Genomic DNA, 226811 nt, shown 5'->3' with positions numbered 1-226811 from the left:
TGGAGCTTATCCACCGTTACCGCATCAAACCGAATACCCTGACCCTGGAAGTGACAGAGAGTCGGCATATAGACGACCCCAATGAAGCCGTCGCCATTCTGAAGCCGCTGCGTCATGCCGGCATTCGCATTGCGCTGGATGATTTTGGCATGGGTTACGCCGGGCTGCGTCAGCTTCAGCACATGAAAACCCTGCCGGTGGATGTGCTGAAAATTGACAAAGCGTTTGTCGACGGTCTGCCGGGCGACAGCAGTATGGTGCAGGCGATTATCCATATGGCGCGCAGCCTCAACTTGCATCTTATTGCGGAGGGGATTGAAACCGAAGCGCAACGCAGCTGGCTGGCTGAGGCGGGCGTGGAGAGTGGACAGGGCTTCCTTTTTGCCCCAGCGGTTCCCGCGGATGTCTTTGAAGAACGTTACCTTTCTGGCGCTGGCCATCACGCAAAAGTGTAATTTTGTTGCTGGCTTGTGCGAGCCAGCTCAAAGTTCTTAACATTTGTGTTTCAAATTTGAACTGAGTTTATTTCTGTCCTGTTATGTGGGTGTTATTTTAAAGCCGCAGGTTAACCATAACCTTACAAAACCTGTGGTTTTTCTTCCCAAGGACACCTTATGAAAACCTCACTCTTCAAAAGTCTTTATTTCCAGGTCCTGACAGCCATCGCCATCGGTATTCTGCTGGGTCACTATTACCCTGAACTGGGCGCACAAATGAAACCGCTTGGCGACGCGTTCGTTAAGCTCATCAAAATGGTCATCGCCCCGGTGATCTTCTGTACGGTCGTGACGGGCATCGCGGGCATGGAAAGCATGAAGGCGGTTGGCCGAACCGGTGCCGTAGCGCTGCTCTATTTTGAAGTGGTCAGTACGCTGGCGCTGATTATTGGTCTGATCATCGTCAACGTGGTGCAGCCAGGCGCGGGTATGAACGTCGACCCGTCGACGCTGGATGCGAAAGCCGTCGCGGTTTACGCCGAGCAGGCGAAGGATCAGGGTGTGGTCGCCTTCCTGCTGGACGTCATTCCTGGCAGCGTAATTGGCGCGTTTGCCAGCGGTAATATCCTGCAGGTTCTGCTCTTCGCCGTGCTGTTTGGTTTTGCCCTCCACCGTCTGGGCAGCAAAGGCCAGCTCATCTTTAACGTCATTGAAAGTTTCTCGCAGGTGATTTTCGGCATCATCAATATGATCATGCGCCTGGCGCCGATTGGGGCCTTCGGTGCGATGGCCTTCACCATCGGTAAATACGGCGTCGGTACGCTGGTGCAGCTGGGGCAGCTGATTATCTGTTTCTATATCACCTGTATCCTTTTCGTGGTGGTGGTCCTGGGCTCCATCGCCCGTGCGACAGGTTTCAACATCTTCAAATTTATCCGTTACATCCGCGAAGAGCTGCTGATTGTTCTGGGGACCTCCTCTTCAGAATCGGCGCTGCCGCGTATGCTCGATAAGATGGAAAAACTGGGATGCCGTAAATCGGTGGTGGGGCTGGTGATCCCGACGGGTTACTCTTTCAACCTGGATGGCACCTCGATCTACCTGACGATGGCGGCGGTGTTTATCGCCCAGGCGACCAACAGCCATATGGATATTGTCCATCAGATCACCCTGCTGGTGGTGCTCCTGCTCTCTTCTAAAGGGGCGGCAGGCGTGACGGGCAGTGGCTTTATCGTGCTGGCGGCGACGATTTCCGCGGTAGGGCACCTGCCGGTGGCGGGTCTGGCGTTAATTCTCGGGATTGACCGCTTCATGTCAGAGGCGCGTGCCCTGACCAACCTGGTGGGTAACGGCGTGGCTACGGTGGTAGTGGCGAAATGGGTCAAAGAGCTGGATCACAAAAAGCTCGACGATACCCTGAACAATCGTTCATCGGACAGCAAAAATCCGGGTTTATCCTCTTAATCTTGTCACAAATGCCCGTATTCCCTTGTCGGGATGCGGGCTCCTGCGCATAATAACTGTTCGTACCTGTCATAATTCGACAAGATTTTTTTGGGTATATTTCACTTCTGACCGTGACGTTTTGCCGAATGCGCGGTCTAATCGACGTGTTTTCATCGTCATCTTTAAGAGTGAGGCGCGTCGCGAGGCACTCTTTTTTAACCAGGAATGTTGATCAGGGGTTCACATGCAGGGCACAAAAATTCGACTCTTAACCGGCGGTTTGCTGATGATGGCAGCAGCCAGTTATGTGCAGGCAGATGCGCTCCAGCCAGACCCGGCCTGGCAACAAGGAACATTAGCGAACGGTTTTCAGTGGCAGGTGTTAGCCACGCCGCAGCGTCCCAGCGATCGTATTGAAATCCGTCTGTCTATTAATACCGGTTCCCTTACGGAAAGCACTCAGCAAACCGGTTTTAGCCATTTTATTCCCCGGCTGGCGCTCACTCAGAGCGGCAGCTTGCAGGCTGTTCAGGTGCGTTCGCTTTGGCAACAGGCCATCGATCCGAAACGCCCACTCCCACCGGCTGTTGTCTCGTATGACTACACCATGTTTAACCTGAGCCTGCCTAATAACCGTAACGATCTGCTTAAAGAAGCCCTCACTTATCTCTCCGATGCCTCTGGCAATCTGGCGATTACGCCGGACACCGTCAACTATGCGTTGAGCAACAGCGACATGGTGGCGACCTGGCCTGGTGATACCAAAGAGGGCTGGTGGCGTTACCGCCTGAAGGGTTCCGCATTACTGGGGCACGATCCGGCTGAACCGCTGAAACAGCCGGTAGACGTCGAACAGGTTAAATCCTTCTACCAGAAATGGTACACCCCGGACGCGATGACGCTGATCGTGGTGGGTAACGTGGACAGCCGCGCAGTGGTTGAGCAGATCAACAAAGCGTTTGGCGATTTGAAAGGCAAGCGTGAATCACCGGCCCCGGTGCCGACCCTCTCTCCGCTGCGTGCAGAGCCTGTCAGCATCATGACGGACACCGTGCGTCAGGACAGACTCTCCGTGATGTGGGATAACGCCTGGCAGCCAATCCGTGAGTCCGCGGCGCTGTTGCGCTACTGGCGTGCCGATCTGGCCCGTGAAGCGTTGTTCTGGCATGTTCAGCAGACGCTCAGTAAGAACAACGTGAAGAATATCGGTCTTGGCTTTGACTGCCGCGTGCTGTTCCAGCGTGCGCAATGCGCCATTAACGTTGAATCACCGGGCGATAAGCTGAATGCAAATCTGGGTGTGGTCGCGAAAGAGCTGGCAAAAGTGCGTAAAGAGGGGCTTCCTGAAGAGGAGTTCAATGCTCTCGTGGCGCAGAAAAAGCTGGAGCTGCAGAAGCTGTTTGCGACTTACGCTCGCGCCGATACCGACATTCTGATCAGCCAGCGTATTCGCTCTCTGCAGAACCAGGTGGTGGACATTGCGCCGGAACAGTACCAGAAGCTTCGTCAGGACTTCCTGAACGGTCTGACCGTCGAGATGCTCAATCAGGACCTCCGTCAGCAGCTGTCGCAGGATATGGCGTTGATCCTCCTGCAACCGAAAGGCGAGCCGGAATATGACATGAAGGAACTGCAGACAACCTGGGATTCCATTATGGCTACCGCGCCGCAGCCAGCGCAGGCCGCGACGGCGGATGATTTACACCCGGATGCGACGGATATTCCGCAGGGGCAGTAATGCTTAAATATTCCCTCTCCCTGTGGGAGAGGGTTAGGGTGAGGGCAACAGCCCGCACCTGACTTAAACAGGCATCGCCTCACGCGGAATAATCGCCCCGCGATACTGAATAACAGTGCTGGCCGTCAGGTGCCCACGCTGTGCTGCCGCTTCCGGCGTGCCGCCCGTCAGACGCACCGCCAGATACCCCGCGCTGAATGAATCACCCGCCGCCGTGGTATCAATCACGTTCTCTCTGGCAAGCTTCACCGCCGGGACGTCAACCACCGCTTCCCCCGTAATCGCCACCAGACACGACTCCGCGCCGCGCTTAATCACCACTTCTTTCACGCCAGCCGCCTGCGTGCGCGCAATCACGTCCTCAACCGGTTTTTCTCCCCACAGGGCGTCTTCATCGTCGAGGGTCAGGAAGGCGATGTCGGTGCATTGCAACATCTGCTGATAGACCTGCTGCGTCTCTTCGCGGCTGGCCCACAGGCGTGGACGGTAGTTGTTATCGAAAATCACCTTCCCGCCGTTGGCGCGGCATTCGCGCAGCAACGACAGCAGTTTTTCGCGGCTGGACGGACTCAGAATAGCCAGGCTAATCCCGCTCAGGTAGAGGTAGTCAAACGTCGCCAGCGTTTCGCAAATGGCGGCGGCGTCGTCGCTCTCCAGCCAGTATTTCGCCGCGGCTTCGTTACGCCAGTAGTAGAACGTACGCTCGCCGGTCTCATCGGTCTCAATGTAATACAAACCCGGCAGGCGGTTTTCCATACGCTGGATCAGTGAGGTATCAATATGTTCACTCTGCCAGGCCTCAAGCATCTGCTGGCTGAAGCTGTCCGTCCCCAGGGCGGTAACGTAGTTCACGGTGAGCGCCTCAGGCGCAACCTGACGGGCAATATAAACGGAGGTGTTTAACGTATCGCCACCAAATCCGCGGCTGACGTCCGCGCCTTTTTGGGACAGCTCAATCATGCATTCGCCAATCACGGCAATTTTTTTAGACATAGTCGTGAACCTGAACAGAGTAATTTTCGCTAGTGTGCGCTGGGTGAATTAACAGGTCAACTATATTAAAACAACGTTCCATTATTTTATTTGAGCCAGCGCGTGTTCCTGCTCATTGCTGTCATCTTAATTTCATTTTCCGGGTTAATTGAACATAAAGTTCTCAATTGCCGCGCCGATAATCCTGTGACGAGTCCAGAAAGGCCATCCCAACAACAGGACATCTGAAATGAAGTCAGAGCAGGTTATCCAGCGGCTGAGCACTACGCCTGAGGCAAGTATTGAGAACTTGCAGGAGCATCGCTACTGGCTGCAATGTGAGCGCGCGTACACCTATCAGCCGATCTACCGAACGGATGGCCGACTGATGGCCATTGAAATATTGACCGTGGTGACGCACCCCTCAAACCCTACTCAGCGTATTGCACCGGATCGCTACTTTGCCGAAGTGGCCGTTCGCCAGCGTCTGGATGTGCTGGAAGAGCAGCTCCGTATGCTGGCGACGAAGCAGACCTTTTTCGAACAGCACGATATCCTCGCTTCGGTCAACGTTGATGGCCCGACTCTGCTGGCGCTGCGTCAGAATGCGAAATTGCAGGAGCTGATCGCCACCCTGCCGTGGATGCGCTTTGAGCTGGTGGAGCATGTCCGCCTGCCGCAGGACTCCTCGTTTGCGTCGATGTGCGAATTTGGCCCGCTATGGCTGGATGATTTTGGCACCGGCATGGCGAACTTCTCCGCCCTGAGTGAAGTGCGTTATGACTACATTAAAGTGGCTCGCGATCTGTTTATTATGCTGCGCCAGACCCCGGAAGGGCGGAATCTGTTTACGCTGTTATTACAGCTGATGAACCGCTATTGCCAGGGCGTGATTGTTGAAGGCGTGGAAACCCTGGAAGAGTGGCGTGACGTGCAAAACTCTCCCGCCGCGGCGGCGCAAGGCTATTTCCTCTCTCGCCCGGTACCCATGGATCGCCTCGATAGCGTGATAACGACCCTCTGATAAGCCCGCTTCCCTTTGTCTGGACTATAGTTTTACAGGACAGGTCATCAGGAAAGGGGATAAAAATGACGAAAACAACCAGGGTAATCTCCTGGACCGCAGGGATTTTCTTGTTGTTGATTGTGGTCGTCGTCATCATTATTGCGACGTTTGACTGGAACCGCCTTAAGCCGACCATCAACCAGAAAGTCTCAACCGAGCTGAATCGCCCCTTCGCTATACGCGGTGATTTAGGGGTAGTGTGGGAGCGTCAGAAGGAGGAGCCCGGCTGGCGAAGCTGGATCCCCTGGCCACATGTCCACGCCGACGACATCATTCTCGGCAACCCGCCCGATATCCCTGATGTCACCATGGTGCATCTGCCGCGCGTGGAAGCCACCCTGGCTCCGCTCGCGCTCTTCACCAAAACGGTCTATCTGCCGTGGATCAAGCTGCAGCAGCCCGATGCGCGCCTGATCCGTCTCTCTGAAAAAAACAACAACTGGACCTTTAACCTTGCCAGCGACGGCGAAAAAGATCCGCATGCCCGGCCCTCGTCCTGGTCATTCCGTCTCGACAATATTCTCTTCGATCGCGGACGGATCGCCATCGACGATAAAGTCAGCAAGGCGGATGTGGAGATCCTGGTCGATCCGCTCGGCAAGCCGCTGCCCTTTAGCGAGGTGACGGGCACGAAAGCCAAAGGCGACACCGCAAGCGTAGGGGATTACGTCTTCGGCCTGACGGCAAAAGGGCGCTACAACGGCCAGCCGCTGAGCGGAAAAGGAAAAATGGGCGGTATGCTGGCGCTCCGCAGTGAGGGTACGCCGTTCCCGGTGCAGGCGGATTTCCGCTCCGGGAACACCCGTGTGGCGTTTGTGGGGACGGTCAACGACCCGATGAACATGGGCGGCGTCGATCTTCAGCTCAAATTTGCCGGTGATTCGCTGGGTGAGCTGTATGAACTGACCGGCGTACTGCTCCCGGATACCCCGCCGTTTGAAACGGACGGGCACCTGGTCGCCAAAATCGACAGCGAAAAGTCCTCTGTTTTTAACTACCGGGATTTTAACGGCCGCATCGGCGACAGCGACATCCACGGTTCGCTGACCTACACCACCGGGAAACCGCGCCCCAAACTGGAGGGGGATGTCGAGTCTCGTCAGCTGCGACTCGCCGACCTGGGTCCGCTGATCGGCGTCGATTCCGGCAAAGGGACGAAGTCAAAAGAGGTGAAGAAAGATCTCCAGCCAGCCGGGAAAGTACTGCCCTATGACCGCTTTGAGACGGATAAGTGGGATGTGATGGACGCGGACGTGCGTTTCAAAGGCAGAAAAATTGAGCACGGCAGCACGCTGCCAATCAGCAATCTTTCGACCCATATCCTCCTTAAAAATGCTGACCTGCGCCTGCAGCCGCTGAAGTTTGGTATGGCGGGTGGGACCATCTCGTCGAACATTCACCTCGAAGGCGATAAAAAGCCGATGCAGGGGCGAGCCGATATTCAGGCCCGCAGGCTCAAGCTGAAAGAGCTGATGCCCGATGTGGAGCTGATGCAGAAAACCCTCGGTGAAATGAACGGCGATGCCGACATACGCGGCGTGGGGAACTCCGTGGCGGCGCTGCTGGGAAGCAGTAACGGTAACCTCAAGCTGCTGATGAATGACGGGCTGGTGAGCCGCAACCTGATGGAGATCCTCGGGCTGAACGTCGGGAACTATATCATCGGGCAGATCTTCGGTGACGATGAGGTGCGGGTGAACTGTGCGGCGGCCAACCTGGACCTGGTGAACGGTGTGGCGCGTCCGCAGATTTTTGCCTTTGACACGGAAAACGCGGTGATCAACGTGACCGGCACCGCCAGCATGGCCTCGGAGCAGCTTGATTTGACCATTGACCCGGAAAGTAAGGGGATCCGTATCATCACCTTGCGTTCGCCGCTGTATGTGCGCGGCACTTTCAAAAACCCGCAGGCGGGGGTAAAACCCGGGCCGCTGATTGCACGCGGCGCGGTGGCCGCAGCCCTCGCGACGCTGGTCACCCCAGCCGCAGCGCTGCTGGCGTTGATTTCACCGTCAGAAGGGGAAGCGAATCAGTGCCGGAATATTTTGTCGCAGATGAAGAAGTAAGGTGCGGTCTGTTATTGCCGGGTGGCGCTGCGCTTACCCGGCCTACATTTGAATCGTAGGCCGGGTAAGGCATAGCCGCCACCCGGCATTAGCTTACAAAGCCTGATGCTTAGTCTCGTGCGTCAGCAGCAGCGCAATCAGCGTCAGCGCCGCCATGGCCGCCAGATAGACGCCCACATAGAACAGGCCATAATTCGCCTGCAGCCAGGTGGCGATATATGGCGCAACGGACGCGCCCAGAATAGACGAGACGTTATAGGAGAACGACGCGCCGGTATAACGCACTTCCGTCGGGAACAGCTCCGGCAGCAGCGCGCCCATCGGACCGAAGGTCAGCCCCATCAGGCTCAGGCCAATCAGCAGGTAGGCCATCACCAGCGCCGGACTACCTGAGCCCAGCAGCGGCGGGAAGACAAACAGGGCAAACAGAATAATGAGCGAGGTAATCGTAATCATGCTCGCACGGCGACCAAACTTATCCGCCAGCAGACCCGCAATCGGTACCATCACGCCAAACCCAATAACCGCCATCATCAGCATCCACAGCACTTCGTTACGCGGCAGCCCCAGCCCAACCGGCGCGGCGGCGGTACTGAAGGTCATGGAGTAAACCGTCATGATGTAGAACAGCGTGTAGGTGGCCAGCATGATAAACGTGCCCAGCACGGTCACGCGGACGTGTTTAGTCAGCAGTGTACCCAGCGGCACTTTCACCTGTTTTTTCGCCGCGGCGACTTTCGCGAACACCGGCGTTTCGTGCAGAGAGACGCGGACATACAGGCCAATCAGCACCAGTACGGCGGAGAACACAAACGGGATACGCCAGCCCCAGCTCATGAACTGTTCATCCGTCAGCAGCCATGAGAGCAGCAGGAACGTCCCGTTCGCAAAGAAGAAGCCAATCGGTGCGCCAAGCTGCGGGAAGGAGCCATACAGCGCGCGTTTACGCGCCGGGGCGTTCTCGGTCGCCAGCAGCGCCGCGCCACCCCATTCACCGCCCAGGCCCAGACCCTGACCAAAACGCGCCAGCGCTAGCAGGACCGGCGCCAGAATGCCGATGGTCTCATAGGTCGGCAGCAGGCCGATGGCGACGGTGGAGATCCCCATCGTCAGCAGCGAGGCCACCAGCGTCACTTTACGTCCAATGCGATCGCCAAAGTGTCCAAACAGCGCCGAGCCAATCGGACGCGCCACAAACGCGATGGCAAAGGTCGCCAGAGACTGTAGCGTGGCCGCCGTCGGGTCTCCCTGCGGGAAGAAAATATGCGGGAAGACGATAACCGCGGCGGTGGCGTAAATATAGAAGTCGAAGAACTCAATGGCGGTGCCAATCAGCGAGGCGACGACGACTTTATTGCGCGAGTTTACCGGAACGTTTTCCGTTCCTGAGTCGAGTGTGGTGGCTGTTGCTTGCATAATATTTTCTTATTTTTGTCGAACGAAAGGCCATATTACGCACAGCAAAAGCGACATTTCAATCTGTAACAAAGCCGCGGGCTGGTGATAAAAGCAACAAAAAGCGGATAATTTTCAGACCAGCCAAATCACGTCTATGAAATGCTTCACAGATTTTAAATATCAGTCAATAACACTGGTTTTTGGTTAAATAAAAGTTACGGTCTGGATTTATATGCTGAAATGATGAATCGGGCTGAAATTTCAGCCCGGAAGAAGGGTTAGCGGTGCGTTTTGCCCGGCATCCGCGGGTCATCTTTATACTCGGCGGTGGCAATCCACGCTGCGCAGAACAAGGTCAGACGGGCGAAGAAATAGAAGAACGCCATCAGGCCCAGCACCGAGCCAAACGCCGCGCCAGACGGGGATTTCACCAGCGATGGCAGGGTGTAAGTCATCACAATTTTGATGACTTCAAAGCCGATCGCCGCAATCAACGTGCCGCGGATCAGCGCCTTCTTACGCGGGCGATGGCGCGGCAAACGCCAGAAGATCCAGAAGAACAGCAGATAGTTGGCGAAGATGGAGATGGCCAGCCCAATGCCCCGCCAGGCGGGTTTCAGCCATTCGATATAATCCAGATAGAGCGCGGAGATAATCAACTGCTGCGCCGAGCCCGCCACCGAGGTAATGGAAAGCGTCACGATGAGTGCGACCAGCAGGCCAATCAGCGAAACAAAGTCGCGGAGATACTTCACCCAAATCTTCTCCTGATCCTGCGGCTTACGCTCCCAGACATCGCGCGACTGGGCGCGAATGGCCTCGCGCAGGTTGCCCATCCAGTTTACGCCGGAGTAAAGGGCGATCAGCAAACCGACGATGCCGACCGTAGTACGCTGCTGAACAGCGGTATTGATGGTGCTTTTAAGCGTGCTGGCCAGGGTCGGGTCACTGACGTTATTCAGGATCTTCGTGAAGATATCCTGCAGCAGCGTCGGGTGTGAGGCGAGCACAAACCCGGCCGCCGCAAACGACACCATCAGGATCGGAATCATCGACAGGAAGGAAAAATAGGTGATGGCGGCGCCAAACTGGTTCCCCATGCGGTCATTAAAGCGCTCAGTTGCGCGTATCAGATGCGCCACCATGGGAAACTGCTGGATTCTTGCGGCGATGCCGGTGACGGTTCCCAGCGCCTTGCTGACGGTGCCAGGTGCTTTGGCCTCTTCTGGCCCGGTTTCCATCTTCCTGATGGGATCATACTCTAATTGTTGGGTGGGTCGTTGCGGGTTGTTTTCCGGCGTCACGCGTCTTTTCCTTTTCGTTTGGCTGGATGTTATTGAATTATAGCTTGCGACTAATCCACGTAAGCTTTTGTGAGTTCAGTAAGCCACTCCATAAACAGATGTACACGGCGGGAGAGGTTGCGGCGGTGGGGATAAATCAGCGAGACCGGCATCGGTTCAGCCCGGTACTGCGGGAGGATCTCGATAAGCTTCTTCGCCCGCAGAGAATCACGCACCCCGACGCGCGGGACCTGAATAATCCCCAGCCCGGCCAGACAGGCCGCCTGGTAGGTTTCTGTACTGTTAACGGTTAATACCCCGCCCGTTTTAATCCACTGGGTGCTACTGCCGTTATAAAACTCAAAGCCCTGAGGGCGGGTTCCCAGCATCGCAGCGTAGTGAATCACAGCATGGGAGCCTAAATCATCCAGCGTTTCCGGATAGCCGAAACGCGCCAGATAATCCGGGCTGGCGCAGTTAATCACCGACAGCTTGCCCAGCGGACGGGCGATCAGCCCCGAATCCTTCAGCGTGCCGACGCGTACCACGCAGTCAAACCCTTCACGGATCACATCCACCAGACGATCGCTGCTGCTGAGCTCCAGTTCGATACCCGGGTACTGCTGCAGAAACGCTGGCAGTTTAGGGATGACTAAATTTCGTGCAACGCCGACGGGCATATCCACGCGCAGCCGTCCGCTGATGCTGGAGGGATCGTGCTGAAACATACCGTCCAGTTCATCGAGGTTCGCCAGCAGATCTTTTGCCCGTTCGTAATAGACCATGCCGTCCTGCGTCAGGCTGACGCGGCGCGTGGTGCGGTGCAAAAGCTGGGTGCCAAGCCGGTTCTCCAGGGCCTGAATTTGTCGTGAAACGCTGCCTTTCGGCAGCGTTAATGTTTCTGCCGCGCGGGAAAAACTCTCCAGCTCCGCGACGCGGACAAACAACTGCATTGCGTGAATTTTATCCATAGCTGCCGCTCATTGTTGTTGCAGATGAAACAGTGAAGCGCTCTTTGCTGTCTTTATTGATCTTCTATCACCTAATAAGCTCTTTCTCAATCTCCCTAACAGCCAAAACGAGGTTTATGATGACTGAACGTATCGCATTAGTGACTGGTGGTAGCCGCGGTCTGGGTAAAAACGCCGCCCTGAAGCTGGCGGCAGACGGAACAGGAATTATCCTGACTTACCATCGCAATCAGCAGGACGCACTGGATGTTGTGCGCGAAATTCAGGAAAAAGGGGTCAACGCGGCGGCATTGCAGCTCAACGTCGGGGATATCGCCAGTTTCGACGCGTTTGCCCTGCAGTTACAGGAAATCCTTAAGTCTGTCTGGCAACGTGAACGTTTTGATTATTTATTGAACAATGCCGGAACGGGTTTATTCACGCCGTATGCCGAGACGACGGAAGCCCAGTTCGATGAGGCGTTGAGTATTCACTTTAAAGGACCGTTTTTCCTGACCCAGCGTCTTCTGCCCTTGCTGAACGATGGCGGGCGGATCCTCAACGTCTCCAGCGGGCTGGCCCGTTTTACTCAGCCAGGGGCCGGAACCTATGCGGCGATGAAAGGGGCGATGGAAGTGCTCACCCGCTATCAGGCGAAAGAGTTGGGGGCGCGGGGGATCTCCGTCAATATCATTGCGCCAGGGGCGATCGAGACGGATTTTGGTGGCGGAAGTGTGCGCGACAACGCCCAGCTGAATCAGACGCTGGCTTCGCAAACGGCGCTGGGCCGGGTTGGCCTGCCCGATGATATTGGCGATGCCATTGCGGCGCTGCTGAGCGATAAACTGGGCTGGATGAATGCGCAACGTATTGAAGTGTCTGGCGGGATGTTCCTGTAATACGCCGCCTTAAGGGGACGGACCCCCTTAAGGAAATCCTTAAGTAAAGTGTGTCAGGATACGGCAGATATAAATACCCCTGGCGATTTTGTAACCGCTCCGTTCATTGAGTTTTTTCTCAAATCCCCCCTCTGTAGAATCCCCCTTCGCTATTCTCAGAGGGAGAAAAACGATGCGAGTAATCATGTTTGACAGGCAGTCACTATTTATTCATGGAGCGATACACAGTCTGCGGACGTTAATTCCGGAAATAAATATCACTGGAACCTGTCAGGCAGAAGATTTATGGGCGCAGATGTCCGCGTCGCCGTCTGCTATTGTCCTGATTGACGGTAATTTAATTCAGGATGAGGGATGTGGTGTGCTGGATGATATCCTGCATCGCTTGCCGACGATACGCGTGATCATGGTTCTGGCGAAAAAAGAGGCCAGATGGGTTGAACAATTGCGCCAGCGAAACATCATGGCCATTATTCCCCGCACTGCCAGCCCCGAGCGCTTTTCCGCCGTCCTGGACTCGGTGTCCAGAGGGATGGTCTGCTTTCCCGGAGAGTGGGTCAGAAAGCCGTCGTCGCCACAGGCGTTACTGGCATTAAGTGAACGCCAGCGCGAAGTGCTGAAACTGCTGGCGGCGGGGGAGTCAAACAAAGAGATTGGGCGCAACCTCAACATCAGTGCGGCCACGGTAAAAGCGCATCTGGAGGCGCTTTTCCGGCGGCTGGACGTTAAAAACAGAACTCAGGCTGCGATGTACTACACCCGGGCGACGGCCTGAAAAATCGTTTCCGGCAGCGAAGGTATCTCTCCGAAGCTGAACATCATCATCACCAGCGTGTCATGCTGCTGTTGGGTTAATGGACGTGTCACATTTTCCCGCAGCAGCGCCTCGCACAAGCGAATGTCCTCCTGAAGCAGCGCGTCGGCCTCCAGCGGAGTGACAGGACCGTGAAACTGCTCCCGATCGCGGATAACGTGGCCGTAGCCGATAACCCATAATCCGTGTTCGTCACGATATTTCTCCAGAGAAAGCCCCTGATGCTTTTTTATTAATTCAATGGCGGCAGAAGATATTTCCAGCGTAAGACCGTTCATATTCGTTTCCTCTCAAGAGGCGACACTGTAGAGGAAACGATTTACGATAAATATCCGCCAAATGGCTGTTAATCAGGAATTGTTGTTCAGATATTCCTGCCGTAATAAACCAAATAACCAGTCATTCTGCCAGCGCCCCGCCAGGTAATAGCTCTCACGTAATTCGCCTTCCAGGCGAAACCGGGCTTTTTCCAGCAGACGTCTTGAGACGACATTCCCGGCGGTAACGGTGGCGGTGAGTCGGCGTATGCCGCCCTCTTCAAAGGCATAGCGGCAGAGCGTCTGCAGGGATTCGAAGCCGTAGCCTTTTCCCTGCGCCTCGGGTGCGAAAAGAAAACCGACTTCTGCGCAATCCTCCTCCCGATGAATATAGCCGGTGACGCCCAGCGGAACCCGGGTGAGGGCATCACGGACGACGAGACACAGCCAGTGCGCACTGCCCGGCGTCCAGGGCGTCAGGCGGGCCTCAAACGCGGCGCGGATGTCCGCGACGGGGCGGTCTTCCGCCACAAAGCGCATAACGTCGGGATGTTGCTGTAACGCCAGAAAAAAGGTCCAGTCCTGTTCCTGCAGGGGCGAACAGTGAAGGCGAGGGGTAATTAAAACTGGCATTCAGATTCTCCTGACATTTTTAAATGATTTTAGGGTTGTCACTTTATTTAAACAGAAAGTCAGGTATGGTTAACCTCGTATAAATAAAAAGAAAAACGGCCTTCACGTGCCCATTCGGATGTCTTCGTTGTCACTTAAGGAAAATAATGACTCTCAGCACATCACATCATATTCGCGAACAGTTCGAACACTGTCTGGCAGTCATTCGCCATGCGTCGGTGGAAATTTTACTTCTTCTGAATGTACATGCTTCGGAGGGTAAAGATCCACGCTGGTTTCTGGAGCAGCTCGACAGCGCGCGCTTAGCCCAGGGCGGCTGGGGTGCCGTGGCGAAGAAGCTCAACCTGAATGATGCCGAGATGTCGGAATTTACCCTCCAGCTGCGCCTGTTACAGCAGCGGGTGCCGCAGTATGAAAGCGGGCAGGATGTGAGTGAAAACCAGCTGATTGCGGCGATGCGGTTTGTGACCGCGCTGGAACATCTCCGCCTGCAGCAGCCGCTGTTGACCTACAGCACGGAGCTGGCACCGGGCAGCGAACTTCAGCAGCAGCAGGCGCAAAAACAGGTGCGTGCGATAGAGCTGATGTTAAAAGGGCTTATTCAGCAGGCCTGGCCCGATCCGGTGCGCCTCAACAACCATCTCAAGACGCTGTTTAACGCTGACCGCGTCAGACGCTGGCTGAAACTGGGTGAGATTAACGATGTCCTGAGCGGCATGATGTTCAGTGAACTGGCGCAGATGCTGGTGGATAAAAAAGAGTTCAGCCGCTACTACGCCTCACTGTTTAACGACCCCGCCATGCTTACGCTTCTGGTGGAGCCGCGAAAAACCCTACAAACTTTCCTCGACGACATTCGGCAAATCCGCAACCACCTCACCGTACAGAAAGCGTTAAGTTCGGCGCAAATTCAGCTGCTGGATAGCTACTACACGCAGATCTCACGGCCGGTTCAGCGGGCGTTTGAGGAGGGGAGAACCCGCGTCAATCCGGCCGGATTCATGGCGGTGGATGCCAGCGAATTGCATACGTTCTGGGAAAAGGCGCAGAAAATGGATCGGGTCACCGGCGGGGATCTGTTTGAAGTCCGAGACACCATTGAAAAGCCGACGCAGCGCGCGCCGCGTACCCCGGAACAACGCGAACAGCTCATTTCCGGTGTGTTATGGGGGGCGGTTGGCGTCATGGTGATTGCTATTGTGGCGGGGGGCTTCTGGCTGGTGACCAGCAGCAAACCGCAACCTGCCGTTGCCAAAGCCGCAGAAGCGGCACCGCCACAGGAAATGCGCGAGACCCCTTCCTCGCGTGAAACACTCACGCGAATGGGCGTTACCTGGGACGAGAATAATTTCCGTTCGGCCATCAACCGCAACGATACCCGCGTGGCGCAGCTCTTTTTGCAGGGCGGAATGGACTGGAAGCTCTCCTGGACCGAAGAGGCGATGTCGGCAGGTTATGACGACGTGCTGGAGGTGATGCTGCGCTACCGGCAGAACATGGTGGAAGAGAAGCCGTGTCGTCGCTTTATTAACACGCTCAGCCACGCCATGGCGAACGGCGAGTCGCTGACTTCCGTAAGGAAAGAGTATCTGAAAGCGTTCTGCACCGTGCCTGCGGTGGTGAAACGCCAGCAGCACGATCTCGACATGGCGACGCGCCGGGCCCAGTCGCAGCCGGATGCCAGCAACAAAAAATGGCAGTCCATCCAGACGGCCATTTATGAGGTGATCCGCTGATTTCTACTCCCTCTCCCTGTGGGAGAGGGCCAGGGTGAGGGTGCGGTCTGATCCCCTCACCCTCCTCAAGGCTCCCCATACAACCCAATCAGCCGGCGCACCACGCCATTAGTCCAGCCGAAGCCATCCTGCAGCGGATACTCACCCCCGCCCCCTTCGCGCGGGGTACTGCTGGCGATGTGGTACTTCTCAATCAGCTTATGATGGGTCTTATAAAAATGGTTCACCGTATGCAGCCAGCTCCAGGCGATTTCATCCCCGAGGGAGTCGTTACCATACTGCTTGAACCCCTGAATGGCCATCCACTGCAGCGGCGCCCAGCCGTTGGGTTTATCCCACTGTTCGCCGGTTTCGTACTCGGTCGCCAGAATCCCCCCCGGCGTGAGCAGACGCGCTTTAACCGCATCAGACAGCCGTTCAGCCTGCTCATGGGTCGCCATACCGACATACAGCGGCACAATACTTGCGGCGGAAAACAGCGCCATCACTTCGCGTCGCCAGTCATAATCCCGGTAGCAGCCGTTCTCTTCATCCCACAGATAGCGGTTCACCGCGGCCCGGCGATCGCTGGCTTTCTGGCGGAACAGGTCGGCCGTCTCTTTATCCCCTTTCGATGCCGAGATATTGGCGATCGCACTTTCCAGCTTGAACAGGAAGGCGTTCAAATCGATGGGGATAAACTGCGTTGTGCGGATACTGGCAAGCCGACCCGGCTCGCGCAGCCAGCGGGACGAGTAGTCCCAGCCGGAGGCCGCACCCGCACGCAGGTCGCGATACACTTCGTTCGGTGGACGCCCGGAGTGACGGGCGGTTTCCACGTCCTCAATCCAGGATTCGTCGCGCGGGGTGTCACGGTCATCCCAGTAGCGGTTTAGCAACGAGCCATCCGGCATGCGCACGGCGCTGCGGTAAGCCTGGTTAAGCAGCAGCGACTCCGCCCCGTCCATCCAGAAGGCGTGCTCCATTTTCAGGTGCTCAAGGTAACGTTTCGCACCGCGCACGCCATCCTCCTCAAACAGCTCCACCATCAGGGCAAAGACCGGAGGCTGAGAACGGCTGAGGTAATAGGTACGGTTGCCGTTAGGGATATGGCCGTAGCGCTCAATCAGCCACGCGAAGTTATCCGCCATACACTTCAGCAGATCGTTGCGCCCGCTTTCCGCCAGACCCAGCATCGAGAAGTAGGAATCCCAGTAGTAGGTCTCGCTGAATCGTCCGCCGGGAACGATATAGGCCTGCGGCAGGGCCAGCAGGGAGGACCAGGGAATATGGTCCTGCGGCTCGCGCGTCAGCACCGGCCACAGATTATCAATGTGCTCTTTCAGGGACAGACCCGGGTCGGAAACATATTCTGAGTCGTAGGTTTCCGGCATCCAAAAGTGGTTCTCCACGAACTGGCGCAGGTCAAAATCCCGGTGGCGTCTGACCTTGCGGTAGCGGATCAGGATATCCAGCGGGTCCATCTTCGGCGCGCAGTCAGGGAAGGTTTTGCTGTCCGCAAACAGCCGTGACGACTGTACGTGTTCAAACAGTTCAAGGTAGCGGTCTGCGGGCGTCAGCGCATCCGACGCGGGCAGCCCTTCAATCATTTCCGGTTCCGGCTCCGCCTCGATCATCTCATCCAGTTTTAACTCGCAGGGATCGGTCTCGTAGCGCAGCTCTTCTGCAATCTCGAATTCGATGTTCTCGTTAGCCTGTAGTTTCTGGTTGAACATGGTGATAAGGACCTCCGGTTGTATGTTCTGAAAGACAGGTTTTTCCGGGCGTCCTATAAGCGTAGACATTCGCTTCGGTAGAGGGGGAGGAATATGTGCGGTAGATCACTATTTTCGGAGCATTCGTTTTGCAACGATTTATGAATGTTAAAAAAATACCCCTCCGGGGAGGGGCATCAGGATTAGCGCATGGTCACAAACTCTTCCGCCGCCGTTGGGTGGATCGCCACGGTATTGTCGAAGTCTTTTTTGGTTGCGCCCATCTTCAGTGCCACCGCGAAGCCCTGCAGGATTTCATCCATGCCGAAGCCAATGCCGTGGATACCGACAATCTTCTCTTCCGGTCCGACGCAGACCAGCTTCATGCGGCACGGCTGACGGTGCGAGGTGACGGCGGTATACATCGCAGTAAACGCGGATTTATACACTTTCACCTGATCGTCGCCATACTGCTCGCGCGCCTGCGGCTCGGTTAAGCCGACGGTGCCGATTGGCGGGTGGCTAAAGACCACGGTCGGGATGTTGCTGTAGTCCAGATGCTCGTCCGGCTTGTTGTTGAACAGACGCTCCGAAAGACGACGCCCTGCCGCAACGGCCACCGGGGTCAGCTCAACCGCGCCGGTGTTATCGCCAACGGCGTAAATGCCCGGCACGCTGGTGTTCTGGAATTTATCAACGACGATGTAGCCTTTTTCGTCGGTTTTCACCCCCGTCACGCCGAGGTTGAAGTTGTCGTTGGCGGGTTCGCGGCCAATCGCCCAGATCAGGCAATCGACGGTCTGGCTGCGGCCATCTTCCAGCTCAAGCGTCAGGCTGCCGTCCGCGTTTTTCACCACTGCTTTTGGTACGGCATTGGTGTGCAGGGTTGGGCCTTCGGTGTTCATCACTTCGACCAGCGTATCCACGATCAGCGGGTCAAAGCTGCGCAGCGGCGCGTGTTTACGCACGAACAGGTGCGCTTCAGCACCCAGACCGTTAATCACGCCGGCCAGCTCCACTGCGATGTAGCCCGCACCCACCACGGCAACGCGTTTTGGCAGGGCAGGCAGTTCGAAGAAACCGTCAGAATCGATGCCATATTCCGCGCCCGGGATGTTCGGGTGGCTCGGGCGACCGCCGGTGGCGATCAGGATGTGATCGGCGGTGATCGTCTCACCGTTCACTTCGATCGTCTTCGCGTCCACAAAACGGGCGAAGCCGTGAATAACGTCGACGTTATTTTTACCCAGCACGTTGTCGTACGAGGTGTGAATACGGTCGATGTAGGCGGTACGGCTGGCGATCAGCTTATCCCAGTCGAAATGGTTGATGGTGGTGTCAAAGCCGTAATCCGGGCCATACATATGGATAGCTTCACGGATTTGCGCCGCATGCCACATCACTTTCTTCGGTACACAACCCACGTTCACGCAGGTGCCGCCCAGTGCTTTGGCTTCAATCAGCGCACATTTCTGGCCGTACATGGCCGCACGGTTGATGGAGGCGATGCCGCCGCTGCCGCCGCCGATTGCGATGTAGTCATAATGCTTAGTCATAGCTTTTGTCCTTAATCGTGAATTGCCGCGATTGTATACCTGAAATCAATAGTTTCCACCGATGGCTGCGATTACTCCGGCACGATCCAGCTGACGCTGGTGTGGCCTGTTCCCGCTGGCACCAGCGTTTTGTGCAGCCACGGCAGGACGTTGTTCATCTGCGCTTCGAGTTTCCATGGCGGGTTAATGACGATCATGCCGGAGGCCGTCATGCCGCGCTGGTCGCTGTCCGGACGTACCGCCAGCTCAATCTGCAAAATTTTGCGGATGCCGGTCGCTTCCAGGTCTTTGATCATGCGCTTGATTTGCGCACGCAGAACCACCGGGTACCACAGGGCATATGTCCCGGTGGCAAAGCGTTTGTAGCCTTCGTGGATGCCGGTCACCACCGCCTGATAGTCGGTTTTGATTTCGTACGGCGGGTCGATCAGCACCAGGCCGCGACGGGAAACCGGCGGCAGTTTGGCTTTCAGCTGCTGGTAGCCATCGGCTTTTTCCACGCGGGCGCGGCTGTCTTTCTGAAATTCAGAACGCAGCAGCGGGAAGTCGCTCGGGTGCAGCTCGGTCAACTGGATGCTGTCCTGCTCGCGCAGCAGCTGGCGGGCAATCAATGGCGAGCCGGGGTAGTAGCGCAGCTGGCCGTTGCGGTTAAAGTGATTCACCACGCCAATGTACGGCTCCAGTTCGGCAGGCAGGTCGTCCTGCTGCCAGATGCGGGCAATCCCTTCCAGATATTCACCGGTACGCTCGGCGTGTTCGCCGCTCAGCTGATAACGGCCCGCGCCCGCGTGCGTGTCCAGATAGAGAAACGGCTTCTCTTTCTCTTTGAGTGATTCAATAATCAGACTCTGAACGGTGTGTTTGAGGACGTCGGCGTGGTTGCCTGCGTGAAAGCTGTGGCGATAACTGAGCATGGGTAATGAAATTCCGATGAAATGACGATTTGCCACAGTTTACAGCAGAACGGCACAGATTACCCGTCGGCCCGCGAAGCGCAGGCATTGAAATCCTCTACACTTAACCCCATTACCAGACAATATGCACAGCGCCGGATGCGCGCTTCATTCATCTTATTCAACAGGACAGCGTTTATGACCAATCCATTACTGACGCCTTTTTCGTTGCCACCGTTTTCTAAAATCCTCCCTGAGCATGTGGTTCCAGCCGTTACGCAAGCGCTGGACAACTGCCGCGCGGCGGTAGAAAGCGTGGTCGCGCAGGGCGCGCCGTACACCTGGGAAAATCTGTGTCAGCCGCTGGCCGAAGTGGATGACGTGCTGGGGCGTATCTTCTCCCCGGTGAGCCACCTGAATTCGGTAAAAAACAGCCCGGAACTGCGCGAAGCCTACGAACAGACCCTGCCGCTGCTCTCGGAGTACAGCACCTGGGTTGGCCAGCACGAAGGGCTCTACAAAGCGTATCGCGATCTGCGCGACGGCGACCACTATGCCGAACTGAACACGGCGCAGAAAAAATCGGTCGATAACGCCCTGCGTGATTTCGAGCTTTCCGGGATTGGTCTGCCAAAAGAGAAGCAGACCCGCTACGGTGAAATTGCCGCGCGTCTCTCTGAGCTGGGCAACCAGTACAGCAACAACGTGCTCGACGCCACCATGGGCTGGACGAAGCTGATTACCGACGAAGCGGAACTCGCAGGCATGCCGGAAAGCGCGCTGGCTGCCGCTAAAGCGCAGGCCGAAGCGAAAGAGCAGGAAGGCTACCTGTTAACCCTGGATATTCCAAGCTATCTGCCGGTGATGACCTACTGCGACAACCAGGCGTTGCGTGAAGAGATGTACCGCGCCTACAGCACCCGCGCCTCCGATCAGGGGCCGAACGCCGGTAAGTGGGACAACAGCCCGGTAATGGCGGAAATCCTCGCCCTGCGCCACGAACTGGCCCAGCTGCTGGGCTTTGACAGCTACGCGGATAAATCCCTCGCCACCAAAATGGCCGAAAACCCGCAGCAGGTGCTCGATTTCCTGACGGATCTGGCTAAACGTGCCCGTCCGCAGGGTGAAAAAGAGCTGGCCCAGCTGCGCGCCTTCGCCAAAGCGGAGTTCGGCGTGGACGAGCTGCAGCCGTGGGACATCGCTTATTACAGCGAAAAACAGAAACAGCATCTCTACAGCATCAGTGATGAGCAGCTGCGCCCGTACTTCCCGGAAAACAAAGCCGTCAATGGCCTGTTCGAAGTGGTGAAACGGATTTACGGCATCACCGCCAAAGAGCGCACCGACATCGACGTCTGGCACCCGGACGTGCGCTTCTTCGAGCTGTATGACGAGAAAAACGAGCTGCGCGGCAGCTTCTACCTCGATCTCTACGCCCGTGAGAACAAGCGCGGCGGGGCGTGGATGGATGACTGCGTGGGCCAGATGCGTAAAGCCGATGGTTCTCTGCAAAAGCCGGTCGCGTACCTGACCTGTAACTTCAACCGCCCGGTAAACGGCAAGCCGGCGCTGTTCACTCACGACGAAGTGATCACCCTGTTCCACGAGTTCGGACACGGCCTGCATCACATGCTGACCCGCATTGAAACCGCAGGCGTGGCCGGGATCAGCGGTGTGCCGTGGGATGCGGTCGAGCTGCCAAGCCAGTTTATGGAAAACTGGTGCTGGGAGCCGGACGCGCTGGCGTTTATCTCCGGCCACTACGAGACTGGCGAACCGCTGCCGAAAGAGCTGCTGGATAAAATGCTGGCGGCGAAAAACTACCAGGCGGCGATGTTCATCCTGCGTCAGCTGGAGTTCGGCCTGTTCGACTTCCGCCTGCACGCCGAGTTCAGCCCGGAACAAGGGGCGAAAATCCTCGAAACCCTGGCCGAGATTAAAAAGCAGGTTGCCGTTATTCCAGGGCCAACCTGGGGCCGCTTCCCGCATGCGTTCAGCCACATCTTCGCGGGCGGCTATGCGGCAGGCTATTACAGCTACCTGTGGGCCGACGTGCTGGCGGCGGATGCCTTCTCTCGCTTCGAAGAAGAGGGGATCTTCAACCGCGAAACCGGCCAGTCGTTCCTCGATAACATCCTGACGCGCGGCGGTTCCGAAGAGCCGATGGTACTGTTCAAACGCTTCCGTGGCCGCGAGCCGCAGCTGGATGCGATGCTTGAGCATTACGGGATCAAAGGCTGATTGTTACGTGAAGATCTGCTTAGTGGATGAAACAGGCGCCGGAGACGGCGCCTTATCTGTTCTGGCCGCCCGCTGGGGGCTGGAGCACGATGAAGAGAACCTGATGGCGCTGGTGATGACGCCAGCGCATCTTGAACTCCGTAAACGCGACGAGCCGAAACTCGGCGGGATTTTTGTCGATTTTGTGGGGGGCGCGATGGCGCACCGGCGCAAGTTCGGCGGTGGTCGCGGTGAGGCGGTGGCCAAAGCGGTCGGCATCAAGGGAGGCTATCTTCCGGACGTGGTGGATGCCACGGCAGGGTTAGGGCGCGATGCGTTTGTGCTGGCGTCGGTCGGCTGTCGCGTGCGGATGCTGGAGCGCAATCCGGTGGTGGCTGCACTGCTCGATGACGGTCTGACGCGGGGCTATGCTGATCCGGAAATCGGCCCGTGGTTGCAGGAACGACTGCAGCTGATCCACGCCTCCAGCCTGACGGCGCTGACGGATATCACCCCGCGCCCGCAGGTGGTCTATCTTGACCCGATGTTCCCGCATAAGCAGAAAAGCGCGCTGGTGAAGAAAGAGATGCGGGTGTTTCAGTCGCTGGTGGGGCCGGATCTGGACGCCGATGGGCTGCTGGAGCCCGCTCGCCAGTTAGCGACGAAGCGAGTGGTGGTGAAGCGTCCTGACTATGCGCCGCCGCTGGCGGACGTTGCCACGACCAACGCGGTGACCACCAAAGGGCACCGGTTTGATATTTATCCGGGGACGCCGGAAGAGTGCGGGCTGATGCCCTCACCCTAACCCTCTCCCTGTGGGAGAGGGAACAAACATTAAAAACGGCAACCATGTTGCCGTTTTGCTTTTACCTTGTAGGCCCGGTAAGCGTTAGCGCCACCGGGCTTTTTTGCACTTACTCGTCTTCTTCGTCACGCAGCGGAACAATCAGCATATCCACGTGAACGGTGTTAATCAGCTGGCGCGCGGAAGACATCAGCTTGCTCCAGAAGTCCTGATGGTGACCGCACACCACCAGATCCATGTCATATTTCTTGATCGCATCAACCAATACCTGGCCCAGGTCGCCGCTGCCGCTCAGGGTTTCGGTAATCGGGTAGCCTGCGTTGGTGGAAAGCTCGCTCAGGGCGTGGTGTGTCTCTTCAGAGATGCGTTTTTGCATGTCGCCGAGATTGACGTCGATCAGACCGGTGTAAAGGTCGGAGTAATTCACATCAACGTGAATCAGGGAAACTTTCGCGTTGTAGGGACGTGCCATGGATACCGCTTTATCAACCAGCACTTTGCTCTCCGGAGAGAGGTCTACCGCGATGAGAATGTGTTTGTAAGCCATAGTGTTACTCCTTCCTTAAGTTATCGATGACTAAATGTGAAAGCCGTCGTCTGATACTTTCATTACGGCCCAGTAAAACATATTTTTCAAGCTTTGGTGTTGATAACGATTAACCTTGTGGCAAAAAAATTAACGGATCTCCTACACTATTTAATGAGCCGTTCGGATATGAAAACGCGAACCGGATCGACTTTTGGTCATTCTTTCACTGAACTGTCTGTCAGGGCATTGGGGTGCGGTAGCTCAGAAGCCTTGCTTCGTGGGCGGACGCCGGGGAGGATGTATGATTAGCACCGTCGCATTGTTTTGGGCGTTATGCGTAGTTTGCATAGTGAATATGGCGCGCTACTTCTCATCGTTACGTGCGCTGTTAGTGGTACTTCGTGGTTGCGATCCGTTGCTTTATCAGTATGTGGACGGTGGAGGTTTCTTCACCTCGCATGGACAGCCCAGCAAGCAGATGCGTCTGGTGGGATATATCTACTACCAGCGCTACCGCGATCATCACGATGAAGAGTTTATTCGTCGCTGCGAGCGTCTGCGTCGTCAGTTCATTTTGACCAGCGCCCTGTGTGGGCTGGTCGTGGTCAGTATGATTGCATTGATGATTTGGCACTGAGTGACACAGCAGGCGGGGAAAACCCCGCCTTCTTTCATCTGGCTCAAGGTTTAACTGAGAACCGGAGACTGGAGATATTGTTCTCAATCGAAATAACCTTGCCGCTATAGGCAATGTTCACTTCCCCACTTGCATCAATACTGGCAGCGGTAATCGTGCCTGTACCCTCGATGACCGGATGTTTCTTAGCAAGTTGATGGATAATGTCGGTACCTTTCCCGGCGATCTCCTTCGAGAGATAGTAACGGTAGATTGTTGGTACGGTTGCGCCACCCTGATTGTTCACGGTCATATAGAGCCAGACGCTATCGGATAATTTATAAACGCGCTGAAGTTCGTCGCTGTTTCGCTGACTGGGCTGATGGTTTAACCAGAGAAATCCAATGACCAGAACCAGAAGCGAAAGGGTAATAAGGCGATGAATCCATTTAATAGCCGTTTTGAATGGCATACTCTATTCCTTCTCTGATGTTGCGTTGGTCGGTTGGGTCGTCTCCGTAAGGCGGCTTTTCGTACCATTTTCCCCATTCTGGTTTTGAGGTACCTGCCCGACCTTGAGCCCAGCCTGCGCCCATAAGAAGGATGTTTGCAGGGATACCTGCCGCAGTACCGGCGGCTCCGAAGTTGAAGTTACCAAATGCAGCAAAATAGGGGTCGAATTTTTTATAATCCCAGGGGCCGCCATTCCGGACTTTTTGGTAGAACCAAAAATACGTTGAGGGCGTGGCCATATTACGCGACATTCCATTAAGGCGAGCTTCACGCATATTGTTTGCTATAACGATTGAACCTGGTCCTGAAATAGGGACAGAAGCCATACACTTTCCTTTGTCTGGATGTTTATTCTGGCCGCCATGATAGTTTTTTCGGTGTTTTGAGGTTGAGCAAAAAATGTTCAGGAAATCCTCATATTATCAAACACCTCATGGCAAATAGCAGCCATAAAAAAAGCGGGTCAGTTTCCTGACCCGCTTTTTTGTCGCCCTCAGCCGATTAAATCAGCTTCAGCGAAATCCAGTACAACCCGCCAGAGAGCAGGATAGATGCCGGAAGGGTGAACACCCAGGCCATCAGAATGTTGGTCACGGTTTTGCGCTGCAGACCGCCACCATCAACAATCATGGTACCTGCCACGGACGAGGAGAGAACGTGGGTCGTGGAGACTGGCATACCGGTATAGCTTGCCAGACCGATAGACACCGCCGCCGTCATCTGCGCGGACATCCCCTGCGCATAGGTCATGCCTTTCTTACCGATCTTCTCGCCGATGGTGGTCGCCACACGACGCCAGCCAATCATTGTGCCGATACCCAGTGCCAGCGCGACAGCCATGATGATCCAGATTGGCGCGTACTCAATGGTGTTGAGCATGTCGCTTTTCAGTTTCTTCAGCAGACGTTTGTCGTCACCGTTCACCTCTGGCAGCTTCGCGACTTTATCGGTCACGTCAGAGATGCAGAGCATAATACGACGCAGTTGACCACGCTGTTCAACGGCCAGTTTGTCATAGCTTTCGATGTTGCCCAGCATGCCTTTCGCACGTTCCAGCGCGTTAATCGCGTTTGCCGGATGGCAGTGGAACTCGCCTGGTGCCGTGGTGGCGCCCGCTTCCGGAGAAGGGATTAACTGGTCAACGCCGGTCGCCTTTTTCAGCAGGTCAGGATGCTGCTGGAAATAGGTTTCAACGTTGTTGACCGCATCACGGGTACGCGTGATTTCGTAACCAGAGGCGTTCATGTTGACCACGAAGCCTGCCGGCGCAACGCCAATCAGCACCAGCATCACCAGACCAATGCCTTTCTGCCCGTCGTTCGCGCCATGAGAGAAGGCCACGCCGATAGCGGAAATGATCAGGGCGATACGCGTCCAGAATGGCGGCTTTTTCTTGCCGTCTTTCTTCTCACGCTCTGCTGGCGTCAGGTGGATACGCGCACGTTTCTTCGTGTTGCTCCAGTAGCGACGCAGGATGAAGATCAATCCACCCGCAACCACCAGACCCACGATAGGGGAGATGATCAGAGAGCCGAAAATCCCGAGTACTTTTGGAAGGTTCAGCGCATCAACAACCGATGTACCGGTCATCAGGGCATTGGTTAACCCGATACCGATAATCGCGCCGATGAGAGTGTGAGAACTGGATGCAGGCAGGCCGAAATACCAGGTACCGAGGTTCCAGATAATTGCAGCAAGCAGCATTGAGAACACCATAGCGAGGCCATGGCCAGAACTAACGTTAAGCAGCAGATCCGTTGGCAGCATATGCACAATGGCATACGCAACGCTCAGCCCGCCCAGGAGGACACCAAAAAAGTTAAATACCGCCGCCATAACAACCGCAAGCTGCGATCGCATTGCGCGAGTGTAGATAACCGTTGCTACTGCGTTTGCAGTGTCGTGGAAGCCGTTGATCGCTTCGTAAAACAGTACAAAAACCAGAGCAAGCAAAAGTAAAAGCCCGGTATGTAAATCCAGGCCGGCAAACAAATGTAGCATAGGACGTTACGCCATTTTGAGGACATGAACGCGGCGCATTATCCAGGACAAATGCGCAACGGGCAAAGTGAAATATAGACTTTTTTTGACATACCACCTGAAATGGGAAAAGCGCCCGAAAGGATATTCTTTAAATTTCAATGGAATGGCTTTGTAATATCTTTTTACGCTGGTGTGACCACAGAGGAAACTTTACAATCCGCGGCAGTGAATAATGAGGATTTTGACGTGGAAAGGTTTGATGCCGTAGTAATTGGCGCCGGTGCGGCGGGTATGTTTTGTGCGGCGATGGCCGGACAGGCGGGTCGTCGCGTGCTGCTGCTGGATAACGGTAAAAAGCCAGGCCGTAAAATCCTGATGTCCGGCGGCGGGCGCTGCAACTTTACCAACCTCTATGTTGAACCTGCGGCGTATCTGAGCCAGAACCGGCATTTTTGTAAATCTGCGCTGGCGCGTTACACCCAGTGGGACTTTATCGATCTGGTGGGTAAGCACGGCATCGCCTGGCATGAGAAGACGCTGGGCCAGCTGTTCTGCGACGACTCCGCGCAACAGATTGTCGATATGCTGGTGGCCGAGTGCGAAAAGGGCGGCGTGGTCATGCGTCTGCGCACGGAGGTGCTGGCGGTCACGCGTGACGAACAGGGCTATATGCTTCAGCTCAACGGTGACACCGTCAGTGCCGATAACCTGGTGATTGCCAGCGGCGGTCTGTCGATGCCGGGGCTGGGTGCCTCGCCGTTCGGCTACAAAATTGCCGAGCAGTTTGGCCTGAAGGTGCTGCCGACCCGCGCCGGTCTGGTGCCGTTTACGCTGCATAAACCGCTGCTGGAACAGCTCCAGACGCTCTCCGGGGTCTCCGTTCCGTCCGTTATTACCGCTGAAGACGGGACGGTGTTCCGCGAAAATCTGCTCTTTACCCATCGCGGCCTCTCCGGCCCGGCGGTACTGCAAATCTCCAGCTACTGGCAGCCGGGGGAGTTTGTCACGGTTAACCTGCTTCCCGATTGCGATCTGGACGCGTTCCTCAACGCGCAGCGTGCCGCGCACCCGAATCAGAGCCTGAAAAATACCCTGGCCATGCAGCTGCCGAAACGTCTGGTGGAGTGTTTGCAGGTTTTAGGTCAGATCCCGGATGTGTCGCTCCGCCAGCTTAACAGCCGCGAGCAGGAGACGCTGGTCGAGACCCTGACGAACTGGCGCGTGCAGCCAAACGGCACCGAAGGCTACCGCACGGCGGAAGTGACGCTGGGTGGCGTGGATACGCATGAACTCTCTTCCCGCACCATGGAAGCGCGCAACGTGCCGGGGCTCTATTTTATTGGTGAAGTGATGGATGTGACCGGCTGGCTCGGCGGGTATAACTTCCAGTGGGCATGGGCCAGTGCCTGGGCCTGCGCACAGGCGCTGGCAGATGTCCGAGGACAATAAAGTTGTACACAAAGCACTAAAGTTGTAACCATTCTCAAAAAACGACGCTAATGTTGTATACTTACTGAATGTGTGGTTATAGGGTTGGAGACTATAAAATGCACATATAGGTACGTATCAATGTCGTTTTTAGGGTACGATCATGGCTAGGGGTAGGCGTCTCAAATCCTATTTGGATTATGAAAATGCGCTAGGTGACGGCATAGGAGTGGGCTATGGCCAAAGTTATCAGCCCTGGCTTAGAGCTCAGGACGTTAAATCCCGTGGAAACCGTTCGATAGTCTTTGGCCTTAAGACGTTTCGAAACCATCATCTCCTTTCTTCTGTCGAAAGTAACTTTTTCTATCTGGCTGAGTTTAATGACTCGGTGATTGATATCCGGGAACAATTCCCACTCTTTCCTCTCCGGCTTACCCAACAAATAGCAAATCATCTACATTTTCAACATCCTATGGTGAGGGGAGTAAGAGGAGTACCTGTCGAAGTTCTGAATGTTATGACAACCGATTTTTTACTGACCTTGAGAACTCCTGAAGGCGGACTTCGATACAAAGCTATAGCAGTAAAACATAACGAGAGCATACCTGAACGCGAAGCCCAAAAACTTGAAATAGAGAGGATGTTTTGGCAGTTGATTGATGTTGAGTTTCAAATTTATGTTGGCTCGGAACTCAATAACGTCGTCGGTAAAAACATTTGCTGGGCTACTTCTGTATTAAGAGATGGTTCTGAATTTTATGATAAATATCCTCTTGATAAAATCCTATGGAAGCTTAAACCAGATGTTTATCCCATAGTAGGACTACGTGCAATGATTTCATCAATCTTTGGGGTAGATGCACAAGAAGCGATGATGTTATTGCAGGCAATGATTGGATTAAAAATGATAAATGTTGATTTATCATATCCAATACTCGAAACCGGTCTGATAAAGATAATTTCCAATGACCACTATATAGGACTGAACGCAAATGGATATTATTAGGAATTCAGTCTGGCTCTCTCAAGGCACTGATTTGCTTGCAGAGGGACTTTACCGTGTTTTGGATTTTGACAGAAAGGTCGATTTGTTAATTTTGTTTAAAATAAAATCAGAAAGAACGGGTAAGCCAATCCCTTTCTCATTTTCAATGTTTAAATATTATATTGAATCAAATAGCATAACTTGTAAAGATTATATATATCCTTCATATATGTTAGTAGATGAGAAAGAATTAACAGATAAAGACAGAGGAAGGCGAGATGAAAATTACAATATCATTAAAGATCTTGTAGATGACAGAATGTTTCTGTTCGACTATGCATTACATAAAAAGTCGCACCTTTTAATGGATTACTCAAGAAATAAAAAAATATCACAATATACTATCAGAACGCTTCTGGCGTTGTATTGGCGACATGGGCAGGATATTTATGCATTGCTACCCGCATTCTCGAACTGTGGCGCCGCTGGGAAAAGTAGAATCAAACATGAAATTAAACTTGGGAATTCCAAAAAAAACAGAGCATTACCTAATGAACGATCACGTGTTTTCATTCTTAATGAAAGAGATATAAATAATATTAGAAAATCTCTCATTACGTATCATTATAAAGTTAACGGAGATACGATAAAGAAAACATTAGAGAGACATATTGATTTGTATTTTAGGGATGAAATTAAAACAGCAAACCTAGAAAATAGAGCTCCATATGTTCCTTCTTTAAAACAATTTTCATACTGGAATAAAAAACTCTTCACTAAAGATTTCTCGATAAATAAGAAGAACACGAAAAAAGAAATAGACCTCAAAATGCGGGCGCTTTTAGGTAGTGTGGCTAATACAACTGTTTTGCCGGGTGATGTTTTCGAAATAGACTCAACTGTCGCTGATGTACATCTTATTTCGAGTTTAAACAGACGAAAAGTCATTGGGCGTCCTACTATTTATACAGTGGTGGATCGTGCAACAAGAATGATTGTTGGCCTTCATGTTTCTTTATACCATGCTTCATGGCGAGCCGCCCGACAAGCGTTAGCAAATTGCTTTATGCCAAAAAAAGAATATTGTAGATTATTTGGAATCTCTATTACTGATGATGATTGGCCTTGTTCTCACATTCCATTAACATTGATGTGTGACAACGGGGAGATGATTGGTCTTAAACCTCAGGAAGAGATGACCCCCCTGACAAAACTTGAGTTTGCGCCAGTCGGTAGAGGCGACAGAAAAAGCATTGTTGAACGCTGTTTCGGCATTCTGAATGATGAGGTTATTCATAGGCTTATTGGAACAACACGAAGGGGAAAGATTGTTAAAGGAGAGCCAATACCGCAATCCAGGGCTTGTTTAACGATTCAGGAGGTCACGTCTTTACTGATTCGGGAGATACTTGCACATAATCAGAGAACGTATGAGGAACTGGCTTATATCAATCCCTTACTGATTGAAAATGATCTCGTAATATCACCAAAAAATAGTTGGATGATAAGCTTAAAGCACGGGAGATTCAGCGCAAGAGCCGTTGGGGCCGACGAAGTGATCGCACGATTGTTAATCCCTGTGAACGCTAACATTACCGCCGGTGGGATTCAGTACAATAATCTTTTTTATGAATGTGATCCTGAAATTGCATCAGGTGTCAGAGTATTTGGAAGAACCACTTGTGAAGCAAGAATAGATGACAATTGCGTAGATTATATATATGTAAGATTTGACAAAAATAGCATTTTCAAAAAACATTACCTACTTAAGAAAAGAGATGTATTTAAAGGGAAAGCTCATCTTGATACAGATGTAATGGCTGATTGGGTAGATACTCAAAAAGAAATTAATTTATTTACTCTGGATTCGCTCAGCAATATCAATAATAAAGATGAATTTAACAGGAAAGGTAACGAAAGATTAAATGAAATATACGAATCTCGCCGGGTACATGGTAAAGATATTAAAAAGAACAGGAAAAATGAACTTGATTCATTAGGGCGAACTCATGTTGCTAATGGAAGATCTGAACCCCTACTTCCTTCATCCAGTAATGTTCTGCTTTTGCCTGGCCGGGAGGAGAAACAAAGATGGTTAAAAGGTAAGAAGAAGACTGAGGACGCAGAATAATGAATCTTATACGGCGCGTTTCAGCGATATATAAAGAACAGGAGTTACCTGAGTATCGTGGCAATCCCTTAATTGAAGCACTTCCTGAAGCGCTTACGGAAGATGAAGTACTTCTGGAAATGAGTTATTTCCCCGAAATTGACGAAAAAATCCGCTGGACTGCCCCGGCGAATGTTAGAGAGCAGTATGTCGAACGTATAAAGAAATTCCGTTGCCCTCAAACCAATCTTATCCAGGCTTATAAGATGATCTTACGGGCACTTAGGGAAAGCTATGCAGCTCGTAATCCTTTAAAAAGCGGAACAATTCAATATCTTCATTACTATGGAAATGAGCGTCCTGATATTGAGCCAGAAAGTGGATATTTTAAATCCCAGGCTGAAACTATTACGATAGTTGGAATGAGTGGTTCTGGAAAAACTACCATGATTGAGCAAGTCATGGATCATTTCCCTCAGATTATAGAACACAGCAGCTATAAAGGAGTTTTTCCCGGCTTCAGTAAGCAAATTGTATGGGTAAAGATTAATTGTCCATACAATTCAAGTGTGAGAGACCTTTGTGAAGAGATTTTACAAAAATTAGATGATGCAATTGGTATTGAACGAACTACACCTGAGATTAGAAATGGTGCTCTGGCTCGCCAGATTGCACAAAGAATTAAATCATCATTTTTGGGTATCCTTGTTATTGATGAAATGCAGAGGCTTAAATTTTCAAGAACCGGGGGTGAGAGTAAGTTGATTGATTTTTTACATGAAATTGTAGATTCCATGGGGGTATCTATGGTTTTTTGTGGAAATCATCCTTTTGACGAGACGCTGACAAAGAAAATGAGAATTGCCAGGCGGGCAGAGTCTGGTGGTTACATGAAAATTAAGAATGTTAGATACGATTCACAAGACTGGCAATCGTTTATTCATTATTTATGGCCATTACAATGGACAAATGTTGAAACTCCATTAAATGATGAGTTAAACGAAAAATTATTCATTTTATCTAAAGGCAATATTGGATTGGCTCAGATGATTTATCGGGGGGCACAATTAAAGGTTATCGGTAGCGGCAATGAAATCATCACTGGCGCAGTCTTGTCGGCCTCTGTACCGGTACTCGTGAGTCATACGGAGGAATATAAGGATACTCCACTCCCGGGGGCCGCGACTGAAGATGAGGAAGCTAAATGGCTCTCTGCATCTAATGAGGGTGATGCTTCGGCTAAAATCATGGCAGAGAAGTCCCTAAAGTCTTTGATCCCTGGGGATATAGACAGGCCACAGCACAAGGAATTCGTAGGAAAAATAGACGAGGTTTTGCGCAATTTCGACGAGAAAATACTGTCTCTTGACCACGATCTTGTTATCAACAGAACAGCTGAAAAGAAAAATACCTACGATGCTCTTCAGCGTTGCGGGCTTATAAATATAGATCCACTTAATAAATTGTAATGAGGTAACAGTTCGTAACGGTCAAAGAGAGGTGTGGGAAATGAGAATGTTGCCTGTTTTGCCTGATGAATCCTTGTTCAGCCGGTTTTGTCGGACAACTACCGTGTACGGTATGTCCCCATCTTCTCTGTTAACGATCATTTTCAACAAACCTGATATGAACGTCCATCCAATTCTCAATTCAGGATTAAAGGCTATTTCTCTTCATACATCCGAAAGTGCAGATCAGCTCTGGCATGAACAGACTTTACTCCCTCTTTTTGCCTGGGCACTACCAATCAGTCGTAATGAAATTATGGATTTCAACACGACCCCTGCCAGGCTTAATCGATTGTGCCGCCTTAGTAATTTTTCACTAGGGCAGCGCACACTATTGAAGTTTTGCCCGGTTTGCGCTCGTGAAGATACTTTTCATTATGGTGTTACTTATTGGCATCTGGCGCATCAGCTTCATGGGGTTACAACCTGCCATCGGCATCCGGTAGCGCTTGAAAGCATCCATGTCCCTTCTTCACCGCACATACGTATTGGACTGATGCCTCCTGTTTCGTATACAGAACAACTTAGCAATGAGATAGACTTCGATTTTGCTAAGTTTTGTTATGAGTCCCTAAATATAATCAGAAGAAAAGATATTACACACCCCAATTACATGGATGTACTTAAAAAGTTGAATTTATTATCATTGGATGGAAATTTAAAGAAAAATGTATTCTACGCACATGTTTATGCTAAGTGCCAGTTATTTGGGGAGGGTTCATCGGGACTTATACCAACATCCCTAACTGATTATCATTACTGGGAGCCTATACTCAAAGACAAATGTTGTCAGCATCCCACAAAGCATCTTTTGCTTTGTTATTGTTTGTTAAATACTTGCTGGCCAACGTATGCAGGAAGTCGTACTAATAAAAAGAAAGAAATCTTTAAAAGTCATAAGAAATACAGTTTTCATATAGTTGAAAATAATACTAGTGTTAGCAACCTTGGGAAGGAATTTAGTCGCAGCAGATGTTACATTAAAACACTTATTTATAAAAAATACCTGAGGGCGTTTAAGCGAAACACAAAAATTAATATATTCACTGAATTGCTTATCAAGTCTATGGCTGTAAGGGGGTTTAGTCTGGCATCCATAGCTGAGAAAAACTCATTATCGGAAGGAGCTGTATCCTCTGTAATTTCATCTTGTTACGGTTTATGCTCATGGCGTAAAAAATGTAAAAAAGATTCTTTAAGACGGCGTCATAAGCAGAAAATATTAAGATTTATACATAATCAATCCGTTTCTATAACACGAAAGTTAGTCAAAGAAAGTTGTTATGCAAGTTTCTATTGGCTAAATAAACATGAATGTGACTGGCTTAATTCCTGTCTTCCTAAAACAATACGATGCTATAAAAATAAAAGAGTAGACTGGAGCGAGAGAGATATTATCTCATCATCATTAATAAATGATGTTTTATCTCAGGGGCAGTACTCGATGTCACTTACAAGTCTAGATGCTTTACTGGGAGGGCATGGCTGGCTTTTGAAATACAGAGATAAACTACCAATGACAATGATACTTCTCAGAAAAATGGAACTAATTAAATAAGAGGGAGTTATATGGTTTACGAAAATGAATTGTGGCACAGTTTTCTTCTGCGTTCACAGATAATGTATAACTTATCCAATTGCAGGAACATAATATCAAAGCATGGCGCACTAAGGTACGATGCCTTTCCTCGTTTCGAACTGATTGATATGTACAAATTGCATAGCTTGCAGGATATATATGACATTCTTGCCACTAGAAATGGTTATATACTAACTTCCAATATAGTGTCGTTATCTTCTGGTGTTTACGGGTATTTTAACGCTGTTGAAGATGCCTGTCGGAAAAATTTTCACATAACTAATTCATATCCATTGGTAAACATCTCAAACATTCGTTACTGTCACAAATGTATTGTTGAAGATATACACTCTAAAGGCATTGGTTATCTGCGTCATAGATGGTTGTTTGAATCTAAATGTGCAGTTCATAGTACCAGTTTATATGAGGTTTGTTTTGATAACTATTTGAATGCAGTGAAAGGACTTAGTGACTTAATTATAAGTGGAATAAATCCTCATGGTTATTGTTCCCTTGTGGTTGACGTTTCAAACCCTTTCAAAAATCCAGTGTATATATTACCATGTGCACGTAATAAATTTTTAAAATGGATTTCGGACAATAAAAATATGCTGATTTACTTTCTCTTTGATCTCTTCAAATGTAAGTCGCATTCAAGTTTATCTAAGGTTATCGAAGTCAAGATAATGCATGATAGATATATTTCTGCGGTGTTCAAGATGTTAAGTGAAGTTAATTTTTGTAATTTCAACTCATTTATTTCTGATATTTTTGAGGACGTAAGTTATGCCTCTATCGGACTTGATGATTATTCTGTTAATGTGCATTTTCTCAGGCTAAGGGCTGCAGATTGTAAATTTTGCCAGTTGAATGGTAAATATTTTTGCTCACTTTACAATGTAAAACTTCTTCGCTAATTTCACTTCATTTATAAAATACTAAGAAAGCTAGTTAGATAAGGTTTTATATTTTGACTGGGGCAGGAATAAATTATCACTCATAGAGTTTCCCTGGGGGTTACCACCTGTGTATGATGCCGGTTAGCAACAACGTCTAAAAGACCTGCGATCACGTGGGTCCCTCTCCAGCAAAGGGGCAAGGGGTGCTATATAACGGTGTACTGCTTACCCAATACGGCCTTGTATTTGAAAGATGCCGCATCTTGGCAGGATTCGTATTACAGCCTATAGTCTGTTAATGAGCATTACAGCCTATATGCTGTAAATCCCTGCGTTATGCTTGTTAACTCGTCGATACGGAAGGTCACTTATGAACACTCAATACGCTTTGAAGACTTTGAATCAGTTACGTCCTGTTTTAATCGGCTTTCGCAAAGCCAATGGACTGACGCAAAAAGATGTTTCTGAACGTTTGGGTATAACACAGCAAACTTATGCCCGACTAGAGGCCAACCCTGCAAGTGCGGGTTTTGAGCGTTTGTTTAGGGTGTTCAGCGTCCTTGGAGTGGAGATCGTACTTTCATCCAGGGAACCATTGTCAGATGCAAAGCCCGAATACGGAGCTATGCACAATTATTCTTCACTTCCAGCCAGGCGGGAGAAATGGTGACGCCTGGCGCTTCCCGGTCTAATTTTTCTTCAACAAGATTAACCCCTTAGCGGCCTGAAGTATCAGGTTGCGATAGAGCCTTTCATTTCTTCTGTTATGTTAAATACACCATTTTGAGCTATTTCGCTCGGCCTTAAATTATCTCTTCATTCTTCAGTGAAAATTTTATGTCGATCACATTATCGATGAATTTAGGAAATAATCCGTAAATGAAAATCTATCTTCTTTTAAATTCATCAGTGTCAGTAGCAAATATTACGCATAAAAGAATGGTTATTATTATCATTTAAATTATAAAGCTCATGAGTCAATTCCAAAAAATATAATAAGCATTGAAATCATTACCCGTGATTCTGGAGTTTTAACTTTGCCATGTAACCAACCACAAGTTAGTTTCCGGTGTTTTGAGGGGCAGTAAAGTTCTGAAAGCGCGACCAGATCATAATCCCGAAATGTCGTTAAGATATTCTGAATAACGGTTATCCCTGCTTGTTGGCAGGCATTTGAAAATATATTTTGTATTCAGGTTGCAGCAAAACGCTTTCTTACACACAGGACTTCATATGCGGCTCAGAAAATTAAAACTGAAAAACTTCAGAGGCTACAGAAACTCTACTGAAATCATTATTGATGAAAGCATGACGGGTATTGTCGGTCGTAATGACTTTGGGAAATCAACGCTTCTGGAAGCGCTGGCTATTTTTTTTGAAACAGAAGGAATGAAGGCTGACAAGAATGACATGAACTGTTTCAGCCTAAGAGAAGGGGACGGCCGTTTTGAAATAGCCTGTGAATTTGATGACCTGCCCGATTTTATCATGATCGACGACAGGGTGCAGACCACGCTCGCCTCAGAACATCTGCTGAATGAGGACGGCAATTTTGAAATCGTCAAAACGTTTAAAGCAACGACCTCAGGAAAACCGGAGCAGACCTGCATCCGCTGCATCCACCCGGATGAGGAGCCCCTGAGAAATTTACTGGGCATGAAAATTTCTGAGCTCAAGGCGGTGGGAAAAGAAGTTGAAAAAAATGTGGCGGATAAACGCACTGCATCGTTATGGCGTCAGGCCATCAGGGAAGCCGCAGCCCCCTATACCTGTTCGGAAATTATGCTGGATGTCGATAAAGAGTTCGGAACCGACACAAAATCATTATGGGGTAAGATCCTCGATTTGCTGCCCACGTATGCGATTTTCAAAGCCGACAGGGAAAGCAGCGACGGGGATTCCGAAGCTAAAAACCCCTTACAGCAGGCCGTAAAAGACGCTCAGGCTGCGCTGCAGGACAAAATTACAGCGCTGGAAAATGAGATTCAGGACAGCGTCCTGGATGTCGCACAGAGAACGCTGGATAAATTACGTGAAATGGCCCCCGAACTCGCCAGTGAACTGACTCCACGATTTAAGGAGAAACCCAAGTGGACCTTCAATTTCACCCTGGACGGGGAAAATGGCATCCCCATCAATAAGCGCGGCAGCGGGATAAGGAGGCTTATCCTGTTGAATTTTTTTCGGGCTGAGGCTGAAAAGAATGTCGCGGGGACGCCCAGAAATGTGATTTATGCCATAGAGGAGCCTGAAACGTCACAGCATCCGAACTATCAGATGATGCTGATGAAAGCGTTACTGGCACTGGCAGGCCAGCCGCACCGTCAGATTATCGTCACCACCCATGTCCCGGCGCTGGCCGGATTAATCCCTGTCGAAGGCGTACGTTATGTTACCCGAAATGAGGCGGGTGAACCCGTAGTAAAAATGCCGGATGACGCAGTGCTGAAGGAAGCCACTGAAAGCCTGGGGGTGCTGCCAGAGACCGGTATGGAAAGGGCGCAGGGGATTGTTCTGGTAGAGGGAAAGTCGGATGTTACTTTCCTGAGGCATGCGGCCAGTTCATTAAAACAGTCAGGTGCGCTGCCAGCCTCTCTGGAGGACGTGAAAATAGTGCCAGTCCTCATAGGAGGGTGTGGTAGCGTCAAACACTGGGTTACATTGAATCTGGCCAAAGATCTGGGGCTTCCCTGGTGCGTATTTCTGGACTCCGATATTGGGGGAGACCCTGCACAGGTTCTGTCCATCCAGAAGCGTAAAAAAGAAGTAGAGGAGGCCGGTAAGGTATTTTTCGCTACGCGCAAACGTGAGATAGAAAACTATCTGTGCCCGGATCTTATCGAGGAAATTACTGGTGTAGCCGTCACGTTTACGGACACCTGTGACGCTAAAAAAATAATCGGCCGGGCTGTGGGAATGAAACCCGATAATGTACTAGATAAATTCTGGCCTCAGATGACATCAGAAAGAATCATCTCAAGATCAACCTATCATGACGGAACGCAGGAGAGAAGCGAGCTGGTTGAGATCCTGAGCGACATTGTATCCATGACGAGATAATGTATTAAATAAGCATCTCAGGTGCATATATTCCGGTCCTCAACAAAGGACCGGAGTACAGAGTAGTAAAAACCCGAAATTAATCGGGTTTGAATTATATAAAGATTAACCGACTCCCGCGCCCAGGAACGATGTAAAATCACGCTTGTCGTGACATTTCTACAATGTTTACTTTTGACTATCAAGCCATTTATTCATCTGCTCAATTTCACCTTTTTGAGCTTTAATGATGTCCTGCGCGAGCTTTCTCATTTTCGGATCTTTTCCGTATTTGAGCTCGGTCTCAGCCATTGCTATTGCCCCTTCATGGTGCGCTACCATGCCTTTCGCAAAAGCCTTGTCGGGATCGGACTCATTTACGGCAGCCATCATTTTGTCATGCATGTCTTTCATGCCAGCCATATATTCCTGTGACGAAGCCGAGGTAGACATATCAGTCATTTTCATTTCTGAATGTTCTGCTGAAATCGCTGGCAGGGATAACATTAATACTGCAAATAAAGTGTTTCTGGCTTTCATAAAAAATATCCTTTTAGCGTTGATGCCCGTTAACTGTAGCAGAATCTGATAAAAATGCCCCCTGTAGGGGGCAAAGATGTTGCCATATATCCGGTTACGGAAAAATCTATCAAGGAAATAAGGACAGCACAGATACTTCCCTCGCCGTCAGCCTGCACTGAGCATGCGACGATGCGCTTCGGCCATGGCCTGATGTGGGCCAGACTGACCGTTATTCATAAATTCATGGGCAACTGCAGCTCTTTCATGCTCATTCATTGCCGCTAATGACTTCGACGGCCCGGTAGGGGAAACGGTCTGACTTCCCATCATCCTCTGATGACTTTCCACCATTTTCTGGTGCGCATCCGCCGACCCGTTCGTCATGGTTTCATGAGCAATAATGGCCTGTTCATGCTGGTCCATACCGGCCATACGAGGTGCAGTCCCCTGGATCCCGACAGGAGCCGCAGCAGACTGCATCTGGTGAGCAGGTGCCTGTGCATTGTTGACCCGCTCATGGATATTCACGGTTTCAGTGGCCCAGGCCGAAGAAATTAAGCCAAAGCCCAGCAAGGATGCTAATACGATATTTTTCATGATAACTCTCCATTTCTTAATTAGTGATGTCCGGGGGAGTACAACCGGTGTTTTCAGTTCCATAACTGAAACAGGTTCGGAAGTGTTTATTTCTCCGGGAGGGGACTGGATATTCATTTCCTGGCGTCCACTGACGCCGGATATTGATAAAGCAATCCAGCCTTCCTGATAAGTTGCACTAATTATATCGAATGGCTTCTGTTTGCTGCATGACAGGCTAATGACATCTTTGTCATTTAAATCTTTATTCCCAGCACTGGGTGTCCGGAATCATTTTCTCCAGTCTGGGCACGGATAAGATAAAACGCGTTGAGTGTACGTCCGATTCCACCTGCACTCTTCCGTGATGTGCTTCCACGATTGACTTCACAATCGCAAGGCCGATGCCGCTGCCTTCTCCTTTTCGTTGTCTGGACGGATCCACCCGATAAAAACGGTCAAACAACCTTGATAAATGCTCTTCAGGGATTGGTTTCCCCGGATTTTCAATCACAAGGTCAAAAAAGCTCTCCTGCTCTCTTATTGAGACGGTGATTGCCTGTCCCTCCGGGGTATAACGCAGGGCATTGGATAACAGATTATTGATCGCCCTTCTGAACATTTGTGGATCTCCCTCAACCAGGCAGGGCATCCCGTTAAATTTGAGCGTGATATTGCGTTCTTCGGCCCAGGCTTCGAAAAACTCGAAGACTTTCATGACTTCCGCTCTGAGGTCAAACATGACCCTGTCAGGTATCAGCTGATTATTATCTGCCTGTGCCAGGAACAGCATATCGCTGACCATTTTGGTCATCCGGTTATACTCTTCAAGACTGGAATAGAGGACATCCTCAAGTTCCCTCTGTGTTCGATCCTGACTCAGTGCGATTTCAGTCTGCGTCACCAGATTGGTGATGGGCGTTCTGATCTCATGCGCGATATCGGCAGAGAAATTGGCCTGGCGGGTAAAGACATCCTCAATCTTTCCAATCATATGATTGAACGAGATAACCAGTTGCTCCAGCTCAATGGGAACGCGTGTCGGTTCCAGTCGCGCATCAAGATTCTCGGAGGTGATGTTTTTAATGGCATTGCTGACATTACGAAGGGGCAGGTGCCCCTGACGGACAGCGATTCGAATGATCAGAACAATCAACAGGCTTATCACGACGGCAATCGCAATCAGGTTCTTTTTCAGCGCATCGAGGTAATGGAGATGGAAATTAATGGATAGGCCAGTCAGCATGACATAGTTCTGCTGTTTGCCCTGAAATATCGCCTGACCAGAGGAGGCGATAATCCTGTATGTTTCCATCTTCATTTCGGACCCGGTATCCATCGGTCCCGCAGGATCCTCCACCGTCCAGAGAAAGACATCCCGTGCGCGGCTGTGCTCGCTAAAATCTGCTGAATTCACTGCCGGGCGTAGTGCCGCCCCCTGAGCTGAGCTAAAGAGCACTTCCCCCCTGGGATTGAGGAGCAAAAGGGCAACGTTGCGGTAGCTGGCAATTGATTCCTTTATTTTGCTTATTTTTTTATCATCCGGATCCACCGGGGACTGCAGTATACGGTTCAGTGTGGTGCTGATTTGTTGAAGATCGCTGACATCCTGCTCGGCAAAATGATTTTCAACAGAATGCAGCATAAACCAGGTGAATGCGATAAAAGCCAGTATCGTGGACAGGCTGATAAAAAAGGTCAGCCGCAGAGCGAGTGAGAAAGGGCGTCTGGAAGGTTTGCTATGCATCCGGGACCTCCAGCATGTAGCCCACGCCCCGGACTGTCTGGATCAGCTTTGTCTCGTAATCGTTGTCTATTTTAGCGCGGAGTCGCTTTACTGCGACATCGATCGCATTAGTGTCGCTGTCAAAATTCATGTCCCAGACCTGAGAGGCAATCAGGGAGCGGGGAAGAACCTCTCCCTGATGGCGAATGAAGAATTCCAGCAGGCTGAACTCTTTACTGGTGAGCACAATGCGGTTTCCGGCGCGACTGACTTTTCTGGATACGAGATCAATCGAGAGGTCAGCCACCTTAAACTGGCTTTCCGTGATCATCGTGTTTCCCCGCCTCAGAAGGGTTCTCACCCGGGCGAGCAGTTCGGCAAACGCAAAGGGTTTAACCAGATAATCGTCCGCACCCAGTTCCAGTCCTTTGACCCTATGTTCGATCGTGCCGAGGGCTGTCAGCAGTAAGACCGGCATACCCTTTCCGGCAGTGCGCAGCATGCGGATGATATCCCAGCCGTTCACATCAGGTAGCATGATATCCAGAATGACTAAATCATACTCGGCTGTCATGGCGAGATGATATCCGGTAAGACCATTATCAGCGTGATCCACTACGAACCCTGCCTCTGTAAGCCCTTTGCTGAGATATTCACCTGTTTTAATTTCGTCTTCGACGATCAATATTTTCATCTTGCTCCCCGGCTGGCTGCTAATGTCATTCTATTGCGCCCACGATCGTTATCAACGGATTACAGCAAAAATGACAACATTGTCATTATCCTGTCACCCGGCAAACAGAGAGCGTTAGGTAAAGTACCCCTATCAATACTCTGGACTTCATTTGAACCATTTACCAGGTCTGCCTGGACGAGAAGCGTTATGTTCAAATTAAAATTACTCAGCATTAGCACGATATTCATCCTGGCAGGCTGCGTGTCGCTTGCGCCTGAATATCAGCGGCCCGCAGCACCGGTACCCCAGCAGTTTTCACTGTCCCATAACAGCCTGACGCCAGCGGTAAATGGCTATCAGGATACGGGCTGGCGTAACTTTTTTGTCGATCCCCAGGTTACCCGGTTGATCGGTGAAGCTCTGACTAATAACCGTGATTTGAGAATGGCTGCCCTGAAGGTTGAAGAGGCCCGAGCCCAGTTCAACGTCACGGATGCAGATCGTTATCCCCAGCTGAATGCCTCATCCGGGATAACATACAGCGGTGGTCTGAAAGGTGACAAGCCGACCACACAGGAGTACGACGCGAGACTGGAGCTCAGCTATGAGCTCGATTTTTTCGGCAAACTTAAGAACATGAGTGATGCTGATCGCCAGAACTACTTTGCCAGCGAAGAAGCCCGTCGGGCCGTACACATCCTGCTGGTATCCAACGTTTCACAAAGCTATTTCAGCCAGCAACTGGCGTACGAACAACTTCGTATTGCGCGGGAAACGCTGAAAAATTATCAACAGTCCTATGCTTTCGTTGAGCAGCAGCTCGTGACCGGGAGTACGAACGTTCTGGCACTTGAACAGGCGCGAGGACAAATCGAAAGTACCCGCGCCGAAATAGCCAAACGAGAAGGCGATCTGGCTCAGGCAAACAATGCCCTGCAACTGGTGCTGGGAACGTACCGCGCACTTCCGTCAGAAAAAGGGATGAAAGGCGGGGAGATAGCCCCAGTAAAATTGCCACCAAATCTGTCTTCACAAATTTTGCTGCAGCGACCGGATATTATGGAAGCGGAATATCAGCTGAAAGCGGCTGATGCCAATATTGGCGCAGCGCGAGCGGCCTTTTTCCCCTCAATTACCCTGACCAGTGGTCTTTCCGCAAGCAGTACGGAGCTGTCCAGCCTGTTTACGTCAGGAAGTGGAATGTGGAATTTTATCCCTAAAATTGAAATTCCTATATTTAATGCTGGCAGGAATAAAGCCAATCTGAAGCTGGCTGAAATTCGCCAGCAACAGTCGGTGGTTAATTACGAACAAAAAATTCAGTCAGCCTTTAAGGATGTTTCCGACACGCTTGCGCTGCGCGACAGCCTTAGCCAGCAACTTGAGTCACAGCAGCGTTATCTTGATTCACTTCAGATAACTCTCCAGCGTGCCAGAGGATTGTATGCAAGTGGTGCTGTCAGTTACATCGAAGTGCTGGATGCAGAACGTTCCCTCTTCGCTACCCAGCAAACCATTCTCGATCTTACCTATTCCCGGCAGGTTAACGAAATTAATCTGTTTACCGCGCTGGGTGGCGGTTGGGTAGAGTAAATTTATTTAATTAATCAGGAAATTAAAATGCGTAATTCACTTAAAGCCGTTTTATTTGGTGCCTTCTCTGTCATGTTTTCTGCCGGTCTTCATGCTGAAACACATCAGCATGGCGATATGAATACTGCCAGTGATGCTTCGGTACAGCAAGTTATCAAGGGCACCGGTGTCGTTAAAGACATTGATATGAATACTAAGAAAATCACCATTTCGCATGAAGCAATTCCAGCGGTGGGCTGGCCTGCAATGACCATGCGCTTTACTTTTGTTAATGCAGACGATGCTATTAATGCCCTGAAAACAGGCAACCATGTCGATTTCTCGTTTATTCAGCAGGGCAATATCTCCTTACTCAAAAGCATTAACGTGACGCAGTCCTGATTGGCTGTCCGGAGCGATTACATCCTGTGCGCCTGTACATTCACATAGGTATATGTGTGAGTTAACCGTCAGGCGCATATGCCAGGTGTTTTGATTTTTTAGCGGAAAATTGTATGGCTTCTTTAAAGATAAAATATGCTGCAATAATTATCAGCAGCCTCATAGCAGGGGGGCTGATATCGGTTACTGCCTGGCAGTATGTAAACTCAGCACAAAAGACAGAAAAAACAGAACAAAAGGCACCGGAACGAAAGGTGCTTTTCTGGTATGACCCAATGAAACCGGATACCAAATTTGATAAACCCGGAAAATCGCCCTTTATGGATATGGACCTGGTGCCAAAATATGCTGATGACAGTGGCGATAAAAGCAGTGGCGGGATCCGTATCGACCCAACCCAGGTTCAGAATCTGGGATTAAAAACGCAAAAAGTCACGCGAGGAATGCTGAATTATTCTCAGACAATCCCGGCTAATGTCAGCTATAACGAGTATCAGTTTGTTATTGTGCAGGCGCGTTCTGACGGGTTTGTCGAAAAAGTCTACCCCATGACGATTGGCGATCATGTGAAGAAGGGGACGCCACTTATCGATATTACCATTCCGGACTGGGTGGAAGCACAGAGTGAATTCCTTCTGTTATCCAGCACCGGTGGTACTTCCACGCAAATTAAAGGCGTTCTGGAACGGCTTCGCCTGGCAGGTATGCCGGAAGAGGATATTCAGAGACTGCGTTCTACCCGGAGCATTCAGACCCGTTTTACCATTAAAGCACCTATTGATGGTGTCATTACTGCATTTGACCTGCGCACCGGCATGAATATTTCGAAAGATAAGGTGGTGGCTCAGATTCAGGGAATGGACCCGGTCTGGATCAGCGCTGCAGTGCCAGAATCTATCGCCTATCTGCTGAAAGATACGTCGCAGTTTGAAATTTCGGTACCGGCTTATCCGGATAAAACATTCCATGTCGAAAAATGGAATATTCTTCCCAGCGTGGATCAGACAACCCGTACGCTTCAGGTCCGTCTCCAGGTTTCTAATAAGGATGAGTTTCTCAAGCCGGGCATGAATGCCTATCTGAAACTGAATACCAGAAGCCAGGAGATGCTGCTGATACCAAGCCAGGCCGTTATCGATACCGGCAAAGAACAGCGCGTGATTACTGTTGATGATGAAGGCAAGTTTGTGCCGAAACAGATCCACGTTCTGCATGAGTCACAGCAACAGTCCGGCATCGGCTCCGGCCTGAATGAAGGCGATACCGTGGTGGTCAGTGGCCTGTTCCTCATTGACTCTGAAGCCAATATTACGGGCGCACTGGAACGTATGCGCCACCCTGAAAAAACAGAAAGCAGTATGCCAGCAATGTCTGACCAGCCTGTAAATATGCATTCAGGGCACTGAGGAGACGACGATGATTGAATGGATTATCCGGCGCTCTGTCGCCAACCGTTTCCTGGTCATGATGGGGGCCCTGTTTCTCAGCATCTGGGGCACATGGACGATTATTAACACGCCTGTCGATGCCTTGCCTGACCTGTCAGATGTGCAGGTCATTATCAAAACCAGCTATCCCGGCCAGGCCCCGCAGATTGTAGAAAACCAGGTCACCTATCCACTTACCACCACCATGCTGTCCGTGCCTGGCGCAAAAACCGTGCGTGGTTTTTCACAGTTCGGTGATTCGTATGTGTATGTCATTTTTGAAGACGGCACCGATCTGTACTGGGCCCGTTCCCGCGTGCTGGAGTACCTGAACCAGGTACAGGGAAAACTGCCCGCCGGTGTGAGTTCTGAAATCGGTCCGGACGCCACGGGGGTGGGCTGGATATTTGAATATGCCCTTGTCGATCGCAGCGGAAAACACGACCTTTCAGAACTGCGTTCTCTGCAGGACTGGTTCCTGAAATTTGAGCTGAAAACCATCCCGAACGTGGCTGAGGTCGCTTCGGTTGGCGGCGTGGTGAAACAGTACCAGATTCAGGTCAATCCGGTAAAATTGTCTCAGTATGGTATCAGCCTGCCCGAAGTGAAACAGGCCCTTGAATCGTCTAACCAGGAGGCCGGTGGCTCATCCGTTGAAATGGCCGAAGCTGAGTATATGGTCCGTGCCAGCGGTTATCTTCAGAGCATTGATGATTTTAATAACATCGTCCTGAAAACAGGCGAGAACGGCGTGCCGGTTTATCTGCGGGATGTTGCCCGCGTGCAGACCGGGCCTGAAATGCGGCGTGGTATTGCCGAGCTGAACGGCCAGGGCGAAGTCGCTGGCGGCGTGGTGATCCTGCGGTCGGGTAAAAATGCACGCGACGTTATCACGGCAGTGAGGGATAAACTTGAGACGCTGAAGGCCAGCCTGCCGGAAGGCGTTGAAATCGTGACCACCTACGATCGCAGCCAGCTCATCGACCGGGCGATTGATAACCTCAGTTCCAAACTTCTGGAAGAGTTTATCGTGGTGGCCATCGTCTGTGCCCTGTTCCTGTGGCACGTACGTTCTGCCCTGGTGGCGATTATCTCTCTGCCGCTTGGTCTGTGTATCGCCTTTATCGTCATGCACTTCCAGGGACTGAACGCCAATATCATGTCGCTGGGAGGGATAGCGATTGCCGTCGGTGCGATGGTGGATGCCGCCATTGTGATGATTGAGAATGCGCATAAGCGGCTTGAGGAGTGGGATCATCAGCATCCGGGTGAGCAGATTGACAACGCCACCCGCTGGAAGGTGATTACCGATGCCTCCGTTGAAGTGGGACCCGCACTGTTTATCAGCCTGCTGATCATCACCCTGTCCTTTATTCCTATCTTTACCCTGGAAGGTCAGGAAGGACGTCTGTTTGGCCCGCTGGCATTCACGAAAACGTACTCCATGGCGGGCGCGGCCGCGCTGGCCATCATCGTCATTCCGATTCTGATGGGATTCTGGATCCGGGGGAAAATTCCTGCAGAGACCAGTAACCCCCTGAACCGGGTACTGATCAAAGCGTATCATCCATTGCTGTTGCGGGTTCTCCACTGGCCAAAAACAACCCTGCTGGTTGCGGCCTTGTCCATTTTCACCGTTATCTGGCCGCTGAGCCAGGTGGGCGGTGAGTTTCTGCCGAAGATTAACGAGGGCGACCTGTTGTATATGCCGTCGACCCTGCCGGGTGTCTCTCCGGCTGAAGCTGCAGCGCTCCTGCAGACGACGGACAAGTTAATCAAAAGCGTTCCTGAAGTGGCCTCTGTATTTGGCAAGACCGGTAAAGCAGAGACCGCCACGGATTCCGCACCGCTCGAAATGGTTGAAACCACGATCCAGCTCAAACCTGAGGATCAGTGGCGTCCAGGCATGACGATTGACAAGATTATTGAAGAACTCGACAGGACCGTCCGTTTACCGGGGCTGGCAAACCTCTGGGTGCCGCCAATCCGTAACCGTATTGATATGCTCTCAACCGGGATCAAAAGCCCGATAGGTATCAAGGTGTCCGGAACGGTTCTGTCCGATATCGATGCAACGGCGCAGAGTATCGAAGCGGTCGCCAAAACCGTACCCGGCGTAGTGTCTGCTCTCGCAGAGCGACTGGAAGGCGGGCGCTACATTGATGTGGATATCAACCGGGAAAAAGCCTCCCGCTACGGAATGACGGTGGGCGATGTGCAGCTGTTCATCTCATCAGCCATCGGCGGCGCGACGGTAGGGGAAACGGTTGAAGGCGTGGCCCGGTACCCGATTAATATCCGCTATCCGCAGGATTACCGGAACAGCCCGCAGGCCCTGAAACAGATGCCGATCCTGACCCCGATGAAGCAGCAGATCACGCTGGGCGATGTTGCGGATATTAAGGTCGTTTCCGGGCCGACTATGCTGAAAACGGAAAATGCCCGTCCAGCCAGCTGGATTTACATTGACGCGCGCGGCAGGGATATGGTGTCGGTGGTTAATGACATTAAAACGGCGATCAGTCAGAAAGTGAAACTGAGACCGGGTACCAGCGTGTCATTCTCCGGACAGTTTGAACTGCTTGAGCATGCCAACAAGAAACTGAAGCTGATGGTGCCGATGACGGTGATGATCATCTTCATCCTGTTGTATCTGGCATTCCGCCGGGTTGATGAAGCCCTGCTGATCCTGATGAGCCTGCCGTTCGCCCTGGTTGGCGGGATATGGTTCCTGTACTGGCAGGGCTTCCATATGTCTGTCGCAACCGGAACGGGGTTTATCGCTCTGGCCGGGGTGGCAGCAGAGTTTGGCGTGGTCATGCTGATGTATCTGCGTCATGCCATTGAAGCGCACCCGGAATTGTCCCGTAAAGAGACGTTCACACCGGAAGGCCTTGATGAAGCCCTCTATCATGGTGCCGTACTGCGTGTCCGGCCGAAAGCCATGACCGTGGCGGTGATCATTGCGGGTCTGCTGCCAATACTCTGGGGAACCGGTGCAGGTTCAGAAGTCATGAGCCGTATCGCGGCACCCATGATTGGTGGGATGATCACGGCTCCGCTGCTGTCCCTGTTCATTATTCCTGCCGCCTACAAATTAATCTGGCTGCGCAGACATAAAAAAAGCGTGTCCTGAACCTGAAAGGGCACCCCCTGTGGGTGTCCTTCTTTACTGATTCACCCTGACGTCAGGGTTTAAATCGATAATATACAGAGGTGAGTATGAAAAAAGTGGTTCTGATGGCGCTGGCTCTCGGCCTTTCACTGCCCGCGATGGCGAGTGAAAAAGTGATTGATATGTACAAATCTGAAAACTGTGGCTGTTGTTCCCTGTGGGGCAAGGCGATGGAAAAAGACGGGTTTGAAGTACGAACTCACGTCATGAATGATCAGGCGCTGTCAGCCCTGAAAGAAAAGCATGCTATTCCTGCAGGACTGCGAAGTTGTCATTCCGCGGTTGCCGGTAATTTGATCATTGAAGGCCATGTGCCTGCGACAACGATACATAAGGCAATGCAGTCTGGTTCAGGTATATACGGTCTCGCCACCCCCGGTATGCCAGCAGGAAGTCCTGGAATGGAGATGGGAGCCCGAAAAGAGGCTTACGATGTTATCGCATTCTCACCGGATGGAAGTAAAAAAGTCTTCCAGCGAATCGAATAGTCAGCGGAACGGCTGATAACGGGACGCCGGTAGCAGGCACTCCTGTGCCGGCGATATTCGTGGTAATCGCATCCATGACATACCCTGAAGACAGAAGATGCTTCGGTATGCATAAGGAGAGTTACTGTGAAAAATGACAATGCAGTGCAACACAACAACCAGACTGCTTCTGAGCAGACATTATCCCCGGACGAGGGCCACGTATTGCATAAGGTGAGAGATCCCGTGTGCGGGATGGCCATCCTGCCCGACAGGGCGCACAGCAGCATTCGATACCAGGACCATCAACTTTATTTCTGCTCCGCCAGCTGTGAGAGTAAATTTAAAGCCCATCCCGATCGTTATCTTACCGAAGATGCCAGTGAACATTCCCATCACCATCACCACGATCATCACGAAGTCAGCCCTGATCAGATAAAACAGCCTCACCACCAGGCGGAAAAAGAGAATTCTGAAGGTGTGTGGACATGTCCGATGCACCCGGAGATACGCCGCAGTGGTCCCGGAAGCTGTCCTGTCTGTGGAATGGCACTGGAGCCGCTCGTAGCTACGGCATCCACGGGGCCGAGTGATGAACTTCACGACATGACAAGACGCTTCTGGCTGGGGTTGTTGCTGGCGTTTCCGGTTCTGGTACTCGAAATGGGATCTCATCTGTTTCCCGAGTTGAGGAATACAGTACCGCCACAGTACAACACATGGCTGCAGCTGCTTCTGGCCTCCCCTGTCGTGTTGTGGTGTGGCTGGCCATTCTTCGCCCGGGCCGGAATGTCGTTACGTAACCGCTCCCTGAATATGTTTACCCTTGTTGCAATGGGGACCGGCGTAGCCTGGGTTTACAGCGTCATTGCAACCGTCTTCCCCTCCTGGTTTCCTGCATCGTTCAGAAACATGGATGGCCTGGTGGCCGTTTATTTTGAAGCCGCAGCAGTTATTACGGTGCTTGTTCTGCTGGGACAGGTTCTTGAGCTGCGGGCACGGGAACAAACCTCAGGCGCCATTACTGCGCTTCTGAACCTTGCCCCCAAAACCGCCAGACGGCTGGATCATGACGGTCATGAAACGGATATTAATGCGGAAGATGTCCTGCCTGGCGATAAGCTCCGCATCAGACCTGGAGAGAGTATTCCGGTCGACGGTATCGTGATCGAAGGCAAAACAACCGTTGATGAATCGATGGTGACCGGGGAATCTATGCCGGTTACCAAAACGGAGGGTGACCCTGTCATCGGGGGGACCATTAATCAGACAGGGAGTCTCATCATCCGTGCAGAGAAAGTCGGTGATGAAACAATGCTCTCACGAATTGTTCAGATGGTCGCTGATGCACAGCGTTCGCGTGCCCCCATCCAGAGAATGGCTGACAGCGTTTCAGGCTGGTTTGTTCCTCTGGTGATACTTATCGCGGTTGTTGCTTTCGTGATCTGGTCTGTCTGGGGGCCCGAGCCCAGGATGGCGCACGGTCTCATTGCGGCTGTGTCGGTCCTGATTATTGCCTGTCCCTGCGCGCTGGGGCTGGCCACGCCGATGTCGATAATGGTGGGGGTGGGCAAAGGAGCCCAGGCCGGGGTGTTAATCAGGAATGCCGAAGCCCTTGAGCGTCTTGAAAAAGTGGACACGCTGGTTGTCGACAAAACAGGCACGCTCACGGAAGGTTCGCCTACGGTGACAGGGATTATCAGTCTCAATCCGGGTGGGGAAACATCTCTTTTGCGTGTAACAGCCGCAGTGGAAAAAGGCTCGCAGCATCCGCTGGGTATGGCAGTAGTTAAAGCAGCACAGGAAAAGGGGATCGCAATACCCGCAGTCACTCATTTCGATGCACCGTCGGGTAAAGGTGTCTCAGGCGATGTCGAAGGTCAACGGGTTGTTATTGGTAATGAACTGGCTATGCAGGAAAACAGTATAGTTATTGATAATCAAAAGGCCGTTGCGGATACGTTGCGGATGGAAGGCGCTACCGTTATCTATGTGGCCACAGACGGGGACCTTGCAGGCCTGATAGCTATCTCGGATCCCGTGAAAACAACCACGCCGGATGCGCTTAAAGCTTTGCGTCAGGCGGGGATCCGCATCGTTATGCTCACCGGGGATAACCAGCTTACTGCTGAAGCAGTCGCACGGAAACTGGGAATAGATGAGGTTGAAGCCGGAATTCTGCCGGATGGCAAAAAAGCAGTGATAACCCGACTGAAAGAGTCTGGCCATGTGGTTGCGATGGCCGGAGACGGTGTGAATGATGCCCCGGCGCTGGCAGCGGCTGACGTGGGTATAGCCATGGGAACGGGTACAGATGTGGCAATTGAAAGTGCCGGAGTCACCCTTCTCAAAGGCGACTTGATGATACTGAACAGGGCCCGTCATCTGTCAGAGATCACCATGAAAAATATCCGTCAGAATCTGTTTTTTGCATTTATCTACAACGCACTTGGCGTGCCTGTGGCTGCAGGTCTGCTTTATCCTGTGTATGGAATACTGCTGTCGCCAGTTATTGCGGCGGCGGCCATGGCTCTTTCCTCCGTCAGCGTCATTGTGAATGCGTTGCGTCTGAAAAGTGTCAGGCTCGGGAAATAACACTGAGTGAAGGGTCAGTTACGAACAGAAGGAGTCCAGTATGAAAAGTACCACCTATGCGCTTATTGCTGTCGCCGCGATCGCGGCATTTGCCCTCCTGCGCGAACACTGGTCACATGTGGCAGGTTACTGGCCATATCTGTTATTGCTGGTCTGCCCGCTAATGCATCTTTTCCACGGCCACGGAGGGCATGGAGATCATCAACATCACGGAAGTGAAAACGATAAAAAAAATTAATCCGGCAGACGGGGCCGCGTCGCGGTCCCGTTATCAGTCCAGGTATCGTTCGTAGTCTCTGGCATGCGCAAAGGCATGCTGTTCGAGTTTGTTATCAGCGGGTGCCGCTGCCCGGAACGCCAGAGAGTTAACAGGGTTGTTATTGATGACCAGCTCGTAATGCAGATGAGGACCGGATGAACGTCCGCTGTTACCGGATAACGCAATAGCACCTCCCCGTGTAACCCTGGCCCCTTTAGTAACGAGTATTTTATTGAGGTGGAGATAGCGAGTTTTAACACCGGCTTTTCCCGTTACTTCAACAAAATATCCCATGGTACTGTTGTATTCGGCCCGTGTGATTTTTCCGTCGATGACGCTGACTATTTTCGTGTTCATGGGCATGGAATAATCAATGCCATTATGGGGACTCACTTTTCCCGATACCGGGTTAAGTCTTGCAGGATTGAAAGGCGAACTGAGTCTTGCTGTGGCCGGTAACGGATAATCGAGACTGCCTTTCCCGGAAGTATCGGAAAGGTTATAGAACTTTTTATCTGATATACGATACGCCGTGTAATTAAATGAACCGGACGTAAATTTATAGGCCACGACACGTGATTTTCCCGCTTTCTTTTGCAGTACGAGTTTTAATGATTCATTTTTTTTCAAATGCCGCAGATTAAACCGGGAAGGCAAGGAGCGCTGAAGAGTAGCGATCTCGTTCGATTCCAGCCCCGAGCGGGTGGCTGAAAGGTAGGCATTTTCTTTTACGACATCGGTAGAATACATTTACTGGAATTCGCCGTTAGCATGAACACTGCGGCGTATGCTAGGGGTTTTCAGGAGGCGTGTCATCTGTCAGTTAATCGGGAGCACCGTTGATGGTCGTCATTTTTGTAACATATCTTGTTTCCCGTTTGCTCCTGAAGCTCTGGGAACTGTATGACCAGCCCGACGGTGATGATTAACGGGACTGAAACAGGTTACGGCAGAGCAATATGGGGCTCATGTCCTGCTACGTAACCCGTCAGTAAAGCCCTGCTGCGCACCTGACGCTAAGCACTAACCCGCCTGCAGTTACCTGGTCGAATACAGCCCGCGAAGCTTTCTTGCCTGCGTCTGATGTGCTTCCGCACCGGCATTATTGACCTGCTCATGCACGAGAGCGGCTTTTTCTCCGGCATTCAGTTCGTTAAAAGAAGAAGACGAGGTCTTTGAATTTGCATCACTGCCGGACAGCATTTTTTTATGTTCCTCAATCATTTTCTGATGCGCATAGGACGCGCTGTTGTTCATAAATGAATGAGCAACAATGGCCCTTTCATGTTCATTCATTTCAGAGAATGAGGGCGTGTTGTTTTTATTAACCCTGTCCGGTAAGTTTTCATGCGTCGAGGAATTCACATGACTGACGGCTGAGGCATTATTAACAAATCGATGTGCTTCATGGGCAATATCACTGGACTGAGCAAAAGCTGCCCCACAAAATAAAGCTGTAAACGCAGTGGTCGTGATTAATATATTCATGTGTAATTACCTTCTGAGGTACATAAAAGATGTCCTTATGATCATATATAAAAATAATCAACCTGTGGGGAAGATGACGTAAATGTAATACAGCTATGTACATTACACGATTGTAATGAATTTGTTTCTTAAGGTGTGCTAGATTCATTTCATTGTAAGTGGATGAACCAGTAATTTAATTTAAATCGGTTCTCGAATTCTGTCAGTAACCATACTTTAAATAAGGGAATGCGCATGCTGTTGAAAACGTCTCGACGAACTTTCCTGAAGGGGTTAACCCTCTCTGGCGTAGCCGGAAGTCTTGGCGTATGGAGTTTCAATGCGCGTTCCAGTCTGAGCCTGCCAGTTGCCGCATCCCTGCAGGGTACTCAGTTTGACCTGACCATTGGTGAAACGGCCGTCAATATCACGGGCAGTGAGCGTCAGGCCAAAACAATCAATGGAGGCCTGCCGGGGCCCGTTCTTCGCTGGAAAGAAGGTGACACCATTACCCTGAAGGTCAAAAACCGTCTTAATGAACAGACGTCCATTCACTGGCACGGCATTATTCTTCCGGCCAATATGGATGGTGTTCCGGGGCTGAGTTTTATGGGCATAGAGCCTGATGATACCTACGTTTACACCTTTAAGGTTAAGCAGAACGGGACTTACTGGTACCACAGCCATTCCGGTCTGCAGGAACAGGAGGGGGTATACGGTGCCATTATCATCGATGCCGGGGAGCCAGAACCGTTTACTTACGATCGTGAGCATGTGGTCATGTTGTCTGACTGGACCGATGAAAATCCTCACAGCCTGCTGAAAAAATTAAAAAAACAGTCGGATTACTACAATTTCAATAAACCAACCGTTGGCTCTTTTTTCCGCGACGTGAATACCAGGGGGCTGTCAGCCACCATTGCCGATCGGAAAATGTGGGCTGAAATGAAAATGAATCCGACTGACCTCGCGGATGTCAGTGGCTACACCTACACCTATCTCATGAACGGGCAGGCCCCGCTGAAAAACTGGACCGGACTGTTCCGTCCCGGTGAAAAGATACGCTTACGGTTTATCAACGGCTCGGCAATGACCTATTTCGATATCCGTATCCCCGGGCTGAAAATGACGGTCGTGGCTGCAGATGGCCAGTATGTAAACCCGGTTACCGTTGACGAATTCAGGATTGCCGTTGCCGAAACCTATGATGTCATTGTGGAGCCTCAGGGTGAGGCCTATACCATCTTCGCACAATCCATGGACAGGACCGGTTACGCTCGAGGGACACTGGCCACGAGAGAGGGGTTAAGTGCTGCCGTTCCCCCCCTCGATCCCCGTCCTCTGTTGACCATGGAAGATATGGGTATGGGGGGAATGGGACATGATATGGCAGGAATGGACCACAGCCAGATGGGAGGCATGGATAACAGCGGAGAGATGATGTCTATGGACGGTGCTGACCTTCCGGATAGCGGGACATCCTCCGCGCCCATGGATCACAGCAGCATGGCCGGTATGGATCATTCCCGGATGGCCGGAATGCCGGGTATGCAAAGTCATCCTGCGTCAGAAACGGATAACCCACTGGTTGATATGCAGGCGATGAGCGTCTCTCCGAAGTTAAATGATCCGGGTATTGGTCTTCGAAATAACGGAAGAAAGGTTCTCACGTACGCGGATTTGAAAAGCCGCTTTGAGGATCCTGACGGACGTGAACCTGGCCGTACCATAGAACTGCATTTAACCGGCCACATGGAAAAGTTTGCCTGGTCATTTAACGGAATCAAGTTTTCAGATGCCGCACCGGTGCTGCTGAAATACGGTGAGCGGCTCAGGATCACGCTGATCAACGATACCATGATGACTCACCCCATTCACCTGCATGGTATGTGGAGCGATCTGGAAGATGAAAACGGTAATTTCATGGTTCGTAAACACACAATAGATGTTCCCCCTGGTACAAAACGCAGTTACAGAGTGACAGCAGATGCGCTTGGCCGCTGGGCGTATCACTGCCATTTGCTCTATCACATGGAAATGGGAATGTTTCGTGAAGTCCGGGTGGAGGAATGATGCGAATGAAGAGAAATTTGAAGGCCATACCTGTTCTGGTCGCCGGTTTGTTTACCTCACAGCTTTCTATTGCGGCGGGCTCCGTCTCTGCAGATCCCCACGCCGGGCACGACATGTCTGCCATGCAGATGCCAGCAGATGAGAATTTCACTGAGATGACGTCAATGGAGCCCATTGTAACTGAGAGCAGAACGCCAATTCCGCCTGTTACCGATGCCGACCGGAAGGCTGCATTCGGCAATTTACAGGGGCATGCGATTCACGACAGTGCGATTAATTATCTGGTTCTGCTGGATCAACTGGAATGGCAACGGTCGGACAACACCAACAATTTCAGCTGGAGTGTTAACAGCTGGATTGGAGGCGACACAGATCGGATTTGGCTAAAGAGTGAAGGTGAACGAAGCAATGGGGAAACGGAGGCGGCTGAAGCGCAGTTACTCTGGGGACATGCGGTTGGCCCATGGTGGGATTTGGTTGCGGGTGTCAGGCAGGATTTCAGACCTGCTTCTGCCCGGACCTGGGCTGCTGTCGGTTTTCAGGGGCTGGCACTCTATAATTTTGAGTCTGAAATTACGGGTTTTGTCAGTAATGGCGGAAAAGCAGCCCTTCGTCTGGGAGGAGAATACGACGTTTTACTGACTAACCGGCTCATACTCCAGCCATCCTATGAGGTGAATTTCTACAGTCAGGATGATGAATCGCGGGGTCGCGGCAGGGGACTGACTGACACAGAGCTGGGGCTCCGGCTGCGCTATGAAATACGCCGTGAGTTTGCACCCTATATAGGCGTTTCCTGGAATCAACTTTACGGGAAAACATCCGATATGGCGAAAAGAGAAGGTGAGAAAGACCATCAGGTAGTATTCCTGGCGGGAGCCAGAATCTGGTTTTAACGCACTGATATAAAATACTCAACTAAACAGGTAAATAAAATGTCGATTTTAAATAAAGCCATTCTTACAGGTGGCCTCGTTATGGGCGTTGCTTTCTCTGCTATGGCCCATCCGGAATTAAAAAGCTCTGTGCCACAGGCTGATTCAGCCGTAGCGGCCCCGGAAAAGATTCAGCTTAATTTCTCGGAAAATCTGACCGTGAAATTCTCAGGTGCAAAATTAACGATGACGGGTATGAAAGGCATGTCATCACATTCTCCGATGCCGGTCGCGGCAAAAGTGGCGCCAGGCGCTGACCCTAAATCGATGGTCATTATTCCGCGAGAGCCTTTACCCGCTGGCACTTATCGTGTTGACTGGCGCGCGGTTTCTTCAGATACGCACCCTATTACCGGTAATTACACCTTTACAGTGAAGTAATATTATGAACGACCTGATTATGATTGTTATTCGTTTTCTTCTTTATCTGGATTTGATGGTAATATTTGGATTGCCATTTTTTCAGATATATGGAATAAGCGGTGTCAGACATGAAACCTATAACCTGACTAATTTCAGGTCGTTTATAACTTTTGCTGTTGTTACAGGCATCATTCTTACTGGCATTAATATGCTCCTGGTATCTAATGCCATGAGTGGAGTAACTGACCTCAGAGAATTATCCATCCATGTTATCGAGATGGTGATAGAAGAAACTGATGTGGGTATTAGCTGGATTGTCAGGCTCTGTGCCCTGTTTACCACACTCGGTGCTTTGTTCCTTTACACTAATAAGAGAGTATTGTCCTGCCTGCTGATGACGATGAGTGGGGGCGTGGCGCTGGCTACACTTGCCTGGGGAGGACACGCCGTTATGCATGACGGTCTGCATTACTATCTCCATTTACTGAGCGATCTGACCCATCTCGGCGCTGCAGGTGCCTGGACAGGTGCTCTGGTTGCATTTGCTATCCTGCTGATGCGCAGAAACGAGCATAATGCACAGAGCGTCATTGTGATATCTGACTCCCTGGCAAAATTTGCCACGGCAGGAACGGTGATTGTTGTAGCCCTGATCCTGAGTGCGCTGGTCAACTATCTGTATATTGCTGAGGGTAACTTAACTCCCTTATTCAACAGTTCCTGGGGGAGGATATTGCTTGCCAAGACGGCTCTGTTTGTTCTGATGCTTCTTCTGGCTGCAGCAAACCGGTTTCACCTGGGTCCCCGGCTTGAAGTTATGGTCAGGGAAGGGAATTATGATCGCAGCGTTGCCCTGATGCGAAACAGCATCCTGACAGAATTCGTTGTTGCGATTATCATTCTGGGCGCCGTAGCGTGGCTCGGAATGCTTGCTCCGTCTCAGGTCAGCTAGGGGACAGCCAAAGCTTATGCGTGAGATTTTTACTTTCATATCAGCGAGTTGACCATGCAGCGTATTTTAATCGTTGAAGACGAACAAAAAACAGGTCGTTACCTGCAGCAGGGACTGGTTGAGGAAGGCTATCAGGCCGATCTCTTTAATAATGGCCGCGATGGTCTCGGGGCCGCGTCGAAGGGACAGTATGATTTGATAATACTGGACGTGATGCTGCCTTTCCTCGACGGGTGGCAAATCATCAGCGCACTGAGGGAGTCCGGGCACGAAGAACCGGTCCTGTTTTTAACCGCAAAGGACAACGTGCGGGACAAAGTGAAAGGACTGGAGCTTGGCGCAGATGACTACCTGATTAAGCCCTTTGATTTTACGGAGCTGGTTGCACGTGTAAGAACCCTACTGCGCCGGGCACGCTCGCAGGCCGCAACAGTCTGCACCATCGCCGATATGACCGTTGATATGGTGCGCCGGACCGTGATCCGTTCGGGGAAGAAGATCCATCTCACCGGTAAAGAATACGTTCTGCTTGAGTTGCTGCTGCAACGCACCGGAGAAGTGTTACCCAGGAGTCTTATCTCGTCCCTGGTCTGGAACATGAATTTTGACAGTGATACGAATGTGATTGATGTCGCCGTGAGACGTCTGAGAAGTAAAATTGATGATGACTTTGAGCCAAAACTGATCCATACCGTTCGCGGTGCCGGATATGTCCTGGAGATCAGAGAAGAGTGAGGTTCAAAATTTCCCTGACCACACGCCTGAGCCTGATTTTTTCTGCGGTGATGCTTACGGTATGGTGGTTATCAAGTTTTATCCTGATTAGCACCCTTAATGGCTATTTCGATAATCAGGACCGCGATTTTCTGACAGGTAAACTTCAGCTCACCGAAGAGTTTCTTAAAACAGAGACGTTCAGGAACAAAACGGATATTAAGTCATTATCAGAAAAAATAAACGATGCGATGGTGGGGCACAATGGCTTATTCATTTCTATAAAAAACATGGAAAATGAAAAAATTGTTGAACTCTATGCCAAAAATTCTGTTGTTCCAGCGGTCCTGCTTAATAAGTCGGGTGATATTCTCGACTATATGATCCAGACGGAAGAAAATAACACCGTGTACCGCAGTATCTCGCGGCGGGTTGCCGTGACGCCGGAACAGGGTAAAAGCAAACATGTCATCATTACGGTTGCCACGGATACTGGGTATCACACCCTGTTTATGGACAAACTCAGTACCTGGCTGTTCTGGTTCAATATCGGTCTGGTCTTTATTTCTGTTTTTCTGGGCTGGCTGACCACACGTATTGGTCTGAAACCGCTACGGGAAATGACCAGTCTGGCTTCCTCCATGACCGTACACAGCCTGGATCAGCGTCTAAATCCCGATCTGGCTCCGCCGGAAATCTCTGAGACCATGCAGGAGTTCAATAATATGTTTGATCGCCTGGAGGGGGCATTCCGGAAACTGTCAGATTTCTCGTCTGACATCGCGCATGAGCTGCGCACACCAGTCAGTAATCTGATGATGCAGACGCAGTTTGCACTGGCTAAGGAAAGGGATGTTTCGCATTACCGCGAAATTTTATTCGCTAACCTGGAAGAACTGAAAAGGTTGTCACGAATGACCAGTGACATGCTTTTTCTGGCACGTTCAGAGCATGGTCTGCTGCGGCTGGATAAACATGATGTGGATCTGGCAGCCGAACTGAATGAATTACGTGAGTTGTTCGAGCCCCTGGCAGACGAAACAGGAAAGACAATCACGGTTGAAGGAGAGGGCGTTGTTGCCGGAGACAGCGATATGCTCCGACGTGCTTTCAGTAACCTGCTTTCCAATGCAATCAAGTATTCTCCCGATAACACCTGTACAGCGATACACCTTGAGCGTGACAGTGACTGTGTGAACGTGATGATTACGAATACGATGTCCGGCCAGGTTCCCGCTAATCTGGAACGTTTGTTTGACCGGTTCTATCGCGCAGACTCATCAAGGTTCTACAACACGGAAGGCGCGGGGCTGGGATTATCAATTACAAGGTCGATCATTCATGCTCACGGCGGCGAGCTGTCAGCAGAACAGCAGGGGCGTGAAATTGTGTTCAAAGTGCGCCTGTTAATGGATTAATCCCGTTGTTCAGGAGAAACCTGGAAGGTGACAAAATTGTCATCATTCAGTCACGCGATAAACAGAGGCGGTTTTTTATAATTATTCATAAATCAGGAGCAGCGTGATAACACAATCACCTGGTTCCTGGAGTGATGATTAACCCGCCCTGAGATCAACTGCTTTCTCTGTTATAAGCCATTGATTGTTTGGGTATGTAAACACCGGAGACCCAACCATGAAAAAGATTCTCGTATCATTTGTTGCCATTATGGCTGCCGCTTCATCTGCCATGGCTGCAGAGACAATGAACATGCATGACCAGGTAAATAATGCACAGGCACCTGCCCACCAGATGCAGTCATCTGCTGAAAAAAGTGCAATTCAGGGAGACAGCATGACAATGATGGATATGAGCAGTCACGATCAGGCCGCAATGTCCCATGACATGATGCAAAACAGCAATTCTGCTGCCCACCAGGACATGGCTGAAATGCATAAAAAAATGATGAAAGCTAAACCCGGAGCTACCAACGAAACAGCAAAGTCATTTTCTGAAATGAGCGAGCATGAGAAGGCCGCAGCTGTACATGAGAAGGCGAATAATGGTCAGTCTTCCGTTGTTCACCAGCAGCAGGCTGATAAGCATCGCAGTCAGATCACCCAGAATTAACCCGCAGCTCCACTTGTTAGACCCTCATTTGACGCCGAAGTCACTGGCTTACGCTCCCGTCCGGGAGCGTTTTTTTTCCCATATATCAAACTTTAACTCTGAAGAGGTGGAAGTATCTGACCAACACTGTCACGTAACGCCAGATAACTACAAAAACACCTTTTTCCTCCTGTAAATTGCAGTTCCTGCAAGAACATCAAGGCATAATGTTGGAACAGCGTGTGATACACACTTAGCATCATGTTTTGTATGTGTTTTTTTAAAACTTTACAACTTTAAAGTCTTTTTCAGGTTAAAGGATACAACTTTAATGTCTCTACACAGCAGAGAAATAATCACGCAACGCAATTATTGCACCAACTTTTCCTGCTCTTTCAACTAAGCTTCGACCAGGTGCCCCGCTGCGTTCGCGGGGCCATATTCCTTTTGGTCAGAGCATTCGTCATGCAGCTACTCAGTATTATCATTTTGCTTACCCTTACCGTGGTGATCCATTCGCTGTGGATGTTTGGCGTTTTAAAATTCATAAAACTAGAAGTGGATTCAGCGGTACGCATTGTCTTACGCAATGTTGGCATCGTTATCTCCATGATCTTCGCGCATCTCCTCGAAGCCGGGCTGTTTGCTGCGTTTTATTTTGTCATTGACGCATTTAAGGACTGGAATACCAGCTTCTATTTTTCGCTGGTCAGTTACGCCACCGTGGGGTACGGCGATGTCACGTTACCCCAGCACTGGCGGCTCATCGGCGGCGTAGAGGGGCTTATCGGCGCCCTGATGGTTGGCTGGTCTGTGGCGGTGCTGGTGGCGGTGCTGCAGCGTTTGCGTGGCATGACCGCCTAAACGACAGATGCGCATGCCCCGCCTGGTAAGGTAAAGTACCCCCTTCTTGCGTAGCCGACAGGGCTACGGCTTTGAGGGTGAAGAGGCTGAGTAACAGCCCACGCCTTTCTGTTCCTGGTTTACGCCAGTTTGCATGGTGTTGTGTTTTGTCTGCCAAAAGGGTTTTGTATGTCTGCTGCTCATCTCGGTTTCCCGACGGAAACCGTTGTTGTCTTTGTGGTGATGGCCGTTGGGGCGATGTTTATCGACCTCTTTATGCACCGTCACGATAAACCGATCTCGCTGAAAAGTGCCGCCATGTGGTCCCTCTTCTGGGTCATGATGGCGATGGCGTTCGCCGGGTTCCTGTATGTTCACCATGGTGCCGAAATGGCGAGCCTGTTCCTTACCGGTTACGCGCTGGAAGAGGTGCTCTCTGTCGATAACCTGTTTGTGATGATGGCGATCTTCGCCTGGTTCGGCGTGCCGGATAAGTATCGTCACCGCGTCCTTTACTGGGGCGTGCTGGGGGCGATTATCTTCCGCGGTATTTTCGTGGCGATCGGCACCAGCCTGCTGAGCCTGGGGCCGTACGTGGAGGTGATTTTCGCGCTGGTCGTCGGCTGGACGGCGGTGATGATGCTCAAGCGCAATGAAGAGAGCGACGAGGTGGAGGATTACTCCGGGCATCTCGCGTATCGCCTGGTGAAACGCTTCTATCCTGTCTGGCCGAAAATCAGCAGCAATGCCTTTATTCTGACCCAGAAAGAGGTGGATGCGGAGCTTGAAAAACCGGAAAACCAGGACGTGATGGTGGGCCGCGTTAAGAAGGCGAAGCGCTATGCGACGCCGCTGCTGCTTTGCGTGGCGGTTGTCGAACTCTCTGATGTGATGTTCGCCTTTGACTCCGTGCCGGCCATTATTGCCGTGAGCCGCGAACCGCTGATTATTTACAGCGCCATGATGTTCGCCATTCTGGGCCTGCGTACGCTCTACTTCGTGCTGGAAGCGATGAAGCAGTATCTGGTGCACCTCGAAAAAGCCGTCGTGCTGCTGCTGTTCTTCGTGGCGTTCAAGCTGGGATTAAATGCTACCGATCACTTCTGGCATCACGGTTACAACATTGGCGCCACGGCAAGTCTGTTTGTCGTGCTCGGCGTGCTGGCGCTGGGGATTATTGCGAGCGTGATGTTCCCTGGGAAGCGTGAGGCATGATACCTCGCTTTTCTCCCTCTCCCTGTGGGAGAGGGCCGGGGTAAGGGCACCAGAGCGCACCTAACCCTTGATCGGTGAATTCCGGCGCTTGCGCGGGGGATGGAAATGCCGCCAGTGTGGATCCTGCGCGGCTGCCAGCAGTTCGTGGTCGCCGCGGGTGTCTCCCCAGGCGCGCAGGTGATAGGCGTTCAAATCGCCGTACACTTTTTCCAACCTGGCCACTTTCTGAGCGCAGCGGCAGTTATGGCCGGTAATGCGCCCCGTCAGCTTACCGTCTTTCACTTCCAGTTGGGTACCAATCAGCTTAATGCCCAGTTTGTCGGCCCAGGGCTGGAGCACCAGCGCCGGCGACGCGGAACAGATGGTCACCTCCGCACCGGAATTTACCTCAGCCGCAACCGCCAGAACCCCTTCGGGGCGCATCAGCTTGTCCCAGTATTTTTCGCAAAACGCTTCCGCCTGCTGGCGTAACCAGTGTTCATCCACGCCCGTCAGGAACGTTTTAATCAGCACTTCTTTTAGCTCATCGCGCGTCAGCTTACGGCGCACGCAGTGGAGCGTGGGCAGCGCCATACGCACCAGGCGACCTGCGAAGTAACGTTTCCCGAAGGCAAACCGCAGGAAAGGGATAAAGCTGTCGTGGTGCGTTAATGTCCCGTCAAAGTCAAAGACAGAGAGCACGCTGGATTTCGCCACCGTCTCGTCGGCAATCATATTGGTCATAAATACGTCTTAGCTGAAATACACATTCTTCGGATCAGTTTACCTGCTTTACCCGGGGAGTCCTTACATCCCCACCATTTTTTTCTCGATCTTGCGAACTGAAAGTGAGTCCAATTTTGGTCTCGATAAGCGTTGGTGAAAAAGTGAGCTGCCTATATTATCGCCACATCACGATTTTTAGGGGGACCCTTGGCCTCCGCAGGTAAGGAAAAATTCACTCACATACGCTCTCTGATATGACCTTAAGATCGCTTATTTCAATACTCTCGTTAAGTTTTGCCTCGTTTTCCGCCTTCAGTTTTCAACTGCCGGCATCAATGCTATCGATGAACAACGAGCTTGCGGCAGCGCCTGCGAAATCGGCGCTGCTTCATCCGGAAACGGGTCCGCTGCGCTCACGTATTCTCGATCAATACCAGAAGTGGAAAGGCACGCAGTATCAGTGGGGCGGCACCACGCATCGCGGGGTGGATTGCTCCGCGCTGATGCAGCATCTGTTCAGCGATGCCGTACATCTCGACCTGCCGCGCACGACAGGTGAGCAGATCCATCGCGGCGTGCAGGTGGCGCAATACCGCCTTCAGGTCGGGGATCTGGTGTTCTTCCAGACCGGCCCGAACCGTAAGCACGTCGGCGTATACATTGGCGACAGCCAGTTTATTCATGCCTCAAGCAGCCAGGGCGTGACGGTGTCCACCCTGAACGATAGCTACTGGCAAGCGCACTATATTACTGCCCGCCGGGTTGCAGGCAGTGCGGCCTGACCGGCTCAGATAATGTCATCCACGACGCCACCGTCGACGCGCAACGCCGCGCCCGAGGTGGCGGAGGCCTGAGGCGAACAGACATAAATCACCATGTTGGCGACCTCTTCAACCGTGGCTGCGCGCTGGATCACCGAGCTGGGGCGGTTGGCCATCACAAACTCTTTTGCCAGCTGCTCCAGCGATTTTCCGGTTCTCTCGATCTCGTCTTTCATCATCTCCGCGAAACCGTCCGACATCGTCGGGCCCGGCAAGACGCTGTTGACCGTCACACCGCTGCCCGCCACGAACTTCGCCAGCCCGCGCGCCAGCGAGAGTTGCGCCGTTTTGGTCACACCGTAGTGGATCATGTCCGCCGGAATATTGCAGGCTGACTCGGAGGAGATAAACACCACCCGTCCCCAGCCTTTCTGCACCATACCGGGAAGCAGAGCGCGGGAGAGGCGCACGCCGGACATCACGTTGGTCTGCCAGTAACGCTCCCAGGTGTCATCGTCGGTGGCATAGAAATCCTGCGGGCCGTAAATCCCGGCGTTATTGACCAGAATGTCGACATTGCTCGCTACCTTCAGCAGCGACTCCACCCCTTCATTTGAACCGAGATCGGCGATCGCGGCACGCACCTGCACGCCAGGCACCACCTGCTGTAGCTGTTGAATACCCTTGTTCACCGAGTCGGTGCTGCGCCCATTGACGATCACTTCCGCGCCGCTTTCAGCCAGCCCTCTGGCAATGGCGAAACCAATTCCGCCCGTCGAGGCGGTCACCAGCGCCACTTTTCCCGTCAGGTCGATCTTCATCATCAGGCTCCTTATCGTTTTAACGTTCGGACCTTAAAGCGTAGCAGGTGATGATGACGGCTCCTGGCTAAAAAGGCGCAACAGCGTCTCGACCTGCTCATCAAGCGGGGCGAGGGAGCGCTTAACGATCAGGTGCAGCGGCGTGGCCCGGCGCACGCCGTGACTGAGCGGCAGCAGCTTCAGCACCCCTTGCTCGAGCTGAGCCTGTATGCGCTCCTCCGGCAGCCAGCCGTAACCCACCTGCGACATCACCGCCTCAATGGCGGCGTCAATGGTGGAGAAGGTCCAGGAGCCTCCGGCCGTGCGCGCTGAAGACTGGTTGTCCGCAATCTGGATGAGCGGCCACGGGCGGAGCATGTCATCGCTAAGCGGTGCGTCGAGCGTAAAGAGGGGATGCTGATGGTGGGCCACGGCAACAAAGTCGATGTTCATCAGCCATTCGCCCAGCCCGGTAATATCCTGGCGGCGGGTGAGCACCATCACATCGGCTTCATCGTTAATCGCCTCAGCGCGCGTGTTTTCCAGTACTTCGGTGAGGCGCACCTGCGTTTGCGGATACTGTTGCTGGAACTGACGCAGGATGGCGAACAGACGACGGCGGGGGAAGATATTATCCACCACCAGATCCAGCCGCGTGCGCATGCCGTTGCGCAGGGTCGCCGCGCGGGTTTCAACATACGCGAAGGCTTTTAATAGCGGTTTGACCTGGTTGAGAAGCAGTTCCCCGGCGGGGGTCAACACCGCCCGGCGGCCCTCCTGAACCAGAAGCGCCACTCCCAGCCGTTCCTGCAAAAGCGACAGGTTATAGCTGACGGAAGACTGGCTGCGGTGAGTCTCTTCTGCGGCTCTGGCAAAGCTGCCCGCCTCAACCACTTTCGCCAGTAAAGACCATTGCTCAAGCGTCGTCTTATGCATAATTAATCTAAAATTTGGATGAATTTGATTCAAACATAGCGTTATTTATTCATTTTTTGAAGGGGTACGATCGTCTCATCAAAACAAAGGAGACATCTTATGAACACCTTCGACAAACATGATTTAAGCGGCTTCGTCGGCAAACATCTGGTTTATACCTACGATAATGGCTGGAACTACGAGATTTATATCAAAAATGACACGACCATCGACTACCGTATTCACAGCGGTCTGGTGGGAAATCGTTGGGTAAAAGATCAGCGGGTGTATATCGCTCGCGTGGGTGAGAGCATCTGCAAAATTTCATGGACCGAGCCAACCGGCACCGACGTCAGTCTGATCGTGAACCTGGGCGACAAACTGTTCCATGGCACCATCTTCTTCCCGCGCTGGGTCATGAACAACCCGGAAAAAACCGTCTGCTTCCAGAACGATCACATTCCGCTGATGAACAGCTATCGCGATGCAGGCCCTGCGTATCCAACGGAAGTGATTGATGAATTTGCCACTATTACCTTTGTGCGCGACTGCGGTGCTAACGATGACAGCGTGATTGCGTGTGCGGCCAGCGAGTTACCAGAAAACTTTCCAGATAACTTAAAATAAGCGCGACAATTAACTAAAAAGAAAAGTTCCCGGTTATTCCCTATTATTTTGGAAAAACCGGGAATTTTTTTGTTTGTTGAGGTTTGGTTTAAACGTTACATTTTGAAAAGGTTGAATACGATCACAAAATAAATAATTCATAAAAGTGCAATCTGTTGATTATAAACTGATTTTCATGTTGTTTATTTCGGTTTAAATACTCATCTTAATTTTTCCCTAAGAAATGAGCGCTACCTTGATATGAGTTTATGGTTCGTTGAAATAAACGAACTGGCAAATGGTTAATATCAAAAGCATGCCATTCTTATTGCAAGGAATTTAATGATGAGTGATTTTTTGCCTTTTTCCCGCCCGTCTATGGGCAATGAGGAATTAGCGGCGTTGCAGGAGGTATTAGCCTCCGGCTGGATCACGACCGGGCCGAAAAATCAGGCGCTGGAAGAGGCATTTTGCCAGCTTACCGGCAATCAGCACGCGATTGCGGTCTGTTCGGCCACCGCGGGAATGCACGTCACGCTGATGGCGCTGGATATTGGCCCGGGTGATGAAGTCATTACCCCCTCCCAGACCTGGGTCTCCACGCTGAATATGATCGTTTTGCTGGGCGCCACGCCGGTGATGATTGACGTGGATAAAGAGACGTTGATGGTGACGCCCGACGCCGTTGAAGCGGCTATTACCCCGCGTACTAAAGCCATTATTCCCGTGCATTATGCCGGCGCGCCCTGTGATATCGACGCTATTCACGCCATCGGTGAACGTCACGGTATTCCGGTGATTGAAGACGCGGCCCATGCCGCCGGAACGTACTACAAAAACCGTCATGTCGGCTGGAAAGGAACGGCGATTTTCTCCTTTCACGCCATTAAAAATATGACCTGTGCAGAAGGCGGCTTAGTCGTTACGGATAATGCCGGGCTTGCTGCGCGGATCCGCAGCCTGAAATTCCATGGCCTGGGGGTGGATGCCTATGACCGCCAGACGCATGGCCGTGCGCCGCAGGCGGAGGTGATCGCGCCGGGCTATAAATACAACCTGGCGGATATCAATGCTGCCCTGGCCCTGGTGCAACTGGGCAAGCTGAAAGAGGCCAACCAACGCCGCCAGGCGATCGCTGAACGCTACCTGCGCGAGCTCGCCGATACGCCGTTCCAGCCGCTGACTATTCCGTCATGGCCGCACATTCACGCCTGGCATCTGTTTATTATTCGCGTGGATGAAGCGCGCTGCGGGATCTCCCGCGACAGCCTGATGACCGCGCTGAAAGAGAAGGGCATCGGCACCGGCCTCCATTTCCGCGCGGCACACACGCAAAAATACTACCGCGAGCGTTTTCCTGAAGTATCGCTCCCGAATTCTGAATGGAATAGCGCGCGTATTTGTTCTCTCCCACTTTTCCCGGACATGACTCATGACGACACAACCCGCGTCATTACCGCGCTCCATCAGCTTGCAGGACATTGATATGTTCAGTGCACCGCCCGTACAAAAAGTTTCCGTGGTTATCCCGGTTTATAACGAGCAGGAGAGCCTGCCTGAACTGATTCGCCGCACCACGGCTGCCTGCGACACGATGGGCAAAGCCTACGAAATTCTGCTGGTGGATGACGGCAGTAGCGACAATTCCGCGCTGATGATGACCGAAGCCGCGCAGGCTGAAGGCAGCCACATTGTTGCGGTGTTGCTCAACCGTAACTACGGCCAGCACTCGGCGATTATGGCGGGGTTTAGCCACGTTACGGGCGATCTGGTCATCACCCTGGATGCGGACCTGCAAAATCCGCCGGAAGAGATCCCGCGTCTGGTGGCCAAAGCTGATGAAGGCTTTGATGTGGTCGGCACGGTACGGCAAAACCGTCAGGACAGCCTGTTCCGCAAGCTGGCTTCACGCACCATTAACCGTCTTATCCAGCGTACCACCGGTAAAGCGATGGGCGATTACGGCTGTATGCTGCGCGCTTACCGCCGCCATATCGTCGACGCCATGCTGCACTGCCATGAACGCAGCACCTTTATTCCGATCCTCGCCAACACCTTTGCCCGTAAGGCGACGGAGATCCCGGTTCTGCACGCCGAGCGCGAGCACGGGGAGTCGAAGTACAGCTTTATGCGTCTCATCAACCTGATGTACGACCTCATCACCTGCCTGACCACCACGCCGCTGCGCCTGCTGAGCGTTTTCGGCAGCATTATCGCCGTCGCCGGATTTGCGCTGTCCGTTCTGCTGGTTGTCCTGCGCCTGGTCTTTGGTCCGCAGTGGGCGGCGGAAGGGGTCTTCATGCTCTTTGCCGTGCTGTTTATGTTCATCGGCGCCCAGTTTGTCGGGATGGGGCTGCTCGGTGAGTACATTGGCCGTATCTATAACGATGTTCGCGCGCGTCCGCGCTACTTTATCCAACGTGTTGTCCGTCAGGAACACAAAGCATCTCAAGAGGAAAACCACCCATGAAAGCTGTTGTCTTTGCCTATCACGATATGGGGTGCACGGGCACGCAGGCCCTGCTGGACGCGGGCTATGATATTGCTGCAATTTTTACCCATCCGGACACCGCCGGAGAGAATACCTTTTTCGGCTCTGTGGCGCGTATCGCCGCCGAGCGTGGGATCCCGGTTTATGCGCCGGACGACGTTAACCACCCGCTGTGGGTGGAGCGCATCCGCGCGCTCGCCCCGGATATGATCTTCTCGTTCTACTACCGCAATCTGCTCTGCGATGAGATCTTGGGCCTGGCCGCAAAAGGGGCCTTTAATCTTCACGGCTCTCTGCTGCCTGCCTACCGTGGCCGCGCCCCACTGAACTGGGTGCTGGTGAACGGTGAGACGGAAACCGGCGTGACGCTGCACCGCATGGTGCGCCGTGCGGATGCGGGCGCCATCGTGGCTCAGCAGAAAGTCGCTATCGACGCTGACGACACCGCGCTGCAGCTGCATCACAAGCTGAATGCGACGGCGCAGACGCTGCTGCGCGATGTGCTGCCGACCATCCTGAACGGCACCTTCAGCGAGACCGCGCAGGATGAGAGCAAGGCAAGCTGCTTTGGCCGCCGTACGCCGGAAGATGGCCGTCTGGACTGGAGCAAGCCGGCCCGCCAGCTGCACAACCTGGTGCGCGCCGTGACCGACCCGTGGCCGGGCGCATACAGCTTTGCGGGCGTCAGCAAGTTTATCGTCTGGAAATCTCGCGTGCGTGACGACATTCCGGCCGCCAGACCGGGCACTGTTGTCTCCGTCTCCCCGCTGATTGTGAGCTGTGGTGAGCAAGCGCTGGAGATCGTCACCGGGCAAACCGACAACGGCCTGTACGTGCAGGGCACCCAGCTGGCGCAGTCTCTGGGGCTGGTGGCCGGGGCACTGATCACCAGCGCACCGGTGGTGGCTCTCAAACGCCGCACCCGCGTGCTGATCCTCGGCGTGAACGGCTTTATCGGTAACCACCTGACCGAACGCCTGCTCAAAGACGATAACTATGAAATTTATGGCCTGGATATTGGCGCGGATGCCATCAGCCGGTTCCTCAATAACCCGCGTTTCCACTTTGTGGAAGGGGACATCAGCATCCACTCTGAGTGGATCGAGTACCACATTAAAAAATGTGACGTGGTGCTGCCGCTGGTCGCCATTGCCACGCCAATCGAGTACACCCGTAACCCGCTGCGCGTGTTCGAGCTGGATTTCGAAGAGAACCTGAAGATCATCCGCGACTGCGTGAAATACGACAAGCGCATCATCTTCCCGTCCACCTCTGAAGTGTACGGCATGTGCACCGATAAGAACTTCGATGAAGACACCTCTAACCTGGTGGTCGGGCCGATCAACAAACAGCGCTGGATCTACTCTGTCTCTAAACAGCTGCTGGACCGCGTGATTTGGGCCTACGGCGAGAAAGAAGGGCTGCGCTTTACCCTGTTCCGTCCGTTTAACTGGATGGGACCCCGTCTGGATAACCTGAACGCGGCGCGTATCGGTAGCTCCCGCGCGATCACCCAGCTGATCCTGAACCTGGTGGAAGGCTCACCTATTAAGCTTATCGAAGGTGGTAAACAGAAACGCTGCTTTACGGATATCAGCGACGGGATCGAAGCCCTGTTCCGCATCATCGAAAACAAAGATAACCGCTGCAATGGTGAAATCATCAACATCGGCAACCCGGATAACGAAGCGAGCATTCGCGAGCTGGCCGAAATGCTGCTGGCAAGCTTTGAGCGCCATCCGCTGCGCGATAAATTCCCGCCGTTTGCCGGTTTCCGCGAAGTGGAAAGCAGCAGCTACTATGGCAAAGGCTACCAGGATGTCGAGCACCGTAAGCCCAGCATTCGCAATGCGAAGCGCTGCCTGAACTGGACGCCGACGGTGAAGATGGAGCAGACCATCGATGAAACGCTCGATTTCTTCCTGCGCACCGTGGAGCTCTCGGAACAGGCCTCATGAAAAAAGTCGGTTTACGCATTGATGTCGACACCTTCAGGGGGACGCGTGACGGCGTACCCAAACTGCTGGAACTGCTGGGCAGGCACGGCGTGCGTTCCAGCATTTTCTTCAGCGTGGGGCCTGACAACATGGGACGCCATTTATGGCGTCTGGTTAAACCGGCGTTTCTGTTCAAAATGCTGCGCTCGCGCGCCGCATCCCTCTACGGCTGGGATATTTTGCTGGCCGGCACCGCCTGGCCCGGCAGGCGCATCGGCGCGGGTAATGAAGCGGTTATCCGGGAGGCGGCGCAGCATCATGAGGTGGGCCTGCACGCCTGGGATCACCATGCCTGGCAAGCCTGGGCGGGCGTCTGGGACATCCCCCGCCTGACCCGCGAAGTCGAGCGCGGGATGCTGGAGCTGGAGGCGATTACCGGTCAGCCGGTGCGCTGCTCCGCCGTGGCAGGCTGGCGTGCGGATCAGCGCGTGGTGAAAGCCAAAGAGCCCTTCGCGTTTCGCTACAACAGCGACTGCCGCGGAACCGGACCCTTTTTGCCACTGTTGGGCGAAAATCGCTACGGTACGGTGCAAATTCCCGTCACGCTTCCCACCTGGGATGAAGTGGTGGGGCGCGAGGTGACCGCCGACGGGTTCAACCGCTATATTCTGGACTGCATCCATCGCGACGCCGGTACGCCGGTGTATACCATCCATGCCGAAGTGGAAGGGATTGCCTTCCAGCAGGATTTCGATGCGCTGCTGACCCTGGCCGCGCAGGAGGGGATTACCTTCTGCCCGTTAAGCGAGTTGCTGCCTGATGATCTCAGCACCCTGCCCGTGGGCAAAGTTGTCCGTAATGAACTGGCTGGCCGGGAAGGCTGGCTTGGCTTTCAACAAACCGTGAGTTCGGTCCCATGAAAACAGCCCGTTATGGCTTAGCGCTTCTCGCACTGTTTATCGTTTACTACCTCATCCCGGTCGATATCCGCCTGCTGTGGCAGCCTGATGAAACGCGCTATGCGGAAATCAGCCGCGAAATGCTGGCCTCCGGTGACTGGGTGGTCCCCCATTTTCTGGGGCTGCGTTACTTTGAAAAACCGATTGCTGGCTACTGGATCAACAGCCTCGGGCAAGTATTGTTCGGGCACTCGAACCTTGCCGTGCGCGCCGGGGCGATCTTCTCCACTGGACTGACGGCGCTGCTGGTTATCTGGATGGCCTGGCGTCTCTGGCGGGATAAGCGAACAGCCCTTTTCTCCGGCCTTATTTTCCTGACCCTGTTCCTTGTCTATGGCATTGGTACGTATGCGGTGCTGGATCCCATTATCACCCTGTGGCTGGTGGCGGCGATGTGCAGCTTCTGGCTGGCCTCACAGGCCCAAACCGTGGCCGGAAAAGCCGGTGGCTATGTGCTGCTTGGGCTGGCGTGCGGGATGGGGGTAATGACCAAAGGCTTCCTGGCGCTGGCGGTACCGGTGATTGGCGTGCTGCCGTGGGTGATAGCGCAGAAGCGCTGGAAAGAGGTGCTGATATTTGGCTGGCTCGCGATCCTGAGCTGCGTGCTGATTGTTCTGCCGTGGGCGCTGGCCATTGCGCAGCGTGAGCCTGATTTCTGGCGTTACTTCTTCTGGGTGGAGCATATTCAGCGTTTTGCTCAGAGCGACGCGCAGCACAAAGCACCATTCTGGTATTACCTGCCGTTCCTGATTGCGGGCAGCCTGCCGTGGCTGGCGCTGCTGCCCGGCGCGTTTCGTTTCGGCTGGCATGACAGACAAAACACGGGCGGCGGGTTCTATCTGCTGGGTTGGGTGGTGATGCCGCTGCTGTTTTTCAGCATCGCCAAAGGCAAGCTGCCGACCTATATCCTGCCCTGTTTTGCCCCGCTGGCGATCCTGATGGCGCGCTATGCCTGCCTCGCGGCGGAAAAAGGTGCCAGAGCGCTGCGCATTAACGGCGGGATTAACCTGGCGTTTGGCGTCATCGGCGTGGTGGCGGCGCTGGTGGTCTCGCCGTGGGGGCTGGCTAAGCATCCTGTCTGGACATCCGTTGAGCTGTATAAAGTCTTCTGTGCGGTGGTGGCGTTCCTCATCTGGGCTGCGGTAGGCTGGTTTACCTTCCGACAGAGCCCGCAGCGCTGGTGGCTGGCTGCCTTGTGTCCTGCGGGACTGGCGTTGCTGATTGGTTTTGCCATTCCTAACCTGGTGGTGGATTCCAAACAGCCGCAGTCGCTGGTCGATACCGTGCGCGAGCCGTTGCAGAACAGCCGGTTTGTGCTGGCCAACAATGTTGGCGTGGCCGCCGGCCTGGCGTGGGAGCTGAAGCGTAATGACATCACCCTGTTTGGTCAGAGTGGCGAGCTGCGCTACGGGCTGGATTATCCCGATGTGAACGATCGTTTTGTCGGCAAAGATGACTTCGCGCAGTGGCTGGCGGCGCATCGTCAGCAGGGACGCGTATCGCTGGTTATCCTGCTGTCCAAACGCGATGACCTTTCCCGGGCGAATCTGCCCGAGCCTGACAGCCTCTATATCCAGGGCCGTCTGGCCTACCTGCAGTATCTGCCGAAATGATGATCTGGATCTGGCTGATACTGGCAAGCGTGCTCAGCTGTGCGGGGCAGTTGTGTCAGAAGCAAGCCACCCGTCCGGCGAAAGCCGGGAGGCGTGGGGCGCATATCGCGCTGTGGCTTGGTCTGGCAATGCTGATGCTGGGCTGCGGGATGCTGGTCTGGCTGGTGGTGCTGCAACGCCTGCCCGTCGGCATTGCCTACCCGATGCTGAGCCTCAATTTTGTCTGGGTGACGCTGGCGGCGAAGGTCGTCTGGCGTGAGCACGTCGCGTCACACCACTGGCTGGGGGTGGGGTTCATCATCATGGGGATTATTATCCTGGGAGGGAGCCTGTGAAAGGGGCGTTGTGGGCGTTATGCAGCGTGCTGTTAGTCAGCGCCGCGCAGCTGCTGCTGCGAAGCGCCATGCAGGCGCTTCCCTCTGTAGGCGAGGCGTTCGCATTTCTCCAGGCCCTCTGGCATTTCTCGTCCGGTACCGGTGCGCTGCTGCTGGGGTTAACGGGGTATGTCGCCTCTATGGGCTGCTGGTATCTGGCGCTGCACCGTATGGCGCTCAGCAAAGCGTATGCCTTGCTGAGCCTCAGCTATATCCTGGTGTGGGGCGCGGCGATCCTGCTGCCCGGCTGGGACGAACATTTTTCCTGGCGTGGGCTGGCGGGTGTCGGGTTGATTATACTGGGCGTGCTGGTGATATTTCTGCCCCGGACATCTCGTGGTGAAAAATCGCACCGGGGGTAAGGGTAAACGGGGTGGACGTGCAGACGGCGAGACTCAGAGAGCCAAAGTGAAGCTGGCTGACCGTGTGGGTCTGCGAGGTGCTGTCGATGCTAACAATCTGCCAGGCACTGCCGCCTCGCTGCTTCACAATCGCCTCTTTACGCGTCCAGATCCCCCAGAAAGCTGAGAGCTTCGCCTCCTGCGCTTCGCGTTCCAGCTCCGCATGTTCCGCAACGCTGAAAACGGCGTTAGCCAGCGCCTGCCAGTTCTCGCGCGGGCGTATCACTTCGATATCGCAGCCCACTTCACCTTCATCGCTCACCAGCAGAGCAATGTCGTCCCCGCTATGGCTCAGGTTAAACCAGAGCCGATGGTCTTTCGCAAAGGCGGGTTTCCCCTGTTCGCCGTACACAATGTCGGGCAGCAGAGAAGGTGACAATGTCCGGGCGAGCAGCGTCCTGCCAGCCAGCCAGGAACGGTTTCGGGCACCCTGTGGCGCCATGTCTGCGAGCGTTGACGCCAGCGGGTCCGCGCTAAGAGTGGAGATTTTTCCCAGTATAAACTGGTACATAGTTACGCCCAGCGTTTGATAATGATTGAGGTATTGATGCCGCCAAACGCGAAGTTATTGCTTTGCAGATACTCGCAGTCAATCTGACGGGCTTCCCCCATAATATAATCTAAAGCACCACATTGCTCATCCGGTTGTCTTAAATTGAGCGTCGGGGCAAACCAGCCTTCACGCATCATCTGCACACTCATCCACGCTTCCAGCGCTCCGCAGGCACCTAACGTATGGCCAAAATAGCTCTTCAGCGAGGAGATGGGGACCCTGTCGCCAAAGATGGCCGCAGTAGCCTGGCTTTCGGCGATATCACCGCGATCGGTGGCGGTACCGTGGGCAGAAATATACCCAATATCCGTGGCGCGTAAGCCTGCCATCGCCAGCGATTGCTCCATACAAACCTGCATAGTTTCACGCTGTGGCTGGGTGATATGCGCCGCATCGCAGTTGGTGGCAAAACCCACGATTTCGCCGTAGATGATCGCCCCGCGCGCTTTGGCGTGCTCCAGCTCTTCCAGAATCAGCGTGCCAGCCCCTTCACCGATGACCAGACCATCGCGCGCGGTATCGAAGGGCGACGGCGTGGTTTTTGGCGCGTCGTTGCGCTGGCTGGTGGCGAACAGCGTATCAAATACCGCGGCTTCTGACGGACAAAGCTCCTCGGCGCCCCCGGCGACCATAATGGTCTGATAACCATGGCGAATGGCTTCCCACGCGTAACCAATCGCCTGGCTGCCTGAGGTACAGGCGCTCGACGTGGGAATGACGCGCCCCCGCAGACCAAAGAACAGGCCAGTATTGACCGCGGTGGTGTGCGGCATCATCTGCACATAGGTGGTGCCGGTGATGTTATTGGTGTGTTTTTCCATCAGCATGGAGGCGAAGTCGCTGACCGGTCCTGTGCTGCCCGTGGACGAACCATAGGCGATGCCGGTTTGCCCCTGCGTCAGGACTGCGTCATGGATCAGGCCCGCCTGCTCAAGCGCCAGTTCGGTGGCGCGGGTGGAGAGTAACGACACGCGGCCCATGGCGCGAATGCGCTTGCGGGTATAGTGTTCCGGGAGGGTGAAATCCTCAATGGGGGCGGCCAGCAGCGTTTGCAGACCGGCATACTCTTGCCACTCCGTCATGGTGCGCACGGCGTTTTCGTAGCCGAGCAGCCGCTGTGAAATGGTCGGCCAGTCCTCGCCAAAGGAGGTCACGCCACCCATTCCCGTAATCACTACCCGACGCGTCATAACATCCCCCCGTTAATCGAGATCACCTGGCGTGTCACATAGCCTGCCCGGTCCGACATCAGATAACTCGCCAGACCGGCCACCTCGTCGGCCTGTCCCATGCGCTGCATCGGTATCATGGACATGGCTTCTTTCAGCGCGGTCTCTTCCATCTCGATCATGCCGGTATCAATCAGCCCGGGCGCGATGCAGTTGACGGTAATTTTGCGTTTTGCCAGTTCAATGGCCAGCGCCTTGGTGGCGCCGATAATACCGGCTTTGGCGGCACTGTAGTTCACCTGTCCGCGGTTGCCCATCACGCCTGACACGGACGACAGGGTAATAATTCGTCCGCCCTTGCGGGTTGCGATCATCGGCATGATGCAGGGATGAATGACGTTATAAAAACTGTCGAGGTTGGTGTGGATGACGCTGTCCCAGTCCTCGTCGCTGAGCGCCGGAAACGCGCCATCGCGGGCGATTCCGGCATTGCTGACCACGCCATACCATGCGCCAAAGGTACTGATTTCCTGTTCCAGAACCTCGCGGCACTGCTCGCGGTTACCCACGTCAAACGTCAGTAAACGGCCCGTCCCGCCGGCCTGAACAATCGCATCCAGCGTCTCCTGAGCACCATCAGCATCACGATGGTAATGCACGCCCACGGTGAAACCGTCAGCCGCAAGCTGACGGGCGATTGCGCGGCCAATGCCTTTGCTGGCGCCAGTGACCAGTACGGAACGTGTCATGATGAAGCTCCCTGAGAAAAAAGTGAGGTTAATTCGTCCTCGCTGGGCTGGAACGTATTCACGCGGCCCGTGGCAAGAGGGGCGTTATCCGTCTGGATTGTGCATTCAAAGCTGCCAAAGCGCTCATCCTGTATCAGGCGTTCGATAGTTATGGTTAATGTAGTGCCTGCGGCAAAGCGGCCCGCGCTGCACACCAGCTCGCGAGCACCCAGTACCATGCCCAGCGGACTGTGGGGCAGCCCTTTTTGCAGACGGTGCCATTCGGACCAGACGCCCACGGTCTGGGCCATCAGTTCCAGCGCAAACCAGCCCGGCAGATCGCCGTCAACGTTCAGGAATGGCGCAAGCACACCGTGCCCGTCGACCGTGACGCTGCACACCGCGCAGCTGTCGGTGACACGCTCCACGCGCTCAAGCAGCAGCATCGGTGTATCGTGAGGCAGGTAGTCGGCGGGGGATAAATAACTCATGACACTCTCCCCAGCAGAAGGCTGGCGTTGTTACCGCCAAAGGCGAATGAGTTCGATAAAATCACCGGTTTTGTCAGCGGCGCACGCTGATGCAGCAGGCCGCAGGGCGGCAGCGTGTCGTCCGGCGCGTAGCGGGAAAAATCCTGCGGCGGCAGCGGCAGGTCACGGGTCAGGATCAGCCAGCTTAAGGCGGCTTCAGTGATCCCGGCCGCGCCAAGCGTATGGCCGGTGAGGTGTTTGGTGGAGCTGCATGGTACCCGGTCGCCAAAGAGGGCGTTAATCACGTGCGCCTCAATCCGATCATTGAGGGGGGTGGCGGTGCCGTGCAAATTAATATAGCCCACCTCATCTGCCGTCATGCCTGCCGCCTTCAGCGCCTGGGTAATGGCGCGAATGGCGCCTTCACCCTCTGGATGTGGGGCAGAGATATGGTACGCATCGCTCGATTCGCCCGCCCCCAGCAGCGCCACCTGATCCGGTTCGCGGGTCAGCACCATGAGGGCCGCCGCTTCACCGATGGTGATCCCCCGGCGGTCGCGGCCAAACGGTTCGCATTGCGTGGGCGAGAGCGATTCAAGGCTGTTAAAACCGTTGACCGGCATACGGCTTAAGCTGTCTGCACCGCCCACAAGGGCGACGTCCACCAGTCCGGCCTCAATCAGACGCTGTCCGCTGATGATCGCCCGGGCGCTGGAGGAGCAGGCGGTAGAAATGGTATATGCCGGGCCATCCAGTTGCAGCCAGTTGGCCAGGAAGCGGGAGGGGTCGCCCAGCTCCTGCTGCGGATACTGCCATTGCGGACTGCGCTCGCCTGTCAGGGAGAGGCGCACGTACTCATCGCCTTCATCCAGCCCCGAGGTGCTGGTGCCCAGCACAACCGCCACGCGGTCGCGGCCCACGCGCGCAATGGCGGCCTCGACGGCAGGCTGAATCTGCGCCAGCGCCGCCAGCAACAGCTGATTGTTACGGCTACGGTGCGCTGACAGGCTATCCGGTATCGGTGGCAGGTCACCCTCAACGCCCCCCAGCATGGCATCGGGTAACCCTTGCAGCCATCCCGCACGGTGACGCATACCCGGCGAAACCCCGGCGTTCAGGTTTGCCGCGATCTCATCGACCGAGTTGCCCAGCGCGTTGACCATGCCAACAGCGGAAATGTAAATCATCTCAGTCACCCAGATATTGAATGGTGATGTGGTATTTAAAGACGTGCTGCTCAATGCTGATCGGCTCGCGCTTACCGTTGCGTTGCAGGTAGATAATCTCTGTGACCAGCTTGCCGTCAGGGTTACGCAGTTCGCGTCGGGTTCCAGTATCGTTTAGCGTCCAGCCTTTCGGCAACTGCGGCTGCCAGGCGCTGAGCGGCCAGTGGCTGAGCATCACATCTGCCAGCACCTGGCTGGCTGGCGGCAACTGCGGCATCATGACCGACTGCTCGGTGTGGATCACGGTGCCATCATAGGTTGCGAGGAACAGGCGGATCCCCACCGAGGAGAGTCCCGCAAGCGTCACTTTTTTCCCGTCAGCGTTCAGCAGAACCAGCAGCGACTGGGTCTGACCCTTAAACCGGCCGGTCAGTAGCTGCTGAGAACGGATGGCTGGCGTAATGCCCGGTGGTGGCAGCGTCACCTGAGTGCCCGGCTGAAGCCAGGCCTGCGGGCGAGTTCCTTCAGTATCGGTCGAATGGCTGCAGCCTGCCAGCAGCAGCGCCGAAGCCAGTGCTGCGGCGCGGTAAAAAGCGTTCATTATCGTTTTCTCTCGTTCTTGACCGGCCTCGCCAGTGGGGCCAGCAGGAAGGCGGTAAAAATACCGCTTACCAGCACAATACCAAAACTGCTGATGGCCTGCGTCGCGCTGAACACCAGCATGCCCAGCGTCAGCAACGTGGTCATCATTGCCAGGGTGATGGCCAGCATCGACGTCAGCGGCGTGCCGCGTGGGTTGCTGAAAAACAGCGTGTAGTTGATGCCAATGCCAAGCACCAGCACCAGTGCCAGCAGCGAAAACAGATTGACGGAATGCCCGACGACGGCCAGCGCCGCCAGCCCGCAACTGAGCGACAGCACCGACGGCACCAGGCTGATAAGTCCCTGGCGCCAGCCAAGACGGAGCATCGCGCCGCAGGCGATCACCGCCAGCGCCACGCACAGCAGCCCCGTAAGCAGCGTGCGATAAAGAGCAAACAGGCTGTCAAAACTGGCCTTGCGATCGACCCAGACGACCCCTTCATGCTGTGCCGCCAGTTCACTCAGTGCTGCGCTGTTTTTGACGCCGTCCACCGGGACGAGCACGCCGCTTTCGCCGCCCTGCAGGGTCAGCCAGAGCAGACGCCAGCCTTCGCTGGCCGGGCTGGCAAGCCAGGCCTCCACGCTGAAAGGCATCGGCGTCAGATTCGGTAAAACGGCATTAAGGCCCGCGCTGTGCAGCACGTTCGTTACCGCAGGTGCAGCGTTGTGCAGCAGTGCAAGATCGCTTTTTTGCCGCTTCATGGAGTTCAGCGGCAGGGTTCGCCAGCTTGTCAGCTCACCCGCTTTTTGCGCCTGCGCCAGCGCCGGGGTAAAGGCCTCCAGCCGCTCCAGCGTCTGCTGGGCCGACGCGCCGTAAACCACAAACCACTTCTGATCGACGCGCTGGCCGGTCAGGGCGGTGATGGCTCTCTCCTGCGCCAGAACCGTTTTCGGTAGCGCCTGTAGCTGGGCGATATCGTCGTCCACCTTCAGGGTGGCAATTCCCACGGCGGAGAGGAGCGCCAGCGTGACGGGCAGGCCAACCGCGAGTGTCTTTTTGCGTCGCCAGGCGGCCAGCCAGCGCGACATCGCTCTTCTGGCCGGAACCGGGCGTACTGGCAATCCGCGGCAAAGCCAGGGGTGCCAGAAGATCACCGTCAGACAGGAGGCACTCAGCCCCACGGCGGCAAACAGCGCCATCTGGCGGATCCCGGGGAAGGGGGCCAGCATCATAATCAGGTACGCCACGACGGTCGTCAAAAGCGCCAGCAGCAGGGCATGACGCACTTTGTCCAGGCTTTGCCACGGTGAATTTTCGCCACCGTGCACCAGCCGTTCGGTCAGGTAGTAGAGGGTATAATCTGCCGAAATACCGATGATGCTCATGCTCATCACCAGCGTCATCAGGTGCAGTTCGCCAAACAGCAGCAGGGTGGCGACCGTGCCCGCCAGCGCGCCGACGGCAATCGAGATGGCGCACAGCAACAGCGGACGCAGGGAGCGGAACGTCGCCACAATCAACAGGATCACGCCAAGAAGGGTGGCGACACCGAGCGTTGAGATATCTCGTTTGGCCTGCTGGCTGGCGTAATCGCTATAAAAGACGGTGCCGCGAGACAGCAGCTGCGCCTGTGGGTAGCGCGCTTTCAGCTTCACCTCCAGCGCCTTAAGGCTGGTTATCAGCCGGTGGGTTTGCTGCATATCGAACGACGAGCCCGCCAGCTCGCCGTGCAGCAGATACCAGATGTTTCCCGCCTCATCTTTTGTGACCAGCCAGCCGTCCATCAGCCGCATTTTCTGACCGTTTTGCGCGAGGGCGAGCTGCGAGCCGCGCACCAGCATCAAGGGATCGTTTTGCAGCTCCTTGCCGCTCACGCCTGAAAAAGCAGAGTAGAGCTGGGATAAAATCCACTGCGCCTGCGCTTCGCCGCCGTTTTGCAGGCGGGCGCGGGTGGCCGGATCTACCAGGCCGTTGCGGTGCTGCCAGAAGAATTCCCCCCAGGCCTTTTGCCGGGCTGCGTCCATCGGGCCTTTGACCTCACCGAGCAAGCCACTGCTTTGCAGCAATTCCAGCCATTGCTGCGCCACGCGCGGGTCCGGATCTTTGCCGGGGCTGACCAGCCAGACCAGCTGGCGGTCGAGCCGCTGCATAAAGCCGTCGTTGAGCGCTGGAGGAATCGCCCCCAGCGTCTGTGTCGGCAACATGGCCAGCACGCTGCTGTTCAGGCGGGCGCCGGGCAGCAGCGACACCAGCAGACCCAACATAATCAGGCATCCCGCGGCCCACAGCAGCGCCGGGCGCAACGATTTACGGTGCGGCAAAGCGTTGGCGTTCGTCATCGGTCAGGCTGGCGGGCGTCAGTCGGTGGCGGGAGAGAGTGATATCCGTGCGGTCGCCCTGTTTGTCGTTGAGACGAACAGACTCCAGATACGTCGCACCGCCCAAATCGAGAGTGGTGAAAAGGGTGTTCAGCGGCGTCGTTATGGGGGTGAGCACCAGCGACCAGCGGCCTTCCCCCTGGTCTCTAAAATCGATGCGGAAATTGTCTTCCAGCACCTTGCGGTCGGCCTGGAACAAGGCCCGCAGCAGGTGGTTGAACTGGAACATTTGCGGGTTATTGTCGGCGGTAATGGTCTGCGGCGGCTGGCCGTTGATCGTCTGCACCATCCGTTTGTCATCCAGCAGTAGCGTCATGGGAAACGGGGCCTTTTGATCCCACAGCAGGCCGCTGTCACGGGCGATCACCATCTCGCCCTGCGAGCGCAGCGGCTGCGGCATATCTTTAATCGTGCGAACCTGTTCGAAGTGCGCGCGCACCACAGGTTGCTCTGTGAACCGCTGCTGCAGCTCATCCAGCGTCACGGCGCTGACCAGCGGGCTGAACATCAGCGTCAGCAAAGGCAACCATTTCATGGCGTTACTCCCATTCGTTCTAACAATATTGCCGGGCTGACAAAGCACATTTCGCGGGTGGCCACGTCGACCGCCACCTGGATGGTGTAACCGGTGGTGGTGCGTTTACCGGTCTGCGCGTCGAAGATTTGATAAGCAATGCGCAGGCGGTTTTCATACTCTTCAATTTGCGCCCGGACCCGGATGCGTTGCTCAAACGTCACCGCATCGCGGTATTTCACCCGCGTATCGACCACCGGCCAGACATAGCCGGAGGCCTTCATCTGGCGATAGCCATAATCAAACTGATTGAGCAGCGCTTCGCGGGCTATTTCAAAGTAGCGGAAATAGTTGCCGTGCCAGACCACGCCCATCATGTCGACGTCGTGGAACGGGACGGTGATTTCAACTTCCGTCGTAAAGCGGGGATCGGTCAGCACCCTTTACTCCTTCTCGGCGATCTCGGGCAGTTGCCAGAAATCGAAAAAATTAAACCAGTCGAGCGGCGACAGTAAGGCGTAATGCTCCAGCCGCTGCGCGTAGCGATCGACGGTATGTTGCAGCGCCTGCTGGCGTTCACCGCGCGGCAGCAGCAGCGGATCGGCAAACGGTTCGCAGTGCAGGGTGAGCCTCCCCTGGTGGCTGAGGGCAAAAATCAGCACCACCGGACAGCGCAAAATGGAGGCGAGGATAAACGGCCCCTGCGGGAACGGCGCGGGCTTGCCCATAAACTCGCTCCAGATCACGCGCCAGCTGCCGCCTCGCTGCGGCGTGACGGCGATACGATCGCCCACGATGGCCACCCACTCACCACGATCCAGTTTTTCTTTGATCAGGATAGCGGTCTCCGGGCCGATGTCAGTGACGGGCATCAGGTGAATGCCCGCCTGCGGCGCCATCTCTTCCATGATCTGCTTAAAGCGTTGGGCGTTATCGCTAAAGACCAGCGCGTTGATGGTTTTTCCCCCTTCACGCTGCGCCAGCGCCCGGCAGGCTTCCACATCGCCAAGATGCGAGGCCAGCAGCAGTTTACCCCGAGGATCGTCCAGTCCCAGCGCCTCGCTGGCACCCGGTGCAAACACCAGATCGCGATGAAGCTGCATCTCGCCGCGCCAGCTGGCCACTTTGTTGAGCATGGCATGACCAAAACGCAGGAAGTGTAAAAAACTGTTCAACCGGGGAGGCGGTGGGATCTGTCGCTGTGCCATGACCTCTTTAACCCGCCTCAGCCATTGCTGCGACGCCTGACGCGCCGAACGGGCGGTAAGCCAGTAAACAGCGGTGACCGGCCACAGCAGCAAGGTGAAGGCTTTGCGACCAAGCAACTGCCAGACGCGTAACATCAGGCGCATTCCCCATAGCCCTTTGACCTCCTGCTGTTGCGCCCAGTGCTGCGGGCGACGGCGCATCAGCAGGGTGGGGATGCGCGGCAGCATCCCCAGGAACAGACGGGTATGCATCAGCGAGATGCGCACGTTGTCTTTTAGCGCATCGAAGTGGGATTCACCGTCTGCCGGGTAGGTGACGCGGGTGGGCAGAAAATAGCTGGGCGTGCCCTGCCAGTAGAGGCGGACCATCACTTCAGTATCAAAGTCCATGCGCTTGCCGAGCGAGGTACGTGCGGCAAGCTGCATCACCGGCGTGATCGGATAGACCCGAAAGCCGCACATGCTGTCTTTAAGCTCCAGGGACAACGTTTCAATCCAGACCCAGACGTGGGTTATCCAGCGTCCGTAAAGGCGCGAACGGGGTATGGAGTCATCGTAAACGGGCTGACCGGAAATCAGCGCCTCGGGGTGACGTTGTGCCAGCGCCAGAAAGCGGGGGAGATCTTCAATCGCGTGCTGGCCGTCGGCATCCACCTGGATTGCATGAGTGAAGCCGCGCTCTGCGCAGGCCTGCAGTCCCGCCATCACCGCCGCGCCTTTGCCGCTGTTTTTCGCCAGACGCAGTAGCGAGACCTGAGGATACTGCTCCGCCAGGTGCGCAAGCGCGCGGCGCGTGCTCTCTTCGCTGCCGTCGTCCACCACCAGGCACGGGAGGTCAAACGGCGCCAGGCGTGAGAGCACCGCTGGCATCATTGCACCGTGGTTGTAGCACGGGATCAGCACGCAGGGACGGAAGGTTACTGGCATAGACGAATCTTCCCGCTGCTGGCGGTATGGCGCTCGCTGCCCGCATGGCGCTGGTAGCTGAAGCTCAGCATCTGGCGGGCAGGGTGCCAGTCAAGGACCATCGTCACCGTGTTGTACGGCAAAAGCGGGGCAGCAAACTTCACATTCTGGATGCTGTGAAAACGGTAGCCCGGTGCCAGCAGGGTGGTGGCGTAATGCATCACCCAGTCGAGTTGTGCAACGCCCGGAAGCAGCGGCTGGACGGCAAAATGTCCCTTAAACCAGAGCAGGTCAGGATCGAGATAAAGGGTGATCTCCAGATGCTCCGGATGGGTCTGGTGGCGTTCAATTTCATGGGGTTTCATGAAACAACTCCTGTAGCTGAGTATAAACACGCTTGTTCATGCTGTTGACCGGGATTTCTTCGACGATCCGCCAGTAGCGGGGCACGGCAACCGGTTCAAGGCAGGGACGAAGCGCGCGACGCCAGGCTGATTCCTGAGCATTTTTACCCACGTTATCTCTTTGCAAACGCGCCGCGTTACTGAGCACCAGCAGCACGCCTATACTCTGGCGTCCCCCGCGCGTGACCGCCAGCGCGGCGGCGTCGCAAATGCCGTCAAGCGCCAGTAGTCGCTGCTCGATCTCATCGAGTGAAACGCGTTTATCTTCAATTTTGACTATCCGACCACGGCGTCCGACGATGTTGAATTGCCCGTCTGCCGTGAAATGCAGAATATCATTCAGCACAATCCCCTCCACCTCGTGGATCAGTGGCGACGTCACGCGATCGTCCTGGAACGTCACGCCGGGGAACGGCTGCCAGAGCGTCGTCTCATCCTGACGGTGACGCCAGCCCAGGACTCCCGTTTCGGTGCTGCCGTAGATTTCATCGGGCCAGACGTTGAGCCATCCCTGAAATGTGGTGATATCCTGCCAGGGCAGTACACCCCCTGCTGAGAAGAGCAGGGCAACAGGGGGAGGCGTCAGTGCCGTATCCAGCCGCTTGAGGAACGCCGGACTGCTGATGAAAAGATAGCGTTTGTTGTGGGGTAGGGCTGAGAGCTGCTCGGCATAGTTAAGCAGGCGGGCATGTACCGGCAGACCGAGCGCCATGGGTAAGACGACACGAAACGTCAGGCCATACAGATGATGCAACACCACGGAAGCCACGACGCTACAGCCCGCCAGCCGTTCGCCAAACCGGTCAGCGACTAAACAGGCTTCACGATCCAGACTGATGATCGGCTTAATGACCCGCTGCGGTGCGCCGGTGGAGCCAGAGGTGAAAAGCTCGATAACGCGCGTATCGTCAATGTCGGGCAGGAGAGAAAAGGCGTTGTCTGTCCGCGCAGTGGAAACCACTAACCGCTGTCGCCCCGAAAAGTCGAGCGTGGTGTCGCTCAGGATGCCGTCGAACATGGCCCGCTGTTCATTGAGCTGCGCAGTCCGGCTGTGGCCGGGGAGCACGGGCGTTTTACCCGCATGCAGCGTCGCCAGCAGGGCGACGATAAAAAGATAGCCGTTTTCAAAACAGAGCGCCCAGCGTTCGCCTTCCTCCTGGTGCAACATGTCGACCAGCCGAGTCACATCGTGGCGCAGGTCGCCGAGCGTCCAGACACGTTCGTCGAGCCAGGCGATCGGCGTGTCATCAGGACGTGGGGCATTTAGCCACTGGCTAAGAGGAAGGGGTTTACTCATTGTTCTCTCTTTTCATCACCCGCTGGCGCACCAGCCACTCGGAGGCCATCAGTGTTCCCATCAGAATGTAGGCGATTATCCCGTTCCACAACGTCCACAGGCGCATGTCGGCGTACAACACGGTAAACAGCGCTATTGCCCCGTTGCCGATAAAGAAGCCGCACCAGACTTGAGTGACCTTGCGGGTGTAGCGAACCCCTGCTGGCGACAGATGGGGTTCACGTATCCGCGCAAGCCGCTCTACCATCGGCATGGTTGTCCAGAGCGACCCTCCAAACACCAACAGCATCACCAGATTGACGACCACCGGATAAAACAGTACCCACTGGTGAGCGTGCAGAAACGCGCTCGCCATGCACAGCATCACCCCGGGCAGTGTCACGCTCAGTATCACATAGCGCAGGGGACCGCTATGCTGGCGCGCCTGATATAAACGCAGCAGTAATACCAGCGCTATTACGGGCAATATCCACTGTAAACGGTGGCTTGCAAGGCCATAGCCAATCAAAAACGGCCATGCCAGCAGCATCAGGCCCGTCAGTATCGGGATGAGCGGAATGGACGGCACGTCAGGCTTCGCGCTGGAGTTGTTCCACAACGTCCACGATGTCCTGAACGGTACGTACTGCTTTGAAGGTTTCAGGTTTAATTTTATGACCCGTTTTCTTCTGCAGGTTTACCACCATGTCAACGGCATCAATGCTGTCGAGATCCAGATCTTCGTAAAGCCGGGCTTGTGGCGTAATGTCTTCAGGGTTGAGTTCAAACAGTTTAATAAGAAGCGCAGAAACTTCCTGATAAATCGTTTCTTGGTCTGTCATAGCGGGTCATTCTCAGGCGCGTTGTTGATGGATAAAAGCAGCGAGCGTGGCAACGGAATAGAAGTGCTGACGCATCTCGTCACTTTCAGCAGAAAGCACTACGCCGTACTGATTTTTCACAGCCAGCCCCAGCTCCAGGGCATCAATAGAATCCAGACCCAGTCCGTCGCCAAACAGCGGAGCGTCGGTATCAATATCCTCTGGGGTAAGTTCTTCCAGATTCAGCGTAGAGATAATGAGATTCTTAACTTCAAGGTAGAGCGCTTGCATCTTTCATTCCTGACAAAGATTGAAGACCGGATGTTAATTGCTGCTGCATATGCCGGTTTAACTGCCTTGCAGCCAGCGCAGGTTCATGCTGGCTTGCATCGTAAAAATCATGAATGTTGATGCGTTCGCGAACATCCACGGTAAAAACAGGTTTTTTGGGTGGCACATTGTACCAGCGACTCTGTTTATCCAGCATCCGTTCGCTGCAGTGGATCACCACCACGCGCAGGGATCGGTTGCAACGAACGGCGATATTTGCGGCCCCCCGCTGCAGGGTAATGGCTTCACCTACGCGGGTGCGGGTGCCTTCGGGAAAGATAAGCAGAGTATCCCCTTGCGCCAGGCGCTGCTGGCTGGCTCGAAGCAGCGTTTCTGCTTCGCTGTTGATCAGGTAGTCGGCTGCGCGGATCACGCCGCTGACAAAGGGGTTATGCAGCAGCGCGCTTTTCACCAGACAGTCGGTTTCGTTCATGACCGACGCGAGGATCACATAGTCCAGCAGCGAAGGGTGGTTCGCGATCACCAGGCAACCGCGCTCGGCGCGCAGAACGTCCAGATTGTTAAAGCGGTAATCCAGTACGCCTGTCCCGCGAACGACCGCCAGGAACAGCCGAAAGCTGGCTGAAATGCTGCGTCGCGCCAGTCGGCGGCGTTTCGCGCCATCGCGCTGGAAAATCAGCAACAAGTTAAACCAGACCAGCGACAGCAGCAGCCCGCCGAGGCCAAACAGCGCGAAGCAGAACCCGGTCATCAGCATGCGCCATAACCGACTGAGACGGGACAGGAACCGGCTCATTAGCGCGTCCACTGCCACTGCAAACGCTCGCCCGCAAGGGAAAATTGCTGCGCGTCGCTCAGATAATGTCGCAGGAACTGAAGGCTTTGCGGCAACGCCGACTCTTCACTCACGCCTGCGCTCCGGGTTTCACAGCAGAGCGTGTCTCCGGCTTCAATCACCAGCGCAAGGGCGTAAGGCCAGACGGGCATCTGCGGCGGGAGTGCGGTTTGATAAAACTCAGGCAGTACGCCGTCAAAATCTACCAGCAAAATGCGGGCGTAGCCCGCGTGGAGCAAACTCAACACTTCGCACAAACTTTGCTGGAAAGTGTCCATACCGGCGGAGACCGAGGATGAGACAATCGGCTGACCCGCGGTAATCGTGAGGTTGCCTACCGCGGCATTGTGGACGGACATCGCAAAATCGGTGGGGGAAACGGGCTGCTCCGTCGCCAGCGCTTGCAGAATACGATAGTTGCGTTCAAGTTCGCCATGTCGACTGCTGTAGACCACGGCATCGATACGATGTTTGCGAAGCATCGCAAGACCGATATCGACGGCCAGCTTGCTGCCAGAATTGAGGCGGCGGGCGGTCATCATCGGCAGTTCGGTCGGTTTCGCAAGCGGCGCGGCGGGATCGATGGCTTCGGACTGGCGCGACCATGCCTGCCATGCGTCGGCATCGCTGAGTCCTGGCGCTCTTGCCTGCCAGTCGATAATAGAGAGTGTGAATTTCATCTAAGCGCGTCCGCGATAAACCTGTTTCTGTAATGTTTTCTTCGCAAGCGCGATGTTTCAGCGTACATCGTACAGTGTTGTCGCAGGCTTGCGAATAACGTTTCTCCTAAAAATTTCCCGTAGAGTAATGTTCCGTTCTACCCCAGACGCTTAACCCGGAAGCCGGCTCTTGGGTCTGCCTGGCCCAAGCAGAATGGCCAGCTTGCTGCCGCCTTTGGTGGTCTCCATCCAGATCTTACACACGCTGGTGAGCGGGACCGACAGCAGCATCCCGACCGGGCCCAGCAGCCATCCCCAAATCAGTAAAGATAAGAACACGACCAGCGTCGACATTCCCAGCCGGTGGCCCATCATGCGCGGCTCAAGAATATTCCCCAGCACCATGTGCACCACGAGGAACAGCGCCCCCACCAGCATGCATTCGTAGAAGCCATTAAACAGAAACGCCTGAATCATCGGCGGTACGGCAGAGAGCACCGCGCCAATATTAGGCACGTAGTTCAGCAGAAAGGCCAGAACGCCCCACATCAGCGCGAACTGCACGTCCATCAGCATCAGCCCCAGCCAGACAATGATCCCGGTCCATACGCTCAGCAGCGTTTTCAGCGCCAGATATTTGGAGACGCCCTTCAGCGCCCGGTGTAAGCCGGCAATGTGGATCTGGGGATTATTCAGCGCAAAGCGCAGCTTATAGGGGACGTGGCGCACTTCGAACAGCATAAACACCACCGTCATGACCAGCAGCAGAATGCTGGCCATCGCCCCGGAGAGGCCCGTCATTAACGTGGTGGCGTAGGTCATGACTTTCTCTGAATCCATCCTGCGCAGCATCCGTTCGGGTGAGATATGCAGATTCAGAAAGGGGACCATCTCCTGCAGCGCCACGATCTTCCGCGTCAGCTCTTTGTTGTACTGCGGCAGCATCGTGGAGAACTCGCTCAGGGAGGCCGCCAGCACGCCGAAAAGCGCCGTCAGGGCAATCAGCATCACAATAACCACGATGGTAATAGCCACCGGGCGGCTGACGCCCCGGCGTAAAAACCAGGTCACCAGCGGGTTAAGCACGATGGCAAAAAAGAGCGCCAGCAGGAGCTGGACAATAATGTCGGCGGCGGCATGGATACCCGCAAGGATAACCACCAGACAGGCGAGTTTTAATAAGATATGGAGTCCAGCTTTGTCGGACGGATTAGGGGTCATGCGTGTTCCTTTATGTGGTTGCCCGTTAAGTGTAGTGCGCGGGATCCGCCTCGTCTGGCACCGTTAATCTGAAAAGTCGCTGCTGATTTTCTGTTGGCGTCGTGGTAATAGTGAAACACTGTTGCAAAATTCCAGGTAAAACCCCATGCCCGAACCTGCCGCTGAACCGGTGCTAAGCGGACTGCGCCTCAATCTGCGCATCGTGTCCGTCGTGATTTTTAACTTTGCCAGCTATTTGACCATCGGCCTGCCGCTGGCGGTCTTGCCGGGCTATGTCCATGACGTTATGGGCTTCAGCGCATTCTGGGCGGGGCTGGTGATTAGCCTGCAGTATTTCGCCACGCTCCTGAGCCGCCCGCATGCCGGACGCTACGCGGACCTGTTCGGTCCAAAAAGCATCGTGGTTGTCGGGTTGTGCGGCTGTTTCCTGAGTGGGCTGAGCTACCTGCTGGCTGCCACAACCAGCCACTGGCCGCTGGTCAGTCTGGCATTGCTCTGCCTGGGCCGCGTCATCCTCGGCATTGGGCAAAGCCTGGCGGGAACCGGGTCAACGCTGTGGGGCGTGGGGGTGGTCGGTGCGCCGCACATTGGACGGGTGATCTCCTGGAACGGCATTGTCACCTACGGCGCAATGGCGCTGGGCGCCCCGCTTGGGGTGATGTGTTATGCGTATGGCGGTCTCTACGGGCTGGCGGGCACCATCATGCTGGTCGCGCTGGTGGCGATCCTCTTTGCCCTGCCGCGCCCGAAAGTCAAAGCCAGCAAAGGTAAACCACTGCCGTTCCGGGCGGTGCTCGGGCGGGTCTGGCCATACGGGATGGCGCTTGCGCTGGCGACCACCGGCTTCGGGGTCATCGCCACCTTCATTACCCTGTTTTACGATGCCAAAGGCTGGGACGGCGCCGCCTTTGCGTTAACCCTGTTCAGCTGTGCGTTTGTGGGCGCGCGGTTACTTTTCCCTAACGGTATCAACCGTCTGGGCGGGCTGAACGTGGCGATGATCTGCTTTGCGGTGGAGATGGTTGGCCTGCTGTTGACCGGCATAGCCATGGCGCCATGGGTCGCGAAAGTGGGCGTCTTCCTTGCGGGGGCGGGCTTTTCACTGGTCTTCCCGGCACTGGGTGTGGTTGCAGTTAAAGCCGTGCCGCCGCAGAATCAGGGGGCGGCGCTGGCGACCTATACGGTATTTATGGATATGTCGTTAGGCATTACCGGCCCGCTGGCGGGTCTGGTGATGGCCTGGGCAGGCGTACCGGTTATCTATCTGGCCGCGGCGGGTCTGGTGGTGATTGCCTTGATGCTGACATGGCGGCTAAAAAAATGGCCCCCGGTGCAGGCACCGGAGGCCACGTCATCATCGTGAAGCGTTACTGGATCACGATGGTGTTAATGATGTTTTCCGCAGCCGTTTGCGCTTTCTGCTGATCTTCCGCTGGCAGGGTGATCTGCAGGGTCAGCAGTTTGTTATCGACCTTGCCCAGCACAACAGAAGAGTAAGCGGTCTGGCCTTTTGCAGAGATGATGCTGTCCAGTTGCTGCAGCGTGTGGCCTTTCAGTTCGATGGACTTGTTGGTGACCACCTGCAACTGCGGATCGCGGCTGCGCTGCTGATCTTCCAGGCGTTTGGACAGGACGGCCAGGTCTTCGCTGGTGTCGTCGCCCACAATTACAATGACCGCTTTCTGACCGGTTGCGTCGGAGTAAACGTGCATATTGTTCGCCTGCGTACCCAGCTTGCCGCTCTGGTCAGTCATATCGGCTGGCAGAGAGAAACTGAGTTTGCCATCCATCAGACTCACCGGCTGACCGGTTGCGTTGCTCTCAGCGGATGCACCCTGAGCAGGCGTTTTCGTGTCGCTGTTATCACAGGCTGCAAGACCCACAACCAGCAGGCCAATCCCGACATATTTAACCAGATTGCGCATTGACTTCTTCCTTTCGATAAACGGCCATAACGGCTCATTCGCTCATCTTATCACAACTGATAAAGCGAACCTTTAACCAGCCTGTAATGCTGTGATTTCAGATTTATCTGCCAGCCTTTTCAGCAGCATATTCAACAGGACGCCGTACATGGGCAGGAAGAAGACAATGCTGATGAGCACCTTGAAGCAGTAGTCCACCAGGGCGATCTCCATCCAGTGTTCGGCCATAAACGCATCCGGACTGTGCCAGAAGGCGATGAAGAAGAACGCCAGCGTATCGCTGACGTTGCCGAACAGCGTCGAGGCTGTGGGGGCCATCCACCAGCGATGATTCTGACGCAGGCGATTAAACACATGCACGTCGAGGATCTGCCCCAGCGCATAAGCCATAAAGCTTGCGGTGGCGATGCGGGCGACAAACAGGTTGAAGTGGGTCAACGCCTCAAAGCCCTGCCAGCTTCCCATATAGAACAGGGAAGAAATCACGTACGAGATGAACAGCGCCGGAAGCATGACGGCAAAAATAATGCGTCGGGCCAGCGGTGCGCCAAAGATACGTACGGTTAAATCCGTGGCGAGGAAGATAAACGGAAAACTGAACGCGCCCCAGGTTGTATGAAAACCAAAAATGGCGATCGGGAGCTGCACCAGATAGTTGCTGGAGGTGATCACCAGCAAATGGAAAAGTGAAAGCCAGAACAACGCTTTTACGCGCTGTGATTCAGAAAACTGCGTCATATTGTGACCTTTTTATACGTTGGGGTGAGGGAACCCAATAAAAACCGCAGAATGATACTGCTTTGGCAGGACATTGCAATGGTTAGTTTTTACGCAATCGTTAACCTGGTTTGCATTGACTGCCACGGGGCGTAAACTACAGCCGTTTTTACCTGACCGAGAAGATCATGACCGACCTGTTTTCCAGCCCAGACCACACCCTTGACGCCCAGGGCCTTCGCTGCCCGGAACCGGTAATGATGGTACGTAAAACCGTGCGCAACATGCAGACCGGAGAAACGCTGCTGATCATCGCCGACGATCCGGCAACGACCCGCGATATCCCCGGGTTTTGTACCTTTATGGAGCATGAGCTGGTGGCACAGCAGACTGAGGCGCTACCGTACCGGTATTTGATTCGTAAGGGTTAAGTGGGCTGCCCTCTGCGGCCTGATGCCCTCACCCCGGCCCTCTCCCACAGGGAGAGGGAGAACGTCATCCTTTCATCCACGTCCGGATCCCGTCCAGGAACATCTGCGTTGCCATCATCACCAGAATCAACCCCATCAGACGCTCCAGCGCATTCACCCCTTTCTCGCCCAGCAGGCGCAGGAACAGCGACGACTGGAGCAGGATAATAAATGTCCCGCCCCAGGCGATCAGTAAAGCAATCACCAGATGGCTCATCTGATTGGGATACTGATGCGACAGCAGCATCAGCGTGGCCAGAATGGTCGGTCCGGCAACGAGGGGGATCGCCAGCGGCACAATAAACGGCTCTTCACCGGCGGGCAGGCCGCTGCTGCTGCCTTCCGCGCTCGGGAAAATCATCTTAATGGCAATCAGGAACAGAATAATCCCACCGGAAATCGAAACGGTTTCGGCGCGCAGGTTCAGGAACGCGAGGATCTTTTCGCCGGCAAACAGGAAGATAAACATCACCAGCAGGGCGATGAGCAGCTCGCGGATCATGATCGCCCGGCGGCGCTTTGGCTCGGTATGCTTTAGCACCGACATAAAGATCGGCAGGTTTCCCAGCGGATCCATTATCAGGATCAATAAAACCGCGGCGGAAATGATTTCACTCATGTAAATTATCCCTGAAACTCTCTATGGTTATTATGATGATTAGCTCTTTTTCTGATAGCCGGGCAATCATCGATTAATTTCGCTTGCGACTTTGGCAGCATTTTGTAATGTGAAGCATATCCCAGTTCAATACTGGCTTGCACAATCAGCACACACCCCTTGCAGGAAAAAAATGCTATGAAAAACGTTGGTTTTATCGGCTGGCGCGGTATGGTCGGCTCTGTACTCATGCAACGCATGGTTGAAGAGCGCGATTTCGACGCCATCCGCCCGGTCTTCTTCTCCACTTCCCAGCTTGGCCAGGCTGCGCCGTCCTTTGGTGGTTCCACCGGTACGTTGCAGGACGCTTACGATCTGGAAGCGCTGAAGGCACTCGACATTATTGTGACGTGCCAGGGCGGCGATTATACCAACGAAATTTATCCGAAGCTGCGTGAAAGCGGCTGGCAGGGCTACTGGATTGACGCCGCCTCGTCGCTTCGCATGAAAGACGATGCCATTATCATCCTCGACCCGGTTAACCAGGACGTGATCACCGAGGGGCTGAACAAGGGCGTGAAAACCTTTGTCGGCGGTAACTGTACCGTCAGCCTGATGCTGATGTCCCTCGGCGGCCTGTTCGCGCAGGACCTGGTGGAGTGGGTCTCCGTGGCGACCTACCAGGCGGCGTCCGGCGGCGGCGCGCGTCATATGCGTGAGCTGCTGACCCAGATGGGCCAGTTGCATAACAGCGTCGCGACCGAGCTGGCCAACCCGGCGTCTGCGATCCTTGATATCGAGCGTAAAGTCACCCAGCTGACCCGCAGCGGCGAGCTGCCGGTGGATAACTTTGGCGTACCGCTGGCCGGTGGCCTGATCCCGTGGATCGACAAACAGCTGGATAACGGCCAGACCCGCGAAGAGTGGAAGGGCCAGGCCGAGACCAACAAAATCCTCAATACCGCGAACACCATTCCGGTTGACGGTCTGTGCGTGCGTATCGGCGCGCTGCGCTGCCACAGCCAGGCCTTCACCATTAAACTGAAAAAAGATGTGTCTATTCCGACCGTGGAAGAGCTGCTGGCCGCGCACAACCCGTGGGCGAAAGTGGTGCCAAACGATCGCGATATCACCATGCGTGAACTGACCCCAGCAGCCGTAACCGGCACGCTAACCACGCCGGTTGGCCGTCTGCGTAAGCTGAACATGGGGCCGGAGTATCTCTCCGCGTTCACCGTGGGTGACCAGCTGCTGTGGGGTGCCGCCGAGCCGCTGCGCCGTATGCTGCGCCAGCTGGCGTAATAATTTGTTAACTACCGGGGGTGATTTTCACCCCCTTTTTTTGCGTACTACAGGGAGTAAAACGCAGATGTCTTATTTTTTATCAGGAGTCATGTAGAGCGTTGGCTATGCTTTAAGGAAGAGTCATTTCTTACCTGAGGTTAGGACGGGCTGACAGGATGCTCGTTCAGGTCACATTAAAGTCGTCCCGGGCGCTAAAAAGGACGACATAAAAAAACAGGATGAATACCATGTCCGATCGTATTTCGAGAGACGTGATTAATGCGCTTATTGCGGGTCATTTTGCCGACCCCTTTTCTGTGCTAGGGATGCACCGTACTGAGGCCGGGCTCGAAGTCCGTGCGTTGTTACCGGATGCGACGGAAGTCTGGGTGATTGAACCCAAAACCGGCCGCAAGGTGGGTAATCTGGAATGCCTCGATTCGCGTGGCTTCTTCTCAGGCGTCATGCCTCGTCGTAAAAACCCCTTTCGTTACCAGCTCGCCGTCATTTGGCACGGCCAGCAAAACCTGATTGACGACCCCTATAGCTTTGGCCCGCTCTTAAAAGAGATGGACGCCTGGCTGCTGTCCGAAGGGACCCATCTGCGTCCTTATGAAACGCTGGGTGCCCATGCGGATACGATGGATGGGATCACCGGCACGCGGTTTGCCGTGTGGGCACCCAATGCCCAGCGGGTCTCCGTGGTGGGGCAGTTCAACTACTGGGACGGGCGTCGTCACCCGATGCGCCTGCGCCGGGAAACCGGCATCTGGGAGCTGTTTATCCCCGGGGCGCACAACGGGCAGCTCTATAAGTTCGAGATGATCGATGCCAACGGCAAGCTGCGCATTAAATCCGACCCTTACGCCTTTGAAGCGCAGATGCGCCCGGACACCGCCTCGCTGATCTGCGGCCTGCCGGAGAAAGTTGTGCAGACCGAGGAGCGCAAACAGGCCAACCGATTCGATGCGCCGATCTCCGTCTATGAGGTGCATCTCGGCTCCTGGCGTCGCCACACGGATAACAACTTCTGGCTGAGCTACCGCGAGCTGGCGGACCAGCTGGTGCCGTACGCCAAATGGATGGGCTTTACCCACCTTGAGCTGCTGCCGGTTAACGAACACCCGTTCGACGGCAGCTGGGGCTATCAACCTACCGGGCTGTATGCGCCAACGCGCCGCTTCGGCACGCGTGATGATTTCCGCTATTTCATCGATGCCGCGCACGCCGCCGGGCTGAACGTCATCCTCGACTGGGTGCCGGGCCATTTCCCGGCGGACGATTTCGCGCTGGCCGAGTTTGACGGCACAAAGCTGTACGAGCACAGCGATCCGCGTGAAGGCTATCACCAGGACTGGAATACGCTGATCTATAACTACGGGCGTCGTGAAGTCGCGAACTACCTTGTCGGGAACGCGCTGTACTGGATCGAGCGCTTCGGCATTGACGCCCTGCGCGTGGATGCGGTGGCGTCGATGATCTACCGCGACTACAGCCGCAAAGAGGGCGAGTGGATCCCGAACGAATTTGGCGGCCGCGAAAACCTGGAAGCGATTGAGTTCCTGCGTAACACCAACCGCATTATCGGCGAGCAGGTTGAGGGCGCGGTGACGATGGCGGAAGAGTCGACTGACTTTGCCGGCGTCTCCCGTCCACCGTCAATGGGCGGTCTGGGCTTCTGGTACAAGTGGAACCTCGGCTGGATGCACGACACGCTCGACTACATGAAACTCGATCCGGTTTATCGTCAGTATCATCACGATAAATTTACGTTCGGGATGCTCTACAACTACACCGAAAACTTCATGCTGCCGCTGTCGCACGATGAGGTGGTGCACGGCAAGAAATCCATTCTCGACCGCATGCCGGGCGACGCGTGGCAGAAGTTTGCCAACCTGCGCGCCTACTATGGCTGGATGTTTGCCTTCCCCGGTAAAAAACTGCTGTTTATGGGCAATGAGTTCGCCCAGGGACGCGAGTGGAACCACGATTCCAGCCTCGACTGGCATCTGCTGGAAGGAGGCGATAACTGGCATCACGGCGTGCAGCGTCTGGTCCGTGACCTGAACCTGACCTACCGCCATCACAAAGCGCTGCACGAGCTGGACTTTGATCCTTACGGCTTTGAGTGGCTGGTGGTGGATGACCATGCGCGCTCGGTGTTTGTCTTTGTGCGTCGTGACAAGGCGGGTAACGAGATTATCGTCGCCAGCAACTTCACGCCCGTTCCGCGCCACCATTACCGCTTCGGGATTAATCAGGCGGGTAAATGGCGTGAAATTCTCAACACCGATTCAATGCATTACCACGGCAGCAACGCCGGTAACGGCGGGCTGGTGCAGAGCGATGCCATCGAAAGCCACGGGCGGCCAAACTCCCTGAGCCTGACGCTGCCGCCGCTTAGCACTGTCTGGCTGGTGCGGGAGGGCGAATGACGCAGCTTACGGCAGGTAAACCCGAACCGCTCGGGGCGAGTTTTGACGGAAAGGGGGTTAATTTCACCCTCTTTTCCGCCCACGCTGAGCGGGTAGAACTGTGCGTGTTTGACGGTGAAGGTAACGAACACCGTTATGATTTACCTGCCCGCACCGGGGATACCTGGCACGGTTACCTGGCCGGAGGTCGGCCAGGGTTGCACTATGGCTTTCGCGTGCACGGTCCGTGGGAACCCGCGCAGGGACACTGGTTTAACCCTGCGAAGCTGTTGATTGACCCGTGCGCGCACCGCGTGGACGGTGAATTTAAAGACGACCTGCTATTCCACGTGGGCTACGGCGAGCCCGACCACCGCGACAGCGCGCCCGTCGCGCCAAAAAGCGTGGTGGTGAACGATCTCTATGACTGGGAAGACGATGCCCCGCCGCACACGCCGTGGGGCAATACCGTCATTTATGAAGCCCACGTCAAAGGGCTGACCTACCTGCACCCGTCGATCCCCAAAGAGATGCGCGGCACCTACAAGGCGCTTGGGCATCCGACGATGGTCGCCTACCTGAAACACCTTGGCATTACCGCCCTGGAACTGCTGCCCGTCGCCCATTTCGCCAGCGAGCCTCGCCTGCAGCGGCTGGGGCTGAGCAACTACTGGGGCTACAACCCGCTGGCGATGTTCGCGCTTGAGCCGCGTTATGCCGTCCATCCTGACAAGGCGCGGGACGAGTTTCGCGACGCGGTGAAGGCGCTCCATGCGGCGGGTATTGAGGTCATTCTGGACGTGGTGCTGAACCACAGTGCGGAAAGCGATCTCGATGGCCCGACGCTCTCCATGCGCGGAATTGATAACCGTAGCTATTATTGGATCAGGCAGGATGGCGATTATGAGAACTGGACCGGCTGCGGTAACACCCTCAATCTCAGCCATCCGGCGGTCACGCATTTTGCGTATGAATGCCTGAAATACTGGGTAGACACGTTCCACGTCGACGGTTTTCGTTTCGACCTCGCGCCCGTCATGGGGCGCACGCCGGCGTTCAGCCAGCAGGCGCCGCTGTTTGAGGCGATAAAAAATTGTCCGGTGCTCTCGCAGGTGAAGCTCATCGCGGAGCCGTGGGACATCGGTGAAGGCGGCTATCAGGTCGGGAATTTCCCGCCGCTGTTTGCCGAGTGGAACGATCATTATCGCGATGCCGTGCGCCGCTTCTGGCTGGAGCGGAATCTGTCGCTGGGGGAATTTGCCGGACGCTTTGCCGCATCCAGCGATCTCTTTAAGCGTGACGGTAAACACCCGTCAGCCACCATCAATCTGTTAACGGCGCATGACGGTTTTACCCTCAGGGACTGCGTTTGTTTCAATCAGAAACACAATGAGGCAAACGGCGAAGAGAATCGCGATGGCACTAACAATAACCATAGCTTTAATCATGGTATAGAAGGATTAGGCGGAAGTCTGGATGTTATCGAGCGGCGACGCGCCAGCGTACATGCGCTGCTGACAACGCTTTTATTGTCGCAGGGCACGCCGATGTTGCTGGCAGGCGATGAGCATGGCCACAGTCAGCACGGTAACAACAATGCGTATTGCCAGGACAACACCTTAACCTGGCTCGACTGGGGAGAAGCGAACAGCGGTTTGATCCACTTCACCGCGGCGCTGATCTATCTTCGCCAGCACATTCCCGCACTGACCGCCGACCGCTGGTGGGAAGAGGGTGACGGAAACGTTCGCTGGCTGAATAAAGACGCGCAACCGTTAAGCGCGCAAGAGTGGCAACACGGCGTACCCCGCCTGCAGATCCTGTTGTCGGATCGCTGGCTGGTCACGCTGAACGCGACGGATGACGTCGCAGAGATTGTTTTACCTGACGGGGAATGGCGCGCCGTTCCCCCCTTTGCCGGAGCGGATAATCCGGTAGTAATGGCTGTCTGGCACGGGCCTGCGCACGGAGTGTGCGTATTCCAAAGATGATAAAAAAGGAGTTAGTCATGGTTAGATTAGAGAAGAACGATCCCTTAATGTTGGCACGCCAGCTACCATTAAAAACGGTTGCCCTGATCCTTGCGGGTGGGCGTGGTACCCGTCTGAAAGATTTGACCATCAAGCGCGCCAAACCGGCTGTTCACTTTGGTGGTAAGTTCCGCATTATCGACTTTGCGCTCTCCAATTGCCTGAACTCAGGCATTCGCCGCATTGGCGTCATTACGCAGTATCAGTCGCACACGCTGGTTCAGCATATCCAGCGCGGCTGGTCATTCTTCAGCGAAGAGATGAACGAGTTTGTCGATCTGCTTCCTGCTCAGCAGCGCGTTCACGGGGAAAACTGGTACCGCGGCACGGCGGATGCAGTGACGCAGAACCTCGACATCATTCGCCGCTATAACGCGGAATACATCGTGATCCTCGCCGGGGACCACATCTACAAGCAAGATTACTCCCACATGCTCATCGACCACGTCGAAAAAGGGGCGCGCTGCACCGTGGCGTGTCTGCCGGTGCCCGTTGCTGAAGCGACGGCGTTTGGCGTGATGCACGTGGACGCGGACGACAAAATCATCGACTTCGTTGAAAAACCGGCGAACCCGCCAACCATGCCGGGTGATGACACCAAATCCCTTGCCAGCATGGGGATCTATGTCTTTGATGCCGATTATCTTTATGAGCTGCTGGAAGAAGACGACAAAGACGAAAATTCTAGCCACGACTTCGGTAAAGACATCATTCCGAAAATCACCAAAGCTGGCATGGCGTATGCACATCCATTCCCGTTGTCCTGCGTGCAGTCAGACCCGAATGCGGAACCTTACTGGCGCGATGTGGGAACGCTGGAAGCGTACTGGAAAGCGAACCTCGACTTAGCCTCCGTCACGCCTGAGCTGGATATGTACGATCAAAACTGGCCGATTCGTACACATATGGAATCGCTGCCGCCGGCCAAATTCGTTCAGGACCGCTCCGGTAGCCACGGTATGACGCTGAACTCGCTGGTGTCCGGCGGGTGCATCATTTCAGGCTCGGTGGTGGTGCAGTCGGTACTGTTCCCCCGCGTGCGGATAAATTCATTCTGTAATATCGATTCGGCAGTCTTGCTGCCGGATGTCTGGGTAGGGCGTTCGTGTCGTCTGCGTCGTTGCGTAATCGACCGTGCCTGCGTCATCCCTGAAGGGATGGTCATTGGGGAGAATGCGGAAGAAGACGCGCGTCGTTTCTACCGTTCGGAAGAGGGGATCGTGTTAGTCACACGGGAAATGTTGCGGAAGCTGCAAATCAAACAGGAGCGATGATGCAGGTTTTACACGTATGTTCTGAGATGTTCCCGTTATTAAAAACGGGCGGTCTGGCAGATGTACTTGGTGCATTACCGGCGGCGCAAATCGCCGGAGGCGTGGATACCCGAGTCCTGCTGCCCGCCTTCCCGGATATCCGGCGCGGTATACCTGATGCGAAAGTGGTGACCCGCCGTGACACGTTTGCCGGACGCATTACCCTGCTGTTTGGGCATTACAACGGTGTAGGGATCTACCTGATCGACGCGCCACACTTATACGACCGACCGGGCAGCCCGTATCACGATACGAACCTGTTCGCCTATACCGACAACGTGTTGCGCTTTGCGCTGCTTGGCTGGGTCGGTGCAGAAATGGCGACGGGGCTGGATCCGTTCTGGCGCCCGGATGTCGTGCATGCGCACGACTGGCACGCCGGGCTGGCCCCGGCATACCTGGCCGCGCGCGGCCACCCGGCGAAATCGGTCTTCACTGTGCATAACCTGGCCTATCAGGGGATGTACTATGCCCATCACATGAGTGAAATCGATCTGCCATTATCGTTCTATAACATGCATGGGCTGGAATTTAACGGGCAGATCTCGTTCCTGAAAGCCGGGCTCTATTACGCCGATCATATTACCGCCGTGAGCCCAACCTACGCCCGCGAAATTACCCAGCCTGAGTTTGGCTACGGTCTGGAGGGGCTGTTGCGCCAGCGCCATCGTGAAGGGCGCCTGTCGGGCATTCTGAACGGCGTCGACGAACAGATCTGGAGCCCGGAAACCGATCTCCTGCTGGCGTCGCGCTATGGCCGTGATTCGGTGGAAGACAAAGCGGAAAACAAACGCCAGCTGCAGATTGCGATGGGCCTGAAGGTTAACGACAAAGTGCCGCTGTTCGCGGTAGTGAGCCGCCTGACCAGCCAGAAAGGGCTGGATCTGGTGCTGGAGGCGCTGCCCGGTTTACTGGAGCAGGGGGGACAACTGGCCCTGCTCGGGGCGGGCGACCCGGTGCTGCAGGAAGGTTTCCTGGCCGCCGCCGCGGAACATCCGGGGCAGGTGGGCGTGCAGATTGGTTATCACGAGGCGTTTTCGCACCGCATTATGGGCGGCGCGGACGTCATTCTGGTGCCGAGCCGTTTCGAACCCTGCGGCCTGACGCAGCTCTACGGTCTGAAATACGGCACCCTGCCGCTGGTACGCCGCACGGGCGGGCTGGCGGATACGGTATCCGATAGCTCTCTGGAAAACCTGGCGGACGGTATCGCCAGCGGGTTTGTCTTTGAGGACAGTAATGCCTGGTCGCTGCTACGGGCGATTCGGCGTGCTTTCGTCTTGTGGTCCCGTCCATCGCTGTGGCGTTACGTCCAACGTCAGGCGATGTCCATGGACTTTAGCTGGCATGTCGCGGCGCAGTCGTACCGCGATCTTTATCAACGCTTGATGTAACGAGGCGAAGTTACTGATATGAACGCTCCCTTTAGCTACTCTTCACCCACGCTCAGCGTTGAGGCGTTAAAGCACTCCATCGCCTACAAGCTGATGTTCACCATCGGGAAAGATCCGGTTATCGCCAACAAGCACGAGTGGCTGAACGCCACCCTGTTTGCGGTGCGCGACCGCTTAGTGGAACGCTGGCTGCGCTCAAACCGCGCCCAGCTCTCGCAGGAAACGCGACAGGTTTACTACCTGTCGATGGAATTTTTGATTGGCCGCACCCTGTCCAATGCGCTGTTGTCGCTCGGTATTTATGACGACGTCAAAACCGCGCTGGAAGAGATGGGGTTAGATCTAGAAGAACTGATCGACGAAGAGAACGACCCGGGCCTCGGTAACGGCGGTCTGGGGCGTCTTGCCGCCTGCTTCCTCGACTCGCTGGCGACGCTGGCGCTGCCGGGCCGCGGCTACGGTATTCGCTACGACTACGGCATGTTCAAACAGAATATCGTCGACGGGCGCCAGAAAGAGTCACCGGACTACTGGCTGGAGTACGGTAACCCGTGGGAGTTCAAACGCCACAATACGCGTTACAAGGTGCGTTTTGGCGGGCGTATTCAGCAGGAAGGGAAAAAATCCCGCTGGGTAGAAACCGAAGAGATCCTGGCCGTGGCCTACGACCAGATTATCCCCGGCTACGACACCGATGCCACCAACACGCTGCGCCTGTGGAGCGCGCAGGCCAGTAGTGAAATCAACCTCGGTAAATTTAACCAGGGTGACTACTTCGCGGCGGTGGAGGATAAAAACCACTCCGAGAATGTGTCTCGCGTGCTGTACCCGGACGACTCGACCTATTCCGGCCGTGAGCTGCGCCTGCGTCAGGAATATTTCCTCGTCTCCGCGACGATTCAGGATATCCTCAGCCGCCACCATCAGCTGCACAGAACCTACGCCAATCTGGCGGAGAAAACGGCGATTCACCTCAACGACACCCACCCGGTGCTCTCCATTCCGGAACTGATGCGCCTGCTCATTGACGAGCATAAGTTCAGCTGGGACGACGCCTTTGAGGTGACCTGCCAGGTGTTCTCGTACACCAACCACACGCTGATGAGCGAAGCGCTGGAGACCTGGCCGGTGGATATGCTGGGCAAGATCCTGCCGCGCCATCTGCAGATTATCTTTGAGATTAACGACTACTTCCTCAAGACCCTGCAGGAGCAGTACCCGAACGATACTGGCCTGCTGAGCCGGGCATCCATCATTGATGAATCCAACGGCCGCCGCGTGCGCATGGCCTGGCTGGCGGTGGTGATCAGCCACAAGGTGAACGGGGTATCTGAGCTGCACTCAAACCTGATGGTGCAGTCGCTGTTTGCGGATTTCGCGAAGATTTTCCCGACGCGCTTCTGCAACGTTACCAACGGCGTTACGCCGCGCCGCTGGCTGGCGCTGGCTAACCAGCCGCTCTCTGAGGTGCTGGACGAGAATATCGGCCGCACCTGGCGTACCGATTTGAGCCAGTTGAGCGAGCTTGAACAGCATATTGATTTCCCGACGGTGAATAAGGCCGTGCGCGAAGCCAAGCTGCTGAACAAAAAACGGCTGGCGGTCTGGCTGGCGCTCCACCTCAACGTGGTGGCCAACCCGAAAGCGTTGTTCGACGTGCAGATCAAACGCATCCACGAATACAAGCGTCAGCTGATGAACGTGCTGCACGTGATCACCCATTACAACCGCATCAAGGCCGATCCAACGGCGGAATGGGTTCCGCGCGTGAAGATCTTTGCCGGTAAGGCGGCTTCCGCCTATTACATGGCGAAGCACATCATTCATCTGATCAACGATGTGGCGAAGGTGGTAAACCAGGATCCGGATATTGGTGACAAGCTGAAGGTGGTGTTTATCCCGAACTACAGCGTCAGCCTGGCGCAGCTGATCATCCCGGCGGCGGATCTCTCTGAGCAGATCTCCACCGCGGGAACGGAAGCCTCCGGCACCAGTAACATGAAGTTTGCCCTCAACGGCGCGCTGACTATCGGTACCCTGGACGGGGCGAACGTCGAGATGCTGGAGCATGTGGGGGAAGAGAATATCTTTATCTTCGGTAATACGACGGAAGAGGTGGAGGCGCTGCGCCGGAAAGGCTACTCGCCGCGTGAATATTACGAAGAGGATGAAGAGCTACGTCAGGTGCTGACGCAGATTGCGACCGGCGTGTTTAGCCCTGAGGAGCCGGGCCGTTACCGCGACCTGGTGGATTCGCTGATTAACTTTGGTGACCACTACCAGGTACTGGCAGATTATCGCAGCTATGTGGATTGTCAGGACAGGGTGGACGAGCTGTACCGTCAGCAGGAGAAGTGGACCAGTGCCGCGATGCATAACATCGCCAATATGGGGTATTTCTCGTCTGACAGGACCATCAAGGAGTATGCCGAGACGATCTGGCATATTGATCCGGTGCGGTTGTAAAAACAACCCCTCACCCTGACCCTCTCCCCAGAGGGGTGTACGGTCCGGGGACATGGTAGACAGGTGTTCGGGGACATGGTGAACACTTTTTAACATCCTTTACCCATGGTGATCGACTTTTTCTTCAGGTCGATCACCCCCACTTTCGTGCTGTACCACCACACTTCATAGCAGCCATCCTCCTGCGTCTCCTTCAGTCCGACCCGCTCTCCCCTGAACGCTTTACCCGCGCTCAGACTTACCCCTTTAACGCTCAGCTTTCCGCTGATATCCACTTTCCTGACCATCACGCCCTCGTCGTATTCCGGGGGCGTTGTGTTGCCGCTGTACCGTCGCGATGACGGCTGATACCGCGAGCCCGGTACCGCCATATCCAGCGCCTCATGCGGGCGTTCAAGGTTATAGACCGTCCGCCAGTGGTCGAAGGCGCGCTGCAGTTCACCGCTGTCCGCGAACCACTTCCCCTGCAGCACTTCCGCCTTCAGGCTGCGGTGAAAACGCTCCAGCTTGCCCTGCGTCTGCGGATGATACGGCCGGGAGTGCCCCACCCGGATACCCTGGCGCATCAGCCACAGCTCCAGTGCCGTCCAGGTGCCGGTGGTGTCTCCCCACGGTGAGCCGTTATCCATCGTCATCCTGTCCGGCAGGCCGTAGCGTTCAAACACGCTGACCAGCTGCTGCTGCACGGTCTCTCGACGTTCATCGTTACAGTGCACCAGGCACAGGGAAAAACGGGAGTGGTCGTCCAGCAAAGTGAGCGGATGGCAGCGGCCACCGCCAAAGGGAAAGTGGCCCTTAAAATCCATCTGCCAGAGCCGGTTGGGCGCGTCATGTTCGAACCGTCCCGTGGCGGGAATGCCCGGTGAAGTGCCCGGCAGCAGGCCGTGACGGGCCATCAGGGTATGAACGGTGCTGAAGGCGGGCATGGTGTGCCCCTGGTCTTCCAGCCAGCGTTTAATCTTGCGGGCTCCCCAGCGTTGATGACGGTCATGGGCCATGCGCAGCAGGGCAGTGATGTCGTCAGATGAGCGGTTCGGGGAATGGTGCGGTATGCGCGGGCGGTCCTGAAGGCCGGAGGCCCCTTCCTCCGCCCAGCGACGAAGCCACTTGTAGCCGGTGGCAGGTGAAATGCCGAAGCGACGGCAGAGGGAACGGATGTTCGCCCCGTCCTGCGAGGCGAACAAAACAAACTCGGTACGTAATGACATGGTATCTCTCGCATCCCAGGGCATAAGCGACTCCATAAACGGATTCTTATGCCTTAGTTGTAAGTGTCTACCATGTCCCCGAACAAGCGTTCACTATGTCCCCGGACCGTACAAGGGGAGAGGGCTGGGGTGAGGGGACAGGCCGCACACATCAAGACGCCAGCGACAGCTCACGCTTCCCCGCATGCTGCAGCAACCACTGCGCCACGCGGGACTGCTGTTCGGCGTTAAGCCACATCCCTTCTTTGGTACGACGCCAGATGGCATCGTCCAGACGGCGAACCCATTCGTGTTCGACCAGATAACGCAGCTCGGCTTCGTACAGCTCGTGACCGAAATGTTCGCCCAGATCGGCAAGCGCTTTCGCGTCACCCAGGAGCAGTTCGGTGTTGCTGCCGTAGGTGCGGGCATAGTGGCGTGCCATCCCCTCGGTGATGAACGGGAAGCGACGACGCAGCTTCGCGGCGTAATCATCGCGGTTGCCGCCAATATCACCGCCGGGCAGTACCGCGTCTTTGGTCCATGCCGGGCCAATGCCTTTGTAGTACGGTGCCAGTTTTTCCAGCGCGTGCTCGGCCAGCTTACGGTAGGTGGTGAGCTTACCGCCAAACACCGACAGCAGCGGCGCCTGACCGTCTACGTCGTGAATATCAAGCGTATAGTCGCGGGTGATGGCCTGCGGGGAATCCGATTCATCATCGCACAGCGGACGCACGCCGGAGTAAGTCCAGACCACGTCATCGCGCGACAGCTGTTTCTTAAAGTGCGCGTTATACACTTTCAGCAGGTAGTTAACTTCGCTCTCGTCGATCTCAACGTTTTTCGGATCGCCTTTGTACTCCACGTCGGTGGTGCCGATGATCGAGAATTCGTCCATCCACGGGATGACGAACACAATGCGCTTGTCTTCGTTCTGCAGAATGTAGGCCTGTTTCTGGGTATGCACGCGCGGCACCACAATATGGCTGCCTTTGATCAGGCGAATGCCGTACGGGGAGGGCAGATGCATACCGTCGTCAAAGAACTGTTTCACCCACGGACCGGTGGCGTTCACCAGGCCGCGCGCTTTCCAGCTGAATTTCTCGCCGGTATCGATATCTTCCGCTTCGACAATCCACAGGCCGTTTTCACGGCGGGCGGCGGTGGCACGGGTGCGGGTTTTCACCTCGCCGCCTTTCTTCTCGACCATCTGCGCATTCGCCAGCACCAGGCGCGCATCGTCCACCCAGCAGTCGGAATATTCGAAACCGCGCACGATTTCAGGTTTAAGGACCGATTCTGAGCCAAAACGCAAACCGGTCGAACCCGGCAGGCTGGTGCGTTTACCCAGATGATCGTACATAAACAGACCGATTCGGATCATCCACGCCGGACGCAGATGCGGGCGATGGGGCAGGCGGAAGCGCATCGGAATCGCCAGATGCGGCGCCATTTTTAACAGCACTTCACGTTCAGCCAGTGCTTCACTGACCAGGCGGAATTCGTAGTGTTCCAGGTAGCGCAGGCCACCGTGAATCAGTTTGGAGCTGGCGGACGAGGTCGCACAGGCGAGATCGTTAGCTTCCAGCATCAGTACGGATAAGCCGCGTCCTGCGGCATCGACCGCAATACCGGCACCGTTGATGCCACCGCCTATCACAATCAGATCTTTGGTTTCCATAACACCCTCACGCACTTTCGTTAAAGCTCAGAAATGTTCGATATCGCTCATAATAGCAAAGGAACGCGCTTTTGGTAACATCAAAAAAACAATTTAGAGTGATATGGATAACATAATGGCGTTTACCCGCCGCCAGGACGTACACTACGCGGTAAAATCATGTCGCCGACCACTGTAAAGAGAACACCATGGATCAGTTTGAATGTATTAACGTAGAAGAAGCCCACCAGAAGATGCACCAGGGAAAAGCGGTGCTGGTGGACATCCGCGATCCGCAGAGTTTTGCGATGGGCCACACGCCAGGCGCGTTCCATCTCACCAACGACACGCTGGGCGCCTTTATGCGCGATAACGACTTCGACACGCCGGTGATGGTGATGTGCTACCACGGCAACAGCAGTAAAGGCGCGGCGCAGTATCTGCTTCAGCAGGGTTACGAGGCGGTATACAGCGTCGATGGTGGCTTCGATGCCTGGCATCGCCATTTCCCGGCGGAAGTGGAATACGCTTTTGAGCGCTGATCCCGCTATACTGTCCCCTTTTGTGTGGAAATAAGCGACCGCTGCCCATGTTGATGATCACCTCTTTTACCAACCCGCGCGTCGCCCAGGCGTTTGTCGACTATATGGCGACGCAGGGCGTTATTCTGACCATCCAGCAACATACACAGACCGACGTCTGGCTGGCCGATGAGAGCCAGGCCGGGCGGGTAAACGACGAGCTGGCGCGTTTTCTGGAAAACCCTGGTGACCCGCGCTATCTGGCGGCAAGCTGGCAGTCGGGCCAGACAGGTAGCGGATTGCACTACAGCCGCTTTCCTTTTCTTGCCACCATTCGCGAGCGCGCAGGCCCGTTTACGCTGCTGCTGATGGCGGCCTGCATTATCGTCTTCATTATCATGAACGTGGTGGGCGACCAGAGCGTCATGATCGCCCTGGCGTGGCCGTATGACCCGTCTCTTAATTTTGACGTCTGGCGCTACTTTACCCACGCGCTGATGCACTTCTCGGTGATGCATATCCTCTTTAACCTGCTCTGGTGGTGGTATCTCGGCGGTGCCGTGGAGAAGCGTCTGGGCAGCGGGAAGCTGATCGTTATCACCATTATTAGCGCCCTGCTGAGCGGCTATGTGCAGCACAAATTCAGCGGCCCGTGGTTTGGCGGGCTCTCCGGCGTGGTGTATGCCCTGATGGGCTATGTCTGGCTCAGGGGGGAGCGTGACCCTGAAAGTGGCATTTATCTGCAGCGCGGATTAATAACCTTTGCGTTAATATGGCTTATTGCCGGATGGTTTGATCTGTTTGGTATGTCTATCGCCAATGGTGCGCACGTCACCGGGCTGGCCGTTGGGCTGGCGATGGCCTTTGCCGACACGCTCCATGCGCGAAAACGAACATAATTCTCAGGGATAATTGATGAAACAAACACAACGCCATGACGCCATTATCGAACTGGTAAAAAAACAGGGATACGTCAGCACCGAAGAGCTGGTTGAGCAGTTTGCCGTCAGCCCACAAACCATCCGTCGTGACCTGAACGACCTGGCCGATCAAAACCGCATTCTGCGCCACCACGGCGGCGCGGCGCTGCCGTCCAGCTCGGTCAACACCTCCTGGCACGACCGCAAAGCCACGCAAACGGCAGAAAAAGAGCGCATTGCCCGTAAAGTGGCCAGCCAGATCCCCAACGGGGCGACGCTGTTTATTGATATCGGCACCACGCCGGAAGCGGTGGCCCATGCCCTGCTGGATCACGAGAACCTGCGCATCGTTACCAACAACCTGAACGTGGCCAATACTCTGATGCAGAAAGACGATTTCCGCATTATTCTCGCCGGCGGTGAACTGCGCAGCCGCGATGGCGGGATTATCGGTGAAGCGACGCTCGATTTTATCTCTCAGTTCCGTCTCGACTTCGGCATTCTCGGGATTAGCGGCATCGACAGCGACGGCTCGCTGCTGGAATTTGATTACCACGAAGTACGCACCAAGCGGGCGATCATTGAAAACTCGCGCCACGTGATGCTGGTTGTGGATCACTCGAAGTTTGGCCGTAACGCGATGGTCAACATGGGCAGCATCAGCATGGTGGATGCGGTCTATACCGACGTGATGCCGCCGGCGGGCGTTATGCAGGTGATTAAAGATAATAATTTGCAGTTAGAGTTGTGTTGAGAAGCCTTTCTCCCTCTCCCTGTGGGAGAGGGCCGGGGTGAGGGCATCAGACCGCAAAGGACTTACACTCCGTATCCCATCATCTTCAACAATTGCTGCGCATGCTGTACCGCATCCTGACGATGCGCCACACCCAGCTTCTGATACAGATTACGAATATGCGTTTTGATGGTGGTCGCCGCTACCGCCAGCTCACCGGCAATCTGCTCATTGCTGTAACCGGAATAGATCAGCCCCAAAACCTGCCATTCGCGCTGAGTCAGCGGGCTGGTACGGATCAGTTCCGGCACTTCAGGGTGGTTCAGCAGACGTTCAACGAAGTTCTCGTCGAAATGGGCAAACTTGTGGCGATGATGCTGGTTAATCTCGCGCAGAATGCGCTGGGCGCGATGCTGATCCAGCTCCGGCAGCGTATTGAGCTGAATAAGCTGACGCAGCTGCTGCGCCATCACTTCACCTTCAATCACAAAGTGGCTGATAAACCCGGTGCGGTTAGCCAGCTGTAGCGCCTCCAGCAGCACGCGCTGCGCATCGTTTTTACGGCCCGCCTGCCAGTAGAGCTGGTTTTGCAGGAGCAGGTTGCGGTTGAGGTCGCTCATCAGACGCAGGCTGCGCGCGTTCTCGTTCAACTCCTCCAGCACAATCTCTGCGGGCTCTAATTCACCAAGCAGGATCTGCGCGCGGGCAATGTTGCGCCACTGGCTCTGCAGGAAATGGTTATTGGCAAATTCCGGTTTTGGCGTCTGGCGTAACCAGTTGGCGGCGGATTTTTTATCGCCGGTCATCTGCCAGTAAATCACCCGGACCTTATCGGCGTTTGAAACCCAGTCGCTATGATACTGACCGTTGCCGAGCAGGTTTTCCAGGCGGTTAAGATGGTTGCGGGCGTTATCGAGATCGCCGCGCGCCAGCGAGCACTGCACCAGCAGCGCCAGACACTGTAGCTGCTGCTGAGGCTGGAAGCTGGAGAGGACGTCCACACCCTGGCGGGCGCAGCTTTCGGCTTCATCCAGACGCGACCATGCCCACAGGAGCTGAGCGCGAATACGCAGCAGGAACTCGTGCATCGGCAGTTGTTCAAGATGCTGTTCACGAATCAGCTGGAACGCTTTTTCCTGGTTTTCCCAGGCGGCCTGCAGGAACCCCTGCGCGAACAAAATTTCGCTTTGCTGGATCAGGCTCCACAGCGCGTAATGCCAGACATCATGGCGACGCGCCATCTGCTCGGTTTGTTGCATCAGCGACAGGGAACGCGTCAGCTCGCCTTTGCAGTGCAGTACTTCACCGTGTACCGACGTGGCAACAATCCGGCTGTAGAAGTTGGCGAGCGGCAGTTCATCCAGGGCAACCATCGCCAGGCGTTCAGCCTCATCCGGGTCGCCGTCGTTAATTGCTACCTGGGCCCGCAGGGCGTTAAATTCACCGTGCAGGGGCGTATCCATGTTGCTTTCCATCTCCTGCTCCGCGCGGGCCAGCAGGGTGTTCACTTCGCTGTAGCGATGCTGGCTCTGCATCAGCCAGGCCTGAAGCAGCACCAGACGTGGGTTCTCCAGCAGGCTTTCCCACGGCAGGGCTTTAAGCGACTCTTCCAGCAGCGTCAGTTCGCTGTGGTTAAACAGGCCCCACGCATGGTTGAGAAGGATATCGCGCAGCATGCTGGCATCACCCGCCGCCAGGGCGTGGTGAATGGCTTCGCTCGGGAAACCCTGCGCCATCCAGCTTTCGGCGGCGGCGCGGTGAATTTCCGGTAGTTCAACCGCCAGCTCCCACTGGCAACGCTGGCGCAGGAAGCTGCCAAACAACGGATGATAACTAAACCACTCGCCGGGGTCGTCCATGCGGGTCAGGAACAGGCCCTGACGTTCAATCTCTTCAAGCTGTAGCTGACCGTTTTCACACCCAGTCACGCGCACGATTAACGCATCGTTCATGGAGCGTAGCAGCGAGCTTTTCAGCAGGAAATTGCGGGTCGCCGGATCAACGCTGTTCAGCACCTCATCCACGAGGTAATCCGAAAGGTGGCTGGCGTTGATGCCCGCCAGGCGGCGCGCAGACTGATGTGCCGGGCTGTTGTTTTGTCGTGCAGAGAGGGCGATGAGCTGCAGCGCCGTCGCCCAGCCGGCGACGTCGTCGCACAGGCGGCTGCTTTCGGCGGCCTCAATCGGTGACGTCAGGCGGCAGTCAAAGAACTGTTTTGCTTCCTGGTGGGTAAAGGCCAGTTGCTGGCTGCCCACTTCGAGAAGCTGATCGCGCACGCGCAGGTTTGCAATCCCCAGCTGTGGCAGATTGCGTGACAGCACCACTAAGGTCAGGTTTTCCGGCTGATGACGCAGGAAGAAACGCATCGATTCATGAATCACCGGGTTGGTAATGAGGTGGTAATCATCAATCACCACGTATAGCGGACGATGCCATTCGGCCAGCTCGATAAACAGCTGGGAGAAAAGGGAGGACAGGCTGGCGTACTGGCGCTTTTGCACCATCACCTCGCTGGCGACGCAGTGTCCATTGGTTGCCTGCTGAATAGCGGCAATCAGATAGCTGGCAAAACGCTCTTGCTGGTTATCGCCCTCATCAAGGGAGTACCAGCCAAGATCGCTCTTACCTGCTGCCCATTGCGAAATGAGCGTTGTTTTTCCATAACCTGCAGGGCTCGTAACCAGCGCCAGTCGGAAATTATGTGCGCCGGAAAGTTTAGCCAACAGACGCTCGCGGACCACGGTATGGTCAAGGCGAACCGGGCGACTTAATTTTGACGGAATCAACATAGGTTTCACTTCACTGTGGGGACGAGAGATTTTATTTTTTTTGCGCTTCGTAATTAATAGATATAAGGTCGGCCAATAAGTTAACTATTGCAAGTTATGTCTGAATTTGGTGGCTCTGAATTTGCACTCTGTCACAAAACATTCAGGCGGATGGCGGAACTTTCTGGAAAGGGCTTTGATGCCTTGTCAGTGCTGGCTTGTATGGCTGTGTTGCGGCTGCGCTGAAACTGGTTTCAGAAAGGGATAGTGACGGAAAATTTAATATACCCGGTGTAAAGTTAAGGGGGATTAATAATCTCCTTAGTAATGACCTGATTGCAGAAATATTATTCTACGTAAGTAATCATTTCAGCGCGTTTTAATTTCAGCCGAAACCGCATTTCATTTCTTTGACATTCTCCACGGTGACTATTTCCTCTTCCGGGCACACTCGAACTATGCTCTGAGAGTGGCCTCGATCACACTTTTCTGCTCATCCCCGCTACTCCTCCCTGTCTAATCCCCCGCGGGAGGAGGAAGAGGTGAAATGAGCCAGGCACACTAGCGCCAACTTGTGTTTTCTTTCTAAAGGATGCCGATCCCCTATGTCACAGCCTACCTTCAACAAAGCTCAATTCCAGGCTGCCCTGACGCGTCAGTGGCAGCGTTTTGGCCTTCATGCTGCTAACGAAATGACGCCTCACCAGTGGTGGCAGGCAGTGAGCGGTGCGCTCGCAGAGCAGCTGGATGCTCAACCTCTGGCAAAACCGGTAAAAGGTCAGCGCCATGTCAACTACATCTCAATGGAGTTCCTGATTGGCCGTCTGACGGGCAACAACCTGTTGAACCTCGGCTGGTATCAGGAGGTGGGGGACGTGCTGAAAGAGCACGATATTAACCTTACCGACCTGCTGGAAGAAGAGATTGACCCTGCGCTGGGTAACGGTGGCCTGGGGCGTCTGGCGGCCTGTTTCCTGGACTCCATGGCAACCGTCGGCCAGTCGGCGATTGGCTATGGCCTGAACTATCAGTACGGCCTGTTCCGTCAGTCATTTGCCGATGGCCATCAGATGGAAGCGCCGGACGACTGGCACCGTAACACCTACCCGTGGTTCCGCCATAACGCGCAGCTGGATGTGCAGGTCGGGATTGGCGGGAAAGTCACGAAGCAGGGGCGCTGGGAACCGGCGTTCACCATCACCGGCGAAGCCTGGGACCTGCCGGTACTCGGCTACCGTAACGGCGTGGCGCAGCCGCTGCGTCTGTGGCAGGCGAAGCATGCGCATCCGTTTAACCTGACCAAATTCAACGACGGTGATTTCCTGCGCGCTGAGCAGCAGGGCATCGACGCCGAGAAGCTGACCAAAGTGCTCTACCCGAACGACAACCACCTGGCGGGTAAAAAACTGCGTCTGATGCAGCAGTATTTCCAGTGCGCCTGCTCTGTGGCGGACATTCTGCGCCGCCATCATCTGGCGGGTCGCAAGCTGGCGCAGCTGCCGGACTTCGAAGTGATTCAGCTCAACGACACGCACCCGACCATTGCCATTCCTGAACTGCTGCGGGTGCTGATCGACGAGCATCAGCTGAGCTGGGATGACGCCTGGGCGATTACCAGCCGTACCTTCGCTTACACCAACCACACCCTGATGCCAGAAGCGCTGGAGTGCTGGGATGAGAAGCTGGTGAAAAACCTTCTGCCGCGCCACATGCAGATCATCAACAAGATTAACGACCAGTTTAAAACGCTGGTGGATAAAACCTGGCCGGGCAACAAAGCGGTCTGGGCGAAGCTGGCGGTGGTCCACGATAAGCAGGTTCGCATGGCGAACATGTGCGTGGTGAGCGGCTTCGCGGTGAACGGCGTGGCGGCGCTGCACTCGGATCTGGTGGTGAAAGACCTCTTCCCGGAATATCACCAGCTGTGGCCGACCAAATTCCATAACGTGACCAACGGCATTACGCCGCGTCGCTGGATCAAGCAGTGCAATCCGCTGCTGGCCGGTCTGCTGGACAAAACCCTGAAGAAAGAGTGGGCCAACGATCTGGACCAGCTCATCAATCTGGAAAAATATGCGGACGACGCAAAATTCCGCGAGCAGTACCGCGCCATTAAGCAGGAGAACAAAGTCCGTCTGGCGGCGTTTGTTAAAGCGCGTACCGGGATTGAGATCAACCCGCATGCTATTTTCGATATCCAGATCAAACGTCTGCACGAGTACAAACGCCAGCACCTGAACCTGCTGCACATTCTGGCGCTGTACACAGAGATCCGCGAGAACCCGCAGGCCGACCGCGTACCGCGCGTGTTCCTGTTCGGTGCGAAAGCGGCGCCGGGCTACTATCTGGCGAAAAACATCATCCTCGCCATCAACAAAGTGGCGGCGGCGATCAACAACGATCCGAAAGTGGGCGACAAGCTGAAGGTGGTGTTCCTGCCGGACTACTGCGTCTCTGCGGCTGAAATGCTGATCCCGGCGGCGGATATTTCCGAGCAGATCTCGACTGCGGGTAAAGAAGCCTCCGGCACCGGCAACATGAAGCTGGCGCTGAATGGCGCGCTGACCGTCGGTACGCTCGACGGGGCCAACGTCGAAATCGCCGAGAAGGTGGGTGAAGAGAATATCTTTATCTTCGGCCACACCGTGGAAGAGGTGAAAGCCATTAAGGCCAAAGGCTACGATCCGGTGAAGTGGCGCAAGAAAGACAAAGTGCTGGATGCGGTACTGAAAGAGCTGGAAAGCGGTAAATACAGCGACGGCGATAAGCACGCGTTTGACCAGATGCTGCACAGCATGGACAAACACGGCGGTGACCCGTATCTGGTGATGGCCGATTTCACAGCCTATGTGGACGCGCAAAAACAGGTCGACGTGCTGTATCGCGACCAGGAAGCGTGGACCCGGGCGTGCATTCTGAACACTGCCCGCTGCGGTATGTTCAGCTCTGACCGCTCAATCCGTGATTATCAGGCCCGTATCTGGCAGGCAAAACGCTAAGGAAGCGCGATGGAGAGTAAACGTCTGGACAGCGCCGCGCAGGCGGCGGGGATCAGCCTCAGTTACATTAATGCTCACGGCAAACCGCAGTCTATTGGCGCCGACACCAAAAGACGTTTGCTGGATGCCATGCACAAAACCGACGCGAAAGCGTCGGCTGCACCGGTGCCGAACGTGAAGGTTTTCACCTCGGGGAAAAAGATGCTGCTGACGGTGGAGGGGCGCGGCGAGTTTACCTGGCTGCTTACCACCGAAGACGGCCAGCAGCATAAAGGCCACGCCACCGGCGGTAAGACCCTTAACCTTCCGGCAAAGCTGCCGGAGGGTTACCACTCCTTAACGCTCACCCAGGATGACCAGCGCTTCCATTGCCGGGTGATCGTCGCGCCAAAACGCTGCTATGAGCCGCAGGCGTTGCTTGAGGGTAAAAAGCTGTGGGGCGCCTGCGTGCAGCTCTACACCCTGCGTTCAGAGAGCAACTGGGGTATCGGTGATTTTGGCGATCTGAAGAAAATGCTGGCCTCCGTGGGGGAACGCGGCGGCGCGTTTATCGGCCTCAACCCGATCCATGCGCTTTATCCGGCCAACCCGGAGAGCGCCAGCCCGTACAGCCCGTCATCCCGCCGCTGGCTGAACGTGATTTATATCGATGTTAATGCGTTAGACGACTTCAAAAACAGCCAGGAGGCGCAGGCGTGGTGGAAACTCAGCACCACCCAGCAGGCGCTGAAGCAGGCGCGTGACGCGGACTGGGTGGACTATTCTACCGTCACGGCGCTGAAAATGGCCGCGTTGCGTCTGTCGTGGAAAAGCTTTTCGCAGCGCGATGACGAGCAGATGGCGGCCTTCCGTCAGTTTGTCACTCAGGAGGGCGAGAGCCTGTACTGGCAGGCAGCATTTGATGCGCTGCACGCATATCAGGTGAAAGAGGACGAAATGCGCTGGGGCTGGCCGGTGTGGCCGGAAGCGTATCAGTCCGTCGACACGCCGGAAGTGAAAGCCTTCTGTAAAAAACACGCGGATGAAGTGGACTTCTACCTGTGGCTGCAGTGGCTGGCGTACAGCCAGTTTGCCGCCTGCTGGCAGGTGAGCCAGGGCTATAAGATGCCGATCGGCCTGTATCGTGACCTGGCCGTCGGCGTCGCAGAGGGCGGTGCGGAAACCTGGTGCGACCGTGAACTCTACTGCCTGAAAGCCTCCGTCGGCGCGCCACCGGATATCCTTGGCCCGCTCGGCCAGAACTGGGGCCTGCCGCCGATGGATCCGCACGTGATGGCGGCGCGCGCGTACGAGCCGTTTATCGACCTGCTGCGCGCCAACATGCAGAACTGCGGGGCATTGCGTATCGACCACGTGATGTCTGTGCTGCGCCTGTGGTGGATCCCGTACGGTGAAACGGCAGATCACGGGGCCTATGTGCAGTATCCGGTTGACGATCTGCTGTCGATCCTGGCGCTGGAAAGCAAGCGTCACCAGTGCATGGTGATCGGCGAAGATCTTGGCACCGTACCGGTGGAAATTGTCAGCAAACTCCGCGACAGCGGCGTTTACTCCTATAAAGTGCTCTATTTTGAAAACGACCATGAGAAAACCTTCCGCGCGCCGAAAGCGTACCCTGAACAGTCAATGGCAGTCGCGACGACGCATGACCTTCCTACGCTTCGTGGCTATTGGGAAAGCGGGGATCTGACGCTCGGTAAAACGCTGGGTCTCTATCCGGATGAGGATGTGCTTCGCGGCCTGTATCAGGATCGCGAGCTGGCAAAGCAGGGCCTGCTGGATGCGCTGCATAAGCATGGCTGTCTGCCGAAACGTGCCGGGCATAAGGCATCGCTGATGGCGATGACCCCGACGCTCAACCGTGGTCTGCAGCGTTACATTGCCGACAGCAACAGTGCCCTGCTGGGCCTGCAGCCGGAAGACTGGATTGATATGGCGGAGCCGGTCAACATTCCGGGCACCAGCTATCAGTACAAGAACTGGCGTCGCAAGCTTTCCACTACGCTTGAGAAGATGTTTGCCGATGACGGGGTGAACAGGCTGATTAAGGATTTGGATAAGCGCAGAAGGGCGGTGGGCAAGAAGCGGTAGTTCCACCCTCACCCTAACCCTCTCCCAGGGGGAGAGGGAATGGAATGTAGGCCGGGTAAGCGTCAGCGCCACCCGGCTTTTTTACATCAAACCACCATATTCAACAGCAACACCCCGACCAGACCGCACACCGAAATAATGGTTTCCAGCGCGGACCAGGACTTGATGGTTTCACCGATTGTCAGGTTAAAGTACTCCTTGAACAGCCAGAAGCCCGGGTCGTTAACGTGAGAGAAAATCACGCTACCAGAACCGACGGCAATAACCATCAGCTCAGGGCTCACGCCCGTGGTCGCAATCAGCGGGGCAACGATACCGCCTGCGGTGATCGCCGCAACGGTCGCAGAGCCCAGCGCAATACGCAGAACCGCGGCGATGGACCAGGCCATCAGGAGCGGGGAGACATTGGTTTCATGCATCATGGCCGCGATGTATTTGTCCACGCCGCTGTCGACCAGAACCTGCTTGAACGCACCGCCACCGCCGATGATCAGCAGCATCATGGCAATGATTTTGATGGACGAGGTCAGCGTGTCGTTGATCTGATCCATTGAACGGCCGCGGTTCAGACCGAAGGTGAACATCGCGATCAGGACCGCAATCAGGGTTGCCATCACCGGGTCACCCAGGAATTCGGCCACGGACAGGAATGCATGACCTTTTGGCAGGATCATCTCCGCCACGGCGCGCATCGCCATCAGGATCACCGGTACCAGAGAGGTCCAGACGCTGACGCCAAAGCCAGGCATCTCTTCTTCGGTGAAGGTTTTCGCGCTGTACAGACCTTCCGGAATCGGCTTATCAATGCCTTTCAGGAAGCGGGCATAGACCGGACCGGCCAGAATAACGGTCGGGATCGCCAGAATGGTACCGAACAGCAGGGTTTTACCCATATCCGCGTGGAAGATGGTCGCAATAGCGGTTGGACCCGGGTGCGGCGGCAGGAAGCCGTGGGTAACGGACAGCGCCGCAGCCATTGGCACACCGACATACAGCAGCGGGATGCTCGCCGCAGCCGCGATGGTAAATACCAGCGGCAGCATCAGCACGAAGCCCACTTCATAGAACAGCGCGAAACCGACGGTAAAACCGGTTAACACCACCGCCCACTGGATGTTCTTCTTACCAAATTTGTCGATAAGCGTGGTGGCAATACGCTGGGCGCCCCCGCAGTCCGCCAGCATTTTGCCGAGCATGGCGCCGAAGCCCATGATCAACGCCAGGCTGCCGAGCGTGCCGCCAACACCGGCTTTAATCGAGCTGATGACTTTTACCAGCGGCATCCCCTGCATCAGACCGACTGCAAGCGCCACCAGAACCAGAGCGATAAATCCGTTCATTTTGAAACGGATCATCAAGAGCAGTAATAACACAACACCGATAGCAACGATGACTAATGGCATGATTTACCTGGCCTTTGAATTGTTATGGGTAACGTCATTGTTTCAACGACAAGTTCCGATTGTCCCAACTGGGAACAGAGTGTTTACGGCACTCATACTGATGCCTTCGAAACCATTAAGTTTAGTCGGCTGTTATAAGGATGCTGAGTGCCCACGAGAATGATACGGGTAACATGTCGAGATTGAGAATCACCCTGGGAGGCTAAATTTGAATTATGAGACGCAGGTCAACATATAGAGGGGGGGCGGGATAACAAAAGCCGGGTGGCGGCTTCGCCTTACCCGGCCTGGGATTCGAATGCAGTAACTGTTTTGTAGGCCCGGTAAGCGTAGCGCCACCGGGCAATACGGGCGGGCAAAGAATCAGTAGTATGAGTGCTCGCCGCGCTGGTGTTCAGTCAGGTCGCGTACGCCTTTCAGTTCCGGGAATTCGTTCAGCAGCTGCTTCTCGATCCCTTCTTTCAGGGTCACATCCACCATGGAACAACCGTTACAGCCGCCGCCAAACTGCAGAATGGCGAAGCCTTCATCGGTGATCTCCATCAGGGAGACACGACCGCCGTGGCCAGCCAGCTGTGGGTTGATCTGGGATTGCAGCAGATACTCAACGCGCTCCATCAGCGGGGCATCGTCAGAGACTTTGCGCATTTTCGCGTTTGGCGCTTTCAGGGTCAGCTGAGAACCCAGCTGGTCGGTGACGAAGTCGATCTCCGCATCTTCAAGATACGGTGCGCTCAGCTCATCAACGTAGGCGGTGAGCTGTTCAAATTTCAGGGCAGTGTCGGTGGCTTCCACCGCGTCCGGCGGACAATAAGAAACACCACATTCTGCATTCGGAGTGCCTGGATTAATCACAAACACGCGGATCTGCGTCCCTTCTTCCTGATTTGCCAGCAGTTTGGCAAAGTGCGCTTGTGCAGAATCGGAAATACGGATCATAGCTTTGGCCTAATAGTTGACTAAATTACCTGGGTATAATCATACGCCCATTGAAGAAGGGCTACAAGGTACGGCACAGACACCATACCTGAACCGACGCGGCGCCGCTTTGCAAAAGCAGTCGGGAAAGTTCAGCAACGGTACTGCCTGTGGTGACGACATCATCCACAATCGCGATATGGAGGCCGTCGACCGGCAATTCAAGGCGAAAGGCATTTTTGAGGTTTCTTTTGCGAAGCCGGGCGTTGAGCTGATGCTGGATGGCGGTGGCATGAACACGCGTAAGCGCGCGGGCGTCATACCGACAGCCAAGCCAGCGGGCGAGGGGGCGGCAGATCAGATCGCTCTGGTTATAGCCGCGCCGCCAGTGCCGACGCTGGTATAAGGGCACGTTTACCACCCTGTCGATTTTCGGCAGGGCGCGCTGACGCCGTGCCTGTAAAACCGCCAGCAGTAGCAGGCGGGCCAGGGACGGGGCCAGCGAACTTTGACCGGAAAATTTCAGCGAATGAATAAGCCTGCTTAGCGGCGGAACATAATCATCCACGGCCACCAGCGCGTGCCACGGCGGGGCTTTTTTTAGACAACGACCGCAGGGAAACGCGGGGTTCGTGGCCGGTAAACCGCACTGTGGGCAGGTCGCGATACGCCTTGTGAACGATCGCGTGCAGACAGAACAGATACCCCATCCGCTGAGCGCAAGCGGCATTTGGCATAGCCAGCACAAGCCTGGCACTGTTAGCATGTGCAACCTCCATGTGAAAAAAGAGAACAGTAACTGATGAAGACGCTGTGGTGGCAGACTGCAGGAACAGGAAATTGCCATCTTGTGCTGCTGCACGGATGGGGCCTGAATGCAGAAGTATGGCATTGCATAAGTGAGGAACTTGCCTCGCATTTCACCCTGCATCTGGTGGATCTGCCCGGTTTCGGCCGCAGCCGCGGTTTTGGGGCGATGTCGCTTGATGATATGGCCCGGCAGGTTCTGGACGCTGCGCCGCAAAACGCCATCTGGCTCGGCTGGAGCCTGGGCGGGCTGGTGGCAAGCCAGATTGCGCTGTCGCAGCCCGAGCGCGTGAAGGCGCTGGTGACCGTGGCCTCGTCGCCCTGCTTTAGCGCACAAGAGGCGTGGCCAGGTATAAAACCTGACGTGCTGGCGAGCTTCCAGCAACAGCTGAGCGAAGATTTCCAGCGGACCGTCGAGCGCTTCCTCGCCCTGCAGACGATGGGCACAGAAACCGCGCGTCAGGATGCGAGAACGCTGAAGCAGACCGTGCTTTCCCTGCCGATGCCGGAGGTGGAGGTGCTTAACGGCGGGCTGGAGATCCTGAAAACGGTCGACCTGCGCGAGCCGCTGGCTGCGCTGGCCATGCCGCACCTGCGTATCTATGGCTACCTTGACGGCCTGGTGCCGCGTAAAGTGGTTCCGCTTCTGGATGCGCTGTGGCCGGAGAGCGAGTCGCAGGTCATTGCCAAAGCCGCGCACGCCCCGTTTATCTCTCATCCGGCGGAATTTTGTTCAGCGCTCATTGCGTTAAGTCAACGTTTAGACTGATTATTTTCCATCCAGCCTGGAAAAAGTAACATACCGCAACCATACTCCATTTGTCGTTGCGGTTGTTCTGCCTACGATAATCAAAACAACAATCCTATGGAGAGTCAGGCTATGAAACTTGTTACAGGTATTGTCACTTCTCTGGTTATTGGGTCACTTTCATTTGGCGCCTTTGCGGCAAAAGAGCTGGAAAAAGATAAAGTTGCAGGAATGAATCTGACCAAAATTGGTGAGATTTCTACGTCTGACACCACCGCGCCGATGGATGCAAGAGCAGAACTGTCGAAAAAAGCGGATGAGCTGGGTGGTACCTACTACGTTGTCACCAGTGCTGAAAAACAGACCAAAAACGTACGCGCAACAGCGGACGTCTATAAGTAATACGATAAAGCCGGGCATCACAGCCCGGCTTTATTATCGCAGTGCCCACCACTCCCTGAGGCAGGCTTTACCTTCCGGGCAGCTTTTACAACTGCCGGAGAGGCAACCTTCCGCGTCTTCCTGAATCCGCACGGCTTTCCCCATCGCTTCAAGCCTTTCCAGCATGGCATCGATCATCGGCTGCGGCGTATGCAGGGTGAGGCTTAATTGTCTGGCCTCCATCCGTCCCTGTAGCGCCAGCAGATCACGAACCTGAATCAACGATGCCATGAGGTGCTCCTTAGTGACAGTCGCCCGCCGGGCTATTGCAGCAGGTCGCGGCGGTTTTACGCTTCGCCAGCAGGTCGATATCGACGCGGCTGCGCGCGCGTCGTAACAGGCCGAGCACGATGACGTTAAACAGAACCACCGCGAGGATGCAGACCAGGCTGTAGCGCGGATGCTGGCTGAAGTTAACGGTCTGATAGAAGAGCGTTGCCAGCGAGTAGGCGATGTTTAACCCCCACAGGATAGAGAAGCCCATCCAGCCGCGGCTGGACTCACGGGCAATTGCCCCCATCACCGAAATGCACGGGATATAGAGCAGAACAAAGATGAGGTAGCTATAGGCCGCGGAGGCGCTGCCAAATTTCTCGCTCATCACGCCCATGGCGCCCGTCGCCATTTCACCGTCGCCTTTGCTGGCTTCAATCGGGTTGGCCAGCACGCTCAGGCTAAAGGTATCTTTCAGGCTCTGCCAGGTTTCCTCTACGGCACCCAGCAGTTCATGGCCGAGATGAAACGCTGCTGGATCAAATTCCTGCTCCTGAATGTTCTCTGCGGTGTAGAGCGTATTCAGGGTGCCGACAACCACCTCTTTCGCCATCGCGCCGGTGAACAGCCCGACGGTTGCCTGCCAGTTATCCTCATGCACGCCAATCGGTTTGAAGACCGGGGTGATGACGCGGCTGACGGAGGCAAGAGCCGAGTCGTTGATGTTATCTGCCGCCTGCCCGCTAAGGGTGAAGCTGTTCAGCGCGCTCAGGAAAACACTGACGATGACAATTACCTTACCGGCGCGCAGCACAAAGCCTTTCAGACGCTGCCAGGTCTGAATCACCAGGCTTTTCAGATGCGGCACGTGATAGACCGGCAGCTCCATCACAAACGGTGAGGCTTCACCCCGCATGATAGTGTGTTTCAGCATCAAGCCAGTGAGGATCGCCATCACGATGCCCAGCACATACAGGGAGAAGACCGCCAGCGCGCCCTGCTGGCCAAAGAAGGCGGCGGCAAAGACGGCAAAGATCGCCAGTCGGGCACCGCAGGACATGAACGGCGCCATCATGATGGTCATCAGACGTTCGCGCGGCGCATCAAGCGTGCGCGCCCCCATCACCGACGGGACGTTACAGCCAAAGCCGACAATCAGCGGGACGAAGGATTTACCCGGCAGGCCCAGCGCCTGCATCAGGCGATCCATCACGAACGCGGCGCGCGCCATGTAACCGGAGTCTTCCAGGAACGAGAGGAACAGGTACATCATGCCGATCTGCGGCACCAGCGGCAGAACGGTGTTGATACCGCCGCCGATCCCCTGTGCGAGGAAGATGGTTAGCCATTCCGGGAAGTGCAGGGTGTAGCCCACCCACTGAATTCCATGCACGAAGACCGCAACGGAACCGGCATCGAAAATCGGCTGGAGCGCGCCACCGATGTTAATGGCGAGCAGGAACATCACGTACATGACCAGCAGGAAGATGGGCAAGCCGAGGAAGCGGTTAAGCACAACCTTATCCACCGCCGCCGTAAAGCGGCTGGGTTCTGCCGTGAGGGCATTACTGACCACATCGCAGATCGACGCGATGGCCTGGTAACGGGCATCGGCGATGTGCAGCGCCGGGTCGTCCAGCTCGTCGCTCAGACGCGCCATGGTTACGTCGAGTTTATCAGCCGCATGTCCGGCGTAAGCACGGCTGTAGATATCGCCTTCCAGCATCTGCAGGCCGAGCCACAGCCGCTGTTTCGCCGGCATACTGTTGTCCATCTCCTGCGCCAGCATATGGGCTTCGCGCAGGAGGGGCTTCGCGTAATGCACCAGTTCAACGTCGCGATTCCCCGCATGGCGATCGATGGCGAGCTTCAGGGAATCAATCCCGCGAGCGCGCGTCGAGACTAGCGGAACCACCGGGCAACCCAGGCGCGCGGAGAGGGCATCGACGTCGATGCGCAGCTTCTGTTTCTCCGCGATGTCGAGCATGTTGAGCGCCACGATGCAGGGGATCCCCAGCTCCAGCAGCTGCAGCGTCAGATAAAGGTTACGCTCGAGATTGGAGGCATCGACCACGTTGATCAGCAGGTCCGCGTCGCCGCCCAGAATATAGTGACAGGCTATTTGCTCATCGAGCGAGGTTTGTGACGAAATGGTGGTTAAGGAGTAGGTGCCGGGAAGGTCAACCAGCGTGACCTGGTTGTCGGTTGTCGTAAACTGACCCTCTTTACGCTCAACCGTTACCCCAGCCCAGTTGCCCACGCGCTGGCGGGCCCCTGTCAGCTGGTTAAAAAGCGTCGTCTTGCCGGAATTAGGATTGCCAATTAAGCCAATAGTTAACTTTTTCATTTTTTAGACTCACTGAAACCGCTGGCTTGTTATCGGGATAAGGCTTCGACTTCTATTAATGCGAGGTCTTTCTTACGCAGTACCAGATTCACGCGTCGGGTTTCGATATGAACCGGATCGCCTAATGGGGCCACGCGTACCACCTGGAATGACGAGCCGGGCAGCATGCCCAGTGACAGCAGCTTTTGCCGATAGGCCGGGCTAATTTCGCGGGTAAAACCGGTAATCTTCCATGCACTGTCTGGAGTGAATTGCATAATGCCTGATTCCACGAAAGGTTAAATAATCTACTATGCGATGATAATGAGAATAGTTTTTATCAGCAATATTAAAACTGTGACGGAATGTTGTTTGCGGTATTAATTTACGGCCTGTTTGACCTTGCTCAATATTTGCTGAAATGACGGGAAAACGAAAAGGAGAGTATTTGTTAACGGGGTGATAATTCGCGGTTTAAATATGGATGTGCAATCGGTTTCATATATTACGGTATAATTTGTCCCCTCTCCCCGTTGGGGAGAGGGTTAGGGTGAGGGGTTAGCGTTTCTTACCCATCGCGGCCGCCAGCGCATCCATCATCGCGCTGTTGCCTGCAGGCTGGGCATCACGTCCGCGCGGTTTCGCGCCTTTAGCGGCCGGGCGCTGCTGCTCGCGACCGCCACCGTTAGCGCCGCGGCGCGCGCTGGTTTCACCTGGCTGCTCGTCCAGACGCATGGTCAGGGCGATTCGCTTGCGCTGCAGATCCACTTCCAGCACTTTAACCTTCACGATGTCGCCCGCTTTGACCACGGTATGCGGGTCTTCAACGAACTTGTCGGCAAGCGATGAGATATGCACCAGACCATCCTGATGCACGCCGATATCGACAAATGCGCCAAAGTTGGTGACGTTGGTCACTGCGCCTTCCAGCACCATGCCCGGAAGCAGGTCGTTCATGGTCTCGATACCGTCGGCAAAGGTCGCTGTTTTAAACTCAGGGCGCGGATCGCGGCCCGGCTTTTCCAGCTCTTTGATGATGTCGGTAACGGTAGGCACACCAAACTTGTCGTCAGTGAAATCAGCGGCTTTCAGGTTGCGCAGGGCGCTGCTGTCGCCCATCAGATCTTTCAGCGCCTGCTGGGTGGCGGCCAGAATGCGTTCCACCACCGGGTACGCTTCCGGGTGGACGGTGGAGGCATCCAGCGGGTTATCGCCATGGTTGATGCGCAGGAAGCCCGCGCACTGCTCAAACGCTTTTGGCCCCAGACGGCTTACCTTCAGCAGTTGCTGGCGGTTCTGGAACTGACCGTTCTCATCGCGCCAGGCGACGATGTTCTGCGCCATCATGCGGGTTAAGCCCGCCACGCGAGTCAGCAGAGGAACGGAGGCGGTGTTCAGGTCCACGCCGACGGCGTTTACACAGTCTTCCACCACCGCATCCAGCTTACGCGCCAGCTGAGTCTGGCTCACGTCGTGCTGATACTGGCCCACGCCGATGGATTTCGGATCGATTTTCACCAGCTCTGCCAGCGGATCCTGCAGGCGACGGGCGATCGAGACCGCACCGCGCAGAGAAACGTCCAGGTCCGGGAACTCCTGCGCTGCCAGCTCGGACGCGGAATAGACGGAGGCCCCTGCTTCGCTGACGATCACTTTCTGCGCCGTCACTTTCGGGAACTGCTTCTGCACGTCGAGGTAGAAACGTTCGGTTTCGCGGGACGCCGTACCGTTGCCGATGGCGACCAGCTCCACGTTGTACTTCTCGCACAGCGCGGCCACCACGACGGCCGCTTTGGCGGCCTGGCCGGTGTGCGGATAGATGGTGTCGGTAGCGACCAGTTTACCGGTGCCGTCCACGACGGCCACCTTCACGCCGGTACGCAGCCCCGGATCGAGACCCATGGTGGCACGCAGGCCCGCAGGGGCGGCCATCAGCAGGTCGTGCAGGTTACGGGCGAAGACGTTGATCGCTTCATCTTCGGCGCGCTCACGCACGGTGCCCATCAGCTCGGTTTCGAGGTGCATCAGCACTTTGATGCGCCAGGTCCAACTGACCACGCCTTTACGCCAGCTGTCTGCCGGGGCGTTGTTCAGGCGCAGGCCAAGATGGTCGATGATGATCTGCTCACAGTGGCTCTCTTTCGGCGGCTCGTCAAACTGCGGGTCGGCGTTCAGGGAGAGCTGCAGCACGCCTTCGTTGCGGCCACGGAACATCGCCAGCGCACGGTGAGAAGGGGTGGTAGAAATCGGTTCGTGATGATCGAAGTAGTCGCGGAATTTCGCGCCCTCTTCCTCTTTACCCGCGACGACGGTAGAGACGATGTGTGCATTCTTCCACAGGTAATCACGCACTTTGGCAAGCAGGGCCGCGTCTTCGGCGAAGCGCTCCATCAGAATGTAGCGTGCGCCATCAAGAGCGGCTTTGGTGTCCGCCACGCCTTTATCGGCATCGATAAATTTCGCCGCTTCGGTTTCCGGGTCATGTGACGGCGTGTTCCACAGCAGCTCTGCCAGCGGCTCGAGTCCCGCTTCAATCGCAATCTGCCCGCGCGTGCGGCGCTTCGGCTTGTACGGCAGATAGAGGTCTTCGAGCTCGGTTTTGCTCAGGGTGCCGTTAATGGCGGTTTCCAGCTCGCTGGTCAGTTTGCCCTGTTCGCCGATGGATTTGAGGATCGCCTGACGACGTTCTTCCAGTTCGCGCAGATAACCCAGACGGGTTTCCAGGTTACGCAGCTGCGTGTCATCCAGCCCGCCGGTGACTTCCTTACGATAACGTGCAATAAACGGCACGGTGTTCCCTTCATCAAGCAGGCGAACGGCAGCTTCTACCTGTTCGGCTCTGGCCTGAAGTTCACCCGCAATAATGCGGCAGAGCGAATCTTTCATCATGGCTTTATCATCTTGTGGGTCAAAAATCAGGGGATAGTTATACGGGCTGACACGGCAAAATGCCAGCCGGGGAGGGCGCTCTCGGACTATTTTACGTAGACGATCTCATTGACGTACCAGCTGGCTTCACCGGCGGGTGTCTGCACGACGGCGAGGTCGCCCACCTCTTTTTTCAGCAGCGCGCGGGCCATTGGGGAGTCGATGGAGATGTAATCCTTACGACCAAAAATTTCATCGTAGCCGACAATGCGAAAACGCAGGGTATCACCGTTGTCGTTCTCAATTTCAACCCACGCGCCAAAGAACACTTTGCCCTCCTGCTGCGGGGAGTAATCGACAATTTTAAGGTTCTCAAGGCATTTGGTCAGATAGCGTACCCGGCGGTCGATCTCACGCAGCCGCTTTTTGTTGTACTGGTAGTCAGCGTTTTCGCTGCGATCGCCCAGGCTTGCTGCCCAGGTCACTTTTTTGGTCACTTCAGGGCGCTCTTCGCGCCACAGGGTGTCCATCTCTTTTTTGAGTTTTTCGTACCCTTCGCGGGTGATCAGGGGCGTTTTCATTGGGTGACCTTCAGACTCGACATCATTGCAAACCTTGCGCACATTACGTATCACATCGCATATCTGACAGCGTTAATAATGATTTATGTGATGAAATGTGCAGATAAGCTGCTGTTAAATATGCTTTGTAACAATTTCGACTAGAATTTATACCAGAATTAGCTGGTCGAACACGTGCACTTTTTTAGAATACGCTGTTATTAGACTATCCGAACCTTTGGGAGTACACACAATGCAAGAGAACTACAAAATTCTGGTCGTGGATGACGACATGCGCCTGCGTGCGCTGCTGGAACGTTATCTGACCGAGCAGGGCTTCCAGGTTCGTAGCGTCGCGAACGCTGAGCAGATGGACCGTCTGCTGACCCGTGAATCTTTCCACCTGATGGTTCTCGACCTGATGCTGCCTGGTGAAGACGGGCTCTCGATCTGCCGCCGTCTGCGTAGCCAGAGCAACCCGATGCCGATCATCATGGTGACGGCGAAGGGCGAGGAAGTGGACCGTATCGTGGGCCTCGAAATCGGCGCGGACGACTACATTCCTAAACCGTTTAACCCGCGTGAACTGCTGGCGCGTATTCGTGCTGTGCTGCGTCGTCAGGCGAACGAACTGCCGGGCGCACCGTCGCAGGAAGAAGCCGTCATCGCCTTCGGCAAGTTTAAGCTGAATCTCGGCACGCGCGAGATGTTCCGTGAAGACGAGCCTATGCCGCTCACCAGCGGCGAGTTTGCGGTGCTGAAAGCGCTGGTCAGCCACCCGCGTGAACCGCTCTCCCGTGACAAGCTGATGAACCTCGCGCGTGGTCGTGAATACTCCGCAATGGAACGCTCCATCGACGTGCAGATTTCCCGTCTGCGTCGCATGGTGGAAGAAGATCCAGCGCATCCTCGTTATATTCAGACCGTTTGGGGTCTGGGCTACGTGTTCGTCCCGGACGGCTCTAAAGCATGAGGCGAATGCGCTTCTCACCGCGAAGCTCGTTTGCCCGCACCCTGTTACTGATCGTCACCCTGCTGTTCGTCAGCCTGGTGACGACCTACCTGGTCGTGCTGAACTTTGCAATTTTGCCTAGCCTCCAGCAGTTTAATAAGGTCCTGGCCTATGAAGTCCGTATGCTGATGACCGATAAGCTGCAGCTGGAGGATGGCACGCAACTGGTTGTGCCTCCGGCGTTTCGCCGCGAAATCTACCGTGAGCTGGGCATTTCGCTCTATTCCAATGAAGCGGCGGAAGACGCTGGCCTGCGCTGGGCGCAGCACTACGAATTTCTCAGTCAGCAGATGGCGCAGCAGCTGGGCGGCCCAACGGAAGTGCGCGTTGAGGTAAACAAAAGCTCGCCTGTCGTCTGGCTGAAAACCTGGCTGTCGCCCAACATCTGGGTGCGCGTCCCGCTGACCGAAATCCATCAGGGCGATTTCTCGCCGCTGTTCCGCTACACCCTGGCGATTATGCTGCTGGCGATAGGCGGTGCGTGGCTGTTTATCCGTATACAGAACCGACCGCTGGTCGACCTGGAGCACGCGGCGCTGCAGGTCGGTAAAGGCATTATTCCTCCCCCGCTGCGCGAGTATGGCGCTTCGGAAGTCCGTTCGGTGACGCGTGCGTTTAACCATATGGCGGCAGGCGTGAAGCAGCTGGCGGATGATCGTACGCTGCTGATGGCGGGGGTCAGCCATGACCTGCGCACGCCGCTCACGCGTATCCGTCTGGCGACGGAGATGATGGGAGAAGAAGACGGCTATCTCGCCGAGTCCATCAACAAGGATATCGAAGAGTGTAACGCCATCATCGAGCAGTTCATCGACTACCTGCGCACCGGGCAGGAGATGCCGATGGAGATGGCCGATCTGAACGCGGTGCTGGGTGAAGTGGTGGCAGCGGAAAGTGGCTATGAACGTGAAATTGATACCGACCTTCAGGCGGGTGAAATTCAGGTTCGCATGCACCCGCTCTCCATTAAGCGCGCGGTAGCGAACATGGTGGTCAACGCGGCGCGCTACGGCAATGGCTGGATCAAGGTGAGCAGCGGATCGGAGCTCAACCGCGCCTGGTTCCAGGTCGAAGACGACGGTCCTGGCATTAAGCCGGAGCAGCGTAAGCATCTGTTCCAGCCGTTTGTGCGCGGCGACAGCGCCCGCAGCACCAGCGGTACGGGCCTGGGCCTGGCGATTGTGCAGCGTATTGTGGATAACCATAACGGGTTGCTGGAGATTGGTACCAGCGAGCGGGGCGGTTTGAGTATTCGCGCCTGGTTGCCGGTGCCGGTCACGCGGGGGCAGGTGAAAGAGGGATAGTGTGGTCTAATGCCCTCACCCCGACCCTCTCTCACGGGGAGAGGGAGAAAACATTAAAAAAGGCAACTTTCGTTGCCTTTTTGTTTTTACCTACAGCTTCGGTCCCGCACTCACCAGCGCAGCACCTGCCGGGGTATCGGTATACTTCTCGAAGTTCTCAATAAACAGTTTCGCCAGCGATTCCGCTTTTTCACGCCACTGCTCCGGCGAACCGTACGTATTGCGCGGGTCGAGGATATGCGTATCCACACCCGGCAGCGACGTCGGGATGGCCAGATCAAACATCGGCAGCGTGAAGGTTTCGGCGTCGTCCAGAGAACCATCCAGAATGGCGTCGATAATGGCGCGGGTATCTTTGATGGAGATACGCTTGCCGGTGCCATTCCAGCCGGTGTTTACCAGATATGCCTGTGCCCCGGATGCCTGCATGCGTTTCACCAGCACTTCCGCGTACTGCGTCGGGTGCAGCGACAGGAAAGCCGCGCCGAAGCAGGCGGAGAAGGTCGGGGTTGGCTCCGTCACGCCGCGCTCGGTACCGGCCAGCTTCGCGGTGAAGCCGGAGAGGAAGTGGTACTGCGTCTGGCTGGCGGTCAGGCGAGAGACCGGAGGCAGCACGCCGAACGCATCCGCCGTCAGGAAAATGACCTTCGTGGCATGACCCGCTTTTGACACCGGCTTGACGATATTGTCGATGTGGTAGATCGGATAAGAGACGCGGGTGTTTTCCGTTTTCGACGCATCGTCGAAGTCGATGGAGCCATCAGCACGCACGGTGACGTTTTCCAGTAGCGCATCGCGACGGATGGCGTGGAAGATATCCGGTTCGGCCTCTTCAGAAAGACGAATGGTCTTCGCGTAGCAGCCGCCTTCAAAGTTGAATACGCCGTCGTCATCCCAGCCGTGTTCGTCATCGCCAATCAGACGACGTTTTGGATCGGTGGACAGCGTAGTTTTCCCGGTGCCGGAAAGACCAAAGAACACCGCCACGTCGCCTTTTTCCCCGACGTTCGCCGAGCAGTGCATGGAGGCGATGCCCCGCAGCGGCAGCAGGTAGTTCATGACGGAGAACATCCCTTTCTTCATTTCGCCACCGTACCAGGTACCGCCAATCAGCTGGATACGCTCGGTCAGGTTGAAGGCAACAAAGTTTTCGGAGTTCAGACCCTGCTCTTTCCACTGTGGGTTCGTGCATTTCGCGCCGTTCATCACAATGAAATCTGGGGTGAAATCCTGCAGCTCTTCGTCGGTTGGACGAATAAACATGTTTTTCACGAAATGCGCCTGCCAGGCCACTTCGGTGATAAAACGTACGGAGAGACGGGTGTCGGCGTTAGCGCCGCAGAAAGCGTCGACAATGAACAGACGCTTGCCGGAAAGTTGATGAGTGACGAGCCCTTTCAGATGCTGCCAGGTTTCCGGAGAGAGCGGTTTGTTATCGTTCTTTCCTTTGCCCTTGTCAGCCCACCACAGCGTATCGCGGGTGGTTTCGTCACGGACGATATACTTATCTTTCGGCGAACGACCGGTAAAGATACCGGTATCGACGGCGATAGCACCAAGATTCGTCAACACACCGCGCTCGTATCCTTCCAGTGCTGGATTGAGCTCTTCCTGATACAGCGTATCGTAGTCGGGGTTGTAGACGATTTCCTGGACGTCGTGAATACCATAAGCCTTGAGATCTTGCGGGGTTAAACCAGTAACACGCATATCACTGCTCCTTAGCCAATATGTACTGCCTAAAATTGTAGGGTTTTTCTGAGGTTGCTAACCGCGACGGGGCTCATAGATTTACGCATCTGGACAAAACCCTTACTAACGGAAAACGCTGCGACTCCAGTCACAGTGCAGGCGGATTATCGCAGGAATCGCTTTTTTGTTGGGGAAAATGTTCCGAAAAGGTTAAACGCTGGTGATTTTATCGGAAGGAATGTGAATGTAATCGCATACACGTAAGAAAATTACGTAAGTGTTACATTATGAAGCACGATGTACATCTGGTACGCAAGAGATTTCGGATTTTGTGGTGGGTGCGAATTAATCTCATGGGTGAAACAATAGGCTTTTCGTGAACAAGGGATGAAAGATGGAAAACAGCGGGACGTTATCACCTTCTACGCGCATAGCTGTGGTGCTGGCGGGCGCATTGCAGGGAGTAATATGCTATTTAATCACGTGGTATACCGGGTACGCGAAATTGCCCGCTGATACGCTGTGGTTGCTATGTGTGATACCTGCCACCGTAATGGTGACCACCACGTTCTCACTAGCAATCACCTCGTTCAGAAAGTCACTTTTGTGGCTGGCGCTGGGGACTATTGGTGTGGTTGTCGCGGCTATGGGGGGCTGGCTTAAGTGGAGCGTTGCTGGCCTGGAGAGCTGGGATATCAGAGAGGCCGTGCTCTTTTTCGGCGTTCACCTTCTGCTAATGACGCTTTTCCTGCTGCCATGGCTTCAAAGGTGTCTGGAGCCCGAGTCAACGGATTCGTTTTACAGCTATTTTTACGATAAAAACTGGCATAACGCCCTGACACTACTCCTTGTTGTTATCTCGAATGGCTTCTTCTGGCTAGTGCTTTTCCTCTGGGCTGAACTGTTCGAACTCATTGGTATACGCTTTTTTGATCGCCTTTTCTTCAATACTGACGGGTTTATTTCAGTGGCGATTGGTGTGGTTTCGGCAAGTGCGGTGGTGCTGGCCCGCGTGCAGGTACGGCTGATTCTGGCATTGCAAAATCTGCTCACGCTTATTGCGACCGGCCTGCTTCCTCTGATGGCAGCGTTAGCGCTGCTCTTTATTGGCGCATTGCCCTTTGTTGGCTTTGAGGCCATTTCAGCGCGGATATCCGCAGCGGGATTGTTAACCACATTAGCGCTATTGCTGTTATTTCTGGTAACGATAGTCTGGCATCCGCAACGTCAAGTGCTTCCTTACTACGGACCTCTTCGTGGAATGGTTCGACTGGCCGTCGCTATTTCGCCTGCTTATCCCATTCTTGCAGCCTGGGCGCTTTGGCTGCGTATTTCACAGTATGGCTGGTCCCCGGAGCGTCTTTACGGCGTTTTGATAACGACAGTGGCGCTGGTATGGGCAGTCGGTTTTTGTGTCAGCGTTGTTTTTAACCACCGTGAACCGCAAAAGATTCAGGCGTACGTTACACCGGCCGCTGGATTGCTTTCTCTCGCCTTCCTGATTTTGATCCACACCCCTGTGCTTGACCCGGGACGTATCAGCGTTGCAAGCCATATGGCCCGTTATCAGGATGGCAGAATAACTGCGGATCAGGTCAGCCTTTATATGCTCAGTAACACTGGACGGAAGGGGCGGGAAGCGATGCTCATGCTTAAAAACGATCCGCAGTTTATCTCTAACCCAAAACGCCAGCGTGAGATAAATGGTCTTCTCTCCGGGAACCCTAACGGGGCAATGAAGATGACCGCCGCGATGCTGGAAAAACAGATCCAGCTCGCACCGGGTATGGCCCGTCCTGAGAAGGCATTGTGGCAAGCCATGCTCAGCAATCAGTATCGCTTTGAGAGCTGCGATAGTGCCCAGAGTAACTGCTTACTCATGCCGCTGGATCTTAACGGGGACGGCAAGCCGGAAGCCGTGTTGTATCAATTTACCGATCGCACGATCGTGGCTTATACACAAACCGACACAGGGTGGCGGATCGCCGGGGACGCGTGGAAAATGCCGGAAGCATTGACCAGAGAAGAACTTGACCGTGCATTACGGCAGGGTAAGGTGAAATCTGTTGTGAAACCCTGGTCGGATATTGAGATATTCGGGGAACGTGTCGATATGAGTTACGACAGTTACAATAACGCGCAATGGCGTTAGTGCCCTTTCTTGCCAGGTGGCGCTACGCTTACCTGGCCTACAATTGGCAATCATATCAATATATTGCACAATTCATTGTAGGCCCGTGCAAGCATAGCGCCGCCGGGCAACAGGCTCAGAGCTTAGTGGACCTGCGGATCCGCCGGGGAGGCATTGTTGCGGATCTCAGCGATATCCATTGAATTGAACACGTAGTGCGTACCGCAGTAGTCACAGTGCATATCAATTTCGCCATCTTCCGCCATGATGCTGTCGATCTCTTCATCAGGCAGGGTTTTCAGCGCGCCAGCGCAACGCTCGCGAGAGCAGGTGCACTTAAACTCCACAGTCTGCGGGTCGTAGACGGTCACTTCTTCCTCGTGGTACAGACGCCACAGCACGTCGGTCGCCGACAGGTTGAACAGCTCTTCTGCCTTGATGGTTTCGGTCAGCGTTGCCAGGTGTTCGAAATCATTGGTCTGAGCATCCTGTGCCGGCAGAACCTGCAGCAGCATACCGCCCGCAGCAGGCTGGCCGTCCACTTCACCGGTGCGGATAAACAGACGTGTTGGCAGCTGTTCAGAACGCATGAAGTAATCTTCCAGGCAGGCTGCCAGGGTGTCGCCTTCCAGACCGACCACACCCTGATAGCGCTCACCTTCCTCCGGGGAGATAGTGATCACCAGGTAACCATTACCCACCAGCGTTTTGAGGTCGGCATTTTCAGGCACGTCGCCCTGAACGCGCGCCACGCCACGCATCTGCTGCTGGTTATTGCCGTTGATGACTGCCAGCGACATCGGGCCGTCACCCTGCAGCTGCACGGTGATATCACCGGCAAATTTCAGCGTAGCGGTCAGCAGGCTGGTGGCAACCAGCAGTTCGCCCAACAGGGTTTTCACCGGCAGCGGGTAGGTGTGGTTTTCCAGAATCTGTTTCCAGGTTTCGGATACGGTGACCAGCTCGCCACGCACGGCGAATTGTTCAAACAGATAGCGGTGTAATTGGTCGTGTTGGGCCATAATAGTCTCTCGTGCAGGTGAGGTTACTCGGTCTCACCGTGTTTAAATTTCATCAGATCGCGGCGCTCTTTTTTATCCGGTCGCCGGTCCGGGTGGGGCATGGTCAGCGCGTTCATTTTGCGCGCCAGCGCGGTCTTCTCGCGCTTTTCAATGCTTTCCGCCGTCTCTTCATAAAGCAGTACGGCTTCAGAGGCGGGCCGTCGTTGTTCGGTAATGGCTTTAATCACCACCGTTCGTTCATCGTTGCCCTGACGCAGCGTTAAGGTGGCATTCAGCTCAACCAGCTTGCTCGGTTTGCTGCGCTGGCCGTTGTAATGCACTTTACCGCCGTCAATCATCTCGCGGGCAAGGGCGCGTGTTTTATAAAAACGCGCCGCCCACAGCCATTTATCCAGTCTTACCCCGTCAGAGGGTTTTTCTTTCATGTGGCGTCTCCTTCACAGTCAGTGAGGGGATCATCTGGCGATAGTCGTTCAGTCCCGGATGGCGAAGATAGCTTTTTTCAGCCAGGCCAGAGTCAGGATTGGTAACGCCCAGACAATAGCGAATGCCAAACGTCGCGGCGGAATCCAGAATGGGTTCGCTGTCATCAATGAACAGCGTTCGCTCCGGCTGCAAACCCGTCTCTTCCTTCACCGCATGCCACAAACGCTGATCCTCTTTCGGATAACCAAATGTGTGGGTGGAAAGTAATAAATCAAGGTGCGACGCCAGCCCCGTATGTTCCAGCTTCACGGCCAGGTTATGCGGATGCGCGTTGGTCAGCAAGATACGGCGCTTGCCGCTCGCTTTCAGCGCATCCAGGAACGGAACCGTATCCTCGCGCAAAACGGCGCGTGGGCCCTGGGCGGTGGTCATGGCACAAATATCTAAACCGAGGCGCTCGCTCCAGTAGTCAAGACAGTACCAGTTTAGCGTATGTTGCACCGCGCTATATTGCGAACGAATGAATGCCTGCGCTTCTGCCGGGGTGATCCCCTGTTGCTCGCTATAGGTTTCAGGAACCAGCGTTTGCCAGAAATAGTTATCAAAGGCGAGATCGAGCAGCGTGCCGTCCATATCCAGCAGAACGGTATCAACCTCCTGCCAGGCGATATCAAGATGCATAAGGGGAACTCCAGCCAGAAGAAACGTGCGCGACAGGGTAGCACATCTTGTCGCGCAGCGACGTTATCAGATCAGGCTCTCAGAAGAGGGGATCAGCTTAGGATTGAGGCAGTTTTCGTAATATTGCTGGATCTCGGCCAGCCGGGTGCGCGAACGCTGGTAGCGGCGCAGGGCCATAACACCGTTCCAGAAAATGGCGGCAAGCATCGCGATCATCAGCAGTGAGGTACCGATGTAACGCCATAACCCTGCGCTATCCGGCATCCGGTGCAGGCCGACATGGCGGGTGCCATTGGCATCGGTATAAATACTCGTGACGATGCCTTCGGCGCTGAACGGCGTCTGCATCAGCATCTGCGCCAGGCGCTGGAACTGGCTCCACTGTTCCTGTGCCGGGTAGTCATAAAGCGCGACCTGCGGGTAAGGCTGATCGACCAGGTCGCTGCCTTCATCGCTGACAATCACAAACCCGCCGGGTGCCGGGCTGTTCAGCGCCTGCGCCGCACGGGTGGTTTCGCGCATCATGAACGGTGATGTCGAGGTGGCGACCAGGTTATCCAGCGATTCAGCGCTAACCGGGCGCAGCAGCACGTTAACGCCATCCAGGCGTCCCGCTTCGGCACGCTTCACCAGCGAGTCCCAGTCTTTACTGTTCCCCAGGTTGACCAGCGCATTTTTGAGACGTATGCACTCGTCCTGAGAGGCACAGAGATCCTGTGTTTTCAGCACGATGTCACCAAAATCATCCAACAGAACCATGCCCGATTTCTGAATGGCCGAGCGCAGCGCTGGGCTGACACGCGAATCATCGTCCGGTTTCGGGTGTAGCTGGCGGTTGACCGTCTGGGTAAGCGCCGTGGCTTTATTCACCACTTCGGACTCCGGCAGCGGCAGCGGCGGTGCGTCGTTCCAGATAATTTGCGAGCAATCGAACGGCGTGAACGGTGAGTTCTGGCGGGTGTTCCACGCCCCTGGGGTGTGAATATTACACATCCCGGTTCCTTTCAGGCGCAGCGTGTCTCCCACGCGCACACCGGCTTCATCCAGTTGATTGACGCTGGTCGCTTCGATGGTTTGCGCCCCTTTGATCCACGACAGGGTGAATTTGATGGGCATATCCAGCGGCACGAAAAGCAGCAACATGATAAAGACCAGCGCAGCGCCGCCAGCAATGACCGCGCTGCGTAGCCAGTGCTGAAGCGGGAAATTTTTTACTTCATCATGCAGGGATAAGAAGCGTCCCTGACGCACAACGTGGCGGTCAAGGTAGATATCAATATCGGTTTTCTGCCCTAAGTCCTGCGCGATCCACGGTTGCCAGTGACGCGGGTAGATAAGGTCGATAATACCGAGCGAGATATTGTTGAGATGCTCCTGATCGTTTTCACCAAACAGACCCCAGCGCTTGGGCGTACCGCGAAGGCAGTGGATCTCACGCAACGAGGTTTTGGCTGGCGGAGCGAACAGTCCCCACAGACCGGCTGCCAGCAGCAGCACCGCGCCGCCAGCCAGCCAGGGGACGAACACATCCGGCGTCAGCAGGCAGACAAAAAAGAGCAGGAAGGCGGCGACGATCAGAACGGCCTCACGAATGCCGTCCGGGCGGCTCAGGGCATACTCTTCATGCGTCTCCTGACGAATGTTCAGCAGTTCGATCTGCTCTGTCTCTTCGCCACGGATGGAGGCCTGCGTCGAACTTGCGCGCTCAAGCGCAAAACGCGGGGCTTCCTGAAGGTACTCATTCAGCGTGTGGCCGTTCAGTGAAATAACCAGGGGTAATGAATCGGTATGGATCAGCTCAACGCTGTTTTCGTCATTAATGTATTGCTCCCAGGACGGGGGCAGATGCACTTCGACAGAATCAAGGTAATAGCGCCATTTGTTGGGGTCGTCGGTGGTGATGCCATACCGCGTGATGGAGCGTGTCACGCAAAGCACGGTATCGCTTTGCGCATTAAGTTTTAGCGCAACGGGCGCAGCAGTGGCCCCCGTTGGCCCAGGGGTCAGCTGAGAACGGTTCAGTATTTCAAGATAGTTTTCAACCGCATCGCGCTCGTCTTGCGTGAGCTTACGCGTGCTCGCACCCGCAAAAGCATTCAAAAAGGGCAGACGGTAACGGCGCTGTACGCGACGCCTGTAGATCCATCCTGCAACCAATGCGCCGGCCAGCATAGCAGCGAGAACAATCAAAATGGTGCTCATGCTTTCCCCATCTTACTTATCGTCTTACAGGTGTTGTCTGTAGCACCTTTACATTGAATGAGTTTCTGTGGCTGGCTATCGGCAAGTATGGAGTCGAACTTGAGCATTCTGAAGCGCATCCCAGTGACCGCTGATAATAGCAAAGCCTGATAGGGCGCGATATCAGCAAATTCCTGGAAACATTTCAACCTCTTGACATTTGTTTTGAATTGAGGATTGATCCCTGCTACGTTGCACAAATGTAAATAAAGAACGATTGACATTGCCGAAACCGTGCAGCGTATCGCACAATAACGCCAGTTCTCACTGCTAAGACCCATCAAGATGAGCAAACCACTACAAAAACCCACCATTCTGAATGTTGAAACTGTCGCTAAATCGCGCCTGTTTAATGTCGAAAGTGTGGACCTGGAGTTCAGCAACGGTGTGCGTCGCGTTTATGAGCGTATGCGCCCCTCGTCGCGCGAAGCGGTGATGATAGTTCCGATTGTCGACGATCATCTGATTTTGATCCGCGAATACGCTGTGGGAACGGAATCTTACGAGCTTGGGTTCTCGAAAGGGCTTATCGATCCGGGCGAAACCGTCTTTGAAGCGGCAAACCGCGAGCTGAAAGAAGAGGTGGGTTTTGGTGCGAATGAGCTGTCGTTCCTGAAAAAACTGAGCATGGCACCGTCCTATTTTTCCAGCAAAATGAATATCGTGGTGGCTGAAGACCTCTACCCTGAATCGCTGGAAGGGGACGAGCCGGAGCCGCTGCCGCAGGTTCGCTGGCCGCTGGCGCATCTGATGGATCTGCTCGAAGACCCTGACTTCAATGAAGCTCGCAACGTGAGCGCGCTGTTCCTGGTCCGGGAGTGGCTGAAGGGGCAGGGGCGACTGTAGTCCATAAAAAAGCCGGGTGGCGGCTTCGCCTGACCCGGCCTGCGATGTTTTGCCCGGTTTATACCGGGCAATTTTATATTTAGAACAGCTCGTGCGTTTCGCCGTTATCAATAATCTCAGTACCCACCTCATGCACCGCCTGTGTGGTTGGCTGCGTGCCCTCGATGAAATACTCTTCGCGGCTGTTGCCGCCGTTGGCGAGCTGGCCCGTGCTGCGGTCGATATTGACCGTCACCACGCCCGGCGGTGGCGTCAGCGGCTGCTCCGGCACACCTTCAAGGACCGATTTCATGTAGGCATCCCAGGCCGGTTGCGCGCTTTTCGCGCCGCCTTCGTAGCCGGAAATCTGATCTTTAATCGCGCCAGACGCCGTTGTACGACCTAAATCACGGCGGTGATCGTCGAAACCGATCCACACCGAGGTCACCACGCCCGGGCCGTAACCCGAGAACCAGGCATCCTTCGAGCTGTTGGTGGTCCCCGTTTTACCGCCGATATCATGGCGCTGCAAATCACGCCCTGCGCGCCAGCCGGTACCCTGCCAGCCGGGTTCACCGAAGATGTTGGTGTTCAGCGCACTCTTGATCAGGAATGACAGCGGGGTATTGATCACATGCGGGGCATATTCCTGCGCGCCAGTCTGTGCGACCAGCGCCTGGTTCGCCTGTTCCAGCTGTGGCTGCGGTACAACGCCGTTCGGCTGCTCCTGCGACACGGCAGGGTCTTCCATGTCCTTGTTCTCAAGCACGTCAGATTTCGGTGTATTACCGTAAATCACCGGAATATCGCACTCTGCACAGGCAATTTTCGGCTTCGCCTCAAACAGTACGCCGCCCTGATCGTTCTCAATTTTACTGATGAAGTACGGGTCAATCAGGAAGCCGCCGTTGGCCATCACGGAATATCCACGCGCCACCTGAAGCGGGGTGAACGACGCAGAGCCTAACGCCAGCGATTCGGTACGCACGATGTTCTGCGCCGGGAAACCGAAGCGTTGCAGATATTCAGCGGCATAGTCGACGCCCATCGCGCGCATGGCTCGCACCATCACCACGTTTTTCGACTGTCCCAGACCCTGACGAAGACGAATAGGGCCGGCATATTCCGCAGGGGAGTTCTTCGGCTGCCAGTCGGAACCTGCTCCGGCATCCCAGCGGGAGATAGGCACGTCGTTAAGGATGCTGGCCAGGGTCAGGCCCTTATCCATTGCCGCCGTGTAGAGGAACGGCTTAATGTTGGAACCCACCTGACGCAGCGCCTGAGTGGCGCGGTTAAATTTGCTCTGGTTGAAATCGAATCCACCGACCAACGCCAGCACGGCGCCATTCTGCGGGTTGATGGAGACCAGGGCGGAGTTGACGTCCGGCACCTGTGCCAGCCACCAGGCATCGCCCACCTTGCGCACCCAGATTTGTTGTCCGGTCTGGACTGCATCAGTCACTTTACGCGGTGTTGCCCCCTGCAGGGTATCCGAACGGTACGGACGCGCCCAACGAATCCCCTCCAAACGCAGGGAGACGGACGTCCCATCCGCGAGCGTTGCCACGGCTTCCTGAGGATCGGCCTGCGTCACCACGGCCGGAAGGAGCGGACCATAGGTCGGCAGCGCTTTCAGCGTACTGGTGATTTTTTTGCTGTCCCACGCGCTTTCGCCCACTTTCCAGAGCACGTTTGACGGGCCGCGATAGCCGTGACGCATGTCGTAATCCATCACGTTGTTGCGCACCGCGTCCTGAGCCGCCTGCTGCACTTTGCGGGTGACGGTGGTGTAAACGCGGTAGCCATCTTCATAGGCCTTATCGCCATAGCGGTTCACCATCTCCTGGCGAACCATTTCGGTCAGATAAGGGGCAGAGAAGGCGATCTCCGGGGCATGGTAGTTGGCGTCAATGACATCGTTGCGCGCCTGGTTGTACTCACTCTGGCTAATGTAGCCTTCGCTCAGCATACGTGACAGGACGACATTGCGACGCGCGGTGGCGCGATCGAGCGAGTAGAGCGGGTTAAAGGTTGACGGTGCTTTTGGCAGACCGGCGATGGTTGCCATTTCGCTTAGGGTGAGCTGCTCAACAGGCTTACCGAAGTACACCTGCGCGGCCGCCCCCACGCCATAGGCACGGTAGCCCAGGTAGATTTTATTGAGGTACAGCTCAAGGATCTCGTCTTTGCTCAGCAACTGCTCAATACGGATCGCAAGGAACACCTCTTTGATCTTACGTATCAGCGTTTTTTCAGGGCTGAGGAAGAAGTTACGCGCCAGCTGCTGCGTAATGGTACTTGCCCCCTGGGAGGCATGGCCGGAGAACAGCGCAATGCTCGCGGCACGGAAAATCCCCACCGGATCGACACCGTGGTGCTCGTAAAAACGGCTGTCCTCTGTGGCGATAAAGGCTTTCACCATCACTGGCGGAATTTGGTTTAAGGTCAGCGGGATACGACGCTTCTCGCCATACTGCGCCATTAATTCGCCATCGGCGCTATAGACCTGCATCGGGATCTGGAGACGCACATCGCGAAGCGTGGCGACATCAGGTAGCTGTGGCTCAATATATTTGTATAAACCGTAAATCGAGCCTGCTCCCAGCAGAATGCAACAGACTGCAAGGATAAATAAATACTTTACGAACTTCACCGGAGATTTCCCATTTGGTTTCACTTGGGCAGTTTCTAAACAATCGCGCGGTAGTATAAAGGCAAGCCTGATTCATTGATATAGCCGTCAAGGCGACGGGCGATAAGGAGATCGTGAAACATGGCTTTTAAAACATGGCAAACGGGCGTTCATATTCAACAGGATAGGGTACTGATCGTCGCGCTGGTAAGAGAGAAGTCGGGCTGGTGCCTTCGCCGCTGGTGGGCTGTTCCTCTGGCCGAAGGGATCATTGGTGACGGCAAGATTTATCAGCCAGAACAGCTGATTGATGCGTTACGCGACTGGCGGAAAACGTTGCCGCACTATCACCGGGTTTTTCTCTCTTTTCCGGCAGCGCGCACCCTGCAAAGATCGCTTCCCCGCCCGGCCATTGCGCTGCGCGACAGCGAACAGATCTCATGGCTTGGCGCGGCGCTGGCACGGGAGCTGGAGATGTCTGCCGATACGCTCTGTTTCGATTACGCGCAGGACACCTTCAGCAGCACATTTCACGTGACTGCGGCACAAAACAACGAGGTCGAAACCCTGCTTACGCTGGCCAAAACGTTACGTTTGCGGCTGGCAACCATTACCCCGGATGCCAGTGCGCTGAAGAATCTTCTTCCGGCGGTGGCACCGGCGCAGTGTGTCGTCTGGCGGGATGAACGGCAGTGGCTCTGGGCGATGCGCCACCAGTGGGGGCGCCGTGTTGCCGCAGAAGCTGAAAACGTGGCTGAGCTCTCAGCGCTGCTGGCCGTGGAGCCGGCGGATATTGCGCTGTTTGATAGCCGACGTAACCCATGGGAAACCCTGCACCGATGCCATGCCCCGTTACCGGAATGCGGCGCGGACTATACCGTTGCGCTGGCGTTAGCCATGAGTGAGGTGCCCGCATGAGCCTCACGAATTTTCTGCCGTGGCGGCAGCAGCGGCGCGCGCGATGCCTGCGTTTCTGGGGAGCAACGTTTGTCTGCACGGCGCTGTTGATGGTCACGACCATCGCCTGTTTGCGGATGACCCCGCTTTTGCGGCTGCACGCCCTGCAAACGGATCTGACGGGGATACAGTCCGTGCAGCACGGCCTCGTTGCTCGCCAGAGACTCGCGACACCCGTGCAAAGCCCCGGACGCCAGCGGCGCGCATGGCAGCCGGTGCTGGAGTCGCTGTCCGCCACCCTTCCTGCGCAGGTCTGGCTGACGGAACTGCGCTACCAGCCTCCCGCTCTGATGTTTACCGGGTTTGCCACCACCCTGCCGGCCCTGTCTGCGCTACGTGATGCGCTTGGGCAACTCCCGGGCTTTACGCCCGGGACAGCGGGTGAGCTTCGGCAGGATAGCCAGGGGCGCTGGTCGTTCACCTTTCATCTTAGCGAGGGGTAACGCGTGAATATCCTGTTGGAACGCTGGTGCGAAAGCCGTCCCTGGATCCGCGGTCTCTGCTGGTGTCTGAGCACTTTCCTGGCAGGGCTCGCTGCGTGGGGCACCCTGCTCAGACCGGTAGAGAGGCAGTGTGCTGAACGAGAAAACCAGCTGATCCAGGAGGCGAGGACCAACGCATCGTTATGGCCTGTCGTCCGCTCGGTGCCGCTTCGCACAGAAACTGCGCAAGCACCAGAAATGAAGCCGTTTTCGCCGCTTGATTTTCAGAGGGATGAGACGACGCTGGTTCACTGGAAGCCGCTGCAGAACGGAGGAGAGCTGACGCTGGAGGCGGAGTGGCAGGCCATTCCGGGGCTTTTTTCCCGGCTGGCGCAGCGGGATGTCGAGGTTGCGGCTTTCGCTATTGCACCTGAAGGTAAGGCGTTACGCCTGCGGCTGGAGCTGGATCATGCGAAATAGCACACGATACTGGCTGGTGTGCTCAGTATTGCTGTTGACCGGCATGCGCGATCCCTTTCGCCCACCGGACGATCCCTGCGCGACGGGTGAACTGACGCAGTGGCGCTATCGCGGCATGGTGGGAGGACGCGAGGCTATCGGCATTTTGCAGGATGGGCAAAAGCGCTGGCACCGACTAAAAATGGATGAGCGCTTCCCGGCGGGCTGGCAAATAACCGCCATTACTGAATCGGAACTGGTTGTTGAGGTGGGAGACACCTGTGAACCCGTTCAGTGGACGTGGCAACGAGAAGGAATTGAGAAGAATGAATTTACGGATAACGCTGTTGCTGCTGATGTTCAGCCATCCGCTGTGGGCCGCCGCGCCAAAGCCGGTCACGCTGGTGGTGGATGATGTTCCGGTCGTTCAGGTGTTGCAGGCGCTGGCCACTCAGGAGAGCCGTAATCTGGTGGTATCGCCTGATGTCAGCGGCACGCTTTCGCTCAACCTGACGCATGTCCCCTGGCGACAGGCGCTACAAACGGTTGTCTCCAGCGCCGGACTCGTTTTGCGCGAGGAAGGGGGCATTTTCTACGTCCATACCACAGCCTGGCAGCGTGAACAGCGGGAACGTTCAGAACAGGAGAAGACGCGTCGACAGCTTGATGCGCCGCTGGTTTCACATAGCATCCCTTTTTCCTATGCCGATGCCGGAGAACTGCAAAAAGCAGCGGAAAAACTCCTGAGCCCAAAGGGAAGTTTATCTGTCGACAAACGGACCAATCGCCTGCTGATCCGGGATAGCCAGACGGTGGTGGATACGCTGGTGCGCTGGGCCAGTCAGATGGACATTCCCGTCGAGCAGGTAGAGCTGGCGGCGCATATTGTGACCATGACTGAAAAAAGCCTGCGTGAACTGGGGGTGAAGTGGGCGCTCGCCGATGCCACCGACGCGGGGAAGGTGGGACAGCTCACGACGCTTGGCAGCGATCTGTCCGTGGCCAGCGCCACCAGCCACGTGGGGTTTAATATCGGGCGGATCAACGGTCGGCTGCTGGATCTGGAACTGTCTGCGCTGGAGCAAAAACAGCAGGTCGATATTATTGCCAGCCCGCGACTGCTGGCCTCGCATATGCAGCCAGCCAGTATCAAACAGGGGAGCGAGATCCCCTATCAGGTCTCCAGCGGGGAAAGCGGCGCCACCTCCGTGGAGTTCAAAGAGGCCGTACTGGGGATGGAAGTGACGCCAGTGGTATTGCCGGGGGGACGCGTGCGCCTGAAATTGCACATCAGCGAAAATATGCCAGGACAGGTCCTGCAGCAGGCTGACGGCGAAACGCTGGCTATCGACAAACAAGAGATAGAGACGCAGGTTGAGGTAAAAAGTGGAGAAACGCTGGCGTTGGGCGGAATTTTTTCGCAGAAGAACAAAACCGGCAGTGACAGCGTGCCGGGGTTGGGGAACATCCCCTGGCTGGGGGCGCTTTTTCACCATGACGGGAAAGACCAGGAACGACGTGAATTAGTGGTGTTTATTACACCGCGTCTGGTCGGTATTCACTGACGGGTAACGATCCCCGCAATGATTTTGCATTCAGTTTGTTGCAGATGTTTGACGTGGGGCATGAATTAGCATACAAGGAGTACCGATTTGAGTTGGACTTACGTCTTATTACCTTATGCGCCCGGCGCGGTGATTTAATCAGTTGCCAAACAAGCCGGAGTATTGAGATAATTTTTAGTCTGACTCTCGCTCTATTGCATATGAGGTTTCAGTTCATGTCCTGCTACGCCGGGTGTCTGCGAAGCGGGGATTACCATTAACGAATAGTCTTAGTAGTACCGATAAAATGGCAGAGAAACGCAATATCTTTCTGGTTGGGCCTATGGGTGCCGGCAAAAGCACTATTGGGCGTCAGTTAGCTCAACAACTCAATATGGAATTTTACGATTCTGATCAAGAGATTGAGAAACGAACCGGAGCTGATGTGGGCTGGGTTTTCGACGTAGAAGGCGAAGAAGGTTTCCGTGACCGAGAAGAAAAAGTGATCAACGAACTCACGGAAAAACAGGGCATCGTACTGGCAACAGGCGGCGGCTCTGTGAAATCTCGCGAAACCCGCAACCGTCTCTCCGCCCGTGGCGTAGTGGTCTATCTTGAGACGACCATTGAGAAACAGCTGGCACGTACGCAGCGCGATAAAAAGCGCCCGCTGCTGCAGGTTGAAACGCCACCACGCGAAGTTCTGGAAGCGTTGGCCGATGAACGCAATCCGCTGTATGAAGAGATTGCTGATGTGACCATTCGTACTGACGATCAGAGCGCTAAAGTGGTTGCAAACCAGATTATTCATATGCTGGAAAGCAACTGATTCTGGCTTTATATACACTCGCCTGCGGGTAAAAGCATTAAAGGTGGATGTCGCGTCATGGAGAGGATTACAGTTACTCTCGGGGAACGTAGTTACCCTATCACCATCGCGGCTGGTTTGTTTAACGACCCAGCTTCCTTTTTACCACTGAAAGCGGGTGATCAGGCGATGCTGGTCACCAATGAGACGCTGGCTCCGCTTTATCTCGACCGTGTACGCCACCTGCTTGAGCAGGCGGGCGTTAAAGTCGACAGTGTGATTCTCCCCGATGGCGAGCAGTATAAAAGCCTGACGGTACTGGATACCGTCTTTACCGCCTTGCTGCAAAAACCGCACGGTCGCGATACAACACTGCTTGCCCTGGGCGGCGGTGTTGTGGGCGATCTGACCGGCTTTGCGGCCGCAAGCTATCAGCGTGGTGTTCGCTTTATTCAAATCCCGACCACGTTGCTGTCTCAGGTCGACTCCTCTGTTGGTGGCAAAACGGCCGTTAACCATCCGCTCGGCAAAAACATGATTGGCGCGTTCTACCAGCCTGCCTCGGTGGTGGTGGATCTCGACTGTCTGAAAACCCTGCCGGCGCGCGAGCTGGCTTCTGGTCTGGCGGAAGTGATCAAATACGGCATTATTCTGGATGGCGAGTTCTTTAACTGGCTTGAAGAGAATATGGATGCGCTGCTGCGCCTGGATGAGGCTGCGCTTGCATACTGCATTCGTCGTTGTTGTGAGCTGAAAGCAGAAGTTGTCGCTGCGGACGAGCGTGAAACGGGCTTACGTGCTTTACTGAATCTTGGGCATACGTTTGGTCACGCGATTGAAGCCGAAATGGGTTACGGCAACTGGCTGCACGGTGAAGCTGTCGCGGCTGGCATGGTGATGGCCGCCCGCACCTCTGAACGTCTTGGCCAGTTCAAACCGCAAGAGACGGCACGTATTGTTGCGCTGCTTGAGCGTGCTGGTTTGCCGGTAACCGGGCCGCAGGAGATGTCGGCACACGCGTATTTACCCCACATGATGCGCGATAAAAAAGTATTGGCAGGCGAGATGCGTCTTGTACTCCCGCTTGCAATAGGGAAGAGTGAAGTACGCGGCGGAGTGCCGCACGATGTCGTTCTTGGCGCTATCGCTGATTGTCAGCAGGCGTAACAACTAGAAAGGTCAGGCCACTGTTGCAGGTGGTCGTTTAGCTTCAGGTGAAATGCAAAGTCGTTGGCATAAGCCTTTGAGTGGGGTGTTAAATGGATGAATTCAAACCAGAAGACGAGCTGAAACCCGATCCCAGCGATCGTCGTACTGGTCGTTCTCGTCAATCTTCAGAACGTGATAACGAGCCGCAGATCAACTTTGACGATGTTGATCTGGATGCAGACGATCGTCGCCCTTCGCGCAGCCGCAACGCGCGTGATGAGCGAGAAGAAGAGGATTATGAGTCCGAAGAAGATTCAATGGACGAAGAGCCTGTAGAGCGTCGCCCGCGTAAACGTAAAAAAGCCGCTGCGCCAAAACCAGCCTCCCGTCAGTACATCATGATGGGCCTTGGCGTTCTGGTGCTGGTGCTGCTAATTGTTGGCATTGGCTCCGCGCTAAAAGCACCGTCATCGAACTCAACCGAGCAAACCGCTTCCGCTGAGAAGAGCATCAACCTTTCCGGTAACGATGCAAGCGATCAGGCGAATGGCGCACAGCCTGCACCGGGAACCACCTCCGCAGAGCAGACGGCAGGCAATACCACTGCGCCGCAGGATGTTTCTCTGCCGCCCGTATCTTCAACCCCCGCTCAGGGTCAGGCACCTGTTACGCCTGAAGGCCAGCAGCGCGTAGAAGTTCAGGGTGACCTGAACAATGCCCTGACGCAGCCGCAGAATCAGCAGCAGGTTGATAACGTCGTGGTTAACTCTACGCTGCCAACTGAACCTGCAACGGTTGCCCCGATTCGCGGAGCTAACGCTAACGCTCAGCCACAAACGGCGGCGACGGAAACCAAACCGCGTCAGACGCAAACCACCACGCGTCCTGAACGTAAGCAGGCGGTAATTGAGCCTAAGCGTGAAACCAAACCTCAGGCTGTGGTAAAAGCGCCTGAAGTGAAAACCGTACCGGCACAGCCGAAACACACTGAAACGGCTGCGGTGAGCGAGCCTGCAAAAGCGCCTGTCACGCAGACCGCGCCGAAAGCATCGGCGACCACCACGGCACCGGCTGCCACCACGGCTCCAGCCGCGACGGCAACAGCATCCAGCAGCGCGGCAGGTAAAACGGCAGGCAACGTCGGTTCGCTGAAGTCTGCGCCATCCAGCAATTACACGCTGCAGCTGAGCAGTTCGTCTAACTATGACAACCTCAACAGTTGGGCGAAGAAATCAAATCTGAAAAACTATGTGGTTTATCAGACGACCCGTAACGGTCAGCCGTGGTATGTGCTGGTCAGCGGTGTGTATTCATCCAAAGATGAAGCAAAACGTGCTGTGGCGGCCCTGCCTGCTGATGTTCAGGCAAAAAACCCATGGGCGAAGCCGATTCATCAGGTTCAGGCCGATCTGAAGTAATGTTTAAAGCGCAGGATGCTGTCGGAGCTTTCTCCACAGCCGGAGAAGGTGTAATCAGTTAGTCAGCATGAAAAAAAATCGCGCTTTTCTGAAATGGGCAGGGGGGAAATACCCCCTGCTCGATGATATTAAAAAGCACCTGCCTGAGGGCGAGTGTCTTATCGAGCCTTTCGTTGGCGCGGGATCGGTGTTCCTGAACACCGATTTTTCGCGTTATATCCTGGCGGATATCAACAGCGACCTTATCAGCCTCTATAACATCGTTAAGCTGCGTACCGAAGAGTATGTCGCAGAGGCGCGCAAACTGTTTACGCCGGAGAACAATAACCCGGACGTTTACTACCAGTTCCGTGCGGAGTTTAACCAGAGTCAGGATCCGTTCCGCCGGGCGCTGTTGTTCCTCTATCTCAACCGACATGGTTATAACGGTCTGTGCCGGTATAATCTTCGTGGGGAATTTAACGTGCCGTTTGGCCGTTATAAGCGCCCCTATTTCCCGCAGGACGAGCTGTATCACTTCGCCGAAAAAGCACAGCATGCGGAATTCCACTGCCTCTCGTATGAAGAGTGTATGGAGCTGGCAGGCGTAAACTCGGTGGTTTACTGTGACCCTCCGTACGCGCCGCTGTCTGCGACAGCGAATTTCACCGCCTATCACACCAACAGCTTCAGCCCGGCCGAACAGGCCCGCCTGGCGGAGATGGCGGAAAAGCTGGTCAGTAAAAGAATTCCGGTGTTAATTTCGAATCACGATACCCCTGATACGCGCGAATGGTACAAAGCCGCGACGCATTTTCAGGTTAAAGTGCGGCGTAGCATTAGCAGCAACGGCGGCACACGTAAAAAGGTGGACGAACTCCTGGCTCTTTATCGCCCCTGAGCCGTTTTGCCCGCCGGTAAACACATTTCAAGGAGATGCGGATGAAACAGTTTTTGATTGCTCCCTCAATTCTGTCGGCCGATTTTGCCCGCCTGGGTGAAGACACCGCTAAAGCTCTCGCGGCTGGCGCAGATGTTGTCCATTTCGACGTGATGGATAACCACTACGTTCCCAATCTGACCATTGGCCCAATGGTGCTTAAGGCGCTGCGTAACTACGGCATTACCGCCCCGATTGACGTGCATCTGATGGTGAAACCGGTTGACCGTATCGTGCCGGATTTCGCCGCAGCGGGCGCCAGCATCATCACCTTCCATCCGGAAGCCTCTGAACATGTGGATCGCACCCTGCAGCTCATCAAAGAGAACGGCTGTAAAGCAGGTCTGGTGTTTAACCCGGCAACGCCGCTGAGCTATCTCGACTATGTGATGGATAAGCTGGACGTGATCCTGCTGATGTCCGTTAACCCGGGCTTTGGTGGTCAGTCGTTTATTCCTCACACGCTGGATAAGCTGCGTGAAGTACGCCGTCGTATTGATGAGTCAGGTTACGATATTCGTCTGGAAGTGGACGGCGGGGTGAAAGTCAATAACATTGGTGAAATCGCGGCAGCGGGCGCGGATATGTTCGTTGCAGGTTCGGCGATTTTCGACCAACCGGATTACAAAAAAGTCATTGATGAAATGCGCCGTGAGCTGGCGAAGGTAAGTCATGGATAAATTGCAGGCAATTCGGGGTGTGGCATTCGACCTCGACGGCACGCTGGTCGACAGCGCGCCAGGCTTAACGAGTGCCGTAGACCAGGCGCTGTATGCCCTTGAGCTGCCCGTGGCGGGTGAAGATCGTGTCGTCACGTGGATTGGCAACGGCGCTGATGTCCTGATGGAACGCGCGCTGACCTGGGCGCGTCAGGAGCGCGCATCGCAGCGTTCTGCACAGGGTAAACCGAGCGTTGACCATGCGGACATCCCACAGGAAGAGCAACTGCGTATTCTGCGCAAACTGTTCGATCGTTTCTATGAAGAGACCGTCGAGGAGGGCAGTTTCCTGTTCCCGGACGTTCTGGAAACGCTGAGCGTGTTGCACGCGAAGGGCATTCCGATGGGGCTGGTGACCAACAAACCCACGCCGTTTGTGGCACCGCTGCTGGAAGCGCTGGATATCGCGAAGTATTTCTCCGTGATTGTGGGCGGAGACGATGTGCAAAACAAAAAACCGCATCCGGAACCGCTGTTGCTGGTGGCAGGAAAATTATCCTTAACACCTGCGGAGCTGCTCTTTGTCGGTGATTCACGCAATGATATTCTGGCTGCCCGAGCGGCTGGATGTCCTTCCGTCGGATTAACCTATGGCTACAACTACGGTGAGGCCATCACGCTAAGTGAGCCGGATGTTGTGTTCGACCACTTCAAAGATTTGTTGCCCGCTCTCGGGCTTTCGCACAGTGAACATCAGGAATTGAATAATGACTAAGCCCATCGTTTTTAGTGGCGCACAGCCTTCAGGTGAATTGACCATTGGTAACTACATGGGTGCGTTACGTCAGTGGGTCAGCATGCAGGATGATTACCATTGCATTTACTGCATCGTGGATCTGCATGCGATTACCGCCCGTCAGGATCCTGAGAAGCTGCGTAAAGCCACGCTGGACACCCTCGCCCTGTATCTGGCCTGCGGGATCGACCCTGAGAAAAGCACCATTTTCGTTCAGTCCCATGTGCCAGAGCACGCGCAGCTGGGCTGGGCGCTGAACTGCTACACCTATTTTGGTGAACTGAGCCGCATGACCCAGTTCAAGGATAAATCCGCGCGCTACTCGGAAAACATCAACGCCGGTCTGTTTGACTATCCGGTGCTGATGGCGGCAGACATTCTGCTGTACCAGACGAACCAGGTGCCGGTGGGTGAAGACCAGAAGCAGCACCTGGAGCTGAGCCGCGATATCGCCCAGCGCTTTAACGCGCTTTATGGCGAGGTGTTCAAAGTGCCAGAGCCGTTTATTCCGAAATCGGGTGCCCGCGTCATGTCGCTTCTGGAGCCGACCAAGAAGATGTCCAAGTCTGACGATAACCGCAACAACGTTATCGGCCTGCTGGAAGACCCGAAATCGGTCGTGAAAAAACTCAAGCGCGCAGTGACCGACTCTGACGAGCCGCCTGTGGTGCGCTACGATGTGCAGAATAAAGCGGGCGTTTCCAACCTGCTGGATATTCTCTCCGGTGTTACCGGCCAGAGCATCCCTGAGCTGGAACAGCACTTCGAAGGCAAGATGTACGGCCACCTGAAAGGCGAAGTGGCAGATGCCGTTTCCGGCATGCTGACCGAGCTGCAGGAGCGTTATCACCGCTATCGCAACGACGAAGCCTTCCTGCAGAAAGTGATGAAAGAGGGGGCGGAAAAAGCCAGCGCCCGCGCGTCCGAAACCCTGAAAGCGGTGTACGAAGCGATTGGGTTTGTTGCGAAGCCTTAAGTCTGCTTTGCCGGGTGGCGGAGCCGCCACCCGACAAAAAACCGCACAAACAAAAAAACCGGGGAACCCCCGGTTTTTTTACGCCTGAAAAACGCTTACTGCTGTGCCGCCGGGCCGCAACCACCGATGATCTTCGAAATGGAGATCGCCGGGTGCAGCAGATAATCATAGCTGCAGTTGTTTTTGGTGTTCTGGACGTGACCGGTGCAGGCCGTCAGAGTGGTTAACAGGCCGACCAGAACGGCGGCTTTTGCCAGTTTAAACATACGCATTCCTTGTCTTAAAAACGAAAATCAGATGTCACTCAAGGGAATAAAGGGAAAAGTTCCACTTCGGGGCGGTATGTTATCGACAGCGGTAAGAGGGGAGTAGTCCGCTTCAGGACTACTCCGGAAAGGAAGAGTGTGCGTTAGTGATTTGAGAACCAGTTGAGTTTGTCGCGCAGCTCAACCACACGGCCAACCACAATCAGCGCCGGGCTTTCAACCTGCTGCGCCAGTTCGCCTAACTGCGTCAGTACGCCATCCACCACGCGCTGCGTAATGGCGGTTCCGTTTTCGACCAGCGCGACGGGCATATCTGCCGCCATGCCGTGCTCCAGCAGCTTCGCCTGAATGGTGGCGGCCTGGTTTAACCCCATGTAGAACACCAGCGTTTGCTTTTCGGCGGCGAGGTTGTGCCAGTCCAGTTCGCTGCCCGTCTTCAGGTGGCCCGTCACCAGACGCACGCTCTGGGCGTAATCGCGGTGGGTCAGTGGAATACCCGCGTACGCTGAACAGCCGGATGCCGCGGTAATGCCCGGCACCACGGAGAAGGGAATGCCCGCGTTACACAGGGTTTCGAGCTCCTCGCCGCCGCGACCGAAGATAAACGGATCGCCCCCTTTCAGGCGCACCACGCGTTTTCCCTTTTGCGCCTCGCGCAGCAGGATCTGGTTAATCTCCTCCTGCGGTACGCAGTGGTAGCCCGCCCGTTTGCCCACGAAGACGCGGTCAGCGTCGCGGCGTACCAGGTTCATGATGTCATCCGAGACCAGACGATCATACACCACAATATCCGCCTGCTGGATCTGCTGCAGGCCTTTCAGCGTCAGCAAGCCCGCATCGCCAGGACCTGCACCGACCAGCACCACTTCGCCCCGATGATCCAGCGGCTCAGCGAGTAACTGCGCCGTTGTCTCTTCAACCGCTTTACTGTCCTGATTCGCCAGCGACTGCGCCAGGCGGTCATTCACAAAGAATTTTTCCCAGAAACGACGACGCTCGCCAACGGTCGCGAAGGTTTGCTTCACGCGTGAACGCAGTTGCCCTGCGTAGTGGGCAATCTGACCGAGATGTTGCGGCAACAGGGCTTCCAGTTTTTCCCGCAGCAGGCGCGCCAGAACGGGCGAGCGGCCCCCGGATGACACAGCGATCATCAGCGGTGAACGGTCAATAATCGATGGCATGATAAAGCTGGCTTCTTTCGGCGCATCCACCACGTTACAGAAGATACGGCGTGCTTCACAGGCATCGCTGACCCGCTGGTTCACTGCATCGTCATCCGTCGCGGCAATGGTCAGCCAGCAGGTCTCCAGCAGGGATTCATCAAACTCTCCCTGCACCAGCGTCAGCATCCCTTCCTGGGCCCAGACGTTAAACTGAGGAGCGAAGGCAATGGCGTTGACGGTCAGTCGGGCGCCCGCCTCTAACAGCAGGCGCGCTTTGCGCTCAGCCACATCGCCGCCGCCCACAAGCAGGCAGTCGCGATGGCGTAATTGACAAAAAATCGGCAGGTGATCCACGACATTACCTCACAGCATTCATGGAGGAACAGGAATTGACGTCAGGATAACAGCAGGAATCGCCGAAAATATACGGTTTTTCCTGCCGTTACCCATAAGGGGTCATAAGCTTTTCATATTGAAAAGGCGAGGGAATTAGCCCTGTAGCTGCACCTTGCCGTCCTTCACGCGAACGTCGTAGTGCTTCACCGAGTAGTTTTCATCTTCCATGCACAGTCCGTCACGTAAACGGAAGCGCTGCTTTTTCAGCGGGCTGGCGACCCACAATTCGCCCTGATGCTCCGCAATCAACCCACGGGAGAGCACGCTGGCCTCGAAGAACGGATCGATGTTGCTGATGGCAAAGAGCTGTTCATCGTGGCGGGGGCGGAAAATCGCAACCTGCTCGTTGCCCAGCAGTGCGCAGACGCCGGTTGCGGGGAGAATGTCGTTAATATCGCAGATGGTTATCCACTGGCTCATGCGTTTTCCTCCACCAGCGTGACCGGAATACGTTCATACGGTGTCGCCGGACGATGCTGTTCACGCTCTGGCACAACCTGCACATTCGGGTCGCGCTGAGTGCTGTTGATAAAATGTCTGAACCGCGTCTGTGCCGCCGGGGTGTTGACGGTTTCAGTCCACTCGCAAATCACCGCCTCACGCAGTCGTGCCATCTCCGCTTCCAGATGCTCGTTCAGGCCCAGCTTGTCGTCGATAATGACCGATTTCAGGTAGTCGATGCCGCCTTCCAGATTATCAAGCCAGGAGGCGGTACGGGTCAGCTTATCGGCGGTACGGATGTAGAACATCATGAAGCGGTCGAGATACTGAATCAGCGTGTCGTGATCGAGATCCGCGGCCAGCAGGTCCGCGTGGCGTGGTTTCATCCCGCCGTTACCGCAGACATACAGGTTCCAGCCTTTTTCGGTGGCGATAATCCCTACGTCTTTACCCTGGGCTTCCGCACATTCACGGGTACATCCCGAGACGCCAAACTTCATTTTGTGCGGCGTACGGATGCCTTTGTAGCGGTTCTCCAGCTCCACGCCGAAACCGACGCTGTCGCCGACGCCGTAGCGGCACCAGGTGCTGCCCACGCAGGTTTTCGCCATACGCAGCGCTTTGGCGTACGCGTGACCGGTTTCGAAGCCAGCGTCAATCAGCTGACGCCAGATCTCCGGCAGATCGTCTTTCTGCGCACCAAACAGGCCGATACGCTGGGAACCGGTGATTTTGGTGTACAGGTTAAATTCACGCGCGATACGGCCCACCGCCACCAGCCCTTCCGGGGTAATTTCGCCACCGGCGGAACGTGGGATCACGGAGTAGGTACCGTCTTTCTGGATGTTGGCCAGGAAGTTGTCGTTGGTATCCTGCAGCGGCGTATGCTCGGGTTTGAGTACATACTCGTTCCAGCAGGAGGCCAGCAGGGAGCCGACGGTGGGTTTACATACCTCACAGCCGTAGCCTTGGCCGTGCTTCGCCAGCAGTTCGTCGAAGGACTTGATGCCTTCCACGCGGATCAGATGGTAGAGCTCCTGGCGAGAATACGCGAAGTGCTCGCACAGATTGTTGTTCACTTCGATGCCCTGTTTCGCCAGCTCGGCGTTCAGCACCTGGGTGACCAGCGGAATACAGCCGCCGCAGCCGGTGCCGGCTTTGGTTTCCGCTTTCAGCGCCGCAACGGTGTGGCAGCCTTTGTTAATGGCAGAGATGAGCATGCCTTTGGTGACGTCAAAGCAGGAGCAGATCTGCGCGCTGTCCGGCAGTTTATCCACGCCGATAGACGGCTTGCCGCTGGAGGCGTGCGCCGGGAGGATCAGTGCGTCCGGGTTTTCCGGCAGTTCGATGGCGTTCAGCACCAGCTGGAGCAGGTTGCCGTAATCACTGGTGTCACCCACCAGTACCGCCCCAAGCAGGGTTTTGTTGTCCTGACTGACGATCAGGCGCTTATAAACTTCTTTGCTCTCATCGAGATAAACGTAGCTGCGGGCACCCGGCGTGCGGCCGTGTGCATCGCCAATACCGCCAACGTCCACGCCCAGCAGCTTCAGCTTGGCGCTCAGGTCCGCGCCTTCGAAGGCGTTTTCATTGCCGAGGATGTGGTCCACGGCGACCTGCGCCATTTTGTAACCCGGCGCCACCAGACCATACACGCGGTTATTCCAGCTGGCGCATTCGCCAATGGCGTAGATATCCGGATCGGAGGTCTGGCAGGTGCCGTTAATCATGATCCCGCCGCGCTGGGCGACGGCCAGACCGCACTGGGTTGCCAGCTTGTCGCGCGGGCGGATCCCGGTGGAGAAGACGATGAAGTCAACTTCCAGCTCGCTGCCGTCGGCAAAGCGCATGGTTTTGCGCGCTTCGGTGCCTTCCTGCACGATCTCTTTGGTGTTTTTGCTGGTGTGAACCTTCACGCCCATGCTTTCGATTTTGCGACGTAACTGGTCGCCACCCATGTGGTCGAGTTGTTCGGCCATCAGCATCGGAGCAAATTCGATGACGTGGGTTTCAACGCCGAGGTTTTTTAGCGCGCCCGCGGCCTCCAGGCCCAGCAGGCCACCACCCACCACCGCACCGCGTTTACTGCGACGAGCGCAGGACTCAATGGCGTTGAGATCTTCAATGGTACGATAGACGAAGCAATCCTGCGTTTCAGCGCCTTTAATCGGCGGGATCCACGGATAAGAGCCGGTCGCCATGATCAGCTTGTCGTAAAAAACCGTACGCCCGGCGCTGGAGTGGATCACTTTCTCCTGACGGTTGATGGTGATAGCGCGTTCGCCCACCAGCACCTTTACGCCATGCTTCTCGTAGAACCCTTCACGCACCAGTGAGAGCTCTTCGGCAGTATGATGGGAGAAATAGGAAGATAAGTGCACACGGTCGTACGCCTTGCGGGGTTCTTCACAGAACACGGTAATATCGAACTGAGCGGCATCGGCTTTATCGAGAAGATCCTCAATAAAGCGGTGACCGACCATGCCGTTACCGATGATAGCGAGTCTGAGTTTGCTCATTATTGCCTCGATTTCTTTTCTATTACCGCCTACCTTAACGATTCAGCAGGGGCGCTTATTGATGCAAATCAAATACGTCTTCGCCTACTCCTTAGGTGGTATATGACTGATTTGTCAGGATTTTTATAAGTTATGGAAATCGCAGGCTTTTCGGGTTAGTTGAATTTGTGTACAAATCAGGGGCGGTTTTGCAAAAATCGATACGCCTGTCCAGCAGCTGCGTTTTTAGGGGAAAGATATGTCTACTACACCGTTATGGCTTGTTCAGAATGTTCGTTTACCGGGTCGGGAAGGGCTGTGGCAGCTTGCCATTGAGAACGGGCGATTTGGTGACATCACCCCCATGGATGACACCCATACCGAAAGCTATGAAGTGTTAAATGCGCGCGGTGGGCTGGCTATTCCCCCGTTTATTGAGCCGCATATCCATCTTGATACCACCCAGACGGCGGGCGAGCCGAACTGGAACCAGTCCGGAACGCTGTTTGAGGGCATTGAGCGCTGGGCGGAGCGCAAGGCGCTACTCAGTCATGACGACGTGAAAGCGCGGGCGTGGAAAACGCTGAAGTGGCAAATCGCCAACGGGATCCAGTTTGTCCGCACTCATGTGGATGTCTCCGACCCGACGCTCACTGCCCTGAAGGCAATGCTGGAAGTGAAGCAGGAGGTTGCGCCGTGGGTGACCCTGCAAATCGTCGCGTTCCCGCAGGAAGGTATCCTCTCTTACCCGAACGGCGCGGCGCTGCTGGAAGAGGCATTACGGCTGGGTGCGGATGTGGTGGGGGCGATCCCCCACTTTGAGTTCACCCGCGAGTACGGCGTGCAGTCGCTGCATATCGCCTTTGAGCTGGCGAAGAAATATGACCGTCCGCTGGATATTCATTGCGATGAAATTGATGACGAGCAGTCTCGCTTTGTCGAGACGGTGGCCACGCTGGCGTATGAGGCCGGTATGGGCGCACGGGTAACGGCCAGCCACACCACCGCCATGCACTCCTACAACGGCGCCTATACCTCGCGGCTGTTCCGACTGCTGAAAATGTCGGGGATTAACTTCGTTGCGAACCCGCTGGTCAATATCCACCTGCAGGGGCGCTTCGATGATTATCCGAAGCGTCGCGGCATCACCCGGGTGAAAGAACTACAGGCGGCGGGCATTAACGTCTGCTTTGGCCATGATGATGTCTTTGACCCGTGGTACCCGCTTGGTACCGGCAATATGCTGCAGGTGCTGCATATGGGGCTGCACGTCTGTCAGATGATGGGCTATCCGCAAATCGACAGCGGCCTGAACCTGATCACCCATAACAGTGCCCGAACCTTTGGCCTGAGCGATTACGGGATTGAGACGGGTAACCCGGCGAACCTGATTATTCTGCCTGCGGAGAGCGGGTTTGAAGCGGTACGCTGTCAGGTGCCGGTGCGCTGGTCCATTCGTCAGGGACGAATTATTGCCACCACACAGCTGGCGCAGACCTGGATCCAGATGGATAACGGGGGAGAAGAGGTGAGCTTTGCCAGAAACACCCCCTCTGTGTAGGGCAGAGGGGGACGGGATTAGTGCGTCGCCGCTGCAGCGTTATGCTGGCGGTGGCGGGTCACAAAGCCCAGGATGAAGCACATGATAAACACCACGGCGTACAGACCATTCGCCGTGTGCAGCGCGGCCAGCGGGCCGCTGTGGGCGACGATTGGGCCGGTGACCACGAAGGTCAGCATGGTGCCGATGGTGCCACAGGTCAGAACGAAGTTAACCAGCTTCGGCGAGGCCACCCTGGTCTGCAGGGAGCCCAGAGTAATGATCGAGGTGTAGATCGCGCTGGAGAAGAAGCCCAGGGTCAGAATAAACCACGGCATATGTTCCGGTGAACCGTTGATGAACAGATACATCAGCACGGTTGCCAGGCCCGCCAGTACGGTCAGAATGCGCTGCAGATCGAAGAAGCGCAGGATGAAGCTAAACGCCCACATGCCGAACATGTAAGACATCCAGAAATCACTCACCAGCTTACCCGCGTCGTTCAGGCTCATGCCCAGGCCTTTGGCGTATTCCGGTACCCAGGAGATAAAGCCCAGCTGGCCGAGGATGTAGCACAGGGCGGCGATGGAGAGGAACAGTACGCCGATCCCCCATTTCTCTTTCGCGACAGGCTCTGCCGTGGTCTGCGCTTTTTTGCCCAGCACCGGGAACTCGCAGCCGAAAGTCAGAATAAAGATCGCCACGTAGACCAGGCCGATGCAGGCATACACCCAGTACCACTCAATGCTGCGCGCCAGCAGAACGGCAGCCACCATCGGAAAAATCATCCCGGCCATGCTGAAGAAGGAGTCGGTAAACAGCAGGCGCGCGCCACGCTGACGGCCTTCATACATATGGGTAATCAGGAAGGTCCCGATCGACATGGTAATGCCGCTGACCAGACCGAGTACAAACATGGCGGCGGAGAACAGGGCGATGCTGTGGCTCAGCATCAGACCCGCCACGGCGGCGACCATCAGCACAAAACCAAAACGCAGCTGCGTTTTCAGTGGCACGATTTCCATCAGCCAGGCATTCAGGAAGATGGAGATCAGGATCCCGGCGTTGAGGAAGGTGAAGGTGTTACTCATGCTGGAAACGGGCAGATGGAAGTAGTCTGCGATATTTCCCATCACCATCCCGGTGACGATCACCAACGCGCCGGTCAGGGCGTAGGAGAAGAAGCTGATCCATGTGAGCTTGATGCGATTGCTGTTAGTCATGTCTGGCCTGTTCAAAATAAGAAAAGCGCCCATCGGGCGCTGAGAGCGGGCAGATTTTAGACATTAAAGTGATCTATTCATATCTTTTAAGAGAAATTCGAACTTCATTGCAGTTTTTTATGTGATCTTGATCACATAAAAAGCCGCCGGAACCAATCGTTTGCGTGGTTACAACTGTTTCAATTTCGTAAAATTAGGTAAAAGGCTGGTCTCCGTTCATACTGCTCTTTAGAATCAAGCCATTCGCTTTATATACTGCGCTTTGTTAAGGAATTCTCATGCTCAAATCAACACTGGCGGCTGTCGCAGCTGTGTTTGCTCTTTCTGCCGTTTCCCCTGCTGCGCTGGCAGCAAAAGGGGACCCTCACGTTCTGCTGACCACCTCCGCCGGGAATATTGAGCTGGAACTGAATAGCCAGAAAGCTCCGGTTTCTGTGAAAAACTTCCTCGACTATGTGAACAGTGGTTTCTACAACAACACCACCTTCCACCGCGTGATCCCTGGGTTTATGGTGCAGGGCGGTGGTTTTAATGAGCAGATGCAGCAGAAACAGCCGAACCCGCCGATTAAAAACGAAGCAGATAACGGTCTGCTGAACACTCGCGGCACCATTTCCATGGCGCGTACCGCGGATAAAGACAGCGCGACCAGCCAGTTCTTTATCAACGTGGCGGATAACGCATTCCTCGACCACGGCCAGCGCGACTTCGGTTATGCGGTGTTCGGTAAAGTGGTGAAAGGGATGGACGTGGCGGACAAGATTTCTCAGGTTCCTACCCATGACGTTGGCCCGTACCAGAATGTGCCGTCAAAACCTGTCGTGATCCTCTCCGCGAAAGTTCTGCCGTAACCTGTTTCGACACGGGCGATCCTTGCCCGTGTTGTTAGCCCTCCCTGCGAAAGCGCGTTTTGCTGCTTATACTTGTGGCAAACGGACATATTCAGGGAGGCGTTAAGTGAAAAAACTCACCGACAAGCAAAAATCCCGTCTCTGGGAGCAGCAGCGTAACGTCAATTTTCAGGCCAGTTGTCTCCTTGAAAAAGGTCATGGTCCTTCCGATCCCCATATTGAAACGCTGGAGCTTGGGCCTTCCGCTCCCGGTTTGCCCCATCTGTGCCTTATTCACCGCCATCTCTACCGCAGAGAGTGGAAGCACGCTGGCGAATTGCGTACTGACGATATTTTTAAGGGCGACATTCCTTTCTGCCATTTCGAGTACATCGAAAAGATGGGCAACGAACTGATGGCGGCGCTGGAAAGCGAAAAGTATCTGGTTGGTCTGGAGAAAGCGGCGTTTATAGAACGTATTAGCCATTATTATTGTGAAATCAACATGCTGCACCCTTTTGCCAGCGGTAACGGTATTGCTCAGCGTGTTTTCTTTGAGCAGCTGGCGATCCATGCGGGTTACGCGCTGGACTGGCGCGATATCGATCCCGAAGATTGGGTGGCGGCTAACCGGAGCGGCGCAACGGGCGATCTCAGCGCGTTAAACGCTATCTTTGCCAAAGTAGTGAGCGAAGCGCGGGAATCTGAGTAGAATAGGGCGGCATTTTTTTCGGGAGCCGCCATGATTCTGCTGATTGATAACTACGATTCCTTCACCTGGAACCTTTACCAGTATTTTTGTGAACTGGGTGCAGAGGTGGTTGTCCGCCGCAATGACGAGATTGGCCTTGCCGATATTGAGACGCTGGCTCCGCAAAAAATCGTCATCTCACCCGGCCCCTGCACACCGTCGGAATCGGGCATTTCGCTGGACGTTATCCGGCAGTATGCCGGCAAGCTGCCCATTCTGGGCGTCTGCCTGGGCCATCAGGCGATTGCCCAGGCGTTAGGGGCCACCATCGTCCGTGCGGCGAAAGTGATACACGGCAAAACCTCGCCGGTCACGCACACGGGTACCGGGGTATTTACGGGGCTCAATAATCCATTGACCGTGACGCGTTACCATTCGCTAGTGATTGACCCGCCGACGCTGCCTGACTGCTTTGAGGTGACCGCCTGGAGCGATACGCAGGAGATCATGGGGATTCGTCACCGCGAATGGGATCTCGAAGGCGTGCAGTTCCATCCGGAAAGCATCCTCAGCGAACAGGGGCACGCGCTGCTGGCAAATTTCCTCAATCGCTGAATATCTGTTGCCTTGCTGTGATTTTTTATGCATATTTTGTGATTATATTTTCACAATTGATGTGACATAAAATGGATGGGCATGACATGGCAACTGAACAACCAGCAATTACCCGCGCGACATTTGATGAAGTGATTCTGCCGATTTATGCACCGGCTGAGTTTATCCCGGTAAAGGGAAAAGGCAGCCGCGTCTGGGATCAACAGGGTAAAGAGTATGTGGATTTCGCGGGCGGGATTGCGGTAACGGCGCTGGGTCATTGCCATCCTGCGCTGGTCGAGGCGCTGAAAACCCAGGGCGAAACCCTGTGGCACACCAGCAACGTCTTCACCAACGAACCGGCGCTGCGTCTTGGCCGCAAGATCATTGATGCCACGTTTGCCGAGCGCGTGCTGTTTATGAACTCTGGCACCGAAGCCAACGAAACCGCCTTTAAGCTGGCGCGCTACTACGCGACCACGCGCCACAGCCCATACAAAACCAAAATCATCGCTTTCCACAACGCCTTCCATGGGCGCTCCTTCTTTACCGTCTCCGTTGGTGGTCAGCCGAAGTATTCCGACGGTTTTGGCCCGAAACCGGCTGACATTGTCCACGTGCCGTTTAACGATCTGCATGCGGTAAAAGCGGTGATGGACGATCACACCTGCGCGGTGGTGGTGGAGCCGATTCAGGGCGAAGGCGGCGTGACGGCCGCCACGCCGGAATTCCTGAAAGGGCTGCGCGCGCTGTGCGACAAGCACCAGGCGCTGCTGGTGTTTGATGAAGTGCAGTGCGGGATGGGGCGTACCGGCTCCCTGTTTGCCTATATGCACTACGGCGTGACGCCGGATATTCTGACCAGCGCCAAAGCGCTCGGCGGCGGTTTCCCGGTGAGTGCGGTCCTGACCACCCAGGAGATTGCCTCCGCGTTCCATGTGGGGTCGCACGGCTCCACTTACGGCGGTAATCCGCTGGCGAGCGCTGTGGCGGGCGCGGCGTTTGACATTATCAACACGCCTGAGGTTCTCAATGGCGTGAGCGCGAAGCGCGAACTGTTCGTAAAACACCTGCAAAAGATTGATGACCAGTACGACGTGTTCAGCGAGATCCGCGGGATGGGGCTGCTGATCGGTGCCGAGCTGAAACCGCAGTACAAAGGCCGCGCACGCGATTTCCTGCACGCCGCCGCTCACGAAGGGGTGATGGTGCTCAATGCCGGGCCGGACGTGATGCGTTTTGCGCCGTCGCTGGTGGTGGAAGAGAAAGACATTGAAGACGGATTAACCCGCTTTGCCGCGGCAGTGGCGAAGATCGCAAAAGGTTAATACGCCGTCCGCTTCAGGCGACGGGTTAACCAAATCCCGTGATGCGGACGCTGACGCCATGCCACCGATGAAATGGTGTGCATGGTGTTCAGATGCCCCAGGATGCGCTGTAAATGCTGCTCAAGGGTACTCATTGGCCCGTGGGTGAGCGTCTCCGGCGCTTCCAGAATATTTGAATCCCCCGACTCACCCGGCGCGTCATACTCCAGACGCTGCTGACAGCGCTGCAGGGCAATCTCACACGACTGCAGGTAACGTTGCGCCAGGTCTGGCGTCAGCATGGTATGTTCACGCGCGAGCGTGGTCATGGCGTTGATATGCTCGACGATAAACTGGCTGTGCGTCACCCAGAGCTTCATGTCCGCCAGATAGTGCGAGTTAAAGCCTGGCTCCTGCATCGCCTGGTTGAGCGAGTTGAACAGGGCGTTGTGCGCCTGGTTGACCTTCATCCGCTGATAAGCCAACGGGGAGGGCTGCGGGTCGTCGCTCAGAATCAGGCGGATAGCCTCCTGGTCAGCCTCCAGCGCGTCGTGGGCGTTCTGCCTGAGCAGCCCGCTCTGCCACTGCGGCCACAGCCAGACCATGCCCCCAAAGGCAATCAGACAGCCGATCAGGGTATCAATCAGCCTGGCGACAATAAACTGTTCTCCATTGAGCGTGAGCAGCTGCAGGGTATACACCGCCGTCACCGTAAAGCCCACCATCGCCCAGCCGTAGTTTTTGCGGATAATCAGATAGCTCACCAGCGTAATCATCAGCATCCCTGCCAGGGTATAGCCTTCCGGCACGTGGAAGTGCAGCGTCACGCCCGCAATAATCAGCCCCGCCATCGTTCCGCCGGCCCGGTGCAGAATACGCACCCGCGTGGCGCCGTAGCCATTCTGGGTGACAAACAGCACGGTCATTAAGATCCAGTAGGGTTTTGGCAGATGCAGCGCCATGCCCATCAGGCTGGCGACACTGAGCATGACGCTAATCCGTGCGGCATTGCGCAGGGCGGACGATTTAAGCGACAGATAACTTCTGAGCGCGGGCAACAGCGGAAGCCGTTTTTGTTTGTCCGCCATCAGATCGCGGGAATAAAGCGGGCGCTGGGTACGCAGCACGCGGGCGATGCGGCTGAAGTGCCAGGCGGCAAACTGACCGACCGGGTTATCCGGATGCTGACGGGCGATTTTCTCCAGCGCGCCGAGCTGTTTGTCCATGTTAAAGCGCGTGGGGTAGCGGTGATAGAGAATATCGTCGGCCAGGATCCGCAGGCGCGCGGAGACGGTCTGTGCGTTCCAGCGGATCACCGCTTCAGCGTGGCTGCGCTCTACCAGTTTTTGCACCTCTTGCGGGTGGTGAAGACTTACGGAGATATGTTCCTGCAGATCCAGCCCCACCTGGAAAGTGCGCAGCAGCCGTTTATATTCGTGATTCTGGTTGGCGGCGAGCATATGCAGTTGCTGGTAGCACTGGCTTATCAGATCCACCACCTTTTGCTGACGGGTCAGCAGCGGGGGCAGCGATCTTTCCGGATCGGTATGCTGGGTGAGCAGGGTGTATTTGGCTTCACAATACTCCGCCAGCTGCACATAGAGCAGGCTCAGGGATTCACGCAGCGGTTGTTCGCGCCACAGCCAGAACCAGAACCAGTTAAACAGCCCGTACCATAATGTCCCCAGCGCGTAGATCAGCAGCGGCTCCCACACCGGCATATTTCCGGCGAGGCTCAGCGTGAAAATGGCCGCAATCAGCGAGGCGGGAAGTAGACGGGCGTGCAGCGAGCTGATTTCGGCAGTGACACCTAGGGTCATCGCCAGCACGGTCAGGATCAGCGGCAGCGGAATATCGCGCGCCAGCAGAAGCTGCACCGCGAGACTACAGCCGGCAAACAGTGAACCGCCAATGATGAGTCGTTTGAAAAAGCGCTTATGCGGCGTGTCCAGACCGGCAATGTTGCAGCAGGCGGGCACCAGAGAAAAGAGCAGACCTTGCTGAAGATGTCCGAGGAGCAGGCCCACGGCCACAGGAAGACACAACACCAGCGTTTGTCGCAGTGCGTAGTTAACTTCCGGGTGATAGATCAGCCTGCGCCACATGGGGAGTAGAGACAAAAACGGCGTGACACCTTGCGGTGACACGCCGTTTGAGCGGAATTAACGCGTTCCGTAAACCACGATGGTTTTACCGTGAGCGGAGATCAGGTTTTGATCTTCCAGCATTTTCAGGATACGACCTACGGTTTCACGGGAGCAACCGACGATCTGACCAATTTCCTGACGGGTAATTTTAATTTGCATGCCGTCCGGGTGGGTCATAGCGTCTGGCTGTTTCGCCAGGTTCAGCAGCGTCTGTGCAATACGGCCCGTCACGTCCAGGAAGGCGAGGTTGCCCACTTTCTCAGAGGTGACCTGCAGACGGCGCGCCATCTGGGAAGAAAGACGCATCAGGATGTCAGGGTTAACCTGAATCAGCTGACGGAATTTCTTGTAAGAAATTTCAGCCACTTCACATGCTGTCTTTGCACGAACCCAGGCGCTACGTTCCTGGCCCTCTTCAAACAGGCCCAGTTCACCGATGAAATCGCCCTGGTTCAGATAAGAAAGGATCATCTCTTTCCCTTCTTCATCTTTGATCAGCACTGCCACCGAGCCTTTAACGATGTAATACAACGTTTCCGCTTTTTCACCCTGGTGAATCAGCGTGCTCTTCGATGGGTACTTATGAATGTGGCAATGAGACAAGAACCATTCGAGAGTCGGGTCTGTTTGCGGTTTGCCAAGCACCATGCGCTGTTATCCTCTGTTATAAGCTGTCACCAGAGTCATCAGATGCATCCGGACTCTGGGGTTGCAATCGAATTCTTACCCATACCCTGGGAAGTCGGCTACCGTAACGTTTCGCAGCCAGTAAAGTTTGATGTCCTCTGCATACACGTGTAACGTCAATGTATTACTGTAGCATCCTGAGTGTTTTAGCATAGCTTTCGCCGCGTGTCTCCTGGTGTCTCGCTTCAGCATGATGCAGGTCGCCTTCCATTGCGAGAAATGTAACGCACGCGTAATCTGTCACCAAAAATGCAACGTTGGAGTTTAAGAATATGCAAGCGCGCGTGAAATGGGTTGAAGGTTTAACGTTCCTGGGCGAGTCCGCTTCCGGACACCAGATTTTGATGGATGGCAACTCCGGCGATAAAGCGCCAAGCCCAATGGAGATGGTGCTGATGGCGGCAGGGGGATGCAGCGCCATTGACGTGGTGTCGATTCTGCAGAAAGGCCGTCATGACGTGACAGATTGCGAGGTTAAACTGACCTCAGAACGTCGTGAAGAGGCGCCACGCCTGTTCACCCATATTAATCTGCACTTTGTTGTGACCGGCAAAGCGTTGAAAGACGCGGCGGTATCACGCGCGGTGGACCTGTCGGCGGAGAAGTACTGCTCTGTGGCGTTAATGCTGGAGAAGGCGGTAAAAATTACCCATTCGTACGAAGTGATCGAGGCGTAATCGTGTGGCGGGGGGCGCTTCGCTTGCCTGCCCTACGGATTGTAGGCCCGGTAAGCGCAGCGCCACCGGGCAAAACAACTCACTCGATCTGTTTCCCTTCCATCAGTCGCTGTACCAGTGGCGTCATGATGAGCTCCATTGCCAGTCCCATTTTTCCGCCCGGCACCACTAACGTATTCATATGCGAAATGAACGAACCCTGCAGCATCGCCAGCAGCCACGGATAATCAATGCCTTCGAGATTGCGGAAATGGATCACCACAAAGCTCTCATCCAGCGACGGGATACTTTTGGCGGCGAACGGGTTGGAGGTGTCCACCGTCGGCACGCGCTGGAAGTTGATATGGGTGCGGGAAAACTGCGGCGTCAGGTAGTTGATGTAATCTTCCATGGAACGCACCACCGAGTCCATCACAGCCTCGCGTGAGTGGCCGCGCTCGCTCATGTCACGCGTCAGCTTCTGGATCCACTCCAGGTTAACAATAGGCACCACGCCGACCAGCAGATCCACGTGGCGCGCCACGTCGTGCTGCGGCGTGACCACGCCGCCGTGTAATCCTTCGTAGAACAGGACGTCGGTAGGTTCCGGCAGCGGCTGCCAGGGAGTAAAGGTGCCCGGCACCTGATTCCAGGGAACGGCTTCATCATAGGTATGCAGATACTTGCGGGATTGCCCTTTGCCGCTCTGTCCGTACTCAATAAAGGTTTGCTCCAGCAGGCCGAAGTCATTGGCCTCCGGGCCGAAGTAACTGATGTGTTTACCCAGATCGCGCGCCTTACGGATGGCCATATCCATCTCCGGACGCGTGTAGCGGTGAAAGCTGTCACCTTCGACCTCCGCCGCACGGAGATTCAGCTGGGCGAAAATCTTGCGAAAGGCGAGGCTGGTGGTGGTGGTTCCCGCACCACTCGACCCCGTAACGGCAATAATCGGATGTCTGGCAGACATAACAACTCCCTGACTGAAAAGGGTGGAAGATCAGCCGTGAAACGCGTTGCGGGGCATGATATTGACCGTCTCATGCAGTTCTGACCACACCAGCACCACGTCGCCGCTTTTCAGCTGGCGCTTTACATCGTTGACCTTTTGCTCAAGCGAGCGTTCATGTTCACCATAATCGGTGCCTTCGCGCAATACAAAGCTTTCAATCAGATTATCGAGCGTTTCGGGAGCCAGATCCTGCCAGGGAATAATCATTTTGCACCGTCCAGATAAGGGGTAAGCCAGTCAGGGATACGCGTCTCAAGCCACATTTTCGGGCGGCGCAGCGTGCCACCGATAAACCCGACGTGGCCGCCATGCTCGGTCAACTGATAGTGAACGTTGTCGGGCAGAAACTCCTGTGCGGGGATCGAGTGGTGATCCATAAAGGGGTCATCTTTGGCATGAATGATCAGCGTCGGTTGCGTGATCTTGCTGAGCAGCGGCATGGCGCTGCACTGACGATAGTAATCAATCGCATCGGCGAAGCCGTGAATTTTGGCGGTGATCAGATCGTCGAACTCGCGAATTCGGCGCACCTTTTTCAGCTGGCGCAGGCTGACCGGCAGCGTATCCGGGTAAGCCTTCAGCTTACGCGCCGCGTTGGCTTTCAGCAGGTTGAGCAGATAGCGCTGATAGACGCGGGAAAAGCCTTTATCCATATGGTAGCTGCACTGCTCCAGCATAAACGGGGCGGAGACAATGACGGCCGCATTCAGCGGTACGCTTTCGCCCTCTTTGGCCAGCAGACAGGCCAGCATATTGCCGCCCAGCGAGTAGCCCACGGCGGCGGTTGGCACGTTGCCAAAATTATCCCGCAGCCAGTGCAAAAACCACGTACCGTCTTCGGTTTCACCCGAGTGATAAATGCGTTTCTGACGATTGGGTTCGCCGCTACAGCCGCGAAAATGCATCACCACGCCGAGCCAGCCGCGCGCTTTTGCCGCCTCAATTAACCCATGCGCATAAGGGCTGTGCAGACTGCCTTCCAGACCGTGAAAGACCACCAGGCGCGGCTTATGGCGGGCCTGCTCCGGTGCTTCGCTCCAGGCGAGATCCAGAAAGTCACCGTCCGGCAGGTCAAGCCGTTGCCAGTGCGGGGTGAACTGAACCTTGCGGCGGATCAGTCGCGGCAGCATGGTCTGCAAATGGCGATTGGCCACGCCGCGCATAGGCACGAACTCAGTGCTGTCTTCGGCCGCAATGTCGAAGTCTGATGGAATGATTTGGGTCATAAGCGCGATGCTGATTCTTGTCGGAAATTTACGATACTTTCCGAATTGTACCCCGTTTAGCCAGGATTTCCGAACCAGGGACGGATCCTGTTCGCAAAACGGGGCAAATACTCAGTCGGCCTGCAGCATCGCTTCCAGCTGTTCCTGGGCGTCGAGCCAGGCCATCTCACACTCTTCGAGGTTCGATTTGGTCTTCGCCTGGGTTTGCAGGCAGTCCGTCAGCTCCGCTTTACGGCTCTGGTCATACAGACCGCTGTCGCCAAGCTTCTCTTCAACGGCAGCAAGCGTGGCGTTGAGCTTTTCCATCTCTTTTTCGAGACGGGCAATCTCTTTACGCAGCGGCTGCGTCTGGGTGCGCAGCTCCGCTTCACGGCGTTTCTGGTCTTTACGCGCCTGGGCGCTGTTGGCGTTCTCTTTCGTTGGCTCTTCCGGCTGGTTTTCCTGCTTCTGCACGTCCGTCAGCCACTGCTGGTAGTCTTCCAGATCGCCGTCGAACGGCTCGACTTTGCCGTCGTGCACTAAGTAGAGATCGTCCGTGGTGGAGCGGATCAGGTGGCGGTCGTGCGAAACCACAACCAGTGCGCCTTCGAACTCAATCAGCGCTTCGGTCAGTGCCTGACGCATGTCGAGATCGAGGTGGTTGGTCGGTTCATCGAGCAGCAGCAGGTTCGGGCGCTGCCAGACGATCAGCGCCAGCACCAGACGAGCTTTTTCGCCGCCGGAGAAACGTTCGGTGTTTTCGGTGACCTTATCGCCCTGGAAGCCGAAGCCGCCGAGATAATCGCGCAGCTTCTGCTCTATCTCCTGCGGCGCCAGACGCGCCAGGTGCTGGATCGGGGATTCATCAGCGCGTAAAAATTCCAGCTGATGCTGGGCGAAGTAGCCAAGCTTGATGCCCTTCGCCAGCCCGATTTCGCCGCTGACCGGGTTAAGTTCGCCCGCCAGCAGTTTGATCAGCGTGGATTTACCGGCACCGTTGCGTCCCAGCAGACCAATACGTGAACCCGGCACCAGGTTGAGCTTGATGGAGTCGAGAATTGTACGATCGCCGTATCCGGCGCTCACTTTTTCCATCTTCAGCAGCGGGTTTGGCAGGCTTTCCGGCGCGCGGAAGCTGAAGTGGAACGGGTTGTCCACGTGCGCCGGGGCAATCATCTCCATGCGTTCCAGCATCTTGATGCGGCTCTGGGCCTGCTTCGCTTTAGACGCTTTGGCCTTGAAGCGATCCACAAAGCTCTGCAGGTGCGCGACGCGCTGCTGCTGGCTTTCGTACATGGACTGCTGCTGGGCAAGACGCGTCGCGCGCTGGCGCTCGAAGGAGCTGTAGTTACCGGTGTACTCGAACATCGTTTGCTGTTCGATGTGAATGATTTTATCCACCACCGGGTCGAGGAAGTCGCGGTCGTGGGAGATCAGAATCAGAGTGCCCTGATAGCTCTTAAGCCACTTCTCCAGCCAAATAACCGCATCGAGATCGAGGTGGTTGGTCGGTTCATCGAGCAGCAGCAGGTCAGAGCGGCAGATCAGCGCCTGCGCCAGGTTGAGGCGCATACGCCAGCCGCCGGAGAAGTCGCTGACCGGGCGTTCCAGCTGTTCATTGCTGAAGCCCAGGCCGTGCAGCAGGCTGGAGGCGCGGGAGCGAATGGTCCACGCGTCAATGGCGTCCAGCTTGCCGTGAACGGTGGCGATGGCGTGGCCGTCGTTGCGCTCGTTAGCGGCGTTGAGTTCCGCCTCGAGCTTACGGTATTCACGGTCCCCGTCGATAACATAGTCGAGTGCCGGTTCGCTGAGGGCGGGCGTCTCCTGGTTCACCCAGGCGAGTTGCCAGTTCCCCGGGAAGGTAAAGTTACCGCCATCCGCGCTAATCTCGTTTTTCAGCAGCGCCAGCAGCGTGGATTTACCACAGCCGTTTTTGCCGACCAGACCCACTTTTTGGCCCGGGTTGATGGTAGCAGTGGCGTTATCCAGCAGGACGCGCACGCCGCGACGAATTTGTAACGAGGAGAAAACAATCATAGAAGCGCCGTATGTTCCGACTATGTTAATTTGTCATTATGATAATGTAAGGTGTGGGCCATTTTCCGCACCGGGCCGCCATGGTAGCCCAAAACAACGACGATACACAAAAACAGAAACAAGACCGGGAGGGGAATGATGTCTCAGACAGCAAAAGTGCTGCTGCTGTATGCCCATCCGGAATCTCAGGACTCGGTGGCGAACCGGGTTCTGCTTAAGCCGGCTACTCAGCTCAGCAACGTGACGGTGCACGATCTCTACGCGCACTATCCTGATTTCTTTATTGATATTCCTTATGAGCAGGAACTGCTGCGTCAGCATGACGTGATTGTGTTCCAGCATCCGCTTTATACCTACAGCTGTCCGGCGCTACTCAAAGAGTGGCTGGACCGCGTGCTGAGCCGGGGCTTCTCCAGCGGGGTGGGGGGCAACCAACTGGCGGGAAAGTACTGGCGTAGTGTGATCACCACCGGTGAGCCAGAAAGCGCTTACCGCCACGACGGGCTGAACCGCTATCCGATGAGCGACATCCTGCGGCCTTTCGAGCTGACGGCGGCAATGTGCCGTATGCACTGGATGAGCCCGATTATTGTCTACTGGGCGCGGCGTCAGGATCCCAAAGAGCTGGCGAGCCACGCCCGAGCCTATGGTGAATGGCTGGCGTCACCGATTCCGGCAGGAGGTCGTTAATGGAAGGATCGAATTTGCTCCTCGCCGGGGTGCTGTTTTTATTTGCGGCCGTTGTCGCGGTGCCGTTTGCTGCACGGATTGGAATCGGGGCGGTGCTGGGGTATCTGCTGGCGGGGATCGCGATTGGCCCCTGGGGGCTGGGATTCATCAGTGATGTGGATGAAATACTCCACTTCTCCGAGCTGGGCGTGGTGTTCCTGATGTTCATCATCGGCCTGGAGCTGAATCCTTCTAAATTATGGCAGCTCCGACGCTCTATCTTTGGCGTGGGTGCCGCGCAGGTGTTGTTCAGCGCCGCCATTCTGGGCGGCCTGTTAATGCTGACGGACTTTTCCTGGCAGGCGGCGGTGATAGGCGGAATAGGCCTTGCGATGTCGTCGACGGCGATGGCCCTGCAGCTGATGCGCGACAAAGGGATGAACCGCAACGAAGCCGGTCAGCTGGGCTTTTCGGTGCTGCTGTTCCAGGATTTAGCGGTGATCCCGGCGCTGGCGCTGGTGCCGCTGCTGGCCGGTTCCGGCGACGATCATTTTGACTGGGCGAAAATTGCCATGAAGGTGCTGGCCTTTGCGGGCATGCTGATTGGCGGACGTTTCCTGTTACGTCCCGTGTTCCGTTTTATTGCCGCCTCGGGCGTGCGCGAAGTCTTTACCGCCGCGACGCTGCTGCTGGTGCTGGGATCGGCGTTGTTTATGGACGCGCTGGGGCTGTCGATGGCGCTCGGGACCTTTATCGCCGGGGTGCTGCTGGCAGAGAGCGAATATCGCCACGAGCTGGAAATTGCTATCGATCCCTTCAAAGGGTTGCTGTTGGGGCTGTTCTTTATTTCGGTGGGGATGGCGCTCAATCTCGGCGTGCTCTATACCCATCTGCTGTGGGTTGTGGTCAGTGTTGCCATTCTGGTGGCGGTAAAAACACTTGTGCTGTACATCATGGCTCGCATTTACGGCTTGCGCAGTTCGGAGCGTATGCAGTTTGCCAGCGTGTTAAGCCAGGGGGGCGAGTTCGCGTTTGTGCTCTTCTCCACCGCCTCCTCCCAGAAGCTTTTTAAAGACGATCAGATGGCGCTTTTGCTGGTGACGGTTACGCTGTCGATGATGACCACGCCGCTGCTGATGAAGCTGGTGGATAAACTTCTGTCGCGCCGCTTAAACCCGTCTGACGATGAAGATGAAGCCCCGTGGGTGGAAGACGACAAGCCGCAGGTGATTGTGGTGGGCTTTGGCCGCTTCGGACAGGTCATCGGACGTTTGCTGATGGCGAACAAGATGCGCATTACCGTGCTGGAGCGCGATATCAGCGCGGTCAACCTGATGCGCAAATATGGCTATAAGGTTTATTACGGCGACGCGACCCAGCTCGAGCTGTTGCGCTCTGCTGGCGCAGAGGCCGCCGAGTCCATTGTGATTACCTGCAACGATCCAGAAGACACGATGAAGCTGGTGGAGCTCTGTCAGCAGCATTTTCCGCATCTGCACATTCTGGCGCGTGCGCGTGGACGTGTTGAAGCTCACGAACTGTTGCAGGCGGGTGTGAAACACTTCTCTCGTGAAACGTTTTCCAGTGCGCTGGAGTTGGGTCGCAAAGCGTTAATCTCGCTGGGGATGCATCCTCACCAGGCGCAACGCGCCCAGATGCATTTCCGCCGGCTGGATATGCGGATGTTACGCGAGCTGATGCCGGTGCATACCGATACGGCGCAGATCTCTCGCGTGCGGGAAGCGCGTCGCGAACTGGAGGAGATCTTCCAGCGCGAGATGCAACAGGAACGACGCCAGCTTGATGGCTGGGATGAATTTGAATAAAGGGTAACGAAAGATGGCTGTACGTAAACGCTTTATTGCGGGTGCAAAATGTCCCTCCTGCCAGGCGCAAGATACCCTGGCGATGTGGCGGGAGAATAATATTGATGTTGTTGAGTGTGTTAAGTGCGGTCACCAGATGCGAGAAGCTGATAAAGAGGCCCGCGATCATGTGCGCAAAGAAGAGCAAGTTATCGGGATTTTTCATCCGGACTAGCGATATGCCCTGAGTTTTTTTAAGCTAAAGGGTACACGGGTGCAGATTTCCGCTACAATCTGCGCCAGCAATTTTCCCACGCTCAGGAGATATCATGAAAGTAGCAAAAGACCTGGTGGTCAGCCTGGCCTATCAGGTACGTACAGAAGACGGTGTGTTGGTTGATGAGTCTCCGGTGAGTGCGCCGCTTGACTATCTGCATGGTCACGGTTCCCTGATTTCTGGCCTGGAAAACGCGCTGGAAGGTCATGAAGTTGGCGACAAATTTGACGTTGCTGTAGGCGCGAACGACGCTTACGGTCAGTATGACGACAACCTGGTTCAGCGCGTGCCTAAAGACGTGTTCATGGGCGTTGACGAGCTGCAGGTTGGCATGCGTTTCCTGGCTGAAACCGACCAGGGTCCGGTTCCTGTTGAAATCACCGAAGTGGAAGACGACCACGTTGTGGTTGACGGCAACCACATGCTGGCTGGCCAGAACCTGAAGTTCAACGTTGAAGTTGTCGCTATCCGTGAAGCAACCGAAGAAGAGCTGGCTCATGGCCACGTTCACGGTGCGCACGGTCACGACCATGACCACGATCACGGCCACGATGGCTGCTGCGGTGGCCACGGCCATGACCATGGTCACGACCACGGTCACGGTAAAGGTGGTTGCGGTAACGGCGGCTGCGGTTGCCACTAAGACCTGTCGTTTGACATGCTGGCCCGGTAAGCTTCGCGACACCGGGCACAAAAAAGCGGGAGAATCCCGCTTTTTTTTATGCCTCAATAATGAGGAGGTGGCGTCTCTTCTGACTGAGAGGCAATGTTCGACGGCTGGGTGGCCTTCAGCTTTTCCGTCAGCAGGCGCATATGATCCCGCAGTTTCGCCATTTCGAGCTCATGTGCGGTCACGGTCTGGTTTAGTTCTTCGATGGTGATGTCCTGAAAAGCCAGGCGGCTTTCCAGCTCAGCCATTCTCGCTTCTAATGCTGTATCCTTCATCATTCACCTCGTTTATTTCAGATTCGCCATAATGGCCCCGCGGCGGCGCAGTTTAACTGAGTTTATCCTTAAGTACAGTCTGCATCCCCCGGGCAAGAAACTTATTTAAACAAAAATAGTCTGAAAAGTGGCGAGAATTGGAAGTGTCTGTCTGTAGATTTCTTCCGCAACGTTTTATAGTACGTCACTCATTTTACGTTTAATGCTGGGGTGAGAGTCCCCAGGCCCTGGAGATATGGATGAAATCACTGTTTAAAGTAACGCTGCTGGCAACGACAATGGCTGTTGCGCTGAACGCGCCGCTGTCATTCGCGGCTGACACTGCTGCGAAGCCTGCTGCCACGGCAGACAGCAAAGCGGCGTTCAAAAATGACGACCAGAAATCCGCCTACGCACTGGGCGCATCTCTGGGTCGTTACATGGAAAACTCTCTGAAAGAACAAGAGAAACTGGGCATCAAACTGGATAAAGCCCAGCTGATCGCCGGCGTTCAGGACGCCTTTGCTGATAAGAGCAAGCTCTCTGACCAGGAAATCGAACAGACTCTGCAGGCGTTTGAAGCGCGTGTGAAAGGTGCCGCTCAGACTAAGATGGAAGCGGACGCGAAAGACAACGAAGCGAAAGGCAAAGCCTACCGCGATACCTTTGCTAAAGAGAAAGGTGTGAAAACCTCTTCTACTGGCCTGGTGTACAAAGTTGAGAAAGAAGGTACCGGCGATGCACCTAAAGACAGCGACACGGTTGTCGTGAACTACAAAGGTACGCTGATCGACGGTAAAGAGTTCGATAACTCTTACACCCGTGGTGAGCCACTCTCTTTCCGTCTGGATGGTGTAATCCCTGGCTGGACTGAAGGCCTGAAAAACATCAAGAAAGGTGGCAAAATCAAGCTGGTTATCCCACCGGATCTGGCCTATGGCAAAACCGGCGTTCCGGGTATCCCTGCGAACTCTACGCTGGTCTTTGACGTAGAGCTGCTGGACATCAAACCGGCTCCGAAAGCGGATGCGAAGGCAGACGCGCCGGCTGAAGAAAAAGCAGCGACAGACGCTAAGAAGTAATGTGACAAAAACCGCCGCCTTTCAGGCGGCGGTTTTTTTATTGTGGGGCAGATATAATTAACACTGGAAAGCGCTATACACGCTGTATTAATTTAGTTGTCCGTGTAGATAATGAGCCTGCCCTGAAAACCGAATGACAGGCTCCTGAAAAGGAGTGTTTTTTTCATGTCCAGGTCGCTTTTAACCAACGAAACCAGTGAACTTGATTTGCTGGATCAACGTCCTTTTGACCAGACCGACTTCGATATTCTGAAATCCTATGAAGCGGTGGTGGACGGGTTAGCGATGCTCATTGGCTCCCACTGCGAAATCGTATTGCACTCCCTGCAAGATCTGAAGTGTTCCGCTATCCGCATTGCGAATGGTGAGCATACTGGCCGTAAAATTGGTTCGCCAATCACCGACCTTGCATTGCGTATGTTGCATGACATGACCGGCGCGGACAGCAGCGTCTCCAAATGCTATTTCACCCGCGCCAAAAGCGGCGTGCTGATGAAATCAGAAACTATCGCGATTCGAAACCGCGAGCATCGTGTGATTGGGCTGCTGTGCATCAACATGAACCTTGATGTGCCATTCTCGCAAATCATGAGCACCTTTATTCCACCTGAAACGCCGGATGTTGGCTCATCGGTTAACTTTGCCTCCTCCGTCGAAGATCTGGTCACGCAGACGCTTGAGTTTACGATTGAAGAGGTGAATGCCGATCGCAACGTCTCGAACAACGCCAAGAATCGCCAGATCGTGCTTAATCTCTACGAGAAAGGGATTTTTGATATTAAAGACGCCATCAACCAGGTGGCCGATCGTCTGAACATCTCCAAGCACACGGTCTACCTCTACATCCGCCAGTTCAAAAGCGGTGATTTCCTGGGACAAGACAAGTAATGCGTTTTGCGTTAATGGTGACAGGCCCGGCGTACGGTACACAGCAGGCCAGCAGCGCGCTGCAGTTTGCGCATGCGCTTCTGGCGGCCGGGCATGAGCTGGCGAGCGTCTTCTTCTATCGGGAAGGGGTGTATAACGCGAACCAGTTTACGTCGCCGGCGAGCGACGAGTTTGATTTGGTGCGTGCCTGGCAGGCCTTAAACGAAAAGCAGGGCGTTGCGCTGCATATCTGCGTCGCGGCGGCGCTGCGTCGAGGTGTCGCTGATGCAACTGAAGCCGGGCGTCTTGGTTTAGCAGGCGCTAACCTGCAGCCCGGTTTTTCGTTGAGTGGTCTCGGGGCACTGGCCCAGGCGGCGTTAACCTGCGACAGAGTGGTGCAGTTCTGATGAAGCGTGTCGCGTTTGTTTTTACCTCGGCACCGCACGGCAATGCATCCGGCAGAGAAGGGCTGGATGCGCTGCTCGCGACTTCCGCGTTGACTGAAGATATCGGGGTCTTCTTTTTGGGGGACGGGGTGTTTCAGCTTCTGGCGGGTCAGCAGCCACAGGCCATTCTGGCGCGGGATTACATCGCCACCTTCAAAGTGTTACCGCTGTACGACATTGAAACGTTGTATGTCTGCGCCGATTCGCTGACCGCGCGCGGATTGAATGACAAGACGCCCCTGGTGCTGGATGCGACGCGCTTGCCGTCCGCTGCACTGCGCGAGCAACTCTCGCATTACGACACTATTCTGACTTTCTGAGGCTGCCATGCTCCATACCCTGAGCCGCTCACCGTGGCAATGTGATATCGACACGCTCGTGAGCATGCTGCGCGAAGGCGATGATCTGCTGCTGATTCAGGATGGCGTGCTTGCTGCGCTGGAAGGCAGCCGTTTCGTTGAAATCCTCACGAATGCCCCCATAACTGTCTCTGCGCTGAAGGAGGATCTGGATGCGCGGGGTCTTTCTGGTCAAATTTCAGCCAAAATTGACGTGGTTGGCTATACTGATTTCGTCAATCTTACTGTTACGCACGCCAGTCAAATGAACTGGTGATTTGAGATCGCTGTATATTTCTTGACACCTTTTCGACGTAGCCCTAAAATTTCGCGTCCTCATATTGTATGAGGTCGTTTTATTACGTGTTTACGAAGCAAAAGCTAAAACCAGGAGCTATTTAATGGCAACAGTTAACCAGCTGGTACGCAAACCACGTGCACGCAAAGTTGCAAAGAGCAACGTGCCTGCGCTGGAAGCCTGCCCGCAGAAACGTGGTGTATGTACTCGTGTATATACCACCACTCCTAAAAAACCAAACTCCGCACTGCGTAAAGTATGCCGTGTGCGTTTGACTAACGGTTTCGAAGTGACTTCCTACATCGGTGGTGAAGGTCACAACCTGCAGGAGCACTCCGTGATCCTGATCCGTGGCGGTCGTGTTAAAGACCTTCCGGGTGTTCGTTACCACACCGTTCGTGGTGCGCTGGACTGCTCAGGTGTTAAAGACCGTAAGCAGGCTCGCTCCAAGTACGGCGTGAAGCGTCCTAAGGCTTAATGGTTCTCCGTTAAGTAAGGCCAAACTGATTTATCTTAATGTCAAACTAAACTCGTAGAGTTTTGGACAATCCTGAATTAACAACGGAGTATTCCCATGCCACGTCGTCGCGTCATTGGTCAGCGTAAAATTCTTCCAGATCCGAAATTCGGATCAGAACTGCTGGCAAAATTTGTAAATATCCTGATGGTAGATGGTAAAAAATCTACTGCAGAAGCAATCGTATACAGCGCGCTGGAGACCCTGGCTCAGCGCTCTGGTAAAAATGAACTGGAAGCTTTCGAAGTCGCTCTCGACAACGTGCGCCCGACTGTAGAAGTTAAGTCTCGCCGCGTTGGTGGTTCTACTTATCAGGTTCCAGTTGAAGTTCGTCCGGTTCGTCGTAATGCTCTGGCAATGCGTTGGATCGTTGAAGCTGCTCGTAAACGCGGTGATAAATCCATGGCTCTGCGTCTGGCGAACGAACTTTCTGATGCTGCAGACAACAAAGGTACTGCAGTTAAGAAACGTGAAGACGTTCACCGTATGGCAGAAGCCAACAAGGCGTTCGCACACTACCGTTGGTAATCCCTTCGGAGTATTAGTCACCAGGCGGGCGCTTCAGAGAAGCCGCCCGCTCTGGGTAACTTAACTGAACGTCTAAAGATATAAACGAGGAATCAAATGGCTCGTACAACACCCATCGCACGCTACCGTAACATCGGTATCAGTGCGCACATCGACGCCGGTAAAACCACTACTACCGAACGTATTCTGTTCTACACCGGTGTAAACCACAAAATCGGTGAAGTTCATGACGGCGCAGCCACCATGGACTGGATGGAACAGGAGCAGGAGCGTGGTATCACTATCACCTCCGCAGCGACTACTGCATTCTGGTCAGGTATGGCTAAGCAGTACGAACCGCATCGCGTAAACATCATCGACACCCCAGGGCACGTTGACTTCACCATCGAAGTAGAACGTTCCATGCGTGTTCTTGACGGCGCGGTAATGGTTTATTGCGCAGTTGGTGGTGTTCAGCCACAGTCTGAAACCGTATGGCGTCAGGCGAACAAATATAAAGTTCCACGCATCGCGTTCGTTAACAAAATGGACCGTATGGGTGCTAACTTCCTGAAAGTTGTTGGCCAGATCAAAACCCGTCTGGGCGCGAACCCTGTTCCGCTGCAGCTGGCAATTGGTGCTGAAGAAGGCTTCACCGGCGTTATCGACCTGGTGAAAATGAAAGCCATCAACTGGAACGATGCAGACCAGGGCGTTACCTTCGAATACGAAGATATCCCAGCTGCAATGCAGGACCTGGCTGACGAATGGCACCAGAACCTGATCGAATCCGCTGCTGAAGCTTCTGAAGAGCTGATGGAGAAATACCTGGGTGGTGAAGAACTGACTGAAGAAGAGATCAAAAAAGCTCTGCGTCAGCGCGTTCTGAACAACGAAATCATCCTGGTAACCTGTGGTTCTGCGTTCAAGAACAAAGGTGTTCAGGCGATGCTGGATGCGGTAGTTGACTACCTGCCATCCCCGGTTGACGTTCCTGCGATCAACGGCATCCTGGACGACGGTAAAGATACTCCGGCTGAGCGTCACGCAAGCGACGAAGAGCCATTCTCTGCACTGGCGTTCAAAATTGCTACCGACCCATTCGTGGGTAACCTGACCTTCTTCCGCGTATATTCTGGTGTGGTTAACTCCGGTGACACCATCCTGAACTCCGTGAAAGCGGCGCGTGAACGTTTTGGCCGTATCGTACAGATGCACGCTAACAAACGTGAAGAGATCAAAGAAGTTCGTGCGGGCGACATCGCTGCAGCTATCGGTCTGAAAGACGTGACCACTGGTGACACCCTGTGTGACCCGGATCACCCAATCATTCTGGAGCGTATGGAATTCCCAGAGCCGGTAATCTCCATCGCAGTTGAACCAAAAACCAAAGCTGACCAGGAAAAAATGGGTCTGGCTCTGGGCCGTCTGGCGAAAGAAGACCCATCATTCCGCGTATGGACTGATGAAGAATCTAACCAGACCATCATCGCTGGTATGGGTGAACTGCACCTGGACATCATCGTTGACCGTATGAAGCGTGAATTCAACGTTGAAGCGAACGTGGGTAAACCTCAGGTTGCTTACCGCGAAGCGATTCGCGCGAAAGTTACCGATATCGAAGGTAAACACGCTAAGCAGTCTGGTGGTCGCGGTCAGTACGGTCACGTTGTGATCGACATGTACCCACTGGAGCCGGGCTCTAACCCGAAAGGTTACGAGTTCATCAACGACATCAAAGGTGGTGTAATTCCTGGCGAATACATCCCAGCCGTTGATAAAGGCATCCAGGAACAGCTGAAAGCGGGCCCTCTGGCTGGCTATCCGGTTGTTGACATGGGTATCCGTCTGCACTTCGGTTCTTACCACGACGTTGACTCCTCTGAACTGGCGTTTAAACTGGCTGCGTCTATTGCCTTTAAAGAAGGCTTTAAGAAAGCAAAACCAGTTCTGCTTGAGCCAATCATGAAGGTTGAAGTAGAAACTCCTGAAGAGAACACCGGTGACGTTATCGGTGACTTGAGCCGTCGTCGCGGTATGCTGCGTGGTCAGGAATCCGAAGTGACTGGCGTTAAGATCCACGCTGAAGTTCCGCTGTCTGAAATGTTCGGATATGCAACTCAGCTGCGTTCTCTGACCAAAGGTCGTGCATCATACACCATGGAATTCCTGAAGTATGATGATGCGCCTAACAACGTTGCTCAGGCCGTTATTGAAGCCCGTGGTAAGTAATCCACAGGATTAAAACCTAAGTCCCGTGCTCTCTCCTGAGGGGAGAGCACTATAGTAAGGAATATAGCCGTGTCTAAAGAAAAATTTGAACGTACAAAACCGCACGTCAACGTTGGTACTATCGGCCACGTTGACCATGGTAAAACTACCCTGACTGCTGCAATCACTACCGTTCTGGCTAAAACCTACGGTGGTTCTGCTCGTGCATTCGACCAGATCGATAACGCACCAGAAGAAAAAGCTCGTGGTATCACCATCAACACCTCTCACGTTGAGTACGACACCCCGACTCGCCACTACGCACACGTAGACTGCCCAGGCCACGCCGACTATGTTAAAAACATGATCACCGGTGCTGCGCAGATGGACGGCGCGATCCTGGTAGTTGCTGCGACTGACGGCCCAATGCCTCAGACTCGTGAGCACATCCTGCTGGGTCGTCAGGTAGGCGTTCCTTACATCATCGTGTTCCTGAACAAGTGTGACATGGTTGATGACGAAGAGCTGCTGGAACTGGTAGAGATGGAAGTTCGTGAACTGCTGTCTCAGTACGATTTCCCAGGCGACGATACCCCAATCGTTCGTGGTTCTGCTCTGAAAGCGCTGGAAGGCGACGCAGAGTGGGAAGCGAAAATCATCGAACTGGCTGGCTTCCTGGATTCTTACATCCCAGAACCAGAGCGTGCGATTGACAAGCCATTCCTGCTGCCAATCGAAGACGTATTCTCCATCTCCGGTCGTGGTACCGTTGTTACCGGTCGTGTAGAGCGCGGTATCATCAAAGTTGGCGAAGAAGTTGAAATCGTTGGTATCAAAGAGACTGCGAAGTCTACCTGTACTGGCGTTGAAATGTTCCGCAAACTGCTGGACGAAGGCCGTGCTGGTGAGAACGTTGGTGTTCTGCTGCGTGGTATCAAACGTGAAGAAATCGAACGTGGTCAGGTTCTGGCGAAGCCAGGCTCAATCAAGCCACACACCAAGTTCGAATCTGAAGTGTACATCCTGTCCAAAGACGAAGGCGGCCGTCATACTCCGTTCTTCAAAGGCTACCGTCCACAGTTCTACTTCCGTACAACTGACGTGACCGGTACCATCGAACTGCCAGAAGGCGTTGAGATGGTAATGCCAGGCGACAACATCAAGATGGTTGTGACTCTGATCCACCCAATCGCGATGGACGACGGTCTGCGTTTCGCAATCCGTGAAGGCGGCCGTACCGTTGGCGCGGGCGTTGTTGCTAAAGTTCTGGGCTAATTACACGTTTTAATTAACGTTTTAGTCTTAAAAACCCCGAATTTATTTCGGGGTTTTTTATTTTTACTACATGCAAATTTAAATAAATATAAGGCGATGTCATTAATATTTACTTTGCTGGTAAGATGAGTGTGCTTATTTCTTAAAACGGCTTTCGTTATATAAACTTATTTGAGTTTGATTCCTGTGGTCATTACCTTATGGGCTGCTACATCGTTATGTAATAACCCAATGGATTAAAAACAACAGGAATGTTTAAAATGAAATTAAATCTCGCAACGAAAGCTTTATTTTGCATGGGGCTGACATGTGCTGCGCTGCCTGCATTCGCGCTCGAAGCATGGAGCGGTCAGGAAGGTGGCAGTACTTATGAAGTTATTTTCGATGGCGGTGTGTATAAGAATGCATGGTGGGTAGGCGCCTCAGATTGCCCGGGCAATGCTGCTAACGATCAGGCAAATAACCCCTGGCGTTTTGAACGCAACGCGACCGCCGCTGAAATGGATAAATACGGTAATCCTGTTACCTGTGAAACCAGTGGTGGTACGGTAACTTATCCTGCCTATGATAATAGCGTTGCTTATAAAGCGGGTGATGTTGTTAGCTATAACAATGCAACGTATAAAACCTCGGTTGCGCAAAGCGCATATGGTTTTGTTCCGGGCCAGGATAATCCATGGGAAGCTTATGCGCCCGTTGTGCAGTGGTCATCTTCCACCGTTTATAATAAAGGCGATAAAGTTCAGAAAAACGGTCAAGAATATGAAGCTCTGTTTTATACCGTAGGAGACGATCCTTCGCTTGCCGCTAACCAGAACCCGACCGGCTCCAACGGCCGTCCCTGGAAACCACTGGGTGCCGTTACCACATACACTCAGGATCAGCTGAACAAGGCGCCGGTTTATAATTCCTCAACCCTATATGAAAGCGGTACGCTGATTCGCTACAACGGTGGGAATTACGTCTCGCAGGCCAAAGTACAGAAAGTCTCCCCATCGGATACCAACCCGTGGCGTGTCTTTATCGACTGGACAGGCACCAAAGAAAAAGTCGGTACGCCAACATCTGCATGGCCAGCTCACGTCTATGCTCCGTATGTCGACTTTACCCTGAATGCCCAGCCAGACCTGGCAAGCCTTGCTCAGAACCAGGGCGTTAATCACTTTACGATGGCCTTCGTGGTGAGTAAGGATGCCCAAACCTGTCTGCCAACCTGGGGTACGGCCTATAACATTAACGACTACGCGCAGTACAGCAAGATTAAAGCGCTGCGTGAAGTGGGTGGTGACGTGATGGTTTCCATTGGCGGCGCCAATAATGCTCCGCTGGCGGCATCCTGTAAGAATATCGACGATCTGAAGCAGCACTACTACGACATCGTGGACAACCTGAACCTGAACGTACTGGACTTCGATATTGAAGGTACCTGGGTTGCCGATCATGATTCCATCAACCGTCGTAATGAAGCGGTGAAAGCCGTGCAGGACACCTGGAAGTCAGAAGGCCGCAAGGTCGGTATCTGGTATACCCTGCCCATTTTGCCAACCGGTTTGACCGCTGAAGGTCTTTACGTGCTGGAAGATGCGAAAGCCAAAGGTGTGGAGCTGGCAGGTGTTAACGTGATGGCGATGGACTATGGCAACAGCATCTGTCAGTCCGACGGTACTGAAGGCCAGAACATACATGGCAAGTGCGCCACATCGGCCATTGAAAACCTGTTCAGCCAGCTGAAGCAGATCTTCACCGAGAAGAGCGATGCTGAAATCAACGCGATGATGGGTACCACCCCAATGATCGGTTATAACGATGTTCAGGGTGAAGTGTTCTATATGTCTGATGCGAACCTGGTGATGCAGGATGCCACAGAGCGTGGTCTGGGCATGATTGGTATCTGGTCTATGATGCGCGACCAGCCGGGTGTGCCGAAGCAGGTTTCTCCTGAACACAGCGGTCTGACCGAGCAGCAGGCGTCTAAGTATGCTTTCAGTGAGGTGTTTGCGCCGTTTACTAAAGGTGGTGACGCTGGCGATCTCCAGGGAGATGTAAAAGCTGTCTTTGTGGACGTCTTCGATGGAAAACAACGCATCAACGTAAACTTTGATAGTAGTAAGCTTAGCGGGTCAAATCAGTATACGGTTGAAGTTGACGGCCAGTATGTCTTTTCCACGAACGGGGCACGTTATTCCGACAGCGAAAAAACTGTCTATGGCGATCAGACGACCCTACGTACTGGAGATAAAAGCGCTATCCTCCACCCGGGGGCAGTGGTTACGGTTAAACGCACCCATCCTGATGCTGAAACGCTGGCAACATTGACCGTCACTGACGACATGCTTAAGGGGAACAACCCGCTGGTGAGTAGTTCCGACGTTAAATCATTAACCGTGAAGAGAGAAAAAGGTATACCGATGGTGTATGTCGGTTTCGAGGCGGACAAGCTGGCTTCCGGAACCAGGAGCGGATATTACGCTAAGGTAATGGGCGACGAGAAGAATGGTAACTACATTTTTAGCTGTTATGGTGGTAGTTGCTATTATTCATCTAAGTCGACAAAAAATGGTGTGACCACAGTGAAATCGGATGAGAGAGCGATTTCAGTTGGTGAAACGATAGTGATTGAACGCATCGCCCCAAATCCAGCGACTATTGCGAAGATCGTCGTAACGGAAGATATGCTTAAATAAAACATCACGTTAAGTTATATAAAAACCTGGGCCAGAGAAAATACTGACCCAGGTTTTTTATCTGATAGCGAAATATTCATGGAGGAAATAAGGCTATTTAACTTGCTCTTGAAGTGAGAACAATAATCATTTATGCTGAAGGTGTTCATGGTTCGGGAGTGCATATGTACATCTGTTTGTGTAATGGCGTTAGCGATAAAAAAATCCGTCAGGCTGTGCGTCAGTTTCAGCCACAATCCTTTCAACAATTACGCAAGTTTATTCCCATTGGAAATCAATGTGGTAAATGTGTTCGTGCTGCACGGGAAGTTATGCAAGACGAGTTAATGCAAATGCCGGAATTTAAAGAGATCGCCTGAACGACGCTCTTTTTTTTGACATCTCCGTAGCCCCATCTACGCTCTAAGTGTGGAAGCGGAGGGACTATATAATGAAAGGTGATGTTAAAATCATAAGTTATCTCAATAAATTATTGGGAAATGAGCTTGTCGCAATTAACCAGTATTTTCTCCATGCGAGAATGTTCAAAAACTGGGGCCTTAAGCGTCTGAATGACGTTGAATATCATGAATCTATCGACGAGATGAAGCACGCCGATAAGTATATTGAGCGTATCCTTTTCCTCGAAGGTATCCCAAATCTGCAGGATCTTGGCAAACTGGGCATTGGTGAAGATGTCGAGGAGATGCTGCGTTCCGACCTCAGGCTGGAACTTGAAGGCGCTAAAGATCTCCGGGAAGCTATCGCCTATGCCGACAGCGTTCATGATTACGTGAGTCGTGACATGATGATTGAGATTCTGGCAGATGAAGAGGGCCATATCGACTGGCTGGAGACCGAGTTAGATCTTATCCAGAAACTGGGTATCCAGAACTATCTGCAGGCGCAAATTCGCGAAGAAGAGTAACGATTGCAGGAAGGTGTTACACCTTCCTGTTTACTTACAGGGTTAGCCAGCAGAAGTAACCCCAGCCGCTCAATGCGAGCGCAGGACCGAAAGGGAGGGCGCCCGTGAATCGTCTGTTTTTGAACCACAACACCAGCCCACATAAAATCCCAATGATGGACGCCACATAAAGGATTATCGACAGACTTTGCCACCCGGTCCAGGCGCCTGCCGCCGCCAGCAATTTGAAATCGCCGTAGCCGATCCCCTCTTTGTGCCAAATCAGCCAGACGATCCAGTAAAGCAGCCACAGGCTGAGGTAGCCCGCCACGGCACCCAGAACGGCATCTTCACAGGGAATAAGACCTGTCATAAGGTTAAACAGCAATCCAAGCCACAATAAGGGCAGGGTCAGTTTATCGGGCAGTAATAAGTGCTGCGCATCGATGACGCTAAGCGCCAGCGCGAACCAGAAGTAGAGTAAAAGAGCTGAAACAAGCATCAGATTATCAGGGTGAAGGGCGTAGCAGAGAGGGGCCATAACCGCGCAACTCGCTTCGAGCAACGGGTAACGCCCGGAGACAGCGTGTCCACAATGTCGGCATTTTCCCTTCAGATGCAGCCAGCTGTAGAGGGGGATATTGTCATGCCACACCAGAGGTATGCGACAGTGGCAGCAGTGTGACGCCGGCCACCATAAATTTAAGCGGGAAGCGGCGCCGTCAGTGTTGGTCTGTGCGATCATTATCGGTAGCCGCCAGGTGACCATCCCCATGGTGCTGCCTGCCAGTAAGCCAATAACCAGAAAGAGCAGGGCAAGCATACTATCCATTTCGCTTCACCCCGATGGTCAGACGCGTGAGAATAATCGAATCCGCTTTTTGGGGACTGGCATGGAATTCCAGGTCCACAACGCGCAGGCCGTAACTGAGCTGTATCTCCTCGAGCCAGCGCATGAAGCTCTCCATTTCTATGTCGGTGGCGAAGACGCTCAACTCACCTGCGTTTCCCTGCTGTACCGTCGCGACCAGATTCGCTTTTTTGAGGCTATTCCTGATGAGATCGCCCGGTTTACCTGGCGGTTTTTTTTCGGGTAAAAGGCCCGCAGCGGTAACCTGTTTGCTGAACCATGCCGCGTCGTTACGTAAACGTTCACAACGCGACTGCAGTGTATTAATTGTCTGGTCGAGTGGCTGATAGAGGCCAAACCAGAAAAGTATTATCAGGCTACATGCTCCCAGCGTCATGATGAGCCGTTGCTCATTGAGCGGTTTTTGTCTGAAACTGTTCAGCGCAGATTTAATCATTGCGTAACGTCCACTTTCCCTGTTCGTGTTTGTCGATCGTCAAAGAAAATCCTAAGGTGTTCTCTTTGATAAATTGCTGTATCTGGTTTTCCTCAGCGGCATAAAGAAAAAGTCGCAGGGATTTTTGCTGCGGGTTATAGCTCACCCCCTCGAGCGCGATGTCGGGGAAACGGGCCAGACTGGACTGCAGACGAAGCAGAAGCATTAACGGCGCGGGTGAACGCTGCCGTAACTGTTCTGGCAGATAGGATCGCAGATTATTGCTGTGCCGGTTCTCGGGAATGTAGCGTTGCCACTGTTGAGTCAGATTGTCCTTCAGCTGTATTTCCCGCTGCTGAAGTTGCCACCAGGAGAATAGCTGAGTCAGTAGCGCGACTGCCGCTGTCAGAACAACACAGCAAAGGGCGATACGTTTCAGGCGCGATGTCCAGGGGGAAAACGCCACAGGGGGAAGAACGCTGTCATGCAGTAGATTTGCGATCTCCCTTTGCGGATAAAGCGACATGATGTGGCATTCCGGTTTTCCTGACGCGTTTGCACAGGGAGCGGACAACTCGCCGTAGTGTGTAAGCTGTCGGGGAGGGAAGTGCTGCAGGAGGTGAGTTAACCAGGCGCCTGTCAGGCGCGAAACGTAATTTTCGTGCGTCCTGACAAGCCAGGTGTCATCCTCTTTCAGTACCGCCCAGCCGTTTTCCACGTTGGGTATACAGAGCACATCCAGGGTTGCATGCGTCACGTTTAATCCGCAGGCACTGAGTACAGCGAGTTCTTCCTCCAGCCACACTTTCTCCACCCCGACAACAGTGAGTGTCGTTCCTGCGCGTGACAGCAACGTCCAGTGTAGAGCGGGAGCATCCTCGTCGAGCGTCTCATCGGCAAGCCAGTGCAGCTGCCGGTCGGACAGTACGTCCTTTTCATCGAGAACGGTCAGTGTGCGGCAGGTTGCCTTCTCAACCGGAATAAGCAGATGCGTTTCCCGGGCGGCAGACATCCCGGAAAGCTCCGGGAGCTTTTCGCGTGGCAGGATGTGAATCTCTCCATGGCCGCCGTCGTCAAAGAGGGTCCATTCCAGCGGCAACGTTGGCTCGCTGCTCAGGCGGATGACCAGCCGGGCAGTCTCAGGTGGCGTTTTACTCGTCATGTTCGCCGTCCGTAAGCTGGCGCAGATAAATGCCAATGGTTTTCTTCTTGTCGTCATAATAAAAAAAGGTATTCATCCCTGAGCTCAGTTCGCCTTCTCGTGCGCTCGATGTGGTTACAAAATAATGGCTGGTGACGGTCAGGTATTTTTTAAGTGTGTCCACACGTGCTTTGGCCGCGCTGTGATCCTGTTGGGCCTGATAAAGAAAGGCATCGACCGTTTTCCAGCCTTCCCGGGGGCGTTTTTTGAGTAAGGCTTTTGCATCCGACGTGCTGATATCGTTCAGAAAAAGGGCTGCCAGCAGCGGGGCCTGCGCTTCGGTGAGGGTATTGATGTTAATGTTTAACTCGCTGCTGAAGGCAGTACAGACAAAAGGCGCGAGTTTCTGCCAGAGGGGGCCCGTCATCCCTTTGATCGTGCGGATCTCCGCCGGTAAAAAGATCATTTGGTTTGCCGTCAGGGAGTGAATGCCGTTTTGCAGGTAATACTCATCTTCGGCCCCTTTCAGCCGGGGTGATGTATCGGCGTCGATGTAATCTGCAGTAGACTGGATTATCTCTTCTGCGCGGTTTTTTTCCGCGCCCAGCTGATCCAGCAGCGCCTGAAACACGCTGATTTCATAGGGAGGCGTAGCCATGCCTTCAACGGGAGCGTTTTCCAGGGCATTGAGATTGAAGCACTGTTGTCGATCCTCCGTACGCCAGCTGACGGTGGTATCCGCGTCCAGATCGGCCTTGCCGGTTAACCTTTCATCATCATGCTTTAACACGCCAGCGGTGGCTTCCCCTTCGGCATAAAGCAGGGCATATTTTGCCTGCACGCTGGCGTTGGTACGCCGACTACGCTGAAGCTGGGTCTGGAAGCTAAGGGTCATTTCAGCCGCGAGCGCCGCCATCAGCGCAAGAATCATCAACACAATCAACAGCGCAGCGCCTTTCTGAGGATTCATTTTTTATCCTCACGGCGCTGGCCGGTTTGCTGTTTCTCCGGAACCCATCCAGGCAAAATAAAAACACGACGAACGCTTTCACGGTTTTCCCGCTCCAGCGTAATGGCAACGGTGGCTGACGCCGTATTGCCCTCGCCAGCGAGCAGTACAGAGGCAAAACGGGTGATATTCGTCAGCAGGGCTCGCGCGGGCTTGTCCTCTTTCCCGTCAGGAGAGTAACGCACAGCACGGAACAAGGTTCCGTCCTGGACATACCAGTGTACGGTCGTGAGTACGAAAGCGGCTTCGAAAGGGATGTTCGCGTCCCGCATCTGGGTGCTGAAGAGCAACTCATCGGTTCCACTTGCAAAGGTCTGATGAGTCTGGCGATTTTTGCGCGGGACGTATTGCATCAGATCATTTTCCAGCAGCAGAAGGGTGTACTGCAGGGCATGAAAATCACTGGCCAGCTTTTGGGCGCGCTGATGTTGCTCAGATGCCTGAGAAAAGACCATTGAGGCGAGGAAGCTGAGGACCGAGAAAATCGCGATAGCCAGCATGACTTCCAGAAGCGTAAAGCCTCTCTGATGATTAGTCATGCTTCGCCTCTTGCTTCTCTTGTACCGGGCTCCAGGCATAAAGCTTCACCGTTTTACCCCGGGAGGATGTCACGGTAATGTGGTTCAGGGCGGCAGAGGGTACGCCGGTGAGCACCCAGCTAAAAGCGTTTCCCTGCTGGGAGGACTCTCCTTGCTCCGTGGCGGAAAGGACGGTGTGCGTTTTGATTAACTGATTATCCGCCACCCACAGCGCAAGCGTCTCCTGCTTCAGGGTCTCCAGAGCGGAGAGTTGCCACTGCATGCTGGTGACTAACGCCGTTACCGCCGAGGCAAAGATGGCCATGGCCAGTAACACCTCAAGCAGGAGCATTCCACTTTGCGCTTTCATTGCGCCACCTTTAGCGGAGTGATATTCAGCGGCAGAGACCCCGTGCAGCGCACATGCAACAATTTTTCACCGTTTGCACTTCTGAATAACAGCGTGAAGGGCGTTATCTGGCCATCAGGCAGAACGATAATCTGCGGTGTATCGCCCTGTGGCGAGGGGGTAAGCTCGGGCCGCGCTGGGCCATCCCATGCTCCCTGAAGCGGCAAGTTATCGTCACGCTGGATTGCCTCCCACTGCCAGCCAGTACGTGCGCGTTTCTGTGGAACGTAGAGTAACCATCCTTCTTCAGACACCAGCAGGGCAACCGCATGTTTTTCCAGCAGCGCCAGATCGGCAGCATACTCAACGGTTTGTCTGAACATGTCGACACGCTGACGTAGCTTTCCGCTCACGCTTAAACGTTCACTTTGTATGGCCGTCACGCCTGCGACGGCCGCCGCGAGAATGACAATCACCAGCATTACCTCCAGCAAGGTAAATCCCTTTTCCTGAGCCATGTTCAGCGCGATTTTTTGTCGTTATCCCAGTTGTTAATGTCATCCGCCGTACCGATTTCACCATCCGGGCCGGTTGAGCTGATATCGATTGCACCATGTTCACCCGGGCTTATCAGGACATACTCATTGCCCCACGGATCCGCGGGAAGACGGCGAATATAACCTTCGGGATTGTAATTTACCGCGAGCGGCGCGAGCGTCGGGGCCACAACCAGTGCGTCCAGACCCTGGTCTGTTGTGGGATAACGATGGTTATCCAGCTTGTACATATCCAGCGCATTTTCGAGAGCGACTATGTCGCTGACCGCTTTTTGCCGGTCCGCACGATCTTTGTTGCCCATCAGATTGGGCACCACCAGGCTCGCCAGAACGCCCAGAATGACAATGACCACCATAAGCTCCATCAGGGTAAAACCGCGTTGCGTTTTAAACGTTTGTCTTTCCATAGCCTTTCCTCAGTTCATCAATGAGTTGAGTTGTAAAATGGGTTGCATGACCGCCACCACGATAAACAGAACGATGGCGGCCATGACGACAATCAGCGCCGGTTCAAAAATCGCCAGCGTCAGGGTGATGCGGTTCTGTAACCGGACGTCCTGGTTATCCGCTGCTCGTTGCATGAGTTCTCCGAGCTGACCGCTTTTTTCCCCGGAAGCGATCATGTACAGCATCATTGGCGGGAAAATGGCGGTTTTCTCAAGAGACTGGCTCACGCTGTTTCCCTGGCGCACGCGCTCGGCGGCGTCACTCAGTCGCTGCCGTATCTCCTGGTTACCCACGCCTTCCGCTGAAAGTGACATCCCCTGCAGCAACGGCACGCCGCTGACGTTGAGGATGCTGAGGGCGCGTAAGTACCGGGCGCTGTCGATAGCGCAGACCAGTGGTGCAGTAGCGCGAAAGTGAATCAGCAGACGATGAAACCGGTGGCGGTTGCCTTCCCGCTTCAGCCAGTATGAAAACAGGCCACCACCCACAAAGAGCAGACCTAAAATCCCCGGACCGTAGACCGACAAAAAGTCGCTGATCGCGAGCAGTATCCGGGTCGTGAGCGGCAGTTCGTGTTTGAGATGAATAAACTGTGCCGCGACGTTGGGCACGACGGTGGTGAGTAAAATCACCACCACCACAATGGCGACGATGGTCAGCAGAGAGGGGTAGATCAGCGCCTGCATCAGTTTGCTATGCATTCGCTGGCGGGCTTCATTAAAATCAGCCAGCCTTTCCAGCACGGCGCCAGCCTTGCCTACCGCTTCACCTGCTTTTACCAGCGTGCAATACACCGTATCAAAGACCCGGGGGTGCTGTTGCATTGCGCTGGAGAGTGACTGTCCTTCAAGCACAGCCTGACGAAGCGAGCCGATCACGCCGATAAGATTCTTGTTCTCTTTCTGCTGCTGAATCGCGGCGAGTGCTTCATCCAGCGGCAGAGCCGCAGCCATCAACGTGGCAAGCTGACGCGTAAAAAGTGTCAATTCGCCATGACTTACCCGTGCCGGTGACCATCGTACTGTCAGCTTGCGCCGCTGCTGTTTGATGGACTGCGGCAACAGGGACTGACTTCGCAGTTGGGCGACCAACTCCCGCTCGGAGCCAGCATCACTCACGCCAGTATGGCGATTCCCTCTGGAGTCCGTGGCTACCCAGCGAAATTTCATTCACCTTGCTCCGCTGATATCTGCCAATCGGACGTAACGCGCAGCACCTCCTGCAGTGAGGTCAACCCTTGCGCGGCTGCTCGCAATCCGTTTGCCAGTAAGCTGCGATGGTTCTGGCGCTGGAGCTGTTCAAGCTGTTGCTCGTTGACCTCTGCGTGTACGGCCTGGCGAATTTCAGGCGTCATCACGAAGAGTTCATGAATAGCCAGGCGGCCCTGATAGCCGCTCTGACGGCAGGCCGGACACCCAGCGGCTTGCCAGAGTTGCGTCGCGGTGACCCCCTCAGCAACGAGTAGTTGAAGTTGTTGAGCGGTGAGGGGATGCGGTGTTTTGCACTGATGACACAGTCGCCTGACCAGGCGCTGTGCGATCACGCCGACAAGCGATGAGGAGAGCAGGAAAGATTCCGTGCCCATATCCCGCAGGCGGGTCACCGCACCGCTGGCGCTGTTGGTATGGAGGGTTGAAAGAACAAGGTGCCCGGTCAGCGAGGCCTGAACCGCGATCTGAGCCGTTTCAGCATCGCGGATCTCACCGACCATCACCACGTCAGGGTCCTGACGTAAAATCGCGCGTAATCCGCGGGCAAAAGACATATCCACGCGGCTATTTACCTGTGTCTGACCGATGCCTTCCAGCTCGTACTCAATTGGGTCTTCGACGGTAAGTACGTTACGTTCCGGACTATTAAGGGCGGAGAGAAGCGCATACAGCGTGGTACTTTTTCCGGAGCCGGTGGGGCCTGTGACCAGAATAATGCCGTGCGGCAGGGCGATAAGGTGCCGGAGATCGCGCATGTCCTCTTCAGACATATCCAGCTTATCAATAGAGAGCCGCAGACTACTTTTATCCAGCAGACGTAAAACAACCCGTTCGCCGTGCTGTGAGGGCAGCGTAGAGACACGAACATCCACGTTGCGATGACCAATTTTTAAGGTGATACGACCGTCCTGAGGCAGTCTCTTTTCGGCAATATCCAGTTTGGCCATAATTTTGATACGGGAGATGAGCAGCGCGGCCAGCTTTTTATTGGGTTGAACCACCGGACGCAATACTCCGTCCACCCGAAAGCGGATACTCATCGTTGTTTCAAAGACTTCAATATGAATATCCGACGCGTGCTCCTTAAGCGCTTCGCTAAGCACCGCATTAATCAGCCGGATCACTGGCGCGTCGGACTGCTCGTTGAGCAGGTCTTCATTCGTGGGGATCTCATCGGAAAGCGCACTCAGATCGTCCGAATTATTCATATCTTCGGCAATAAGCTGGGCTGAACCACCAGAGGGTTGATAGAGTTGCTCCAGCTTTTCCGTAAACTGTTGCGAAGCGAGCCGGGTAAACTGCGTGCAGTCGCGGGCCATGGAGGCAACCTCAAGCATATGCTCAAGCGTGGTGCTGGTCGTGTAGAACAGTTCCTGCTGCTGAATGGCAATGCCATAGCGTTGTGCTTTTTTCCAGGCAAGCGGGCTCACTTCGCTTCACCCCCGCTGAAAGGGTTTTTAGCGGCAGGCATTGCAGGCGTGTTATTAAACGCCCGGTCATCCAGCGTTTCGATATCATCTACAGTAATGAGTTTGCCGCTGCGCTGGTCGCTTCTCTCTTTCTGCATCTCTTTGAAGCCCGTGTATTTATCCCGTGACAGCGAGCGAAACACCTCGTCATCCCGGATAATGGTCGGGCGGATAAAGACCATCAGATTGCGTTTGCTTTTTTCATTTGAGGTGTAACGGAAAAGTTGCCCAATCAGGGGAATGTCGCCCAGCAGAGGGACCTTGGAAACTTCCTGTTTGCTTGCGTCATCCATTAAACCGCCAAGCACAACGGTTTCACCGCTCTTCACCAGTACGGCATTCTGAATGGTGCGGGTATTGAATGTCGGCCCAAGTGATGAGGAGGTGGCAGATGTGTCGACGCTGGATACCTCTTGCTCGATCTCCATCAGCACCGAATCGCCCTCATTAATCTGCGGGGTGACTTTCAGCTTGGTGCCAACTGTTTTACGTTCGACGGTGCTGTAAATATTATCGCCTGAGGTGGTCTGGGAGCCGGAAAGTACGGGAACATCCTGGCCCACGTTGAACGCCGCTTCTTTGTTATCGAGGGTGACGATGCTGGGTGTCGAGAGAATATCGTTTTTGTTGTCGGTATTCAGCGCTGTCAGCAGCACGCCCCAGTCGCCATTAAAGAAGCCTGCCGCGAGACCGTTATAATTTTTAAAGAGGTCGTATGCCGGATTGTCGCTGGTAATGCCGCCCTGAGCTTTAAATTCGCTGATACCTTGCGCGGCGTTAAAGATAGGGAGACCGGTTTTGGTAAACTGCTGAGCGCCCACGTTTTTATTAGCCCACTGCACGCCCAGATTCAGCCCTTTGCCGTCCTGCACTTCTACGATGATGGCTTCAACCAGCACCTGCGCCCGTCGGATGTCCAGTTTCGCGATGACCTCATCCAGCTGCTGAAGAATCCCCTGGTCGGCGGTGACCACCAGGGAGTTCGTCTGTTCGTCGGCAGTAATGGATATACCGTTGCCGCTGCTGGTGGTCGTTTTCGCGGCGCCGTTTTTCTCCTCAGTCAATTTTTGCGTGACGCCCGTCAGGACCTCGACAAGTTTGTCCGCTTTGGCATATTTCAGATACCAGACGCGGGTATTGCCTTGCCCCTGCTCTTGCGTGTCGAGACGTGAAACGAGCTGTTGGATCCGCGCTCGTGCGCGGTCTGACCCACTGATAATGAGGGCATTCGTTCTTTTGTCGGCAACGACTCGCGTCTGGAGTGTGGCGGGTTGGGCCTCTTTTCCACTCTCGCGCGCCAGGTCATTGAGCACGTCAGCCAGATCGCTGGCCGATGCGTATTTCAGGGGGATGACCTGCTCTTTTTTATCACCCATCACATCGACCCGTTTAACGACCTCAAGCAGACGATTAACGGTTGATGCCTTGCCGGTGATGATCAGCGTGTTTGAGGGTTCATAATGCACGACGTTACCCACGTTCCCGCCATCCAGCATCTGACGCAGCAGCGGGGATAACGCCCGAGCGGGAACATTTTCCAGCGAAACGATACGCGTCACCAGTTCATCCCCTCTGCCGGGCATAGACCCATTCGTGAGTTTTCCCGGCAGGGTCTTCACCTTTTCAGAACGAACCACTTTCAGTAAACCATTATCAAGGCTTATAAGTGAAAAGCCATACAGGTCGAGGACGCTCAGGAAAAACTGGTAATACTCCTCTTCATTAAATGTATCTGCACTTCTGACAGAAATCGTCGCTTGAACATCGGGATCAATCAGAATGGTCTTCCCCATGTTTTGGCCCACAATGCTGACAAAGGTTCGAATATCCGCCTCATTAAAGTTTGCAGTGTAGTCAGCGGGATATCCGGGTTTCGCGGTGATGGCGAGCAGAAAGAGCAGCGAAAGGGCTCTCCTTTTCCGGGTAGAAGGCATCCTTACCATTTAATTTTCCTTTCCTTCCTGGAACTGCTGAACGGAAACATTAATCACCAGAGGCAATGATTTCCGTATCAGAGTGAATTGAACGCGCTGAAGATGGTTCAGTACGTCCTGCGCTTTTGCGATGTTCTCCCGCTTCGTCAGTGAAATATTATTCAGCTGAACGGCGATATCACCGGGTTCAAGGGAGGCATGTGCGAATGATGTGGCATTCTTCCGGGGTAACAGACGTAATCCGCGCAAGGCATATTTATCTTCTACGGGACTGGTCTGGATATACTCCGACAAGGCAATGTTCGTCCGAGCCTCATTGCCAGAGATCGGTTCGGTGGGCGCGTCAGACACACTCAGTTCTGAAAGCAGCGTGAGCTGCTGTTCGTGCCCGCCGGAGGAGAAAGTGACCTGATTTTGAGAGATCGCTTTGATACGAACGGTATTCGCTGATTTAAGCGTCTCATTAACCGAATAGACATTCTGTTCTCCTGCCTCCTGCAGGATCGCTCGGGAGGTTAATTTATCCGAACTGTGAATAATACCGCGTAAACGGATATCAGGCAGCCGGAACGCCTCTGTTCTCGTTGTCTGTTCCATTTTAATCGTGTCTGACGCGGTTGATGATAATTTCCATTTATATTTATTTGTTAGTGTATTTGCTAAATTTATATTTTTAACCTTTTGTTGTGTTGAATTATTTTCAGACCAGAGGAAATATGCGGCGTTTATGCAGGCTAACATTGTTATAATACATGTGAATATAATGACGCCGCACAGAATGCGATAAAGAGGAGCGTTGGTTAAAGCTCTAAATATAGCTGTCATGAATTTATCATTTAATATGACTAAAAAACACAATCTATTTATTGTTAAGGATGGCGATAATATAATTCGGCTGGGTTGGCGGCAAGTGTTTTGCCGCAAGCTTTCACTCTTTAGGAAAAAGATATTGTACAGGGATGTCATTATTCATGGACGAACTTAATGCTATTTATACTACACGGCATCGCCTGTTACGGTGCGCCCTTATTTCAACGCTGAACAACGAACCGTGGCTAATACTGCACGGCGCAAAGGGGGCGGGGAAAAGCTTACTTGCGCGGGGGGTTGTCGCTGCGTGGGCGCATCGCGCTCTGACGCTAGGGCTACTCACCCGTAAAGGATACCAGCAGGAGTGGATAGTGCTGGCGGATACCCAAATCGAGGGCGGCTTAACCGGGCGGGTATTCTCCTTTGGCGCGATCTGGAGTGGACTGTCTGGCGTAATGGGGGAGATGAAGGAAGGCTTACCGCTGTTTGTGCTGGAAGATGGCCAGCGCGCCGGTAACAGGCTGATGTCAACGGTTCAGGATTTTATCGCCATCATGCCAAACGCCCGATTGTTATTAACCGGGACATTTGGTCACCGTTTGCAGCGCCGCCTGCGGAAATTGCACCCGGTATGGTTCGAGATACCTTTCCCGGACAAGGAGGATTGCCGGGAGGTCATTGCTGCTCATGCTGGCATTGAACCTGGGGAGTCGGGTGTACTGGCGGAGCGCTTCGTTAGAGAGGTTATGCGTCGCTGTCACGGCAATCTCCATTTTGTCGCCCGGACAGGAAAATTTATTCGTCGTAATAAAGAAGAGCAGGCTGCTGTTGCGCCGGCGCTACAGCAAGCTGCCTTGCGCTATTTACCCGCGACGCACCATCCTCGCCGGACTTGCCTGGCGTTAGTCGTTGTGGCGGTGCTGTGTGGGGCCGCAGGCCGGTATTTCTCTCATCCTTTGTCCCGCTGGCTGCCGGAGCCAGAGAGCCTGCTGTCCATTGCGTCATCCCGGCCCGCCTCTCCTCCTTTGACATTGACATCAGAGATTATGTCTACCAGTGAATCGCTCGCGTTACTTTATCGTGTTTGGGGTTATGAGGTAGACAACGGTGAAGCATGGTGCGATCAGGCGTACCGGGGCGGGATGGCCTGTCTCTCCGGCAATGACACTCTCGAGACGCTGCAGTACCAGGGCCTTCCCTGGATAGCCACACTGAAAATGGAGACTCTCCTTTTGCCGGTGGTGGTCATTGGAGGAGGGGATAAGACGTTTACCGTGCTTACTGGCAGTCACACGTGGATTGTGGATAAGACCTGGTTTAGCACGGTATGGACGGGAAGCTCGACGCGGATGTGGAAACCCTCGCCAGAGGGTAATGCGAGCATAACAAGGAAAAGCAGTCCCGACGATATTGTCTGGCTCGATACGATGCTGAGCCGGCTGTTAAGCGTTGACGCAGAGGGGACAGGAGAGTGGAGTCCGCTGTTAGCTGAAAAAGTGCGTCAGTTTCAGACCCAACACAAGATTAAAGCGGATGGTGTGATGGGGCAACTCTCGCTTATTCGTCTCTGGCAGGCGCTGGGGGAGAGTCCGACGCTAGCTCAGGATGAGGAAAAGAGATGAGTGATAAAAAAGAAGTGTATCCGTGCGGGGGCCACATTTTTATCCGTCCAGACATGCCGGTGACCTTTTGGCGTTGCGTTTGGGGAGGCTTTCTCTGGCTAACGTACGGTACTGGCTGCGTTTTGACGGGCTATTATATTAGCTGCGGGTTCTCTCTGTCGACTCGCGCAGAGACCGCCCCTCAAGCCTATTACCTGTCAGAGGCACACTATGTCTATAAGAAACGCCCCTTGCCCGTACCCGAAGAAGAGGGGGAAGAGACGGTCTTTGAAGAGCGTGTTGATGAGCCGCCAGCGACGCCAGAGGCACCTGAAATCAACGCCGATCTCCGGGCCCGGGTAAAGCAGGCGATGGCTGATATCGACCGTCAATAAACGGTCTCGTCGAAAGGTTGGTTAATATCGACACAGTCGGCTTGCATTACGTCCGTAAATACGTATAATGCGCGGGCTTGTCGTAATTGACGGCTGGTTCGATATGAACCTGAGTAGCTCATTTTGTTACTCAACAATGCTCCCAATTGGGGAGCTACGTAAGAACGGTTACACTCTCCCATCAATCGTAATGGGTTTGAGGAGTAATCATTTTCGTTTATAAAATAATTGGAGCTCTGGTCTCATGCAGAACCAAAGAATCCGTATCCGCCTTAAAGCGTTTGATCATCGTCTGATCGATCAATCAACCGCGGAAATCGTCGAGACTGCTAAGCGCACTGGTGCGCAAGTCCGTGGTCCGATCCCGCTGCCGACCCGCAAAGAGCGCTTCACCGTTCTGATCTCCCCGCACGTTAACAAAGACGCGCGCGATCAGTACGAAATCCGCACTCACAAGCGTCTGGTTGACATCGTTGAGCCAACTGAGAAAACCGTTGATGCTCTGATGCGTCTGGATCTGGCTGCCGGTGTAGACGTGCAGATCAGCCTGGGTTAATCAGGTCATCGAGCGATTGAGAGGTTGAAACAATGATTGGTTTAGTCGGTAAAAAAGTGGGTATGACCCGCATCTTCACTGAAGATGGCGTTTCTATCCCAGTAACCGTAATCGAAGTTGAAGCAAACCGCGTTACTCAGGTTAAAGATCTGGCTAACGATGGCTACCGCGCTATTCAGGTTACCACTGGTGCTAAAAAAGCTAACCGTGTAACCAAACCAGAAGCGGGTCACTTCGCTAAAGCTGGCGTAGAAGCTGGCCGTGGTCTGTGGGAATTCCGTCTTGCTGAAGGCGAAGAGTTCACCGTAGGTCAGGACATTAGCGTTGAGCTGTTTGCTGACGTTAAAAAAGTTGACGTAACCGGTACCTCTAAAGGTAAAGGTTTTGCTGGTACCGTTAAGCGCTGGAACTTCCGTACCCAGGACGCTACTCACGGTAACTCCTTGTCTCACCGCGTTCCGGGTTCTATCGGTCAGAACCAGACTCCGGGCAAAGTGTTCAAAGGCAAGAAAATGGCAGGTCAGCTGGGCAACGAACGTGTAACCGTTCAGAGCCTGGACGTAGTACGTGTTGACGCTGAGCGCAACCTGCTGCTGGTTAAAGGTGCGGTCCCGGGTGCAACCGGTAGCGACCTGATCGTTAAACCAGCTGTGAAGGCGTAAGGGGATAGCAATGGAATTAGTATTGAAAGACGCGCAGAGCGCGCTGACTGTTTCCGAAACTACCTTCGGTCGTGATTTCAACGAAGCGCTGGTTCACCAGGTTGTTGTTGCTTATGCAGCTGGTGCTCGTCAGGGTACTCGTGCTCAGAAGACTCGTGCTGAAGTAACTGGTTCTGGCAAAAAGCCATGGCGCCAGAAAGGTACCGGCCGTGCGCGTTCAGGTTCTATCAAGAGCCCGATCTGGCGTTCAGGTGGCGTGACCTTCGCTGCGCGTCCACAGGACCACAGTCAAAAAGTTAACAAAAAGATGTACCGCGGCGCGCTGAAAAGCATCCTGTCCGAACTGGTACGTCAGGATCGTCTGATCGTTGTCGAGAAGTTCTCTGTAGAAGCGCCTAAAACTAAGCTGCTGGCACAGAAACTGAAAGACATGGCTCTGGAAGATGTGCTGATCATCACCGGTGAGCTGGACGAGAACCTGTTCCTGGCCGCACGTAACCTGCACAAGGTTGACGTACGCGATGCGACTGGTATCGACCCGGTTAGCCTGATCGCCTTCGACAAAGTCGTAATGACTGCTGATGCTGTTAAGCAAGTTGAGGAGATGCTGGCATGATTCGTGAAGAACGTCTGCTGAAGGTGCTTCGCGCACCGCACGTTTCTGAAAAAGCGTCTACTGCGATGGAAAAAACAAACACCATCGTTCTCAAAGTTGCTAAAGACGCGACCAAAGCAGAGATCAAAGCTGCTGTGCAGAAACTGTTTGAAGTCGAAGTCGAAGTCGTTAACACCCTGGTAGTTAAAGGGAAAGTTAAACGTCACGGACAGCGTATCGGTCGTCGTAGCGACTGGAAAAAAGCTTACGTCACCCTGAAAGAAGGCCAGAATCTGGACTTCGTTGGCGGCGCTGAGTAAGTCGGAGGAGTAATACAATGGCAGTTGTTAAATGTAAACCGACATCTCCGGGTCGTCGCCACGTAGTTAAAGTGGTTAACCCTGAGCTGCACAAGGGCAAACCTTTTGCTCCGTTGCTGGAAAAAAACAGCAAATCCGGTGGTCGTAACAACAATGGCCGTATCACCACTCGTCACATCGGTGGTGGCCACAAGCAGGCTTATCGTATTGTTGACTTCAAACGCAACAAAGACGGTATCCCAGCAGTTGTTGAACGTCTTGAGTACGATCCGAACCGTTCCGCGAACATCGCGCTGGTTCTGTACAAAGACGGCGAACGCCGTTACATCCTGGCCCCTAAAGGCCTGAAAGCTGGCGACCAGATTCAGTCTGGCGTTGATGCTGCAATCAAAGCAGGCAACACCCTGCCGATGCGCAATATCCCGGTTGGTTCTACCGTTCATAACGTAGAAATGAAACCAGGTAAAGGCGGTCAGCTGGCGCGTTCCGCGGGTACTTACGTTCAGATCGTTGCGCGTGACGGTGCTTATGTCACCCTGCGTCTGCGTTCTGGTGAAATGCGTAAAGTCGAAGCAGACTGCCGCGCTACTCTGGGCGAAGTTGGCAATGCTGAGCATATGCTGCGCGTTCTGGGTAAAGCAGGTGCTGCACGCTGGCGTGGTGTTCGTCCTACCGTTCGCGGTACTGCGATGAACCCAGTCGACCACCCACATGGTGGTGGTGAAGGTCGTAACTTTGGTAAGCACCCGGTATCTCCGTGGGGCGTTCAGACCAAAGGTAAGAAGACCCGCAGCAACAAGCGTACTGATAAATTTATCGTACGTCGCCGTAGCAAATAATTTTAGAGGATAAGCCATGCCACGTTCTCTCAAGAAAGGTCCTTTTATTGACCTGCACTTGCTGAAGAAGGTAGAGAAAGCGGTGGAAAGCGGAGACAAGAAGCCCCTGCGCACTTGGTCCCGTCGTTCAACGATCTTTCCTAACATGATCGGTTTGACCATCGCTGTCCATAATGGTCGTCAGCACGTTCCAGTCTTTGTTACCGACGAAATGGTTGGTCACAAACTGGGTGAATTCGCACCGACTCGTACTTATCGCGGCCACGCTGCTGATAAAAAAGCGAAGAAGAAATAAGGTAGGAGGAAGAGATGGAAACTTTAGCTCAACATCGCCATGCTCGTTCTTCTGCTCAGAAGGTTCGCCTTGTTGCTGACCTGATTCGCGGTAAGAAAGTGTCGCAGGCCCTGGACATCCTGACCTATACCAACAAGAAAGCTGCGGTATTGGTCAAGAAAGTACTGGAATCTGCCATTGCTAACGCTGAACACAACGATGGCGCTGACATCGACGATCTGAAAGTTGCGAAAATTTTCGTAGATGAAGGCCCAAGCATGAAGCGCATTATGCCGCGTGCGAAAGGTCGTGCAGATCGCATCCTGAAGCGCACCAGCCACATTACTGTGGTTGTGTCCGATCGCTGAGACTCTGGAGACTAGCAATGGGTCAGAAAGTACATCCTAATGGTATTCGCCTGGGTATTGTAAAACCATGGAACTCTACCTGGTTTGCGAACACCAAAGAATTCGCTGACAACCTGGACAGCGATTTTAAAGTACGTCAGTACCTGACTAAGGAACTGGCTAAAGCGTCTGTATCTCGTATCGTTATCGAGCGTCCAGCTAAGAGCATCCGTGTGACTATTCACACTGCTCGTCCTGGCATCGTTATCGGTAAGAAAGGCGAAGACGTAGAAAAACTGCGCAAGGTCGTAGCGGATATCGCTGGCGTTCCTGCACAGATCAATATCGCTGAAGTTCGTAAGCCTGAACTGGACGCTAAATTGGTTGCTGACAGCATCACTTCTCAGCTGGAACGTCGTGTTATGTTCCGTCGTGCTATGAAGCGTGCTGTACAGAACGCAATGCGTCTGGGCGCTAAAGGTATCAAAGTTGAAGTTAGCGGCCGTCTGGGCGGCGCGGAAATCGCACGTACCGAATGGTACCGTGAAGGTCGCGTACCGCTGCACACTCTGCGTGCTGACATCGACTACAACACCTCTGAAGCGCACACCACTTACGGTGTAATCGGCGTTAAGGTATGGATCTTCAAAGGTGAGATCCTGGGTGGTATGGCTGCTGTTGAACAACCGGAAAAACCGGCTGCTCAACCTAAAAAGCAGCAGCGTAAAGGCCGTAAATAAGGAGCGTCGCTGATGTTACAACCAAAGCGTACAAAATTCCGTAAAGTGCACAAAGGCCGCAACCGTGGTCTGGCGCAGGGTACGGATGTTAGCTTCGGCACTTTCGGTCTGAAAGCTGTTGGCCGTGGTCGTCTGACTGCACGTCAGATCGAAGCAGCACGTCGTGCAATGACCCGTGCAGTTAAGCGTCAAGGTAAGATCTGGATCCGTGTATTCCCGGACAAACCGATCACCGAGAAGCCGCTGGAAGTTCGTATGGGTAAAGGTAAAGGTAACGTGGAGTACTGGGTTGCCTTGATCCAACCGGGCAAAGTCCTGTATGAAATGGACGGTGTTCCGGAAGAGCTGGCCCGTGAAGCCTTCGGCCTGGCAGCAGCGAAACTGCCTATCAAAACCACCTTTGTAACTAAGACGGTGATGTAATGAAAGCAAAAGAGCTGCGTGAAAAGAGCGTTGAAGAGCTGAACGCTGAGCTGCTGAACCTGCTGCGTGAGCAGTTCAACCTGCGTATGCAGGCTGCAAGTGGCCAGCTGCAACAGACTCACCTGCTGAAGCAAGTGCGTCGCAATGTTGCACGCGTTAAGACTTTACTGACTGAGAAGGCGGGTGCGTAATGACCGATAAAATCCGTACTCTGCAAGGTCGTGTTGTTAGCGACAAAATGGAGAAATCCATCGTTGTTGCTATCGAACGCATTGTGAAACACCCGATCTACGGTAAATTCATCAAGCGTACGACCAAACTGCACGTACATGACGAGAACAACGAATGTGGTATCGGCGACAAGGTTGAAATCCGTGAATGCCGTCCACTGTCCAAGACTAAGTCCTGGACGCTGGTTCGCGTTGTAGAGAAAGCGGTTCTGTAATACAGTACGCGTTCTCAATACGAATAAACGGCTCAGCGATGAGCCGTTTATTTTTTCTACCCATATTGCAGAAGCGGTGTTATAATGCCGCGCCCTCGATATGGGGCTTTTTAACGGCTCTGATTTTAGAGTCTCAGGTAGTAGTTGACATTAGCGGAGCACTAAAATGATCCAAGAACAGACTATGCTGAACGTCGCCGACAACTCCGGTGCACGTCGCGTAATGTGTATCAAGGTTCTGGGTGGCTCGCACCGTCGCTACGCAGGCGTAGGCGACATCATCAAGATCACTATCAAGGAAGCAATTCCACGTGGTAAGGTCAAAAAAGGTGATGTGCTGAAGGCGGTAGTGGTGCGCACCAAGAAGGGTGTTCGTCGCCCTGACGGTTCTGTCATTCGCTTCGATGGTAATGCATGCGTTATTTTAAACAATAACAGCGAGCAGCCTATCGGCACGCGTATCTTTGGGCCGGTAACTCGTGAACTTCGTACTGAGAAGTTCATGAAAATTATCTCTCTGGCACCAGAAGTACTCTAAGGAGCGAATCATGGCAGCGAAAATCCGTCGTGATGACGAAGTTATCGTGTTAACCGGTAAAGATAAAGGTAAACGCGGTAAAGTGAAAAATGTTCTGTCTTCCGGCAAACTCGTCGTTGAAGGTATCAACCTGGTTAAGAAACATCAGAAGCCGGTTCCGGCCCTGAACCAACCAGGCGGCATCGTTGAAAAAGAAGCTGCTATTCAGGTTTCTAACGTTGCAATCTTCAATGCGGCTACCGGCAAGGCTGACCGTGTAGGCTTTAGATTCGAAGACGGTAAAAAAGTCCGTTTCTTCAAGTCTAACAGCGAAACTATCAAGTAATTTGGAGTAGTACGATGGCGAAACTGCATGATTACTACAAAGACGAAGTAGTTAAGAAACTCATGACTGAGTTTAACTACAATTCTGTCATGCAAGTCCCTCGGGTCGAGAAGATCACCCTGAACATGGGTGTTGGTGAAGCGATCGCTGACAAGAAACTGCTGGATAACGCAGCAGCTGACCTGACAGCAATCTCCGGTCAAAAACCGCTGATCACCAAAGCACGCAAATCAGTTGCAGGCTTCAAAATCCGTCAGGGCTATCCGATCGGCTGTAAAGTAACTCTGCGTGGTGAACGCATGTGGGAGTTCTTTGAGCGCCTGATCACTATTGCTGTTCCACGTATCCGTGACTTCCGTGGCTTGTCCGCTAAGTCTTTCGACGGTCGTGGTAACTACAGCATGGGTGTCCGTGAGCAGATCATCTTCCCAGAAATCGACTACGATAAAGTCGACCGCGTGCGTGGTTTGGATATTACCATTACCACTACTGCGAAATCTGATGAAGAAGGCCGTGCTCTGCTGGCTGCCTTTGACTTCCCGTTCCGCAAGTAAGGTAGGGTTACTGAATGGCTAAGCAATCAATGAAAGCACGCGAAGTAAAGCGCGTAGCTTTAGCTGATAAATTCTTCGCTAAACGCGCTGAACTGAAAGCGATCATTTCTGATGTGAACGCTTCCGACGAAGATCGTTGGAATGCGGTTCTCAAGCTGCAGTCTCTGCCGCGTGATTCCAGCCCGTCTCGTCAGCGTAACCGCTGTCGTCAAACAGGTCGTCCACATGGTTATGTGGGCAAGTTTGGGTTGAGCCGTATCAAACTGCGTGAAGCCGCTATGCGCGGTGAAGTGCCAGGCTTGAAAAAGGCTAGCTGGTAATTACCAATTGAATCACGGGAGTAAAGACAGATGAGCATGCAAGATCCGATCGCGGATATGCTGACCCGTATCCGTAACGGTCAGGCCGCGAACAAAGTTGCGGTCACCATGCCTTCCGCCAAGCTGAAAGTGGCAATTGCCAACGTGCTGAAGGAAGAAGGTTTTATCGAAGATTTTAAAGTTGAAGGCGACACCAAGCCGGAACTGGAACTTACTCTCAAGTATTTCCAGGGTAAAGCTGTTGTAGAAAGCATTCAGCGTGTCAGCCGCCCAGGCCTGCGCATCTATAAGAAAAAAGATGAGCTGCCAAAAGTTATGGCTGGTCTTGGTATCGCAGTTGTTTCTACCTCTAAAGGTGTTATGACTGATCGTGCAGCGCGCCAGGCTGGTCTTGGTGGCGAAATTATCTGCTACGTAGCCTAATCGGAGGAAAGAATGTCTCGTGTTGCTAAAGCACCGGTCGTTATTCCTGCCGGCGTTGATGTAAAAATCGACGGTCAGGTTATTACGATCAAAGGTAAAAACGGCGAGCTGACTCGTACCCTCAACAAAGCTGTTGAAGTTAAACATGCAGATAACGCTCTGACCTTCGGTCCACGTGATGGTTTCGTGGATGGTTGGGCTCAGGCTGGTACCGCGCGTGCCCTGCTGAACTCAATGGTTGTTGGTGTTACCGAAGGCTTCACTAAAAAGCTTCAGCTGGTTGGTGTAGGTTATCGTGCAGCTATCAAAGGGAATGCAGTAGGCCTGTCTCTGGGCTTCTCACACCCTGTTGAGCATCCGCTGCCGGCCGGTATCACTGCAGAATGCCCGACTCAAACTGAAATCGTGCTGAAAGGCGCTGATAAACAGCTGATCGGTCAGGTTGCAGCAGATCTGCGCGCCTACCGTCGTCCTGAGCCTTACAAAGGCAAGGGTGTTCGTTACGCCGACGAAGTCGTGCGTACCAAAGAGGCTAAGAAGAAGTAAGGTAACACTATGGATAAGAAATCTGCTCGTATCCGTCGTGCGACCCGCGCACGCCGCAAGCTCAAAGAGCTGGGTGCAACTCGCCTGGTGGTACATCGTACCCCGCGTCATATTTACGCACAGGTAATTGCTCCGAACGGTTCTGAAGTTCTGGTAGCTGCTTCTACTGTAGAAAAAGCTATCTCAGAACAATTGAAGTACACCGGTAACAAAGACGCCGCTGCAGCTGTAGGTAAAGCTGTTGCTGAACGCGCTCTGGAAAAAGGCATCAGCAATGTTTCCTTTGACCGTTCCGGGTTCCAATATCATGGTCGTGTCCAGGCACTGGCAGATGCTGCCCGTGAAGCTGGCCTTCAGTTCTAAGGTAGAGGTGTAAGATGGCTCACATCGAAAAACAGGCTGGCGAACTGCAGGAAAAGCTGATCGCGGTAAACCGCGTATCTAAAACCGTTAAAGGTGGTCGTATTTTCTCCTTCACAGCTCTGACTGTAGTAGGCGATGGTAACGGTCGCGTTGGTTTTGGTTACGGTAAAGCGCGTGAAGTTCCAGCAGCGATCCAGAAAGCGATGGAAAAAGCCCGTCGCAACATGATTAACGTCGCGCTGAACAACGGCACCCTGCAGCACCCTGTAAAAGGTGTTCACACGGGTTCTCGTGTATTCATGCAGCCAGCTTCAGAAGGTACCGGTATCATCGCCGGTGGTGCAATGCGCGCCGTTCTGGAAGTTGCTGGGGTTCATAACGTTCTGGCTAAAGCATATGGTTCCACCAACCCGATCAACGTGGTTCGTGCAACTATTGATGGCCTGGAAAATATGAATTCTCCAGAAATGGTCGCTGCCAAGCGTGGTAAATCCGTTGAAGAAATTCTGGGGTAATTGACCATGGCAAAGACTATTAAAATCACTCAAACCCGCAGTGCAATCGGTCGTCTGCCGAAACACAAGGCAACGCTGCTTGGCCTGGGTCTGCGTCGTATTGGTCATACCGTTGAGCGCGAGGATACTCCTGCTGTTCGTGGTATGGTCAACGCGGTTTACTTCATGGTTAAAGTTGAGGAGTAAGAGATGCGTTTAAATACTCTGTCTCCGGCCGAAGGCTCTAAAAAGGCGGGTAAACGCCTGGGTCGTGGTATCGGTTCTGGCCTCGGCAAAACCGGTGGTCGTGGTCACAAAGGTCAGAACTCTCGTTCTGGCGGTGGCGTACGTCGCGGTTTCGAGGGTGGCCAGATGCCACTGTACCGTCGTCTGCCGAAGTTCGGCTTCACCTCTCGCAAAGCAGCGATCACAGCGGAAATCCGTCTGTCTGACCTGGCGAAAGTTGAAGGCGGCGTTGTAGACCTGAACACGCTGAAAGCAGCTAACATTATCGGTATCCAGATCGAGTTCGCGAAAGTGATCCTGGCTGGTGAAGTGTCTACTCCGGTAACTGTTCGTGGCCTGCGTGTTACTAAAGGTGCTCGTGCTGCTATCGAAGCTGCTGGCGGTAAAATTGAGGAATAAGTAGCAGATGGCTAAGCAACCGGGATTAGATTTTCAAAGTGCCAAAGGTGGATTTGGCGAGCTGAAACGCAGACTGCTGTTTGTTATCGGCGCGCTGATTGTGTTCCGTATTGGCTCTTTTATTCCGATCCCTGGTATCGATGCCGCTGTACTTGCCAAACTGCTTGAGCAACAGCGAGGCACCATCATTGAAATGTTCAACATGTTCTCTGGTGGTGCTCTCAGCCGTGCTTCTATCTTTGCACTGGGTATTATGCCGTACATTTCGGCATCAATTATTATCCAGCTGCTGACGGTCGTTCATCCGGCCCTGGCAGAGTTGAAGAAAGAAGGGGAGTCTGGACGTCGTAAGATTAGTCAGTACACCCGTTACGGTACTCTGGTGCTGGCAATATTCCAGTCGATCGGTATTGCTACCGGTCTTCCGAATATGCCTGGTATGCAGGGCCTGGTATTAAACCCAGGCTTTGCATTCTATTTCACCGCTGTTGTGAGTCTGGTCACAGGGACAATGTTCCTGATGTGGCTCGGCGAACAGATTACTGAGCGTGGTATCGGTAACGGTATCTCAATCATTATCTTCGCCGGTATTGTCGCGGGTCTCCCGCCAGCCATCGCCCATACTATCGAGCAAGCGCGTCAAGGCGACCTGCACTTCCTCCTGTTGCTGTTGGTTGCAGTATTAGTATTTGCAGTGACGTTCTTTGTTGTCTTCGTTGAACGTGGTCAACGCCGCATTGTGGTGAACTACGCTAAGCGTCAGCAAGGTCGTCGTGTCTATGCTGCACAGAGCACACATTTACCGCTGAAAGTGAATATGGCGGGGGTAATCCCGGCGATCTTCGCTTCCAGTATTATTCTGTTCCCGGCAACCATCGCGTCATGGTTCGGGGGCGGTACTGGTTGGAACTGGCTGACAACAATTTCGCTGTATTTGCAGCCTGGGCAACCACTTTATGTGTTACTCTATGCGTCTGCGATCATCTTCTTCTGTTTCTTCTACACGGCGTTGGTCTTCAACCCGCGTGAAACAGCAGATAACCTGAAGAAGTCCGGTGCATTTGTACCAGGAATTCGTCCGGGAGAGCAAACGGCGAAGTATATCGATAAAGTAATGACCCGCCTGACTTTGGTTGGTGCGCTCTATATTACTTTTATCTGCCTGATCCCGGAGTTCATGCGTGATGCAATGAAAGTACCGTTCTACTTCGGTGGGACCTCACTGCTTATCGTTGTTGTCGTGATTATGGACTTTATGGCTCAAGTGCAAACTCTGATGATGTCCAGTCAGTATGAGTCTGCATTGAAGAAGGCGAACCTGAAAGGCTACGGCCGCTAATTGGTCGCCTGAGAAGTTACGGAGAGTAAAAATGAAAGTTCGTGCTTCCGTCAAGAAATTATGCCGTAACTGCAAAATCGTTAAGCGTGATGGTGTCATCCGTGTGATTTGCAGTGCCGAGCCGAAGCATAAACAGCGCCAAGGCTGATTATTTCGCATATTTTTCTTGCAAAGTTGGGTTGAGCTGGCTAGATTAGCCAGCCAATCTTTTGTATGTCTGTACGTTTCCATTTGAGTATCCTGAAAACGGGCTTTTCAGCATGGTGCGTACATATTAAATAGTAGGAGTGCATAGTGGCCCGTATAGCAGGCATTAACATTCCTGATCAGAAACATGCTGTGATCGCATTAACTTCGATCTACGGCATCGGCAAGACCCGTTCTAAAGCCATTCTGGCTGCAGCGGGTATCGCTGAAGATGTTAAGATCAGTGAGCTGTCTGAAGAACAAATCGACACGCTGCGTGACGAAGTTGCCAAATTTGTCGTTGAAGGTGATCTGCGCCGTGAAATCAGCATGAGCATCAAGCGCCTGATGGATCTTGGTTGCTATCGCGGTTTGCGTCATCGTCGTGGTCTGCCAGTGCGCGGTCAGCGTACTAAGACCAACGCACGTACCCGTAAGGGTCCGCGCAAACCGATCAAGAAATAATCGGGGTGATTGAATAATGGCAAAGGCACCAGTTCGTGCACGTAAACGTGTAAGAAAACAAGTCTCTGACGGCGTGGCTCATATCCATGCTTCTTTCAACAACACCATCGTTACTATTACTGATCGTCAGGGTAACGCATTGGGTTGGGCAACAGCCGGTGGTTCCGGTTTCCGTGGTTCTCGCAAATCCACTCCGTTCGCAGCTCAGGTTGCAGCAGAGCGTTGCGCAGAAGCCGTAAAAGAATACGGCATCAAGAATCTGGAAGTTATGGTTAAAGGTCCGGGTCCGGGTCGTGAATCTACTGTTCGCGCTCTGAACGCCGCTGGTTTCCGCATCACTAATATTACTGATGTGACTCCGATCCCTCATAACGGTTGTCGTCCGCCGAAAAAACGTCGCGTATAACGCTCGTTTTTTAGGTTAGTTGGAGATAGAAAATGGCAAGATATTTGGGTCCTAAGCTCAAGCTGAGCCGTCGTGAGGGCACCGACTTATTCCTTAAGTCTGGCGTTCGCGCGATCGATACCAAGTGTAAAATTGAACAAGCTCCTGGCCAGCACGGTGCGCGTAAACCGCGTCTGTCTGACTATGGTGTGCAGTTGCGTGAAAAGCAAAAAGTTCGCCGTATGTACGGTGTGCTGGAGCGTCAGTTCCGTAACTACTATAAAGAAGCAGCACGTCTGAAAGGCAACACAGGTGAAAACCTGCTGGCTCTGCTGGAAGGTCGTCTGGACAACGTTGTATACCGTATGGGCTTCGGCGCTACTCGTGCTGAATCACGTCAGCTGGTTAGCCACAAAGCAATCATGGTAAACGGTCGTGTTGTTAACATCGCTTCTTATCAGGTTAAAGCGAATGACGTTGTTAGCATTCGTGAGAAAGCGAAAAAGCAATCTCGCGTGAAGGCCGCTCTGGAGCTGGCTGAGCAGCGTGAAAAGCCAACCTGGCTGGAAGTTGATGCTGGCAAGATGGAAGGTACGTTCAAGCGTCAGCCAGAACGTTCTGATCTGTCTGCGGACATTAACGAACACCTGATCGTCGAGCTTTACTCCAAGTAAAGCTTAGTACCAAAGAGAGGACACAATGCAGGGTTCTGTGACAGAGTTTCTAAAACCGCGCCTGGTAGATATCGAGCAAGTGAGTTCGACGCACGCCAAGGTGACCCTTGAGCCTTTAGAGCGTGGCTTTGGCCATACTCTGGGTAACGCACTGCGCCGTATTCTGCTCTCATCGATGCCGGGTTGCGCGGTGACCGAGGTTGAGATTGATGGTGTACTTCATGAGTACAGCACCAAAGAAGGCGTTCAGGAAGATATCCTTGAAATCCTGCTCAACCTGAAAGGGCTGGCGGTGAGAGTTCAGGGTAAAGATGAAGTTATTCTTACTCTGAATAAATCTGGCATTGGCCCTGTGACTGCAGCCGACATCACCCACGACGGTGATGTTGAAATCGTCAAGCCGCAGCACGTGATCTGCCACCTGACCGATGAGAACGCAGCTATTAGCATGCGTATCAAAGTTCAGCGCGGTCGTGGTTATGTGCCGGCTTCTGCCCGAATTCATTCGGAAGAAGATGAGCGCCCAATCGGCCGTCTGCTGGTCGACGCATGCTACAGCCCTGTAGAGCGTATTGCCTACAATGTTGAAGCAGCGCGTGTAGAACAGCGTACCGACCTGGACAAGCTGGTCATCGAAATGGAAACCAACGGCACAATCGATCCTGAAGAGGCGATTCGTCGTGCGGCAACCATCCTGGCAGAACAACTGGAAGCTTTCGTTGACTTACGTGATGTTCGTCAGCCGGAAGTGAAAGAAGAGAAACCAGAATTCGATCCGATCCTGCTGCGCCCTGTTGACGATCTCGAATTGACTGTCCGCTCTGCTAACTGCCTCAAGGCAGAAGCTATCCACTATATCGGTGATCTGGTACAGCGTACCGAGGTTGAGTTGCTGAAAACGCCGAACCTGGGTAAAAAATCTCTTACCGAGATTAAAGACGTGCTGGCTTCACGTGGTCTGTCTCTGGGCATGCGCCTGGAAAACTGGCCACCGGCAAGCATTGCTGACGAGTAACCGGATCACAGGTTAAGGTTTTACTGAGAAGGATAAGGTCATGCGCCATCGTAAGAGTGGTCGTCAACTGAACCGCAACAGCAGCCATCGCCAGGCTATGTTCCGCAACATGGCAGGTTCACTGGTTCGTCATGAAATCATCAAGACGACCCTGCCTAAAGCGAAAGAGCTGCGTCGCGTAGTTGAGCCGCTGATTACTCTTGCCAAGACTGACAGCGTTGCTAATCGTCGTCTGGCATTCGCCCGCACTCGTGATAACGAGATCGTGGCAAAACTGTTTAACGAGCTGGGCCCGCGTTTCGCGAGCCGTGCCGGTGGTTACACTCGTATTCTGAAGTGTGGTTTCCGTGCAGGCGACAACGCGCCGATGGCTTACATCGAGCTGGTTGATCGTTCAGAGAAAGCAGAAGCTGCTGCAGAGTAATCTGCAGTAACGTAAAAAAACCCGCTCCGGCGGGTTTTTTTATATCCGCGATACCCCCACTTCTCTACAATGTTTGTATTAATTCTGTTCATCCCCTGGAGCTGATAATGTGGTTGCTTGACCAGTGGGCAGAACGCCATATTTGCGATGCCCAAAAGAAAGGCGAATTCGACGATCTTCCGGGAAGCGGTGAACCGCTTGTGCTGGATGATGATTCGCATATTGCCCCGGAACTACGGGCCGGATATCGGTTACTGAAAAATGCAGGTTGTCTTCCTCCGGAGCTTGAACAACGCAGAGAGGCTGTCGAAATGGTCGATCTCCTCAAAGGGATCCATCAGGACGATCCTCGACACGCTGAGCTTAGCCGCAGGCTCGCGCTGCTTGAACTCAAGCTGCGCCAGGCAGGGATGAATACAGATTTTCTGCGCGGTGAATACTGTGAAAGATTGATGCAGAAAATAAACGAGGAGTAGCTATGTACCGCATTGGTGAACTTGCGAAGCTCGCGAACGTCACGCCGGATACTATCCGGTATTATGAAAAGCAGCAGATGATCGATCATGAAGTTCGGACTGAAGGTGGCTTTCGCCTTTACACCGATAACGATCTTCAGCGTCTGCGGTTCATTCGTTATGCGCGTCAGCTCGGATTTACGCTGGACGCGATCCGGGAGTTATTATCGATCCGCATCGATCCCGAACATCACACCTGTCAGGAATCTAAAAGTATTGTGCAGGCCCGGCTGGATGAAGTTGAAGCGCGCATTCAGGAGCTGCAAACCATGCAGCGTTCTCTGCAGAGGCTGAATGATGCCTGCTGCGGTACGGCCCACAGCAGTATTTATTGTTCAATTCTTGAAGCCCTTGAACAGGGGGCCAGTGGAGAAACTGAGGGCTGTTGATTTTTAGTCCATCCGGGTCTAGACTCCCGTCGTCATACACCATGCTCAGGAGAAATTATGAGCCGCTATCAGCACACGAAAGGACAAATTAAGGACAATGCCATTGAGGCGTTACTTCACGACCCGTTATTCAGACAGCGCGTTGAGAAGAATAAAAAAGGGAAAGGAAGTTATCTGCGCAAAGATAAACATGCAAAACGGGGTAACTGGGAGGCCAGTGGCAAACAAGCGAATCGCTTCTTTACCACTGGCCTTCCCGCTTTAAATTGTTGATTAAACGCGGTTGTTCTGCTCTTTTAACAGATCGCGAATCTCGCTCAGCAGCACTTCTTCTTTCGTTGGTGCAGGAGCTGCTGCCGGCTCTTCTTTCTTACGGTTGAGTTTGTTGATCAGTTTTATAGCCATAAAAATGGCAAATGCGACGATCACAAAATCAAATACGTTCTGAATAAATACGCCGTAGTGCATCACGACTGCCGGAACATCACCTTGTGCTTCACGCAGCGTGAAAGCGAATTGTTTGAAATCAATGCCACCGATTAACAACCCTAAAGGTGGCATGATAATGTCGGCGACTAATGATGAAACAATCTTGCCGAATGCTGCACCAATAATGACACCCACTGCCAAATCCACCACGTTCCCGCGCATTGCAAATTCGCGGAATTCTTTAATAAAACTCATTTTATTCTCCTTGTGCCAGCTGACGACTATAAGTTTAACAAATGATTAGCTAATTGCCATTCGGGATAATTAAACGATATGAAAAATAAAAGGCACAAAAATGAAGAGGATAAAGTGCGGGTGCGCTTTTTCACGCACCCGACACATTAGAGGAAGAATGGACTTGGCTGGAACAAACGTTCGACGTCGGTAATAAACTTTTTATCGGTCAGGAACATAATCACATGATCGCCTTGCTCAATACGTAAATTATCATTGGCAATCATGACATCATTCCCGCGCACAACGGCACCGATAATAGTACCTGGTGGCAGCTTAATTTCGTCGATCGAACGGCCCACGACGCGAGATGTGGTTTCATCTCCGTGTGCGACCGCTTCAATGGCTTCCGCTACGCCGCGACGAAGCGACGACACACCGACAATATCCGCTTTACGAACATGGCTCAGGAGGGCGGAAATTGTCGCCTGCTGAGGTGAAATAGCAATATCAATCACACTTCCCTGAACCAGATCAACATATGCCCGGCGCTGGATTAGCACCATGACCTTTTTGGCACCCATACGTTTGGCGAGCATGGCGGACATAATATTCGCCTCGTCGTCGTTGGTGACAGCAATAAAGAGATCAACTTGATCAATATGCTCTTCAGCCAGCAACTCCTGATCTGACGCATCGCCATAAAATACGATCGTATTTTGCAATTTTTCCGCCAGTTCAGCAGCACGCTGTTGATCGCGCTCGATCAACTTCACGCTGTAATCTTTTTCCAGTCGATGTGCCAGACCAGCACCGATATTGCCACCGCCAACTAGCATAATGCGCTTATAGGGTTTTTCGAGCCGCTGAAGCTCACTCATCACCGCACGAATATGCTGTGAGGCTGCAATAAAGAAGACCTCATCACCAGCCTCAACAATTGTTGAGCCTTGCGGGCGAATAGGTCTGTCGTGGCGGAAGATGGCCGCGACGCGCGTATCGATATGCGGCATATGCTCGCGCATGGTGGAAAGCGCATTACCGATCAATGGCCCACCGTAATAGGCCTTGACGACTGCCAGGCTCACTTTACCTTCGGCAAAGTTGACCACCTGCAGAGCGCCTGGATATTCGATCAGACGATAGATATTGTCGATGACCAGCTGTTCTGGCGCGATAAGATGATCAATAGGGACCGCTTCTGAATTAAACAGTTTTTCCGCATCGCGAACATAGTCCGGTGAGCGGATACGCGCGATTCGGTTTGGCGTGTTGAAAAGTGAGTAGGCCACCTGACAGGCCACCATATTGGTTTCGTCAGAACTGGTCACCGCAACCAGCATGTCGGCATCGTCGGCACCCGCCTCACGAAGCACGCGCGGGTGCGAACCATGTCCCTGCACAACACGCAGGTCAAATTTGTCCTGTAAAACGCGCAGGCGATCGCCATTGGTATCAACAATGGTGATGTCATTATTTTCGCCAACCAGATTTTCTGCCAGCGTCCCGCCAACCTGTCCTGCACCCAGAATGATAATCTTCATATTCCGTGACCTGTTCTCAACATCACTCTTTGATTAGCTTAGCGTAAAAGAAGCCATCACCCTCTTCTGCACCTGGCAGGTTCTGCTGACCCGGAGATTCAGATGTTCCCGTATCGCGCAGTGCCGCGTCCGGGGTACGTTTGATGAACGCCGCGATTTGCTGACTGTTTTCTTCCGGAAGTATCGAGCAGGTTGCATAAACCAGCGTACCGCCAGGTTTAAGATGCGGCCAGATGGCGTCGAGAATATCGGACTGCAGTTGGGCAAGTTCCTTGATGTCACGGTCGCGGCGTAACCACTTGATGTCAGGATGACGACGAATAACGCCGGTCGCAGAGCAGGGGGCATCCAGCAAAATGCGATCGAATTGTGTTTCACCACACCATTCTGCCGGTTTACGTCCATCGCCTTGCTTAACCTGTGCCTTCATGCCCAGACGCTTAAGGTTGTCATAGACGCGTGAAAGACGCTGTTCATCAACATCTACCGCCATCACGCTGGCCTGTGGAGCCACTTCAAGAATATGCGTCGTTTTGCCCCCAGGTGCAGCGCACAAATCGAGGATCTGTTCACCATTTTTGGGTTCAAGCCAGGTCATACAGCCCTGAGCAGAGGCATCCTGTACTGTTACCCAGCCCTTATCAAAGCCGGGTAATGCATGTACGGGGACTGGGGACGCTAAACGCACCGCATCAGGATAAGCATCATGGGTAAAGCCGCTCATCCCTGCCTCTTCCAGCAAAGCCAGCCAGGCATCGCGAGAATGATGGTTACGATTCACGCGTAACCACATCGGCGGACGTTCATTATTGGCTTCGACAATATTTTGCCACTGTTGTGGCCAGGCTTTTTTCAGGCGTTTCAGCAGCCATTCCGGGTGCAGGAAACGCGTTTCGCTCTGCGCAAATTCCGCCAGCAGTTCGTCCTGCTGTCGCTGGAACTGACGCAGTACGCCGTTGATCAGCCCTTTCAGCTGAGGACGTTTAATTGTAACGGCACCTTCCACCGTCTCTGCCAGCGCGGCATGAGGTGGGATACGGGTATGAAGGAGCTGATAAAAGCCCACCATAATCAAATAATGTACGGTACGCTGTTTGCCTGTCATTGGGCGTGACATCAGCTTATTAATCAACCACTCAAGTTGAGAGAGTGTGCGCAGGACGCCAAAGCAGAGCTCCTGAAGCAGAGCTTTGTCTTTATCAGAGACTTTTTGTTGCAGTGGAGGCAGGACATTACTCAATGACTGGCCCTGCTCGATAACCTGCTCAACGGCCTGAGCCGCCATACTGCGTAGATTTTGTTTTTTCATAACCGTAGAAATAAAAATGCCCGGAAACACCGGGCCTTAAGAAGAAGTTTGTTCAGGCAAGGCGATTGCCCGGAATAAACCATTCGCGACGTGAATTTAACAGATCCTGAGCGCTCATGGCTTTCTTACCGGCCGGCTGTAGCGATTCAAGATTCAGGATCCCTTGCGCAGTCGCCACCTGGATACCGTTCTTGCTGGCATCAATAATCGTACCGGGTTCAGCGGTGGTATTACCGTTAATGACGGAGGCTTTCCAGACTTTTACCGGCTGCCCATCAATCTCCATCCAGCTCATCGGCCACGGATTAAAAGCGCGAATACAGCGTTCAAGTTGAGCGGCTGAGAGCGACCAGTCAAGCCGTGCTTCTTCTTTGCTCAGCTTTTCGGCATACGTCACCTGCGCCTCATCCTGAACTTCCGGTTTTGCCGTGGTGTCAGCAAGCTGCTGGAGCGTCTCGATAAGGCCTTGCGGACCGAGCTCTGCCAGTTTGTCATACAGTGTGCCGCTGGTATCGTCTGCTGTAATAGGGCAGGCCAGTTTATACAGCATATCGCCAGTGTCTAAACCGACATCCATCTTCATGATGGTGACGCCCGTTTCAGCATCACCCGCCCACAGAGCGCGCTGGATAGGTGCAGCACCACGCCAGCGCGGGAGCAGGGAACCATGCACGTTAATGCAACCCAGGCGAGGCATATCAAGCACAGCTTTTGGCAGAATTAAACCGTAAGCCACCACCACCATCACATCGGCATTCAGGTCAGCAACAAGCTGCTGATTTTCCTGTGGGCGTAACGATGCGGGCTGGAAAACGGGAAGCCCATGCTCTTCTGCCAGTACCTTTACCGGGCTCGGCATCAGTTTTTTACCGCGACCTGCCGGACGGTCCGGCTGGGTAAAGACGCCAACAATCTGGTGACCAGAAGATAACAGCGCGTCAAGATGACGCGCTGCAAAGTCAGGGGTTCCCGCGAAGATAATGCGTAGTGTTTTAGACACGGTGATCCTTGTATCCGGGGGGATGTTATGCGCGAGAGCGCAAACGATCCAGTTTCTCTACTTTCTGACGAATACGCTGCTGTTTCAGCGGCGAGAGGTAATCGATAAACAGTTTACCGACCAGGTGATCCATCTCATGCTGAATACAAATCGCCAGCAGATCGTCTGCTTCCAGTTCGAACGGATTGCCATCGCGATCCAGTGCGCGAATTTTCACTTTTTCGGCTCGAGGAACTAAAGCACGCTGTTCGGGAATGGACAGACAACCTTCCTCAATACCTGTCTCGCCGCTCTTTTCAAGCAGCTCTGGGTTGATCAGCACCAGACGCCCATCGCGATTCTCAGAAACGTCGATCACGATAATACGCTTGTGAATGTTCACCTGCGTTGCCGCCAGGCCAATGCCTTCTTCGGCGTACATGGTATCGAACATATCATCAACGATACGCTGGATTTCTGCATTCACTTCTTTGACCGGTTCAGCGACGATGCGAAGGCGCTCGTCCGGAATATGTAACACTTGCAAAACTGCCATAAATTTCCAGAGTCGTGTTCAGGAGTTGATAAGAATACTCTCTCTATTCTAGACAAATCCCCCATCGATTGACAGCATCAGTGACCAATCGCAATGATTGCGCAGGCCGCTTATGGCAGGGGAAAGGATGACGTCTACTGAAATATGGCTACGGCTAATACACACAGCTTCTCTGTATGGCGATGTCATGCTTGAAGCGGCTTCACAACTGCAGCAGCAGGAGAGGATCGATACGCTCGTTGTCAGAAAGGCCGGGCTGACAGCAAGGCAGGCTGAACGGTTCTTTGCGCCAGAGGAGAGTGAGCTGGAGCGTAGCCTGAGGTGGCTTGAGCAGCCGGGACATCATTTATTGACGGCCAGTCATCCACTTTATCCCCCTTTGCTCCGCGCGATCCCGGATTATCCCGGGGCGCTATTCGTGAAAGGCAATCCTGAGACGCTTAATACTGTGCAGCTGGCGGTCGTCGGGAGTCGTGCACCGTCATGGTACGGCGAGCGATGGGGGAAAATCCTGTGCGAACAACTTTCACAAAGCGGGCTAACGATCACCAGCGGGCTGGCCTGCGGGATTGACGGCGTTGCCCACAGCGCAGCCCTGTCAGTAAAAGGCCGAAGTGTCGCCGTGCTGGGAAACGGTCTTTTTAGCATTTATCCGCGCCGGCATCAGGCACTGGCGATGCGGCTTATCGAATCTGACGGCGCGATTGTCTCTGAATTTCCGCTTTCGGCGCAGCCCAGACCGGCAAACTTTCCGCGTCGTAATCGGATTATCAGCGGGCTGAGTCAGGGCGTGCTGGTGGTTGAAGCGGCACGCCGCAGCGGGTCGCTGGTCACGGCACGCTGCGCGCTTGAACAGGGAAGGGACGTTTTTGCCTTGCCCGGCCCGATAGGTAACCCCGGCTGTGAAGGGCCGCACTGGCTGATTAAACAAGGGGCAACACCGGTAACGGAAGTAGGAGACATTCTTGAAAATTTGCAATATGGCTTGCAATGTCTGCAGGAAGATCCCGAAAAGCGACATTATTCATCAGATCAGGGAAAGGTGGCATTGCCATTTCCCAAGCTCCTGGCTAACGTAGGAGATGAGGTAACACCTGTTGACGTTGTCGCTGAACGTGCCGGCCAACCTGTGCCAGTAACGGTAGCACAGCTACTCGAACTGGAGTTAGCAGGGTGGATCGCAGCTGTACCCGGCGGCTATGTCCGATTAAGGAGGGCATGCCATGTTCGACGTACTGATGTATTTGTTTGAGACTTACATCCATAACGAAGCAGAAATGCGAGTGGATCAGGACAAGTTGACACAGGATCTTACCGATGCGGGGTTTGAGCGGGAAGACATCTTTAATGCGTTGATGTGGCTGGAAAAACTGGCTGATTATCAGGAAGGCCTTGCCGAACCGATGCAGCTTGCTTCTGACCCACTGTCCGTACGCATCTATACCGCTGAAGAGTGTGAAAGGCTGGACGCCAGCTGCCGGGGGTTCATTTTATTCCTTGAGCAGATTCAGGTGTTAAACCTCGAAACGAGAGAAATGGTGATAGAGCGCGTCATGGCGCTGGATACGGCAGAATTTGAACTGGAAGATCTCAAGTGGGTGATCCTGATGGTTCTGTTTAATATCCCGGGCTGTGAAAATGCCTATCAGCAAATGGAAGAATTACTCTTTGAAGTGAATGAAGGTATGCTGCACTAATTCAATGCGCAGCACCAAGAGTTGTTATGGCCAAATCAGCACTGTTCACGGTGCATAAAAATGAGCCCTGCCCGCAGTGCGGGGCTGAACTTGTTATTCGGTCCGGGAAACACGGCCCGTTTCTCGGTTGTTCTCACTATCCGGAATGTGATTATGTTCGTCCTCTGAAAAGCCAGGCGGATGGACATATCGTTAAAATTCTGGAGGGTCAGCTTTGCCCTCTCTGCGGTGGTGAACTTGCGCTCCGTCAGGGGCGTTTCGGCATGTTTATTGGATGTAGCCGTTATCCGGAATGTGAACATACAGAACAAATTGATAAGCCTGATGAAACGGCTATTGCCTGTCCTCAATGCCAGCGCGGACAGCTGGTACAACGTCGTTCTCGCTTTGGTAAGACCTTCCATTCCTGCGATCGCTACCCTGAATGCCAGTTCGTTATCAATTTCAAACCGGTAGCGGGCATCTGCACGTATTGCAATTATCCGCTACTTATCGAGAAGAAAACGGCTCAAGGCATGAAATGCTTCTGCGCCAGTAAACAATGTGGAAAGCCGGTTTCGGCGGATCAAAATAGTGAATAATAACCTGCAATCAGGCTCCATTGCGCATATGGTGGATGTCCTGAAAAACGAAGACGTCATCGCCTATCCAACTGAAGCTGTTTTTGGGGTCGGTTGCGATCCCGACAGCGAGACGGCTGTGAGCCGCCTGCTTACCTTAAAACAAAGACCCGTCGAGAAAGGGCTGATTTTGATCGCTGCGAATTATGAGCAGCTTAAACCCTATATCGATGACTCTATGCTGACGCCGGCGCAGCGCGAGACGATCTTCTCCGCGTGGCCAGGGCCAGTGACCTTTGTCTTCCCGGCGCAGCCGACAACGCCGCGCTGGTTAACCGGACGCTTTGATTCCCTCGCTGTCCGCGTCACTGATCATCCGCTGGTGGTCGAGCTTTGCCTGGCATTTGGTAAACCGCTGGTTTCAACCAGCGCCAACCTGACCGGGTTGCCACCCTGTCGGACAACCGAAGAAGTACTGGCGCAGTTCGGAAATGACTTCCCTGTTGCTGTCGGTGAAACGGGAGGGCGCCTGAATCCGTCCGAAATTCGTGACGCTTTGACCGGCGAACGTTTTCGCCAGGGGTAATCTCATGGAAACCTATGCTGTTTTTGGTAACCCGATTGCACACAGTAAGTCGCCTTGGATCCATCAGCAATTTGCGGAGCAGCTGCAGATAGATCATCCCTATGGCCGCGTACTGGCCCCGGTGGATACATTTATTCCAACACTGGAGGCTTTTTTCGCCGCGGGCGGTAAAGGCGCGAATGTGACCGTTCCTTTTAAAGAGGAAGCTTTCGAACGTGCGGATGAGCTGACCGAGCGCGCTTCACTTGCTGGGGCAGTAAATACCCTGAAACGGCTTGAGGATGGGCGCCTTCTGGGTGATAACACTGACGGAATTGGTTTACTAAGCGATCTGGAAAGACTCTCGTTTATCAAACCGGGATTTCGGATCCTGCTGATTGGTGCGGGGGGCGCATCGCGGGGAGTCCTGTTGCCTCTGCTTTCCCTGGACTGTGCGGTGACCATTACCAACAGGACCTTTTCCCGGGCAGAAGCGCTGGCGGCATTGTTTGCGCATACCGGTAGCGTGAGTGCGGTAGCGCTTGACGATCTTGCCGATCGTGAGTTCGATCTTATTATCAATGCCACCTCCAGCGGTATCAACGGCGAGATCCCGGCCATCCCCACTTCGCTGGTAAACGCGCATATGTACTTCTATGACATGTTCTATCAGAAAGGGAAGACGCCTTTCCTGAACTGGTGTGAACAACACGGCGCGAAGCATATCGCCGATGGGCTGGGAATGCTGGTGGGTCAGGCCGCGCATGCGGTGCTGCTCTGGCATGGCGTGTTGCCTGCAGTTGAGCCGGTGATTGAAAAGCTAAAGCAGGAGTTATCGGCGTGAATCAGGCCATTCACTTTCCGGACCGGGAGTTCTGGGATGAGGGTAAACAAGCGGTCTGTTTCCCGGTGCTGGTACAGGGGATGCAACTTACCTGCGCCATTTTGGGGGATACGCTGTTGCGTCGTTTTGGCGGTTCGGACCCGATAGCCGTATTTTGTGAAAATCGCTGGGATCTGGAAGAGGAAGCCAGCGATTTAATCCGCGAACAGCAGGAAGACGATCAGGGCTGGGTTTGGTTGTCCTGATTCAGGTAGTCATTCTTCCATTTTACGTAGTTGTTCGCTGAGTATTTTAATCCTTCGATCTCTGCCTCCTTAAGGGGGCGGATCTGTTTTACCGGGCTTCCCAGATAGAGATAGCCGCTCTCCAGTCGTTTGTTCTGCGGGACAAGGCTACCGGCACCAATCATTACGTCATCTTCTACTATGACGCCATCCAGCAGAATCGATCCCATGCCAACAAGCACCCGATTTCCGACAGTGCAGCCGTGAAGCATCACTTTATGGCCGACGGTAACATCTTCGCCAATGATGAGTGGATTGCCTTCCGGGTTATAAGAGGATTTGTGCGTGACATGCAGAACGCTACCGTCCTGAATATTGGTACGGGCGCCAATAGATACATAGTTTACATCTCCCCTGATGGCGACAAGCGGCCAGATGCTGACGTCGTCGGCCATTCGGACATCACCAATGACCACGCTGCTGGCGTCGATCATCACGCGATCGCCTTTTTGGGGGAACAGATCTTTATAAGGGCGTAATACTGCGGGCATATCTACCTCTAAGGATGAGCGCTATACACAAGACGGTGATCATATTATGGGATCGAGACAAGGCAAAATACGTCAATATTTAAACAAATCGGGTGGGATTTCAGCGAAAAGCACGGAAAATCAGCAGTCGGAAAAAAAGATCTAAAAAACACTTGTGCTAAAAATTGGGATCCCTATAATGCGCCTCCATCGACACGGCGGATGTGAATCACTTCACAAACAGCCCGGTCGGTTGAAGAGAAAAAATCCTGAAATAACGGGTTGACTCTGAAAGAGGAAAGCGTAATATACGCCACCTCGCAACGGTGAGCGAAAGCCGCGTTGCACTGCTCTTTAACAATTTATCAGACAATCTGTGTGGGCACTCAAAGTGACATGGATTCTTAATGTCTTCGGACAATAAATGAATACCAAGTCTCTGAGTGAACATGCGTAATTCATTACGAAGTTTAATTCACGAGCATCAAACTTAAATTGAAGAGTTTGATCATGGCTCAGATTGAACGCTGGCGGCAGGCCTAACACATGCAAGTCGAACGGTAGCACAGAGAGCTTGCTCTCGGGTGACGAGTGGCGGACGGGTGAGTAATGTCTGGGAAACTGCCTGATGGAGGGGGATAACTACTGGAAACGGTAGCTAATACCGCATAACGTCGCAAGACCAAAGAGGGGGACCTTCGGGCCTCTTGCCATCAGATGTGCCCAGATGGGATTAGCTAGTAGGTGGGGTAACGGCTCACCTAGGCGACGATCCCTAGCTGGTCTGAGAGGATGACCAGCCACACTGGAACTGAGACACGGTCCAGACTCCTACGGGAGGCAGCAGTGGGGAATATTGCACAATGGGCGCAAGCCTGATGCAGCCATGCCGCGTGTATGAAGAAGGCCTTCGGGTTGTAAAGTACTTTCAGCGGGGAGGAAGGCGTTGTGGTTAATAACCACAGCGATTGACGTTACCCGCAGAAGAAGCACCGGCTAACTCCGTGCCAGCAGCCGCGGTAATACGGAGGGTGCAAGCGTTAATCGGAATTACTGGGCGTAAAGCGCACGCAGGCGGTCTGTCAAGTCGGATGTGAAATCCCCGGGCTCAACCTGGGAACTGCATTCGAAACTGGCAGGCTAGAGTCTTGTAGAGGGGGGTAGAATTCCAGGTGTAGCGGTGAAATGCGTAGAGATCTGGAGGAATACCGGTGGCGAAGGCGGCCCCCTGGACAAAGACTGACGCTCAGGTGCGAAAGCGTGGGGAGCAAACAGGATTAGATACCCTGGTAGTCCACGCCGTAAACGATGTCGACTTGGAGGTTGTGCCCTTGAGGCGTGGCTTCCGGAGCTAACGCGTTAAGTCGACCGCCTGGGGAGTACGGCCGCAAGGTTAAAACTCAAATGAATTGACGGGGGCCCGCACAAGCGGTGGAGCATGTGGTTTAATTCGATGCAACGCGAAGAACCTTACCTACTCTTGACATCCAGAGAACTTTCCAGAGATGGATTGGTGCCTTCGGGAACTCTGAGACAGGTGCTGCATGGCTGTCGTCAGCTCGTGTTGTGAAATGTTGGGTTAAGTCCCGCAACGAGCGCAACCCTTATCCTTTGTTGCCAGCGGTCCGGCCGGGAACTCAAAGGAGACTGCCAGTGATAAACTGGAGGAAGGTGGGGATGACGTCAAGTCATCATGGCCCTTACGAGTAGGGCTACACACGTGCTACAATGGCGCATACAAAGAGAAGCGACCTCGCGAGAGCAAGCGGACCTCATAAAGTGCGTCGTAGTCCGGATTGGAGTCTGCAACTCGACTCCATGAAGTCGGAATCGCTAGTAATCGTAGATCAGAATGCTACGGTGAATACGTTCCCGGGCCTTGTACACACCGCCCGTCACACCATGGGAGTGGGTTGCAAAAGAAGTAGGTAGCTTAACCTTCGGGAGGGCGCTTACCACTTTGTGATTCATGACTGGGGTGAAGTCGTAACAAGGTAACCGTAGGGGAACCTGCGGTTGGATCACCTCCTTACCTTAAAGAACCTGCCTTTGCAGTGCTCACACAGATTGTCTGATGAAAAGTAAATAGCAAGGCGTCTTGCGATTGAGACTGACACGTCCCCTTCGTCTAGAGGCCCAGGACACCGCCCTTTCACGGCGGTAACAGGGGTTCGAATCCCCTAGGGGACGCCACTTGCTGGTTCGTGAGTGAAAGTCACCTGCCGTCATATCTCAAAACTGACTTACGAGTCACGTTTGAGATATTTGCTCTTTAAAAATCTGGATCAAGCTGAAAATTGAAACGACACACATGTTATGTGTGTTAGAGTCTCTCAAATTTTCGCAATCATGAAGTGAAACATCTTCGGGTTGTGAGGTTAAGCGACTAAGCGTACACGGTGGATGCCCTGGCAGTCAGAGGCGATGAAGGACGTGCTAATCTGCGAAAAGCGCCGGCGAGGTGATATGAACCTTTGACCCGGCGATGTCCGAATGGGGAAACCCAGTGTGTTCCGACACACTATCGTTAACTGAATACATAGGTTAACGAGGCGAACCGGGGGAACTGAAACATCTAAGTACCCCGAGGAAAAGAAATCAACCGAGATTCCCCCAGTAGCGGCGAGCGAACGGGGAGCAGCCCAGAGTCTGAATCAGCTTGTGTGTTAGTGGAACGGTCTGGAAAGTCCGACGGTACAGGGTGATAGTCCCGTACACGAAAACACACAGGTTGTGAACTCGAAGAGTAGGGCGGGACACGTGGTATCCTGTCTGAATATGGGGGGACCATCCTCCAAGGCTAAATACTCCTGACTGACCGATAGTGAACCAGTACCGTGAGGGAAAGGCGAAAAGAACCCCGGCGAGGGGAGTGAAAAAGAACCTGAAACCGTGTACGTACAAGCAGTGGGAGCACCTTCGTGGTGTGACTGCGTACCTTTTGTATAATGGGTCAGCGACTTATATTCTGTAGCAAGGTTAACCGTATAGGGGAGCCGAAGGGAAACCGAGTCTTAACTGGGCGTTAAGTTGCAGGGTATAGACCCGAAACCCGGTGATCTAGCCATGGGCAGGTTGAAGGTTGGGTAACACTAACTGGAGGACCGAACCGACTAATGTTGAAAAATTAGCGGATGACTTGTGGCTGGGGGTGAAAGGCCAATCAAACCGGGAGATAGCTGGTTCTCCCCGAAAGCTATTTAGGTAGCGCCTCGTGAACTCATCTTCGGGGGTAGAGCACTGTTTCGGCTAGGGGGCCATCCCGGCTTACCAACCCGATGCAAACTACGAATACCGAAGAATGTTATCACGGGAGACACACGGCGGGTGCTAACGTCCGTCGTGAAGAGGGAAACAACCCAGACCGCCAGCTAAGGTCCCAAAGTCATGGTTAAGTGGGAAACGATGTGGGAAGGCACAGACAGCCAGGATGTTGGCTTAGAAGCAGCCATCATTTAAAGAAAGCGTAATAGCTCACTGGTCGAGTCGGCCTGCGCGGAAGATGTAACGGGGCTAAACCATGCACCGAAGCTGCGGCAGCGACACTATGTGTTGTTGGGTAGGGGAGCGTTCTGTAAGCCGTTGAAGGTGGCCTGTGAGGGTTGCTGGAGGTATCAGAAGTGCGAATGCTGACATAAGTAACGATAAAGCGGGTGAAAAGCCCGCTCGCCGGAAGACCAAGGGTTCCTGTCCAACGTTAATCGGGGCAGGGTGAGTCGACCCCTAAGGCGAGGCCGAAAGGCGTAGTCGATGGGAAACAGGTTAATATTCCTGTACTTGGTGTTACTGCGAAGGGGGGACGGAGAAGGCTATGTTAGCCGGGCGACGGTTGTCCCGGTTTAAGCATGTAGGCGGAACGATTAGGTAAATCCGGTCGTTTTTTAACGCTGAGGTGTGATGACGAGGCACTACGGTGCTGAAGTAACAAATGCCCTGCTTCCAGGAAAAGCCTCTAAGCATCAGGTAACATCAAATCGTACCCCAAACCGACACAGGTGGTCAGGTAGAGAATACCAAGGCGCTTGAGAGAACTCGGGTGAAGGAACTAGGCAAAATGGTGCCGTAACTTCGGGAGAAGGCACGCTGATATGTAGGTGAAGCCCCTGCGGGTGGAGCTGAAATCAGTCGAAGATACCAGCTGGCTGCAACTGTTTATTAAAAACACAGCACTGTGCAAACACGAAAGTGGACGTATACGGTGTGACGCCTGCCCGGTGCCGGAAGGTTAATTGATGGGGTTAGCGGTAACGCGAAGCTCTTGATCGAAGCCCCGGTAAACGGCGGCCGTAACTATAACGGTCCTAAGGTAGCGAAATTCCTTGTCGGGTAAGTTCCGACCTGCACGAATGGCGTAATGATGGCCAGGCTGTCTCCACCCGAGACTCAGTGAAATTGAACTCGCTGTGAAGATGCAGTGTACCCGCGGCAAGACGGAAAGACCCCGTGAACCTTTACTATAGCTTGACACTGAACACTGGTCCTTGATGTGTAGGATAGGTGGGAGGCTTTGAAGTGTGGACGCCAGTCTGCATGGAGCCGTCCTTGAAATACCACCCTTTAATGGCTGGTGTTCTAACGTAGACCCGTTACCCGGGTTGCGGACAGTGTCTGGTGGGTAGTTTGACTGGGGCGGTCTCCTCCCAAAGAGTAACGGAGGAGCACGAAGGTTAGCTAATCCTGGTCGGACATCAGGAGGTTAGTGCAATGGCATAAGCTAGCTTGACTGCGAGAGTGACGGCTCGAGCAGGTGCGAAAGCAGGTCATAGTGATCCGGTGGTTCTGAATGGAAGGGCCATCGCTCAACGGATAAAAGGTACTCCGGGGATAACAGGCTGATACCGCCCAAGAGTTCATATCGACGGCGGTGTTTGGCACCTCGATGTCGGCTCATCACATCCTGGGGCTGAAGTAGGTCCCAAGGGTATGGCTGTTCGCCATTTAAAGTGGTACGCGAGCTGGGTTTAGAACGTCGTGAGACAGTTCGGTCCCTATCTGCCGTGGGCGCTGGAGAATTGAGGGGGGCTGCTCCTAGTACGAGAGGACCGGAGTGGACGCATCACTGGTGTTCGGGTTGTCATGCCAATGGCACTGCCCGGTAGCTAAATGCGGAAGAGATAAGTGCTGAAAGCATCTAAGCACGAAACTTGCCCCGAGATGAGTTCTCCCTGAGACTTTAAGTCTCCTGAAGGAACGTTGAAGACGACGACGTTGATAGGTCGGGTGTGTAAGCGCAGCGATGCGTTGAGCTAACCGATACTAATGAACCGTGAGGCTTAACCTTACAACGCCGAAGGTGTTTTGGCGAAGAGACGACACAAGATTCAGCTTTGATACAGATTAACAGAATTTGCCTGGCGGCTTTAGCGCGGTGGTCCCACCTGACCCCATGCCGAACTCAGAAGTGAAACGCCGTAGCGCCGATGGTAGTGTGGGGTCTCCCCATGTGAGAGTAGGGAACTGCCAGACATCAAACAAGTGAAAAGGCCATCCGAAAGGATGGCCTTTTTGCGTTATGATTGCCGTGAAAACCGTAGGCCCGGCAGGCAACGCGCCTCCGGGCAAGAGAGCAGGTTAATGAATCACCTGCGACAGGAAGGCTCGCGTGCGTTCTGACTTAGGATGGGCAAAGAACTCATCCGGTGGTGCCTGCTCAACAATCTCCCCGCGATCCATAAAGATCAC

The 226811-nt window shown here is 54.3% G+C and carries 226 protein-coding genes, 1 tRNA gene, 3 rRNA genes and 1 pseudogene (1 of these 231 running past the window's edge); 140 read left to right on the top strand and 91 right to left on the bottom strand.

Annotation, left to right across the window (positions count from 1 at the left end; genetic code table 11):
- The 3 genes from hmsP to SP99_RS21305 form a co-directional block, all read left to right on the top strand.
- A protein-coding gene (gene hmsP, locus SP99_RS21315; RefSeq protein ID WP_047959667.1) for a biofilm formation regulator HmsP crosses the window boundary here: on the top strand, window positions 1-455 show its 3' portion. The gene continues 1552 nt to the left of window position 1, outside the view; only the last 455 of its 2007 coding nucleotides appear in the window; the start codon falls outside the window, past its left edge; it ends in the stop codon at window positions 453-455.
- Window positions 456-614: 159 nt separating this feature from the next.
- Window positions 615-1901: a dicarboxylate/amino acid:cation symporter gene (locus SP99_RS21310; RefSeq protein WP_025759448.1), complete on the top strand. Its 1287-nt coding sequence runs from the start codon at window positions 615-617 to the stop codon at window positions 1899-1901.
- 226 nt (window positions 1902-2127) lie between these two features.
- Complete coding sequence (locus SP99_RS21305; RefSeq protein ID WP_045286577.1) at window positions 2128-3621, top strand: M16 family metallopeptidase; 1494 nt, start codon at window positions 2128-2130, stop codon at window positions 3619-3621.
- A 63-nt stretch (window positions 3622-3684) separates the two neighbouring features.
- On the opposite strand, the gene SP99_RS21300 is transcribed toward SP99_RS21305, so the two are convergent.
- Window positions 3685-4614, bottom strand: a complete 930-nt coding sequence (locus SP99_RS21300; RefSeq protein ID WP_047959666.1) for a 2-dehydro-3-deoxygluconokinase — start codon at window positions 4612-4614, stop codon at window positions 3685-3687.
- Window positions 4615-4843: 229 nt separating this feature from the next.
- On the opposite strand from SP99_RS21300, the gene pdeH reads away from it, so the two are divergent.
- Complete coding sequence (gene pdeH / locus SP99_RS21295) at window positions 4844-5617, top strand: cyclic-guanylate-specific phosphodiesterase (protein ID WP_025759444.1); 774 nt, start codon at window positions 4844-4846, stop codon at window positions 5615-5617.
- Between the two features lie 65 nt (window positions 5618-5682).
- A complete protein-coding gene (locus SP99_RS21290; protein ID WP_047959665.1) occupies window positions 5683-7725 on the top strand; it encodes an AsmA family protein in 2043 nt (680 codons plus the stop codon).
- 93 nt (window positions 7726-7818) lie between these two features.
- On the opposite strand, the gene SP99_RS21285 is transcribed toward SP99_RS21290, so the two are convergent.
- The 3 genes from SP99_RS21285 to SP99_RS21275 form a co-directional block, all read right to left on the bottom strand.
- Complete coding sequence (locus tag SP99_RS21285) at window positions 7819-9141, bottom strand: MFS transporter (protein WP_047959664.1); 1323 nt, start codon at window positions 9139-9141, stop codon at window positions 7819-7821.
- 260 nt (window positions 9142-9401) lie between these two features.
- Complete coding sequence (yhjD, locus tag SP99_RS21280; RefSeq protein WP_047959663.1) at window positions 9402-10427, bottom strand: inner membrane protein YhjD; 1026 nt, start codon at window positions 10425-10427, stop codon at window positions 9402-9404.
- 50 nt (window positions 10428-10477) lie between these two features.
- The gene (locus tag SP99_RS21275) at window positions 10478-11377 is read right to left on the bottom strand and encodes a LysR family transcriptional regulator (protein ID WP_047959662.1); all 900 of its coding nucleotides are present in this window, start codon (window positions 11375-11377) and stop codon (window positions 10478-10480) included.
- 119 nt (window positions 11378-11496) lie between these two features.
- On the opposite strand from SP99_RS21275, the gene SP99_RS21270 reads away from it, so the two are divergent.
- Both SP99_RS21270 and SP99_RS21265 read left to right on the top strand, forming a co-directional pair.
- Window positions 11497-12255, top strand: a complete 759-nt coding sequence (locus SP99_RS21270) for an SDR family NAD(P)-dependent oxidoreductase (protein WP_047959661.1) — start codon at window positions 11497-11499, stop codon at window positions 12253-12255.
- A gap of 172 nt (window positions 12256-12427) precedes the next feature.
- Complete coding sequence (locus SP99_RS21265; protein WP_025759436.1) at window positions 12428-13030, top strand: helix-turn-helix transcriptional regulator; 603 nt, start codon at window positions 12428-12430, stop codon at window positions 13028-13030.
- Here the strand turns inward: SP99_RS21265 and SP99_RS21260 are convergent.
- Entirely contained in the window at window positions 13009-13347 is a 339-nt protein-coding gene (locus tag SP99_RS21260) for a lysozyme (RefSeq protein WP_047959660.1), read from the bottom strand. The two genes, SP99_RS21265 and SP99_RS21260, sit on opposite strands and share 22 nt — an antisense overlap.
- Before the next feature lie 72 nt (window positions 13348-13419).
- Complete coding sequence (locus tag SP99_RS21255; protein ID WP_047959659.1) at window positions 13420-13959, bottom strand: GNAT family N-acetyltransferase; 540 nt, start codon at window positions 13957-13959, stop codon at window positions 13420-13422.
- Between the two features lie 146 nt (window positions 13960-14105).
- Here SP99_RS21255 and SP99_RS21250 point away from each other — a divergent pair, with 146 nt between their 5' ends.
- A complete protein-coding gene (locus SP99_RS21250) occupies window positions 14106-15695 on the top strand; it encodes an STY4199 family HEPN domain-containing protein (protein ID WP_025759434.1) in 1590 nt (529 codons plus the stop codon).
- Window positions 15696-15760: 65 nt separating this feature from the next.
- On the opposite strand, the gene SP99_RS21245 is transcribed toward SP99_RS21250, so the two are convergent.
- The 3 genes from SP99_RS21245 to SP99_RS21235 all read right to left on the bottom strand — a co-directional run bounded on the left by SP99_RS21245 (window position 15761) and on the right by SP99_RS21235 (window position 19859).
- Entirely contained in the window at window positions 15761-17410 is a 1650-nt protein-coding gene (locus SP99_RS21245) for an alpha,alpha-trehalase (RefSeq protein ID WP_047959658.1), read from the bottom strand.
- A gap of 182 nt (window positions 17411-17592) precedes the next feature.
- Entirely contained in the window at window positions 17593-18945 is a 1353-nt protein-coding gene (gene gorA / locus SP99_RS21240; protein WP_047959657.1) for a glutathione-disulfide reductase, read from the bottom strand.
- Window positions 18946-19016: 71 nt separating this feature from the next.
- Window positions 19017-19859 carry a 23S rRNA (adenine(2030)-N(6))-methyltransferase RlmJ gene (locus tag SP99_RS21235; RefSeq protein WP_008503119.1) on the bottom strand — a complete coding sequence of 281 codons (843 nt, stop codon included), beginning with the start codon at window positions 19857-19859 and terminating at the stop codon, window positions 19017-19019.
- A 177-nt stretch (window positions 19860-20036) separates the two neighbouring features.
- Between SP99_RS21235 and prlC the strand changes: the two genes are divergently transcribed.
- On the top strand, window positions 20037-22079 hold the full coding sequence (gene prlC / locus SP99_RS21230) for an oligopeptidase A (protein WP_047959656.1): 2043 nt from the start codon (window positions 20037-20039) through the stop codon (window positions 22077-22079).
- A 7-nt stretch (window positions 22080-22086) separates the two neighbouring features.
- Window positions 22087-22863: a 16S rRNA (guanine(1516)-N(2))-methyltransferase RsmJ gene (gene rsmJ, locus SP99_RS21225; RefSeq protein ID WP_047959655.1), complete on the top strand. Its 777-nt coding sequence runs from the start codon at window positions 22087-22089 to the stop codon at window positions 22861-22863.
- Window positions 22864-22972: 109 nt separating this feature from the next.
- Here the strand turns inward: rsmJ and uspA are convergent, their stop codons facing one another.
- A complete protein-coding gene (gene uspA / locus SP99_RS21220) occupies window positions 22973-23410 on the bottom strand; it encodes a universal stress protein UspA (protein ID WP_003861223.1) in 438 nt (145 codons plus the stop codon).
- Window positions 23411-23693: 283 nt separating this feature from the next.
- On the opposite strand from uspA, the gene uspB reads away from it, so the two are divergent.
- Window positions 23694-24029 (top strand): universal stress protein UspB, encoded by a 336-nt coding sequence (gene uspB / locus SP99_RS21215; RefSeq protein WP_003861224.1) that lies wholly within the window; start codon window positions 23694-23696, stop codon window positions 24027-24029.
- 43 nt (window positions 24030-24072) lie between these two features.
- Here the strand turns inward: uspB and SP99_RS21210 are convergent, their stop codons facing one another.
- The 3 genes from SP99_RS21210 to pitA form a co-directional block, all read right to left on the bottom strand.
- The gene (locus SP99_RS21210; protein ID WP_047959654.1) at window positions 24073-24480 is read right to left on the bottom strand and encodes a hypothetical protein; all 408 of its coding nucleotides are present in this window, start codon (window positions 24478-24480) and stop codon (window positions 24073-24075) included.
- Window positions 24458-24847 carry a polymorphic toxin type 44 domain-containing protein gene (locus tag SP99_RS21205; protein ID WP_047959653.1) on the bottom strand — a complete coding sequence of 130 codons (390 nt, stop codon included), beginning with the start codon at window positions 24845-24847 and terminating at the stop codon, window positions 24458-24460. The genes SP99_RS21210 and SP99_RS21205 overlap by 23 nt, the downstream gene beginning before the upstream one ends.
- Window positions 24848-25022: 175 nt before the next feature.
- Complete coding sequence (pitA, locus tag SP99_RS21200; RefSeq protein ID WP_025760141.1) at window positions 25023-26522, bottom strand: inorganic phosphate transporter PitA; 1500 nt, start codon at window positions 26520-26522, stop codon at window positions 25023-25025.
- Between the two features lie 228 nt (window positions 26523-26750).
- On the opposite strand from pitA, the gene SP99_RS21195 reads away from it, so the two are divergent.
- The 8 genes from SP99_RS21195 (at window position 26751) to SP99_RS21170 (ending at window position 38073) form a co-directional block, all read left to right on the top strand.
- Window positions 26751-27953, top strand: a complete 1203-nt coding sequence (locus SP99_RS21195; RefSeq protein WP_047959867.1) for a BaiN/RdsA family NAD(P)/FAD-dependent oxidoreductase — start codon at window positions 26751-26753, stop codon at window positions 27951-27953.
- A gap of 142 nt (window positions 27954-28095) precedes the next feature.
- Window positions 28096-28938: a TnsA endonuclease N-terminal domain-containing protein gene (locus SP99_RS21190; protein WP_000090707.1), complete on the top strand. Its 843-nt coding sequence runs from the start codon at window positions 28096-28098 to the stop codon at window positions 28936-28938.
- Complete coding sequence (locus SP99_RS21185; RefSeq protein ID WP_001641527.1) at window positions 28925-31048, top strand: hypothetical protein; 2124 nt, start codon at window positions 28925-28927, stop codon at window positions 31046-31048. Before SP99_RS21190 ends, SP99_RS21185 begins: the two co-directional genes overlap by 14 nt.
- Window positions 31048-32496, top strand: coding sequence for an ATP-binding protein (locus SP99_RS21180; RefSeq protein ID WP_001049180.1), 1449 nt, complete (start codon window positions 31048-31050; stop codon window positions 32494-32496). The genes SP99_RS21185 and SP99_RS21180 overlap by 1 nt, the downstream gene beginning before the upstream one ends.
- 40 nt (window positions 32497-32536) lie before the next feature.
- A complete protein-coding gene (locus SP99_RS23320) occupies window positions 32537-34093 on the top strand; it encodes a TnsD family Tn7-like transposition protein (RefSeq protein ID WP_001324699.1) in 1557 nt (518 codons plus the stop codon).
- A gap of 11 nt (window positions 34094-34104) precedes the next feature.
- Window positions 34105-35031: a hypothetical protein gene (locus SP99_RS23315; RefSeq protein ID WP_053060171.1), complete on the top strand. Its 927-nt coding sequence runs from the start codon at window positions 34105-34107 to the stop codon at window positions 35029-35031.
- Window positions 35032-35383: 352 nt separating this feature from the next.
- A complete protein-coding gene (locus SP99_RS21175; protein WP_001097216.1) occupies window positions 35384-35683 on the top strand; it encodes a helix-turn-helix domain-containing protein in 300 nt (99 codons plus the stop codon).
- Window positions 35684-36246: 563 nt separating this feature from the next.
- Complete coding sequence (locus SP99_RS21170; RefSeq protein ID WP_001239419.1) at window positions 36247-38073, top strand: AAA family ATPase; 1827 nt, start codon at window positions 36247-36249, stop codon at window positions 38071-38073.
- A gap of 168 nt (window positions 38074-38241) precedes the next feature.
- Here the strand turns inward: SP99_RS21170 and copM are convergent, their stop codons facing one another.
- The 4 genes from copM to silR all read right to left on the bottom strand — a co-directional run bounded on the left by copM (window position 38242) and on the right by silR (window position 41570).
- Window positions 38242-38592: a CopM family metallochaperone gene (gene copM, locus SP99_RS21165; RefSeq protein ID WP_000647571.1), complete on the bottom strand. Its 351-nt coding sequence runs from the start codon at window positions 38590-38592 to the stop codon at window positions 38242-38244.
- 147 nt (window positions 38593-38739) lie between these two features.
- Window positions 38740-39171, bottom strand: a complete 432-nt coding sequence (silE, locus tag SP99_RS21160) for a silver-binding protein SilE (RefSeq protein ID WP_000790485.1) — start codon at window positions 39169-39171, stop codon at window positions 38740-38742.
- Between the two features lie 244 nt (window positions 39172-39415).
- A complete protein-coding gene (gene silS, locus SP99_RS21155; protein ID WP_000555736.1) occupies window positions 39416-40897 on the bottom strand; it encodes a copper/silver sensor histidine kinase SilS in 1482 nt (493 codons plus the stop codon).
- A complete protein-coding gene (silR, locus tag SP99_RS21150) occupies window positions 40890-41570 on the bottom strand; it encodes a copper/silver response regulator transcription factor SilR (protein WP_000697968.1) in 681 nt (226 codons plus the stop codon). The genes silS and silR overlap by 8 nt, the downstream gene beginning before the upstream one ends.
- A 189-nt stretch (window positions 41571-41759) precedes the next feature.
- Here silR and silC point away from each other — a divergent pair, with 189 nt between their 5' ends.
- The 7 genes from silC (at window position 41760) to SP99_RS21115 (ending at window position 51428) form a co-directional block, all read left to right on the top strand.
- A complete protein-coding gene (silC, locus tag SP99_RS21145) occupies window positions 41760-43145 on the top strand; it encodes a Cu(+)/Ag(+) efflux RND transporter outer membrane channel SilC (RefSeq protein WP_000475506.1) in 1386 nt (461 codons plus the stop codon).
- A 27-nt stretch (window positions 43146-43172) separates the two neighbouring features.
- The gene (cusF, locus tag SP99_RS21140; protein ID WP_001246155.1) at window positions 43173-43526 is read left to right on the top strand and encodes a cation efflux system protein CusF; all 354 of its coding nucleotides are present in this window, start codon (window positions 43173-43175) and stop codon (window positions 43524-43526) included.
- Window positions 43527-43639: 113 nt separating this feature from the next.
- Window positions 43640-44932 (top strand): Cu(+)/Ag(+) efflux RND transporter periplasmic adaptor subunit SilB, encoded by a 1293-nt coding sequence (silB, locus tag SP99_RS21135; RefSeq protein WP_000157620.1) that lies wholly within the window; start codon window positions 43640-43642, stop codon window positions 44930-44932.
- A gap of 10 nt (window positions 44933-44942) precedes the next feature.
- Window positions 44943-48089 (top strand): Cu(+)/Ag(+) efflux RND transporter permease subunit SilA, encoded by a 3147-nt coding sequence (gene silA, locus SP99_RS21130; protein WP_000574029.1) that lies wholly within the window; start codon window positions 44943-44945, stop codon window positions 48087-48089.
- A gap of 86 nt (window positions 48090-48175) precedes the next feature.
- Window positions 48176-48616, top strand: a complete 441-nt coding sequence (locus SP99_RS21125) for a DUF411 domain-containing protein (RefSeq protein ID WP_000758225.1) — start codon at window positions 48176-48178, stop codon at window positions 48614-48616.
- Between the two features lie 126 nt (window positions 48617-48742).
- On the top strand, window positions 48743-51190 hold the full coding sequence (silP, locus tag SP99_RS21120) for an Ag(+)-translocating P-type ATPase SilP (protein ID WP_001353604.1): 2448 nt from the start codon (window positions 48743-48745) through the stop codon (window positions 51188-51190).
- Between the two features lie 40 nt (window positions 51191-51230).
- A complete protein-coding gene (locus SP99_RS21115) occupies window positions 51231-51428 on the top strand; it encodes a DUF2933 domain-containing protein (RefSeq protein WP_000843494.1) in 198 nt (65 codons plus the stop codon).
- Window positions 51429-51461: 33 nt separating this feature from the next.
- Here SP99_RS21115 and SP99_RS21110 read toward each other — a convergent pair whose 3' ends face one another.
- Window positions 51462-52199, bottom strand: a complete 738-nt coding sequence (locus SP99_RS21110) for a peptidoglycan DD-metalloendopeptidase family protein (RefSeq protein ID WP_000287501.1) — start codon at window positions 52197-52199, stop codon at window positions 51462-51464.
- 288 nt (window positions 52200-52487) lie between these two features.
- Complete coding sequence (locus SP99_RS21105; RefSeq protein ID WP_001023257.1) at window positions 52488-52937, bottom strand: copper resistance protein; 450 nt, start codon at window positions 52935-52937, stop codon at window positions 52488-52490.
- A 234-nt stretch (window positions 52938-53171) separates the two neighbouring features.
- Here SP99_RS21105 and pcoA point away from each other — a divergent pair, with 234 nt between their 5' ends.
- From pcoA to SP99_RS21060, 9 genes are all read left to right on the top strand, one after another.
- Window positions 53172-54989 carry a multicopper oxidase PcoA gene (gene pcoA / locus SP99_RS21100; protein ID WP_000925240.1) on the top strand — a complete coding sequence of 606 codons (1818 nt, stop codon included), beginning with the start codon at window positions 53172-53174 and terminating at the stop codon, window positions 54987-54989.
- A gap of 5 nt (window positions 54990-54994) precedes the next feature.
- Window positions 54995-55885 (top strand): copper resistance outer membrane transporter PcoB, encoded by an 891-nt coding sequence (gene pcoB, locus SP99_RS21095; protein ID WP_001378118.1) that lies wholly within the window; start codon window positions 54995-54997, stop codon window positions 55883-55885.
- 39 nt (window positions 55886-55924) lie between these two features.
- Window positions 55925-56305, top strand: a complete 381-nt coding sequence (gene pcoC / locus SP99_RS21090) for a copper resistance system metallochaperone PcoC (RefSeq protein ID WP_000025662.1) — start codon at window positions 55925-55927, stop codon at window positions 56303-56305.
- Between the two features lie 55 nt (window positions 56306-56360).
- A complete protein-coding gene (gene pcoD / locus SP99_RS21085) occupies window positions 56361-57239 on the top strand; it encodes a copper resistance inner membrane protein PcoD (protein ID WP_229692861.1) in 879 nt (292 codons plus the stop codon).
- 54 nt (window positions 57240-57293) lie between these two features.
- A complete protein-coding gene (pcoR, locus tag SP99_RS21080) occupies window positions 57294-57974 on the top strand; it encodes a copper response regulator transcription factor PcoR (RefSeq protein WP_001188930.1) in 681 nt (226 codons plus the stop codon).
- A complete protein-coding gene (gene pcoS, locus SP99_RS21075) occupies window positions 57971-59371 on the top strand; it encodes a copper resistance membrane spanning protein PcoS (RefSeq protein ID WP_001211180.1) in 1401 nt (466 codons plus the stop codon). Before pcoR ends, pcoS begins: the two co-directional genes overlap by 4 nt.
- A gap of 217 nt (window positions 59372-59588) precedes the next feature.
- Window positions 59589-60023 carry a copper resistance system metallochaperone PcoE gene (gene pcoE / locus SP99_RS21070; protein ID WP_000723069.1) on the top strand — a complete coding sequence of 145 codons (435 nt, stop codon included), beginning with the start codon at window positions 59589-59591 and terminating at the stop codon, window positions 60021-60023.
- A 444-nt stretch (window positions 60024-60467) separates the two neighbouring features.
- Complete coding sequence (locus SP99_RS21065) at window positions 60468-60866, top strand: potassium channel family protein (protein ID WP_025759666.1); 399 nt, start codon at window positions 60468-60470, stop codon at window positions 60864-60866.
- Between the two features lie 168 nt (window positions 60867-61034).
- Window positions 61035-62060 carry a TerC/Alx family metal homeostasis membrane protein gene (locus tag SP99_RS21060; protein WP_047959652.1) on the top strand — a complete coding sequence of 342 codons (1026 nt, stop codon included), beginning with the start codon at window positions 61035-61037 and terminating at the stop codon, window positions 62058-62060.
- Window positions 62061-62120: 60 nt separating this feature from the next.
- On the opposite strand, the gene SP99_RS21055 is transcribed toward SP99_RS21060, so the two are convergent.
- Window positions 62121-62783 carry an HAD family hydrolase gene (locus SP99_RS21055; protein WP_025759624.1) on the bottom strand — a complete coding sequence of 221 codons (663 nt, stop codon included), beginning with the start codon at window positions 62781-62783 and terminating at the stop codon, window positions 62121-62123.
- 236 nt (window positions 62784-63019) lie between these two features.
- Here SP99_RS21055 and SP99_RS21050 point away from each other — a divergent pair, with 236 nt between their 5' ends.
- A complete protein-coding gene (locus tag SP99_RS21050) occupies window positions 63020-63547 on the top strand; it encodes an NlpC/P60 family protein (RefSeq protein WP_032672654.1) in 528 nt (175 codons plus the stop codon).
- 5 nt (window positions 63548-63552) lie between these two features.
- Here the strand turns inward: SP99_RS21050 and SP99_RS21045 are convergent, their stop codons facing one another.
- Both SP99_RS21045 and SP99_RS21040 read right to left on the bottom strand, forming a co-directional pair.
- Window positions 63553-64347, bottom strand: coding sequence for an SDR family NAD(P)-dependent oxidoreductase (locus SP99_RS21045; RefSeq protein ID WP_047959651.1), 795 nt, complete (start codon window positions 64345-64347; stop codon window positions 63553-63555).
- A 33-nt stretch (window positions 64348-64380) separates the two neighbouring features.
- Window positions 64381-65262 (bottom strand): LysR family transcriptional regulator, encoded by an 882-nt coding sequence (locus tag SP99_RS21040; protein ID WP_047959650.1) that lies wholly within the window; start codon window positions 65260-65262, stop codon window positions 64381-64383.
- A gap of 99 nt (window positions 65263-65361) precedes the next feature.
- Between SP99_RS21040 and SP99_RS21035 the strand changes: the two genes are divergently transcribed.
- The 8 genes from SP99_RS21035 (at window position 65362) to arnF (ending at window position 73583) form a co-directional block, all read left to right on the top strand.
- The gene (locus tag SP99_RS21035; RefSeq protein ID WP_047959649.1) at window positions 65362-65868 is read left to right on the top strand and encodes a phenolic acid decarboxylase; all 507 of its coding nucleotides are present in this window, start codon (window positions 65362-65364) and stop codon (window positions 65866-65868) included.
- A 324-nt stretch (window positions 65869-66192) separates the two neighbouring features.
- Window positions 66193-67332, top strand: coding sequence for a UDP-4-amino-4-deoxy-L-arabinose aminotransferase (arnB, locus tag SP99_RS21030; RefSeq protein ID WP_047959648.1), 1140 nt, complete (start codon window positions 66193-66195; stop codon window positions 67330-67332).
- 1 nt (window position 67333) lies between these two features.
- On the top strand, window positions 67334-68317 hold the full coding sequence (arnC, locus tag SP99_RS21025; protein WP_025759633.1) for an undecaprenyl-phosphate 4-deoxy-4-formamido-L-arabinose transferase: 984 nt from the start codon (window positions 67334-67336) through the stop codon (window positions 68315-68317).
- Window positions 68314-70296 carry a bifunctional UDP-4-amino-4-deoxy-L-arabinose formyltransferase/UDP-glucuronic acid oxidase ArnA gene (gene arnA / locus SP99_RS21020; protein ID WP_047959647.1) on the top strand — a complete coding sequence of 661 codons (1983 nt, stop codon included), beginning with the start codon at window positions 68314-68316 and terminating at the stop codon, window positions 70294-70296. The genes arnC and arnA overlap by 4 nt, the downstream gene beginning before the upstream one ends.
- Window positions 70293-71195: a 4-deoxy-4-formamido-L-arabinose-phosphoundecaprenol deformylase gene (gene arnD, locus SP99_RS21015; RefSeq protein WP_047959646.1), complete on the top strand. Its 903-nt coding sequence runs from the start codon at window positions 70293-70295 to the stop codon at window positions 71193-71195. Before arnA ends, arnD begins: the two co-directional genes overlap by 4 nt.
- Entirely contained in the window at window positions 71192-72847 is a 1656-nt protein-coding gene (gene arnT, locus SP99_RS21010; protein WP_047959645.1) for a lipid IV(A) 4-amino-4-deoxy-L-arabinosyltransferase, read from the top strand. Before arnD ends, arnT begins: the two co-directional genes overlap by 4 nt.
- Complete coding sequence (gene arnE / locus SP99_RS21005) at window positions 72844-73182, top strand: 4-amino-4-deoxy-L-arabinose-phosphoundecaprenol flippase subunit ArnE (RefSeq protein ID WP_025759637.1); 339 nt, start codon at window positions 72844-72846, stop codon at window positions 73180-73182. Before arnT ends, arnE begins: the two co-directional genes overlap by 4 nt.
- Entirely contained in the window at window positions 73179-73583 is a 405-nt protein-coding gene (arnF, locus tag SP99_RS21000) for a 4-amino-4-deoxy-L-arabinose-phosphoundecaprenol flippase subunit ArnF (RefSeq protein ID WP_047959644.1), read from the top strand. Before arnE ends, arnF begins: the two co-directional genes overlap by 4 nt.
- On the opposite strand, the gene acpT is transcribed toward arnF, so the two are convergent.
- From acpT to SP99_RS20910, 18 genes are all read right to left on the bottom strand, one after another.
- The gene (gene acpT, locus SP99_RS20995; RefSeq protein WP_047959643.1) at window positions 73516-74133 is read right to left on the bottom strand and encodes a 4'-phosphopantetheinyl transferase AcpT; all 618 of its coding nucleotides are present in this window, start codon (window positions 74131-74133) and stop codon (window positions 73516-73518) included. The two genes, arnF and acpT, sit on opposite strands and share 68 nt — an antisense overlap.
- Window positions 74134-74135: 2 nt before the next feature.
- The gene (locus SP99_RS20990) at window positions 74136-75365 is read right to left on the bottom strand and encodes a beta-ketoacyl-ACP synthase (RefSeq protein ID WP_047959642.1); all 1230 of its coding nucleotides are present in this window, start codon (window positions 75363-75365) and stop codon (window positions 74136-74138) included.
- Complete coding sequence (locus tag SP99_RS20985) at window positions 75362-76093, bottom strand: 3-ketoacyl-ACP reductase FabG2 (RefSeq protein WP_047959641.1); 732 nt, start codon at window positions 76091-76093, stop codon at window positions 75362-75364. The genes SP99_RS20990 and SP99_RS20985 overlap by 4 nt, the downstream gene beginning before the upstream one ends.
- Window positions 76090-76563 carry a hotdog family protein gene (locus SP99_RS20980; RefSeq protein ID WP_047959640.1) on the bottom strand — a complete coding sequence of 158 codons (474 nt, stop codon included), beginning with the start codon at window positions 76561-76563 and terminating at the stop codon, window positions 76090-76092. The genes SP99_RS20985 and SP99_RS20980 overlap by 4 nt, the downstream gene beginning before the upstream one ends.
- On the bottom strand, window positions 76560-77729 hold the full coding sequence (locus tag SP99_RS20975) for a beta-ketoacyl-[acyl-carrier-protein] synthase family protein (protein ID WP_047959639.1): 1170 nt from the start codon (window positions 77727-77729) through the stop codon (window positions 76560-76562). The genes SP99_RS20980 and SP99_RS20975 overlap by 4 nt, the downstream gene beginning before the upstream one ends.
- A gap of 1 nt (window position 77730) precedes the next feature.
- A complete protein-coding gene (locus tag SP99_RS20970) occupies window positions 77731-78309 on the bottom strand; it encodes a DUF3261 domain-containing protein (protein ID WP_047959638.1) in 579 nt (192 codons plus the stop codon).
- Window positions 78309-80630: an MMPL family transporter gene (locus tag SP99_RS20965; RefSeq protein ID WP_047959637.1), complete on the bottom strand. Its 2322-nt coding sequence runs from the start codon at window positions 80628-80630 to the stop codon at window positions 78309-78311. The genes SP99_RS20970 and SP99_RS20965 overlap by 1 nt, the downstream gene beginning before the upstream one ends.
- Complete coding sequence (locus SP99_RS20960; protein ID WP_047959636.1) at window positions 80599-81204, bottom strand: LolA family protein; 606 nt, start codon at window positions 81202-81204, stop codon at window positions 80599-80601. Before SP99_RS20960 ends, SP99_RS20965 begins: the two co-directional genes overlap by 32 nt.
- The gene (locus tag SP99_RS20955; protein WP_047959635.1) at window positions 81201-81623 is read right to left on the bottom strand and encodes an acyl-CoA thioesterase; all 423 of its coding nucleotides are present in this window, start codon (window positions 81621-81623) and stop codon (window positions 81201-81203) included. The genes SP99_RS20960 and SP99_RS20955 overlap by 4 nt, the downstream gene beginning before the upstream one ends.
- A 3-nt stretch (window positions 81624-81626) precedes the next feature.
- Window positions 81627-83318, bottom strand: a complete 1692-nt coding sequence (locus SP99_RS20950; protein ID WP_047959634.1) for a glycosyltransferase family 2 protein — start codon at window positions 83316-83318, stop codon at window positions 81627-81629.
- Window positions 83309-83662 (bottom strand): ApeI family dehydratase, encoded by a 354-nt coding sequence (locus SP99_RS20945; RefSeq protein WP_047959633.1) that lies wholly within the window; start codon window positions 83660-83662, stop codon window positions 83309-83311. Before SP99_RS20945 ends, SP99_RS20950 begins: the two co-directional genes overlap by 10 nt.
- Window positions 83649-84998, bottom strand: a complete 1350-nt coding sequence (locus SP99_RS20940; RefSeq protein WP_047959632.1) for an AMP-binding protein — start codon at window positions 84996-84998, stop codon at window positions 83649-83651. The genes SP99_RS20945 and SP99_RS20940 overlap by 14 nt, the downstream gene beginning before the upstream one ends.
- Window positions 84991-85596, bottom strand: coding sequence for a COG4648 family protein (locus tag SP99_RS20935; protein WP_082137927.1), 606 nt, complete (start codon window positions 85594-85596; stop codon window positions 84991-84993). Before SP99_RS20935 ends, SP99_RS20940 begins: the two co-directional genes overlap by 8 nt.
- The gene (locus SP99_RS20930; RefSeq protein ID WP_047959631.1) at window positions 85568-85819 is read right to left on the bottom strand and encodes an acyl carrier protein; all 252 of its coding nucleotides are present in this window, start codon (window positions 85817-85819) and stop codon (window positions 85568-85570) included. Before SP99_RS20930 ends, SP99_RS20935 begins: the two co-directional genes overlap by 29 nt.
- A gap of 12 nt (window positions 85820-85831) precedes the next feature.
- On the bottom strand, window positions 85832-86089 hold the full coding sequence (locus SP99_RS20925) for a phosphopantetheine-binding protein (protein WP_047345717.1): 258 nt from the start codon (window positions 86087-86089) through the stop codon (window positions 85832-85834).
- Entirely contained in the window at window positions 86070-86885 is an 816-nt protein-coding gene (locus SP99_RS20920; RefSeq protein WP_047959630.1) for a lysophospholipid acyltransferase family protein, read from the bottom strand. Before SP99_RS20920 ends, SP99_RS20925 begins: the two co-directional genes overlap by 20 nt.
- Entirely contained in the window at window positions 86885-87604 is a 720-nt protein-coding gene (locus SP99_RS20915; RefSeq protein ID WP_047959629.1) for a beta-ketoacyl synthase chain length factor, read from the bottom strand. Before SP99_RS20915 ends, SP99_RS20920 begins: the two co-directional genes overlap by 1 nt.
- Window positions 87605-87754: 150 nt before the next feature.
- A complete protein-coding gene (locus SP99_RS20910) occupies window positions 87755-88804 on the bottom strand; it encodes an AI-2E family transporter (protein WP_045286765.1) in 1050 nt (349 codons plus the stop codon).
- Between the two features lie 145 nt (window positions 88805-88949).
- Between SP99_RS20910 and SP99_RS20905 the strand changes: the two genes are divergently transcribed.
- Window positions 88950-90167: an MFS transporter gene (locus SP99_RS20905; RefSeq protein ID WP_047959628.1), complete on the top strand. Its 1218-nt coding sequence runs from the start codon at window positions 88950-88952 to the stop codon at window positions 90165-90167.
- Between the two features lie 4 nt (window positions 90168-90171).
- Here the strand turns inward: SP99_RS20905 and SP99_RS20900 are convergent, their stop codons facing one another.
- Together SP99_RS20900 and SP99_RS20895 are read right to left on the bottom strand one after the other, a co-directional pair.
- Window positions 90172-90729: a DcrB family lipoprotein gene (locus tag SP99_RS20900; protein WP_047959627.1), complete on the bottom strand. Its 558-nt coding sequence runs from the start codon at window positions 90727-90729 to the stop codon at window positions 90172-90174.
- 72 nt (window positions 90730-90801) lie between these two features.
- Window positions 90802-91467, bottom strand: a complete 666-nt coding sequence (locus tag SP99_RS20895; RefSeq protein ID WP_045286763.1) for a 7-cyano-7-deazaguanine/7-aminomethyl-7-deazaguanine transporter — start codon at window positions 91465-91467, stop codon at window positions 90802-90804.
- A 167-nt stretch (window positions 91468-91634) separates the two neighbouring features.
- Between SP99_RS20895 and tusA the strand changes: the two genes are divergently transcribed.
- The gene (gene tusA / locus SP99_RS20890; protein WP_008503071.1) at window positions 91635-91877 is read left to right on the top strand and encodes a sulfurtransferase TusA; all 243 of its coding nucleotides are present in this window, start codon (window positions 91635-91637) and stop codon (window positions 91875-91877) included.
- A gap of 64 nt (window positions 91878-91941) precedes the next feature.
- Here the strand turns inward: tusA and yhgN are convergent, their stop codons facing one another.
- Window positions 91942-92535, bottom strand: coding sequence for an NAAT family transporter YhgN (gene yhgN / locus SP99_RS20885; RefSeq protein WP_025759646.1), 594 nt, complete (start codon window positions 92533-92535; stop codon window positions 91942-91944).
- A gap of 177 nt (window positions 92536-92712) precedes the next feature.
- On the opposite strand from yhgN, the gene asd reads away from it, so the two are divergent.
- From asd to glgP, 6 genes are all read left to right on the top strand, one after another.
- Window positions 92713-93816: an aspartate-semialdehyde dehydrogenase gene (asd, locus tag SP99_RS20880; RefSeq protein WP_047959626.1), complete on the top strand. Its 1104-nt coding sequence runs from the start codon at window positions 92713-92715 to the stop codon at window positions 93814-93816.
- A 230-nt stretch (window positions 93817-94046) separates the two neighbouring features.
- Window positions 94047-96233, top strand: a complete 2187-nt coding sequence (gene glgB / locus SP99_RS20875; protein WP_047959625.1) for a 1,4-alpha-glucan branching enzyme — start codon at window positions 94047-94049, stop codon at window positions 96231-96233.
- Window positions 96230-98203 (top strand): glycogen debranching protein GlgX, encoded by a 1974-nt coding sequence (gene glgX, locus SP99_RS20870; protein WP_047959624.1) that lies wholly within the window; start codon window positions 96230-96232, stop codon window positions 98201-98203. The genes glgB and glgX overlap by 4 nt, the downstream gene beginning before the upstream one ends.
- Window positions 98204-98220: 17 nt before the next feature.
- A complete protein-coding gene (gene glgC / locus SP99_RS20865; RefSeq protein WP_008503066.1) occupies window positions 98221-99516 on the top strand; it encodes a glucose-1-phosphate adenylyltransferase in 1296 nt (431 codons plus the stop codon).
- A complete protein-coding gene (glgA, locus tag SP99_RS20860) occupies window positions 99516-100949 on the top strand; it encodes a glycogen synthase GlgA (RefSeq protein WP_025759652.1) in 1434 nt (477 codons plus the stop codon). Before glgC ends, glgA begins: the two co-directional genes overlap by 1 nt.
- Before the next feature lie 18 nt (window positions 100950-100967).
- Entirely contained in the window at window positions 100968-103415 is a 2448-nt protein-coding gene (gene glgP, locus SP99_RS20855) for a glycogen phosphorylase (RefSeq protein ID WP_025759653.1), read from the top strand.
- An 89-nt stretch (window positions 103416-103504) separates the two neighbouring features.
- Here the strand turns inward: glgP and SP99_RS20850 are convergent, their stop codons facing one another.
- Both SP99_RS20850 and glpD read right to left on the bottom strand, forming a co-directional pair.
- Window positions 103505-104647: an IS481 family transposase gene (locus SP99_RS20850; RefSeq protein WP_047958346.1), complete on the bottom strand. Its 1143-nt coding sequence runs from the start codon at window positions 104645-104647 to the stop codon at window positions 103505-103507.
- Window positions 104648-104774: 127 nt separating this feature from the next.
- On the bottom strand, window positions 104775-106283 hold the full coding sequence (gene glpD, locus SP99_RS20845; RefSeq protein ID WP_025758126.1) for a glycerol-3-phosphate dehydrogenase: 1509 nt from the start codon (window positions 106281-106283) through the stop codon (window positions 104775-104777).
- 188 nt (window positions 106284-106471) lie between these two features.
- On the opposite strand from glpD, the gene glpE reads away from it, so the two are divergent.
- Genes glpE through SP99_RS20830 form a run of 3 tightly spaced genes read left to right on the top strand, consistent with a single transcriptional unit; the run spans window position 106472 to window position 108457 of the window.
- Window positions 106472-106804 carry a thiosulfate sulfurtransferase GlpE gene (glpE, locus tag SP99_RS20840; RefSeq protein WP_003861590.1) on the top strand — a complete coding sequence of 111 codons (333 nt, stop codon included), beginning with the start codon at window positions 106472-106474 and terminating at the stop codon, window positions 106802-106804.
- 47 nt (window positions 106805-106851) lie between these two features.
- Entirely contained in the window at window positions 106852-107682 is an 831-nt protein-coding gene (glpG, locus tag SP99_RS20835) for a rhomboid family intramembrane serine protease GlpG (protein WP_047959623.1), read from the top strand.
- A 16-nt stretch (window positions 107683-107698) separates the two neighbouring features.
- A complete protein-coding gene (locus SP99_RS20830) occupies window positions 107699-108457 on the top strand; it encodes a DeoR/GlpR family transcriptional regulator (RefSeq protein ID WP_025758123.1) in 759 nt (252 codons plus the stop codon).
- A gap of 62 nt (window positions 108458-108519) precedes the next feature.
- Here the strand turns inward: SP99_RS20830 and malT are convergent, their stop codons facing one another.
- A complete protein-coding gene (gene malT, locus SP99_RS20825) occupies window positions 108520-111225 on the bottom strand; it encodes an HTH-type transcriptional regulator MalT (protein ID WP_045285989.1) in 2706 nt (901 codons plus the stop codon).
- 584 nt (window positions 111226-111809) lie between these two features.
- On the opposite strand from malT, the gene malP reads away from it, so the two are divergent.
- The gene (gene malP / locus SP99_RS20820; RefSeq protein WP_047959622.1) at window positions 111810-114203 is read left to right on the top strand and encodes a maltodextrin phosphorylase; all 2394 of its coding nucleotides are present in this window, start codon (window positions 111810-111812) and stop codon (window positions 114201-114203) included.
- A gap of 9 nt (window positions 114204-114212) precedes the next feature.
- Window positions 114213-116294, top strand: a complete 2082-nt coding sequence (malQ, locus tag SP99_RS20815; protein WP_047959621.1) for a 4-alpha-glucanotransferase — start codon at window positions 114213-114215, stop codon at window positions 116292-116294.
- 86 nt (window positions 116295-116380) lie between these two features.
- On the opposite strand, the gene gntT is transcribed toward malQ, so the two are convergent.
- The 3 genes from gntT to gntX all read right to left on the bottom strand — a co-directional run bounded on the left by gntT (window position 116381) and on the right by gntX (window position 119381).
- Window positions 116381-117697 carry a gluconate transporter gene (gene gntT / locus SP99_RS20810; RefSeq protein WP_024907902.1) on the bottom strand — a complete coding sequence of 439 codons (1317 nt, stop codon included), beginning with the start codon at window positions 117695-117697 and terminating at the stop codon, window positions 116381-116383.
- A gap of 363 nt (window positions 117698-118060) precedes the next feature.
- Entirely contained in the window at window positions 118061-118636 is a 576-nt protein-coding gene (gene nfuA, locus SP99_RS20805) for a Fe-S biogenesis protein NfuA (protein ID WP_008503055.1), read from the bottom strand.
- A 61-nt stretch (window positions 118637-118697) separates the two neighbouring features.
- Window positions 118698-119381 (bottom strand): DNA utilization protein GntX, encoded by a 684-nt coding sequence (gene gntX, locus SP99_RS20800; protein WP_047959620.1) that lies wholly within the window; start codon window positions 119379-119381, stop codon window positions 118698-118700.
- Between the two features lie 36 nt (window positions 119382-119417).
- Between gntX and bioH the strand changes: the two genes are divergently transcribed.
- Together bioH and SP99_RS20790 are read left to right on the top strand one after the other, a co-directional pair.
- Window positions 119418-120191 carry a pimeloyl-ACP methyl ester esterase BioH gene (gene bioH, locus SP99_RS20795; protein WP_047959619.1) on the top strand — a complete coding sequence of 258 codons (774 nt, stop codon included), beginning with the start codon at window positions 119418-119420 and terminating at the stop codon, window positions 120189-120191.
- A gap of 111 nt (window positions 120192-120302) precedes the next feature.
- Complete coding sequence (locus SP99_RS20790; RefSeq protein ID WP_045285984.1) at window positions 120303-120572, top strand: YdgH/BhsA/McbA-like domain containing protein; 270 nt, start codon at window positions 120303-120305, stop codon at window positions 120570-120572.
- A gap of 33 nt (window positions 120573-120605) precedes the next feature.
- On the opposite strand, the gene feoC is transcribed toward SP99_RS20790, so the two are convergent.
- From feoC to greB, 5 genes are all read right to left on the bottom strand, one after another.
- Window positions 120606-120842, bottom strand: coding sequence for a [Fe-S]-dependent transcriptional repressor FeoC (gene feoC / locus SP99_RS20785; RefSeq protein WP_025758111.1), 237 nt, complete (start codon window positions 120840-120842; stop codon window positions 120606-120608).
- A 10-nt stretch (window positions 120843-120852) separates the two neighbouring features.
- Complete coding sequence (gene feoB, locus SP99_RS20780; protein ID WP_045285983.1) at window positions 120853-123171, bottom strand: Fe(2+) transporter permease subunit FeoB; 2319 nt, start codon at window positions 123169-123171, stop codon at window positions 120853-120855.
- Between the two features lie 29 nt (window positions 123172-123200).
- Entirely contained in the window at window positions 123201-123428 is a 228-nt protein-coding gene (gene feoA / locus SP99_RS20775; RefSeq protein ID WP_008503050.1) for a ferrous iron transporter A, read from the bottom strand.
- A 280-nt stretch (window positions 123429-123708) separates the two neighbouring features.
- The gene (locus SP99_RS20770) at window positions 123709-126039 is read right to left on the bottom strand and encodes a Tex family protein (RefSeq protein WP_047959618.1); all 2331 of its coding nucleotides are present in this window, start codon (window positions 126037-126039) and stop codon (window positions 123709-123711) included.
- Between the two features lie 86 nt (window positions 126040-126125).
- Complete coding sequence (gene greB, locus SP99_RS20765) at window positions 126126-126599, bottom strand: transcription elongation factor GreB (protein ID WP_045285981.1); 474 nt, start codon at window positions 126597-126599, stop codon at window positions 126126-126128.
- Window positions 126600-126831: 232 nt separating this feature from the next.
- Between greB and ompR the strand changes: the two genes are divergently transcribed.
- Together ompR and envZ are read left to right on the top strand one after the other, a co-directional pair.
- On the top strand, window positions 126832-127551 hold the full coding sequence (gene ompR, locus SP99_RS20760; RefSeq protein WP_001157751.1) for an osmolarity response regulator transcription factor OmpR: 720 nt from the start codon (window positions 126832-126834) through the stop codon (window positions 127549-127551).
- A complete protein-coding gene (gene envZ, locus SP99_RS20755; protein ID WP_029882169.1) occupies window positions 127548-128894 on the top strand; it encodes a two-component system sensor histidine kinase EnvZ in 1347 nt (448 codons plus the stop codon). The genes ompR and envZ overlap by 4 nt, the downstream gene beginning before the upstream one ends.
- A 90-nt stretch (window positions 128895-128984) precedes the next feature.
- On the opposite strand, the gene pckA is transcribed toward envZ, so the two are convergent.
- On the bottom strand, window positions 128985-130604 hold the full coding sequence (gene pckA / locus SP99_RS20750) for a phosphoenolpyruvate carboxykinase (ATP) (protein ID WP_023309493.1): 1620 nt from the start codon (window positions 130602-130604) through the stop codon (window positions 128985-128987).
- 376 nt (window positions 130605-130980) lie between these two features.
- Between pckA and SP99_RS20745 the strand changes: the two genes are divergently transcribed.
- A complete protein-coding gene (locus SP99_RS20745) occupies window positions 130981-132738 on the top strand; it encodes a DUF4153 domain-containing protein (RefSeq protein WP_047959617.1) in 1758 nt (585 codons plus the stop codon).
- A gap of 122 nt (window positions 132739-132860) precedes the next feature.
- Here the strand turns inward: SP99_RS20745 and hslO are convergent, their stop codons facing one another.
- The 4 genes from hslO to SP99_RS20725 form a co-directional block, all read right to left on the bottom strand.
- Window positions 132861-133739 (bottom strand): Hsp33 family molecular chaperone HslO, encoded by an 879-nt coding sequence (hslO, locus tag SP99_RS20740; protein WP_025758104.1) that lies wholly within the window; start codon window positions 133737-133739, stop codon window positions 132861-132863.
- Between the two features lie 23 nt (window positions 133740-133762).
- On the bottom strand, window positions 133763-134164 hold the full coding sequence (gene hslR / locus SP99_RS20735) for a ribosome-associated heat shock protein Hsp15 (RefSeq protein ID WP_025758102.1): 402 nt from the start codon (window positions 134162-134164) through the stop codon (window positions 133763-133765).
- Window positions 134145-134846: a GMP/IMP nucleotidase gene (yrfG, locus tag SP99_RS20730; protein WP_025758101.1), complete on the bottom strand. Its 702-nt coding sequence runs from the start codon at window positions 134844-134846 to the stop codon at window positions 134145-134147. The genes hslR and yrfG overlap by 20 nt, the downstream gene beginning before the upstream one ends.
- Before the next feature lie 66 nt (window positions 134847-134912).
- Window positions 134913-137048 carry an intracellular growth attenuator family protein gene (locus tag SP99_RS20725; RefSeq protein WP_045285980.1) on the bottom strand — a complete coding sequence of 712 codons (2136 nt, stop codon included), beginning with the start codon at window positions 137046-137048 and terminating at the stop codon, window positions 134913-134915.
- A gap of 324 nt (window positions 137049-137372) precedes the next feature.
- On the opposite strand from SP99_RS20725, the gene nudE reads away from it, so the two are divergent.
- Window positions 137373-137933, top strand: coding sequence for an ADP compounds hydrolase NudE (gene nudE, locus SP99_RS20715; protein WP_008503041.1), 561 nt, complete (start codon window positions 137373-137375; stop codon window positions 137931-137933).
- Between the two features lie 79 nt (window positions 137934-138012).
- On the opposite strand, the gene mrcA is transcribed toward nudE, so the two are convergent.
- The gene (gene mrcA, locus SP99_RS20710) at window positions 138013-140565 is read right to left on the bottom strand and encodes a peptidoglycan glycosyltransferase/peptidoglycan DD-transpeptidase MrcA (RefSeq protein WP_047959615.1); all 2553 of its coding nucleotides are present in this window, start codon (window positions 140563-140565) and stop codon (window positions 138013-138015) included.
- A gap of 120 nt (window positions 140566-140685) precedes the next feature.
- Between mrcA and SP99_RS20705 the strand changes: the two genes are divergently transcribed.
- The 12 genes from SP99_RS20705 (at window position 140686) to trpS (ending at window position 150651) form a co-directional block, all read left to right on the top strand.
- On the top strand, window positions 140686-141462 hold the full coding sequence (locus SP99_RS20705; protein WP_047959614.1) for a hypothetical protein: 777 nt from the start codon (window positions 140686-140688) through the stop codon (window positions 141460-141462).
- Window positions 141459-141944, top strand: a complete 486-nt coding sequence (locus tag SP99_RS20700; protein WP_047959613.1) for a PilN domain-containing protein — start codon at window positions 141459-141461, stop codon at window positions 141942-141944. Before SP99_RS20705 ends, SP99_RS20700 begins: the two co-directional genes overlap by 4 nt.
- Window positions 141945-141947: 3 nt before the next feature.
- Entirely contained in the window at window positions 141948-142403 is a 456-nt protein-coding gene (locus SP99_RS20695; RefSeq protein ID WP_047959612.1) for a HofO family protein, read from the top strand.
- The gene (locus SP99_RS23285) at window positions 142393-142797 is read left to right on the top strand and encodes a HofP DNA utilization family protein (RefSeq protein WP_053060170.1); all 405 of its coding nucleotides are present in this window, start codon (window positions 142393-142395) and stop codon (window positions 142795-142797) included. Before SP99_RS20695 ends, SP99_RS23285 begins: the two co-directional genes overlap by 11 nt.
- Window positions 142709-143947 (top strand): DNA uptake porin HofQ, encoded by a 1239-nt coding sequence (gene hofQ / locus SP99_RS20690; protein WP_047959611.1) that lies wholly within the window; start codon window positions 142709-142711, stop codon window positions 143945-143947. Before SP99_RS23285 ends, hofQ begins: the two co-directional genes overlap by 89 nt.
- Before the next feature lie 286 nt (window positions 143948-144233).
- Window positions 144234-144755, top strand: a complete 522-nt coding sequence (aroK, locus tag SP99_RS20685) for a shikimate kinase AroK (protein WP_003861630.1) — start codon at window positions 144234-144236, stop codon at window positions 144753-144755.
- Between the two features lie 57 nt (window positions 144756-144812).
- Complete coding sequence (aroB, locus tag SP99_RS20680) at window positions 144813-145901, top strand: 3-dehydroquinate synthase (protein ID WP_025758090.1); 1089 nt, start codon at window positions 144813-144815, stop codon at window positions 145899-145901.
- A gap of 92 nt (window positions 145902-145993) precedes the next feature.
- On the top strand, window positions 145994-147301 hold the full coding sequence (gene damX, locus SP99_RS20675; protein WP_047959610.1) for a cell division protein DamX: 1308 nt from the start codon (window positions 145994-145996) through the stop codon (window positions 147299-147301).
- A 67-nt stretch (window positions 147302-147368) separates the two neighbouring features.
- A complete protein-coding gene (gene dam, locus SP99_RS20670; protein ID WP_025758088.1) occupies window positions 147369-148181 on the top strand; it encodes an adenine-specific DNA-methyltransferase in 813 nt (270 codons plus the stop codon).
- Between the two features lie 41 nt (window positions 148182-148222).
- Complete coding sequence (gene rpe, locus SP99_RS20665; protein ID WP_024907923.1) at window positions 148223-148900, top strand: ribulose-phosphate 3-epimerase; 678 nt, start codon at window positions 148223-148225, stop codon at window positions 148898-148900.
- Window positions 148893-149654, top strand: coding sequence for a phosphoglycolate phosphatase (gene gph, locus SP99_RS20660; protein WP_025758086.1), 762 nt, complete (start codon window positions 148893-148895; stop codon window positions 149652-149654). The genes rpe and gph overlap by 8 nt, the downstream gene beginning before the upstream one ends.
- The gene (gene trpS / locus SP99_RS20655) at window positions 149647-150651 is read left to right on the top strand and encodes a tryptophan--tRNA ligase (RefSeq protein WP_020687783.1); all 1005 of its coding nucleotides are present in this window, start codon (window positions 149647-149649) and stop codon (window positions 150649-150651) included. The genes gph and trpS overlap by 8 nt, the downstream gene beginning before the upstream one ends.
- Before the next feature lie 95 nt (window positions 150652-150746).
- On the opposite strand, the gene SP99_RS20650 is transcribed toward trpS, so the two are convergent.
- From SP99_RS20650 to nirB, 4 genes are all read right to left on the bottom strand, one after another.
- On the bottom strand, window positions 150747-150917 hold the full coding sequence (locus tag SP99_RS20650) for a YhfL family protein (RefSeq protein WP_003861638.1): 171 nt from the start codon (window positions 150915-150917) through the stop codon (window positions 150747-150749).
- Window positions 150918-151060: 143 nt separating this feature from the next.
- A complete protein-coding gene (gene cysG, locus SP99_RS20645; protein ID WP_047959609.1) occupies window positions 151061-152434 on the bottom strand; it encodes a siroheme synthase CysG in 1374 nt (457 codons plus the stop codon).
- A 135-nt stretch (window positions 152435-152569) separates the two neighbouring features.
- On the bottom strand, window positions 152570-152896 hold the full coding sequence (gene nirD / locus SP99_RS20640; protein ID WP_025758081.1) for a nitrite reductase small subunit NirD: 327 nt from the start codon (window positions 152894-152896) through the stop codon (window positions 152570-152572).
- Window positions 152893-155436: a nitrite reductase large subunit NirB gene (gene nirB / locus SP99_RS20635; protein WP_047959608.1), complete on the bottom strand. Its 2544-nt coding sequence runs from the start codon at window positions 155434-155436 to the stop codon at window positions 152893-152895. Before nirB ends, nirD begins: the two co-directional genes overlap by 4 nt.
- A 238-nt stretch (window positions 155437-155674) precedes the next feature.
- Between nirB and SP99_RS20630 the strand changes: the two genes are divergently transcribed.
- Entirely contained in the window at window positions 155675-156976 is a 1302-nt protein-coding gene (locus SP99_RS20630) for a cytosine deaminase (RefSeq protein ID WP_047959607.1), read from the top strand.
- A 17-nt stretch (window positions 156977-156993) separates the two neighbouring features.
- Here the strand turns inward: SP99_RS20630 and tsgA are convergent, their stop codons facing one another.
- The gene (gene tsgA / locus SP99_RS20625) at window positions 156994-158178 is read right to left on the bottom strand and encodes an MFS transporter TsgA (RefSeq protein WP_047959606.1); all 1185 of its coding nucleotides are present in this window, start codon (window positions 158176-158178) and stop codon (window positions 156994-156996) included.
- 278 nt (window positions 158179-158456) lie between these two features.
- On the opposite strand from tsgA, the gene ppiA reads away from it, so the two are divergent.
- The 4 genes from ppiA (at window position 158457) to argD (ending at window position 161621) form a co-directional block, all read left to right on the top strand.
- A complete protein-coding gene (ppiA, locus tag SP99_RS20620; protein ID WP_025758075.1) occupies window positions 158457-159029 on the top strand; it encodes a peptidylprolyl isomerase A in 573 nt (190 codons plus the stop codon).
- Window positions 159030-159135: 106 nt separating this feature from the next.
- Window positions 159136-159720 carry a putative adenosine monophosphate-protein transferase Fic gene (locus SP99_RS20615; RefSeq protein WP_047959605.1) on the top strand — a complete coding sequence of 195 codons (585 nt, stop codon included), beginning with the start codon at window positions 159136-159138 and terminating at the stop codon, window positions 159718-159720.
- 30 nt (window positions 159721-159750) lie between these two features.
- Window positions 159751-160314, top strand: coding sequence for an aminodeoxychorismate synthase component 2 (pabA, locus tag SP99_RS20610; RefSeq protein WP_047959604.1), 564 nt, complete (start codon window positions 159751-159753; stop codon window positions 160312-160314).
- An 86-nt stretch (window positions 160315-160400) separates the two neighbouring features.
- Window positions 160401-161621 carry a bifunctional acetylornithine/succinyldiaminopimelate transaminase gene (argD, locus tag SP99_RS20605; RefSeq protein WP_197086103.1) on the top strand — a complete coding sequence of 407 codons (1221 nt, stop codon included), beginning with the start codon at window positions 160401-160403 and terminating at the stop codon, window positions 161619-161621.
- Here the strand turns inward: argD and SP99_RS20600 are convergent.
- Both SP99_RS20600 and crp read right to left on the bottom strand, forming a co-directional pair.
- Window positions 161618-163705: a YccS/YhfK family putative transporter gene (locus SP99_RS20600; RefSeq protein ID WP_047959602.1), complete on the bottom strand. Its 2088-nt coding sequence runs from the start codon at window positions 163703-163705 to the stop codon at window positions 161618-161620. The two genes, argD and SP99_RS20600, sit on opposite strands and share 4 nt — an antisense overlap.
- Before the next feature lie 57 nt (window positions 163706-163762).
- Complete coding sequence (gene crp / locus SP99_RS20595; protein ID WP_000242758.1) at window positions 163763-164395, bottom strand: cAMP-activated global transcriptional regulator CRP; 633 nt, start codon at window positions 164393-164395, stop codon at window positions 163763-163765.
- A gap of 311 nt (window positions 164396-164706) precedes the next feature.
- Here crp and SP99_RS20590 point away from each other — a divergent pair, with 311 nt between their 5' ends.
- The gene (locus SP99_RS20590) at window positions 164707-165111 is read left to right on the top strand and encodes an OsmC family protein (protein WP_014885509.1); all 405 of its coding nucleotides are present in this window, start codon (window positions 164707-164709) and stop codon (window positions 165109-165111) included.
- A 79-nt stretch (window positions 165112-165190) separates the two neighbouring features.
- On the opposite strand, the gene SP99_RS20585 is transcribed toward SP99_RS20590, so the two are convergent.
- The 4 genes from SP99_RS20585 to SP99_RS20570 all read right to left on the bottom strand — a co-directional run bounded on the left by SP99_RS20585 (window position 165191) and on the right by SP99_RS20570 (window position 169344).
- Window positions 165191-166060 carry a phosphoribulokinase gene (locus SP99_RS20585; RefSeq protein ID WP_045285964.1) on the bottom strand — a complete coding sequence of 290 codons (870 nt, stop codon included), beginning with the start codon at window positions 166058-166060 and terminating at the stop codon, window positions 165191-165193.
- A gap of 30 nt (window positions 166061-166090) precedes the next feature.
- Window positions 166091-166309, bottom strand: a complete 219-nt coding sequence (locus SP99_RS20580) for a YheU family protein (protein ID WP_013099053.1) — start codon at window positions 166307-166309, stop codon at window positions 166091-166093.
- Window positions 166306-167328, bottom strand: coding sequence for a hydrolase (locus SP99_RS20575; RefSeq protein WP_045285963.1), 1023 nt, complete (start codon window positions 167326-167328; stop codon window positions 166306-166308). The genes SP99_RS20580 and SP99_RS20575 overlap by 4 nt, the downstream gene beginning before the upstream one ends.
- A gap of 111 nt (window positions 167329-167439) precedes the next feature.
- Window positions 167440-169344: an ABC transporter ATP-binding protein gene (locus tag SP99_RS20570; RefSeq protein WP_047959601.1), complete on the bottom strand. Its 1905-nt coding sequence runs from the start codon at window positions 169342-169344 to the stop codon at window positions 167440-167442.
- 138 nt (window positions 169345-169482) lie between these two features.
- Between SP99_RS20570 and kefG the strand changes: the two genes are divergently transcribed.
- From kefG to slyD, 4 genes are all read left to right on the top strand, one after another.
- Complete coding sequence (gene kefG, locus SP99_RS20565; protein WP_014885493.1) at window positions 169483-170034, top strand: glutathione-regulated potassium-efflux system ancillary protein KefG; 552 nt, start codon at window positions 169483-169485, stop codon at window positions 170032-170034.
- A complete protein-coding gene (gene kefB, locus SP99_RS20560) occupies window positions 170034-171839 on the top strand; it encodes a glutathione-regulated potassium-efflux system protein KefB (RefSeq protein WP_047959600.1) in 1806 nt (601 codons plus the stop codon). Before kefG ends, kefB begins: the two co-directional genes overlap by 1 nt.
- 13 nt (window positions 171840-171852) lie before the next feature.
- A complete protein-coding gene (locus SP99_RS20555) occupies window positions 171853-172053 on the top strand; it encodes a YheV family putative zinc ribbon protein (RefSeq protein WP_013099038.1) in 201 nt (66 codons plus the stop codon).
- A gap of 94 nt (window positions 172054-172147) precedes the next feature.
- Complete coding sequence (gene slyD / locus SP99_RS20550) at window positions 172148-172738, top strand: peptidylprolyl isomerase (protein WP_008503010.1); 591 nt, start codon at window positions 172148-172150, stop codon at window positions 172736-172738.
- 83 nt (window positions 172739-172821) lie between these two features.
- Here the strand turns inward: slyD and SP99_RS20545 are convergent, their stop codons facing one another.
- Window positions 172822-173040: a protein SlyX gene (locus SP99_RS20545; protein WP_024907948.1), complete on the bottom strand. Its 219-nt coding sequence runs from the start codon at window positions 173038-173040 to the stop codon at window positions 172822-172824.
- 239 nt (window positions 173041-173279) lie between these two features.
- On the opposite strand from SP99_RS20545, the gene fkpA reads away from it, so the two are divergent.
- From fkpA to bfr, 12 genes are all read left to right on the top strand, one after another.
- Window positions 173280-174101, top strand: a complete 822-nt coding sequence (gene fkpA / locus SP99_RS20540; protein WP_025758059.1) for an FKBP-type peptidyl-prolyl cis-trans isomerase — start codon at window positions 173280-173282, stop codon at window positions 174099-174101.
- 165 nt (window positions 174102-174266) lie between these two features.
- Window positions 174267-174989: a helix-turn-helix transcriptional regulator gene (locus SP99_RS20535; protein WP_003861697.1), complete on the top strand. Its 723-nt coding sequence runs from the start codon at window positions 174267-174269 to the stop codon at window positions 174987-174989.
- Window positions 174989-175375 (top strand): sulfurtransferase complex subunit TusD, encoded by a 387-nt coding sequence (gene tusD, locus SP99_RS20530; protein ID WP_025758057.1) that lies wholly within the window; start codon window positions 174989-174991, stop codon window positions 175373-175375. Before SP99_RS20535 ends, tusD begins: the two co-directional genes overlap by 1 nt.
- Window positions 175375-175734: a sulfurtransferase complex subunit TusC gene (tusC, locus tag SP99_RS20525; protein WP_047959599.1), complete on the top strand. Its 360-nt coding sequence runs from the start codon at window positions 175375-175377 to the stop codon at window positions 175732-175734. The genes tusD and tusC overlap by 1 nt, the downstream gene beginning before the upstream one ends.
- 7 nt (window positions 175735-175741) lie before the next feature.
- Entirely contained in the window at window positions 175742-176029 is a 288-nt protein-coding gene (gene tusB, locus SP99_RS20520) for a sulfurtransferase complex subunit TusB (protein ID WP_047959598.1), read from the top strand.
- A gap of 124 nt (window positions 176030-176153) precedes the next feature.
- A complete protein-coding gene (gene rpsL, locus SP99_RS20515; RefSeq protein WP_000246815.1) occupies window positions 176154-176528 on the top strand; it encodes a 30S ribosomal protein S12 in 375 nt (124 codons plus the stop codon).
- A 96-nt stretch (window positions 176529-176624) separates the two neighbouring features.
- The gene (rpsG, locus tag SP99_RS20510) at window positions 176625-177095 is read left to right on the top strand and encodes a 30S ribosomal protein S7 (protein ID WP_004106370.1); all 471 of its coding nucleotides are present in this window, start codon (window positions 176625-176627) and stop codon (window positions 177093-177095) included.
- A gap of 96 nt (window positions 177096-177191) precedes the next feature.
- Entirely contained in the window at window positions 177192-179306 is a 2115-nt protein-coding gene (fusA, locus tag SP99_RS20505) for an elongation factor G (RefSeq protein WP_021242224.1), read from the top strand.
- Window positions 179307-179375: 69 nt separating this feature from the next.
- A complete protein-coding gene (gene tuf / locus SP99_RS20500; RefSeq protein ID WP_014830236.1) occupies window positions 179376-180560 on the top strand; it encodes an elongation factor Tu in 1185 nt (394 codons plus the stop codon).
- Between the two features lie 260 nt (window positions 180561-180820).
- Window positions 180821-183244 (top strand): glycosyl hydrolase family 18 protein, encoded by a 2424-nt coding sequence (locus SP99_RS20495; protein ID WP_047959597.1) that lies wholly within the window; start codon window positions 180821-180823, stop codon window positions 183242-183244.
- A gap of 164 nt (window positions 183245-183408) precedes the next feature.
- The gene (bfd, locus tag SP99_RS20490; RefSeq protein WP_025759243.1) at window positions 183409-183603 is read left to right on the top strand and encodes a bacterioferritin-associated ferredoxin; all 195 of its coding nucleotides are present in this window, start codon (window positions 183409-183411) and stop codon (window positions 183601-183603) included.
- Between the two features lie 71 nt (window positions 183604-183674).
- Complete coding sequence (gene bfr / locus SP99_RS20485; RefSeq protein WP_025759242.1) at window positions 183675-184151, top strand: bacterioferritin; 477 nt, start codon at window positions 183675-183677, stop codon at window positions 184149-184151.
- A gap of 34 nt (window positions 184152-184185) precedes the next feature.
- On the opposite strand, the gene SP99_RS25230 is transcribed toward bfr, so the two are convergent.
- From SP99_RS25230 to gspC, 12 genes are read right to left on the bottom strand one after another with little or no spacing between them, the layout of a single operon-like run.
- On the bottom strand, window positions 184186-184962 hold the full coding sequence (locus SP99_RS25230) for a prepilin peptidase (protein ID WP_047959596.1): 777 nt from the start codon (window positions 184960-184962) through the stop codon (window positions 184186-184188).
- Complete coding sequence (gene gspM, locus SP99_RS20475) at window positions 184955-185437, bottom strand: type II secretion system protein GspM (RefSeq protein WP_047959595.1); 483 nt, start codon at window positions 185435-185437, stop codon at window positions 184955-184957. Before gspM ends, SP99_RS25230 begins: the two co-directional genes overlap by 8 nt.
- Window positions 185430-186578 (bottom strand): type II secretion system protein GspL, encoded by a 1149-nt coding sequence (gene gspL / locus SP99_RS20470; protein ID WP_047959594.1) that lies wholly within the window; start codon window positions 186576-186578, stop codon window positions 185430-185432. Before gspL ends, gspM begins: the two co-directional genes overlap by 8 nt.
- The gene (gene gspK / locus SP99_RS20465) at window positions 186568-187527 is read right to left on the bottom strand and encodes a type II secretion system minor pseudopilin GspK (protein ID WP_047959593.1); all 960 of its coding nucleotides are present in this window, start codon (window positions 187525-187527) and stop codon (window positions 186568-186570) included. Before gspK ends, gspL begins: the two co-directional genes overlap by 11 nt.
- Window positions 187524-188105: a PulJ/GspJ family protein gene (locus SP99_RS20460; RefSeq protein ID WP_047959592.1), complete on the bottom strand. Its 582-nt coding sequence runs from the start codon at window positions 188103-188105 to the stop codon at window positions 187524-187526. The genes gspK and SP99_RS20460 overlap by 4 nt, the downstream gene beginning before the upstream one ends.
- Window positions 188098-188454, bottom strand: a complete 357-nt coding sequence (gene gspI, locus SP99_RS20455; protein WP_047959591.1) for a type II secretion system minor pseudopilin GspI — start codon at window positions 188452-188454, stop codon at window positions 188098-188100. Before gspI ends, SP99_RS20460 begins: the two co-directional genes overlap by 8 nt.
- Window positions 188451-188951 (bottom strand): type II secretion system protein, encoded by a 501-nt coding sequence (locus tag SP99_RS20450; protein WP_047959590.1) that lies wholly within the window; start codon window positions 188949-188951, stop codon window positions 188451-188453. Before SP99_RS20450 ends, gspI begins: the two co-directional genes overlap by 4 nt.
- A gap of 2 nt (window positions 188952-188953) precedes the next feature.
- On the bottom strand, window positions 188954-189397 hold the full coding sequence (gspG, locus tag SP99_RS20445; RefSeq protein WP_047959589.1) for a type II secretion system major pseudopilin GspG: 444 nt from the start codon (window positions 189395-189397) through the stop codon (window positions 188954-188956).
- Between the two features lie 9 nt (window positions 189398-189406).
- The gene (gene gspF, locus SP99_RS20440) at window positions 189407-190606 is read right to left on the bottom strand and encodes a type II secretion system inner membrane protein GspF (RefSeq protein WP_047959588.1); all 1200 of its coding nucleotides are present in this window, start codon (window positions 190604-190606) and stop codon (window positions 189407-189409) included.
- Complete coding sequence (gene gspE / locus SP99_RS20435) at window positions 190603-192078, bottom strand: type II secretion system ATPase GspE (protein ID WP_047959587.1); 1476 nt, start codon at window positions 192076-192078, stop codon at window positions 190603-190605. The genes gspF and gspE overlap by 4 nt, the downstream gene beginning before the upstream one ends.
- Complete coding sequence (gene gspD, locus SP99_RS20430; protein ID WP_047959865.1) at window positions 192075-194051, bottom strand: type II secretion system secretin GspD; 1977 nt, start codon at window positions 194049-194051, stop codon at window positions 192075-192077. The genes gspE and gspD overlap by 4 nt, the downstream gene beginning before the upstream one ends.
- Before the next feature lie 9 nt (window positions 194052-194060).
- Entirely contained in the window at window positions 194061-194876 is an 816-nt protein-coding gene (gspC, locus tag SP99_RS20425) for a type II secretion system protein GspC (protein ID WP_072060290.1), read from the bottom strand.
- Window positions 194877-195022: 146 nt separating this feature from the next.
- On the opposite strand from gspC, the gene SP99_RS25160 reads away from it, so the two are divergent.
- The 33 genes from SP99_RS25160 (at window position 195023) to SP99_RS20265 (ending at window position 211931) form a co-directional block, all read left to right on the top strand.
- Window positions 195023-196483 carry a peptidoglycan-binding domain-containing protein gene (locus tag SP99_RS25160; RefSeq protein ID WP_053060167.1) on the top strand — a complete coding sequence of 487 codons (1461 nt, stop codon included), beginning with the start codon at window positions 195023-195025 and terminating at the stop codon, window positions 196481-196483.
- Entirely contained in the window at window positions 196480-196857 is a 378-nt protein-coding gene (locus tag SP99_RS20415) for a hypothetical protein (RefSeq protein ID WP_047959585.1), read from the top strand. The genes SP99_RS25160 and SP99_RS20415 overlap by 4 nt, the downstream gene beginning before the upstream one ends.
- Window positions 196858-197101: 244 nt before the next feature.
- The gene (gene rpsJ / locus SP99_RS20410) at window positions 197102-197413 is read left to right on the top strand and encodes a 30S ribosomal protein S10 (protein WP_001181005.1); all 312 of its coding nucleotides are present in this window, start codon (window positions 197102-197104) and stop codon (window positions 197411-197413) included.
- A gap of 32 nt (window positions 197414-197445) precedes the next feature.
- The gene (gene rplC / locus SP99_RS20405; RefSeq protein WP_003863274.1) at window positions 197446-198075 is read left to right on the top strand and encodes a 50S ribosomal protein L3; all 630 of its coding nucleotides are present in this window, start codon (window positions 197446-197448) and stop codon (window positions 198073-198075) included.
- A gap of 10 nt (window positions 198076-198085) precedes the next feature.
- A complete protein-coding gene (rplD, locus tag SP99_RS20400; protein WP_000424395.1) occupies window positions 198086-198691 on the top strand; it encodes a 50S ribosomal protein L4 in 606 nt (201 codons plus the stop codon).
- Complete coding sequence (gene rplW, locus SP99_RS20395; RefSeq protein WP_000617546.1) at window positions 198688-198990, top strand: 50S ribosomal protein L23; 303 nt, start codon at window positions 198688-198690, stop codon at window positions 198988-198990. The genes rplD and rplW overlap by 4 nt, the downstream gene beginning before the upstream one ends.
- Window positions 198991-199007: 17 nt before the next feature.
- A complete protein-coding gene (rplB, locus tag SP99_RS20390; RefSeq protein WP_008457150.1) occupies window positions 199008-199829 on the top strand; it encodes a 50S ribosomal protein L2 in 822 nt (273 codons plus the stop codon).
- Between the two features lie 16 nt (window positions 199830-199845).
- Window positions 199846-200124 carry a 30S ribosomal protein S19 gene (gene rpsS / locus SP99_RS20385; protein WP_001138117.1) on the top strand — a complete coding sequence of 93 codons (279 nt, stop codon included), beginning with the start codon at window positions 199846-199848 and terminating at the stop codon, window positions 200122-200124.
- 14 nt (window positions 200125-200138) lie between these two features.
- Complete coding sequence (gene rplV, locus SP99_RS20380) at window positions 200139-200471, top strand: 50S ribosomal protein L22 (RefSeq protein WP_002919773.1); 333 nt, start codon at window positions 200139-200141, stop codon at window positions 200469-200471.
- A 17-nt stretch (window positions 200472-200488) separates the two neighbouring features.
- A complete protein-coding gene (gene rpsC, locus SP99_RS20375) occupies window positions 200489-201190 on the top strand; it encodes a 30S ribosomal protein S3 (protein WP_000529945.1) in 702 nt (233 codons plus the stop codon).
- Window positions 201191-201202: 12 nt separating this feature from the next.
- Window positions 201203-201613, top strand: a complete 411-nt coding sequence (gene rplP, locus SP99_RS20370) for a 50S ribosomal protein L16 (RefSeq protein ID WP_002919759.1) — start codon at window positions 201203-201205, stop codon at window positions 201611-201613.
- A complete protein-coding gene (rpmC, locus tag SP99_RS20365; RefSeq protein WP_013099027.1) occupies window positions 201613-201804 on the top strand; it encodes a 50S ribosomal protein L29 in 192 nt (63 codons plus the stop codon). Before rplP ends, rpmC begins: the two co-directional genes overlap by 1 nt.
- On the top strand, window positions 201804-202058 hold the full coding sequence (rpsQ, locus tag SP99_RS20360) for a 30S ribosomal protein S17 (protein WP_008503489.1): 255 nt from the start codon (window positions 201804-201806) through the stop codon (window positions 202056-202058). The genes rpmC and rpsQ overlap by 1 nt, the downstream gene beginning before the upstream one ends.
- Window positions 202059-202224: 166 nt before the next feature.
- A complete protein-coding gene (rplN, locus tag SP99_RS20355; RefSeq protein ID WP_002919748.1) occupies window positions 202225-202596 on the top strand; it encodes a 50S ribosomal protein L14 in 372 nt (123 codons plus the stop codon).
- Window positions 202597-202606: 10 nt separating this feature from the next.
- Entirely contained in the window at window positions 202607-202921 is a 315-nt protein-coding gene (rplX, locus tag SP99_RS20350; protein WP_003863287.1) for a 50S ribosomal protein L24, read from the top strand.
- A 14-nt stretch (window positions 202922-202935) separates the two neighbouring features.
- Entirely contained in the window at window positions 202936-203475 is a 540-nt protein-coding gene (gene rplE / locus SP99_RS20345) for a 50S ribosomal protein L5 (protein ID WP_001096202.1), read from the top strand.
- Window positions 203476-203489: 14 nt separating this feature from the next.
- On the top strand, window positions 203490-203795 hold the full coding sequence (gene rpsN, locus SP99_RS20340) for a 30S ribosomal protein S14 (protein ID WP_003863291.1): 306 nt from the start codon (window positions 203490-203492) through the stop codon (window positions 203793-203795).
- A 30-nt stretch (window positions 203796-203825) separates the two neighbouring features.
- Window positions 203826-204218, top strand: coding sequence for a 30S ribosomal protein S8 (gene rpsH, locus SP99_RS20335; RefSeq protein ID WP_006178918.1), 393 nt, complete (start codon window positions 203826-203828; stop codon window positions 204216-204218).
- Window positions 204219-204230: 12 nt separating this feature from the next.
- Window positions 204231-204764 carry a 50S ribosomal protein L6 gene (gene rplF / locus SP99_RS20330; RefSeq protein WP_003863296.1) on the top strand — a complete coding sequence of 178 codons (534 nt, stop codon included), beginning with the start codon at window positions 204231-204233 and terminating at the stop codon, window positions 204762-204764.
- A 9-nt stretch (window positions 204765-204773) separates the two neighbouring features.
- Window positions 204774-205127 (top strand): 50S ribosomal protein L18, encoded by a 354-nt coding sequence (rplR, locus tag SP99_RS20325; protein WP_003863297.1) that lies wholly within the window; start codon window positions 204774-204776, stop codon window positions 205125-205127.
- Between the two features lie 14 nt (window positions 205128-205141).
- Complete coding sequence (gene rpsE, locus SP99_RS20320) at window positions 205142-205642, top strand: 30S ribosomal protein S5 (RefSeq protein ID WP_003863299.1); 501 nt, start codon at window positions 205142-205144, stop codon at window positions 205640-205642.
- Between the two features lie 6 nt (window positions 205643-205648).
- Window positions 205649-205828, top strand: a complete 180-nt coding sequence (gene rpmD, locus SP99_RS20315; protein ID WP_003863301.1) for a 50S ribosomal protein L30 — start codon at window positions 205649-205651, stop codon at window positions 205826-205828.
- A gap of 3 nt (window positions 205829-205831) precedes the next feature.
- A complete protein-coding gene (gene rplO / locus SP99_RS20310) occupies window positions 205832-206266 on the top strand; it encodes a 50S ribosomal protein L15 (protein WP_003863304.1) in 435 nt (144 codons plus the stop codon).
- Window positions 206267-206273: 7 nt separating this feature from the next.
- On the top strand, window positions 206274-207605 hold the full coding sequence (gene secY, locus SP99_RS20305; RefSeq protein WP_003863305.1) for a preprotein translocase subunit SecY: 1332 nt from the start codon (window positions 206274-206276) through the stop codon (window positions 207603-207605).
- Window positions 207606-207636: 31 nt separating this feature from the next.
- Window positions 207637-207753 (top strand): 50S ribosomal protein L36, encoded by a 117-nt coding sequence (gene rpmJ / locus SP99_RS23275; protein WP_000868187.1) that lies wholly within the window; start codon window positions 207637-207639, stop codon window positions 207751-207753.
- Between the two features lie 146 nt (window positions 207754-207899).
- Entirely contained in the window at window positions 207900-208256 is a 357-nt protein-coding gene (rpsM, locus tag SP99_RS20300) for a 30S ribosomal protein S13 (RefSeq protein WP_008503488.1), read from the top strand.
- Window positions 208257-208272: 16 nt separating this feature from the next.
- Window positions 208273-208662, top strand: a complete 390-nt coding sequence (gene rpsK, locus SP99_RS20295) for a 30S ribosomal protein S11 (protein WP_003863312.1) — start codon at window positions 208273-208275, stop codon at window positions 208660-208662.
- Window positions 208663-208694: 32 nt separating this feature from the next.
- Window positions 208695-209315 carry a 30S ribosomal protein S4 gene (gene rpsD / locus SP99_RS20290; RefSeq protein WP_004868345.1) on the top strand — a complete coding sequence of 207 codons (621 nt, stop codon included), beginning with the start codon at window positions 208695-208697 and terminating at the stop codon, window positions 209313-209315.
- Window positions 209316-209340: 25 nt separating this feature from the next.
- Window positions 209341-210330 carry a DNA-directed RNA polymerase subunit alpha gene (locus SP99_RS20285; RefSeq protein ID WP_002919219.1) on the top strand — a complete coding sequence of 330 codons (990 nt, stop codon included), beginning with the start codon at window positions 209341-209343 and terminating at the stop codon, window positions 210328-210330.
- A 40-nt stretch (window positions 210331-210370) separates the two neighbouring features.
- Entirely contained in the window at window positions 210371-210754 is a 384-nt protein-coding gene (gene rplQ / locus SP99_RS20280) for a 50S ribosomal protein L17 (RefSeq protein WP_001216368.1), read from the top strand.
- A gap of 107 nt (window positions 210755-210861) precedes the next feature.
- Window positions 210862-211230, top strand: a complete 369-nt coding sequence (locus tag SP99_RS20275; RefSeq protein WP_045286776.1) for a DnaJ family domain-containing protein — start codon at window positions 210862-210864, stop codon at window positions 211228-211230.
- A gap of 2 nt (window positions 211231-211232) precedes the next feature.
- Complete coding sequence (gene zntR, locus SP99_RS20270; RefSeq protein WP_025759212.1) at window positions 211233-211658, top strand: Zn(2+)-responsive transcriptional regulator; 426 nt, start codon at window positions 211233-211235, stop codon at window positions 211656-211658.
- A gap of 57 nt (window positions 211659-211715) precedes the next feature.
- A complete protein-coding gene (locus tag SP99_RS20265) occupies window positions 211716-211931 on the top strand; it encodes an alternative ribosome-rescue factor A (protein WP_047959584.1) in 216 nt (71 codons plus the stop codon).
- Here SP99_RS20265 and mscL read toward each other — a convergent pair whose 3' ends face one another.
- The 5 genes from mscL to def all read right to left on the bottom strand — a co-directional run bounded on the left by mscL (window position 211932) and on the right by def (window position 216709).
- Window positions 211932-212342 carry a large-conductance mechanosensitive channel protein MscL gene (mscL, locus tag SP99_RS20260; protein WP_025759210.1) on the bottom strand — a complete coding sequence of 137 codons (411 nt, stop codon included), beginning with the start codon at window positions 212340-212342 and terminating at the stop codon, window positions 211932-211934.
- 146 nt (window positions 212343-212488) lie between these two features.
- Window positions 212489-213865: a Trk system potassium transporter TrkA gene (gene trkA, locus SP99_RS20255; protein ID WP_025759209.1), complete on the bottom strand. Its 1377-nt coding sequence runs from the start codon at window positions 213863-213865 to the stop codon at window positions 212489-212491.
- A 22-nt stretch (window positions 213866-213887) separates the two neighbouring features.
- Window positions 213888-215174, bottom strand: coding sequence for a 16S rRNA (cytosine(967)-C(5))-methyltransferase RsmB (rsmB, locus tag SP99_RS20250; protein WP_047959863.1), 1287 nt, complete (start codon window positions 215172-215174; stop codon window positions 213888-213890).
- Between the two features lie 52 nt (window positions 215175-215226).
- Window positions 215227-216174: a methionyl-tRNA formyltransferase gene (gene fmt / locus SP99_RS20245; RefSeq protein ID WP_045286886.1), complete on the bottom strand. Its 948-nt coding sequence runs from the start codon at window positions 216172-216174 to the stop codon at window positions 215227-215229.
- Window positions 216175-216199: 25 nt separating this feature from the next.
- Window positions 216200-216709: a peptide deformylase gene (gene def / locus SP99_RS20240; RefSeq protein WP_025759205.1), complete on the bottom strand. Its 510-nt coding sequence runs from the start codon at window positions 216707-216709 to the stop codon at window positions 216200-216202.
- Between the two features lie 127 nt (window positions 216710-216836).
- Here def and dprA point away from each other — a divergent pair, with 127 nt between their 5' ends.
- From dprA to SP99_RS20210, 6 genes are read left to right on the top strand one after another with little or no spacing between them, the layout of a single operon-like run.
- Window positions 216837-217961, top strand: a complete 1125-nt coding sequence (gene dprA, locus SP99_RS20235; protein WP_047959583.1) for a DNA-protecting protein DprA — start codon at window positions 216837-216839, stop codon at window positions 217959-217961.
- Entirely contained in the window at window positions 217933-218406 is a 474-nt protein-coding gene (smg, locus tag SP99_RS20230; RefSeq protein WP_047959582.1) for a DUF494 family protein Smg, read from the top strand. Before dprA ends, smg begins: the two co-directional genes overlap by 29 nt.
- 26 nt (window positions 218407-218432) lie before the next feature.
- Entirely contained in the window at window positions 218433-218987 is a 555-nt protein-coding gene (locus SP99_RS23270) for a DNA topoisomerase family protein (protein ID WP_025759202.1), read from the top strand.
- Entirely contained in the window at window positions 218980-219552 is a 573-nt protein-coding gene (gene tsaC / locus SP99_RS20220; RefSeq protein WP_025759200.1) for an L-threonylcarbamoyladenylate synthase type 1 TsaC, read from the top strand. Before SP99_RS23270 ends, tsaC begins: the two co-directional genes overlap by 8 nt.
- Window positions 219553-219556: 4 nt before the next feature.
- Window positions 219557-220375, top strand: a complete 819-nt coding sequence (gene aroE / locus SP99_RS20215) for a shikimate dehydrogenase (RefSeq protein WP_047959580.1) — start codon at window positions 219557-219559, stop codon at window positions 220373-220375.
- Window positions 220372-220620, top strand: a complete 249-nt coding sequence (locus SP99_RS20210; RefSeq protein ID WP_025759198.1) for a DUF1488 family protein — start codon at window positions 220372-220374, stop codon at window positions 220618-220620. Before aroE ends, SP99_RS20210 begins: the two co-directional genes overlap by 4 nt.
- Here SP99_RS20210 and SP99_RS20205 read toward each other — a convergent pair.
- The gene (locus tag SP99_RS20205) at window positions 220596-221150 is read right to left on the bottom strand and encodes a gamma carbonic anhydrase family protein (protein ID WP_025759197.1); all 555 of its coding nucleotides are present in this window, start codon (window positions 221148-221150) and stop codon (window positions 220596-220598) included. The two genes, SP99_RS20210 and SP99_RS20205, sit on opposite strands and share 25 nt — an antisense overlap.
- A gap of 471 nt (window positions 221151-221621) precedes the next feature.
- Between SP99_RS20205 and SP99_RS20190 the strand changes: the two genes are divergently transcribed.
- From SP99_RS20190 to rrf, 4 genes are all read left to right on the top strand, one after another.
- Window positions 221622-223161, top strand: a 16S ribosomal RNA gene (locus SP99_RS20190).
- Between the two features lie 85 nt (window positions 223162-223246).
- A tRNA-Glu gene (locus SP99_RS20185) sits at window positions 223247-223322 on the top strand.
- 183 nt (window positions 223323-223505) lie between these two features.
- Window positions 223506-226410 (top strand): 23S ribosomal RNA (locus SP99_RS20180).
- Window positions 226411-226479: 69 nt separating this feature from the next.
- Window positions 226480-226595 (top strand): 5S ribosomal RNA (gene rrf / locus SP99_RS20175).
- Together the 16S, 23S and 5S rRNA genes with 1 tRNA gene alongside form the textbook arrangement of a ribosomal RNA operon.
- A gap of 105 nt (window positions 226596-226700) precedes the next feature.
- On the opposite strand, the pseudogene SP99_RS24800 reads toward rrf, so the two are convergent.
- Window positions 226701-226811: pseudogene (locus SP99_RS24800) on the bottom strand (amino acid ABC transporter ATP-binding protein); the annotation flags it as partial.

It is taken from the genome of Enterobacter sp. BIDMC92 (assembly GCF_001030225.1).
Lineage (GTDB): Bacteria > Pseudomonadota > Gammaproteobacteria > Enterobacterales > Enterobacteriaceae > Enterobacter > Enterobacter sichuanensis.
The sequence above is the reverse complement of the archived record's forward strand: the minus strand, read 5'-3'. Positions and strand labels throughout refer to the sequence as shown.

Bases quoted from the DNA above. Each gene is read 5' to 3' on its own strand.
- rpmD (WP_003863301.1), top strand. From the start codon at position 205,649: ATGGCAAAGACTATTAAAATCACTCAAACCCGCAGTGCAATCGGTCGT.
- glpE (WP_003861590.1), top strand. From the start codon at position 106,472: ATGGATCAGTTTGAATGTATTAACGTAGAAGAAGCCCACCAGAAGATG.
- SP99_RS20590 (WP_014885509.1), top strand. From the start codon at position 164,707: ATGCAAGCGCGCGTGAAATGGGTTGAAGGTTTAACGTTCCTGGGCGAG.
- SP99_RS21210 (WP_047959654.1), bottom strand. From the start codon at position 24,480: ATGCCATTCAAAACGGCTATTAAATGGATTCATCGCCTTATTACCCTT.
- SP99_RS20585 (WP_045285964.1), bottom strand. From the start codon at position 166,060: ATGTCTGCCAGACATCCGATTATTGCCGTTACGGGGTCGAGTGGTGCG.
- malP (WP_047959622.1), top strand. From the start codon at position 111,810: ATGTCACAGCCTACCTTCAACAAAGCTCAATTCCAGGCTGCCCTGACG.
- SP99_RS21275 (WP_047959662.1), bottom strand. From the start codon at position 11,377: ATGGATAAAATTCACGCAATGCAGTTGTTTGTCCGCGTCGCGGAGCTG.
- rplN (WP_002919748.1), top strand. From the start codon at position 202,225: ATGATCCAAGAACAGACTATGCTGAACGTCGCCGACAACTCCGGTGCA.
- tusB (WP_047959598.1), top strand. From the start codon at position 175,742: ATGCTCCATACCCTGAGCCGCTCACCGTGGCAATGTGATATCGACACG.
- SP99_RS21310 (WP_025759448.1), top strand. From the start codon at position 615: ATGAAAACCTCACTCTTCAAAAGTCTTTATTTCCAGGTCCTGACAGCC.
- SP99_RS20900 (WP_047959627.1), bottom strand. From the start codon at position 90,729: ATGCGCAATCTGGTTAAATATGTCGGGATTGGCCTGCTGGTTGTGGGT.
- gspL (WP_047959594.1), bottom strand. From the start codon at position 186,578: ATGACGAGTAAAACGCCACCTGAGACTGCCCGGCTGGTCATCCGCCTG.
- dam (WP_025758088.1), top strand. From the start codon at position 147,369: ATGAAAAAAAATCGCGCTTTTCTGAAATGGGCAGGGGGGAAATACCCC.
- SP99_RS20975 (WP_047959639.1), bottom strand. From the start codon at position 77,729: ATGATTTACATTTCCGCTGTTGGCATGGTCAACGCGCTGGGCAACTCG.
- SP99_RS20205 (WP_025759197.1), bottom strand. From the start codon at position 221,150: ATGCCCGCAGTATTACGCCCTTATAAAGATCTGTTCCCCCAAAAAGGC.
- rpsH (WP_006178918.1), top strand. From the start codon at position 203,826: ATGAGCATGCAAGATCCGATCGCGGATATGCTGACCCGTATCCGTAAC.
- SP99_RS20830 (WP_025758123.1), top strand. From the start codon at position 107,699: ATGAAACAAACACAACGCCATGACGCCATTATCGAACTGGTAAAAAAA.
- SP99_RS20940 (WP_047959632.1), bottom strand. From the start codon at position 84,998: ATGAGTAAACCCCTTCCTCTTAGCCAGTGGCTAAATGCCCCACGTCCT.
- SP99_RS20920 (WP_047959630.1), bottom strand. From the start codon at position 86,885: ATGAGCCGGTTCCTGTCCCGTCTCAGTCGGTTATGGCGCATGCTGATG.
- SP99_RS20650 (WP_003861638.1), bottom strand. From the start codon at position 150,917: ATGTTTAAACTGGCAAAAGCCGCCGTTCTGGTCGGCCTGTTAACCACT.
- SP99_RS20925 (WP_047345717.1), bottom strand. From the start codon at position 86,089: ATGCAAGCGCTCTACCTTGAAGTTAAGAATCTCATTATCTCTACGCTG.
- nfuA (WP_008503055.1), bottom strand. From the start codon at position 118,636: ATGATCCGTATTTCCGATTCTGCACAAGCGCACTTTGCCAAACTGCTG.
- gntT (WP_024907902.1), bottom strand. From the start codon at position 117,697: ATGCCATTAGTCATCGTTGCTATCGGTGTTGTGTTATTACTGCTCTTG.
- aroE (WP_047959580.1), top strand. From the start codon at position 219,557: ATGGAAACCTATGCTGTTTTTGGTAACCCGATTGCACACAGTAAGTCG.
- gspC (WP_072060290.1), bottom strand. From the start codon at position 194,876: ATGACAGCTATATTTAGAGCTTTAACCAACGCTCCTCTTTATCGCATT.
- zntR (WP_025759212.1), top strand. From the start codon at position 211,233: ATGTACCGCATTGGTGAACTTGCGAAGCTCGCGAACGTCACGCCGGAT.
- SP99_RS20460 (WP_047959592.1), bottom strand. From the start codon at position 188,105: ATGACTAATCATCAGAGAGGCTTTACGCTTCTGGAAGTCATGCTGGCT.
- gspI (WP_047959591.1), bottom strand. From the start codon at position 188,454: ATGAAAGCGCAAAGTGGAATGCTCCTGCTTGAGGTGTTACTGGCCATG.
- SP99_RS20575 (WP_045285963.1), bottom strand. From the start codon at position 167,328: ATGACCCAAATCATTCCATCAGACTTCGACATTGCGGCCGAAGACAGC.
- rpmC (WP_013099027.1), top strand. From the start codon at position 201,613: ATGAAAGCAAAAGAGCTGCGTGAAAAGAGCGTTGAAGAGCTGAACGCT.
- SP99_RS23315 (WP_053060171.1), top strand. From the start codon at position 34,105: ATGGTTTACGAAAATGAATTGTGGCACAGTTTTCTTCTGCGTTCACAG.
- tsgA (WP_047959606.1), bottom strand. From the start codon at position 158,178: ATGACTAACAGCAATCGCATCAAGCTCACATGGATCAGCTTCTTCTCC.
- SP99_RS21055 (WP_025759624.1), bottom strand. From the start codon at position 62,783: ATGACCAATATGATTGCCGACGAGACGGTGGCGAAATCCAGCGTGCTC.
- def (WP_025759205.1), bottom strand. From the start codon at position 216,709: ATGGCAGTTTTGCAAGTGTTACATATTCCGGACGAGCGCCTTCGCATC.
- rpe (WP_024907923.1), top strand. From the start codon at position 148,223: ATGAAACAGTTTTTGATTGCTCCCTCAATTCTGTCGGCCGATTTTGCC.
- acpT (WP_047959643.1), bottom strand. From the start codon at position 74,133: ATGTACCAGTTTATACTGGGAAAAATCTCCACTCTTAGCGCGGACCCG.
- envZ (WP_029882169.1), top strand. From the start codon at position 127,548: ATGAGGCGAATGCGCTTCTCACCGCGAAGCTCGTTTGCCCGCACCCTG.
- SP99_RS21045 (WP_047959651.1), bottom strand. From the start codon at position 64,347: ATGAAGATCGACCTGACGGGAAAAGTGGCGCTGGTGACCGCCTCGACG.
- pcoD (WP_229692861.1), top strand. From the start codon at position 56,361: ATGGTAATATTTGGATTGCCATTTTTTCAGATATATGGAATAAGCGGT.
- rpsN (WP_003863291.1), top strand. From the start codon at position 203,490: ATGGCTAAGCAATCAATGAAAGCACGCGAAGTAAAGCGCGTAGCTTTA.
- SP99_RS21040 (WP_047959650.1), bottom strand. From the start codon at position 65,262: ATGCATAAGACGACGCTTGAGCAATGGTCTTTACTGGCGAAAGTGGTT.
- rplX (WP_003863287.1), top strand. From the start codon at position 202,607: ATGGCAGCGAAAATCCGTCGTGATGACGAAGTTATCGTGTTAACCGGT.
- rpsD (WP_004868345.1), top strand. From the start codon at position 208,695: ATGGCAAGATATTTGGGTCCTAAGCTCAAGCTGAGCCGTCGTGAGGGC.
- mscL (WP_025759210.1), bottom strand. From the start codon at position 212,342: ATGAGTTTTATTAAAGAATTCCGCGAATTTGCAATGCGCGGGAACGTG.
- secY (WP_003863305.1), top strand. From the start codon at position 206,274: ATGGCTAAGCAACCGGGATTAGATTTTCAAAGTGCCAAAGGTGGATTT.
- SP99_RS20725 (WP_045285980.1), bottom strand. From the start codon at position 137,048: ATGAGCACCATTTTGATTGTTCTCGCTGCTATGCTGGCCGGCGCATTG.
- SP99_RS20275 (WP_045286776.1), top strand. From the start codon at position 210,862: ATGTGGTTGCTTGACCAGTGGGCAGAACGCCATATTTGCGATGCCCAA.
- rpsC (WP_000529945.1), top strand. From the start codon at position 200,489: ATGGGTCAGAAAGTACATCCTAATGGTATTCGCCTGGGTATTGTAAAA.
- SP99_RS20745 (WP_047959617.1), top strand. From the start codon at position 130,981: ATGGAAAACAGCGGGACGTTATCACCTTCTACGCGCATAGCTGTGGTG.
- rplV (WP_002919773.1), top strand. From the start codon at position 200,139: ATGGAAACTTTAGCTCAACATCGCCATGCTCGTTCTTCTGCTCAGAAG.
- gph (WP_025758086.1), top strand. From the start codon at position 148,893: ATGGATAAATTGCAGGCAATTCGGGGTGTGGCATTCGACCTCGACGGC.
- SP99_RS20985 (WP_047959641.1), bottom strand. From the start codon at position 76,093: ATGACACGTTCCGTACTGGTCACTGGCGCCAGCAAAGGCATTGGCCGC.
- glgC (WP_008503066.1), top strand. From the start codon at position 98,221: ATGGTTAGATTAGAGAAGAACGATCCCTTAATGTTGGCACGCCAGCTA.
- pckA (WP_023309493.1), bottom strand. From the start codon at position 130,604: ATGCGTGTTACTGGTTTAACCCCGCAAGATCTCAAGGCTTATGGTATT.
- SP99_RS21170 (WP_001239419.1), top strand. From the start codon at position 36,247: ATGCGGCTCAGAAAATTAAAACTGAAAAACTTCAGAGGCTACAGAAAC.
- SP99_RS20770 (WP_047959618.1), bottom strand. From the start codon at position 126,039: ATGATGAAAGATTCGCTCTGCCGCATTATTGCGGGTGAACTTCAGGCC.
- greB (WP_045285981.1), bottom strand. From the start codon at position 126,599: ATGAAAACGCCCCTGATCACCCGCGAAGGGTACGAAAAACTCAAAAAA.
- SP99_RS20265 (WP_047959584.1), top strand. From the start codon at position 211,716: ATGAGCCGCTATCAGCACACGAAAGGACAAATTAAGGACAATGCCATT.
- kefG (WP_014885493.1), top strand. From the start codon at position 169,483: ATGTCTCAGACAGCAAAAGTGCTGCTGCTGTATGCCCATCCGGAATCT.
- SP99_RS21185 (WP_001641527.1), top strand. From the start codon at position 28,925: ATGGATATTATTAGGAATTCAGTCTGGCTCTCTCAAGGCACTGATTTG.
- SP99_RS20960 (WP_047959636.1), bottom strand. From the start codon at position 81,204: ATGAAATGGTTGCCTTTGCTGACGCTGATGTTCAGCCCGCTGGTCAGC.
- SP99_RS20700 (WP_047959613.1), top strand. From the start codon at position 141,459: ATGAGCCTCACGAATTTTCTGCCGTGGCGGCAGCAGCGGCGCGCGCGA.
- kefB (WP_047959600.1), top strand. From the start codon at position 170,034: ATGGAAGGATCGAATTTGCTCCTCGCCGGGGTGCTGTTTTTATTTGCG.
- rpsJ (WP_001181005.1), top strand. From the start codon at position 197,102: ATGCAGAACCAAAGAATCCGTATCCGCCTTAAAGCGTTTGATCATCGT.
- arnC (WP_025759633.1), top strand. From the start codon at position 67,334: ATGTTCAGTGCACCGCCCGTACAAAAAGTTTCCGTGGTTATCCCGGTT.
- SP99_RS21305 (WP_045286577.1), top strand. From the start codon at position 2,128: ATGCAGGGCACAAAAATTCGACTCTTAACCGGCGGTTTGCTGATGATG.
- rpsS (WP_001138117.1), top strand. From the start codon at position 199,846: ATGCCACGTTCTCTCAAGAAAGGTCCTTTTATTGACCTGCACTTGCTG.
- arnE (WP_025759637.1), top strand. From the start codon at position 72,844: ATGATGATCTGGATCTGGCTGATACTGGCAAGCGTGCTCAGCTGTGCG.
- silE (WP_000790485.1), bottom strand. From the start codon at position 39,171: ATGAAAAATATCGTATTAGCATCCTTGCTGGGCTTTGGCTTAATTTCT.
- pcoC (WP_000025662.1), top strand. From the start codon at position 55,925: ATGTCGATTTTAAATAAAGCCATTCTTACAGGTGGCCTCGTTATGGGC.
- arnD (WP_047959646.1), top strand. From the start codon at position 70,293: ATGAAAAAAGTCGGTTTACGCATTGATGTCGACACCTTCAGGGGGACG.
- aroB (WP_025758090.1), top strand. From the start codon at position 144,813: ATGGAGAGGATTACAGTTACTCTCGGGGAACGTAGTTACCCTATCACC.
- pabA (WP_047959604.1), top strand. From the start codon at position 159,751: ATGATTCTGCTGATTGATAACTACGATTCCTTCACCTGGAACCTTTAC.
- tusD (WP_025758057.1), top strand. From the start codon at position 174,989: ATGCGTTTTGCGTTAATGGTGACAGGCCCGGCGTACGGTACACAGCAG.
- yrfG (WP_025758101.1), bottom strand. From the start codon at position 134,846: ATGCATCTTGATATCGCCTGGCAGGAGGTTGATACCGTTCTGCTGGAT.
- SP99_RS20850 (WP_047958346.1), bottom strand. From the start codon at position 104,647: ATGCCCTGGGATGCGAGAGATACCATGTCATTACGTACCGAGTTTGTT.
- glgB (WP_047959625.1), top strand. From the start codon at position 94,047: ATGTCCGATCGTATTTCGAGAGACGTGATTAATGCGCTTATTGCGGGT.
- nirB (WP_047959608.1), bottom strand. From the start codon at position 155,436: ATGAGCAAACTCAGACTCGCTATCATCGGTAACGGCATGGTCGGTCAC.
- hslR (WP_025758102.1), bottom strand. From the start codon at position 134,164: ATGAAAGAAAAACCCTCTGACGGGGTAAGACTGGATAAATGGCTGTGG.
- argD (WP_197086103.1), top strand. From the start codon at position 160,401: ATGGCAACTGAACAACCAGCAATTACCCGCGCGACATTTGATGAAGTG.
- feoB (WP_045285983.1), bottom strand. From the start codon at position 123,171: ATGAAAAAGTTAACTATTGGCTTAATTGGCAATCCTAATTCCGGCAAG.
- pcoA (WP_000925240.1), top strand. From the start codon at position 53,172: ATGCTGTTGAAAACGTCTCGACGAACTTTCCTGAAGGGGTTAACCCTC.
- gorA (WP_047959657.1), bottom strand. From the start codon at position 18,945: ATGACTAAGCATTATGACTACATCGCAATCGGCGGCGGCAGCGGCGGC.
- rplE (WP_001096202.1), top strand. From the start codon at position 202,936: ATGGCGAAACTGCATGATTACTACAAAGACGAAGTAGTTAAGAAACTC.
- uspA (WP_003861223.1), bottom strand. From the start codon at position 23,410: ATGGCTTACAAACACATTCTCATCGCGGTAGACCTCTCTCCGGAGAGC.
- yhgN (WP_025759646.1), bottom strand. From the start codon at position 92,535: ATGAGTGAAATCATTTCCGCCGCGGTTTTATTGATCCTGATAATGGAT.
- gspM (WP_047959595.1), bottom strand. From the start codon at position 185,437: ATGATTAAATCTGCGCTGAACAGTTTCAGACAAAAACCGCTCAATGAG.
- rplP (WP_002919759.1), top strand. From the start codon at position 201,203: ATGTTACAACCAAAGCGTACAAAATTCCGTAAAGTGCACAAAGGCCGC.
- SP99_RS21290 (WP_047959665.1), top strand. From the start codon at position 5,683: ATGACGAAAACAACCAGGGTAATCTCCTGGACCGCAGGGATTTTCTTG.
- SP99_RS20910 (WP_045286765.1), bottom strand. From the start codon at position 88,804: ATGACCCCTAATCCGTCCGACAAAGCTGGACTCCATATCTTATTAAAA.
- glpD (WP_025758126.1), bottom strand. From the start codon at position 106,283: ATGGAAACCAAAGATCTGATTGTGATAGGCGGTGGCATCAACGGTGCC.
- silR (WP_000697968.1), bottom strand. From the start codon at position 41,570: ATGAAAATATTGATCGTCGAAGACGAAATTAAAACAGGTGAATATCTC.
- smg (WP_047959582.1), top strand. From the start codon at position 217,933: ATGTTCGACGTACTGATGTATTTGTTTGAGACTTACATCCATAACGAA.
- SP99_RS21270 (WP_047959661.1), top strand. From the start codon at position 11,497: ATGACTGAACGTATCGCATTAGTGACTGGTGGTAGCCGCGGTCTGGGT.
- gspF (WP_047959588.1), bottom strand. From the start codon at position 190,606: ATGAAATTTCGCTGGGTAGCCACGGACTCCAGAGGGAATCGCCATACT.
- arnT (WP_047959645.1), top strand. From the start codon at position 71,192: ATGAAAACAGCCCGTTATGGCTTAGCGCTTCTCGCACTGTTTATCGTT.
- gspG (WP_047959589.1), bottom strand. From the start codon at position 189,397: ATGGAAAGACAAACGTTTAAAACGCAACGCGGTTTTACCCTGATGGAG.
- SP99_RS21125 (WP_000758225.1), top strand. From the start codon at position 48,176: ATGAAAAAAGTGGTTCTGATGGCGCTGGCTCTCGGCCTTTCACTGCCC.
- SP99_RS21175 (WP_001097216.1), top strand. From the start codon at position 35,384: ATGAACACTCAATACGCTTTGAAGACTTTGAATCAGTTACGTCCTGTT.
- SP99_RS25230 (WP_047959596.1), bottom strand. From the start codon at position 184,962: ATGGATAGTATGCTTGCCCTGCTCTTTCTGGTTATTGGCTTACTGGCA.
- crp (WP_000242758.1), bottom strand. From the start codon at position 164,395: ATGGTGCTTGGCAAACCGCAAACAGACCCGACTCTCGAATGGTTCTTG.
- silA (WP_000574029.1), top strand. From the start codon at position 44,943: ATGATTGAATGGATTATCCGGCGCTCTGTCGCCAACCGTTTCCTGGTC.
- SP99_RS20905 (WP_047959628.1), top strand. From the start codon at position 88,950: ATGCCCGAACCTGCCGCTGAACCGGTGCTAAGCGGACTGCGCCTCAAT.
- SP99_RS21245 (WP_047959658.1), bottom strand. From the start codon at position 17,410: ATGTTCAACCAGAAACTACAGGCTAACGAGAACATCGAATTCGAGATT.
- SP99_RS21115 (WP_000843494.1), top strand. From the start codon at position 51,231: ATGAAAAGTACCACCTATGCGCTTATTGCTGTCGCCGCGATCGCGGCA.
- SP99_RS21255 (WP_047959659.1), bottom strand. From the start codon at position 13,959: ATGCCAGTTTTAATTACCCCTCGCCTTCACTGTTCGCCCCTGCAGGAA.
- SP99_RS20970 (WP_047959638.1), bottom strand. From the start codon at position 78,309: ATGAACGCTTTTTACCGCGCCGCAGCACTGGCTTCGGCGCTGCTGCTG.
- glgP (WP_025759653.1), top strand. From the start codon at position 100,968: ATGAACGCTCCCTTTAGCTACTCTTCACCCACGCTCAGCGTTGAGGCG.
- arnB (WP_047959648.1), top strand. From the start codon at position 66,193: ATGAGTGATTTTTTGCCTTTTTCCCGCCCGTCTATGGGCAATGAGGAA.
- silB (WP_000157620.1), top strand. From the start codon at position 43,640: ATGGCTTCTTTAAAGATAAAATATGCTGCAATAATTATCAGCAGCCTC.
- rpsG (WP_004106370.1), top strand. From the start codon at position 176,625: ATGCCACGTCGTCGCGTCATTGGTCAGCGTAAAATTCTTCCAGATCCG.
- SP99_RS21060 (WP_047959652.1), top strand. From the start codon at position 61,035: ATGTCTGCTGCTCATCTCGGTTTCCCGACGGAAACCGTTGTTGTCTTT.
- glgA (WP_025759652.1), top strand. From the start codon at position 99,516: ATGCAGGTTTTACACGTATGTTCTGAGATGTTCCCGTTATTAAAAACG.
- slyD (WP_008503010.1), top strand. From the start codon at position 172,148: ATGAAAGTAGCAAAAGACCTGGTGGTCAGCCTGGCCTATCAGGTACGT.
- SP99_RS20535 (WP_003861697.1), top strand. From the start codon at position 174,267: ATGTCCAGGTCGCTTTTAACCAACGAAACCAGTGAACTTGATTTGCTG.
- trpS (WP_020687783.1), top strand. From the start codon at position 149,647: ATGACTAAGCCCATCGTTTTTAGTGGCGCACAGCCTTCAGGTGAATTG.
- SP99_RS20705 (WP_047959614.1), top strand. From the start codon at position 140,686: ATGGCTTTTAAAACATGGCAAACGGGCGTTCATATTCAACAGGATAGG.
- rplF (WP_003863296.1), top strand. From the start codon at position 204,231: ATGTCTCGTGTTGCTAAAGCACCGGTCGTTATTCCTGCCGGCGTTGAT.
- SP99_RS21180 (WP_001049180.1), top strand. From the start codon at position 31,048: ATGAATCTTATACGGCGCGTTTCAGCGATATATAAAGAACAGGAGTTA.
- SP99_RS20285 (WP_002919219.1), top strand. From the start codon at position 209,341: ATGCAGGGTTCTGTGACAGAGTTTCTAAAACCGCGCCTGGTAGATATC.
- feoC (WP_025758111.1), bottom strand. From the start codon at position 120,842: ATGGCATCGTTGATTCAGGTTCGTGATCTGCTGGCGCTACAGGGACGG.
- pcoB (WP_001378118.1), top strand. From the start codon at position 54,995: ATGAAGAGAAATTTGAAGGCCATACCTGTTCTGGTCGCCGGTTTGTTT.
- rsmB (WP_047959863.1), bottom strand. From the start codon at position 215,174: ATGAAAAAACAAAATCTACGCAGTATGGCGGCTCAGGCCGTTGAGCAG.
- pcoE (WP_000723069.1), top strand. From the start codon at position 59,589: ATGAAAAAGATTCTCGTATCATTTGTTGCCATTATGGCTGCCGCTTCA.
- bfd (WP_025759243.1), top strand. From the start codon at position 183,409: ATGTACATCTGTTTGTGTAATGGCGTTAGCGATAAAAAAATCCGTCAG.
- hslO (WP_025758104.1), bottom strand. From the start codon at position 133,739: ATGGCCCAACACGACCAATTACACCGCTATCTGTTTGAACAATTCGCC.
- rplB (WP_008457150.1), top strand. From the start codon at position 199,008: ATGGCAGTTGTTAAATGTAAACCGACATCTCCGGGTCGTCGCCACGTA.
- SP99_RS20895 (WP_045286763.1), bottom strand. From the start codon at position 91,467: ATGACGCAGTTTTCTGAATCACAGCGCGTAAAAGCGTTGTTCTGGCTT.
- SP99_RS20990 (WP_047959642.1), bottom strand. From the start codon at position 75,365: ATGACGCGTCGGGTAGTGATTACGGGAATGGGTGGCGTGACCTCCTTT.
- SP99_RS21300 (WP_047959666.1), bottom strand. From the start codon at position 4,614: ATGTCTAAAAAAATTGCCGTGATTGGCGAATGCATGATTGAGCTGTCC.
- tusC (WP_047959599.1), top strand. From the start codon at position 175,375: ATGAAGCGTGTCGCGTTTGTTTTTACCTCGGCACCGCACGGCAATGCA.
- SP99_RS21065 (WP_025759666.1), top strand. From the start codon at position 60,468: ATGCAGCTACTCAGTATTATCATTTTGCTTACCCTTACCGTGGTGATC.
- SP99_RS23270 (WP_025759202.1), top strand. From the start codon at position 218,433: ATGGCCAAATCAGCACTGTTCACGGTGCATAAAAATGAGCCCTGCCCG.
- dprA (WP_047959583.1), top strand. From the start codon at position 216,837: ATGACGTCTACTGAAATATGGCTACGGCTAATACACACAGCTTCTCTG.
- silS (WP_000555736.1), bottom strand. From the start codon at position 40,897: ATGCATAGCAAACCTTCCAGACGCCCTTTCTCACTCGCTCTGCGGCTG.
- rpsE (WP_003863299.1), top strand. From the start codon at position 205,142: ATGGCTCACATCGAAAAACAGGCTGGCGAACTGCAGGAAAAGCTGATC.
- feoA (WP_008503050.1), bottom strand. From the start codon at position 123,428: ATGCAATTCACTCCAGACAGTGCATGGAAGATTACCGGTTTTACCCGC.
- bfr (WP_025759242.1), top strand. From the start codon at position 183,675: ATGAAAGGTGATGTTAAAATCATAAGTTATCTCAATAAATTATTGGGA.
- SP99_RS20415 (WP_047959585.1), top strand. From the start codon at position 196,480: ATGAGTGATAAAAAAGAAGTGTATCCGTGCGGGGGCCACATTTTTATC.
- SP99_RS20630 (WP_047959607.1), top strand. From the start codon at position 155,675: ATGTCTACTACACCGTTATGGCTTGTTCAGAATGTTCGTTTACCGGGT.
- SP99_RS20915 (WP_047959629.1), bottom strand. From the start codon at position 87,604: ATGAAATTCACACTCTCTATTATCGACTGGCAGGCAAGAGCGCCAGGA.
- SP99_RS21050 (WP_032672654.1), top strand. From the start codon at position 63,020: ATGACCTTAAGATCGCTTATTTCAATACTCTCGTTAAGTTTTGCCTCG.
- rplC (WP_003863274.1), top strand. From the start codon at position 197,446: ATGATTGGTTTAGTCGGTAAAAAAGTGGGTATGACCCGCATCTTCACT.
- SP99_RS25160 (WP_053060167.1), top strand. From the start codon at position 195,023: ATGGACGAACTTAATGCTATTTATACTACACGGCATCGCCTGTTACGG.
- SP99_RS20930 (WP_047959631.1), bottom strand. From the start codon at position 85,819: ATGACAGACCAAGAAACGATTTATCAGGAAGTTTCTGCGCTTCTTATT.
- SP99_RS20580 (WP_013099053.1), bottom strand. From the start codon at position 166,309: ATGATTATTCCCTGGCAGGATCTGGCTCCCGAAACGCTCGATAATCTG.
- SP99_RS20495 (WP_047959597.1), top strand. From the start codon at position 180,821: ATGAAATTAAATCTCGCAACGAAAGCTTTATTTTGCATGGGGCTGACA.
- gntX (WP_047959620.1), bottom strand. From the start codon at position 119,381: ATGCTAACAGTGCCAGGCTTGTGCTGGCTATGCCAAATGCCGCTTGCG.
- aroK (WP_003861630.1), top strand. From the start codon at position 144,234: ATGGCAGAGAAACGCAATATCTTTCTGGTTGGGCCTATGGGTGCCGGC.
- SP99_RS21250 (WP_025759434.1), top strand. From the start codon at position 14,106: ATGACTCTCAGCACATCACATCATATTCGCGAACAGTTCGAACACTGT.
- SP99_RS20450 (WP_047959590.1), bottom strand. From the start codon at position 188,951: ATGGCTCAGGAAAAGGGATTTACCTTGCTGGAGGTAATGCTGGTGATT.
- hofQ (WP_047959611.1), top strand. From the start codon at position 142,709: ATGAATTTACGGATAACGCTGTTGCTGCTGATGTTCAGCCATCCGCTG.
- silC (WP_000475506.1), top strand. From the start codon at position 41,760: ATGTTCAAATTAAAATTACTCAGCATTAGCACGATATTCATCCTGGCA.
- SP99_RS21105 (WP_001023257.1), bottom strand. From the start codon at position 52,937: ATGAATATATTAATCACGACCACTGCGTTTACAGCTTTATTTTGTGGG.
- SP99_RS20790 (WP_045285984.1), top strand. From the start codon at position 120,303: ATGAAACTTGTTACAGGTATTGTCACTTCTCTGGTTATTGGGTCACTT.
- ppiA (WP_025758075.1), top strand. From the start codon at position 158,457: ATGCTCAAATCAACACTGGCGGCTGTCGCAGCTGTGTTTGCTCTTTCT.
- tusA (WP_008503071.1), top strand. From the start codon at position 91,635: ATGACCGACCTGTTTTCCAGCCCAGACCACACCCTTGACGCCCAGGGC.
- fusA (WP_021242224.1), top strand. From the start codon at position 177,192: ATGGCTCGTACAACACCCATCGCACGCTACCGTAACATCGGTATCAGT.
- SP99_RS21205 (WP_047959653.1), bottom strand. From the start codon at position 24,847: ATGGCTTCTGTCCCTATTTCAGGACCAGGTTCAATCGTTATAGCAAAC.
- SP99_RS21260 (WP_047959660.1), bottom strand. From the start codon at position 13,347: ATGAACGGTCTTACGCTGGAAATATCTTCTGCCGCCATTGAATTAATA.
- rpsQ (WP_008503489.1), top strand. From the start codon at position 201,804: ATGACCGATAAAATCCGTACTCTGCAAGGTCGTGTTGTTAGCGACAAA.
- SP99_RS20570 (WP_047959601.1), bottom strand. From the start codon at position 169,344: ATGATTGTTTTCTCCTCGTTACAAATTCGTCGCGGCGTGCGCGTCCTG.
- rpmJ (WP_000868187.1), top strand. From the start codon at position 207,637: ATGAAAGTTCGTGCTTCCGTCAAGAAATTATGCCGTAACTGCAAAATC.
- SP99_RS20555 (WP_013099038.1), top strand. From the start codon at position 171,853: ATGGCTGTACGTAAACGCTTTATTGCGGGTGCAAAATGTCCCTCCTGC.
- rplR (WP_003863297.1), top strand. From the start codon at position 204,774: ATGGATAAGAAATCTGCTCGTATCCGTCGTGCGACCCGCGCACGCCGC.
- prlC (WP_047959656.1), top strand. From the start codon at position 20,037: ATGACCAATCCATTACTGACGCCTTTTTCGTTGCCACCGTTTTCTAAA.
- rpsK (WP_003863312.1), top strand. From the start codon at position 208,273: ATGGCAAAGGCACCAGTTCGTGCACGTAAACGTGTAAGAAAACAAGTC.
- rplQ (WP_001216368.1), top strand. From the start codon at position 210,371: ATGCGCCATCGTAAGAGTGGTCGTCAACTGAACCGCAACAGCAGCCAT.
- malT (WP_045285989.1), bottom strand. From the start codon at position 111,225: ATGTTGATTCCGTCAAAATTAAGTCGCCCGGTTCGCCTTGACCATACC.
- ompR (WP_001157751.1), top strand. From the start codon at position 126,832: ATGCAAGAGAACTACAAAATTCTGGTCGTGGATGACGACATGCGCCTG.
- gspK (WP_047959593.1), bottom strand. From the start codon at position 187,527: ATGAATCCTCAGAAAGGCGCTGCGCTGTTGATTGTGTTGATGATTCTT.
- SP99_RS21285 (WP_047959664.1), bottom strand. From the start codon at position 9,141: ATGCAAGCAACAGCCACCACACTCGACTCAGGAACGGAAAACGTTCCG.
- SP99_RS20950 (WP_047959634.1), bottom strand. From the start codon at position 83,318: ATGCCAGTAACCTTCCGTCCCTGCGTGCTGATCCCGTGCTACAACCAC.
- SP99_RS23285 (WP_053060170.1), top strand. From the start codon at position 142,393: ATGCGAAATAGCACACGATACTGGCTGGTGTGCTCAGTATTGCTGTTG.
- rplW (WP_000617546.1), top strand. From the start codon at position 198,688: ATGATTCGTGAAGAACGTCTGCTGAAGGTGCTTCGCGCACCGCACGTT.
- SP99_RS21035 (WP_047959649.1), top strand. From the start codon at position 65,362: ATGAACACCTTCGACAAACATGATTTAAGCGGCTTCGTCGGCAAACAT.
- SP99_RS20965 (WP_047959637.1), bottom strand. From the start codon at position 80,630: ATGACGAACGCCAACGCTTTGCCGCACCGTAAATCGTTGCGCCCGGCG.
- SP99_RS20945 (WP_047959633.1), bottom strand. From the start codon at position 83,662: ATGAAACCCCATGAAATTGAACGCCACCAGACCCATCCGGAGCATCTG.
- arnA (WP_047959647.1), top strand. From the start codon at position 68,314: ATGAAAGCTGTTGTCTTTGCCTATCACGATATGGGGTGCACGGGCACG.
- asd (WP_047959626.1), top strand. From the start codon at position 92,713: ATGAAAAACGTTGGTTTTATCGGCTGGCGCGGTATGGTCGGCTCTGTA.
- damX (WP_047959610.1), top strand. From the start codon at position 145,994: ATGGATGAATTCAAACCAGAAGACGAGCTGAAACCCGATCCCAGCGAT.
- rplD (WP_000424395.1), top strand. From the start codon at position 198,086: ATGGAATTAGTATTGAAAGACGCGCAGAGCGCGCTGACTGTTTCCGAA.
- nirD (WP_025758081.1), bottom strand. From the start codon at position 152,896: ATGAGCCAGTGGATAACCATCTGCGATATTAACGACATTCTCCCCGCA.
- rpsL (WP_000246815.1), top strand. From the start codon at position 176,154: ATGGCAACAGTTAACCAGCTGGTACGCAAACCACGTGCACGCAAAGTT.
- SP99_RS20545 (WP_024907948.1), bottom strand. From the start codon at position 173,040: ATGAAGGATACAGCATTAGAAGCGAGAATGGCTGAGCTGGAAAGCCGC.
- copM (WP_000647571.1), bottom strand. From the start codon at position 38,592: ATGAAAGCCAGAAACACTTTATTTGCAGTATTAATGTTATCCCTGCCA.
- bioH (WP_047959619.1), top strand. From the start codon at position 119,418: ATGAAGACGCTGTGGTGGCAGACTGCAGGAACAGGAAATTGCCATCTT.
- uspB (WP_003861224.1), top strand. From the start codon at position 23,694: ATGATTAGCACCGTCGCATTGTTTTGGGCGTTATGCGTAGTTTGCATA.
- malQ (WP_047959621.1), top strand. From the start codon at position 114,213: ATGGAGAGTAAACGTCTGGACAGCGCCGCGCAGGCGGCGGGGATCAGC.
- fkpA (WP_025758059.1), top strand. From the start codon at position 173,280: ATGAAATCACTGTTTAAAGTAACGCTGCTGGCAACGACAATGGCTGTT.
- gspD (WP_047959865.1), bottom strand. From the start codon at position 194,051: ATGCCTTCTACCCGGAAAAGGAGAGCCCTTTCGCTGCTCTTTCTGCTC.
- pdeH (WP_025759444.1), top strand. From the start codon at position 4,844: ATGAAGTCAGAGCAGGTTATCCAGCGGCTGAGCACTACGCCTGAGGCA.
- SP99_RS20980 (WP_047959640.1), bottom strand. From the start codon at position 76,563: ATGAGTTATTTATCCCCCGCCGACTACCTGCCTCACGATACACCGATG.
- nudE (WP_008503041.1), top strand. From the start codon at position 137,373: ATGAGCAAACCACTACAAAAACCCACCATTCTGAATGTTGAAACTGTC.
- pcoR (WP_001188930.1), top strand. From the start codon at position 57,294: ATGCAGCGTATTTTAATCGTTGAAGACGAACAAAAAACAGGTCGTTAC.
- SP99_RS21110 (WP_000287501.1), bottom strand. From the start codon at position 52,199: ATGTATTCTACCGATGTCGTAAAAGAAAATGCCTACCTTTCAGCCACC.
- SP99_RS23320 (WP_001324699.1), top strand. From the start codon at position 32,537: ATGAGAATGTTGCCTGTTTTGCCTGATGAATCCTTGTTCAGCCGGTTT.
- cusF (WP_001246155.1), top strand. From the start codon at position 43,173: ATGCGTAATTCACTTAAAGCCGTTTTATTTGGTGCCTTCTCTGTCATG.
- SP99_RS21265 (WP_025759436.1), top strand. From the start codon at position 12,428: ATGCGAGTAATCATGTTTGACAGGCAGTCACTATTTATTCATGGAGCG.
- glpG (WP_047959623.1), top strand. From the start codon at position 106,852: ATGTTGATGATCACCTCTTTTACCAACCCGCGCGTCGCCCAGGCGTTT.
- glgX (WP_047959624.1), top strand. From the start codon at position 96,230: ATGACGCAGCTTACGGCAGGTAAACCCGAACCGCTCGGGGCGAGTTTT.
- pitA (WP_025760141.1), bottom strand. From the start codon at position 26,522: ATGCTACATTTGTTTGCCGGCCTGGATTTACATACCGGGCTTTTACTT.
- SP99_RS21235 (WP_008503119.1), bottom strand. From the start codon at position 19,859: ATGCTCAGTTATCGCCACAGCTTTCACGCAGGCAACCACGCCGACGTC.
- SP99_RS20600 (WP_047959602.1), bottom strand. From the start codon at position 163,705: ATGTGGCGCAGGCTGATCTATCACCCGGAAGTTAACTACGCACTGCGA.
- SP99_RS21190 (WP_000090707.1), top strand. From the start codon at position 28,096: ATGGCTAGGGGTAGGCGTCTCAAATCCTATTTGGATTATGAAAATGCG.
- trkA (WP_025759209.1), bottom strand. From the start codon at position 213,865: ATGAAGATTATCATTCTGGGTGCAGGACAGGTTGGCGGGACGCTGGCA.
- rplO (WP_003863304.1), top strand. From the start codon at position 205,832: ATGCGTTTAAATACTCTGTCTCCGGCCGAAGGCTCTAAAAAGGCGGGT.